At 70.6% G+C, this 230,686-nt stretch carries 121 protein-coding genes and 3 pseudogenes (2 of these 124 running past the window's edge); 54 read left to right on the plus strand and 70 right to left on the minus strand.

Going from position 1 to position 230,686, the window contains the following annotated elements; all coding sequences use genetic code 11:
• Positions 1-382: the 5' portion of a DNA sulfur modification protein DndB gene (locus tag OG948_RS02810; protein ID WP_406300169.1), read on the minus strand. 884 nt of this gene lie to the left of the window's left edge; 382 of the gene's 1,266 nt are visible here — the first part of the coding sequence; its start codon is at positions 380-382; its stop codon lies beyond the left edge, outside the window.
• 922 nt (positions 383-1,304) lie between these two features.
• On the opposite strand from OG948_RS02810, the gene OG948_RS02815 reads away from it, so the two are divergent.
• The 5 genes from OG948_RS02815 to OG948_RS02835 all read left to right on the plus strand — a co-directional run bounded on the left by OG948_RS02815 (position 1,305) and on the right by OG948_RS02835 (position 6,940).
• Entirely contained in the window at positions 1,305-2,231 is a 927-nt protein-coding gene (locus OG948_RS02815) for a CehA/McbA family metallohydrolase (protein ID WP_406293526.1), read from the plus strand.
• A 217-nt stretch (positions 2,232-2,448) separates the two neighbouring features.
• The gene (locus tag OG948_RS02820; RefSeq protein ID WP_406293527.1) at positions 2,449-2,754 is read left to right on the plus strand and encodes a hypothetical protein; all 306 of its coding nucleotides are present in this window, start codon (positions 2,449-2,451) and stop codon (positions 2,752-2,754) included.
• Positions 2,755-3,332: 578 nt separating this feature from the next.
• On the plus strand, positions 3,333-4,778 hold the full coding sequence (locus OG948_RS02825) for an ATP-binding protein (RefSeq protein ID WP_406293529.1): 1,446 nt from the start codon (positions 3,333-3,335) through the stop codon (positions 4,776-4,778).
• Between the two features lie 134 nt (positions 4,779-4,912).
• Entirely contained in the window at positions 4,913-5,443 is a 531-nt protein-coding gene (locus tag OG948_RS02830) for a GNAT family N-acetyltransferase (protein ID WP_406293531.1), read from the plus strand.
• 696 nt (positions 5,444-6,139) lie between these two features.
• Positions 6,140-6,940 (plus strand): hypothetical protein, encoded by an 801-nt coding sequence (locus OG948_RS02835; RefSeq protein WP_406293533.1) that lies wholly within the window; start codon positions 6,140-6,142, stop codon positions 6,938-6,940.
• Positions 6,941-7,239: 299 nt separating this feature from the next.
• On the opposite strand, the gene OG948_RS02840 is transcribed toward OG948_RS02835, so the two are convergent.
• The 10 genes from OG948_RS02840 to OG948_RS02885 form a co-directional block, all read right to left on the minus strand.
• Positions 7,240-7,665 carry a hypothetical protein gene (locus OG948_RS02840; protein ID WP_406293535.1) on the minus strand — a complete coding sequence of 142 codons (426 nt, stop codon included), beginning with the start codon at positions 7,663-7,665 and terminating at the stop codon, positions 7,240-7,242.
• 506 nt (positions 7,666-8,171) lie between these two features.
• On the minus strand, positions 8,172-8,309 hold the full coding sequence (locus OG948_RS02845; protein WP_406293537.1) for a hypothetical protein: 138 nt from the start codon (positions 8,307-8,309) through the stop codon (positions 8,172-8,174).
• A 587-nt stretch (positions 8,310-8,896) separates the two neighbouring features.
• Positions 8,897-9,508, minus strand: coding sequence for a hypothetical protein (locus OG948_RS02850; protein WP_406293539.1), 612 nt, complete (start codon positions 9,506-9,508; stop codon positions 8,897-8,899).
• A 671-nt stretch (positions 9,509-10,179) separates the two neighbouring features.
• Positions 10,180-10,608 (minus strand): hypothetical protein, encoded by a 429-nt coding sequence (locus OG948_RS02855; RefSeq protein WP_406293541.1) that lies wholly within the window; start codon positions 10,606-10,608, stop codon positions 10,180-10,182.
• A gap of 339 nt (positions 10,609-10,947) precedes the next feature.
• Positions 10,948-11,268: a helix-turn-helix domain-containing protein gene (locus tag OG948_RS02860; RefSeq protein ID WP_406293543.1), complete on the minus strand. Its 321-nt coding sequence runs from the start codon at positions 11,266-11,268 to the stop codon at positions 10,948-10,950.
• A 580-nt stretch (positions 11,269-11,848) separates the two neighbouring features.
• Positions 11,849-12,436, minus strand: a complete 588-nt coding sequence (locus tag OG948_RS02865; RefSeq protein ID WP_406293545.1) for an SMI1/KNR4 family protein — start codon at positions 12,434-12,436, stop codon at positions 11,849-11,851.
• A gap of 501 nt (positions 12,437-12,937) precedes the next feature.
• Positions 12,938-14,443 (minus strand): NlpC/P60 family protein, encoded by a 1,506-nt coding sequence (locus OG948_RS02870; RefSeq protein ID WP_406293546.1) that lies wholly within the window; start codon positions 14,441-14,443, stop codon positions 12,938-12,940.
• Positions 14,444-15,667: 1,224 nt separating this feature from the next.
• Positions 15,668-16,411, minus strand: a complete 744-nt coding sequence (locus OG948_RS02875; RefSeq protein ID WP_406293547.1) for a hypothetical protein — start codon at positions 16,409-16,411, stop codon at positions 15,668-15,670.
• A 1,157-nt stretch (positions 16,412-17,568) separates the two neighbouring features.
• Positions 17,569-18,114: an NAD(P)H-dependent oxidoreductase gene (locus OG948_RS02880; protein ID WP_406293549.1), complete on the minus strand. Its 546-nt coding sequence runs from the start codon at positions 18,112-18,114 to the stop codon at positions 17,569-17,571.
• Between the two features lie 5 nt (positions 18,115-18,119).
• Complete coding sequence (locus tag OG948_RS02885) at positions 18,120-18,737, minus strand: short chain dehydrogenase (RefSeq protein ID WP_406293551.1); 618 nt, start codon at positions 18,735-18,737, stop codon at positions 18,120-18,122.
• Positions 18,738-18,899: 162 nt separating this feature from the next.
• Between OG948_RS02885 and OG948_RS02890 the strand changes: the two genes are divergently transcribed.
• Positions 18,900-19,766 carry a helix-turn-helix transcriptional regulator gene (locus OG948_RS02890; protein WP_406293553.1) on the plus strand — a complete coding sequence of 289 codons (867 nt, stop codon included), beginning with the start codon at positions 18,900-18,902 and terminating at the stop codon, positions 19,764-19,766.
• Between the two features lie 214 nt (positions 19,767-19,980).
• On the opposite strand, the gene OG948_RS02895 is transcribed toward OG948_RS02890, so the two are convergent.
• Positions 19,981-21,207: a LysR family transcriptional regulator gene (locus OG948_RS02895; RefSeq protein WP_406293555.1), complete on the minus strand. Its 1,227-nt coding sequence runs from the start codon at positions 21,205-21,207 to the stop codon at positions 19,981-19,983.
• Between the two features lie 137 nt (positions 21,208-21,344).
• Here OG948_RS02895 and OG948_RS02900 point away from each other — a divergent pair, with 137 nt between their 5' ends.
• The gene (locus tag OG948_RS02900; protein WP_406293556.1) at positions 21,345-22,913 is read left to right on the plus strand and encodes an MFS transporter; all 1,569 of its coding nucleotides are present in this window, start codon (positions 21,345-21,347) and stop codon (positions 22,911-22,913) included.
• 32 nt (positions 22,914-22,945) lie between these two features.
• Positions 22,946-23,458 (plus strand): pyridoxamine 5'-phosphate oxidase family protein, encoded by a 513-nt coding sequence (locus OG948_RS02905; RefSeq protein WP_406293558.1) that lies wholly within the window; start codon positions 22,946-22,948, stop codon positions 23,456-23,458.
• Positions 23,459-23,829: 371 nt separating this feature from the next.
• Here the strand turns inward: OG948_RS02905 and OG948_RS02910 are convergent, their stop codons facing one another.
• The 6 genes from OG948_RS02910 to OG948_RS02935 form a co-directional block, all read right to left on the minus strand.
• Positions 23,830-24,264: a PH domain-containing protein gene (locus OG948_RS02910; RefSeq protein WP_406293560.1), complete on the minus strand. Its 435-nt coding sequence runs from the start codon at positions 24,262-24,264 to the stop codon at positions 23,830-23,832.
• A gap of 94 nt (positions 24,265-24,358) precedes the next feature.
• On the minus strand, positions 24,359-30,721 hold the full coding sequence (locus tag OG948_RS02915) for an RHS repeat-associated core domain-containing protein (RefSeq protein ID WP_406293562.1): 6,363 nt from the start codon (positions 30,719-30,721) through the stop codon (positions 24,359-24,361).
• 1,220 nt (positions 30,722-31,941) lie between these two features.
• Complete coding sequence (locus tag OG948_RS02920; protein WP_406293564.1) at positions 31,942-32,229, minus strand: DUF397 domain-containing protein; 288 nt, start codon at positions 32,227-32,229, stop codon at positions 31,942-31,944.
• A 666-nt stretch (positions 32,230-32,895) separates the two neighbouring features.
• Complete coding sequence (locus OG948_RS02925) at positions 32,896-33,111, minus strand: hypothetical protein (protein ID WP_406293565.1); 216 nt, start codon at positions 33,109-33,111, stop codon at positions 32,896-32,898.
• 75 nt (positions 33,112-33,186) lie between these two features.
• A complete protein-coding gene (locus OG948_RS02930; protein ID WP_406293567.1) occupies positions 33,187-34,065 on the minus strand; it encodes a helix-turn-helix domain-containing protein in 879 nt (292 codons plus the stop codon).
• A 425-nt stretch (positions 34,066-34,490) separates the two neighbouring features.
• Positions 34,491-36,095, minus strand: coding sequence for a hypothetical protein (locus OG948_RS02935; RefSeq protein WP_406293569.1), 1,605 nt, complete (start codon positions 36,093-36,095; stop codon positions 34,491-34,493).
• 407 nt (positions 36,096-36,502) lie between these two features.
• Between OG948_RS02935 and OG948_RS02940 the strand changes: the two genes are divergently transcribed.
• Together OG948_RS02940 and OG948_RS02945 are read left to right on the plus strand one after the other, a co-directional pair.
• Positions 36,503-36,889 carry a hypothetical protein gene (locus OG948_RS02940; RefSeq protein WP_406293571.1) on the plus strand — a complete coding sequence of 129 codons (387 nt, stop codon included), beginning with the start codon at positions 36,503-36,505 and terminating at the stop codon, positions 36,887-36,889.
• A 405-nt stretch (positions 36,890-37,294) separates the two neighbouring features.
• Positions 37,295-37,543, plus strand: coding sequence for a hypothetical protein (locus OG948_RS02945; protein ID WP_406293573.1), 249 nt, complete (start codon positions 37,295-37,297; stop codon positions 37,541-37,543).
• Between the two features lie 39 nt (positions 37,544-37,582).
• On the opposite strand, the gene OG948_RS02950 is transcribed toward OG948_RS02945, so the two are convergent.
• A complete protein-coding gene (locus tag OG948_RS02950) occupies positions 37,583-38,632 on the minus strand; it encodes a serine hydrolase domain-containing protein (RefSeq protein ID WP_406293575.1) in 1,050 nt (349 codons plus the stop codon).
• A gap of 412 nt (positions 38,633-39,044) precedes the next feature.
• Here OG948_RS02950 and OG948_RS02955 point away from each other — a divergent pair, with 412 nt between their 5' ends.
• From OG948_RS02955 to OG948_RS02970, 4 genes are all read left to right on the plus strand, one after another.
• Complete coding sequence (locus tag OG948_RS02955) at positions 39,045-40,142, plus strand: sensor histidine kinase (RefSeq protein ID WP_406293576.1); 1,098 nt, start codon at positions 39,045-39,047, stop codon at positions 40,140-40,142.
• On the plus strand, positions 40,130-40,777 hold the full coding sequence (locus OG948_RS02960; RefSeq protein ID WP_406293577.1) for a response regulator: 648 nt from the start codon (positions 40,130-40,132) through the stop codon (positions 40,775-40,777). The genes OG948_RS02955 and OG948_RS02960 overlap by 13 nt, the downstream gene beginning before the upstream one ends.
• A 243-nt stretch (positions 40,778-41,020) precedes the next feature.
• Positions 41,021-41,830: a hypothetical protein gene (locus OG948_RS02965; RefSeq protein WP_406293579.1), complete on the plus strand. Its 810-nt coding sequence runs from the start codon at positions 41,021-41,023 to the stop codon at positions 41,828-41,830.
• Between the two features lie 2,161 nt (positions 41,831-43,991).
• Positions 43,992-44,468: a hypothetical protein gene (locus OG948_RS02970; RefSeq protein WP_406293581.1), complete on the plus strand. Its 477-nt coding sequence runs from the start codon at positions 43,992-43,994 to the stop codon at positions 44,466-44,468.
• A 1,013-nt stretch (positions 44,469-45,481) separates the two neighbouring features.
• On the opposite strand, the gene OG948_RS02975 is transcribed toward OG948_RS02970, so the two are convergent.
• Positions 45,482-45,847 carry a hypothetical protein gene (locus OG948_RS02975; protein WP_406293582.1) on the minus strand — a complete coding sequence of 122 codons (366 nt, stop codon included), beginning with the start codon at positions 45,845-45,847 and terminating at the stop codon, positions 45,482-45,484.
• Between the two features lie 1,015 nt (positions 45,848-46,862).
• Between OG948_RS02975 and OG948_RS02980 the strand changes: the two genes are divergently transcribed.
• Positions 46,863-47,441 carry a hypothetical protein gene (locus tag OG948_RS02980; protein ID WP_406293583.1) on the plus strand — a complete coding sequence of 193 codons (579 nt, stop codon included), beginning with the start codon at positions 46,863-46,865 and terminating at the stop codon, positions 47,439-47,441.
• Positions 47,442-47,676: 235 nt separating this feature from the next.
• On the opposite strand, the gene OG948_RS02985 is transcribed toward OG948_RS02980, so the two are convergent.
• Complete coding sequence (locus OG948_RS02985) at positions 47,677-48,651, minus strand: NAD(P)-dependent alcohol dehydrogenase (protein ID WP_406293585.1); 975 nt, start codon at positions 48,649-48,651, stop codon at positions 47,677-47,679.
• A gap of 460 nt (positions 48,652-49,111) precedes the next feature.
• Between OG948_RS02985 and OG948_RS02990 the strand changes: the two genes are divergently transcribed.
• Complete coding sequence (locus tag OG948_RS02990) at positions 49,112-49,645, plus strand: hypothetical protein (protein ID WP_406293587.1); 534 nt, start codon at positions 49,112-49,114, stop codon at positions 49,643-49,645.
• Positions 49,646-50,478: 833 nt separating this feature from the next.
• On the opposite strand, the gene OG948_RS02995 is transcribed toward OG948_RS02990, so the two are convergent.
• On the minus strand, positions 50,479-51,159 hold the full coding sequence (locus OG948_RS02995; RefSeq protein ID WP_406293589.1) for a GntR family transcriptional regulator: 681 nt from the start codon (positions 51,157-51,159) through the stop codon (positions 50,479-50,481).
• A gap of 106 nt (positions 51,160-51,265) precedes the next feature.
• Here OG948_RS02995 and OG948_RS03000 point away from each other — a divergent pair, with 106 nt between their 5' ends.
• The 3 genes from OG948_RS03000 to OG948_RS03010 all read left to right on the plus strand — a co-directional run bounded on the left by OG948_RS03000 (position 51,266) and on the right by OG948_RS03010 (position 54,107).
• Positions 51,266-51,826: a YbhB/YbcL family Raf kinase inhibitor-like protein gene (locus OG948_RS03000; protein WP_406293591.1), complete on the plus strand. Its 561-nt coding sequence runs from the start codon at positions 51,266-51,268 to the stop codon at positions 51,824-51,826.
• A gap of 232 nt (positions 51,827-52,058) precedes the next feature.
• A complete protein-coding gene (locus OG948_RS03005) occupies positions 52,059-52,970 on the plus strand; it encodes an MBL fold metallo-hydrolase (protein ID WP_406293593.1) in 912 nt (303 codons plus the stop codon).
• A 93-nt stretch (positions 52,971-53,063) separates the two neighbouring features.
• Positions 53,064-54,107, plus strand: a complete 1,044-nt coding sequence (locus OG948_RS03010) for a fumarylacetoacetate hydrolase family protein (protein ID WP_406293594.1) — start codon at positions 53,064-53,066, stop codon at positions 54,105-54,107.
• 417 nt (positions 54,108-54,524) lie between these two features.
• Here the strand turns inward: OG948_RS03010 and OG948_RS03015 are convergent, their stop codons facing one another.
• The 4 genes and pseudogenes from OG948_RS03015 to OG948_RS03030 all read right to left on the minus strand — a co-directional run.
• Entirely contained in the window at positions 54,525-55,823 is a 1,299-nt protein-coding gene (locus tag OG948_RS03015) for a hypothetical protein (protein ID WP_406293596.1), read from the minus strand.
• 458 nt (positions 55,824-56,281) lie between these two features.
• On the minus strand, positions 56,282-56,959 hold the full coding sequence (locus OG948_RS03020) for a hypothetical protein (RefSeq protein WP_406293597.1): 678 nt from the start codon (positions 56,957-56,959) through the stop codon (positions 56,282-56,284).
• Between the two features lie 203 nt (positions 56,960-57,162).
• Positions 57,163-58,002: an alpha/beta fold hydrolase gene (locus OG948_RS03025; RefSeq protein WP_406293599.1), complete on the minus strand. Its 840-nt coding sequence runs from the start codon at positions 58,000-58,002 to the stop codon at positions 57,163-57,165.
• A 141-nt stretch (positions 58,003-58,143) separates the two neighbouring features.
• Positions 58,144-58,470, minus strand: a pseudogene (locus OG948_RS03030) (TipAS antibiotic-recognition domain-containing protein); the annotation flags it as partial.
• On the opposite strand from OG948_RS03030, the gene OG948_RS03035 reads away from it, so the two are divergent.
• Positions 58,424-58,795, plus strand: coding sequence for a hypothetical protein (locus OG948_RS03035; RefSeq protein ID WP_406293601.1), 372 nt, complete (start codon positions 58,424-58,426; stop codon positions 58,793-58,795). The pseudogene OG948_RS03030 and the gene OG948_RS03035 overlap by 47 nt on opposite strands.
• A gap of 523 nt (positions 58,796-59,318) precedes the next feature.
• Positions 59,319-59,642 carry a hypothetical protein gene (locus OG948_RS03040; RefSeq protein WP_406293603.1) on the plus strand — a complete coding sequence of 108 codons (324 nt, stop codon included), beginning with the start codon at positions 59,319-59,321 and terminating at the stop codon, positions 59,640-59,642.
• Between the two features lie 233 nt (positions 59,643-59,875).
• Here OG948_RS03040 and OG948_RS03045 read toward each other — a convergent pair whose 3' ends face one another.
• The 4 genes from OG948_RS03045 to OG948_RS03060 all read right to left on the minus strand — a co-directional run bounded on the left by OG948_RS03045 (position 59,876) and on the right by OG948_RS03060 (position 63,228).
• Positions 59,876-60,667 (minus strand): ABC transporter permease, encoded by a 792-nt coding sequence (locus OG948_RS03045; protein ID WP_406293604.1) that lies wholly within the window; start codon positions 60,665-60,667, stop codon positions 59,876-59,878.
• A complete protein-coding gene (locus OG948_RS03050) occupies positions 60,664-61,656 on the minus strand; it encodes an ATP-binding cassette domain-containing protein (RefSeq protein ID WP_406293605.1) in 993 nt (330 codons plus the stop codon). Before OG948_RS03050 ends, OG948_RS03045 begins: the two co-directional genes overlap by 4 nt.
• Positions 61,657-61,716: 60 nt before the next feature.
• Positions 61,717-62,559 (minus strand): DUF4097 family beta strand repeat-containing protein, encoded by an 843-nt coding sequence (locus tag OG948_RS03055; protein WP_406293606.1) that lies wholly within the window; start codon positions 62,557-62,559, stop codon positions 61,717-61,719.
• A 153-nt stretch (positions 62,560-62,712) separates the two neighbouring features.
• Positions 62,713-63,228 carry a hypothetical protein gene (locus OG948_RS03060; RefSeq protein WP_406293608.1) on the minus strand — a complete coding sequence of 172 codons (516 nt, stop codon included), beginning with the start codon at positions 63,226-63,228 and terminating at the stop codon, positions 62,713-62,715.
• Between the two features lie 1,021 nt (positions 63,229-64,249).
• Between OG948_RS03060 and OG948_RS03065 the strand changes: the two genes are divergently transcribed.
• From OG948_RS03065 to OG948_RS03080, 4 genes are all read left to right on the plus strand, one after another.
• Positions 64,250-65,050: an SDR family oxidoreductase gene (locus OG948_RS03065; RefSeq protein WP_406293610.1), complete on the plus strand. Its 801-nt coding sequence runs from the start codon at positions 64,250-64,252 to the stop codon at positions 65,048-65,050.
• A complete protein-coding gene (locus tag OG948_RS03070; protein ID WP_406293612.1) occupies positions 65,047-66,174 on the plus strand; it encodes an RNA polymerase subunit sigma-70 in 1,128 nt (375 codons plus the stop codon). The genes OG948_RS03065 and OG948_RS03070 overlap by 4 nt, the downstream gene beginning before the upstream one ends.
• A 199-nt stretch (positions 66,175-66,373) precedes the next feature.
• Positions 66,374-67,093, plus strand: coding sequence for an SDR family NAD(P)-dependent oxidoreductase (locus OG948_RS03075; protein ID WP_406293614.1), 720 nt, complete (start codon positions 66,374-66,376; stop codon positions 67,091-67,093).
• A 537-nt stretch (positions 67,094-67,630) separates the two neighbouring features.
• The gene (locus tag OG948_RS03080; protein ID WP_406293616.1) at positions 67,631-69,151 is read left to right on the plus strand and encodes an IPT/TIG domain-containing protein; all 1,521 of its coding nucleotides are present in this window, start codon (positions 67,631-67,633) and stop codon (positions 69,149-69,151) included.
• A gap of 814 nt (positions 69,152-69,965) precedes the next feature.
• Here OG948_RS03080 and OG948_RS03085 read toward each other — a convergent pair.
• Positions 69,966-70,925: an RNA polymerase sigma-70 factor gene (locus tag OG948_RS03085; RefSeq protein ID WP_406293617.1), complete on the minus strand. Its 960-nt coding sequence runs from the start codon at positions 70,923-70,925 to the stop codon at positions 69,966-69,968.
• 213 nt (positions 70,926-71,138) lie between these two features.
• Between OG948_RS03085 and OG948_RS03090 the strand changes: the two genes are divergently transcribed.
• Entirely contained in the window at positions 71,139-72,692 is a 1,554-nt protein-coding gene (locus OG948_RS03090; protein WP_406293618.1) for an MFS transporter, read from the plus strand.
• Positions 72,693-72,829: 137 nt separating this feature from the next.
• Here the strand turns inward: OG948_RS03090 and OG948_RS03095 are convergent, their stop codons facing one another.
• Positions 72,830-73,366, minus strand: a complete 537-nt coding sequence (locus tag OG948_RS03095; RefSeq protein WP_406293620.1) for an NUDIX hydrolase — start codon at positions 73,364-73,366, stop codon at positions 72,830-72,832.
• 31 nt (positions 73,367-73,397) lie between these two features.
• Positions 73,398-74,732: a transcriptional regulator gene (locus OG948_RS03100; RefSeq protein ID WP_406293621.1), complete on the minus strand. Its 1,335-nt coding sequence runs from the start codon at positions 74,730-74,732 to the stop codon at positions 73,398-73,400.
• 502 nt (positions 74,733-75,234) lie between these two features.
• Between OG948_RS03100 and OG948_RS03105 the strand changes: the two genes are divergently transcribed.
• Together OG948_RS03105 and OG948_RS03110 are read left to right on the plus strand one after the other, a co-directional pair.
• Positions 75,235-75,798: a hypothetical protein gene (locus tag OG948_RS03105; protein ID WP_406293623.1), complete on the plus strand. Its 564-nt coding sequence runs from the start codon at positions 75,235-75,237 to the stop codon at positions 75,796-75,798.
• Entirely contained in the window at positions 75,795-76,322 is a 528-nt protein-coding gene (locus OG948_RS03110) for a hypothetical protein (RefSeq protein ID WP_406293624.1), read from the plus strand. The genes OG948_RS03105 and OG948_RS03110 overlap by 4 nt, the downstream gene beginning before the upstream one ends.
• Positions 76,323-76,474: 152 nt before the next feature.
• On the opposite strand, the gene OG948_RS03115 is transcribed toward OG948_RS03110, so the two are convergent.
• On the minus strand, positions 76,475-93,496 hold the full coding sequence (locus OG948_RS03115) for an amino acid adenylation domain-containing protein (protein WP_406293626.1): 17,022 nt from the start codon (positions 93,494-93,496) through the stop codon (positions 76,475-76,477).
• A 633-nt stretch (positions 93,497-94,129) separates the two neighbouring features.
• Here OG948_RS03115 and OG948_RS03120 point away from each other — a divergent pair.
• Together OG948_RS03120 and OG948_RS03125 are read left to right on the plus strand one after the other, a co-directional pair.
• Positions 94,130-95,296: a serine hydrolase domain-containing protein gene (locus OG948_RS03120; RefSeq protein WP_406293627.1), complete on the plus strand. Its 1,167-nt coding sequence runs from the start codon at positions 94,130-94,132 to the stop codon at positions 95,294-95,296.
• A 243-nt stretch (positions 95,297-95,539) separates the two neighbouring features.
• Complete coding sequence (locus tag OG948_RS03125) at positions 95,540-96,052, plus strand: hypothetical protein (protein WP_406293629.1); 513 nt, start codon at positions 95,540-95,542, stop codon at positions 96,050-96,052.
• 177 nt (positions 96,053-96,229) lie between these two features.
• Here the strand turns inward: OG948_RS03125 and OG948_RS03130 are convergent, their stop codons facing one another.
• The 21 genes and pseudogenes from OG948_RS03130 to OG948_RS03230 all read right to left on the minus strand — a co-directional run bounded on the left by OG948_RS03130 (position 96,230) and on the right by OG948_RS03230 (position 148,892).
• Positions 96,230-97,072, minus strand: coding sequence for a DUF4097 family beta strand repeat-containing protein (locus OG948_RS03130; protein ID WP_406293630.1), 843 nt, complete (start codon positions 97,070-97,072; stop codon positions 96,230-96,232).
• 81 nt (positions 97,073-97,153) lie between these two features.
• Entirely contained in the window at positions 97,154-97,639 is a 486-nt protein-coding gene (locus tag OG948_RS03135) for a hypothetical protein (RefSeq protein ID WP_406293632.1), read from the minus strand.
• Between the two features lie 143 nt (positions 97,640-97,782).
• Positions 97,783-98,553, minus strand: coding sequence for a thioesterase II family protein (locus tag OG948_RS03140; RefSeq protein ID WP_406293633.1), 771 nt, complete (start codon positions 98,551-98,553; stop codon positions 97,783-97,785).
• 60 nt (positions 98,554-98,613) lie between these two features.
• Complete coding sequence (locus OG948_RS03145; protein WP_406293634.1) at positions 98,614-101,835, minus strand: non-ribosomal peptide synthetase; 3,222 nt, start codon at positions 101,833-101,835, stop codon at positions 98,614-98,616.
• Positions 101,836-102,004: 169 nt separating this feature from the next.
• On the minus strand, positions 102,005-105,124 hold the full coding sequence (locus OG948_RS03150; RefSeq protein WP_406293635.1) for a type I polyketide synthase: 3,120 nt from the start codon (positions 105,122-105,124) through the stop codon (positions 102,005-102,007).
• Positions 105,125-105,126: 2 nt separating this feature from the next.
• A complete protein-coding gene (locus tag OG948_RS03155; RefSeq protein ID WP_406293637.1) occupies positions 105,127-111,708 on the minus strand; it encodes a type I polyketide synthase in 6,582 nt (2,193 codons plus the stop codon).
• A gap of 9 nt (positions 111,709-111,717) precedes the next feature.
• Positions 111,718-117,318: pseudogene (locus tag OG948_RS03160) on the minus strand (SDR family NAD(P)-dependent oxidoreductase); the annotation flags it as partial.
• Positions 117,319-117,381: 63 nt separating this feature from the next.
• Entirely contained in the window at positions 117,382-120,543 is a 3,162-nt protein-coding gene (locus OG948_RS03165; protein ID WP_406293638.1) for a type I polyketide synthase, read from the minus strand.
• Positions 120,544-120,595: 52 nt separating this feature from the next.
• Positions 120,596-121,333, minus strand: a complete 738-nt coding sequence (locus tag OG948_RS03170) for a thioesterase II family protein (RefSeq protein ID WP_406293639.1) — start codon at positions 121,331-121,333, stop codon at positions 120,596-120,598.
• Positions 121,330-122,577 (minus strand): cytochrome P450, encoded by a 1,248-nt coding sequence (locus OG948_RS03175; RefSeq protein WP_406293640.1) that lies wholly within the window; start codon positions 122,575-122,577, stop codon positions 121,330-121,332. Before OG948_RS03175 ends, OG948_RS03170 begins: the two co-directional genes overlap by 4 nt.
• Positions 122,574-122,885, minus strand: a complete 312-nt coding sequence (locus OG948_RS03180) for a phosphopantetheine-binding protein (protein WP_406293642.1) — start codon at positions 122,883-122,885, stop codon at positions 122,574-122,576. The genes OG948_RS03175 and OG948_RS03180 overlap by 4 nt, the downstream gene beginning before the upstream one ends.
• Before the next feature lie 423 nt (positions 122,886-123,308).
• Positions 123,309-124,070: an ABC transporter permease gene (locus OG948_RS03185; protein ID WP_406293644.1), complete on the minus strand. Its 762-nt coding sequence runs from the start codon at positions 124,068-124,070 to the stop codon at positions 123,309-123,311.
• Positions 124,067-125,005 (minus strand): ATP-binding cassette domain-containing protein, encoded by a 939-nt coding sequence (locus OG948_RS03190; RefSeq protein ID WP_406293646.1) that lies wholly within the window; start codon positions 125,003-125,005, stop codon positions 124,067-124,069. The genes OG948_RS03185 and OG948_RS03190 overlap by 4 nt, the downstream gene beginning before the upstream one ends.
• A gap of 116 nt (positions 125,006-125,121) precedes the next feature.
• A complete protein-coding gene (locus OG948_RS03195) occupies positions 125,122-125,841 on the minus strand; it encodes a thioesterase II family protein (protein ID WP_406293648.1) in 720 nt (239 codons plus the stop codon).
• Between the two features lie 79 nt (positions 125,842-125,920).
• A complete protein-coding gene (locus OG948_RS03200) occupies positions 125,921-129,772 on the minus strand; it encodes a non-ribosomal peptide synthetase (RefSeq protein ID WP_406293650.1) in 3,852 nt (1,283 codons plus the stop codon).
• 4 nt (positions 129,773-129,776) lie between these two features.
• Positions 129,777-137,522 (minus strand): amino acid adenylation domain-containing protein, encoded by a 7,746-nt coding sequence (locus OG948_RS03205; RefSeq protein WP_406293652.1) that lies wholly within the window; start codon positions 137,520-137,522, stop codon positions 129,777-129,779.
• A gap of 5 nt (positions 137,523-137,527) precedes the next feature.
• Positions 137,528-145,300: an amino acid adenylation domain-containing protein gene (locus tag OG948_RS03210; protein WP_406293654.1), complete on the minus strand. Its 7,773-nt coding sequence runs from the start codon at positions 145,298-145,300 to the stop codon at positions 137,528-137,530.
• Between the two features lie 43 nt (positions 145,301-145,343).
• Positions 145,344-146,531, minus strand: a complete 1,188-nt coding sequence (locus OG948_RS03215; protein WP_406293655.1) for an NAD(P)/FAD-dependent oxidoreductase — start codon at positions 146,529-146,531, stop codon at positions 145,344-145,346.
• Positions 146,532-146,778: 247 nt separating this feature from the next.
• A complete protein-coding gene (locus OG948_RS03220) occupies positions 146,779-147,009 on the minus strand; it encodes an acyl carrier protein (protein ID WP_406293657.1) in 231 nt (76 codons plus the stop codon).
• A gap of 34 nt (positions 147,010-147,043) precedes the next feature.
• Positions 147,044-148,630: an amino acid adenylation domain-containing protein gene (locus OG948_RS03225; RefSeq protein ID WP_406293659.1), complete on the minus strand. Its 1,587-nt coding sequence runs from the start codon at positions 148,628-148,630 to the stop codon at positions 147,044-147,046.
• Positions 148,631-148,676: 46 nt separating this feature from the next.
• The gene (locus OG948_RS03230) at positions 148,677-148,892 is read right to left on the minus strand and encodes an MbtH family protein (RefSeq protein ID WP_406293661.1); all 216 of its coding nucleotides are present in this window, start codon (positions 148,890-148,892) and stop codon (positions 148,677-148,679) included.
• Between the two features lie 644 nt (positions 148,893-149,536).
• On the opposite strand from OG948_RS03230, the gene OG948_RS03235 reads away from it, so the two are divergent.
• The 7 genes from OG948_RS03235 (at position 149,537) to OG948_RS03265 (ending at position 155,720) form a co-directional block, all read left to right on the plus strand.
• Entirely contained in the window at positions 149,537-150,376 is an 840-nt protein-coding gene (locus OG948_RS03235; protein ID WP_406293663.1) for a thiamine pyrophosphate-dependent dehydrogenase E1 component subunit alpha, read from the plus strand.
• Positions 150,376-151,356, plus strand: a complete 981-nt coding sequence (locus OG948_RS03240) for an alpha-ketoacid dehydrogenase subunit beta (protein WP_406293665.1) — start codon at positions 150,376-150,378, stop codon at positions 151,354-151,356. The genes OG948_RS03235 and OG948_RS03240 overlap by 1 nt, the downstream gene beginning before the upstream one ends.
• Entirely contained in the window at positions 151,353-151,601 is a 249-nt protein-coding gene (locus tag OG948_RS03245) for a biotin/lipoyl-containing protein (protein WP_406293667.1), read from the plus strand. Before OG948_RS03240 ends, OG948_RS03245 begins: the two co-directional genes overlap by 4 nt.
• A 99-nt stretch (positions 151,602-151,700) precedes the next feature.
• Entirely contained in the window at positions 151,701-151,949 is a 249-nt protein-coding gene (locus OG948_RS03250) for a phosphopantetheine-binding protein (RefSeq protein ID WP_406293669.1), read from the plus strand.
• Positions 151,946-152,884: a ketoacyl-ACP synthase III gene (locus OG948_RS03255; RefSeq protein WP_406293671.1), complete on the plus strand. Its 939-nt coding sequence runs from the start codon at positions 151,946-151,948 to the stop codon at positions 152,882-152,884. Before OG948_RS03250 ends, OG948_RS03255 begins: the two co-directional genes overlap by 4 nt.
• 113 nt (positions 152,885-152,997) lie before the next feature.
• On the plus strand, positions 152,998-154,131 hold the full coding sequence (locus OG948_RS03260; RefSeq protein ID WP_406293673.1) for a zinc-binding alcohol dehydrogenase family protein: 1,134 nt from the start codon (positions 152,998-153,000) through the stop codon (positions 154,129-154,131).
• Between the two features lie 71 nt (positions 154,132-154,202).
• Positions 154,203-155,720, plus strand: a complete 1,518-nt coding sequence (locus OG948_RS03265; RefSeq protein ID WP_406293675.1) for an FAD-dependent monooxygenase — start codon at positions 154,203-154,205, stop codon at positions 155,718-155,720.
• Between the two features lie 49 nt (positions 155,721-155,769).
• Here the strand turns inward: OG948_RS03265 and OG948_RS03270 are convergent, their stop codons facing one another.
• On the minus strand, positions 155,770-156,363 hold the full coding sequence (locus OG948_RS03270; RefSeq protein WP_406293677.1) for a helix-turn-helix domain-containing protein: 594 nt from the start codon (positions 156,361-156,363) through the stop codon (positions 155,770-155,772).
• 91 nt (positions 156,364-156,454) lie between these two features.
• Here OG948_RS03270 and OG948_RS03275 point away from each other — a divergent pair, with 91 nt between their 5' ends.
• From OG948_RS03275 to OG948_RS03290, 4 genes are all read left to right on the plus strand, one after another.
• Positions 156,455-157,081 (plus strand): SAM-dependent methyltransferase, encoded by a 627-nt coding sequence (locus tag OG948_RS03275; RefSeq protein ID WP_406293678.1) that lies wholly within the window; start codon positions 156,455-156,457, stop codon positions 157,079-157,081.
• Between the two features lie 49 nt (positions 157,082-157,130).
• The gene (locus tag OG948_RS03280) at positions 157,131-157,622 is read left to right on the plus strand and encodes a DinB family protein (RefSeq protein WP_406293680.1); all 492 of its coding nucleotides are present in this window, start codon (positions 157,131-157,133) and stop codon (positions 157,620-157,622) included.
• 37 nt (positions 157,623-157,659) lie between these two features.
• The gene (locus OG948_RS03285) at positions 157,660-157,911 is read left to right on the plus strand and encodes a hypothetical protein (RefSeq protein ID WP_406293681.1); all 252 of its coding nucleotides are present in this window, start codon (positions 157,660-157,662) and stop codon (positions 157,909-157,911) included.
• A gap of 161 nt (positions 157,912-158,072) precedes the next feature.
• Complete coding sequence (locus OG948_RS03290; protein ID WP_406293682.1) at positions 158,073-158,210, plus strand: hypothetical protein; 138 nt, start codon at positions 158,073-158,075, stop codon at positions 158,208-158,210.
• Between the two features lie 15 nt (positions 158,211-158,225).
• Here OG948_RS03290 and OG948_RS03295 read toward each other — a convergent pair whose 3' ends face one another.
• Both OG948_RS03295 and OG948_RS03300 read right to left on the minus strand, forming a co-directional pair.
• Positions 158,226-159,410 (minus strand): serine hydrolase domain-containing protein, encoded by a 1,185-nt coding sequence (locus tag OG948_RS03295; protein ID WP_406293683.1) that lies wholly within the window; start codon positions 159,408-159,410, stop codon positions 158,226-158,228.
• A gap of 285 nt (positions 159,411-159,695) precedes the next feature.
• Complete coding sequence (locus tag OG948_RS03300; RefSeq protein ID WP_406293685.1) at positions 159,696-160,331, minus strand: TetR/AcrR family transcriptional regulator; 636 nt, start codon at positions 160,329-160,331, stop codon at positions 159,696-159,698.
• 78 nt (positions 160,332-160,409) lie between these two features.
• Between OG948_RS03300 and OG948_RS03305 the strand changes: the two genes are divergently transcribed.
• The 3 genes from OG948_RS03305 to OG948_RS03315 are packed head-to-tail and all read left to right on the plus strand — an operon-like array spanning position 160,410 to position 162,070.
• Positions 160,410-160,904, plus strand: coding sequence for a hypothetical protein (locus OG948_RS03305; RefSeq protein ID WP_406293687.1), 495 nt, complete (start codon positions 160,410-160,412; stop codon positions 160,902-160,904).
• Between the two features lie 9 nt (positions 160,905-160,913).
• Entirely contained in the window at positions 160,914-161,558 is a 645-nt protein-coding gene (locus tag OG948_RS03310; protein ID WP_406293688.1) for an MFS transporter, read from the plus strand.
• A complete protein-coding gene (locus tag OG948_RS03315) occupies positions 161,549-162,070 on the plus strand; it encodes an MFS transporter (protein ID WP_406293689.1) in 522 nt (173 codons plus the stop codon). The genes OG948_RS03310 and OG948_RS03315 overlap by 10 nt, the downstream gene beginning before the upstream one ends.
• Before the next feature lie 193 nt (positions 162,071-162,263).
• On the opposite strand, the gene OG948_RS03320 is transcribed toward OG948_RS03315, so the two are convergent.
• The 6 genes from OG948_RS03320 to OG948_RS03345 form a co-directional block, all read right to left on the minus strand.
• Positions 162,264-163,043, minus strand: coding sequence for a polysaccharide deacetylase family protein (locus OG948_RS03320; RefSeq protein ID WP_406293691.1), 780 nt, complete (start codon positions 163,041-163,043; stop codon positions 162,264-162,266).
• A gap of 1,111 nt (positions 163,044-164,154) precedes the next feature.
• Positions 164,155-164,709, minus strand: coding sequence for a DUF3060 domain-containing protein (locus tag OG948_RS03325; protein WP_406293693.1), 555 nt, complete (start codon positions 164,707-164,709; stop codon positions 164,155-164,157).
• A gap of 140 nt (positions 164,710-164,849) precedes the next feature.
• On the minus strand, positions 164,850-165,749 hold the full coding sequence (locus tag OG948_RS03330) for a sensor histidine kinase (protein ID WP_406293694.1): 900 nt from the start codon (positions 165,747-165,749) through the stop codon (positions 164,850-164,852).
• Positions 165,746-166,477, minus strand: coding sequence for a response regulator transcription factor (locus OG948_RS03335; protein WP_406293696.1), 732 nt, complete (start codon positions 166,475-166,477; stop codon positions 165,746-165,748). Before OG948_RS03335 ends, OG948_RS03330 begins: the two co-directional genes overlap by 4 nt.
• Positions 166,478-166,694: 217 nt before the next feature.
• The gene (locus OG948_RS03340; protein ID WP_406293698.1) at positions 166,695-167,429 is read right to left on the minus strand and encodes a class II aldolase/adducin family protein; all 735 of its coding nucleotides are present in this window, start codon (positions 167,427-167,429) and stop codon (positions 166,695-166,697) included.
• 111 nt (positions 167,430-167,540) lie between these two features.
• Positions 167,541-168,737: an amidohydrolase family protein gene (locus OG948_RS03345; protein ID WP_406293700.1), complete on the minus strand. Its 1,197-nt coding sequence runs from the start codon at positions 168,735-168,737 to the stop codon at positions 167,541-167,543.
• 81 nt (positions 168,738-168,818) lie between these two features.
• Here OG948_RS03345 and OG948_RS03350 point away from each other — a divergent pair, with 81 nt between their 5' ends.
• Positions 168,819-169,547: an IclR family transcriptional regulator gene (locus OG948_RS03350; protein ID WP_406293702.1), complete on the plus strand. Its 729-nt coding sequence runs from the start codon at positions 168,819-168,821 to the stop codon at positions 169,545-169,547.
• Positions 169,548-169,718: 171 nt separating this feature from the next.
• Positions 169,719-172,301 (plus strand): VWD domain-containing protein, encoded by a 2,583-nt coding sequence (locus OG948_RS03355; RefSeq protein ID WP_406293704.1) that lies wholly within the window; start codon positions 169,719-169,721, stop codon positions 172,299-172,301.
• Positions 172,302-172,573: 272 nt separating this feature from the next.
• Here the strand turns inward: OG948_RS03355 and OG948_RS03360 are convergent, their stop codons facing one another.
• Positions 172,574-172,831, minus strand: coding sequence for a phosphopantetheine-binding protein (locus OG948_RS03360; RefSeq protein WP_395873274.1), 258 nt, complete (start codon positions 172,829-172,831; stop codon positions 172,574-172,576).
• A gap of 369 nt (positions 172,832-173,200) precedes the next feature.
• Positions 173,201-174,322, minus strand: a complete 1,122-nt coding sequence (locus OG948_RS03365) for a cytochrome P450 (protein WP_406293706.1) — start codon at positions 174,320-174,322, stop codon at positions 173,201-173,203.
• A 525-nt stretch (positions 174,323-174,847) separates the two neighbouring features.
• On the opposite strand from OG948_RS03365, the gene OG948_RS03370 reads away from it, so the two are divergent.
• Positions 174,848-176,101, plus strand: coding sequence for a beta-ketoacyl-[acyl-carrier-protein] synthase family protein (locus tag OG948_RS03370; protein ID WP_406293708.1), 1,254 nt, complete (start codon positions 174,848-174,850; stop codon positions 176,099-176,101).
• A gap of 208 nt (positions 176,102-176,309) precedes the next feature.
• Here the strand turns inward: OG948_RS03370 and OG948_RS03375 are convergent, their stop codons facing one another.
• Entirely contained in the window at positions 176,310-176,537 is a 228-nt protein-coding gene (locus tag OG948_RS03375) for an MbtH family protein (RefSeq protein WP_406293710.1), read from the minus strand.
• Between the two features lie 308 nt (positions 176,538-176,845).
• Between OG948_RS03375 and OG948_RS03380 the strand changes: the two are divergent.
• Positions 176,846-177,091, plus strand: a pseudogene (locus OG948_RS03380) (transposase); the annotation flags it as partial.
• 946 nt (positions 177,092-178,037) lie between these two features.
• Here OG948_RS03380 and OG948_RS03385 read toward each other — a convergent pair.
• Entirely contained in the window at positions 178,038-178,262 is a 225-nt protein-coding gene (locus OG948_RS03385) for a hypothetical protein (RefSeq protein WP_406293711.1), read from the minus strand.
• A gap of 66 nt (positions 178,263-178,328) precedes the next feature.
• Here OG948_RS03385 and OG948_RS03390 point away from each other — a divergent pair, with 66 nt between their 5' ends.
• The 6 genes from OG948_RS03390 (at position 178,329) to dpgD (ending at position 185,405) form a co-directional block, all read left to right on the plus strand.
• Positions 178,329-178,961, plus strand: coding sequence for a hypothetical protein (locus OG948_RS03390; protein WP_406293713.1), 633 nt, complete (start codon positions 178,329-178,331; stop codon positions 178,959-178,961).
• A gap of 779 nt (positions 178,962-179,740) precedes the next feature.
• Complete coding sequence (locus tag OG948_RS03395; protein ID WP_406293714.1) at positions 179,741-181,195, plus strand: PLP-dependent aminotransferase family protein; 1,455 nt, start codon at positions 179,741-179,743, stop codon at positions 181,193-181,195.
• Positions 181,196-181,349: 154 nt separating this feature from the next.
• Entirely contained in the window at positions 181,350-182,579 is a 1,230-nt protein-coding gene (gene dpgA / locus OG948_RS03400; protein ID WP_406293715.1) for a 3,5-dihydroxyphenylacetyl-CoA synthase DpgA, read from the plus strand.
• 11 nt (positions 182,580-182,590) lie between these two features.
• Entirely contained in the window at positions 182,591-183,256 is a 666-nt protein-coding gene (gene dpgB, locus OG948_RS03405) for an enoyl-CoA-hydratase DpgB (protein ID WP_406293716.1), read from the plus strand.
• Between the two features lie 77 nt (positions 183,257-183,333).
• On the plus strand, positions 183,334-184,602 hold the full coding sequence (gene dpgC, locus OG948_RS03410; protein ID WP_406300170.1) for a (3,5-dihydroxyphenyl)acetyl-CoA 1,2-dioxygenase DpgC: 1,269 nt from the start codon (positions 183,334-183,336) through the stop codon (positions 184,600-184,602).
• Positions 184,599-185,405: an enoyl-CoA-hydratase DpgD gene (gene dpgD / locus OG948_RS03415; RefSeq protein ID WP_406293718.1), complete on the plus strand. Its 807-nt coding sequence runs from the start codon at positions 184,599-184,601 to the stop codon at positions 185,403-185,405. Before dpgC ends, dpgD begins: the two co-directional genes overlap by 4 nt.
• A 151-nt stretch (positions 185,406-185,556) precedes the next feature.
• Here the strand turns inward: dpgD and OG948_RS03420 are convergent, their stop codons facing one another.
• Positions 185,557-209,091, minus strand: a complete 23,535-nt coding sequence (locus OG948_RS03420; RefSeq protein ID WP_406293719.1) for a non-ribosomal peptide synthase/polyketide synthase — start codon at positions 209,089-209,091, stop codon at positions 185,557-185,559.
• Positions 209,091-230,686: the 3' portion of a non-ribosomal peptide synthase/polyketide synthase gene (locus tag OG948_RS03425; protein WP_406293721.1), read on the minus strand. The gene runs 4,369 nt beyond the window's last position; only the last 21,596 of its 25,965 coding nucleotides appear in the window; its start codon lies beyond the right edge, outside the window; it ends in the stop codon at positions 209,091-209,093. The genes OG948_RS03420 and OG948_RS03425 overlap by 1 nt, the downstream gene beginning before the upstream one ends.

Raw genomic sequence — 230,686 nt, forward strand, 5'->3', positions numbered from 1 at the left:
CGAGCACCCGGTGCTGACCGTCGATGGTCCGCAGCGGGGAGATCCCGCCCAGGGCCCAGGGAACGGTGAGGTAGCCCACGGCGCCCTGCTCGTCGACCTTCTCGAACAGGCAGCCGCCGCTGTCGCGGGCCAGGAGGGCCGGGGCGATCCAGTCCTGCTTGTTGTCGAGGTACTCCCCGAAGTGCTTCGCGTGCAGGCGGTCGACCTTGCGGTTGTCCTTGTCCACGTTCGCCGGGTCGGGCACCGGCAGGATCGTGGGCAGGTCGAGCAGCGGTACACGGGTGGTGTACACGATGCGACCGCCCTGAACGGTCCGGATCGCCAGATACGTGCTGGAGTCCTGGGGCTTGGATAAACGCAGCGGGTCGACGGTGATGCTGATGGTGAACTCCTGGCAATAGGGCGATAGTTGACCTGCAACAGGTTCTCGTCCGCCGAAGCTAGCACCCGGGCGTTTGGGATCCGCGAGAAAATCGTGACCCGAGTCGACTCTGTTGTGCAGACCTGGTGAAGGGGTTCGCTCAACGAGAGCGGCCTCCGCAGGGGCGCAGACGCCGCCTGTCCTCGGCTCCGTGTGTCCGCGCGGCACACGCCACGGTGACGTCGGCACCTCGAACGGGACCGTTGACGGCGCCTCGGCCACGCGACGGGCGCCGAAGCCGATCTGTCCGACGCCATGAACCACCGGTGCGGCCGATGGAGAACGGACCGCGACCCGACCGATCCTCCTCGCGCAGGCGACGATATCGGCGAGCGTACCGCGCGCAAGGGCCTCCGCTCACGTCCACGTGGCGACGGCCTCCCCCTCCTCCTGAGGGCCGAGCGCCGGATCATTCATGTCGGCTGCGTGTGGGTGAGTGGGTGAGTGGGTGAGTGGGTGAGTGGGTCAATACCCACCGGGACGTCCGGGCGTCATCACCCGCATCTCCCTGGCGCCGATGTCGCGACGGCGGTGGCGCGGGTGGCGATCAACGTTCCGGTCCGTTCACCGCCGGTCCAGCGGGCGGTGCCGGTGCTCGTTTCGCAGGTTCGGCTGCCCCAACCTCTTCTCCCCCGCCCCGCCCCCGCCTCCGCCCGTGTCCGGCTGACGCTCCGAGCGGCCACCGCTCACCGACCACACGAACCGCGCTCCGACCGGATGGGCCCTCCGGCCGGTGGAGGACCGTCGACCACACGTACAAAGCCCATCGCCGATCCGGTACAGCCCGCCCGAGCAGTGTGGAGGTCGATCGCATTCCCCAGCCGACCGACGACCGTTAACTTGGATCACGCAGACTGAGAGACAAAACCGACGGGGGGCTTCGGTGTTCGATCTGCCCTTTGGTCGGCCCGGCCGATTCTGGCGTGGCAACCTGCACACCCACTCCGATCAGTCCGACGGGGCTTGGCCGCCCGAGAAGGTCGCGCGCCACTACCGGGAAGCCGGCTACGACTTCCTGGCCATCACGGACCACTTCCGCGCGGAGTACGGGTTTCCCCTCACGGATACCCGAGCGCTGCGTACCCCCGACTTCACCACGCTGCTGGGTGCGGAACTCCACGCCCCGATAACCGAGATCGGGTCGAGCTGGCACATCGTCGCGGTCGGGCTGCCGCTCGGCTTCCGTCCCCCCGTTCCCGGTGAGACCGGCCCGGAGCTGGCACGCAGAGCACGAGCGGCCGGCGCGTTCATCGGCATGGCCCACCCGGCCGCCTCACTGCTCACCGCGGCCGACGCGGAGAGTCTGGACGCCGCCCACGCGATCGAGGTGCACAACGCACTGGCGGCCCGCGAGGACCGCGGGGACAGCTGGCACCTGACCGACATCCTGCTGTCTCGGGGGCACCGGCTGAGTGCCTACGCCGCCGACGATGCCCACTTCCAGCCGCAGGATCCGCCCGGCTGCGCGGCCTGGGTCCAGGTACGCGCCGAAACCCTCGTACCCGAGGCCCTTGTCTCGGCGCTCAAGGCCGGTCACTACTACGCGAGTACCGGCCCCGAACTTCACGATGTCCGCGTCGACGGCGGCTGGATCAGTGTCCACTGCTCGCCGGTACGCAAGGTCCTGATCACCGGCGGCACCCCCGGGCTACAGGTCGTCGAGGGTGAGGACCTCACCGAAGGCACCCTGCCGGTGGCGATGTTCGCCGGCGGGTACTGCCGTGTCACCGTGGAGGACGCCTCCGGAGGACGGGCTTGGACCAACCCGATCCGACTGGAGCCGCGTGCCCCCGTGTCGGTCGAGGCATAGCCGAGACGGCGGACAAGAAACCGACAGTCGATCGAACAAGAGAGCTTCCCTCATGCTCTGACCTGCACTTCGCGCCCTCTCCCATGGGGAACTGACGCCTGATCAGGTACGGTGGCTGCTCGACGCGTTTCGGCTCGAAGAAGCATCACCCGCCGAAGGGCCCGGAGCGGCGAAGAGCATCGCGCACCGTTCCTTCGTCGATGACGCGGGCATCCGCGTGGTACTCGACCTCGCCCGCACCGGCGAGTCCGGCTGGGTGTTCACCTTGTTCCACATCGGCCAACAGCCGTCCGCCGCAACTGTCGAGGGCCATCGGACCCTGTTCCGCGACGCCATCGACCGACTGGGTCTGACCCTCGTCAAGATCGAACCCGCGGCCACCGCCGACGAGGTCCTGGTACCGCCCCCGGCGACACCGGGCGTCCCCGAGTCTGCGTTCGGCGCCCACTGGGATCCCGCGGTCGACGACCTGGACCGTGTGTGGCCCCGCCTCGGCCTGCGCACGGACGCCCCAGGCCGGTGAAGGAGGTCAAGCTCCGCGAGTTGACGCGCGCTCCGGGCCGGCCCACCGCACCCGCAGTCCTTCGGCGCCAGGCCGAGGAGTTCCTCCGCGGCAACCGAACCGAGCCACCGGCACCAACGCGGGAGCCGGCAACCGGCCACAGCCGCTCACGGGCGAAGCCTCCATGGGCATGACTCCCGAGCTGTACCGGCAATTGGGCACCGACATACTGGGGGCACCGGCGCGCAACGGCATCGACTCCTCCCGGGTCGACATACGACTCAAGGGAAGCGGGGCGGGACTCTTCTCCGATATCCACAAAACCATGCCGCGCGCGGGCGACCCGGACAGAGACTGGGCAGGCCTCTCTCCTTGGGTGCCACGCCTGGACCCGCCGGCAAGCCTCACCCGAAGCCCTCGGTGGCTACCGCATGCGCGGGCGATCCGCCACCATCCCCGACCCTGCCACCGGAAACGGTCTGGAGATCGACGCCGCCGGGACTCCTCACCGAAGGCAAGGTGGGTAGAATGAATCTACATAGATACCAACTACATAGATTCAATCCATGTAGATCATTCCTAGCTCGACGGGAGACGGGATGTCGTTCGTCGGTCGACGCATTGAGCTCGCATCGCTGGCCAAGCGTCTCGAGCGGGTGGCTGCCACGGGCGCCGGGGCCGCGCTCGCGTTGCGCGGTCGGCGGCAGGTCGGCAAGTCACGCCTGGTGCAGGAGTTCTGTAACGCGGCCGGCGTACCGTACGTCTTCTTCACCGCCACCAAGGGCGCCTCGCCCGTCGAGGCAGTGGCGGACTTCCTGGCCGAGCTGGCGGAATCGTCGCTGCCCGGGGACCCCGAATCGGTGCCCTCGGGAGGTGCGGGCAACTGGCCGGACGCCTTCCGGGCCCTGGCCGCCGCCCTGCCCGACCGACCCACCATCGTGGTGATCGACGAGCTGCCCTGGCTGTCGGAGCAGGACAGCCTCTTCGACGGAGCGTTGCAGACCGCGTGGGACCGACTGCTGTCCAAGCACCCGGTGCTCCTGCTGCTCCTGGGCAGCGATCTGCACATGATGGAACGGCTGACCGCATACGACCGGCCGTTCTACGGCCGTGCCGACAACCTCGTACTCGGCCCGCTCAACCCGGCCGAGACCGCGGACGCACTCGGACTCGGAGCCGCCGACGCCATCGACGCGCACCTGGTCTGCGGCGGACTGCCCGGCATCCTGCGTGCCTGGCCACACGGCACCCCCGCACTTCCCTTCCTCCAAGCCGAGTGCGCCGACCCGGCCTCCCCGGTCTTCGGCATCCCGGAATCGTCCCTGTTGGCCGAGTTCCCCGCCCCGGACCAGGTCCGGCGGGTCCTCGAGGCCGTCGGCGGCGGCGATCGCACCCACGCGAACATCGCCGCGACCGCCGGCGGCAGAAGCGGCGCCATCCCCTCCGGCTCGCTGTCCCCCGTACTGCGCCGCCTCGTCGAGGAGAAACGCGTCCTCGCGATGGACGAGCCCCTCTCCACCCAGCCGGGCAAACCCGCGCTCTACCGGGTCCAGGACAGCAACCTGCGTCTGTATCTCGCGGTCCTTCGCATGGCGCAGGAGCAGGTACGGCGCGGCCGCCCGGAAGCCGCCTACCGACTCGTCGAACGCCGCTGGGCGGCGTGGCGCGGCCGCGCCGTCGAACCACTGGCCCGCGAGGCGCTCGAACTCGCCGCTGGCGACGGCAGGTTGCCGTGGGACGACATCGAGGCGGTCGGCGGCTGGTGGAACCGCCGCTTCGATCCCGAGGTCGACCTCGTGGGCGCGGACCGCGCACCCGTTGCCCGCCTTGTGCGGCTGGTCGGCTCCATCAAGTGGCTGTCGGGCCCGTTCGACCGGCACGACATGGCCGACCTCGCCGCAGCCGCCCCCCAGGTACCCGGCTTCACTCTCGGCTCGACCACCCTCGCCGTGGTCTCCCTCTCCGGAATCGCCAACGACGTCCCCAGCGAACCGATCGGAGTCCGATGGGGCCCCGAAGATCTCATCGAGGCATGGCGTCGATGAATGACCTTGGTCCCGATTCGCCAACCCGCTTCGGCTTTTCGGCCGACGAATCTGCGGGCCTGGGTCGGGGCATCGATCCGGCTTCGGGTTCGTGGGTTCGGCTCTGGTCCGCCCCCGCTGTCTAGACTTCCGCCGTGAACGACACCACTCATGGCATACGGATCCGACCGGGCAGCCTGGCCGACGCACCAGCCGTGCTGGACATGCTCGACGCCGCAGTGGCCTGGATGAACGATCGCGGCAACACCGAACAGTGGGGCACGACACCGTATTCGCAGAAACCCGGCGGGGTTGCGCGGGTCGAGCGGTACATGACCGAGCACGCCCCGCACATCGCGGAGTTGGACGGGGTACTCGTCGGCGCTCTGGTGTTGGACACGGGGCCCAGCCCCTTGATGCCGATCGCGCCGGCCGAGGAACCCGAGCGCTACGTCCGGCTACTGGTCTCCGACCGACGGCACGCCGGCCAGGGCATCGGGGCAACGCTGCTGGCCCATGCCGCGGGAGAGACCCGGCGGGCCGGCGTGGAGCTGCTGCGGGTCGACTGCTGGGCAGGCGGCGGGGGCGAACTGGTCGCGTACTACGAGCGCAACGGATTCACCGCCACCGATCGCTTTCTGTCCGACGCCTGGCCCGGACAGGTGCTGGCCCGGCGGGTCGGCTGACGGCGCGCGGGCGGCCGGCCGGCTGGCCGGCTGGCGACCGATCGCGATGGCCATCGCCATTCGCGAACGCCATCGGTGTCCGACGCGAACTCGTCCTGGTCATACGTGCCGTCCTTCGGCTTGTCGAAATGCGGAGAACGCCCGCGGTCGGCGGCTTCCGCCGAGGACGGGATCGTGCCAGAACCCCCGGCCTCGGAAGCATCGCGAGCGTCACCCCACCCATTGCCGCTCGGTGTCCCCGTTCACATCCGTGAAGCCGCCGACCATCGCCGTGTATTCGAGTTCCGGAAGGGACGACCGCCGCCCCGAACATCCACATGGTCCGACCTGGCTGTTTCGGAACCGTCCCGAACCGCCGACCGGCGTAGGGGCGGAGGCCGATCCGCCGGTTCGGTCTCGCCCCTCCCCCGCCCACACGCCGCGGTCGATCGATCCGCACCGAACACCACTTCGAACGATGCCCACCTCGTGTGTGTCGGCGTGTGTCGGCGTCTCGGCGGAGGTTCGTCAGGCGCACCCGGAACCGAGAGGGCGGGTGCGGCGTTCGAGTCGGCAGGTGCGCATCGGATGCCGGCCGTGGGCGGATACGCAGGGGGTGGTCAAGCGGCTGATTCTCGCGGACGGGACACGGCGGGACTTCGTGGTCTGTGGATCGGTCCGTGTGTACCGATTCGATTCCTCAGGGAAGTGAGAGCGGTGGAGAACGGCGGAGGCAAGGACGGTGGGCTCGCGGCGAGGAGACCGAGGCGAGGCGTCGAGGAACGATTCGCCGAGCACACGCGGAGGGAGAAGGAAGCCGTCCGGAGACTGCGCGAATACGCGGCACGCAACGACGGCTCGATCCTCAGGACACTGAGCCGACTGAGTGCCGAAATCGGGGACGGCGGCGCTCCGGCGACGAAGTCCCAGGAGATGATGGTCCTGCTCTGCCTCGCGTTCGACCTGGATCTCGCGCGGGCCCGGTACGCGACGGCGTGGGCCGGCCTCGATCTCGGCGGCCGGGCGTCCGACCAACAGGTGGAGGCAACCGTCGGGCTGCGGTTCGTCCTTCGCGCCGAGGTCCCCGAGTTCGGTTCGTCCGATCTCTACCGGCAGGCTCGGCGGCAGTACCGGATCAGAACGTTGGTCGGTGGCGACGAACTCTTGCCGATGACCTTCCGGCGAACCTTCCGGGTTCACTCCTTCACGGACGAGGACCAGCGCCTGGTGCTGCGCAGCGGCGGTGACTTGACGGAATTCGGCACACTGGACGTCGAATTCGGCGGCGTCCGGGAGATGAAGCTGCACCCGGTCTTCCACCGGGGCGAGTTCGCCGTCACGGAGGAGCCGGACACCCCCACGGATTCCGACGGCCCGCCGGCCAGGCGGTTCGTCCTCTCGGACGGTACGACGACGCGGCGGGGCTTCGTGCGTTGTGCGTCCGTCCATCTGTATCGCTCCGAGCCCGACGGCGGATCGGGAACGGGAACGGAACCGCCCGAGCCGTGGGCACCGTGAGGCCGACCCGAGGGCCGGTCGCCGTCCGCTCCGCACGGACAAGCCCTCGGGCAGGAAGCCGATGACGCTCTCACCTCACGGGTCCTGCCGCCGGATACCCGACGGTCCTCACCACCACGTCGTCGGCGGCGACTCGGACGGCCCGGACGGCCCGGTCGCTGTCGCCATCGCCATCGCCGTTGCTGCCGCCGGCACAGTCATCGGCGTGGCCGCCCCATTCCCGGCCGCGCCGCCACGTGCCCGACGAGGTATCGCGGCATCTGCCCGAAAGGGCGCAGCCCGGCTCGGCCCGGCCCGGCTCAGGGGGCTAGTGAGACATGACAGTAGGGCGTTTTGAAAGCGGACGTATCGTAGCACCTGACGGTGGCGCTGCTTGAGATCTTCGTCCACATTCCCCGGATGTGGTACGTCTGCGCGCCGCCGTAGAAGGACACGTGATAGCCGGTGTCGGGAAAGGTGAAGGCATCGACATCCTTCTTGTCCCATAGCCACCCGCCCACCGACTTGCCGGGGTGCAGATCCTTCTGCTGACAGCTCACGGTGCGTTGCCCGCCGGGGAAGTTCCACACGTTGCACCGATGGTCCCCGCCGGTGTCCAGCTTGAGGGTGTAACGCATCTTGTCGCTCGCCGTGTCGTTCACCGCTCGACCGCAAGGCGCCCAGGTACAGCCCGAGGCACTGGCCGGGCTGCCCGTGAAGACGACTCCGCCGAAGGCCATCACCATGACCGCGGCACCGCCCGCGAACTTCCTACGCCGACTCATCTACTCCTCGCGTTTCTCACACCGTTCAGCGGGTGGTGTGCTCCCTCCGACCACATCGTGTGGTCTGCGCACCCAACGTCTCCGGCTGCGGCAGGGGGCGGCAATCCCGTCGTCGTCCCGCTTCGGGTGCGGGATGCTCACACGGTTTCCGATCTGCTGTTTCGCCTGGGAGATGGGACGCCTGTGGGATGCCGCCCCGAGAACTCTCATGGCGACGCCGACTTCCGACTTGCGTCTTCCAACTGCCGACTGCCAACCGCCGACCGCCGACCGCCGACCGCCGACCGCCGACTGTGAAGCCGACCGTGTCGGTGGTGTACGCCCACGGCCGCGCCACCGGGTCGCCGCACGGACCACCCGCCGGATCACCGAGGCCCTCGTCGGTCGAGTCGGGCGGCGGACACGGAGCCAGCCGGGCGGGCGCGCATGCCCGGTCCGTCGCCGCGCCCGCCGTTGCCCGCCGTCGGTCACAGGCGGGCGGTGGCCTTGGGGACGAGTCGCGGCAACAGGTCGGCCTCCCAGCCGCGTTGGGGGTGCCCGTCCGGCGTGGACAGGTGACCCAGGGGGGTGATCCGGACGATGAACTCGTCGTTGCGGAACTGCACGCCACCCTGCGCGCTATAGAGCCGGCATCCGCGCCGGCCGAGGGCGGCAGTTCCCGGTAGTCGGCGAGCCGGCGCGGGCCGGAGGTGGTGAAGTCCCAGTCGTGGGTCGTCTCCGCGCCGGTGGCGATCGACACGATGTCCACGGTCAGGCTGATCGTGCTGTACGCGTCGATCACCCGAGGCGTGTCCAGCGTGAGTTTGCAGGTCGTGCTGCGCAGCGCGGGCCCCTTGCACTTGAGGAATCCGCGGGCGTCGGCCGTGCCGACGACCTCGACGCCGCGCACGTCGGGAAAGACCTCCCGGACGTCGGTGGCGGTGACCATGTCGCACGCGTCCGGCCACCTGGTGCGGGTGTGGGTGCAGCGTGGGCCGGGCCGGGGTCGTGGGCCGTGGAAGTCGTATCCGCCGCGGAGGTGGAGTCCGAGCAGTCGTGCTTTCGGCGCCGATCGATGGTCCTGGTTGCGGGAGAGGGCCCTGTTGTTCGCCGATGAGCGGGTGAAGCCGAACCGCCGCCGGAGAGCACGTTCTCCGGCGGCGGTTCGGGAGGTTGGCTCAGGTGGGTCGAATCGCTCCGGTCGAGCCCGGGGCTACTTGGAGACCTTGTTGTGCTTGAAGTCGTAGCGCCAGAACCTGGACGCGGTGCTGGTGCCGACCTTCACGCGGGTCTCGATCCGGCAGGTGAGGGTGCCGTTGATGCCGCCGAACAGGCGCAGGTGGCCGCGTTGTTCGTAGACGTCGAATCGGTAGTCCTTGTAGGCGGCGCCGCCACGCAGGACATAGTGGCCCTTCTTGCCCTTCAGGGGCAGGGTGGCGCTGATGGTGTCGGTCCAGGTCTTGGTGACGTCGAAGCCGACGGTGGCGCTGATGCCCTCGTGGCTGACGCCCAGGGTGCCGCCGACCTTGTTGGCGAGGGAGACGCTCTTGTCGAGCTTGACCGCGACGGGAGCCCAGCTCGAGGCGGACCAGTTCGGTTCGTCGGGCCAGATGGTGTGGGTGCCGATGAATTTCGGGTTCTTGGCCTCGCGCTTGCCGGCGCAGGGCTTTCCGTCCGCGGCGGGCTTCTTGGCGGATGTGGTCGAGGACGCCTTGCGGGACGAGGAGGAGGAAGAGGCGTCGGCTGCGGTGAAGAGCCCGGCGAGGACGATCAACGTCAGTGCCAGGACCAGCGTGAGACGCAGGTGCGTTGTGCGGGTCGCCATGATGGTTCTCCAGGATGGAGGCGCGGCGATGTCGTGACGTCGCCGTCGTGAGGATCGGATGTCGCCCGGCCGGGGTTGTCGACGGTGCGGCGCGAGACCTGTCCCGTTCTCGGGATGTAAGGCCGGTCGTCGGTGCCGTCCGGGCCGAGATTTCCCGTCCGCCGCAGCTGCGACAAGGGCGGTGGGCGCGTGGGACAGTCCGGCTCTGTCCGGCCTGGTCGCAGGCCCTGTCCGAGAGTGGGGCGTACGTCGCTCCGGTGTCCGAGCCGATGTCGGTCGGCGAGTTCGCGGTGTTGCGCCGCCTCGACGGGATGTCAGGCATCCGGGACGCCGCGCCGTGTGGTTCGTGTTGCGCCGGGGACGGTGCCTCGGCTGCGCCGACGCTCACGGGGGGAAGGCTCGGTCCCGCGCCGACAACGGTGCGAGTCGGTGCGACGGCCGTGCCGCTCGTTCACGTGCCGGAGGGGTGACGGGGGCGTACGGGACACGACGTTCGGCGAATGCCCATGTCCGTTCCGAGACATGGCGAAGCGCCTCGCCGGATCGACGTCGGGCCGTGGTGGGCGTTCGTTCGCCGGATCGGGCTTGTGTGCGCAGGTCGGACTTGTGTGCGCGGGTCGGACTTGTGTGCGTGGGTCGGACTTGTGTGCGCGGCCGGGGTTGGGCGCTGGCTACAGGCAGTCGTTGGTCACGTCGTGGCAGGTCTCCTCCGGGAAGGGGTCGGCCGGTTCGGTCCGGTACGGCGGCCAGGTGAAGGAGGGTTGCTGCGAGGTGGCCCGGGGCCAAGACGGTGGCGTGTACTCGTCCCGGCGGGGCACCGTGATCGTGGTGCGCGGTGCGGGCGGGGCCGGTGGCATGCTCTTGGGTGCGGTGGCCGCACGTGGGGTGCTGTTCGCCGACGGCCGGGACGTGGGTGTGGCGTCCGCGACGGGACTCACGGCGGCGATCGGGGTGTCCACCGTGGTGGGCTCGCCGCTGTGCGGGCGGGGCGTGTTCGCGGGGGCCGATCCCGGTGGCGTAGGGCGGGCGTCGTCGGTGTCGCGCAGGATGCCGATCCCGGTGGTGCCCGCGGCGAGCAGCAGCACGGTGGCCACGGTCACGGTGAGTCGACGGCGCCGCGAGATGCCCGACAGGATCCGCCGCTTCGACGACCGGGGCGAGTCCGTGGGCGCGTCCTCGGCGGGCGGCGCGTCGGCGGTCGGGGACTGGGCGTCGTCCTCGGCCGGGGCGTGCGGGAGTTCGTCGCCTCCGTGTGCCGGGCCCGTATCGGAGGCCGGGATACCGCCGCCGCCGTTGCCTTCGACGGCGGGGCCGGGGGCGGGGGCCGGGGCGGTGTGGTCGTCGTCTGCGGGCTTCGTGTCCGTCGGCGCGGCCGGGTCGTCGTGGTGTGTGGGGTCGTCGTCGCTTGTGGAGTCGTCGTCGGGATCGGCTGCGGACTCCTACCGGTCGGGGCCCGTTCCCGACGCGGCGAGGCCTTCGAGGTCGACGGCCAGGCGCTTGCGGGCCAGTGTCCACGTCTCGACCGTGGCCGCATCGCCGCCGCAGGCGCGCACGAACACGGCGAGGAGTTCCTCGCGGGGCAGATCCTGGCGGTTCAGCACGCCGGCGAGCGTTGCCCTGGGCAGGCTCGCCCCGAACACCTGGGCTCTTCGCTCCAGCGCGCGGTAACTCAGGTTCGTCCATTGCCGTAACTGCCGCATCGAGGTCACGAACTCCGCCGGCGTGCGCGCCGAGTCCGGACCCGGTTGGGTATTCGTCACCGTGGTCGACCGTCCCTGTCCCCCGTGGCGGCCCGTTCACGGACCGAAACAGCGGTCATTCTCATGAACGGACGGCGGGCCGACAAGCCCTTCTCGACAACTGTCACGGCTTGTCCCGGTGCATGACACTGCCGGCCCGCGAGGCGGGAGCCTCGCGGGCCGGCAGTGGAAGTGCTTTGGGAGGGCAGATCGTTCGGGATGTGGCCGGGCAACCATCGTCGATGAAGTCGGCCTCGGCCCGTCACCCGGCCGGGGCCGGCCACGGCGCGACGCCAGTCACCGTCGGCAGCAACAAACCGACGGCACCCAGGACCTTGTCGTCCGACGGCGGGCAGCGGTATGTGCTCCGCGCAAGCCATCATCGGGCGAAGCAGATCGCGGCTGCGGATCACCTTGATCACGCCCGCGTCTTGAAGCTGCCGTCCGTGGCGAACACGCTCGGACCATGACCTGCGGTCCTCCTTTCGGGAGGATGCCTCGCCGCCGCTACGAAGAGCACTTCGATGCTCGCTCCGCAAGAACACAGGTAGTTCGAAGAATCTGCGGTTCCGGCTCAGGTTTGGTGAAGTCCGACGGTGCGTCACAGGTTCGGGGCCAGGCGGCTTCTCCCGGGGTGGGCGCGCAGTGCCGGCGACGTGAGTTCCAGTGCACGGTTGTCCTTGCCGGCCGCCATGTGGTCGAGCCATCGTTCGTACCAGCCGAGGAAGTCGCGTGCGGAGGAGACGTTCGGGCCCCAGCAGCCGTCCGCGTTGCCGATGACGATCCGTCCGGTGAGGGGGCCGGACATCGCGATGAGGACCAGGTCGGTGCATCCCATGTCGATGATGCGAAGGAACAGGTCTCGCCCGGTTTCCTCGGGATCGGCGAGGCCGAATCCACGAGCGGTGCCCGGGGGATCCATCGTGTATGGCGGGGGTTGCTCGGGGCCTGTGGGGTCCGACATGCCGTAGAACGGCGCGGCGCCCGAGCCGCCGATGTGGAGCAGGAACTGCCGGTAGGGATCCGGGAGGACGACGGCGTGGGTGTCCTCGAAGATACCCAATCGGGTGGCGGGGATGGTGGGGCCGAGTCGAAATCGGTGCCGTTCCTCACCGAACGAGTGGCTGCGGTGGGGGTGGAACGGGACGGCGGCCAGTTTGCGGCGGATCCGGGGGATGCGGGTGTCCACGGATGGTCTTCTCTCGTTCCCGACAACGTATCGTCCGTCGGCGGAGCTCATGCAAGCAGGACGCGTTTCCTGAGGAGTCGGAAGCCCGCACGGCCGAACATCCGGCGCTTGAGCATTCTTCTGACGCGGTTGACGTGTCCTTCTACGACGTCGGAGTTCCAGGGCAGGGTCGGCCCGGCGGCGACGGTACCGCGGTCACGGTCGATGTCCGCGGCCCGGGTGTGGAGGCCGGGAAGGTCGTCGGCCACTTGCGCCGCTTGGGTGCGCCGACAGTGGCCTCCTCGGCGAAGAACGGCTCCGGTGCCGCGAGTTGCCGGCGCGGGCGCGTAGGCGCGCGGGACCGGGTGGACCGGGTGGACCGAGTGGCCTGGGTGGACCGCGTGGCTGGGTGGACCCGCCCGGGCTCCCCCGGGTCTGTTCGGTGCCGCGGCGCGGTTGCATCGGTTACCGAAGGGTGCGCCGGTCGGGGCGGCGGGGGTGTGACGCGCGACGTGGGAGTCGTCAGCGGTCGGCAGCGGTGATGTGGCGGTACGCGACGACCCGGGACGCCGGCGCGAGGGGGGCGACGGTGACGGTTCTGCCGCTGCCGGGGGAATGGACGACCTTTCCGTTCCCGATGTACAGCTGCACGTGGCCGCCGCCGTTGGTGATCGCCAGGTCACCGGGGACGAGGGCACGGCGGGTGGTCGAGGTACCGGATCGGGCCATGTCCCAGGTGGTGCGCGGGAGTTTCGCGCCGGCCGCGGCCCAGGCTCGCATCACCAGGCCCGAACAGTCGAACGAGTCGGGGCCCGTCGCGCCCCACCGGTACGGCTTGCCGACCTGGGCCTTGGCGTAGGCCACGGCGGCGTCCGCGCCGGACGCGTGCGCGGCTGGGGAGGGCTTGTGGGTGTCGGTGGTACCGCGTGCGTCGGGGGCCGAGGACTGGGAGACGTCGGCATCGCCGGCGGTGTCGGTGTCGGACTTCGTCGCGGCCGGCGTCGTCGTCGCGGTGGGTTCCGTCGACGTAGGCTCCGTGGACGCGGGCGCCATGGACCCGGGCACGCGCAGGGTGGCGCCGGCGTAGATGAGGGTGGAGTCGCCAAGCCCGTTCGACGCCTGGAGCGTCGCCACCGTCGTGTGGTGGTCCACGGCCAGTTGCCAGAGCGTGTCGCCCCACCGCAGGACGATCTCCCGCTCGGCCGCCGGTTCGACGGGTTCGGTCGCGGGGGTCGGCTCGGTGGCGGGGGCGGGGCCCGTCGGGTCGGGTTCGCCCACCGCGATGCCGGGGGCGGTCGCGGCGGTGGCGGGGGTGTCCGGGGCCGGCGGCTTCGCGGTCGGGGTGGACGCGTCGGTGCGCGGGGTGCCGTTCGCGGACTTGCCGTTCGCGGGCTCGCCGTCCTGCGGAGCGGCGGGGTTCGTGGGGGCGGCGGTCGTCGGTGCGGCAGTGGTGGTCGGTGCGGTCGTGGTGACCGGTGCCGTGGCGGCGGGCTCGGACGGTGTGTGGGGCGCGTCCGTGTCTTCCGAGGTCGGTACGTCCACGACGAGGTCGGGCGACGCGGCGGGTTCGCTCCCGCTCGGCCTGGGCGACACGAGCGCGAACACGCCGATGACGAGCGCGCACAGCAATACCACCAGCAGGCCGCCGCGCTTGCGGACCGCGGCGCGCCAGGCCTCCCTCGCCGGCGCCGTCGAGTGCCTGCGCCGCCCGCCGGCGATGGTCCTCGTACGGCCCGGGGCGGGCGACACGTCGGCGATGGCCGTTCCCGCCGGTGGGGTGTCGGTCTTCGCGCGGTCAGCCGATCGCGATTCGCCGCGTCCCACCGCGGATTGGGTCGTCGAGCCGCCGGCGGGACGACGCGCCGGTCTGACCCGGCCCACCGCGACGGTGCGCTCCGCAGCCGGGATCTGCCCGGCCCCCGTACCCCGCACGGACGCCGTGGCTGCCCCGGCCGCCCGCTCCGAACGGCCCGCAGGCGCGTCGACCGCCCCGTCCCGGGCCGGAACGCGCCGCATTTGGTGTGTCATGACGACCTCCCTCGTCGGCCGCCCTCGCGGCTCGCAGGGAACGCTCGCTGTCTCGACGATGTCCGGCCAGAGCATTCGCCGTCCGAGACAGTCCGGACTCGTCCGACGCCCGACGGCCGGCCCACCCGCAGGCCGTCCGGCGGAGCGTCGCGACGCCGACCGACGCGACGCTCCGGACGCCCGCCCAGGAATCGACCCCTGCGCGCACGACCGAAGCAACGCGAGTCACGGCCGCCCTGCGGCCGGCCCTGCACGCGTCGACGCGGCCGGTGGTCGTACGCCGTGTCCGTGGACCGCAAAGACGCCTTCGAGAACCCACCCCGTCGTCCGACCCGCGGGAGCGACTACGGGAAGCCCGCTGACCTGCGCGGACGAGTCCGGACAGTCCCGGACGCCCCAATCCCTGGCCGGACGATGCGACCGGCGGGGAGGCTCGGCCGTGTTCGAGCCGACCAGCGACGAGGAGAAACCCGTGACACGACGATTGTTCGCAGCCGGTCCCGGAAGGCACCGCAGGGACACGCCACAACACCGGGTGCTGCGGCCCGTCGGCCTGCTGCTGGGCGCCGCCGCGCTCGGCGTACCGGCGCTCGCTTTCGCCGGACCCGCTGCCGCTTCCGAACGCGGACGCCCCACGACCCACGGCATCGCCCCCCGGGAAACCACCACACCCGAGCCTGCGGCTCCACCACGCGACACCCGCCCCGACAAGGCGACGCCGCGGACCGATACCGCCTCCACCCGAGACCCCGAGGCGCCGGAGAGCGTTCCCGCGTGTTCCTGCCCCGGCGACCGGCACCCGCCCGAGGAGCCCACCGACAGGCCCGACGCGAAGCCCGCGGCCGTGGACGGGTCGGATGCTCCCACCAACGACCCGAACTGCGGCGGGGGTTCGACCGAGACGGCGGACGGCTCGAACGCACCGAACAAGACCGACGATCCGGACTCCCCGAACCCGGAATCCCCGAACCCGGACTCCCGGGCCCCGGAACCTGGGGATATCGAGCCTCAGGACACGGAACCCAAGAACGGGGATCCCGAAGACGAGGCGCCTGAGCCTGCGGCGACCGATCTGACGACGCCGACGACGGCGACCGACCAAGCGGCGGACGACCTCGGCGCCGGGGAACCGGGCAACGAGCAGACCGAACCGGACACGACATCCACGCCGGACCCGGAGAACGAGCCCGAGAACGACGGGGGCGACACGCAGCCCGACGGACCTCAGACCCCGACGAACGCCGAAGCCGGCGGATTCGACGCCGGGGCACCCGAAGCCGAGACGTCGAACGACTGCGCATGCCCCCAGAGTTCGAACGACACCCAGACGCCTCCCGGGCCGGACGACAAGCCGAAGGCCCCGACCCCCGACCAGGACGACTGCTCGTCGAACCCGGCGGACCCGGCGAACCCGACCAACGAAACCGACACGAACGACACCGCCACCACCACGGACTCGACGGACACCACGGGTTCAACGAGTTCGACGGGTTCAACGGGTTCGACGAAATCGACCAAGCCGCCCGAGACCGACGCCTCCACAGACACGACGAAGCCCGGCGACTGGCAGACCCGGCCCGACCGCACCTGCTCCCCCGCACCCGCCCGCACAAAGGCCACCTCCCAATCGGACGCAAAGAAGGGCAAGACCTCGAAGCCCAAGACCTCGAAAGCCAAGAACCCGAAGAGCAAAACCCCGAAGGCCAAGACTCCGAAGGCCAAGACTCCGACCAAGCATTCGCCCCACAAGAACAAGCCCCGCTGCACGGAACTCGACCCCGCCAAGCCCGGACAGGTCGAACCGCACGCACCCGCCGACGACACCCTCGTCGCTCCCAGACCCCTGACGTCGCGGCCGAAGACGCCCGACGACATCCGGACGGACCGCATCGGCGGCTGACGCGAGACACCGACGACCTCACGTCCGGACGCGACGCCCACCGCGGCGACACCGTCGAAACTCAGCACTTCGCCACGTCGTACACGAGGTGCGTCAAGCGGTCCCCACGGACGATCTGCGAAGGGTTGTCGAACAAGATCGCACCGGCCGGCGCACAGCCCCGTCCAGGGGCGCCCAAGCCCTCGCCGGAGACGAACTCCGCCGCGCCATGCGGGACATGACCCGCGCGGACGTCACAGCAACTCGGACCCGCACCCGCCCTCCACGCTCCGACCTGTCGGCCGCGCGTCGGTGAAACCCGCCCGACCTCGCAACGGCGACAGACCAGATGTGCGCGCACCCGGACCGACGCGACCAACACGAACCCGGACACGGACACCATGCCCCGCCACCAGACCTCAAGCATTCGCGCCCCGCCACAACACAGCGGGAACAACTCGCCGCCTCACATCCGCCCCGGCAACGCCATGCCCACCCCACCACCCACAAACAACGAACGAACAAGCGAACGAACGAGCAAGTTCTCGTGTCGCAACCGCGCCGCAGGCTGGCTTCACGTGCCGCCACGTGCAGGCGATTCCCGCACCGGGCCGGGAACAAGAGGGCGTTTGTATGGCTCGATCTTGTCGACGAGGCGGGACAGGTGCTCTGTTCCGGTGTCGAACGCACGGACGAGGGTCGGTGGGTTGGAAGTTGCTCTCACGCCAGGCCAGGACGGCATGCGGCACACGCAGGCGTACGTCTCCGGCTCGGGCATCTCGCGTTCGCCGAGGCGGCGTTCGACGCCGGTGTCGGGTGGGCGTCGTCGACGGGGCATCACATCGAGCGGCTCGGGTTCTTGTCTTGAAGGCCGCGGTGCTTGATCACCAGCGGTGGGGCGGGGCTGCGGATGGGCTCGTTGGCCGGCGTCGAACTCACGCGTGTCGAGGCGTCGTTCTTGATGTGTGACGTAGTCGGCCTTGGTCAGCCGTTCCGCGGGTTTACCCCGCTCCCCGCGTCCCCGCCCGGCGCTCACGCGTCCCCGCCCGCCGTGCTCCGGCTACGTCTTCGAGTCCGGCCATGACGGGCGCTGTGATGGTCGGTCCCGAGACGGTCGACACGGCGTGGCACCGCTGCCGGCCGGGCCAGGCCAGGCCGGCGACAGCGGGATCGAGACGGCTCGGCACCCTCCCCTCCGGAACAGCCGCCGGCACCGACGTGGCGCGGCCGGATCCGCGCGGTCATCTCAGGCCGACACCCCGGCCGGTACCTTTCCTACCAGCAAGTTCCTGTATCGGCAGGCGAGTTCGGCCAGGTCATCGTCGTCCAGTACCCGCGTGCCGTGCACCACGAAGGGGTCCTCGTAGCGCATCCCGACAAGGTTCGCGGTCGCGTCGAACGGGCGTAGCAGGTCGGTCACCGGGAATCGGTTGAGACCACCGGGGTGGTACAGGTCCTCGCCTCCGCCGGTCGTGGTCGCGACGCGCAACGACTTGCCGTGCAGGGCCGTGCCGCCGGCGCCGTACGCGAAACCGTAGGCGAGCACGTCGTCCGACCACTGCTTGAGCAGCGCGGGCGAGGAGTACCAGTGGAACGGGAACTGCAACACGATCCGGTCGTGGGCGAGCAGCAGTTCCCGCTCGTGGTCCGCGTCGACGCGCAGGTCGGGGTAGGCCGCGTACAGGTCGTGCACGGTGACGTCGGGCAGGTCGCGGACGGCGTCGGAAAGCGTAGCGTTGACCCGCGAGTTCGCGAGGTCGGGGTGGGCGAGGACGACGAGGGTGTCAGGCATGGTGGTCACAGTCCGATCCGGGTGGTGGTGGTGATGGTGGTGGGGTCGATGACGCGGCCGTGGGCATCACCCTCGACGACGGCCGTGTAGGCGCGGGCGACGTCGGCGGCCGGTGTGCCGGGTGACGGGTCCATACCGAGCATCGCGAGAGACTCGCTGAGCCAACCGGGGCTGACGATGTTGAGCCTGATGCCGCGCGTCATCTCGGTCGCGGCGGCGAACACGAACGCCTCCAGGCCTGCGTTGACCAGGTACCCGGTGCTCGATCCCGGAATCGGCTCGGTGAAGTGCCCACCGGTCAGGGTGATCGAACCCCCGTCGCGGATCCGATGGACGGCCCGCCGTACGAGGTCGACCTGACCGACCAGTTTGCCGCTCAGGCCCGTCCAGTAGTCGGCGTCGTCGCCGTCGTGCAACCGGGTCAGGGCGCCGCTCGCGGCGGCGCACACCACGGCGTCGAAGGCGCCGACCTCGTCGAACATCGCGTCCAGCGAGGCCCGGTCGGTCAGGTCGGCACGTACCGGCCCGCGCCGACCGACCCGGACCACGTCGTGTCGCGTTTCGAGTCCCGCGGCGATCGCGCTGCCGAGGGTGCCGCCGGCACCGATCACGATGACTCTCATGTGCTCTGATCCCCTTGCCCGTTCGTGGTGGTCGTCGTTGCGTCGAACACCAGACTGCGTGCGGATCGGCGGGGCAGCCGGCCCCGTGTCGGGGGTACCTCCCCGGTGCCTACACCTGGCAGGTGCAGGCACGGCCGCCGTGTCACGGGCACAATCGAGTGCATGGACACGCATGTGGAGTTGGGCGAATTCCTGCGTTCGCGACGGGCCGTGCTCTCCCCCGAGGAGGCCGGACTGCCGACGTTCGGCGGGCGCCGACGCGTCCCGGGCCTGCGCCGCGAGGAGTTGGCCCAGCTCGCCGGCGTCAGCGCCGGGTACTACACGCGCCTGGAACAGGGCCAGAGCCCGAACGCGTCGGACGCGGTCCTCGACGCGATCGCACGCGTGCTGCGCCTGGACGACGTCGAGCGCACGCACCTGTACACGCTCGCCCGGCCGGCCGCCAAACCGCGCCGGCGCGCGGCCAGGCCCGAACACGTGCGGCCCACGGTCGGCGTGATGATCGACGCGTTCGCGCAGGTGCCGGCCCTGGTGATGGGTCGCTTCCTGGACGTGCTCGCGTGGAACCCGATGGCGCACGCGTTGATCGCCGGACACGTGGACTTCACCGCGCCGACCCGACCGGCGGATCGCCCCAACATCGCCAGGTTGCTCTTCCTGGACCCGCACGCTCGGGAGCTGTACGGGGACTGGACCCGCAAGGCGCGCTCGACCGTCGCCGACCTGCGGCTCATCTCGGGCCGCTACCCCGAGGAACCGAGGTTGGCCGCTCTTGTGGGTGAACTCACGCTTGCCAGCCCGGAGTTCGCCAAGCTGTGGGCCGCCCACACGGTCGGGGACTGCGGTACGAACACACGCGACTACCATCACCCGGTCGTGGGCACGATGCAGCTCACCATCGAGTTCATGGCCCTGCCCGACGAGGGTCAGCGCGTCGCCGTGTTCACGGCCGCTCCGGATTCACCCTCGGCGGCAGCCCTGTCGCTGTTGACCGACATCGTCGCGGACACCGCGTCGGGCAGGGCCTGACCGCGTCGTTCACGTCACGCGACCCGCGCGCGGCGAATGGCGCGGGTCGCGGCGCGGTGTGGGTGGTGGGTACGGCAGCCGAGGCGGGCCCGCCAAGTCGAAACCACGCTCGTGATTGCTCACAGCGTCCCGTTGCGGACCGTATGCACGGCCTCGTGCGCCGTCGCGGCAGCCGATCGAGGGCGCCGGCCCGGCTGCGGTGTCGAAAGCGCTGTCAAGGGCGAGCTATCGGGGACACGGGGGTAGCGGCCCGCACCACGATGTGGCCGGCGCCTCCGGCGCGCCGCGTCGGTCGACGGCGGCAACTACACCGCGACCCCCAGGGAAACGTCTCGGGCGCCTTCGCCGAACTCCGGTGACGCGCGACCGCGACCTCGGCCGGAGCAACGCCCTCGGGTACGCCGCCGCCCTGATCCGTCACACGTTCGCCGGCGTCGTCGGTGCCGGTACGCCGCCCCCGGTCGCTCGGGCGCGCGTGCCCGTGCCCGGCCCCGTGCTCGTCGCGCCCCGGCCCGCGCCCGGTCGTACCGCCGCCCGACGCCGGTGCGCCGGCTCCCTCGCGTGCCGCGTTCCGGATCGCCTGCGCGAAGACGCGCATCGCCTCCGTGTTCTCCTCGCTGCGCCAGACCAGGCCGTAGTCGACCGGCTCGGCGTCCAGGAACGGCACATAAGTAACCCCGGGCCGCGCGAAGTACGCGGAGGCGTGGGCGGGCGACAGCAGAGCCCCGCGTCCGGCCGCCACCATCATGAGTGCTTCCTGCATGTTGGTGACCGAAGGTCCGCGCCCGATCGCCCGCCCACCGGGTGTGCGCGTCGGTGCGTGGAACTCGCGTACATGGTCCGGGAGTTCCCCGGCGATGGTGAGTAGCGGCAGGTCGGCCAAGTCCTCGAAGACGACTGCGGCGTGGGCCGCGAGCGGGTGATCGCTCGCGATCGCCAGCGTGCGTCCTTCGCGGAGCAGGACAGGACCGTGGGCGAGGTCGATCTCGCGTACCGGCAGTTCCGCGACCTGTACGTCGAACTGCCCGTTGCGCAGCTGCCCGTACGGATCGGCGAGGGGCACTTCGCAGATCTCCACCGCCAGTTCGGGGTGGGCGCTCCGGAGCATCTCGGCGGCCCGGAGCACGATCTCACCGGTGAGTGGCGTGGAGAATCCGACGTGCAGCACCGCGTCGATGCCGCGCGCGGTACTCCGGGCCCGTTCGACGGCCGCCGCCAGCGCGAGGTGGAGTGGGGCCACGTCGTCGCGCAGTTGGCGTCCGATCGCGGTCAGCCCGACCCGGCGGCTCGTGCGCACGAACAGCGGAGCCCCGACGTGCCGTTCCAGACGGTTCACGAGCTGACTCACGCGTGAGCGCGAAAGGCGCATGCGGTCCGCCGTCCGGCCGAAATGGAGTTCTTCGGCCAGGATCAGAAAGGTCTCCAGTTCATCGCGTTCCATCGGGTCCTCACGGCGGTCGGTCGGATCATGCAGTCGGACTGCATGAACGGTGAGATCTTCGCCGTTGTTCCGCCCCGGCGTCCGGAACGAAGGTGGTGACGTCCCGATCACCCCCTCGCCCCGGAGGCGTTTCCGATATGTCCCCAGAAACTTCCGACACAAGCAGCACTAACAGTACAAACAGCACAAGCAACACAGGTACGCGCGACGCCCCGGACGGTGCCGGCGGCCTCGGAGCACGCAGCTGGGGCGTACTGCTCGTCCTATGCGGCGCGATCTTCCTCGAGGGCATCGACGTGGCCATGCTCAACGTGGCCCTGCCGTCGATCCGCGCCGACCTGGGCATGTCCACCGGCGAGTTGCAGTGGGTGATGAGCGCCTACGTCCTCGGCTACGGCGGCTTCATGCTCCTCGGCGGGCGCGCGGCCGACCTCTTCGGACGGCGGCAGATGTTCGTCTTCTGGCTTGTCGTCTTCCTGCTCTTCTCCGGCCTCGGCGGCTTCGCCACGCAAGGCTGGATGCTGATCGTCGCCCGATTCGTGACCGGCGTCGCCGCCGCGTTCATGACCCCGGCGGGTCTGTCCATCATCACCACGAGCTTCGCGGAGGGCCCGCAGCGCAACCGCGCCCTGCTCATCTACTCGGGGACCGCCGCCGGCGGGTTCTCGATCGGCCTCGTCGCGGGCGGCCTGCTGACCTCGGCGGGCTGGCGCTGGGTGTTCTTCGCTCCGGTCGTCCTGTCCGCGCTCATCCTGATCGCGGCGCTCGCGGTGGTCCCGAAGTCGCCACGTCCGGCGCGCACCGGCGAGGGCTTCGACATCCTCGGCGGCCTGACCGTCACCGGCGGCATCGTGCTCATCGTCCTCGGGGTCGAACGTGCGGCCCACGCCACCCTCGTCGAGACACTCGCCACGGTCGGCGGCGGTCTGCTGCTCCTGGTGGCCTTCGTCGTCATCGAACGCCGGTCGGCCGCGCCGCTGGTGCGCCTGGGCATCCTGCGCAACGGTGCACTGCTCCGCGCCAACCTGTCGGGCCTGCTGTTCGCGGGCGGCTTCTTCGGTTTCCAGTTCATCGTCGTGCTGTACCTGCAGGAGTTGCGCGGCTGGTCGACGCTGGAGACCAGCTTCGCGATGATCGTCATCGGCATCGACGCCATCCTGTCGCCGCTCCTCACCCCCAAGCTGGTCGAGCGCTTCGGCAACGCCCGGGTGATCTTCGGCGGACTGGTGCTCGCGTCCGCGGCGTACGCGCTGTTCCTGCCGGTCGGCTCCGACTGGACGTACCTCGCGATGCTGCCGAGCCTCGTACTCCTCGGCCTGGCCTTCGCCCTGTCGTACGGGCCGCTGACCATCGCCGCCACGGAAGGCGTCGACGAGGAGGAACAGGGTCTCGCCGGCGGCCTGCTCTACACCTCGTTCCAGTTCGGCTCGGCGCTGGGGCTGTCCGCCGTGACCGCCGTCAACATCGCGGCAACGGAGGCCGGTTCGGCCTCGGGTCAGCTCGACGGCTACCGGGCCGCGCTCGTCGTCCCGTTCGTGGCGGCCGCCATCGCTGCGGTGATCGGGGCGTTCGGACTGCGCTCGGGGTCGACGGCGGTCGGCGGGAGTGGCGACGACGACACCGATGCGCCGGGCGCGGCAACCCAGATCCCTACTCCGACCTCGACACGGACCAAGAACGCCACCGACGTCCCCGTCGCGCGCTGAGCACCACCGACTCACAACCTCAGGAGCCCACCATGGCCACCAAAGTCAGCGACTTCGCCGACATCCAGGACACGTTCTTCTCCTACATCCGCGAGATCAAGTACGCCACGATGATCACCGTCGACAAGCGACACCGCCCGCGCGCACGCGTCCTCTTCCCCATCTGGGAGGTCGTCGACGGCGCCCCGCGAGGGTGGCTCGCGGTCTACAAGACCCCGGTGAAGGCCGCCCACCTGGCCGACAACCCACACACCACCTACTCGTACTGGAGCCCTCGCCAGAACGCCGTCTTCGTCGACAGCGTCTCCACATGGGCCGAGGACCGCGAAACCCGGGAGTACGCCTGGGACCTGTACGTCAAGGGCAGCCCTCCCGGCGTCGGCTACGACCCCGCCCGCTACTGGCAGGGCGGACCCGACGACCCCGACTACCACGTGCTTCGGATCGACCCCTGGCGCATCCAACTCGTCCGAGGCACCGACCTCCGCAACACCCTGTGGCAGCCCCTCCGGACGCCCGTCGGCTCGGGGGCTTCCCCACACTGAACAGCTCGCCCCAACCGCGCCCTGGTCGGCCCCGCCCGCATAGGCGGGGCCGACCAGGGCGCGTGAGCGGGGCCGAGGTCTGCCCGGGGTGAATGCCGGGCACGGACGACGCGCTGGAGAAGGCGTGCGGTGGTGGGAGCGGCCTTCGGCTTCCCCGACCGGGCGCCGCACACGGGTCCAGATCGGCCATCCGCTTGCGGCCTCCACCCGCGCGGCCCGCCCCAATGGAGCCCCGCCAGATTCTGACTCGGCCACATGGTGACGGCGTGGTGGCCGTGGTCTCTGAACACCCCAAACGTCCCAACGGGACGATGCCGACCAACATGCCGTTACCGCTCACTCGCATCAGTGAACGCGCCACGTGATACCGCCTATTGCTGCCAGATTTCCCGGAGGCGAGCGGTCTGCCGCTCCACCCGTGCGTTGTCCGAACGCCCCCGGTATCCCGCCAGGCTCTGCAACGCCACGACGGTCTCGTCGACCAGCACGAGAACCGTCATGCTCGACGGACCGCCCTTGCCCGCGGCCGACTCGATGCGGATGTCGGCGATCTCCTCCCACGCGATCGACCGACTCGAGCCCATGCCCCGGTGGACCAACCCCTCGGGTGAGATCAGCACTCCACTGCGGGAGGCCTGCACGGCACACCAGAGCCCGACCGCGAGAAGACCCGCAGCCACGACGTAACTGCTGATGTGAGGAGACGTGAAGGTCGCGAGACCGGTGAAGGCGAGCACCGAGCCCAGTCCGACCTGATACCCCCGCCATGGACTGTGCAAAGTCTCCGGGACAACCGAACGACTCATTCCTGGGGCCGCTTCCCTTAGGACGGGCGACCCGGGCGAGGGCCCGAGCCGCGATGAGACGAGAGAACATCGAGTGACGGCGTCCGCGCCATCATCACTCGCCTATCTTCCTGACCGCGTTGATGATCGTCGGGGTCGAGGTCGTGAGTGCATAGAACGGATGATATGCCTCGGCTCCTTGGGACACGGGCCAACGAGCACCGATCCTGGCGAGCACCCCACCTCCGGCCTGAGTCCCGCTTTCGATCGTGAACAGACCCGGAGCACCGGTGGCGGCCTGCTTCCACGGACCGGGCTTCAACACGGTTGCGAACCGCATCGAGACGCCAATGCCTGTGCTCATCGTGGTCACAACCCCATCGAACGTAATCTGTTGCCAGTTCTTCGTGAAGCCACCCTCCTCTTGTACGGTTTGTTGGGTTCGGACGGCGTAGGCGCCGGCCTGCGCCGCCGCGCATGTCGCCCAGCCGACACCCGGCGCGAAGCACCACGCAGTGGCACCGAGGCTGGCGATCACCCCTCGGTGCTCCACCGTCTTCTTCACCAGGCTGACGATCGGGTGATCCATCTTCTTGCGCGGCGGTTTCTTGTAGACCGGCGCCGGGCGGTACGTGACGGTTGAGTACTTGCCCTTGCGGACGCCGCCGACGTCCGGAACGGTCTCGGTCCTGATGAGGGTGCCGTGGGTGTACCGAGTCTCGTTGGACACCTCGGTCTGCTTCTGGTATGTCCAACCTTCGCTTCCCTGGTACGTCCACGATTCGCCTCTGCCCGCCTCGCACGCGACGCCGGGATCACAGGCTCCGAGCGGCCGAAGCCCATCGGGATCGCTGAGCGTGAGGGGGCTGTTGTTGCCGTAGGTGTAGCCGTTCATCTGTTGGGCGTCGGTCAGATCCATGATCGGATCCACGCTGATGAAGCGCCCGAGGCCCGGGTCGTACTCGCGGGCGTCGACGTGGGTGAGGCCGGTGGCGTCCATGGGCTTGGCGAGGAAGCCCTTGTCGTCGGGCCATTGGCCGTTCGCTTGGCTGGGTTGTGTGCCGCGCGGTTCGCCGAAGGGCTTTGATTGGCGGCGGGTGGCGGTGAGGGTAGCGGCGTCGAGGATGCTGTTCGGGGTGCCGTGGTGGTCGGCCGCCATGAAGGTGACCGCGCCGGAGCCGTTGCGGACGACGGTGGCGCCGCCGGCGGTGGGGTAGTAGCGGGTGCCGACAACGGAGCCCGATCCGTCTGTGTTGGCGGTGAGTTCGTCCGCCCCGAGGTAGAGGGTGCTCTTGCCATTCTCGCGGCGGATGATGCGGTTGCCGTCGGCGTCGTAGACGTACTCGCTGGTGCCGGTTGCGGAGGCAACGGTGGTGAGCTTGTCCTCCTCGTCCCAGGTCAGCGTCTGGGCGCCTCCTGTGCCGGGTCGGGTTTTGGTGTTGCCGGCCTGGTCGTAGGTCAGGTTGGTGGTGACCGGGGCGGCGGCGCCGTTTTTGACAGAGACGCTGTCCAGGCGGTGGGTGCGGTCGCCGCCGGCCTGGGCACCGGGGCGGTAGCCGTAGTCGGTGGTGATGTTCTTGGCCGGGTCGTCGGTCACGTCATGGTCGACTAGCTTGATGCGGTTGCCTACGACGTCGTAGTCGAAGGTCTGCCAGTACGCGTCCGGGCCGCCGACCGTCGTCTTGGTCGGGGTCTGGGTGCTGCAGCCGCCAACGCCGGGGACGCTGGGCGCGGGGAGGGCAGTGGTGCCGGCGGTGTCGGTCCAGGCCTCCTTCAGGCGGCGGTTGCCGTCGTAGGCGAAGCACTGGGTGTCGGTGGTGTTGTTGTCGCGAACGCTCTTGATCGAGCTGACGTCACCGGACGGCTTGTAGGTGTAGGTGGTGGCGTCCACGCTGGTGGTGGTCGCGGTCTGCTTGTCCCACGCGGTCGACAACAGGCGCCCGGTCGCGGGGTCGTAGGTGCTGGTGAACGCCGCCTGACGAGGTTCTGCACCCAGGACCGCGCGGGTGTTACGGCCGAACGGGTCGTAGTCCGCCCAGTTCAAATAACCGCGCGCGCCGCCGCGTTCGGTGAGCAGGCCGCCGTCGTTGTAGGCGAACGTCAAGCCCTCGGCGGGCAGACCGCCGTAGCCGCCGACGTCGGTACGCACCGGCAGTCCCAGTACCGGCTCGTACTCGGTGCTCGTCTGGTACACGCCTGCGAGCTTGCCCTCGACCGAGGGAATCGTCGTGCGCGTACCGGACGGCAGATAGGTACCGGGCTTGAAGCCAGTAATCTCGCTCGTGTACTTCGCGCCCGACCGGCCGCCGATGTAGCGGGAGGAGCCGTCGGCCGGGCCCTTGGCGTACCGGTCGTACGTCCACTCGGCCAGAAGGTTCACGTCGGCGATGGCTTCCTTGTAGGAAGCCGTCTTGCGGCCCAGCCCGTCATAGACGTACACGAGCTTCCGGCCCCGTGCATCGGTCGTGTCCAGCACACGGCCGACCAAGTCGTAGCGGGTGTCCAGCGAGCCTCTGTCCGGGTCCTCGACGTGGGTCTTGCGGCCGAGGAAGTCATAGGTGTACGTCCAGGTGTTGCCGCCCGCGTCGGTGACTGCCTTCAACTCTTCGCGCGGGGTGTAGGTGTAGACCGTCTTCGAGAAGTCGGTGCCGGTGGGTGTGCCGCCGCGGTACACCCACAGTTCCTTCGGCTTCCCCCGCGCGTCGCTGATCGACAGCGTGGCGGTACCGCCGGGCGGCGGGGTGACCCGGGTCTCGTCGGCACCGGCGTAGGCGGTGGTGCTGCGCCACTGCTCCTTCGCCTTGGAGGAGAAGACCTGGGCGGTGGTGCGGCCCATCCCGTCGTAGACGACCGTGTTCTGTCCGGAGATCTCGTTGTCATTGCCGACGAACACCGCCGTGTCCGGGCCGGAAGTCGCGTTGAAGTAGGGCTGGTTCGTCTTGGCCGGGCGGCCGAGGCTGTCGTGGAAGGTGTCGGTGACCACCCGACCGGGGTCACCGGTCGCGGTCGTCGACTGTGTCTGCCGCTCCTGGAGGAAACTGTTCAGGATCCGGTGCGAGGTCGCGTACGTGTTGTTGAGACGCAGGGTCTTGGTGGTAACGACGGAGGGCCCGGTCTTGCTGGGCGCGTACGCGAACTGCAGATCCGCATTATCCGCCTTCGTGCGACCCGGCTTCCACACCGCGATCAGCCGGCCGAGGGCGTCGTACTCTTGCTCGGTCGCCAGACCGTTGGCGTCGACGATCTTGACGGAGAGGTTGCGGGCCCCGGCGTATGTGGTCGTGTTGGTCCAACCGGTGGGACCGGTGGTGGTGACCGTAGTGGGCAGCGTACCCGCGGCGGGGGTGTACGTGGTGGAGGTGGCCTTGTTCTCCGCGTCGGTGGCCTTGGTTACTCGGCCGTAGCCGTCGTACTCCGACTTGGCAGTGGTGACCCAGTTGGGAGTGCCGTCCGCCTTGTAGTCGACGACCGCATCGGTCGAGGTGACGTCACCGATGGCACCGAGTTCGCCCAAGGGCTTGTTGTCGTAGAGGGTGTGCGACCACGCGTACACGGTGCCCTGGGCCGCTGCGGTAGCGCAGTTCCCGACGAGGGACAGGCTCTCGGTGGGTTTGCCGATGATCCACGCGGTGGTGTTGTGCGCGTAGGTGGTCCTGGTGCAGTACTCGGGCAGGCCGTCGGCCTTGTCGGAGATGGTCTCCGGGAGGGCGTGGGCCGGTTCGAACGTGGTGGTCTTGGAGGTCTCGCGCCACGAGTTGTCGGCAAGAAGGCTGCGGGTGCGGGTCTTCTCCGTCGCGATACGGCGGGCAGTCAGCGGCGGCAGGCCGCGGGGGCGGGCGTGGGTGGCGGTGACTGCCGAGGAGAACGGGGTACTCAGGGACGTTGCGGCCAGCGTGCCGCCGTCGCCGGTGAATGTCTGCGTCTCGTACGCGAACCCCGCGTGCTGGTTGGCGTCGACGAGGCTTTGGTCGGTGGAGTCGGTGAGGGTGACGACGCGCTTGGTGCCGTCCTTCTTCACGTCACCGTCCATACCACGCAGGTAGAAGGCAGCGGACCGAGTCACCGGATCGGGCGCCACGCCGGTGCGGGTGATGACCTGGCCGTAGCCGCGGTACTGGTTCCAGGTCCGGCGGTCCTTGCTTTTGGGCCTGGAGGCTTCCTTGTCCTCGGTGAGTTCGGAGTCGTCGCGGTGCCAGGCGGCACCGCCCACGTACTCGTACCGAGTGGAGCGGTTGGGAGCCGTGGTGGCGATGTCGTGTTCGGTGACCTCGGCGACGGTGTACTTGTGGAACCAGTGCAGCACCGGCTCCGCGTCCGCATCGTAGTTCCACCAACTCGGGAAGCACGCCCGGGTGTTGGCGTCCGGAGTGGGCAGGGACGCCGGTGCGCACTCGGGAGTGTTGTAGGAGACCGTCGTCTGGCCGCCAGTCTCGTTCGTGATGCCGGTCACACGGCGCCGGTTCATCGGCGGCGCCAAGTCACCACCCGCGTCGACCCGGTTGTGCATGAACTGACCAGCGAAATCCACCGACGCGACGTCGATCTTCCTGGTGCCGTCCCAGGCGGTGCGGGTGATCGAATTCAGCCACAACGTCGGTGAGGATCCGTCCTGCGGGTCCGGGTAGTCCTGGTCGAGGGCGTACTCGTCCACGGTCTGGTAGCCGGCCCCGACCAGCGACTGGGTTTTGATCATCGTCAACCGACGGGTGGAGAAGAACGTCTGCCCGTACACCTCGCATTTGCCAGCGGTGGCGCATTGCTTGTCGACGGGTACGTCGGGCCATTTGGCGGCGTTGACCTTGGTCATCTTGGCCGGGTCACAGTCGAAGCCGTCCTTTTTCAGGCAGCGTTCGGCGGTATCGAAAACAACCTGCGCGGTCGGCGGAGCGGCGTCGGACTTCTTCGAACCATAGGTGATCTTGGCCAGGCTGCCGCCACGCGTGTACTCGGTCAGGGTTCCCGAGCCGACGAGGACCGCGCCGCGCGTGTACCGATTACTTTCGGCGTTGTACCAGTAGGTGACCATCCCGCCGCGCGGATCGATGACATAGTCCAGGTTCCAGCGCCACGCCTGCTGACACCACGACGCGTCGAACCCGGACGCCTTGTTGCAGGGTTCGCCTGCGTTGTTCCCGTACACCGGTGACGACCATGTCGAGTTCGTGGCAGCGTCGGTGTTGTCGCCGCCGGGCTTGTGACCCACGCCGAAGTAGTACTGGACACCATCGTCGCTGGTCAGGCGCCAGTGCTCACCGTTGTCGTCACCGTTCGCGGCGCCGGTGAGCGGCTCGATGCGGGAGTCGTCATCGCCCTCCAACCGCCACTTCGACTTGTCCGTGTCATCCTGAATCAGGGTCGAGGACTTGCCGTTCAGGGACAAAGTCAGGGAGTTCTGGCTCGACCAGCACCTCTCCCCCGACGTGTCCTGGCCGTCACGCGCGCACGCCTGATAGGAGCGCTCCACGAAACCGGGCGAATACTCCCAACCCTCACCGATCCACGAGGCCTGATTGTTCGTGGAGGTCGTCCGACCGTCGACACTGCCCGAGTTGTAGGACAGGTTCACGGTGGGCGCGTTGCCATCGATCGTAGGTGGCATGGCAACCCCGTACGACCAGTTCAGGGAACCGGAGTTGGAGCCTGTCGACCACGAGCCGGACGGGGACAGCGAGGTCGCCTTGTAGTCGCCGGACGGTCCGGACGCCTCCGCGGTCGCCGCGAAGACCAAAGCGCCGCTCGGGGTGGGCGCGTTCGCCGACCGTGCGGAGGTCGGCGGGGCTGCGGGCAGGTCGACGTCGGCGAGTACGCGGTTCTTGACCCGGTCGTTGCGCGCACCGGCCACTGGGGTCTTGACCCGGCAGGCCGCGATGTCGGGCGTCGTCAGCACGCACTCCGGCATCGCCACCAGACGCAACCGCGAGGACCAGTCGGCGCCGAACGCGTCCTTGAACGCGCCGTAGTCGACGCCGACCGTGACCTTGCCGGGGGCGACGTCGGCGTCCGTGCTGCGGACGGTGACCAAGACACCGTCGACGCCCGCACGTTCGGCGGCGGCGTGGTCGGCGACCGTGACCTTGACCCGACCCGGGGCCTTGGGAACGGCAGTTGCGGGGGCGCCGGCGCGCAGCGGGCCGGGACCGTTCGTGTCCGGAGTGGTGATCCAGACCGGGGTGCCGGGGGCGTTGCCGCCGGAGGGGGCGGCCAGCAAGGAGGATCCGCCGCGGGCGACGAACCCGGAGGCGGGCGCCGGGGCGGTCTCTGCCTCGGCCGCCTTCGGCCAGGTGGTGGCGGTGGGTTTCCACGAGCCGCGGCCGTCGCCCTTGAGCGGCGACGACTTGGCGACGTCGGCCTTCTTCCCGTTCACCGACGGGGTCTTGGGCAGGTCGCGGGGCGACCAGGCGCCCGGGTCCGGCCCGTTCTTGATCCAACTCGCCGCCTGGGCCGGGCCCACGCTCGCCGTCAACGCCAGCACGGTCACACCCGCCACCAGGAACCGGGCCGAACGACCCCGCCCCCAACGGGAATCGCCCGTTCTCCACGACCGAACACGCATCAGCACGACCCCCATCGGGACAGGACGGATCCCGCCCTCGAACAGGCGAAAGACCACAGACGGAGCGCACCGTACGAGCCCAAGTCCCTTGTCGGCAAAGGGGATTCCCGAAGCGAATGTGGGGTTCGTCACTACAACTCCCACGGCCTGTCGATAGTCCCCCGTGGGTCCAGATCACCCGTTGGGATCCATAGGCGACAATCCACCGGCAGGACATGGCGGCGTGAGTACTTGTCGACACCACGACCTTTGGGAAGTGATCTGCGTCACCTGGTCGCACGCTTGGCCAACCGGTAGGTTTCGCGCACTCATGCGCGTTCGCGTCACCCCGAACACCACACCCGGGAGTACGCCTCATGAGGCATTCGCCTCCCGTCGCACGTCCCTATCCGCGACTATCCGCCGCGTGCGGGTTCGTCGCTCTGTCGCTGTCCTGTGGCATCGTCGGCACCGCCGGTGCGTCCGTCGTCACCCGCGCCGCAGACCGCAGAGGCCTCCCGTGCGGCCCGCCACCGCTCCGCCCCGGGTGGTAGGACTCAGCACGGTGGCGGCCAACGTCTGGCCGTCCTCGATGGTTTGCGCTTCGTCGCGGCACTCGCTGTGGTGCTGTTCCACTTGGGCGGAGAACTCGATGCGATGCCAGATCTTGACCGGCGACGGGACGACGAGACGGATGGGCCCGGGGCGCGAGTCGACTCGGTGGTGCTCTCCCGGGCACCGCGGCGCACCCGTGCGGGACTGTTGCTTGCAGACCGGCGACATCTGCGGCACGTGGACATCACACGAACACGACAAGGCAGGCCCGCCGGATCGCCCGCACGAGCCACGCGACGAAGCACGCGCGCGTGGACGCGGACCGACGGCCTCCCCCGACGGCGGCGGTGTGCCGTCGGGGGAACTCCCCGCATGTGCGGGACGACTCCCGACGAGCGCGCCGTCCACTCGCCGGTGGTGAGCAATCCGCGCACACGGGGCCCTTTGCGGCAGCGTGAACCGTGAACCGCTTCGTTCGCGACTACAGGGATGGGCCGGCCTGATGAGGCAGCCGAGACGAATCGGATCAGGTGATGTGCGGCATCGGGCTGCTTTTGGCCATCAGAATCATGATGACTGCTGCCGCACTCTCATATCGAGTTTCGAATGAATCACCTTTGCCATCCTGCCCGAAATCCGTTGTGATTTTTCGGATTATGTCCATTCGTATCGATATGTTGAGAAATTTGTTGGCGATCTGCTTCCGCGCTGTCGCGCAGGACGCCGAGGAAGCTGACCCAAGAGGTCCGCTCTACGCGGACACACCTGCCATCCGCCGTCTTCGAGTCTCTGACCAGCACATTTTCGGTGGCGAGTGCCGTCTCCACGCAGTTGACCTCGGTGGAGGCGGAGCTCTTGCGCCATGGAAGAGCCCGGTGGGCGCCCACTGTCTCAGTCACGCAAGGTCCCCCCGACGGACGTTCGGTCGCGATGAGGCGGTAAGCGGAAATTCACCCGCCGGATACGCGGATCTCGCGTCCGTCACCTTCTGAAGCGACTACGCTTGGTAATCGCAGTTTGAGATCTGCCTGCTAAATCAAAGCGCACTGAGGCACACTTGGACTAGTGGAAGCGGTGTATCGGACCGCGATGAGACGACAAGCGAGGCAGGAGGCTACCCCGATTGGGTGATTCGCCCCGCTTGGGCATAGTTTGCCGGGGTGAGTGCGCCTACGTTGGCTGTGAACGCTACCGAGGGAGAAAGCGTGGCTGGCCGGAAGCGCCCGACTCGCAGCTTTTCGAAAGATTTCTCGCGTTCCGCACGCGGCAGACCACGTCTGATGGCGGGAGCGTATCTGGCGGTGGTCGGCTTCGCGGCAGTCGGAGCCGCGTTTCTGACGCGAACCGCCACGGCCGATCAAGGCAGCGCATGGGGTGTCGCTCTTCCCGTGTTGGCCGGAGTGATCGTCGCCGTCGGCGCAGGCTGGTTCGCCCCTTTTTCGGTGGGGCATCCGACGGTCGATGACGAGCCGGCCAGACAGCAACCGGTGGCTCGGCGCGAGCCCGTCAAACGACCGTCGACGCGCCCGATGAGGCACGAAGGCAACCTGCCGGGGCGCAGGGCCTCATAGCCGAAGTCTCCGCTTGCGCCGCATCGCGCGCAGCCGCATCGCCAGGGCCGCCGATGCCACGAATATCGCGAGGCCGAACAGATAGACGGGCTCGGCGACAACCGCCAGGATGCCGAACACGAAGAGGACGGCCATGCCGGTGGCCACACTCGCCGCCGCGATGGGATGCCTGCCGTCCAACCAACGTTTCCACCATTTGACGCCAGGCATCCACTTCGGGCGCCTTGGTGATCTCATGGCATACCTCGCTGTCGCCTTGAAACGATCCCGGAACACCCGCGATTGCTAGTGGGCTTCCACCTCCGTCGACATGGCGTCGATCACGCTGTCGATCAACCTCATGGTCTTCTCGGGTGAGAGCGCGAGGTCGTGCAGGGCCTGGAACGTCTCGAGGTATTCGTTCGCCCCGCCGTCCTGAACGAACACCGCCTCCTTGACGAAGGCCACCGCGTCCAGGCCGGAGGTCTCGAACTCGTAGATGCTGATGGGGCCGCTGAGCCCGGCGTGCATGCCTCGATCGAACGGAATGACACGCAGGTCGATGTGGTGCCGTGTCACCTGGTCCTTCAGGTAACGCAGTTGGGCGACCATGATCGAAGGATCACGGGGAGCGCCGATCCGTCGCAGCACCACCGCCTCGTCCAGAACGAAGCGCACCCGAGGGTGCCTGCGACCTTCCCCGTAGACCTCTTCCCGGCGCCGCGAACGTAGGCGTGCGAGGTTCTCCACCTGCCCCGGCTTCACGGCGAGATGACGCAACACCTCGCGGCCGTATGCCTCGGTCTGCAGTAAACCGGGGATGATCGAGGGCTCGTAGCCATCGATTGCCACGGCTTCCGACTCGAACGACAACAACTTCCCCCAGCGACCCTCCCGCGTGCCCGCGGTGGGGTCCAGGAACTCCTGCCACCAGGGCTTCTTCCGCGCCTCGATCCCACGTTCGACGAGTTCCTCACCGATCGGTGTTCCCCACACCTCGTACAGCCGCAGCGCGGCCTCGAGATCGTTCTTGCTGGGTGCGGTGTCGCCCTTCTCGATCCGCGTCAACTTCGAAGCGGACCACTCGAGTTCCTTGGCTGCTTCCGACTGACTGATGTCGGCTTCCGTTCGCGCGGTGCGCAATCCCTTGCCGACCAACCTCCGTTGGACCATCGGGTCTGCCATGCGTCTTGCTCCTCTGGGGCGGCTACGTTTCGATTGCCCGCAAGTGTCGCATGACCGCGTCGGAACGAGATAAGCGGGATGCGCAGAGCGATCCGGTGGTGCTGCATCGCAATCATCGAAACGAATGCGGCCTCCTGCAATGTCAGATCGACGCCGTCAGGGAATGGTGGCACGGATTTGTACCCGATCGCGGTAATTCCATGCCCAACGTGGCCCGGTGTCACGGGGATTCGATACCCGTAGCCGCGGGCCGGGCGGGCATGGACACACGGCGGGACCGGTGACAGTCAGATCGCAGGAGAGCCCGTCACCCGTGCAGGGGCGATCTCACTCCGCGCCGAAACGGTCGCCGGGCTTCGAACCCGTCGTGTCCGGCTTCCGCGATCTCAACGCCCACACGTCGCGGCCCCACGGTCCTGCGCGGGTCAACGCAGCTTCGACCGCGCCGGGTTGCGTTGTTCGGGAGCCGGCACCACCGCTCGCGCATGCTCATAGACACCCCGAAGCCATGTGTCCAACAGCGGATCATCCATGAGCAGCGGCGGCGGTTCCACACCGGGCGGTCGGGACGCGTGGTGTCGTATGTGCGCGGCGATCAACAAGCAGACGTCCGGATCCTCGAAGTAGGACGTATGCAGCAGCGCCTCGGCGGCCGACGCGAGATCGTCCCTGTTCGCTCCGACCAACGGATCCGGCGACGGGGTGTCGACGAGGGCCGTCGGGGCCAGCAACCGCCGCAGAACCGGGGCGATCCGGGCGACCCGCTCGGCCGAACGGACCTCCATCCGCGCCTGCACGGCATGCGGGAGGCCGGGCCGCGCGGGCACACCCGGCAGCGGCAGCGGGTTCACGGACACCACCCGGGTGTAGTGGACGTCCTGCCCCAATGCCTTGCGGACCGCCCCCCTGTACAGGTTTCTCGTCCACCATGGGGCGAGTCGGTTGGCCGCCCACAGGAGTAGACGCAGGAAGACACGGAACCGGTGGGTGGAGACCTCCGGCGCGAGTTCGACAAGAGCAATCGGCGTCGGGACCTCGAACGGGACCTCAAGCGCCTTGGGCGGGCTCGATGCCTCGACCGGCCTTCGGACGTTCGCCTGTACCCACAGCGCGCGACGAAGTCCCGCGATGGCCTCGTCGCCCTCGGCCCACAATCCCAACCAGGCGTTCCCGCGTCGCGCGAAAACCACCTCGGCCGCCTTCTCCCGCTCGGCCAAAGACTCCGACAACGTCCTGCGATACAGGGCCGAGACCGCGCACCCACCGGCGCACAACAGCATGAGGACAATCAACGCACACAAGGTGAGGCCACATCCGGAGGTGAGGACGGACCTCGGCGTCCGGTCGTCCCGATTGATCCACACCAGCCAACCGAAAAGCCCCACCGCCGCCACGCCGAACCCACAGCCCAGGAATGTCGGACCGCGGGCACCATCTGCATCTAATCGCTCCCGGCGCCCTGGGTCCGGGGCGGGGACCGAGACGGTCACCGACGACTCCTCGCGAGGGTCGCACTTCGTCCGATAGGTGAGGAACGGAGTCCCGACAGTCGTCCAACTACGCAGCCCGGCAAGTTTGGCGAGGTCGACGACGCGTCGGTCACCGAGTCCCGATTCCGGGACGTCACCGGGAAGCTCCTCGTTCACCAGATGAGTCGCCAGTTCGGATGGCACAACGCCGCTCGCGTGGATGACCTGCGCGGACAACAGCGCTTCCCAGATCAACGAACCACCGTGACTGTGCCCGACCAAGTGGTAGGCGCGACCTTGACATTCCAGTCGAATCAGCGTGGCCAGCAGCCTGTTCGCACTCGCGTAGCGATGCGACTGCGCGTTCCGACCGCTCCAGTGGAACAGTCGGCCCTCGGAAGGAAGTTCAACATGGTCGGGCAGGAGCTCGTCAAAGGTTCGCCACGTCGAACTGCCCCGCTGCCACCAACGAGGACCCTCGTCCTGCTGTGCCTTGTCGTGGGCCCCTGTCCCATGGATGAGCAGGACGAGATCTGCTGTGCTCCCCCGATCGTCAGGCATGCGGGAATCGTGCCAGGACGCGGACGATCACGCACTCGAAATCGCGAATCCGCCATGCGGACGGCCCGAGCGATGCCTACCTCGGGCCCATCGAGAAACGACCGGCCCGGGCAACCACGTCCCCGGATGAACGCCCGCACTCGCACACGTGGACGACCAACGGGCAATCGGCGGCCGAAACTTCGGGCGATCGATCCTTGCGGACGCGGGGCGACCGTCTCGGCGAAGTCGGCTCGCGCATTGTCGCAAGCACGTCCCCCGCGTGAGCGGGGCGACCAGGACAACAGGCGGACGAGTGGCCCCGAGGCGCCGCGCCGGGCCGCGCCGGTCGGGTTTGCGGGGCGAACGCGGGCTGATTCCTCCGACGGGATCATGGAGTTCGGAACGACGTTCGAAGGAGTGCTGCTGTGCGACTGATTGTCGATCCCCTGTGCGGCGAAGTGGATCTCACCGCATCGGCGAAGGAACTGGCCGACCTGGCAGACACAGTGGCCGAGGGCGGCGGGTACGTCGGCTCCACGGCCGGACCCGGCAGTGACACCTTGGCTGGAATCGAGGTCGGGAATGCCTCCGGTGCCGGTGTTCGGTTGGAGCTGGATGCCTCGCGGCGGGTTCTGCTGATCAACGGCGATTCCGGCGCCAGGGCGGTCCTCGCGGCCAACCTCCGAGACATGGCCACCGCCGAGGACGGCGGCCACCTCCACATCGACTACTTCCCGGAGCACCCCTACCTCGTCGAAGGATCGCTGCCGATCGTGGTCAACAGCCCCCGCGGAGGCATGCCGACCCCATGAGTGAGGAGAGACCGCGTCTTCAGGTCCACCGAGGGTCGGCGCGTCCATGAGCGGTGGCGATTGGCCTCCCATCCGGCCTCGGTCCGCTCTGATGGCAATGTGGCCCCAACAGCCGGCCGATGGCTGGAACGTCGCAACGCGGGGCGACAGCAAGCAGCCGTGGAGGGGGTGCCGACGGTGTCCCGCACTGGTGCCGGCCGGCCCGGGGCGACGGCGCACGGCCGGCGTCCCGGGAGGGCGTGGCGCACGAACGTGGAGTCCACAGCCACGCCCCCACATGCCCGCCGCCATGACGGAGGCCCTACGGCCGGATCCCCCGTGCTGAGCGATCTTCGTGCGCCGCAATGCGGACAGGTTCGGTGCCCGGGTATCGTTGCCGATCGGCGGCGGTGCCCCGCGCGGACGATGACCCGCGCGGACGATGACCCACGGCCCGAATCGCTCGGGCAGTTCCCGTCGGACCACCCGGGTTCGATCCCGGAAGAGCACCCCGTCGACCGTCTGGCGGTGATCCGCTCGCAGGCCACCGTGAGCTGCATCGAGGGCAACAACGGCTCGACGACCACCACTCACGACCTGTCGGATCCTCACGACCCAACACCCAAGACCTACGGCGCACGACGCACGACGCACGACGCACGACCGGAACGCTGAACCCATCAACCGACCGTCATAAGACCCCTTGTGCGGCTGCTATCGGGGTGGCCGGAGCGCGTCGGTGACGACCTTGTCGGCGGCGCGTTGTTGGGAGAGCAATTCGGGCTTGCTTCCGTCCAGGGCGAAGTTCATGGAGACCACTGCCCCTCGTCGGCCGTCGTCGGTGACGCCGAGGATCACGATGGATCCCGAGTCGCCGCCGTCGTGGCCCCAGTAGCGATCGACGCCGAATAGCGGTCGGGAGACCAGCCCGAGGCCGTACTCGCCGCCGGGCCAGATCTCCGCGATCTCGGAGCTGACCGGCCGGGTGGTTTTCATCGCGGTCAGTTCGGCGGGGCGCAGGAGGCGTCCACCGAGGAGCGCCCGGAAGAAGGTGTCGAGATCGCGGGTGGTGGAGACGATGCCGCCGGCCGGGTACGAGGGGATCTGGGAGGTGACGTCGACGAGTTCGCCGTCGAAGCGCTGGTACTGCTTGGCGTGTGGCAGCCGGATGTCCGGCGAGGTCCCGGGCCAGTAGGTGTGTCGCATGCCCAGCGGCCGGAAGATGCGGCGGTCGAACTCGCGGTCCCACGGCTGTCCGGTGATGCGTTCGATGAGCAGTTCGGCGATCATGTAGCCGGTGTTGGAGTAGGCCCAGCCCTTGCCGGGGTCGAAGAGTTGCGGCAGGGCGACCCCGTTTGCCACCAAGTCCTTTGTGGAGAAACGCTGGTAGCGCATCTGTAGGTACTCCGCCTTGGAGTTCCACGTCGGGAGGGCGTCCTGCAGGCCTGAGGTGTGTTGGAGCAGTTGGCGGATCGTGATCGGTCGGCCGGCCACGATCCCGGGCAGCCAGCGTTCGACCGGGTCGTCGAGTCCAAGGCGTCCCTCGCCGACGAGTTGGAGGACCACGGTGGCGGTGAAGGACTTGGACGTGCTGGCGATCCGGAACGCGCCGTCGGCGGGGATCGCGCTACCGGTGCGCACATCGGCGACGCCGACGCGAGCGGCGCAGGTGGCGTAGCGGGTCGTCGCCCTCGCCTGAACAGCCGGGATTCCCAGGGCCGAGACTGCCTCGGCGTTGCGACGCAGCTTCCGGTAGTCGGGCATCTCGAAGGTACCGGCGGGATTCTGCGCTCCGGCGCCCCCGATCGCTGCGCTGCCGATGGCTGTGTTTCCGGCGTTTCCGGCGTTTCCGGCGTTTCCGGCGGCTACATTGCCGGCAACCACATTGCCGGCGTCTGCGTTTCCGACGGACGCGTTTCCGACGGATGCGTTGCCGATGGCGGTCGGAGAGCACGGTGGCGTCGCCGCCGCGCCCACCGCGGGCGGAGCGATCAGAACGGCGGCTGCGGTGGCGCCCAGCACCAGCGTCAATGTCAGCGGTGCGGCGTGAAGGTGGCGTTTCATGCCTGGAAAGCTAGGCGCGGCCGGGGGTCGTCGCCGATACCGCCGGCTGGAGGTGCTCCGGTACAGCCTGCTGTAGTGCCGGGGCCGTACCCCCGTAGCGATACTGACCGTCATGTATGGAGCGAACGCGCTGCGTGCCTGCGCCTACCTGCTCGGCACCCTGGTCGCCGCGGTCGGTGGTCTCTTCTTCCTCCCGCGTCCGAGGTCAGCGGGCAACTGGGCGGACCGTCGGCGGTCCGCCGCCCGGCGTTGGCTCGGCGTATCGGGCGAGTCGTCCCCGATCACGCGCCGCCGGCTGGCGCTCAACGCGTTGACAGGCGTTCCGACGGGCCTCCTGACGCTGCTGGTCATCGGCAACTTCGTCGTCGGCGTGATCGGCACGACCGCCTGGTGGGCGTTTTCGCCCGAGAACCGCCCGCGGATGTGGATCGACGTGCCGATCGACGGCTGGGGTGACGCGCTGTTGCTCGGCATCCTTCAGGTCGTCGCCCTGAGCGCTGTGGCGTGCCTCGTGCTGCCGCCGCTCGCGCGTGCGCAGAATCGCCTCCTCGCGCCGTCCAAGGCGGAGCGGTTGGCGCTTCGCGCGGCCACGCTGACGCGGACCCGCGCCGACGTCCTGGACGCGCACGGCGCGGAACTGCGCAGGATCGAGCGCGACTTGCACGATGGCGCCCAAGGTAGGCTCGTCGCGATGACGATGCATCTCGACCTGGCGCGCCAGGCGGTGCGCGAGGAACCGGACACGGCCGAGGCACTGATCGAACGCGCACACGCGAGTGCCGAGGCCACCCTGGCCGAACTCCGCGAGGTGATTCGTACGATCTACCCGCCGATCCTCGCCGACCGCGGGCTGCCCGGCGCGCTGACCGCGGTCGTCGCGCGTTCGGGCGTGCCCGCCCGGCTCGACATGGACGAGTTGGGTGACATACCCGCCGCGGTCGAGACCATCGCCTACTTCACGGTCGTCGAGGCGCTGACCAATGCGGCCAAGCACAGTCGGGCCTCCGCCGCCACGGTCGCCGTCGAACGCGAGGACGACCGGCTGCGGATCCGGATCACCGACGACGGGACGGGCGGCGCGGACGAGGCGCGGGGTACCGGGCTGGCGGGCATACGTCGTCGCGCGTTGGCGCTCGACGGCGAGGTCACGGTGGACAGCCCGGCCGGCGGCCCGACGACCATCACCGTGGAGCTGCCGTGCGGCTGGTGATCGCCGAGGACAACGTGCTGCTCGCGGAGGGTCTGCAACTCATCCTCGCCAAACACGGCTTCGAGGTCGCCCGGGTCGTCGAGACCGCCGACGACCTGCTCGCGGCGGTGGAGGAGCACGATCCGCAGGCGGCCATCGTCGACGTACGTCTGCCGCCGTCGTTCCGCGACGAGGGCCTCCAGACGGCGATCGCACTACGGCGACGCCGAACGGACTTCCCCATCCTGGTGTTGTCGCAGTACATCGAGCAGACGTACGCGACCGAACTGCTGTCCACCGGCCACCACGGCGTCGGCTACCTGTTGAAGGATCGGGTCGGCCGGGTCGCGGAGTTCGTCGACGCCCTGCGCAAGGTCGCGGCGGGAGGGTTGGCCCTCGACGCCGAGGTCATCGCGCAGGTCGTCCGCCGCCGGGACGATCCGCTGGCGGCGCTGACCACACGTGAGCGGGAGGTCCTCGGTCTGGTCGCCGAGGGCCTCGACAACACGACCATCGCGGCGCGTCTGCGGGTGTCGGACAACGCGGTGCACAAACACATCGGCAACATCTTCGCCAAGCTGGGCCTGGCCGCCTCCGACGCCGGCCACCGCCGAGTACTCGCCGTCCTCACCTACCTGGACGCATCGCCGCACTGAGCGAGCGCCGCGTACGGCCGTCCCCCTCGGATGGGCCGAGGTCGTCGAAGCCGCCGGCTTCGAACCACAACCACCGGCCGCGGGGCGTCCGTTGACCCGGCCGGAACCGACCGCCTCCCGGCGTGATCGCAGATGTCGCGTACTCCTCCCCCGCGATCCGGACCCACCTGCGCGGACGCGGCATCCGGCACGCCATCCCCGAAGCGACAGGCAGCCCGCGCCCACCACCCGACCGAGGGCCCTGTGGGAGATCACCCGGCCGCCTTCGACACCGATTCGTACCGGGCCTGGCCGGGCCGGACCGGACCGAATCGGACCGGACCGGACCGAACCGGTAACCACGCAGAACGCCCGATCAACCGCCCGAAGCAAGCAGGGGCGAACGGATCCATAACCATCGACAATGCCTCCGCGCTGCGCCGCAGGATCGTGTGCGGCAATCCGGAGAACCGGAAGGCCCTTGTCCTGATGGGAACTTCATCGACCCGGCATCATTCACGGGTGAACGATCAAACAGGGACGGGCAACAACACCCCCAGTACGCCACACGGCGAATACCCAGTGGGGAACGCGGCAGCCGATGACACCGCGGCGCTCGACGAGCCGGTTGGTTTCAGTATCGATCGCGGATTTCGTGTCTGGCGCCAGAGCGTCAGCCATCGGATGCTGCTCCTTCGCAGCCATGTACCCGACGGGCACACCGAGACGGTCGACGTCTGGTTCAACGGCGTGGTGGCCACGAAACTTCACGCCCACATTCCATCGCTGACCATTCGCGCCGCCGACCCCGACGAACGCGCCGAAATCCTGGACTGGGCCGCGGACGACATCTACGACGTCATCCACAGGCCGCCACTCTTCCTCATCCTCGAGTCCGCCAAACCCGCCGGATTCGTCGTCTGCGCCCAGGCCCGCATCGGGTCCACCCGGGACGAGCCCAGCGCGCGCTTCAGCATCTTCGACAATCCGAACCCCGACGCGACCCGCCTGCTGTGGTCCGCCGGCATGACCGGCGACGGCCGCTGCGGGTACACCTTGCACGAACCTTCGTAGCGGCAAGCCGAAACCGCTCACCTGCTCGGGGCGGTGCGGCGGGAGATGAATCTCCTCCAAGCGCTACCGGGTGTCGTCCTTGTGGCTGCTGGCCGGTGTCCGGATGCCCGAGCGAGAGGGCACCCGATGACCCGCCGCAGCACGGCCCTGCTCGAAGGGTGGGACATGTTGCCGGACAACCAGCGGCAGCAGTGACGCCGGATCCCTTCGTGAGGGTGGGTCCGTCGCACATCGGCATGAGTCCGGACGAGGTATCGGACACGGAGCCGAAAGACACCTTCGGCTCCGCCCGGGTCCCGGCCGAAGGCGGGGATGTCGCGGGGGCGGCAGTCGGGGGAGTTGGGGGGTGAAGGCACGCTCCTTCGACCGCTCCGGCTGTGTGTCGTGGCGGAGTTGCTCGAGACTGCATGTCGCCCGTCGGAGGCAGACGTCGACGGCTTCGCGCCTGGGGGCGGGAAGTTGCTTCGTGTTCGACCTGGGCGAGTACGTCGGCTGCGGTGCGGTGGCCGCAGATGGCGATGATCGCGGTGAGGCAATCGTCGGCGGCCGTGGCGGATCCGTGGCGAACTGGTCAGGGTCGACCGGGCGGACCGGGCGGACCGTCGATGAAGACACACGCGGTTGGGAAGCCGGTGGGCAAGCCCCGGGCAAGGGTGGGTCATCGATGGCCTCACTCATGTGGAGGGGACGTGAACCGAGTTGGGCCAGCCCCGGGCGAGGGGGCGTCGAAAGCCCCCTCGCAGGTGGGGAGGCGAACCAGCGCGGGCAAGCCCCGGGCAAGGGAGGGCCGTTGAGCTGCCACTCAGGCGGGGTGGCCGGCCGACGGCGTGGGACGTGCTCGCCGAGGCGCAGTCTTGGGTACTTCTTCCTCATGTCCACCAGGAAGGACACGTGGTCGCGGTCGGGGAGGCGACACAGGTATCGCCAAGCGGCTTGCGGCGTGCCGACCGAGGCGGCATGCGTGTCGCCCGCGCGGGCTGCCGGCGACAGCGAGCCCCTCGGGCGCCGACACGGACGGAGTGTCCGGGCGAATGGCGACGCCCCCGGGTTGACGCTGCGCGGACCCGACATCGTTGTCGTCCCTGCCTCAGGAGTCGTGCGACATTCGCACGACGACCCGCGTGGCGCCTGTCGTCAGTCGTGTCGGCCGCCATGTCCGACAGCACGCGTTGCGCACCTATGGCGCAAGTCGACCGACGTCGATGGCGCCGTCACGGTCGGCCCGCCTCGCGCGTTGTCCCCCGCGCATGCGTACGGCGTCCTGTTCTTCGGCGGCGCCATCCACAACGACCGCAGCACCTACTCAGGGCTGGACACAGCTGCGAATGCCGCGAGTTCGTCCTCGACAGGTCGAGGCCCAGGTGAAAGCCCTCGGCAACGCCGTCGGTTCGGCCTGCCCGCTCCCCGACACGTTTGTCGCGAATCCGTACGGCGAGCGTGTCCGCCGACATGTCCTGTTGGGCGGCGGTGGCCTCCGGGCACCCGACACCTGTGTCGGGTGGTTCAGTACGCGTGTGTGTCGGCCGACATGGCGGCGTCGACCCGTGGCGGGTAGGACGACATGTCGTGTCGGGCCGGGTGGTGTCGGTGTCCGGAACCCGACACGTGCGTCCGGCAATCCTTACGGCAAGCGTGTCGACCGTCCGGGGCAGCCGACACCGATCGGTGGCCGACCTCGGACGGCTGTGCAGGACGCCATCGCACCGCGTGTGCCCAGGACTCGGACAGGGAGTCGGCAAGATCTGTGTCCCGGACGACCTCGGACGTCCGCGAGGTCCTGTCGGACAGGGTCCGCAGCAACTGACGTGAAAGGTCGAATTCGCCGCGGTGGCGCAAGCCGTCCGTGCTCGCCTCTCGGCGGTGGGAGTCGTGTGGGCGCGCCTATTCGGGGCGCCGACAGATGCAACGGTCGGAGCCACGCTCCCGGCAAGGTGTACCCGACCCGTTGAAAGCCCGCCACGCGTTCAGGCGGTTCTCCGGCGGGGAGTTGAGCCCGATCGCCCAGAGCAGTGCCAAGGGCTTGTGCAGCGTCGGCGTGCTGCCCGTCATGTGCGTGCGAATTATTCTTGCTCGGCCACCCGCTTGGTCGAGTTCACCGAATCACACGTTCGGCATTCTCCACGACTCGGACGCTGTCGCCTCACGTTGCTACGTTCCGGCCATGGGCTATTGGGGCTACGTCGTCATCGCCAAGGGTGACCACACGCTCGCCGAGCATCCGGCCGTCGCAGCGTTCGGCAGTGGCGTCCTGGACGACTATCCCAGGGGCTCCTGGCGGGAGATCCAGATGTATTCCCGGCCCCGCGACGACGCCGACATCGCCGCCGTGGTCGCTGCGACCGGTGCCCCCGCGATGGCGTTCTACGTCGCCGATGGCGACTGCGCAGTCGGCGAAGGCGCCGCACCGTCCGGCCACCGATGGGACGGCGTCCTCACCGAGGTGTGCGTCCTCAGCGACTATCCCGACGCACTCCCCACCGGCTACCGGCGCGACAACGCCGTCGCCGGAGCCATCGCCTGGGCCGCCGAAGCCGGGCTCACCGCCGATCCCACCAAGATCGAACAGGCCTTCGCCCGAGGGTCGCTCGACAACCTCTACGACGCGGTCGGTCTCCCCGGCATCGTCTACACCGAATAGGCCGCCCACCCGCCGCAACGCGTTTTCGAGAACACGCCTGACAGGTCCGCGCGCGGGCCCCACACACGCGGAGATGTTCCATGACACGCGACGCGATGCTGATCCACGCGGCCCGCGTACGCGATTCGACCGGGATCTCGACAACACCGTGGAGAATCTCGCCTTCCGCCCGCAAGCGGATTCGAATGCATCCGGTGTGGCCGACGCAGTTGCAATGAAGCCGCGGCCTCGAAGGGCCGTAGGCGCCCAGCGCAAGGACGGCACCTCGGGCGTCATGTCACAACGAACCGAACGGTGAACGCCTGCAACACCCAGGGCATTTCGATCACTCGACGCCCGCGCCCCACCCTTCACATCCGCAACCTTGGTGACGACGCTGCTGTACATGCGTCCCCCGACGACGAGGGCAAACTCGCTGGCTGCGCCCACACTCCGCATCCGCCCCTCAACGGCCACCTCGTCGACCGCCGGATCTCCTGGACCACCACCCAGGCCCTGCCGGGTCCGAACTCACGCACGCACCAGGGTCGTTGTGTCCATATGCGAACTCTCTCGGGGCTCCGATCGCAGCACACCGAGGCAACCGAGACGTGCCGTGATGATCGCTGCTTCTCCACGAGGAAACCAAGTCATACGGAGGCGAACGGGACACGGCGGCGGGCAGATGGGCCCTCCCCCGCCGGACGGTACGCAGTGATATCGAGGATGTCGTCGACGAGACAGTACGGCCTGACCCAAGCAAGGGGTGAACCAGGCGCTGCCGGCGACGACTTCGGGCCCCGGGCCGCCGCGCGGTCGCGGCGGGTGCGCCGTGCGACGAGATCAACGACCCGGCTCCGCACCCCGGTTCGGCGCGACGACCGACCCCGCCGGCACCGGACGCGCGGAGGGGCTTGGGCCGTCCCCGGCCCGGCGCACCGGTGCCCTCCTCGGAGCACCCGAGCGCCGGGCCCTGCTGTCGGATCGCCTCCGCCGGCGGAGCACCGGCGGAGCACCGGCGGGCGATCCGGCCGCTACGCGGTCAGTTGCTTCGGGGGCACGACCGCTCCCTCGAAACTGGCGAAGACGCTGACGTAGCCGTGGTGCACGTCAGGGGTGGGGAAGCTGGTGAGTTCCCAGTACGCGCCGACGACGCCGGGGCCGCAGGGCAGGGTGCCCGCGCCGGACGGCATCGCGGTCGGCAGGATTTGCAGGGACGAGAAGGAGACGCGCACGTTGGTCCCGACAGGGTCCGTGCACGTGTAGGTACCCCCGATCGTCAGCGTGCCGTTCTGCACCGGAAGCCAAGCCGGGTGCGCCTCGGCCCATAACACCTCGAGCGACCTGGTACCGGCGACGGTCTGCGGCGCGGCACCGGCGCCGGGGGCGGTCACGCCCACGGCCGCGACGGCACAGATCATCGCGGTCGACAGCCGAACACCGAGTCTGGCGCCCGGCTTGCATGCGGAGGAAACAAAGGAAACCAAGGAACGAGACACGGTCGGAACTCCTTCACGGGCATCGGAACGAATTCCGGCGGAGAAAGAACGACACACACGACGTGCGGATCGGCACCTCCCCTGCGATGCACGGGCCCGGCGCGGCTGATGCCGACTCCCCATTCAGCCCGAACCCCACGCGATTTCCTACGGTGACTTCGGCCAATCTCCCGCCGGCGGGCGCGAGGCGGCTCGCCACACCTTCCGGACCCGGGCCACCTGCAGTTGCCGATACCGGTGCCGGTGCCGGTGCCGGTGCCGGTGCCGACCGACTTGGGTAGATGGCCTCCCGTGATCGAGCCCAAGGCGGTATGTCGGCGCCACCGAAGGCAAAGCCCGTCTCGGCTTCGATCGCCACCGGCCGAATCTCGCACTTCATGAACGTCGACGGCGTGAACCCCGACGGCTTGGACGTCTTCGCGTGTCCCGAGAACGAAACGACCGGATGCGGCTGTCCTTCGAACCGTCGTTCCCGAGTCCCGTTGAGAAGCCAAACAACCACCTCCGGGCGAGCCTGGCGCACCTCATCGTCCGGTGACGGTCGGGCCGCCGCCGTGACGGCGGCGTTTCCTCGGTCCGCGACAGGCTCGACGTGCGGCCCGGAGCGTCGCCCCCAGGTACGGTCGCGTGATCGAAGTCGGGTGGCCGCAGGGTAGGACGATCGGCCTTCGGGCGACGGTAAATGGCGTTGCCCTCGCGGTAGTTCGTCGGTTTTGTGGTGGCAGGCCGGGGCGGGTTCTACCGTGGTGGTGTGGCCACTGATCCGGTGACACCCGCGACTCCGCCGGGGCGACGACGTCGGTCCGGCACGTGGCGGGCTAGGTGGCGGGCTCAGTGGCGGGCTCTGCCGCGTTTGCCCGTCCCGCCGTCGCCCGAGGTCGGGTGGGACCCGCCCGGAGACTGGATTCGGGTCGCGGTGATCGTCCGCAGGCTGGTGCTGTTGGGGTCGGCCGCTGCGGCGTTCGCCGTGTGGCGGCTCGTCGAGCCGAATCCGTGGAACCTGGACGTGCTGGAGCGCGGATTCCTGTCCTACAAGATCGTCCCGGCCGCGATCGGCTGGTGTCTGGTCGCCGCCGAGGTGGCAGCAACCGCCCGTGGCTTGCTGATCCGCGTCTGCGCTTTGGCATTCGTGGTACTGACCGGGGTGGCGGGAGTTGTGTTCGCCGCCGTGGTGGCCGTCATCACGCCCCTCTTTGCCGGCCCCGATTCCACCGAAAAGGTCGTGGCGGTGTCGCCGGACGGTCGGACCCGGGCGGTGCGGGTGGATTACGAGGAAACTGTCCACAGCGACCGCGCATACGGCCTGATACTTCGCGTAGCCGTGGGTCTGGACCGGAGCACGTGGATCCTGAACGGGTGCGAAAAGGCGCAGGGCGAGATCGCGAATGTGCGCTTCCTCGGCAACCGCACCCTGGAGTACACCCCGCCGCAGGGCCCGCCGGTGCAGGTCCACTTCGACCGGAACGCGAAGGCCGACGGCCGGAGGTGCCCGTGAGCCGCGTGCGGGGTACGTCCCTTACGGCCGCCGCCCACGAAGCCGGCGGGCTCGGCCGAACAGGCCGGGAAAGATGACCGCCCCGGCGTACCGGCAGTCGAAGCGAACGTCTCCCCCCACAAGCCGGAACCACGAACCCGGTACCGGACCCGCCGCGCTGTCACAGGACGATCTGTCACAGGACGATCTGTCACAGGACGGCATATCACCCGACAGCGGGGCGAATCCCACCCACTCACATGGTGATGACGACCTTCGCGCGGGCGTGTTCCACCTCGAGGTGTCGGATGGCTTCGGGGGCTTCGTCGAACGCGTAGGTCCGGTCGATGGCCGAGGTGATCTTGCCCGAACCGGCGAGTTCCGCCAGCGCCTCCAGGTTCTCCCGGCCGGCCTTCACGGTCAGGACCAGCACCTTTTGGCGTGCGAGGCGCGACACCACCTGCCCCTTGACGATCAGGCCCATCGGGCCGACCAGGCTTCCACCCTCCGACGTCCCGCCGCCGGAGAGTACGAGGGCCCCCTCCGCGGTCAGCACGCTGCGCAAGTCCTTCAGGGTCCGATTTCCCACCAGGTCGAACACCACGTCGTACCGTGCGTCGGCCTTCGCGAAGTCCGCTCGGGTGTAGTCGACCACATGGTCCGCGCCGAGCGACCCGACCAGATCCACGTTCCGGGTGCTGCACACACCCGTCACCTCCGCGCCGAACACCTTGGCCATCTGTACCGCGAAGGTGCCCACGCCACCTGACGCGCCGTTGATCAAGACCCTGTGTCCCGGCTGTACTCGGGCCGCATCCCTCAGGCCCATCAGCGCGGTGTTCGCCGCCAACGGCAGCGCGGACGCCTGCTCGAAGGTCACGTTCGACGGCATCGGCGCCACCAGGTCCTCCGGCGCCGCGACGTACTCCGCGAACGCGCCCTCCACCTCGCCGAACACCTCGTCGCCGGGGGCGAACCGCTTCACGTTCTCGCCGACCGCCTCGACCACACCCGCGAAGTCCGTACCCCGGATTCGCATCTTCGGCCTGGTCAGTCCGAACACCAGTCGTGCGAGGTACGGGTCACCCCGCATGGCGTGCCAGTCGCGCGCGTTGACCGACGCCGCCCGGACCCGGACCAGGACCTCGTGGCCGGCGATCGTCGGCTTGTCCACCTCCTCGACCCGCAACACGTCGGGTGAGCCGTATCGGTCCTGGACGATCGCCTTCATCGGATCTCCGTCCCGCGCGGGTGGATGCCGAACGACTCGCCCGGCACGACATGACAAGACATGACGCTAGAGGAGCGAAGTCCGCACAGCCATCGGGGACTTTCCCTAGTGGATCGGCCCGGCAGGCGCGGGGATTCCTCCGCCGTGAGGTCATCGGGTCGCGGTCGTCCCCACCCGCTCCCCCGCTCCCCCGGCGGCCCGGGCCGGCGCGCGCTCGAGAACGTGAAGCCGGCCCTCGAGGTCCGCAGCCGTCCCTGGCATGGCGGGGGCGAGCCGCCGGCGCATGTGCCCGGTTGCGCGCGCGAGGCAACCCTCCCGGTCGAAGCGGTTCGAACGGCAGACACCCGTGTCGCCGTTTACCCAGGTGAATCGCCTCTCGGCTGATGTGACGGCGTTTCGGCCGGTGCGCGGCACGCCGAGACGTACTCGCATTCGAACATATGTGCGTACGATTGATCATGTGGTCGAGGAACTGAAGGACGCGCCTTTGGCGAAGAGGATCACCGCGATGCGCCGCGCGCGCGACGCGGAGGCGAAGGCGCCTGTGCGGATGAAGATCGCCCGCCCTCGGATCAGGACGGTCCGGCGGCACTCCTGGACACGCGGGACGGGTGTCCGCGCGGTCATCGTGCCGAAGCGGGCACCGCTCGCGGACGACGCATGGCCCGTCGTGGACATCGCATGGCGGGAACGCACGCTGCCGACTCTCCTCGACGATGCCGGACTGCCCTTCTATCGCCGTCACCAAGTCCTCTACGACTATCCGGACGTCGCCGCCCGCGTCGTCCGGATGCAGCTCGCCGCAGACCTCGAGGCCCTGCGCCAGGGGTACGCCACGGCGAGGTTGTGGTGCCGGGACGCGGGACTGCCGCCGCATGCCACCGAGGAGCTCCTCGCCTTGTACGCCACGCTCGGCACCACCCAGCACCAAATCATCGACCGCGCGGAGGCCCTCCTCCGGGAGCGGAGCCGCAGCGAGCACCAAGATCGGTAATCGGGGGGACGGGCGGTCGCGCGGGCACGCACGGACGAGTCGAGGTCGATTGTCGCCTCGATCGGTGCCTCCAGGACGCGTCCGGCCCCGGTCGCACCTCGACCAGGGGGGTACGCGGTGGCGGCTGATGGCGATGCCGGCGAGGACGTCGCCGGGCGCGTTGGAGGCCCGAACGGGCGTGCGAGGGGGCGTGTCGGGTGCCGGCCCAGGCCCAGCGCAGGGCGCCGAAGTCCCCACGCTGATGTGGTGAAACGAGCACGGTGCGATCGACATCGGTCGACCCTGCGAAGTCCTTACGCGAGTGGGGTCAGCCGGTGTCTCAGACGTCGGGCGGTGGGCGTCCTCCACCAAAGTCAGGGCGTCGCTGCCCGCACCGAAGCCGATGGCGCAGGCGGTGCTCGCAGCGTGGTCTTGTTGAGGAGCCGCGGCAGAGGTCAGTCCCGTGGGGTTCATGCGTGGCTGCGGCTGCCGTTGCTTGCCGGCGCCCGGGAAGGTCGTCCGGTCGTCGGACGATGGTGTGTCGCAGGTCCGCATCCGGATCCGAGGTCGGCATCGTCATGCGCACGCTCCCCCACCGGAGTTCTCCCGCCGGAATGACGTCGTGCTGCTTGCCGGTCGTGGCCGGCCGTCGCAGCTCACGCCGGCGGAGCAGGCTGCGCCGGACAACGCCCGTTGTCGCGTCGCCGGCCCCGCGGCCCGCCGCTGCATCCCCTGCCGGGCCTGAAGGGCCCGGGCGGCAGGCGGTGGCCTGGGGCATTGCCCCGCGCGCCATGCGTCGTGGATCGGGGGCCGGTTGTGGGATCCACGCACCCTGCCTGGAAAGTTGGCTGGGGTCACGCGTGGGGTTCGGTGTCCAGGGTCATGCCTGATGTGGCGCCGATCAGGCTGCGGAGGATGGCGTCGGCGCGTTCGCTGTCGCGGGCCATGACCGCGTCGAGCAGGTCGCGGTGTTCCTTGTGGACCGCCTGCTCGGTCCAGTGGCGCGCGTCTTCCGGTGTGGGGCGGCACCACCGCCGGTAGAGCTCGGCCTCTTCCCTCAGGGAGGAGGCCAGGTCGCGCAGGCGGGGGTTGGCGCAGCCGGCCAGGAGCGCGGTATGGAAGTCCGCGTGGGCGATCAGCCAGTCCGCGGTGGGCTGGTCGCCGTCACCGCGGGGGGTCTGTTCGAACGTGTGGTGGGCGGCCAGCACCTGGGCGTGCCACGCCAGGTCGCCCTCGCTGATCGCGCGGCTCAGGGCGAGGGATTCGATCTCGGTGCGTACGTCGGTCAGGTCGGCCAGCCCACGGGCGGTCACCTCGGTGACCTGGAAACCGTGGTGTGCCTCGGAGCTGACCAGGTTCTTGGCGACGAGCCTGAGCAGGGCCTCGCGTACGGCGCCGGTGCTCACCCCGTAGCGCTCACTGAGCTCGGGGAACTTCAGCCGTTGGCCGGGCCTGAGCCTGCCGCTCAGGATGTCGGCGCGGATGCGGTCGTGTACCGCTTCGCTGCGGGTCTGCCGCCCGGCTTCTCTCACCACGCCACGGATCCTACAACATTCGACAGATGGCAGAACTTTTAAAAGTGTGTTTGACTGTTGAAAGTTAGCAAGCACCTCGATCGAGAAGCACCCCGATCAAGATCCGATGGGAGACCCGATGGGAGACCTGATGACCGGCCCGTACGACACCCTGCCCGCCGTTCCCGAGTTCGCGGTCACGAGCGCCGACGTCGCCGACGGGGCGCCGTTGCCGCCGCCGCAGTTCGCCGCCATGAGTGGCGTTGCCGGCGCCGAGGACCGATCCCCGCAGTTGTCGTGGAGCGGATTCCCGGCCGCCACCCGCAGCTTCGTCGTCACGATGTACGACCCCGACGCACCGTCCCCGTCCGGCTTCTGGCACTGGGCGGTGGCCGACATCCCCGCCGATGCGACATCCCTCGACGCCGGCGCCGGCGCGCTCGGCGACGGCGAACTGCCGGACGGCGCCTTCCACATCGCGAACGACGTACGCGCGACCGCCTACGTCGGCGCCGCGCCCCCGCCGGGAACCGGCAAGCACCGCTACCACATCGCCATCAACGCACTCGACGCACCGTCCGTGAGGACCCTCGGTGTCACCCCGGAGTCGACCCCGGCCGCCCTCGGCTTCCTCACCGTCGGGCACACGATCGCCCGAGCCGTCCTGGTGCCGTGGGCGGGCGAATGAGGGCGGGGGCCTGATGCGGGGTGAGTCGTCACCACGTACGCCGTCACCACGCCGAAAACGGTGCTCGCAGCCCGGCCGTCCTCGATCCCGCCGCGGCTGCGGCTGCGGCCAAGCGTCCCGTCCAGTCCAGTCCAATCCAATCCAGTCCCATATCAGGATCGTGCGCGGTCTCGGCCGGCGGATCCTGCCCTTGAACCCGATCGCTGAGGAGCGCCTCGTCATGGTTACCGAAATGGTTACCGAACAGTGGAATGTAGGGGACATCTCGATCACCAAGGTCGAGGAAGTCGCGATATGGATGCCCGTCGAGGGCTTGCTTCGCGTCTTGCCGGCCGCGACCCGCGCGGAGATCGAACGCGTCGATTGGTTGCGGCCGACCTACCTGAACGGCGACGAGGTGAACGGCGCCGTGCACTCGTTGCTGGTGGAGACGCCGACGCACAGGTTCGTGGTCGACACCGGCATCGGCAACGGCAAGAAGCGCATGGCGCCGCTGTTCGACAACCTCGACACGGACTTCATGGAGAGGTTCGAAACGGTGTGGCGTCGAGACGAGGTCGACGGCGTCCTCCCGACCCACCTGCACGTCGATCACGTCGGCTGGAACACGACCTTCGACGATGGTCGTTGGCAGCCGACATTTCCCAATGCCCGGTACTACTTCGCACGCGAGGAGTACGCACACTGGAAGGCCTTCGCGCAGGATCCGCTTGCTCATCAGGCGTACTCCGAGTGGGGGTACAGCATGGTCGACGCCGTCGCCGTATTCGAGGACTCCCTGAAGCCGATCGAGGACGCCGGTCTGATCACCTGGGTCGAGCCCGGCCAGGTCGTGGTCCCGGGAATCTCGCTGATCAGCACCGCCGGCCACACCCCCGGCCACGTTTCGGTCCTCGTCGAGGACGCCGGCGAAAGCGCCGTCATCACCGGTGATCTGCTCCACTCGCAGGTCCAGATCGCCCAACCGGGCTGGTCGGCGGAAATGGACACCGATCGCGAAGAGGCGGCCCGTACGAGAAGGAACTTCCTCGAACGGTTCGCCGACACCCCGACCCTTGTACTCGGAACGCACTTCGGAACACCCACCGCCGGGCACGTCGTTCACGACGGCGACGCCTTCAAGTTCGTCCCCGAACGCGGCTGAACGCATCGACTGCCTGGATCTACAGCCGGGATCCATCACCGCATCCATCACCCGATCAACCACCCGAATCAACCGCCGGGATCGGCAGCCGGGATGGGCTCCGAATCAGCAGCCGCTGCAAAGCACGCGGCAGGTATTCACCGACCGCTCCCGCAGCCCGAGCGGATGAAAGAACCACAAGTTGCCACTGCGCGCCCCGCCCCGCACGCATTCCCCGCCACAACCCCGTGGCAGCGACGACGGTCGGCATCGGGGCGCAGGCCCGATCTTGTTCTCAGCCGGTTCCCACAAAGGAAGTCACCAGTGAAGCTGATCGCGTTCGAATCACCCGACGGGCCTCGGATCGGAGAGATCACCGGAGCCACGGTCAACGACCTCGGTCCGGTCGAGGATTTCTACGGCAATCCCGCTGCCCCCGCGCGCGTTTCCGAACAGTCCGGCCTCCCGCTCGCAGGTCTCCGCCTGACGCCACCCGTGCCGAAGACCGCCCGGGTCTTCTGTGTCGGCGTCAACTACCCCTCACACGTCGAAGAAGCCAAGCGGGCCGGGCTGGCCGACTCGAAAGCGCCGACGATCTTCGGTCGCTGGCCCAGCACTCTCGTCACCCATGGCGACCCCGCTCCGGTTCCCCCGAACGAGGAGGGCCTGGACTGGGAGGCCGAACTCGCGGTTGTCATCGGCAGGAAGACCTGGCGCGCGACCGAGGAGAACGCCTTGGCATCGGTCCTGGGGTACACGGCGTTCAACGACCTGTCCGCTCGCAGGAAGCAGACCGACACCACCCAGTGGACGCTCGGCAAGAACGCCGACAGGAGCGGACCGATCGGGCCGGTCCTCGTGACCGCCGACGAGATCGACGACCCACACAACCTCGACCTCTGCGCACGGGTGAACGGCGAGCTTCGGCAGAAGGCGAACACCTCCGAGATGTTGCACAACATTCCCCGCCTCATCGCCTACATCAGCGACACCGTGACGCTGCTCCCCGGCGATGTGATCGCGACCGGCACCATGGCCGGTGTCGGTGTGGCCATGACCCCGCCGCAGTTCCTCCACCCCGGAGACGTCGTCGAGGTCGAAATCGAGTCCATCGGCGTACTTCGCACCCCCATCGTCGGAGCTGACGAATACCGGTAACCGGCAGGCGACGAGTACCGATAGCACACACCGAGCCCGGCACTGCTGTGGACCACCGCCCCCGCCCCGGGCAATCCCCAACCATCGCCGAGACCGCGTGCGCATCACGCCCAACCCGCGCACGGCGCCGGCCGCCACGACCGACCGCCGACCCTGCTCGCGACGATCGCCCTGACCGCGATGGCGTCGACGAGGGAAAAGCCGACACCATACGCATTCCAGAATGCGCGCCACCAGGGTTCTTCGAGGGGATCCAATAGCAATCCGAACGCCGAGCCAAAGCTTTGAGCCGTCGCATGCGGGTGAGACGGACATCTGTGCCGGGGCCCGCCCGATGGTGCCCGGTGGTGGCCCGCTCCATCTACGCGGGGACTTCAAAGCTGCCGAATCAATCGTGGTGCGCCATCCGGATCCGGCTCACCCCAACCCGCGTGGGGACTTCCCGGAGTCCTTGGACCGACTGCGGTCATCCCCCTTCCCGACACCCGCCGGAGGCGATGCCGCTGTATTCACCACACCCGAGCCCGCACGCGGCACTGCCTCACTCGCGGGACCGAGCGCCGACGCCAACTTGCCACCGAGCACGATGTGATGGCGATGTGGGGTCACCGGGACCGCAGGGCCGTGTGCTCCTGCCACTGCCACAGCCACGGCGCCGGCACGCAGCGTGCGGGTCGCGGGTACATCACTCGCCCGCGAATCCGGCGCAGCGGTAACTCGCTGTCCGAACGCGTTCGTTCTGTGCGTCGGCCCGGTCGTGCCGGGTGGGGTCGAGAGGGAAAGGGGTTGTCGGGGGCGTGACTGCACGATCGCGGGAGCGGGAGTGTGCCTGCCCCGACGAAACAGCGACCGGATTCCTCGGCGAGGGGCGGCTTGCGCACGGGCTTGTCTGGCCTGTCTCCCTTGTTCGGCGAGGGCGCGGGCGTTCTCGATCTCGCGACGGCGAGCCAACAGGTTCGTGGTTTCCAGACCGGTCACCTCGTCGAGGTGGTGGCGCAGATGGTTGAACGTGGCGACCAGCCCCGGAGCTGCGGCGATCTCCGCAGCGATGGACGGTCCCAGGCCCGCCACCATGAGGCTGGCGTCCCCTGCTTGATCACCGGCGATGTAGACCTTGGCTTTTGCCACCGCGTAGGTCTCCTCTTTGCCCGTTGCGGCGTAGGGGCTGATCTGTTCGGCGATCGCCTTGTCGTTCAACAGGCGTAGCCGGGGGAATCGCGCGAAGGCCGGGTGCTGGGCCGTCCGACGCGACGAGGTGTTCTCGGACCCCGATTTACCTCTGCGAGCGGCCTTCCTGTCTGCCTTGAGGATGTTGGGCATGAACGAGTGATTCTCGCCGCCGAATCTGTACGCCTCGATATGGGAAAGTTCGTGCAGTACGTGCGTGATCGCTGCGTATTCGGGCGAATCGTCAATGACGTGCTCGATACCCCCGACGACTCCCTCCGCCAGCCGATCCCGGTGGCCCTCTCCTCCGAAATACGTCGCATGCAGGAGAACCGCCCCGGCCGGATTCGCGTGGGCCGCGTACAGGTCGTTGCCCCACTCGGTGTCCTTGACTCCGAGGAAGCCGAGGTTGTCGTGTCCCGGGTGCAGTCCGGACCAGTGACCGGCGGCCACGGCGACGAATTTGGCGATGTACAGGTCCGCACCGGTCATTTCGACAACGACGTCCCCGACATCCTGGCCGAACTTGGTGTGCAGCAGGTCCCCCACCTCGGCCACGGAACGTGCGGCCAGCACCTGGCGGTAGAACGGATCGTCAGGTGTGATCCCACGAGGAGCCCGGAACGGGGACGGCCGGGAGTCCTTTGCAACGCCGACTCCGACTCCCACCTCCTTGAGGATGGGGTCCCCGGCACGGTAACTCTTCGAAAATGGCTTCATCCAAGGGCCTTTCGCCGCGACGGCACCGGCAACCCCGAATCGCGTAGTCCACTCCCTTGGCCGAGGAGAGGTCCGAGCAAGCTCCAACGCGGCCATGAACTCACCGAGTCGTCCCGCCTACGCCATGACTTCGCTTCCTCACACCCATCACCCGATCACCCGATCACCGTGCAACGACACCTTCAAGCCTGTATGCCTCGACCGGTGCTCATCGTACGTCTGTTCCCGAGGCGATGCCGGAACATCATCCTCACTGCCACGCACACAGACAATTCGCGCACAACGCCTCACCCACCCTCCTGGGTACCTCTTCTGCTCTTCCTCGCGCGTCTCGTGCGGTGGCGGCTTACCCCCACCCCGCGTGGGGACTTCCGACTTCCAACTTCCGGTTCGGCGCGGTTGTCAGTTCCGTTGCAGAGGCGGTCGAGGTCGCCGAGTTGCAGTTCCGGATTGTCGGTGGCGGCGGTGCGCAGGTCGTCCGTGAAGCCGTCGCCGCTCAAGCAGAGCAGGCGGGTGTGGGTTGCGTCGACGCCGTCGCGGGCGGCGAGGAATTCGCGGATGCGTTCCAGGCGGGTCAGGTGGGCTCGGCCCATCCGCGCCTTCCACTTGACCTCGCCGATGGCCAGGAGTCGCTCGTGGCCGCCGGCGTCGCGGCCGAACACGGCGATGTCGACCTCGAAGGCGTTCTCGGCGGTGGGGTCGGGGACGCCCGTCGACGGTCCGGTCCGCCCGCACAACCGGTGTTGCGGTGGGGCGTTGAAGGGGGGTGAGGTATGGATGCCGGTAGGGCCTCCACGAAGTGGGCTTTCCTGTGTTCGGTTGTTGCCCTTCCGGCCCCACCCCCCATGACCGCGGACCTCGAAGGTGCTCTGACCGGCCTCAATCAACGCGGAGACCGTATCCTGCGCCTCCGACACGGGCGTTGCCTGATCGACGCAGCAGCAGCCCGTCTCGCTTTCGCCCACGGTGACTCAGCGCACGAAGCGTGGCGTCGGTCCGACTTCCGTCGCAGGTGGGGGCGAGCCCGTGGACAGGCCGGCTGAATGCCACGTCGGGCATGACCCGGATCCGCGTCCTGGGATCCGCAACGGCGGCCCCACCGTGCGAGACCGCTCGACCGTGAGGCCGTGCCGTGAAGCAGTGAGCCCAGGTTCGGGAGTCGTAGGCGTCAGCGTTCGAGCATCGCCGCGGCGAGCTTGTCGGCCGCCGTGTCGGGGATGGCGGTGCCCATCTTGTCGAGGACGAGCAGGCGTGCTGCGGGGATTGCCGTGGCGAGTGCCTCGCCGTTGCCCACGGGGAAGAACGGGTCGACGCGTCCGTGCACGACGAGGGTCGGGAGTGCGAGGTCGCCCAGGCGCTCGCGCCAGCGCGGCGCGCAGTCGAGGCGGGCGAACACCATCGCGAGCTGATTCGCCTGCTGTACCGCCGGTTCGGTCGAGGGCGTGCGGTCCCAGATCCGGGCTGCGGTCGTGCGTACCTGTTCCGGGTCGTTGCCGAGCAACTCCGCGCCATCGGCAGCGTATGCCGCGACCGCCGTCCGATCGGTCCAGTCGGGCCTGGGACGGGAGAACAACGCGTGTATCGTCGCCGCGTGGTGGTCCGGCAGATCGTCGTCGACGGGGCCGGGCGCGACCGGCCGCGTACCCACCAGGGTCAGCGCCGAGAACGCGTCCGGATGGTCTAGCGCGGCGACCTGGGCAACCATTCCACCGACGCCGATTCCGGCGAGGTGGGCCGTCGTGGCACCGAGGGCGCCGACCAGCGCGGCGGCGTCGGCGGCGAGATCGCGCAGGCTGTACGCCGGCGCCTCCGGATCGACGGTCGTCGAGGCTCCGCAGTCGCGCAGGTCGTAGCGGACCACCCGTCGTCCGCCCGCCGCAAGCCGCTCGCACAGCGCGTCCGGCCACGAGAGCATGGTGGTTCCGCCGGCCAGGAGGACGAGCGGATCGGTATCGCGACCGAAGCTCTCGATGCCGAGTTCGACGCCGTTCGCCTGCTGTGAGGTCATGCGTGATCGTACCAACGCACGCGTGTCGAGCCCGAGAACGAACCGCACCTCGCCCGACGCCTGCGGGGTCCGCGCGAGGTGAGCCTGTCGGTGTGGTCGCCGGCAGGAGCCGTTGTTGTTGGGGCAGTTCGGTGGCCGGGGTCAGCGCAGCCTGGTGCTGGTGTATGTCTCGATGCCGTCCCGTTGGTATGCCGCCAGGCCTGGTGCGATTACCTTGTATGCGGCGTACCAGGCGTCGTTGGCCACGCGGGCGCGGCCGATGGTGCGGTACTCCTCGGCGGACACGGGCCGCAGTTCGGTCAGGGCACGGTAGCGGGCGTCGGTCTCGGCCTGCACGGGCTCGGCATCGGCCGGGTGGCCGGCCACCATCAGGTCGGCCAGGCGGATCCTTTGCGCGGTGCGTTCGCGGTGCCCGGCCTCGATGTCGGGCGGCGTCATCGTGGCCACCCTGCGGGCGACCTCCTCGGCGTGCGAACCCGACCCGGGCCAGGCGTTGTCCACCTGGCTGCACGCGGTCGGCGCGCATGCCGTCGCCAACCGGGGCTTGGGGGCGTCGCTGATGCGCGACGGGGACCCGGGGCTCGGCGAGACCTGCCACGACATGATCACCAAGGCGGGTGGCGCGCTCCTGGTGCGGGCCCAGGCGGCGGGCGCCGTGCGCACTGGCATCACCATCACGCGGTTGCTGAAGCTCGTCGGCGCCATCGCGCTGGCTACCGAGCAGGATGTCGACGGTCCGGTCGAGGCCGATCTCCTGCTTACGATCGCCATCGACGGAGTACGCGTGCGCTGACCCCGGCTCGCACGGACGGGAGTTTGCGCCGGCAGGGTTGGAAGCGGGAGCCCGGCGGGCGGCGCGGGGCGGCTGTTCGTCGTACCGAGGTGCCGCCGCCCTCACGTATCGGACGCATCGCCGCACCGTGCGACGGGGGCGCCGGCGTAGCGCCGACACCGAGCGCGGGCCCCGAGTGGGGGCGTCCTCCGCCCTTCGAAGAACCGCATCCGTCAGCACCGTCCGCAGTGAGCAGTTCGCGACCCGGCGTGACGTCGTGACGTTCTTCGACCTCGACCTGCCCGAGATCGTCGAGACGGCCGCCGATCTCGGACAACCCTTCCCGGGGCCACCGCCGGAAGCGTGCCGCGGCGACGGACAGTCGAACTCCGCCTGATCGTCGGGCAAGCGGTGGCGGCAGGCCGAGCACCGTACCGTGGTCCGAATGCGGTACTTGGTCGAGTCATTCATTGTCGGGGCCCTGCGACGAGGCCGTTCGGTCGAACAGTTTCTTGGGCCGTGCGGCTCGGCGGAGCGACCGGGCGTGCGCTACGTCGAGGTTCGACCGACGAACGGATCCTTCGGCATCCGTCTTCACGCCGTCGAAGACACAGGACACGAGCGCTTCCTGGACCTGGGCGAGTTCCCGCCGTTCGATCCCGAGGCCGACGAGTTCGGGCGACTCCTGGGCACGGCCGACGACCCTCTCACTGCGCTGGATGTTGCGGAAGAGAGCACCGGTGCGAAGCGGGATCGGTGGGTCAACGGGGGCATTGCGCAGGACGAGTACGGCGACTTCGTGCGGGCGGGCCGGCCGCCGGATGCTTCACCCGACGGCCGACCTTGGCCTGCCCCAGGAGTTCTGTGACGTCGTGTCCGCGACCGTCGCCCCCGCGTAGCCCCATGGCGCCCACCCCGCCCCGCTCGAACGCACGCCGACACAGCCCGAGTTCCACAACCCCCGACGTCCGCAGCCCGAGCCCGGCCCCGACGAACAACCGGTAACACACTCAAGGGGGCGGCGCACGCCGACGTGGTGTCGGTGTACGCCGCCCCCGAGTGGGACAAGGTTGCGGAAGACGGCCCGCGTGGTCGTCCGGGCTACCTCGGGTCGCGGTTGAAAACCGCCTTGGACCAGACGTAGCCGAGCACGGAGAGGGCCACGCACCAGGCGACCGCGAGCCATCCGTTGTGGCCGATCTCGGTGCCGAGCAGCAGGCCGCGCAGGGTTTCGATGGCGGGGGTGAACGGCTGGTACTCGGCGATCGGCTGGAACCAGCCCGGCATCGCGTCGATCGGGACGAAGGCGCTCGAGATGAGCGGCAGGACGATCAGCGGCAGCGCGTTGTTGCTGGCCGCCTCGGCGTTGGGGCTGACCATGCCCATCCCGACCGCGATCCAGGTGAGCGCCAGGGCGACCAGTGCCATCAGGCCGAACGCCGCGAGCCATTCCAGGGCCGTGGCGTCGGTGGACCGGAAGCCGATGGCCACGGCGACGAGGCCCACGAGGAACACGCTGGCGATCGACTGCAGGACGCTGCCGATGACATGCCCGATGAGTACGGACCCGCGGTGGATCGCCATCGTGCGGAAACGGGCGATGATGCCCTCGGTCATGTCCATGGACACGGACACCGCGGTCCCGACCACCGTGCCTCCGATGGTCATCATCAGGATGCCGGGGACGACGTAGGCGATGTACTCGGAGCGGTCGCCTCCGCCGGCGCCCATGCCCGCGCTCATCGTGTCGCCGAAGATGTAGACGAAGAGCAACAGCAGGATGACCGGCGTGAGCAGCAGGTTCAGCGTGAGGGACGGGTAGCGCCGCGCGTGCAGCAGGTTGCGGCGCAGCATCGTGGACGAGTCGCGTACGGCGAGGGAGAGGTAGCTCATCGGACAGCCTCCTTCGGCTGGTCGGTGCCGCCGGTGAGGGCGAAGAAGACGTCGTCGAGGTCGGGGGTGTGGACGGTGAGTTCGTCGGCTTCGATGCCCGCGGCGTCGAGGCGGTCGAGGATGGAGCGCAGTTCGCGTTGACTGCCGTCGCTGGGGATCTGCAGGGACAGCGCCTCGTCGTCCCGGGCGATTCCGTGCAGCGCGGCGGCGGCGCTCTGGTACGCGAAGGGGTCGGTGAAGCGGAGTCGGACGTGTCCGCCGGGGATCATGCGCTTGAGTTCCTCGGCGGTGCCCTCGGCGGCGATCCTTCCGTCGTGGAGCACGGCGATGCGGTCGGCGAGTTCGTCGGCCTCGTCGAGGTATTGGGTGGTGAGGAAGACGGTGACGCCGTCGGAGACGAGTTCGCGGATGATGCCCCACATGTTGTGGCGGCTGCGCGGGTCCAGGCCGGTGGTGGGCTCGTCGAGGAAGATGATCCGCGGGTCGCCGACCAGCGTCATGGCGATGTCCAGGCGGCGTTTCATGCCGCCGGAGTAGGTGGACGCGGGCTTCTTCGCGGCGTCCGTCAGGTCGAACCGCTCGAGCAACTCGGCGGCGACCCGCCGTCCCTCGCGCTTGGACAGGTGGTGCAGGTCGGCCATCAGGAGCATGTTCTCCTCGCCGGTGATCAGGCCGTCGACGGCGGAGAACTGCCCGGTGACGCCGATCGCCGCCCGCACACCGTTCGGTGACGTGGCGACGTCGTGACCGGCGACCCGGGCCTGTCCGCCGTCGGCGCCGATGAGCGTGGACAGGATCTTCACCGCGGTGGTCTTGCCCGCGCCGTTCGGCCCGAGCAGCGCGAACACCGATCCGGCCGGGATGCGCAGGTCGATGCCGTCGAGCACGACCTTGTCGCCGTACGACTTGCGCAGATCGGTGGCGGAGACGGCGGCCGGCGACGCGTGACCGTTGGCCCGCCTGGACGTGGGCAGCGTGGGAGAAGGCACGGGGCCCTCCATTCGAAGGCTGAAGTGGGTGGGGAATGGGGCCGATCGAGGATGTGGAGCTCAGACCCGGGCGCGGCGTACGTCGATGTTGCCGTGGCGGGTGCGGGCGCGGATCTTGACGGCGTCTTCGGTCTTTTCCGGGGTGTCGGACGCGGCGAGCGTGTTGCGTACCTGGCCGGAGGTGGAGCTGACGTCGAGCCAGGCGGCCGTACCCTCGCGGACGCCGACCTCGATGGCGCCGTACGAGGTCTCCAACTGGACTGTGCCGGAGGCCACTTCGCCCACACGCAGGGTGCCGTGGGCGGTGGTGGCGGTGACCGAGTCCTCGGCGCGCCGGATCTCGATGTCGCCGTTGGCGCCACTCACCCGCAGCTCGCCGGTCGCGGCGTCGACGGTCGTGGTGCCGTGCGAGTTCTTGAGTACGGCGGGGCCGTCGACGACGCCGACGCGCAGGCTGCCGGAGCTGGTGGTGATCTCGGCCATGCCCTCCACCCGGTCCACGGTGATGGAGCCGTGCGACGCGATCAGGTTCAGCGGGCCGGTCGTATCGAGGCGGACGTCGCCGGAGGAGGTCTTCACGCGGACTTCGCCGAGCCGTCCCTCACCGAGCACCTGGGTCCAGGCTCCGGTGACGTCGATGCGCGAGCCGGTGGGCAGTTCGACCATCACGTCGACGGTGCCGGTGCGGCCGAACAGACTGGACTTGGGGGTCCTGATGGTCAACGCGCCGTTCGCGAACGTGACCTCGGTCTGCTCGATCGCCCGTGCGTCCTGCTCCCGCTTCGGATCGCGGGGCTGGACCTCGACCACGGTGTCGAGGCGGTCACCTGCGGTGAATTGGATGGAACCGGCCTCCACGTGCGCGGTGATCGAGATCGGTTCGGGAGTGTCGAAAGAAGGCATGGCTGTCTCGTCCTCTTGGGTCTTCAGGACGTCCCCGCTGGTAGGACGTGATGGGGGTGGAGTGGTGGGGATGAAGTGGTGGGGGGTGAAGCGGTGCCGCGGATGGGGCGAAGCAGAGGGGATGAAGTGCTGCTGTGGGCGGGGCCGTTGCGGCTAGCGCACCCAGCCGTTGAAGCTCTGCCCGATGTTCTGGGTCTTCTCCGTCGTACGCGGCCGCGTGCCGTCGACCGCGGCCGACACGGCCCGCACCAGCCAAGCGTTGACCGACAGGCCCTCGCGACTCGCGGCCTCCTCGACCCTCGCCTTGAGGTGGGCCGGTAGACGCAGGTTGACGCGGGCTGCGGCGCCCTCGTCGCCGTCGGCGGGCGCACGAGCCCTGAACGGTTCGACTGGCGCGGCCGGCTCCGCGGCGGCGCCACCATCGGGGGGCGGCGGCGTCACCACGAAGTCCGGGTCCAGCCCGCGCAGCCGTATGTCGACCGACCCGGGGGCGAGCTCGCGAGTGATCTCGCCCATGGCGGCGGAGAGCACGTTGAGCATGGTCAGCCGGGTCGCCGACTCCAGCGGAGCGATGAGCCGCTCGGCCAGCTCGCGGGCATCTTCGCCGCCGGCTTCGGCGGCCACCGTGAGTTCACGGCGGAGGGTTTCGACATACGGTGCGAGGTCCATGACGTCATCATGGCAGCACAATGGCGCCATATGCAAGCCCGCATGGCACCTTGCCTGGGACAAGGCCACGAACAGCCTCGCTACCTGCGGAAACGCGAAGAAGGAGATCCGAGTCGCGGTGGCGCCATGCGTGCCCATGAGCCCCCTGGGGCATGGAATGGCGCCGGGTGGCGCCGAGCGGGTCACGGTGACGTCCGGCGACACCGGATGGCGCCAAGGGGCGCCATCGGGTGTCATGTGATGCCGTGGTTTGTCACAGAAGCGGCTCTCGCTCCACCTCGCGGGCTGTCCCCGGGCCGACTCATCCGAGACGACACGATCGAGCCGAGCCTTCAGCACCCGGCCGGCCAGGCGCGAGGTCGCGATCGGCCGCCCGATCGGATCGGCCCCCTCCCACACCTCCCGACTGGATCGATCCCCTCCGACGCCCGCACCCGCGCCCGAGCGCAGGCCCGGCCCGGCCCGGCCGATCGCACCGCCCGGACGCGGGCCCTTGTCCGTCTTCCGACTAGGCCCTGTCCGGCGGATCCTGGTGGATCAGGCCGCGTCGTGAGCGCAGCGAGGAGCCCGAAGGGCGGATGCCGTGCATCGGCGTGCCGGAGAAGCAGCCGCATAGTGGTTCCATTCGGCCGTTTCTCCGGTGCGGCGAGGCGCGGTGCCAGGCGGCGCGGACCCACCAAGATCCGCCGGACAGGGCCTAGACCCGGCAACCCCTCCCACCTCCGGCACACCCACCACCACCGGATCTTGGCCACGCTTCGACGAGGGACCTGGGCTTCTCCGACGAACGGCGCACCGACCGCCTCGGCCCACGCGCGGGGTCGGGCAGTGGCCGATGCCCGCAGGGCGCGCCGCGCATCGCCGACACGAGACAGTCCCGGAAAACAGGCGCCCCTCGCCCCCCGCGCGCACCGAAGCAGTGACCTGGATCACACCCCGGATCGTGGCCGGCGCGACGGTTTTCGGCGGCCTCACGGGTCTTCATAACCGACACACCCGACCACGCCACGCGGAGCCCTCCATGCGCCACCCCGTCCCCGGCGACCCGCCCGTCCCCACGCCCGCGCACGCGGCCCGCGCCGTCGTCACCGGTGCAGGACGCGGCTTCGGCCGCGCGATCGCCGCCGCGCTCGTCGCCTCCGGTACTCGCGTCGTCGGCATCGCCCGCACCGCACCCGATCTGCACGCCCTGCGCGACGAACTCGGCGATGCCTTCACCCCGTTGCCCGCCGACGCCGCCGACGAGGTACTCGCCGCGGACGTGCTGGCACGCCACCGCCCCACGCTGCTCGTCCTCAACGCGGGCGCCCTCCCCCATCTCGCGCCGCTGCACGAGCACACCTGGGAGAGCTTCAGCAGCGCCTGGCACACCGACACCCGCCACGTGTTCGCCTGGACCCGCGCCGCTCTGCGCGCACCGCTGGCACCCGGCAGCGCGGTCGTCGTCATCTCCAGCGGCGCGGCGCTGGGTGGTTCACCGCTCAGCGGCGGCTACGCCGGCGCCAAGGCCACCGTGCGCTTCACCGCCGCCTACGCCGCCGAGGAAGCCGAACGCGCGGACCTGGGCATCCGGTTCACCACCCTGTTCCCCCACCTGGCGCCCGCCACCGGAGTCGGCGCGACCGCGATCGCCGCGTACGCCGCACGGCGCGGCCAGGACTCGGCAACGTTCACCACGGCCCTCGAACCGGTGCTGACCCCGGAACGCCTCGCCGCCGCCGTACTGCACGCCGCCACCGACCCGGACCACACCCGCGGCCTGCGCGAACACGTCGTCACCGGCCGCGGCACCGGCCTGCACCCCGTTCCGGCCACCCGATGACCGCCCGGCCCACACAGGCGCACGCGCCGGCGATGACGGCGACGGCGACGGCGCGTACCGTCGACCCCACCCGACGCCCCGGAGCCGCCATGCCGCCGACCCACCGGCGCCGGCGGATCGAGCAGGCCGGACCACCCGCCGGTACGGCCGACTTCTCCGCCCTCGCCGAGCCGTTCCGCCCCGAACTGCTCGCACACTGCTACCGCATGCTCGGCTCCCTCCACGACGCCGAGGACCTGGTGCAGGAGACGTACCTGCGGGCCTGGCGCGGCTACGACCGGTTCGAAGGCCGCTCCTCGGTACGCCAGTGGCTCTACAAGATCGCCACCATGACGTGCCTGACCGCCCTGGAGACCCGGACCCGCCGCCCGCTGCCGTCCGGGCTCGGCGCCCCCGCCGACGACCACCGCGTCGCCGTCGCCGCCGACCGCACCGACATCCCCTGGCTCCAACCCGCCCCAGACGCCCTGTTCGCGCCCACCCCCGGCGCGACCTCCACCATGGGCGCCGACCCGGGCGCGATCGTCGCGGTCCGCACCGGGGTACGCCTGGCCTTCATCGCCGCCTTGCAGTACCTGCCCGCCCGCCAACGCGCCGTCCTGACCCTGCGCGACGTCCTCGCGTTCCGCACCGCCGAGACCGCCGACATCCTCGACATGACCCCCGCCGCCGTCGACAGCGCGCTCCGCCGCGCTCGCGCCCGCCTGGCCGAGGCCGCCCCCGTCGAGGACGAGCAGGCCGAACCCGACGAGGCCGGCACCCGGCGCCTGGTGGACGCCTACGTCGACGCGTTCACCCGCGCCGACCCGGCCGCCCTCGTCGACCTGCTGCGCACCGATGCCGAACTGGAGATGCCGCCCGTCCCGACCTGGTTCACCGGACGCGACGCCGTCGTCGGATTCCTGGCCCACCGCGTCCTGCGCCCGGGCCGGTGGCGGCTGGTACCGACCCGCGCCAACGGGCAGGCCGCGGTCGCCGCGTACCGGCACGCGGGCAACGGCTGCCACACGGCGTTCGACATCCAGGTCCTCACCTTCCGCGGGCCGCGCATCGCACGGATCACCGCGTTCCAGCAGCCGGGGCTGATCCCGGCATTCGGGCTCCCGGCTGCGGTGATGAGCTGAGGGACCGAGCGGCCGACGGGCCGACGGGCCGACGGGCCGACGGGCCGACGGCAACTCTCGCTGACCCGAGTGGACTTGCACCCACTGACACCGACCGGCGCCGCGCCGCCGCGCGACTTCGGCATGCCCGCGACCGGCACACCGCCGCATTTCGGCATGCCGGCGTACGGACACCGACCTCCAGAAGGAGACCACCACCATGCTGAACATCGCCGACAAGACCGTCCTCGTCACCGGCGCCAACCGAGGGATCGGCCGCGCGCTGGTGGAGGAGGCGCTGCGCCGCGGCGCGGCACGCGTGTACGCGGGCGCCCGCCGTCCGTTCACGCACCCCGACCCACGGGTGGTGCCGGTGACGCTGGACGTGACCGACGCCGCGCAAACCGACGCGGCCGCCGCCGCGATCGACACGCTGGACATGCTGATCAACAACGCCGGCATCTCGCTGGACGACGACCTGACCGACCCGGTCGTCCTCGAACAGCACCTGGCCGTGCACGTGTTCGGCGTCCAGCGCGTCAGCCGGGCGTTCCTGCCGCACCTGACGCGGGCGCGTGGCGCGCTGGTGAACAACATCTCGCTGGCCGCGCTGGCGCCGCTGCCGATGGTCCCGGCGTACTCGGTGTCCAAGGCGGCCGCGCTGTCACTGACGCAGGCGCTGCGCATGCAACTGGCCGCGCGCGGGGTGAGCGTGTACGCGGTGCTGACCGGACCGACCGACACCGACATGACCCGCGACCTCGACATCCCCAAGGCGACCGTCGAGTCGGTGGCGCGCGCGGTGTTCGACAGCGTGGAGAAGGGCGAGGAGGACATCTTCCCCGACCCGGTCTCGAACACCGTCGCCGAGCCATGGAGCACCGGCCCGACCAAGGCGCTGGAACGGGAGTTCGCGGCAATGGCCGCCACGGCGTCGTGAAAGCCGGCTCCCGAACGGCTGGTCCTGAACGCCGGTTCGGAAAATCGGGTTCCTGAACACCAGGTCCTGAACGCGCGGCCCGAATGGGCCTGCCGAGGCCGCAGGACCTCGACCAGTCCCCGGGCATCGGGGCTGCCGACCTCGGCGCCCCGATGCCCGGATCCACTCGGACGCCGGGCCAACGCACTGCCGACGCCGCGAGGGCGGTCGGTACAGAGCCCCGCACCGGCCGCTACGAGCCCTGCCCTGCCCTGCTCGGCCCAGCCCAGCCCAGCCCCCCACTCGGCTCAGCCCGGCTCAGCCCGGTCAAAGCGTCTCGTCAGCACCGCCGGGGCTCTGGAGACAACAACCTCAGCCCGCGCCCCTGCCGAAGTAGTCCCGCTGCCCGGCACAGCAGCCCGGCATGACGACCCGAGCCCGGCTGGCCCGAAAGTGTGAACCCGCTGCCGAACTGCCTTCGCTTCCCGCAGGGTTGCGTCGGCGAAAAGTACGTTGGCTGCGATCCACTTCGCGCGGTCGGGGGCCAGGAGAGTGAGCATGGCGAACGAACAACTCCCATCGGCGGTGGCCCCGGTGGCCATGACGCTGGCCGCGATCGCAGCGAGCGCGGCCGCGCCGCGCCCGTCGGGGGAGACGCTGGCGGAGCACAGCAACCGGGTCTTCCTGGGCATCCACGAGCAACTGGCCGACGCCTCCCTGGCGACCGGGAACCATTGGAACCTGCAGTGGGTCGCGCTGAGCCCGGACAACGCGAACATGGCGTATCTCGCGAACACCATCGGCGGGTCCAACGAGTTCGCCGTGGTCATCCGCGGCACGGTCGGCAACGAGACCGACCTGCTCGAAGACCTCGGCGTCGGCACGGTGGTCCCGTTCACCGCCGGCGATTCGCCGCCGAACCCGGTCTGGGTCGCCAAGGGCGCGATGGAGGCATTCACCCAGGTCATCATCATGAACTCGGTGGGTGTCACCCTGGTGCAGGCGCTCACCCGCGCGCTCGCCAAGGCACCACCGAACCCGACCGTCCGCGTGATCGGCCACAGCCTCGGCGGCTGCATCGCGACCATGATCGGGCCCTACCTCCAGGCGCAAACCTGGCCGAACCCCCCACAGTTCGCGATGCACACCTTCGCCGCACCCACCGCCGGCGGTGCGGACTTCGTGTCCTACGTCGAAAGCCTGCCCTGGGTCGCCAACGAGCGCTACTACAACGCCTACGACCTGGTGCCGCAGGCCTGGACCAACCTCGACGACGCCAAGAGCTGGTACCCCGGCCCCGGCCCGGAGGCGACCAACGACGTCAAAGCGGTCATCTCGACGATCGCCGGCCTCCCCGGCCCCAACGTCTACGCGCAACCGGGCGACAGCTGCGAGCTGAACACCGGCTACGGGACCACGCCCGGCTCCTACGACCCGAACCTGACCAGGAAATCGCTCCAGGACTTCATGGGCCAAGTCGCCTACCAGCACGCCAACTCCACCTACCTGAACCTGCTCGGCGCCCCCGACGTCCTGTCGGGGCCGGTGGTGACCTCCATCAGCCCGAACGCCGGCCCGCCGGGCACCACGGTCACCATCACCGGCACCGGCCTGGGCACCGGGATCGACACCGGCGTCGACTTCGGCACGCTGCCGTGCCCCCGATTCGGCGTCACGAACAACGGCACCCGGATCACCGCCTACCTCCCCCAGGGCATCGGCGCCGGAGTCGTCGCCGTCCGCGTCACCACCAACCTGGGCACCTCCCCGGCCGTCCCCTCCTGCCGGTTCGCCTACGGCGGCCCCGAACCCGTGGTGGTCACCGGCATCAACCCGAATACCGGACCCAAAAACCGCTCGGTCACCATCACCGGCGAGAACTTCGCCTCCGACGCCAAGGTCTGGTTCGGCAACAACGCCGCCGAAATCACCCAGCTCACCCCACCCAACCACATCACCGCCACCGCACCCCCACCCGACATCGGCCCGACCGACCCTCTGACCGTGAACGTGACCGTGTTCTCGAACGGCTACACCTCCCCCGCGACCCCGGCGGACGAGTTCGGCTACAAGCTGTAACCCCGACCAGCCCGCAATCCACCGGCCGCCCGGCCCGCCATCCCGCACATCGGTACGGCACGCTGCGGCTTCCCTGCCCGCGTGAATAGGCCCCAAGACAGGGGCCGTCAGCCGCGAATGTGCCAGTGTGAGCGGGAGGTGACGTTATGGCCGAGTCGTGCCCGATGGGTGGAACACATGGCTGGGAACAAGCCGGTCCCGGACCCGGAACGTGGGTCTGCGAGAAGCGGTGTTGCCACAAACGATCCGGCGAGCCCGAGTAGGCGCTCGGCGACCCCGACCCCCCGAAAGTCCTGGCGGGATTCGTTCTCCCACACCGACAGCACGCCTCACGCGTGGATCAGCGAGAACGAACAGAACCACTTCTGTCCGGATTGTGGTTTCAGGAGTTCACACATCCCGACACCACCGAGCGAGTAGCCGACAGCCCCGACCCGTCAAGCCGAGTCGGGGCTGTACCGCGCCCGCCGTTCCGGGCGCGGCGCTTCAGGCATGACGGCGATACCGAGGGCTCCGCCCACCTTGCGCGGCGCGTTGTTGGCGCCGGAGGCGATGCCCTGTTCGTGTGGGCGGACGCTGGACATGGCCGGGTTGGCGCCGGCCCAGGGCAGCAGCCGCGGACCCGCCCGGGTCGGCCAGTGGCCGAGGACGGCACCGCCGAGAGCCGCTTGCCGCCGCCCGACACGGCCACCACCTTGGGCCCACATGTACGCACGACCGCCGAGGTCGAGTTGCTGCGCCGGAAGGCGGCACCGCTGGACCGGCTGCCCCGATCCAGCAACTTCCCCCGGCCAGGCCCCGGTCCGTTCCCGCCTCAACGGCTCAGTTCGGTCTCCTGCTCCAGGCGGGACAGCTTCTCGGGGTTGCGCACCGTGTACAGGCCGGTGATGAGGCCGGCCTCGACGCGCATTGCCATCACGCCGTGGATCTCTCCGGCGCGGCGCATGATGAGTCCTGGCCAGCCGTTGATCTGGACCGGCTCGATCGACGTGCCGGCGGTGAATCTGGTCAGGCCGAAGGCCAGGTAGCGGGCCACGTCGTCGGCTCCCACGACCGGGTGCACGGCGGCGTGCCTGATTCCGCCGCCGTCGCTGAGGGCCATGACGTTCGGCGCGAGGATGTCGACGAGGCTTTGCAGGTCTCCGGTCTCGACCGCTCGTTGGAAGGCCTGGAGCGCGGCTCGGGTCTCGGCCGGGGAGATGACGTCGCGTGGGCGGCGTGCCGCGACGTGCGCCCGTGCCCGGTGGGCGATCTGGCGGACCGCGGCGGGGCTCTTGCCGACGGCTTCGGCGATCTCGTCGTAGGCGACGTCGAACACCTCCCGCAGGACGAACACCGCTCGCTCGGTCGGCGTGAGCGTCTCCATCACCAGCAGCATCGCGATGGACAGGCTGTCGGCCAGTTCGATGTCCTCGGCCACGTCGGGCGTGGTCAGGAGCGGCTCGGGCAACCAGGGGCCGACGTAGGTTTCCTTGCGGCGGTCGAGCGCGCGCAGCCGATCCAGCGCCAGCCGGGTCACGATCCGCACCAGGAACGCGCGCGGCTCGCGCACCACGGCCAGGTCGACCCCCGCCCAGCGCAACCAGGCCTCCTGCAGAACGTCCTCCGCATCGGCGGCCGAGCCGAGCATCTCGTACGCGACGGTGAAAAGGAGGTTCCGGTGGGCCACGAACGCCTCGGTGGCCGCGGCCGAGTCCGCGCGACCCTCGCCGACGTCGGGCGGCCCGGTCGTACCCGCCGCGCCCACCACCGGTTCCTCGCTGCTTGCGCTCATGCCTGGCTTCTCCTACCCGTTCGTTCCCATGACCGGTTCCCGCACCCGTACGCACAAGACGCCGGTCCCCACCGCTCTGTGACACCTACGACCGGGTGACATACGGCACATCACGCCGCTGTCACGCGGAGCGAATCGCCGACGTCTCGTGAACGTCAGGACGCCGCGCGAGGGATCGGCGCGGCACGTACCACCACGAGTGAGGACCACGTCATGGCAACCACGAAGGCGCAGGCTCCGACCGGCCCATCGCGCCGCTGGGTCGCGCTGTTCTTCATCGGGTTGGCCCAGCTCATGCTCGTACTGGACGCCACCGTCGTGAACATCGCGCTGCCGTCCATCCAGGGAGACCTCGGGGTCTCCGATGCCGACCGGCAGTGGATCATCACCGCGTACACGCTGGCGTTCGGCAGCCTGCTGCTGCTCGGCGGCCGGATCGCCGACTACGTCGGACGCAAGCGGACCTTCCTGATCGCGTTGCTCGGTTTCACCGCCGCGTCGGCACTCGGCGGCGCAGCGGGGAACTTCGAGATGTTGTTGATCGCCCGTGCGGTGCAGGGGGCGTTCGGTGCGCTGCTCCAGCCGTCCGCGCTGTCGCTGCTGACGGTGACGTTCACCCAACCGAAGGACCGCACCAAGGCATTCGGGATCTGGGGCGGCATCAGCGCCGCGGGCGGCACGATCGGGCTGCTGGCCGGCGGGGCGCTGACCGACTACCTGGACTGGCGCTGGTGCCTGTACGTCAACATCCCGATCGCCCTGCTCGCGGCGATCGGCGGGTACACGGTGCTGGTCGAGTCGCGGCGCGAGGGCAAGGCGCGCCTGGACATCCCGGGCGTGCTGCTGGTGACCGGCGGGCTGGTCGCGGTCGTGTACGCCACCACCCGGGCCGAGGCGGACGGTTGGGGCTCGACGACGGTACTCGGCCTGCTGGCCGCCGGCGCGGTGCTGCTCGCGGTGTTCGTCTTCGTCGAGAGCCGGGTGGCGCAGCCGCTGTTGCCGCTGCGCGTGGTCGCCGACCGCACCCGCGGTGGTGCGTACCTGGCCGTGGGTCTGGCCGTCATCGGCATGTTCGGGGCGTTCCTCTTCATGACCTACTACATGCAGGTGGTGAAGGGGTACTCGCCGACCAAGACGGGGGCGGCCTTCCTGCCCATGGCCCTTGCGGTCCTGGTGTCGGCGGCCGGGCTCAGCACCCGGCTGATGCCCAAGTTCCCGCCGCGGGCGCTGATCGTGCCCGGCATGCTCGTCAACGCCGTCGGCATGTTGTGGCTGATCACCGTGGACCCGAACACCTCGTACGCCGGCGGCGTGCTGATCTCGCAACTCCTGCTCGGCTTCGGAGCGGGCCTGGTCATGCCGGTGGCCATCAACTACGCCACCCACGGCGTCGACCACGGCGACTTGGGTGTGGCCTCGGCTACCGTCAACACGGCGCAGCAGATCGGCGGTTCGCTCGGCACCGCGCTGCTCAACACCATCGCCACGAGCGCGACCGTGGACTACCTGGCCTCACACGACAGCAGCCCGGCGACCCACAAGCAGGCACTGGTCGAGGGCTTCGCGGAGGCGGGAGCGTGGGCCGCGGGCATCATCGTCGTGGGCGCGCTGATCGTCGCCGCGCTGATGAACACGGCCCGTCCGGAGCAACTCGGCGCCGACGCCGACACCGAAATCTCCGACGAAGCCGAAAGGTTCGAGGGCACCGACAAGACACCCGCACTCGCGGACGACCACGGTGCCAAGCCTCTGCCGGCGCACACCTGATCCCAACGGTCCGCATCGATCGATACACCGGCAACACCGCGCACGCGCGAGGACGCTCCGGTCTCGGGAGGATCGAGACCGGAGCCCTCGGCTGGGCGCCCTGCGATGTCGTAGGCAGCGGATGGTGCTGCTCGGTGTCAGAGTCCGCGAATCCGGTGCAACAGCAGGAGTGCGGCCAGGGCGTTCGCCGATCGGATCTCGCCGCGGCCCACCATGTCGGGTACTTCCTTGAGCGACACCCACTCGACCCGGTCCGACTCGAACGCGTCCTCCGGATCGCCGACGTGGTCGCCGCTCTCCGACCAGTAGACGTGGTGGACCGCATCGGAGAGGCCGTTTGAGGGTTCGATGCTGAGCAGGTGACGGAGCGGTCCCGGTCGCCAACCGGTCTCTTCCAACATCTCCCGCGCGGCGGCCTCCTCGATCGTCTCGCCTGCCTGCTCCTCGACGATTCCGGCGGCAAGTTCCCAGCCCCAGGTGTCGGTGATGAACCGATGGCGCCACAGGAGCAGGACCCGGTCCTGGTCGTCGACGATCGTTGCGAGTGCGACGGGCCGTTGCCGGATGAGGTAGTGGTCGAGGTGATGCCCGTCGGGCAGTTCGACGTCGGCGAGTCGGATGGCGAACCACTTGTTGCTGTAGACGTCGGTCTCGCTGTGCTTGATCCACTTCATGCCGGTATCCTCACGGGCGATTCGGTGTCCGTCAGACAGACAGGGCCAGCGCGGTCTCGACTCTTTCGGCCACCTCGCGCACTGCCCGCACGTCCGCATGCGGTGCGAGCGTGCGGTGCATCGCACACATTCGGTCGAGCAGCCGGCGGGACTCGATGCCCTGTGCGGCCTCAAGCATCGACGTCGCCGAGAAGACCGCTTGGTCCAGGTCCCCACAGGCCACCGCCACGGAAGTCAGGGTTGCGAGACGGTGGACGCGCCCGCGTGTGTGGGTCTTTACGTGGACGGCGTCTTCGGCGTAGCGAAGGGCGGCCCGGTGATCGCCGAGGCTGAGCATCGCCTCTGCGGCCTGATGGTCAATGCGGCCAGGCTGTACGTAGGTCGTCTCGGGAGGTTCGTCGGCACGGTGGATCCGTTCGTGGGCTGCCTCGGCCCTGGTGAGGCTGTGGCGTGCTGCGGTCGAGTGCTTCATCCGGGCAAATGCCTTGGCCTGCATGGCGTGTAGGTCGGTCGCCAATGCTGGTGACAAGTGCGGTCCGGCGGTGCGCAGACCCGCCTCGGCGAAGGCAATGGCTTGCCGGTAGTCACACAGGAACAGAGCCTGGTTGACCAGGAGAGCGATGACATATCCGCCGAACGCCTGGTCGCCGGACGCCTTCGCCATTCGCAACGCCTGGTGGAAGTAGCGCTGAGCCAGACCCTGTTGATCGGAGTCGTAAGAGCAGATGCCCGCGATCGCAACGAGCCCCCCGACCGCGCGGAACAACTCGCGGCCGACGCGATCGGGGTAGCTGCCACGGATGGCCGGGGCGACGTTTTCGGCGAGGAATCGGATGACACGTGGTTTCGCGGCCAGGCCGCCGGCCTGCTGGTACATGCGTTCGTAGTGCATGCGGGCTGCGCGCAGCATCTCGAGATCGTCACGACCAACACGGGCGATTCCTCGATGTGAGGTGTTGGCGTCGTGGGGCGGGTTCTCCCACTCCCAGACAGGTGCAATGGCAGCCACGCCTGTTATGGCGGGAGTCTCGTGAACGGTTTTGGAGAGCCGGTGGTCCGATGTCCATAGAGCCGGGGCACGTTCGACGAACGCCATCAGCTCGATCGGCGAATCGTCCGGCCGACCGGCGAAGTCGATGTCGGGCGCGGTAACAGCGCGGCCCAAGCGCTCGGTAAGGACCGCGCAGACCAGTTCGACCGACTGCCCGCGAGGTCGTTGGCCCTTGAGCCAGCGGCCGACGGAAGTATGGTCGTAGCGCAGCGTCAGACCGGCACGGGCACCGAGATCGTTAACGCGCTGGGCGAGTCCGGCGCGGGACATACCGGCATCATCAAGTGCTGCTGCGAGCAAGTGGTTCGGGCTCACGGGTCTCCTCGCTGTTGCAGAACCAGGCCCTGGTCACCGAGCCTAACGATTTCGGTTTCACACCCCGTGTGAATCGCGCACATCGGCGGGCGGTTCGCACACCTGCCGCGATGTCCACGGGAGCACGAACCTGGGGCTGCAACGGCGACCGGATGGAGACAGCGTGACCAACCAGGGGGCCCTAATCCAAGTCGGTGCGTTTCCGGGCACCGGCCAACAATCGATCCGAGTGACGCTCGATCTCGGAGAATCGGGTGATCAACTCGATTACGAACCGAACCGAAATCAGGCCCGCTCCCTTGTGCATCAGCTCCAGGTAGAGCCTTCTCAGGCGCTTCTCATGCGGACCTCCGGCCCCGGAGGCTAACCCCCTGAGCGGGCGGGTCCGGCAGGGACGCCGGCCACCCTCCGTCGCCCGCGCCGCACCGAGCGGCAACCGGGCCCGCCCCCACCACCTCGTTCCACAGCAAGCCCCAATGCCCACGCACCCGTTGGAGCCCTCGTGACCGATACCGAGGCGATCACCGCGATGGTGACCCTGCCCGCCTGGAGCATCCACCTCGCGCCCGTCGACCACGCACGGTCGTGGCGGCTGACCGTCGTCTCCGCCGGGACGCACTCGCCGGCGGTGCAGATCGACCGCGTCCATGTCCACCTCACCGACACCGAGGTGGGCGCCCTCGCCGAGACGCTGCTGTGCCCGCGACGCTCGGACGAGCCGCAGCCCGGTCGAGCGCGGGTCGTTCGCGACGGGTTCGGGCTCCTCCTGCGCCTCGTCGTCCACCCGATCGACGACGAACCGGGCGTCGTCGCGCACATCGAGGAACACCACCGTGTCGTGCTCCTCGACGACATCGGCCGGCATCGCCCGGACCTGATCCCCACCGCCGGGCCGCCCGAGCCACGGCTGTGCCTCGACCCCGCGCCGGTGACCGGCCTGACCATCGACCAGGTTGCCGAACTCCACCAGCGCCTCGGCCTGTGGCTCGGCAGCGAGGGCATCCGCGCTGCCATCGCCGACCGGATCCTCCGTCGCCAACTCGACGCCCCGGGGGCCGGCCGGTGAGCGGTGCCCTCGACGCACGATCCGATGCCGCCGCCCGGGCCGCCCTCGACCGGCTCGCCGCCGCCGTCGCGGAACGGATGCGCATTGCCGCCTGCCCGGTGGGACCGGGCCCGGTGTCGGACGCGGCGCGTCACGCCCGCCGCCGCGCCATACATAACGCGGTCCTCGCCGTGCACGCCGCCATGATCGACGCCCACCGCCAAGGGGCGCCCGCGACGGTCATCGCCGCCACAGCCCGCATGGCCCCGCGATACGTGGCCACGATCCTGCGCCGGGACCCGCTCGCGATGCCGTACAACCGCTCGCCCGCCCCCGTCGTCACCCGGCGCACCCGAGCCCTGCACCACCTGATCGATGCCATCGGCGACCACGGCACGGCGCACCCGACCACACACCGGGCCATCGTCGACGCGCACGCCCTCGGCCTGGGCCCCATCGCACTCGGCCGCCTGCTCGACGTCAGCCCGGCCTGGGTCAGCCGCGTCGTGATGGCGGCAGGGCCGGCCGGCGCCTCGTCACCGTGAACCGCGACGCGCACACCGGCGGCCCACGCACGGACATCGCCCGCGCCTCATGGACGGGACGGCGCACGATGGAGCACACGCCGGTCGCGCGCGAGGCTCCCGCCCGCCAAGTACGCGGGGGCTCGTCGGCGGCGGTAGGACCGGGTGCGCTGTCAGTCGAGTTCGCCTCTGGCTTCCAGGCGTTGCCAGAAGGCTCGCATCATCCGTTCGTCGACCTCGGGCAGGACGATGTCGAGTTGCTCCAGGGTGTGCAGGGTTCGGGCGTTGGTGTACGTATCGGGCGGGAGGTGGGCCGCATCGCCGAGAGTGTCCTCGAACTGCTGGAAGACGTTCAGGTACGGCAGGAATGGCAGGGGACGGCCGTCCTCGGCGGCCCGGCCGAGGCGGCGGAGCCAGTCCGGGACGGGTACCGGCTTCGACCGGGTGCCGCGCCATGCGTCGAAGACACGGACGAAGGCATCCACGCCGGTCTGCCGGGGGTGGTGCAGATGGTGGACGGCCGGGGTGTTGTCGGCCAGGGCGAGGGTTACCAGGGCGCGGGCCGCGATGTCGGCGGGCAGGAGGTCGGCTCGTACGGCCGCGCCCTCCGGGTGGCAGCCGAGGGCGACGCAGGTGGTCAGGAGGCGGCAGAACATGTCGTCGGCGTTGACGGCGCCGTGCTGCGACTCCGCCCAGATCCGGCCGAGTCGGTATACGCGGGCGGACACGCCGCGGGCGATGGCCTGTTGCACCATCAGGTCGGCCACCCACTTGCTCGCCACATAGCCGTCGGCGGACGTGTGCCGTGCGTCCTCGATCGGGGAGTCCTCCGTGAGCAGGCGCGGCCCGGCGGCACTACCGAAGATTCCCAGCGTGGAGATGTGGTGGAAACGCTTGGGGACGCCCTCGGCGGCGAGCCGCAGCAGGGTCCGGGTGCCTTCCACGTTGGCCGCCTTCAGGCGCTCGTACCCGGACAGGTGGTGCACGTGTGCACCCGCGTGCACGATCGTATCCACCTGGTCCCGCAGCCCCGCCCAGCGGGCGGCGCCGATGCCGAGTCCGTCGTGCGCGAGGTCGCCGGGCACGATGTGCACGCGCCCGGCGTCGGCATCGGTACCGACGTCGATGCCGTACGAGTCCAGCACGGCGGACAGGCGTACACGTCCCGCCTGTTCCGAGGCCGCGTCCGCGCGCACGAGGCAGTGCACCTGCGCGTCGGTCTGTGCGAGGAGCTCGCGCAGCAGGAAGGCGCCGACGAATCCGGTGGCTCCGGTGAGCAGTACGTGCCGCGGTGCCGCGCCGAAGCCTCCGGCGTCCGGGAAGCGCAGTTCGGGTGCGAGCCGCGCCTCCGAACGGGGCACCACGGCGGGGGCGTCGGCCGCCCGGCCCGCCGCCGCGTTCTCGACGAGCCCGGCGAGGCCGGCGGGGTTCGGCGCGGCAAGGAAGTCCCGCACTTGGACGCGCACACCGAGTTCGGCGTCAACGCGCGCGAACAGGCGCATCATCAGCAGCGAATGACCGCCCAGCGCGGTGAAGTCGTCGTCGACACCGACCCGTTCCACGCCCAGTACCTCCGCGAACAGTGCGCACAGCGTCTCCTCGTGCGCGGTCCGCGGCGCCCGGTACGCCCCGGCGTCGGCGCCGAGGTCCGGAGCGGGCAGCGCGGCCCGGTCCAACTTGCCGTTCGGGGTCAGCGGGAGCCGGTCCAAGGCCACGAAGGCCGACGGGACCATGAAGCCGGGCAGCTTGCCGGACATGAACGCCCGCAGGGCACCGGTGTCGACGCGTTCTCCGGTCACATAGGCGACCAGGTGCTTCCCGGTGGGCGCGTCCCGGGCGATGACGGCTGCCTGCCGGATGTCGGGATGTGTGCCGAGGGCGGATTCGACCTCGCCGGGTTCGACGCGGAAGCCGCGGATCTTGATCTGGCTGTCGGTGCGGCCCGAGTACTCCAGGTGTCCGTCCTCGTGCCGGCGAGCGAGGTCGCCGGTGCGGTACATGCGCGAGCCCGGCGGACCGTACGGGTCGGCCACGAAGCGCTCGGCGGTCGCTCCCGGGCGAGCGTGATAGCCGCGGGCCAACTGCCCGGCGACGTACAACTCGCCGACGACACCCGTGGGAACGGGCCTCAGCCCGGGACCGAGCACGTAGGCGCGCATGCCGGACAACGGAGTACCGATGGGCGCGCTGCCGCCGGCGGTGCGGGTGCCATCAGTGCTGCGGGTGCCGAAGGTGGTCGCGTAGAAGGACTCCGTCTGGCCGTAGGCATTGACCACCCGCACACCCGGGAACGCCTGCCGCGCTCGCTCGACCAGCGTCGACGGTAGGGCTTCGCCTGCGAAGACGAGCGTGTCGACGGTGGTGGTGTGGGTGATCCGGTCGAGGAGTTCGGCGAAGGCGGAGGGGACGGTGCTGATCACCGCACCGTGCCAATCGTCGCGTTCGGCCAGTTCGAGGACGTCCCGGGCGAGGTCGAGGGTGCCGCCGTGGCAGAGGGTGGTGAAGATCTCGAAGACGGATACGTCGAAGTTGACCGAGGTTGCGGCCAGGACACGGGAGCCCGGGCGGATCCCGGTCCGGTCGGCGAGGTGGCGGATGCCGTTGCCGACGGTGGCGTGGTCCAGGAGCACGCCCTTGGGAGTGCCGGTGGAGCCGGAGGTGTACATCACGTACGCCAAGGAACCCGGCTCGTAGCGGTCGGCCGGGTGCGCCAGGTCCGGGTCCGCCGGGTCCGCCGCCGGGTCCCCGGCGAGGTCGAGGCCATCCAGGTGAAGGATCACGCCCCCCGTGTCCGCGAGCAGGTCCGCCGTCACGGTGTCGGTGAGAATCAGCGCGGGATCGGCGTCCCGGAGGATGAACTCCAGGCGGGCGCCCGGGTATTCGGGGTCGATCGGCAGATACGCGGCGCCCGCCTTGAGGACCGCCAGCAGGGCCACGATCAGGTCGGGAGTGCGGGGCAGGGACACCGCCACCACCGTCTCCGGACCCGTCCCACGGGACAGCAGTTCCCTGGCGAGGCGGTTGGCGCGGGCATTCAGGTCCGTGTACGACAGACGGCCGCCGCCATGAAGCAGCGCCGTGGCGTCCGGCGTGGCCGCCGCCTGCCGCTCGAAGAGCTCGGGCAGCGTAGTAGCCGCCGGGATCACCCGATCCGCCGTGTCGTCGAGACCACGCAGGAAATGGTCGCGGTCCCCCGGCGCCAGGACGTCGACCCGGGCCACCGGCGCGTCGGGGGCGGTCAGCACGAGCCGCAGAACGTCCGCCAGGCGCCCCGCGATGTGCTCGACCGCGCCCCGGTCGAACGCGGACGGCCGGTACTGAAGCAACAGCCGCAGATACGGGTCCGCACCCGCCATCAGCGTCAGCGGATAGTGGGTCCCGGTGAACGGGCGCAGACCCGTAAAGGCAATCCCGGCCCCCACGGCCTCAGCCCCAGCCACCGCCCCAGCACCAACACCGACCCCGCCCTCAACCTCAACCTCAACCTCGCCCTCGCCCTCGCCCTCGCCCTCGCCCTCGCCCTCGCCCTCGCCCTCATCAACCGGATACGACTGAAACACCACCAACGTGTCGAAAAGCTCCGTCGAACCGTTAGCCCGCTGGATGTCCGCCAACCCGTGGTGGTGATGGTCCAGCAGCGCGGCCTGCCGCTCCTGAAGCGTGGTCAGCACCCGCGCGAACGACCACCCCGGGAGGCAAAGCACGCGTACCGGCAGGGTGTTGATGAACAGGCCGACCATCGACTCGACGCCGACAACCGCGGGCGGGCGTCCGGAGACCGTGGCCCCGAAGACCACGTCGTCCCGGCCGGTCAGCCCGGCCAGCAGCACCGCCCACGCGCCCTGGACCAGCGTATTCACGGTCACGCCCAACTCGGCGGCGCGCCGGGACAGCGCCCGGGCCTCCTCGGCGGACAGCGCCACGTCGACCTGCCCGATGCCGCTCCCGTCGGCGGTGCCCCGGCCGGGCGCAAGCAGCGTGGGCCCGTCGAGTCCCGCCAACTCGCCCGCCCACGCGGCGGCCGACGCGGCCGCGTCCCGGCGGGAGAGCCAGTGCACGAACTCCCGGTAGCCCCGCGCCCGGGGCAGCGACGACGCGTCGCCGGACGTGTCGTACAGCCGCAGCAGGTCCCGCATCAGGATCGGGAACGACCAGCCGTCGAACAGGATGTGATGGGCCGTCAGGACCAGTTCGAAGCGTTCGTCCGCCATCCGTACGAGCGTCATCCGCAGGAGCGGCGGCACGGCCGGGTCGAAGGCCGCGGCGTGGTCGTCCGCCAGGAACCGGGCGAGCGCCGCCTGCCGCTCCTGCGCCGGCAAGGCGCTCAGGTCGAGTTCCCGCCACGGCAACACGACCCGTCCCGGCACGAGTTGCACCGGCTCGCCGTCGACCGCGTCGACGAACGCGGCCCGCAGGTTCGGGTACCGGTCCAGCAGGGCCTGGCCCGCCGCACGCATCCGGGCCGGGTCCACGCGGCCGGACACGTGGAAGGCCAGTTGCATCCGGTAGGCGTCGAACGTGCCGTCGCCGAGGAAGGAGTGGAACAACAGCCCGGACTGGAGGGACGTCAGCGGCCAGGCGTCGGCCAGGTCGGGGAAGCGCTCCTCCCACACCTCGATCTGGCGCTGGTCCACCGGCAGCAGCGGCAGGTCGGAAGGCGTGAGCCCGCCCGCGCCGGTGCCCGACGCGTGCGTGGCGAGCGCTTCGAGTGCCTGGCGCCACAGGTCCGCCAACTCCTCGACCGCCGCGCGTGACAACACGCCTGCGGGAGCGCCGAGGGTGGCGTCCAGCCGGGTGCCGTCGGCGGTGTCGACGGCCACCGCGGTGATCTCCAGCGTGGCCGCCACGGGCATGTCCGGGTCGAGGTCGGCGGTCAGACCCGCCAGTTCGGGTGCCGGGGCGAAGCCCAGGTGCCGCAGGTCGTCGGGCATGTCGGCGGCCGAGAAGCGACCCAGGTAGTTGAAGCTGATCTGCCCTGCGGGGTACCGGGCGAGGCCGGCCGCGGTGTCGGGGTTGAGGTAACGGAGCAGGCCGTAGCCGAGGCCCTTGTCGGGCACGGCGAGCAGTCGCTCCTTGACGGCCTTCACGAGCGCCCCGGCGGCCGGCCCGCCGGCGAACGCCTCGTCGAGGTCCACTCCCGCGGTGTCCAGCCGCACCGGGAAGAGTGTGGTGAACCAGCCCACGGTGCGTGACAGTTCGGCTCCCGGTACCGCGTCCTCTTCGCGACCGTGCCCCTCGAGCCTGATCAGTGTGGACGGTTCGTCGATGCCGCGGGCGTGTCGCCAACGGGCCACGGCCAGGGCCAGCGCGGCCAGGAGACCGTCGTTGACGCCGCCGTGGAACGCGGCCGGGAGGGTGGTCAGGAGCGTGTCGGTCACCGTCGCCGGAAGTCGCAGCGACACGCGCTCCACCGTGGACTCCACATCCAGCACGGGATCCGGCTCACGCGTGCCGAGCAGCGGATCGACGCCCGTCAACACGCCCTGCCAGAACGCGAGTTCGGCGGTACGCTCGGGTCGCCGCGCGTCGTCCGCCAGCGCGTGCGCCCAGCGCCGCACGGACGTGCCGACCGGTGCCGGCTCCGGCACCCGGCCCGCGCGCACCTGTTGCCAGGCGGCCGCGAGGTCGGGGAGCAGGATGCGCCACGAGACCCCGTCCACCACCAGGTGGTGCAGCACGACGAGCAGCCGCCCGGGGTCGCCGGACGTCGACTCGACCCACACGAACTGCGCCATCACCCCCACGCCCGGATCGAGCCGCCCGGCCGCCGCGGTGAGCTCCGCCGCGGCGAACCGCCGCCACGCCTGGTCCTCCCACCGGCCCGCCCACTCCACGCGGCGGACCAGGGCAGGCACGTCGACCGAGCCGGGCGGGGCGATCCACAACTGCGCACTGTCGTCGTCGTTCACCAGCCGCGACCGCAGCACGTCGTGCCGGTCGAACACGGCACGCAGCGTCGCCGCCAGCCCGTCCGCGTCCACGTCCCCCGGCAGCCGCAGCGCGACCGACATCGCGAACCGGTCGAAGCCCGCGCCCAGGTCGCGGATGCACGCGGCGATCGGCAACAGTGGCATGCTTCCCGTCCCGCCGCCCGGGAGTTCGTCGAGCACCGCACCGCCGCCGGGGCCCGCCGCCGCGGCCACGCGTGCGAGTTCGGCGACCGTCCGGCACTGGAAGACCTGACGCGGGGTGATCTCCACGCCCGCGGCCCGCGCCCGGGACACCACCTGAATGGACCGGATGCTGTCGCCGCCCACGGCGAAGAAGTCGTCGTCGAGACCGACCCGTTCCAGGCCGAGCACCTGCGCGTACACGTCGGCGACGATGCGTTCGAGCCCCGAGCCCGGCGCCCGGTAGCGGCCGCCGGTGAACTCCGGCTCGGGCAGCGCCGACCGGTCCGGCTTCCCGTTCGGGGCGAGCGGGAGCCGGTCCAGCACCAGGAAGTGCGAGGGCACCATGTACTCCGGCAACTGCCTCGCCACATGGGCTCGCAGCTCACGCACCGAGACCCGGGCCGTCAGGTCGATGTCCACGTCGCCCACGCTCTCGACGCGATCGGCGTTGTGCCGCGCCCCGATCGGGACGACGTAGGCGACCAGTTGCACCGTGCCGGCGTGCTCGTGGGCCACAACGACCGCCTGGGTGAGGGCGGGGTGCCCGGCGAGCACGGACTCGATCTCGCCGGGCTCGATGCGCAGGCCGCGCACCTTGAGTTGGGTGTCGGCGCGGCCCGCGTATTCCAGGTGTCCGTCGCGGTTGTGGCGGGCCAGATCGCCGGTGCGGTACATCCGGGAGCCGGGCGGGCCGTACGGGTCCGCGACGAAGCGTTCGGCGGTCGCCCCCGGGCGGGCGTGATAGCCGCGGGCGATCGGTCCGGCGACGTACAGCTCACCGACCGCGCCGACGGGCATGGGTGTCAGACCCGGGCCGAGGACGTAGGTGCGCATGTTCGGCAGGGGGGTGCCGATGGGTGTGCTGCCGCTCCGGGGCCCGGCCTCGTCGACCGTGAACGTGGTGGCGTAGAAGGACTCCGTCTGACCGTAGGCGTTGATCACGCGGACGCCCTGAAGCGTCTGCCGTACGCGGTCCACCAGCGTCGAGGGCAGCGCCTCGCCCGCAAACACCAGCGTCTCGACGACGGTCGTGCCCGCGATGTCGTCGAGGAGCTCGGCGAACACGGACGGGACGGCGCAAAGCACGCCGCCGGGCCGGCCGCCGCGCTCGCCGACGGCCAGGACGTCGCGGACGACGTCGAGCGTGCCGCCGTGGCACAGGGTGGCGAAGATTTCGAAGACGGACACGTCGAAGTTGATCGACGTCGCCGCCAGGACGCGGGTGCCCGCGCCGATGCCGGTCCGTACGGCGAGTTGCCGCAGGCCGTTGACCAGCGCGTGGTGGGTGAGGGCGACGCCCTTGGGCGTGCCGGTGGAGCCGGAGGTGTACATCACGTATGCCAGGGATCCGGGGCCCGATCGGTCCCCGACGGCCAGGTCGTGCTCCGGCCGCGCCGCGAGGTCGAACAGGTCCAGCCGCACGATCGGGGCCGTGGCCGTCGTCGGGAGCACGTCCGCCGTCGACGCGTCGGCGAGGATCAGTTCGGGGTCCGCCTCGCGCAGGATGAGGCCGAGGCGCTCGCTCGGGTACGTGGGGTCGATCGGCAGGTACGCGGCGCCCGCCTTGAGGACGGCGACCAAGGCCACGACTAGGTCGGCGGAGCGGGGCAGGGAGACGGCGACCAGGCTCTCCGGGCGCACGCCCCGGGACAGCAGCTCCCGGGCGAGGCGGTCGGCGCGGTCGTTCAGGTCCGCGTACGAGAGCCGTTCGCCCCCGCAGACCAGCGCCGTCGCGTCCGGCGTGGCCGCCGCCTGCCGCTCGAACAGGCCCGGCACGGTCGGCTCGGGAACGGGGGCGGTGGTCGCCGCCCCGCTCAACCGGCCGTGCAGCAGTTCCCGTTCGGACGGCTCCAGTACGTCCACCGCGGCGACCGGCATCCCGGGGTCCGCGACGACCTGCCGCAACACTCGCGCGAAACGGTCCGCGAGGCGCGCCGCGGTGTCCCGGTCGAACAGGTCGGTGGCGTACTCGATCAGGCCCCGCACCTCCCGGCCCTCGGCGCCGTCGACCGCCGCGAGGTTGACGAACAGGTCGAATTTGGCGGTGCCGGTGCCGGTCGGCACGGGCGTGGCGCGCAGGCCCGGCAGGTCGAGGTCCGCCCGGTCGATGTTCTGCCAGGCCAGCATCACCTGGAACAGCGCGTGGTGCGCCGTCGACCGCTCCGGGTTGAGCAGTTCCACCAGGCGCTCGAAGGGCGCGTCCTGGTGGTCGTACGCGGCCAGCGCCTTGTCCCGGACCCGGTCCAGCAGTTCGGCGAACGTGGGGCGGCCCGACAGGTCCGCGCGCAGCACCCACGTGTTGACGAAGAATCCGATCAGGCCCTCGAGGGCGGCATCGGTGCGGCCCGCGATCGGCGAGCCGATGGGGATGTCGTCTCCGGCCCCCATCTGGTGCAGCAGCACCGCGAGCGCCGCCTGCAGCATCATCGCGACCGTCGCCCCGTGCTCGTGTGCCAGCGCCTCGACGGCCGCCAGGAGCCTGGCGTCGAGAGTGATCTCGACCTGGTCGCCGCGGTGGCTCGCCACCGCCGGGCGCGGCCGGTCGACCGGCAGGCGCAGCGGCTGCGGGACGTTTGCCAGTTCGGCCCTCCAATACGCCAGCTGGCCTGCCAGGATGCTGGTCGGGTCGTCCGCGTCCCCGAGCAGGTCGTGCTGCCACAGCGCGTAGTCGGCGTACTGGACCGGGAGCGGTGCGAACTGCGGCGTGCGGCCGGCGTGCCGGGCGATGTAGGCGGCGGAGAACTCGCCCAGCAGCGGCGCCATCGACTGGCCGTCACCGGCGATGTGATGCAGCACCAGGCACAGGATGTGGTCCGTGGCATCGCGGCGCAGCAGGACGGCCCGCAGCGGAATCTCCGCGCCGAGGTCGAAGGGCCGCCGGGCCACCTCGTCCGCGGCGGCCGACACCCGTGGGCCGCTCACCGCCACGACCGGCACGTCCAGACGGGCCGCGTCGACGGGCAGCACCACCTGGTACGGCGTGCCGTCGCCGCCCTGCGCGAACACCGTGCGCAGGCTCTCGTGCCGGGCCACCACGTCCCGCAGCGCCGCGGTCAGCGCGACCACGTCCAGGTCGCCGGTCAGTCGCAGCGTCAGCGGAATGTTGTACGTCGCCGACGGGCCCTCGAACCGGTCGATGAACCACAATCGGCGCTGCGCGTACGACAGCGGCACCTTGCGGGTGCGGGTCGGCCGGTCCCCCGGCGACGCCCGGACGTCCGGGCCCTTGCCCAGTTTCCCTGCCAGTTCGGCGACCGTGGGGGCGTCGAACACCGTGCGGATCGGTAGTTCCACGCCGAGGTGTGCGCGGATCCGCCCGGTCAGCCGGGTGGCGAGCAGCGAATGCCCGCCCAGGGTGAAGAAGTTGTCGTCGACACCGACCCGTTCCACCTCCAGGACCTGGGCGAAGAGGTCCGCCAGGGCCTTCTCCCGTGACGTGCTCGGGGCCCGGTGGGTTCCGCCGTCGAGCTTGGGGTCGGGCAGGGCGTTGTGGTCGAGCTTGCCGTTGGGGGTGAGCGGCAGCCGATCGAGGACGACGAACGCCGACGGCACCATGAACTCGGGCAGTCGGGCCGCGACGTACGCGCGCAGAGCCGTGACGTCGACGGTGTCGGCCGGGGTGTCGGCCGGGGTGTCGGCCATGATCACGTACGCGAGCAGACGGGTGCCGCCGGCGACCGAGTCTCGGGCGATGACGGCCGCCTGTCGCACGTGCGGATGCGCGGTGAGGGCGGCCTCGACCTCGCCGGATTCGATCCGGAATCCGCGCACCTTGACCTGGGTGTCGGTGCGGCCCGCGTACTCCAGGTTTCCGTCCTCGTGCCGCCGGGCCAGGTCGCCGGTGCGGTACATCCGGGAGCCGGGCGGACCGTAGGGGTCGGCCACGAAGCGCTCGGCGGTTTGGGCCGCCCGGCCGAGATAGCCACGGGCCAACTCCCCGGCGACGTAAAGCTCCCCCACGATGCCCGCCGGCGCCGGGGTGAGGCCGGAACCCAGCACGTAGGCGCGCATGTTGGGCAGCGGGGTGCCGATCGGCATGCTGCTCGGGCCCGCGCCCTTGCCGGTGTCGTCGACCATGCGGGTGGTGACGTAGAAGGACTCCGTCTGGCCGTACGCGTTGACGATCCGGACACCGGGGAAGGCCGCGCGTGCGCGCCGCACGAGCGCGGCGGGCAGTGCCTCGCCCGCGAAGACCAGGGTCTTCACGGATGTCTTGTGGCGGATCCGGTCGAGGAGTTCGGCGAAGGCGGAGGGCACGGTACTGATCACCCCACCGTGCCAATCGTCGCGTTCGGCCAGTTCCAGGACGTCCCGGGCGAGGTCGAGGGTGCCGCCGTGGCAGAGGGCGGTGAAGATCTCGAAGACGGAGACGTCGAAGTTGACCGAGGTTGCGGCCAGGACGCGGGAGCCCGCGGTGATGCCGGTGCGATCGGCGAGGTGGCGGATGCCGTTGACGACGGTGGCGTGGTCCAGGAGCACGCCCTTGGGCGTGCCGGTGGAGCCCGACGTGTACATCACGTACGCCAACGCGCGCGGCCCCGGACGTTCCCTCTCGGTGGGGTTGGTCGTCGGATGCTCGTCGAGGTCGACGGTGTCCAGGAGCAGGACGGGCGCGTCGGTGGCGGGCAGCACGTCCGCGGTCGCCGTGTCGGTGAGGACCAGGGCGGGCGCGGCGTCGCGCAGGATGAGGTCCAGGCGGTCGCCGGGGTATGCGGGGTCGATCGGAAGGTAGGCGGCGCCCGCCTTGAGGACGGCCAGCAGGCCGACGACCAGGTCGGTGGAGCGAGGCAGCGACACGGCCACCACGCGCTCCGGGCCCGCTCCCCGGGAGATCAACTCCCGGGCCAGGCGGTCGGCTCGGGCTCCGATCCGGGCGTATGTCGCCGAAGTGCCGTCGTGGAGCACCGCTACGGCGTCCGGGGTCGCCGCCGCCTGCCGTTCGAACAGGTCCGCCACCGTCGCCTCCGACACCGGGGCGACCGGCGCCGCGCCACTCGATGTGCCGAGCAGCAGGGCGCGTTCGTGCGCCGCCAGGATGTCGACCGAGCCGACCGGGGCCTGCGGGTCGGCCGCGATCCGGCGCAGGACGCGCAGGAAGCGGTCCGCGAGCGTGTGCGCGGCGGACGGTTCGAGGAGGGCGTGCCGGTAGTGGAGGGAGAGTCGCGGGTGCGGGTTGGCCTCCGCCATGACGGTCAGCGGGTAGTGGGTGCCCGTCACGGGACGGATGCCGGTGATCTCGATGCCCGCGGCGGTGTGTGCCTCGGCGATGCCGGCGCGGTGCACGGGGTACGACTCGAAGACCACCAGGGTGTCGAAGAGGGCCGACAGGCCGAGCATGCGGTGCAGGTCCGCCAGGCCCTGGTGATGGTGGTCGAGCAGCGCGGCCTGCCGCCCCTGGAGCGTGGTCAGGACCTGCGCGAGAGGTGTGCCGGGAGTGCAGTGCACCCGTACGGGAACGGTGTTGATGAACAGGCCGAGCATCGTGTCGGCGCCCTGCACCTGCGGCGGGCGGCCCGACACGGTCGCGCCGAACACCACGTCCTGACGGCCTGTCAACTGCCCGAGCAGGACCGCCCACGCCCCCTGTACGAGGGTGTTGACGGTGACGCCGAGTTCGACAGCGCGCCGGGACAACTCCCGGGCCTCGTCCGGGGACAGGTCGACCTCGACCCGCCCGATGCCCGTGCGGTCGGCCGCGCGCCGGTCGCCGGGGCCGGACACGGCATTCGGCAGGAGCAGGGTGGGCTCGCGCACACCGTCCAGCTCCGCCGCCCAGGCGCGGGCGGTCGCGTCCTTGTCCTGCCGGTCCAGCCAGCGCAGGAAGTCCCGGAACGGGCGCGGACGCGGTAGCGCCGACGGGTCGCCTCCGCAGGCGTACAGGCGGAGCAGTTCGCTCAGCAGGAGCGGCAACGACCAGCCGTCGAACAGCACGTGTGCGGCGGTCAGGACCAGGTCCGAGCGCAGCTCGCCGGTGCGGATCAACGACATCCGCAGCAGTGGTGGTGTGCCGGGCGTGAAGGCGGCGGCCTGGTCGTCGGCGAGGAAGCCGGCCACGGCCTCGTCCCGCCCCCGCTCCGACAGCGCCCTGAAGTCGATCTCCCGCCACGGGAGTTCGACGCCTTCCGGGCTGATGACCTGGACCTGGCTGCCCACGGCGTCGGTCGTGAACGCCGCGCGCAGGTTCGCGTGTCGATCCAGCAGGGCCTGTCCGGCGGCACGCATCCGGTCCGCGTCGACATGCCCGGACACATGGCACGTCAGCTGCATCCGGTACGGGTCCCGGGCGTGGCCCTCGAACTCCGTGTGGAACAGCAGGCCCGACTGGAGGGGCGTGAGCGGCCAGACGTCCACCAGACCGGGGTAGCGGCGCTCCCACCCGTCGATGTCCGCCTGCGTGGCCGCGACCAGAGGCAGATCCGTCGGGGTGAGCCCGCCCGCGTCCGGGTCGTCCGCGTGCCGGGCCAGTGCTTCGAGCGCGGTCCGCCACAGTCCGGCGAGTTCGCTGACGTCGGCGCGGTCGAGCACGCCGGGCGGGTAGCCGAAGTCCGCCTCCAGACGGGCCCCGGCACCGGTGTCGAGGACCGCCGCGTTGATCTCCAGGGTGGACATGGCGGGGATGTCCATGGTGCGCGGAGCGGTCGGGGCGCCGACCGTGGTGAAGCCCAGGCCGCGCAGGCCCTCGGGCATGTCCGTGACCGCGAAGTGGCCCAGGTAGTTGAAGCCGATCTGCCCTTCGCGGTACCGGCCGAGCTCGGCCCCGGCCTCCGGGTTCAGGTGGCGCAGCAGGCCGTAGCCGAGGCCCTTGTCGGGCAGGGCGCGCAGCCGTTCCTTGACGTCCTTGACGAGCGCGCCGGCGGCCGGGCCGCCCGCGAGGGCCTCGTCCGGGTCGTGGCCCGCGACGTCGAGGCGGATCGGGAACACGGTGGTGAACCAGCCCACCGCACGCGAGAGGTCGGCGCCCGGCAGCGCGCTCTCCTCGCGCCCGTGCCCCTCCAGCTTGACCAGCGTCGCGGACGCGTGCACACCGCGGTCGCGGCGCCAACGCGCGACCGCCAGTGCCAGGGCCGCGAGCAGTCCGTCGTTCACCCCGCCGCGGTATGCGGCCGGGAGTGTGGTGAGCAGCGACGCGGTCGCCTCGGCGGACAGGCCGATCCGCAGGTGTTCGAGCGCGGAGCGGGTGTCCACCTCGGGGTCGAGGTCCCGCGCGCCCAACAGCGGATCGGGGCCGTCGAGAATCGCCCGCCACAGGGGCAGTTCGGCCAGCCGCTCGGCGGTGTGCGCCTCGCGGGCGAGGGCACGCGCCCACCGGCCCGGCGTGGTGCCCGCCCCGGGCAGCCGCGGTGTGTCGCCGTCGCGCACCTGTGCCCAGGCGGCGGCCAGGTCCGGCAGTAGCACACGCCAGGACACGCCGTCGACCACCAGGTGGTGCAGCACGATGAGCAGCCGCCCCCGCGCCCGGGGGTCCGCGGCCCGCTTCGTGGGCGAGGGGTCGAACCAGACGAATCGGGCCATCACCCCGTCGCGCGGGTCGAGACGGTCGGCCGCCGACTCCAGTTCGTCCCCGAGCAGTTCCTCCCAGGCGGCCCGGTCGCCGGGACCCTCCCACGGTGTGCGGCGCAGCACGGCGGTCACGTCGAGGCGGGCCGGATCCTCGACCAGGAGAACCGACTGGTGCCCGCCGTCGCCGGGCCGGGCCGCGTCGGCGGGGGCGACGGTGGCCGGGGCGTCGGCGAGCCGTGCCCGCAGCATGGGGTGGTGCGCGCACACGGCGGCGAGCGTCGCGTGCAGACCCGCCTCGTCGATGCCCTCGGGCAGTTCCACGGCCAGTGCCATCGCGAACCGCTCGTACCCGCCGCCCGCGTCGAGCAGATGCCGCGCGATCGGCGGCAGTGGTACGACCGAGTCGTCGCCGGCGTACTCGTCGTTCCCGACGACGCCTTCGGCCGCGGCGACCGTGGTCGCGGCCTCGGCGAGCGCCGCCGGCGTCCGGCATTCGAAGATCAGCTTCGGGGTGATGTCGACGTCCTTGGCCCGGGCTCGCGCGACCACCTGGAGCGAGCGGATGCTGTCGCCACCCGTCGCGAAGAAGTCGTCGTCGAGCCCCACCCGTTCCAGGCCCAGGACCTCGGCGAACACCGCGGCGAGCACTTTCTCGCGCGCGGTGCGCGGCGCCCGGTACGCGCCGCCGAGCACCTCCGGCTCGGGCAGTGCCGCCCGATCGACCTTGCCGTTCGGGCCGAGCGGAAGCCGGTCGAGGACCACGAACGACGACGGCACCATGAAGTCCGGCAGCCGTCGGGCCAGGGCGGCCCGCAGTTCCCGGGCGTCGATCCCGGCCAGCAGGTCGACGGAGTCCGCCCGCACGGCCCGGTCCTCGGGCACCACGTACGCGACGAGTTGCCGGCCCCCGGCCGTGTCCCGGGCGACGACCACCGCGCGGGCGACCTGGGGGTGTGCGGTGAGGGCGGCCTCCACCTCGCCGGGTTCGATGCGGAAGCCACGCACCTTCACCTGGTCGTCGGCACGGCCCGCGTAGTGCAGTTGCCCGTCGGGGGTCCGGCGGGCGAGGTCGCCGGTGCGGTACATCCGCGCGCCGGCCGGTCCGAACGGGTCGGCGACGAAGCGCTCGGCGGTCGCTCGCGGGCGGCGGTGGTAACCGCGCGCGATGTGTCCGGCGACGTACAGCTCGCCCACCGCGCCGACCGGGACGGGCGCGAGCCCGGAGCCCAGGACGTAGGCGCGCATGTTGCCGATCGGAGCGCCCAGCGCCGTGCTGCCGGTGTCCGGCCCGCCGTCGGCGGCGAGGGTGGCGCCGTCGACGGTGAACGCGGTGGCGTAGAACGACTCCGTCTGGCCGTACGCGTTGACGATCCGGACACCGGGGAAGGCCGCACGGGCGCGCCGTACCAGCGCGGTGGGCAGGGCCTCGCCCGCGAACACCAGCGTCCGCACGGCGGTCGTGTCGGCGATCTCGTCGAGGATTTCGGCGAAGACGGAGGGCACGGTGCTGATCACATCGCCGTGCCGGCCGCCGTCCTCGGCGAGCGCGAGCACGTCCCGGACGACGTCGACGGTGCCGCCCGCGGCGAGCGTCGTGAGGATCTCGAAGACGGACACGTCGAAGTTGATCGACGTTCCCGCCGGCATGCGGGTGTGCTCGTCGACGCCCACGGCGGCGGCGAGTCGCGTGATGCCGTTGACGACGGTGGCGTGGGTGACGACGGCGCCCTTCGGGGTCCCCGTCGACCCCGAGGTGTACATGACGTACGCGGCGTGGTCCGGGCGCGGCGCCGTGCGGGCCGGCGTCGGCGCGCCGTCGGAGCCGTCGGGCACGTCGTCGAGGAACAGCCGGGGGATGTCGGAGTCCGGCAGGACGGCCGCGGCCTGCGCGTCCGTCAGGAGCAGCCGCGGCCGGGCGTCGGCGAGCACGAAGTCCAGCCGCGCGCTCGGGTGGCGCGGGTCGAGCGGCAGGTAGGCGCCGCCCGCCTTGAGGATGCCGAGCAGGCCCACGACCAGTTCGGCCGAGCGTGGCAGGGCGAGGCCGACCAGGGTCTCCGGGCCGACGCCGCGCCGCGCCAGCTCCCGTGCGAGCCGGTCGGCGGCGGCGTCGAGTTCCCGGTAGGTGTACGAGGTGTCGCCGCCGACGACGGCGACCGATTGCGGGCATCGCGCGGCGCGCCGCTCGAAGAGGGCGGGCAGGGTCGCGTCCGGGACGGGCGCGGCCGTGTCGTTGAAGCGCCGCAGGACCAGTTCCCGCTCGTCCTCGTCCAGCAGGTCGACCGAGCCGATCCGCCGGTCGGGGTCGGCGCACAGCCGCGCCACCACGCGCGTGTAGCGGTCGGCCAGGGTCCGGGCCGTCCGCGCGTCGAACAGGTCGGTGGCGTACTCCAAGTGGCCGACGACGCCCCGTCCGGGCAGGTCGATGACGTTGAAGAACAGGTCGAACTTCGCGGTCGTGGTCGGCGGCCACACGTGCCGCACGTCGAGCCCCGGCAGGGCGAAGTCCGGGAGGGTGAAGTTCTGCCAGGCGAACATGACCTGGAACAGCGGTGCGTAGGCCGTGGACCGCTCGGGGTTGAGGGCCTCCACCAGGCGCTCGAACGGCACGTCCTGGTGGTCGTAGGCCGCGAGGGACGTGTCCTGTACCCGCTCGATGAATCCGGTGAAGGTGGGGTTGCCCGACAGGTCGGCGCGCAGCACCCAGGTGTTGACGAAGAAGCCGACGAGGTCGGCCAGTTGCTCGTCGGTGCGGCCCGCGATCGGCGAGCCGATGGTGAGGTCGTCGCCGCCGCCGAGTCCGTGCAGGAGCACGGCGAGGGCCGCTTGGAGCACCATCGCCACCGTCGCCCCGCGGGCGTTCGCCAGATGCTCGACGGCGGCCATCACGTCCGCGTCGAGGGTGAACTCCACATCGGCGCCGCGGTGGCCGGCCCGCGGTGGGCGCGGCCGGTCGGTGGGCAGCGCGAGGGGCTGCGGGACGCCCGCCAGGGCCGTGCGCCAGTACTCGACCTGGACCGACTGGAGGCTGTGCGGATCGTCCTCGGCGCCGAGCAGGTCGTACTGCCACAGCGTGTAGTCCGTGTACTGGATGGGCAGTTCCGCCCAGTCGGGGGCCCGGCCGGCCAGGCGTGCGGTGTAGGCGGCGGCCAGGTCGCGGGCCAGCGGCACCAGGGACACGCCGTCGCACGCGATGTGGTGGAAGAGCAGCAGGAGAACGTGCTCCCGGGGACCGCAGCGGAACAGCGTCGCCCGGATCGGTACCTGCGTGGTCAGGTCGAACGGGCGCGCGCCGGCCCGCGTCAGCGCGTCGGTGAGCCCCTCCTTCGGCACGTCCACCACCGGCAGCGCGACGAAGGCGTCGTCGGCCGGCAGCACCCGCTGGAACGGCACGCCCGTGTCGTCCTCGCCGATCAACGTACGCAGGCTCTCGTGCCGCGCCACCACGTCGCCGAGCGCCCGCCGCAGCGCCGCCGCGTCCAGCGTGCCCGAAAGGCGCAGCGGGAAGGCGGCGTTGTAGGTCGCCGACGGGCCCTCGAACCGGTCGATGAACCACATGCGGCGCTGCGCGAACGACAGCGGCACGGTGCCGCTCCGCGGCGCGTCCGGGGTCGGTTCCCGTTCCGGCCACGGGTCTGCCTGCGTGGCGGAATCGCCGAACGAACGCAATGCGACCATCCCCCAGGTGAAGCGTGCCGTGCTGGGCCCGACGGCGTCGGCACGGGGGATGCGCGGCTGTGTCGGACCCGCTCCCGCCCGCCCCCCGAGAGCGGTGAACGGCCGCTCTCCGGGACCAGTCAACGGACCGGAAGCACCCGGTGTCCAGACAAGTACGGCCGGTGGCAGCAAAAGGGCCCGGGTCGGGTCCGCGCGGGGCGAAACAGGGCGGCGCCGTCGGGTTCGCGGGCGCCGAACCGGTCCACTGCCACCGCGACCACACGCCGCGCGCCGCCTCGCCGGTGGGGCCGCGCAAGCGTTCGGAGGTGTCCCGGCGGCATGACACGGGCACGACGCACCGGCGCGCCGGCAGGGCCCCGCGTCCGCCGGATCCGGTGCCCGGATCCCGCGTGCATTCGGGCGTATTGGTCAACCACTTCGTCGCCGTCCGCGGTCCCGGCCGCGAGCGCCCCGCACGCGCCACGGGTGATCTACGCTGCCGCCGACGGACCGCACGAGTAGGGCGTACGGCCGAGGACAGACGACTCCCGGGAGCGCGGAATGACGTTACGCAAGAGATCCAGGGCCGCCGTGATCGGTGTGGCGGCGGTCGTGCTGGCGGCGACGGCCTTCACCGGTTCCGCCCAGGCGTCGCGGGAGGCGTCCTGCCCGCCGGTCGACCACCGTGCGACGCAACGCGCGATGGACGCGGCCGTAAGGGCCGGTGTTCCCGGCATCACCGCGCAGGCGCGCGACGCCGACGGTGTCTGGAAGGCGGCGTCGGGCGTGGGCAACTTGAAGACGGGTGCGCCACGCGGCAGGAACGACCGGTTCCGGGTCGGCCACATCACCGATACCTTCGTGGCGACCGTTCTCCTCCAGATGGAGGCGGAGGGAAGACTCGGTCTCGACGACAGCGTGGAGCGCCATCTGCCCGGCTTGGTGAGCGGCAACGGCAACGACGGCCGCGCGATCACCGTGCGGCAGCTTCTCAACCACACCAGCGGCCTGTTCGACTACGTCGCCGATCGGGAGTACGGCGAGACGTATCTGACGGGCGAGGGCTTCCTCCGGCACCGGTATGACACCCTGACGCCCGAGCAGCGCCTGCGGGTGGCCTTCGCCCACGAGCCGCCGTTCCGGCCCGGTGCCAGGCACTCGTTCGCCAACACCAACGACGTCCTTGCCGCGCTGATCGTGGAGCGGGTCGGCGGCCGGACGTACGAGCGCGAGGTGCGCGATCGCATCATCGAACCCCTGGGCCTCGACGCGACGTCCACCCCGGGCGACAGTGTCCACCTGCCCCGGCCGAGCAGCCGCGGCTACTCCAGGCTCTTCGCGTCGCAGCCGGACCGCGTCGACGACGTCACCGCCATGAACGCGTCACAGGTCTGGGGCAACGGCGACATCATCTCCGGCGCAGCGGATCTGAACGTGTTCTACCGGGCCCTGATGCGCGGGAGGCTGCTGCCTCCGCGGCAGTTGAAGCAGATGCTGACGACCGTCGACAACCCCGACTTCCCGGGCGCGGCCTACGGGCTGGGCATCGAACGGTTCACGATGAGATGCGGCACGACCCTGTGGTACCACGACGGCGCCGCCGCGGGGTCGATCGCCTTGGTCGCCACCACCGAGGACGGCGGCCGGCAAATCGCGGTCAACTTCAACAGCGACTGGGGAGGAGAGAACATCCTCGCCATCCTGGACGCCGAATATTGCCCGTCCTGACCGCCGAGTATCGCGACCGCGCCGTTGTGCCGCACACCCACCCGCTATGGCGTCACAATGACGCCATAGCGATCCCGCCGGCGACAGTTCACCTGAACTCGGTGGCGGCCCACGGCCCGCCGATATGCAATTCGCTATTCCCGGCCCATCGAAACACCACAGTTCACCGGGACAAAAGGGCCCGTCGCGACCAGCGGGCCAGGCAGGCGCCGCGCGGCGCAATCAATGTGCCATCATAATTCCATGGAACTTCGGGAGTACGTCGAGGCGCTGCGCGACGAACTGGTCACAGCTTCCGCGGCGGGAGATGCCGAGACCCGCGCGGTCGCGGAGCGCTTGGTCGCCCCGCTGGAGTCGGCCGTTCGGCTCACGTTGCTCAAGGTTCTGTCGGCGGCGGCCGACGAGATCACCCGGGAGCTGGCGCCCGGCTCGGTGGACCTGCGCCTGCGCGGGATGGATCCCAGCTTTGTGGTGACCGCGCCCTCGGCCGACGACGGCCCCACGAAGGACGCCGCGGATGATGCCGACGAAGCGGCGGGCGACTGGTCGCCCGGAGCGCTCGGTGGCGCCAGGGGCGGCGCCACCGCCCGGATCAACTTCCGGCCTCCGCAGGAGATGAAGGACGAGATCGAGAAGGCGGCGTCCAGGCAGGGCATCTCGGTCAACACCTGGATGGTCCGAGCCTCCGCCGCGGCGCTGTCCAACAGCAGGCGGGCCCAGCGCGGCAAGCAGCAGTTCAACGGCTGGGTGCAGTAGCCGTCGCGAGCGGGCACGGCAAGGGCCCGGAAGGGCCGGACTGCGGTGTGCCCACGCCGATGACCGACGGGATGCGAATGTGGTTCGCATCCCGTCGACGGCTCGCCAGGACCCGCCCGTGGGCCGCTTCGTCCCGAACGTCGTGCCGTGCCTATCGCCGCGCGGGGCGGTCGTTGGTCAGGCGCGGTGGATCGTGATGTCCCCGTAGGAGGAGTGCGCCCGCACCTCGATCCCGTCCTTGGACGCCTCGGCGACCTGCTCCAGCATGTTGTTCACGCGCCCGTATCCGGTGGCCAGGTCCAGCTTCGCCGGGCGGTCCGCGCCGATGCCGACCTCCAGGTCGCCGGACCCGGTCTTGAGCACGACCTCGCCGTTGGTCACTTCCGCGACCCGGATGTTGCCGCTGGCGGTCTTGGCGTCGGTCTTGAGTCCCGAGGCGTGGTCGATGGAGATGTCGCCGTTGGAGTTGCGGACGTGGACGTCGCCGGTGACCTTGCCGATCTCGGTGTTGCCGCTGGAGTTCTTGACCTTGAGCGAACCGTCGACCTCGCCGATCCGGATCCGCCCGATGGACGTGCCGACCTCGGCGTCGCCGTCGACTCGGCCGACGGTGATGTGGCCTGCCGAGTGCAGCCGCAGCGGACCGACGTGGTCCAGGTGAACGATCGCGGTGGAGGTCTTGTACGTGCACTCGCCGAGGCGGCCGGAGGAGCGCAGCTCGCCCAGCGCGGCCTTGCCGTGCACGTGTGAGCCGACCGGCAGCACGATCGACACGTCCACCGAACGGGTCTTCCGGGAGAGGTCCAATCCCGCGAGCGGCTTCGAGCCCTTGATCACCAGGACGCCGTCGACGAATTCGACGCTCGTCTCCTTGGCGGCCTTCACATCCGAGGAGTCGCTCTCGTCGCTCGGTCGGACCTCGACGACGGTGTCGGTCCGGTCTTCGGCGATGATCTGCACGTCACCGACGTGGAGTTCGATCGTGACGGAGATCGACTTCGGAGTCTCGAAAACAGGCATGGCTGTCCCTTCTGTTCATTTCCGAATTTCCGACGGCCGTCCCCCTGTGGCGGGACGAGCGGGATATCGGTCCGGCTTGGTTCAGTGCACCCAGGCGGTGTAGCGCTGCCGCCCTCGTCTGCCCCGCCGCTCGGCGGGGGCGGGGGCGCGATCGCGGCGCACCGCCGCGGCGGCCACCCCGGCGAACCACGCGTCCACCGAACGCCCTTCGTGGCAGGCCGCCTGCTCGATGCGCGCCTTCAGGTGCCGGGGCATGTGCACGGTGACACGCGCGCCGGCACCTTCCTCGGCGCTCGGCGCGCCACCGCGCGCGGCGGTCTCGGACGACCCGTCGGGCGACGCCGGCGTCACGACGAAGTTCGGTTCACCTCCACGCAGGTGGAGTTCGACGAAGCCCGGGGCGAGGTCGCGGTTGATCTCGTCCGCGGCGGCCGTCAGCGCGTCGAACAACGTGCGTCGGATCACCGACTCCAGCCGCGCGGCGGGCGCGGCGGCGTCCGCATGATCGGCTCGAACGAGCGCGGCGAACTCGCGCCCGAGTTTGTCCACGAACGGGCTTACATCCATGGCGCCATCATGGCGCATATGTTGTGCCATCGCAAGCTACCGCGCCCCGGGGTGGCGCCACCGGCGGGTGGTCACCGCGATGGTCCCCGACCCTGCGTGGCGACGACGGATGCGTGCTGCCGCGCGGCGCTCGTTCGCACACCCTACGGGGCGGCCTCCGTACGGCATTCGAGGCCGCCCAGTACGTCCGTCATGTCCGCCAGCAGTACGGCTTCCTCGGCTCGGAGATAGAAGTGCCCGCCGGGAAACACCCGGAGCCGGAAGGCGCCGTTCGTCGTGTCCGCCCAGCGGCGCATCTGTTCCGGGTTCACCTCGGTGTCGCTGTCACCGGTGTAGCCGTAGACCGGGCAGTCGAGCGGAGGCCGGTGGCCACCGGGATAGTCGTCCACCAAGCGGTAGTCCGCGCGGATCGCGGGGAGCAGGATCTCCCGCAGGTCGGGGTCCGCGAAGACCGGAGCGCAGCTCTCGTCGAAGCGCACGACATCCGCGATGATCTCCTCGTCCGTGCCGAAATGTTGCCGCAGACCCTCCAGCGCATGCGGCGGACGTCGGCCGGACACGCACAGCGCGGCCGGCGGGCACCCCCGTTTCTGCAGCCGCAGCGCCACCTCGTGCGCCACCGAAGCCCCCATGCTGTGACCGAACAGCACCAGCCGATGCCGCGCCGGCTCGCCGAGCGCGTCGGCGATGTCGTCCGCGAGGGCTTCCAGCCCGGACGGGAACGCATCCCCGAGCCGGTCCTCCCGGCCCGGGTACCGCGCGGCGAGCACACCGACGTCCGGGGGCAGCCCCAGCGGCCAGGTTCGGTACGCGTTCGACCAGCCGCCGGCATGGGGGAAGCACAGGAGCTTCGTCGCGCACCCGTCGTCGTCCCGGAAACGACGTATCCACCGCTCATCCACCGGACGGCTCATCGAAAATCCCTTTCCGCACACCGGGTGACGATCGGGGTGGACGGCGACCGCGGCCGACGCTCAGAGAACTTCGCCCGCCTTCGTCCTCCTGCGCAGGGCCGGCCTGCTCGACCGGGAGAGGTCCTCCCACATGTCCGACAGACCGGTGATGGTGCGCGCCGCGAACAGCGTGCGGATGGACACCTCGAGGCCCAGTTCCGCCCGGATCAGGCCGACCAGCCTGATCGCCCGGAGCGAGTTCCCACCGAGGTCGAAGAAGTCCTCGTCGATGCCCACCCGGTCCACCTCCAGCACGTCGGCGAACGCCTCGGCCAGCACCCGCTCGGTGCGGTTGCGCGGTGCCCGGTACGACCCGTCGTCGAACGCGGGCTCCGGCAGCGACGCCCGGTCCACCCTCCCGCCCGCCGTCACCGGCAGGCGTTCCAGCACCACGAACGCCGCGGGCACCATGAACTCCGGCAATCGTCCCGCGGCGAACCGGCGCAGTTCCTCGTTCGAGAGGTCGTCCCGACCGCCCACCGGGACCACGTAGGCCACCAGCCGCTGCTGCCCGGATGCGTCCTTCCGGACGACCACCACCGACTGCGCCAGTCCGGGGTGCTCCGAGAGCACCTCCTCGGCCTCGGCCGGCTCGATCCGGACACCGCGTACGTCCACCTGGGTGTCGGCACGTCCCACGTACTCGATGCGCTCGTCGGCGCCCCACCGCACCCGGTCCCCGGTGCGGTACATCAGCCCACCGGCCGGACCGAACGGGCAGGGTAGGAACCGCTCGGCGGTTTGCCCGGGTCGCCCGGGATACCCGCGCGCCAGACCGGGGCCGGCCACGTACAGCTCTCCGGTCACGCCGACGGGGACCGGCGCCAGCCCCGGACCCAGCACGTAGAGGGCGGTGTGGTCCGTCGGGCGGCCGACCGCGCCCGCGGGCGGCACCGGTCCGTCCGCCGTCAGGCGGTCGGCCGCGGCGAACCCGGTCGCCTCCGTCGGTCCGTGACCGTTGACGATGGTCACTTCGGGGCACGCCTCCCGCATCCGTCGCACCGCGGCGGCGGACACGTGATCACCACCGGTCCACACCTCGCGCAACCCGACCACGCACTCGGGGCGTTCCGCCGCGATCGCCGAGAACAGTCCCGCGGGCAGCCACACCGCGGAGATCTCGTGCGCCGCTCGCGACTCGGTCAGGGTCCGGACGGAAGACTCCCCCGGCGGAGCCACGACCACCCGGCCGCCGTTCAGCAACGGTGCCCACACTTCGAGGGCGAGCCCGTCGAAGGTGTGCGGCGAGTGCCACAACACGGCGCCGCGGGCGCCTTCGCGCCAGTGGCGATCCGTGACCAACCGCTGCATGTTCCGGTGCGTCACGCCAACCGCCGTGGCCACACCGGTCGATCCGGAACCGTACATCACAGCCAACAGGTTGTTCGGATGCGAGGGGGTCGGCAACTCCCGCGCATCGCCGTCGTCGTCGGCGTCCGACGCCAGGTCGTCGAACACGAGCGCCGGAACATCGAGATCGGCGGAGCGCGCCCGGGCGGTCGCCGCGTCGGCGAGCAACAGGCGCACCGACGCGTCGCCGGCCACCGAGGCGATCCGCTCCGCCGGGGTCGTCGGGTCGATCGGCAGGTAGGCTCCGCCCGCCTTCACCACCCCCAACAGGGCGACGACCAGGTCCACCGACCGCGGCATCGCCACCGCCACGACGGTCTCGGGTCCGACGTCTCGACGCCGCAACGCCGCGGCCAGCCGACTCGACCGCTGGTCCAGTTCCCGGTACGACACGGCCGAGTCCCCGGACACCACCGCGACCTCGTCGGGGGCCGATTCCACCCGGCGGGCGAACAGTTCCGCGACCGTCGACCACGGCACATCCGGGTCGTTCGGCGCCGTCGGTGCCACCCGGTCCCGCTCGGCCCCGCGCAGCACGTCCAGCGCACCGACCGGCAGTTGCGGATCGGCGGCCGTCAGCGCACTGGTGTACGCGATCAACTCCGCGCCGATGAACCGCAGTTCCGCACCGGTGTACAGGCCCGCGGGGGCGTCGAGTCGGACGAACAGGTCGCTGTCGGGGCTCCCGTCGGTGTAGACGCCGATCGACAGTTCGTCGAAGACCCCGGTCGTCGCGCCCAGGTGGCGCGCCTGGTTGTCGGCGAAGTGCAGTTGCTCCGCGAACTCGACGACGTTGACGACGGCACCGAAACTGCCGCGGCCGCTCAGGACGGTTCCGCTCGCGCGCTGGATCTCCGAGTAGTGGCAGGCGGTCCGACCGAAGATCTCGTACGTCTCGTCCACCACCGCGTCGGCGATCTCGCCGAAGGTCGCGGTGAGCGGAACCTTCACCCGCACCGGCACCACGTTCACCGCCAGACCGGGCGTGTTGCTCGCCGCCCCGACCCGATTGCCCACGGCGAGCGAGACGAGGAACTCCGGGCGGTCGCAGCGGTGCCGGAAGTACACCGCCGCGGCGGCGGTCAGCAACGACGACATCCACACACCCATGGACTTCGCGGCCTCGGTCCAGGTGTCCGCCTCGGCGCGCGGCACCGTCAGCGTTCGGCTCACCATGCCGATCGAGTCCGCGAGTTGCCCCCAGCGGTCGGCGCTGCTCATCGGTTCGGCCGGCGCGGACCGCGTCGCGTCCGACAGGGCGACGCGCGGAACCTGCGCGGGAGGGGGCGCGTCCGCCAGGTACTCGCGCCAGAACTCGGCGTCCTCGGTGAACTTCGGGGAGTCCTGGTACTCCGCCGCCCCGGCCGCGAACGACTCCACATCCCACGGGTGCGGCAACTCCGGTATCCCGGTCCCCCGCACCAACGCCGTGTACACCTCGGCGAGGCGCCGCGACAGCAGGCCACCCGCGCCGTACCCGTCGGATATCAGGTGGTGGTAGGCGATCACCACGAGCGAGCGGGCCGCCGCGAGTTTGACCACCCCCAGCCGGAACAGCAGATCGCGCTCCAGGTCGAACGGCTGCTTGATCAGGTCGGCCAACGCATCGCGCGCCGCCTGCTCGGGATCGGCCTCGCCGGCCAGATCCAGGAAGAACGGCCGCCAGTCGCCCAATTCCCGCGGCACCAGCCGCAATCCGCTTCCGTCGTCGACGAAGTTGACACGCAGCACTTCCGCTTCGCCCAGCACGTGCAGGAATGCGGATTCCATGACCGCCGCGTCCAATTCACCGTCCACATCCCACATGGTCAACGCATGGTTCAGCGTGTCGGGGGACATCTTCTGCGCCAGCCACAATCCTTTGTGCGCCGACGACGCACCGAACGAACGCACAGGGAACATCCCCTCAGCAGGCAGGCTCGGGAACCTGAGGAATTCGCAGACCACTTCCACATTCACGGAAGTGGATCAGCCGGTCAAGACAATGGGGTGTCGGGACGGGCGCACCGCTGTCGAACGTGCGGTGTCCCGCCGACGGGACGGTCCCGGGGCGGCGGTGGGATCACCGCGGAGCGCGGTCGGCCATCGAGGACGTGACGTGCTCGGCGACTCGCCTGGGTGTGGGGTGCCGCAGCACCAGGTTCGCCCTCAGTTTGAGTCCGGTCGACGCGGCCAGGCGTTTGCTCAGCTCCACCGACAGCAGCGAGTCGAAGCCGATGTCCCGGAACTCCCGGTCGGGGTCGATCGTCTCGTCGGCGGGGTGTCCGAGCACGACGGCGACCTTCGCGAGGACGTGCTCCAGCACGAGTGCCTTCGCGTCCCCGTCGGCAAGGGCGGCGAGCCGGTCCGACAGGGGCACGGCCTGCTCGTCGTCCGCGGGTGGTTCCGTCGAGACCGGCTCCGCCACCGGCGTCGTGTGCACGGAGTTCAGCCAGTACCGCTGCCGCCGGAACGCGTACGTCGGCAGCTCCACCCGCCGGCGCGCCCCGAACAGTGCGCCCCAGTCCACGGCTCCGCCGCGGACGTACAGCTGGGCCAGCGAGCCGACCACGGCCTCCGCCTCGCCCCGATCCCGCCGTGACGACGACAGGACCACCGCGTCGTCCAGATCCTCGACCATCTCCTGTACCGGGACGGTCAACACGGGGTGCGGGCTCATCTCGATGAACCCCCGGAAACCGTCGGCGATCAGCCGCCGGACGGACGATTCGAAGAGCACTTTCTCGCGCAGATTGTCGTACCAGTACTCGCCGTTCAGCTCCGCGGTATCGATTGTTTCGCCGTGCAGGGTCGAATAGAAGGGCAGCGTCGACGTTTTCGGACGCACGTCGGACAACGGTCCGATCACCTGATCGCGGACCCGGGTCACCTGGTGCGAATGCGAGGCGTAGTCGACCGATATTCTCCGCGCCTGAGCGCCTTCGGCCTTCATCTTCTCGACGAATTCGTCGAGCGCGTCCGGTTCCCCGGACACCACCACCGAACGGGGTCCGTTGACCACGGCGACGCTCACCCGGTCCTTCCACGGAGTCAGCCGTGCCGTCACCGATTCCGCGGATTCCGCGATCGACGCCATCCCGCCGTGCCCGATCAACCCCAGCAGAGCCTTGCTGCGCAGGGCCACGATCTTGGCGGCATCGCGCAACGACAACGCTCCGCACACGTGGGCGGCGGCTATCTCGCCTTGGCTGTGCCCCACCACCGCGGCCGGTTCCACCCCCCACGACCGCCACAGCGCGGCCATCGACACCATCACCGAGAACAACGCCGGCTGCACCACGTCCACCCGGTCCAGCGTCGGCGCCCCCTCCACGCCGCGCACCACATCGAGCAGCGACCAGTCGACCCACTCGGCCAGGGCGACCGCGCACTCGTCGAGGCCGCGCGCGAAGACCGGGAAGGTGTCGTACAGTTCCCGGCCCATCCCGACCCACTGCGACCCCTGCCCCGGGAACATGAACACGACACCGCCGAGGTTCCCGGCGACCCCGCGCACCACCGCGGCGGACTCCACGCCCTCGCCCAACAACGCCAGACCGTCCAGCAGTTCGTCCCGATCACGGCCCAGCACCACGGCACGATGCTCGAACCGCGACCGGCTCGACCACAACGACCAGCCGATGTCGGCGACATCGGCACCCGACTCGGCCGCGGCGAAGTCGCGCAGACTGCCCGCCTGCCGCTGCACGGCCGCCGCGCTCTTGCCCGACACCACCCACGGCACCAGCCCGCCGACGCCCGAGTCCGGACCACGCCCGTCCGTCGTCGGCGCCGGTGGCGGTTCCTCCTCCAGGATCACGTGCGCGTTGGTGCCGCTGACTCCGAACGACGACACACCGGCTCGCCGCGGACCGTCCGCGCGGATCCACTCACGCCCCTCCACCAGCAGTTCCACCGCGCCGGAGGACCAGTCCACGTGCCGCGTGGGCGTATCCACGTGCAGGGTCTTCGGCAGGAAGCCGTGGCGCATGGCCATCACCATCTTGATCACCCCGGCGACGCCGGCCGCGGCCTGGGCGTGACCGATGTTCGACTTCATCGACCCCAGCCAAAGCGGGCTGCCCTCGGCCCGGTCCCGCCCGTAGGTCGCCAGCAGGGCGTGTGCCTCGATGGGGTCCCCGAGCACGGTTCCGGTCCCGTGCGCCTCGACCGCGTCCACCTCGCCGGGCGCGACCCCGGCGTTCGCCAGCGCCTGCCGGATCACCTTCTCCTGGGCAAGTCCGTTGGGGGCGGTCAACCCGTTGCTGGCCCCGTCCTGGTTCACCGCGGAACCGCGCACGACCGCCAACACCGGGTGGCCGTTGCGGCGGGCGTCGGACAGCCGCTCCAGCAGCAGCACACCCACCCCCTCCGCCCAGCCGGTGCCGTCGGCTCCGTCCGCGAAGGACTTGCACCGGCCGTCCGCCGACAGACCGCGCTGCCGGGAGAACTCCACGAAGATCGCCGGCGTCGACATCACCGACACCCCGCCCGCCAGGGCGAGCGAGCACTCCCCCGAACGCAGCGACTGCGTCGCCAGGTGCAGGGCCACCAGCGACGACGAGCATGCCGTGTCCACGCTCACCGCCGGCCCGGTCAGCCCCAGTTCGTACGCCACCCGGCCGGACGCGACGCTCAGCGCGCTCCCGTGCATCAGGTAGCCCTCCAGCTCGTTCCGGCCCCCCTCCAGGAAGCGCGACCCGTACTCGGACGAGCTCACCCCGGTGAAGACACCGATGTCGGCCCCGCGCACATCGGCGGGAACGATGCCCGCCCGCTCGAAGACCTCCCACGACGTCTGCAACAACAGGCGCTGCTGGGGGTCGATCGCCAACGCCTCACGCGGACTGATGCCGAAGAATTCCGCGTCGAAGTCGGCCGCGTCCGTGAGGAATCCCGCGTGCCGCACGTACGAGCTGCCGGCCGTGTCGGGGTCGGGGTCGTACAGATCCCGCCATCCGCGGTCCCCCGGGAACTCGTCCACCGCGTCCAGGCCGCCGCGCACCATGTCCCACAGGTCCTCGGGCGAGGACACCCCTCGCGGGTAGCGGCACGCCATGGCCACCACGGCGATCGGCTCGACCCGGCCGGCCTTCAGGGCGTCGATCTCCAGCCGCAGGCGGTCGCGTTCCTCCAACAATGTGCGGAGCGCCCGCTCGACCCGGGCCGCGCCGTCCGCTGTGCGATCCGCGGAGTTGTCCATGGTCACTTGCCCCTCTCATCCAGAGCCAGGCCGACGAGTGCTTCCAGGTCCATGGCCGCCAGTTCGCCCGCGTCGGCGTGCGCGTCCGGCACCTGCCCCTCGGCGTCCGACCGAGGCGGGTCGGCACACGCCAGAACCGACTCCAGGAGGCCCGCGCTCCGCAGCCTGTCGATCGGGACGTTTCGCAACAGTTCCCGGATCTCGGCGTCCTCGTCCGGGCTCGCCTGCGGCGCCGCCGGACGCAGCAGGCCGAAGATGTGTCCGCCCAGCTCCCGCGGCGTCGGGTAGCTGAAGACCAGGGTGGATGCCAGGCGCAGCCCGGTCGAGGAGGCCAGGCGGTTGCACAGTTCGACCGAGGTCAGCGAGTCGAATCCGAGCTGGGTGAACGCCTGGTCGGCGTCGACGGCCGCACTGGACGGGTGTCCGAGCACGATGGCGACCTGGTCGCGGATCCAGTCCAGCACCGTCGCCTGCGCGTCGCCCTCCGCGAGACCCGCCAGCCGGGCGGGCAACCCGAGCGAACCGCCGTCCCTGGTCGTGCTCGCCCGCTTCCGGGGCGACCGGCCACCCTCGACGAGGTCGCGCAGGAGCAGCGGCGGTTCGGCACCGGTCCTGCTCCGCAGCGCGGAGAGGTCCAGCCGGGCCGGGATGAGCACGGGCTTGTCGAGCGCGCACGCCGCGTCGAACAGGGCCAGCGCCTCGGGTGTGGGCATCTCGGCGATGCCCAGCCGCCGGACCCGCGAGAGGTCGACCTCGTCCAGGTCCGCGGTCATCCCGCTGCGCTGCTCCCACCAGCCCCAGCACAGCGACGTGCCGACCAGGCCGGAGGCCCTGCGCTGGGCCGCCAGACCGTCCAGGAACCCGTTCGCCGCGGCGTAGTTCGCCTGTCCCGCGGTGCCGAGCGTGCCCGCGAGCGCGGAGAACAGCACGAATGCCGACAGGGTGTGGCCCCTGGTCAGCTCGTGCAGGTTGACCGCGCCGCCGGCCTTGGCGCGCAACACGCGGTCGAGGCTCTCCGCGGTCAGCGATTCGAGGGTGCCGTCCGCCAGGACACCCGCCGCGTGCACGACCGCCGTCAGCGGGTGCCCGGGCGGCATGTCCGCGAGCAGGTCCACCACCGCGGCCCGGTCCGCGACATCGCATTCCGCGACCTTGACCACCGCGCCCGCCGCCGCCAGGTCCGAGACCAGCTCGGCGGCCCCGTCGGCCGCCATGCCCCGACGGCTCGCCAGCACCAGGCTGCGCACCCCGTGTTCGGCGACGAGATGCCGCGCCACCAGCGAACCCACTCCTCCGGTCCCGCCGGTGACCAGGACGGTCCCACTGCCGAAGCCGCTGCCCAGGTCGAGAATGACCTTCCCGATGTTGCGGCCCTGGCTCATCTCGCGGAACGCCTTGCGCGCGTCGCGGATGTTGCGCACGGCGATCGGATTCAGGTGCAGCCGCCCGTCGGCGAACAGTTCCATGACGGCGCGGAACATCTCGTGGATCGCGTCCGGGCCCGCCTCGTAGAGGTCGAAGGCCTGGTAGTCGACGCCCGGGTGGTCGGCTGCCACCCGCTGCGGATCGCGGATGTCCGTCTTCCCCATCTCGACGAAGCTCCCGCCCTCGGGGAGCAGCTTCAGCGAGGCGTCGACGAAGTCGTGCGCGAGCGAGTTCAGCACGAAATCCACACCGCGCCCGTGCGAGGAGGCCAGGAACGCGTCCGCGAACTCCAGGTCCCGCGACGACGCCAGGTGCGCGTCGTCCAGCCCCAGAGCGCGCAGGGTCGGCCACTTGGCCGGACTCGCGGTTCCGTAGATCTCGGCACCCACGTGTTTCGCCAGCTGGACGGCGGCCATCCCCACGCCGCCCGCGGCGGCGTGGATGAGGATCCGTTGGCCCTTCTCGAGCTTCGCCACGCGGAAGAGCGCGTGGTAGGCGGTGAGGAAGGCGCCCGGCACCGACGCCGCCTCGGTGTGGCTCCAGCCTTCGGGGATGGGCATGAGCAGGCGGTGGTCCGCCACGGCCACGCGGCCGAAGGCGCCGGAGAAGATGCCCATCACCCGGTCGCCCGGTGCCAAAGCGGTGACGTCGTCCGCCACCTCCAGCACGATTCCGGCGCCCTCGCTGCCGATCCCGGCGTCGATGGCCGTCCGGTCCACCAGTCCCAGGGCGATCGTGACGTCCCGGAAGTTGAGCCCCGCGGCGTGCACCGAGACGCGCACCTGACCACTCGTCAGGGGTGCCTCCACCTCGGGGCAGGGAACCCAGGTCAGGTTCTCCAGCGTGCCCTTGGTCGGGATGCCGAGCCGGTGGGCGCCGGGCGCCGGTGGCTCGATCCGGTGGTGCGCGGCCGTGGTCGCCGTCATCCGGGGGACGAGATACCCGCCGCCGCGCAGGGCCAGTTGCTCCTCGCCGGTGGCGAGCGCGTCCGCGAGGCGTGCCCAGGACGTCTGTTCGTCGTCGACATCCACCAGCCGGAACCTGCCGGGGTGCTCCGTCTGCGCGGACCGGATCAGGCCCCATACGGACGCGCCGGGGAGGCTTTCGACGCTCTCCCCTCCACCGGTGTCCAGGGCCAGGCGGGTGAGGACCACCAGCGTGGATTCGGCGAGCGACTCCTCGGCGAGGAACCGCTGGACCCACTCCAGCACGCGCGTGTCCGTGTCGCCGACCGTGGCGAGCAGATCGGGGTCCGCGCTCACGAAGTCGTCCAGGCACAGCACGATGTGCGGGGGCGCCTCGCCCGCGAGGACGTCGTTCATGGACGCGTGGAAGACGACGGTCTCGGCACCCGCTTCCAGGAGCCGGGAGGCCAAGCCGTCCTTCGCGCCGAGAACGCCCCATCGCACGCCGAGGGTTTCTCGTCCGCTCTGCGGGAGCGGTCGCCATTCCAGTTCGTACAGCGACTGCTCGTGGCCGCGGCGGGCCGAGCGCAGTTGCTCGGCGCTCGCCGGGCGGAAGGTCAACGCCTCGATCCGCGCGATCGTGCGGCCGTGCTCGTCGGCGACCACCACCGACACGGCGGCCTCACCGGCCGGGGAGACCCGGATCCGCACGGTCGAGCCGCACTCCCCGAGTTGCTCCACCCCGGACCACGAGAAGGGCATCCAGCCCCGACCGCCCGTCACGTCGACGACGGCGCCGGCCACGACCGTGTGCAGCGCGGCGTCGATCAGCGCCGGATGCAGGGCGTACCCGCCGGCGGCCGAGCCGTCGGCGGTCACCGGCAGGGTGGCCGTCGCGAAGAGATCGTCGTCGCGCCGCCACACTTCGCGCAGCCCGCGGAAGGTCGGCCCGTACTCGAAGCCCGCGTCCTCGAAGGAGTCGTACAGCCCGTCGATGCCGATCCGGCTCGCCCCGGCCGGTGGCCACGCGGCAAGGGCCTGCGCGTCGTCGGGCCCCGCGGCCGTGCGCGGGGCGCTCGGTGCCAGACTCCCCGTCGCGTGCCGGGTCCAGCCGCCGACCGTCCGCTCGTCGTCGCCGGGACGCGAGTACACGTCCACGGAGCGGTGTCCTCGCTCGTCCGCCGCGCCGACCACGATCCGCACCTGTACGTCGCCCGCGTCGGGAAGGATCAGGGGAACCTCCAGGGAGAGTTCCTCGATCGCGGCGCACCCGAGGAAGTCGCCCACCGACAGCGCCAGGTCCAGGTAGACCGTCGCCGGCACCACGACCGCGCCGAACACGGCGTGATCGGCCAGCCAGTCGTGGGTCCGCAGGGACCACAGATCGGTGAACACCACCTCGTCGGTGCCGGGGTGGTCCACCGCGGCCCCCAGCAGCGGGTGCCGCGGAGTCGCCAGCCCGACCGAGGCCACGTCCCCGGTGCCCATCCCGGCCAGGAAGTCCAGCCAGTACCGCTGCCGTTGGAAGGCGTACGTCGGCAGGTCCACGGACCGGCGCGCCCCGAACAGGGCACCCCAGTCCACGGCTCCGCCCCGGACGTGGAACTGGGCCAACGCGCCGAGCAGCGTCCGCACCGCCTCGCGGTTGCGCCGCGAGGCCGACAGGACCACCGCGTCGTCCGCGCCCGCGCCGGCGAACGCCTCCTTGGTGATGCTGGTCAGGGTCGACCCCGGCCCCACTTCGAGGAAGGCGCTCGCACCGGCCGCACGGGCGCACTCCACCGCGGTGAAGAAGCGGACGGGTTCGCGGACGTGCCTCACCCAGTGCGTGACGGACGTCAACTCTTCGAGCGTGGCCACGCGGCCCGATCTGGTCGAGACGACCGGGATCGAGACGCGGCCCGCGGGAATTTCGCCGATCGAGGCCGCGAACTCGTCCAGGATCGGCTCCATGAGCGGGGAGTGGAACGCGTGGTCGACCTCGAGCAGCTTCGCCGAGGTGCCGCCGGCGACGAGTCGTTCACGCAGTTCGACGACCGCCTCGCGGTGGCCCGAGAGCACCACCGACTCCGGGCCGTTGACGGCGGCGATGCCGACCCGGTCGTCCGGGCCGAGCAACGCGCTCACGTGCTCTTCCGAGGCGCGTACCGCCAGCATCGCGCCGCGCTCGGTGACCGTCTGCATGACCCGCCCGCGCGCGGCCACGAGCCGTGTCGCGCTGTCCAGGTCGAGGGCGCCGGACACGTGCGCGGCGGCGATCTCGCCGACGGAGTGACCGATCAGGTGGTTCGGCTCGCCGCAGAACCGCGCCATGAGCCGGTACAGGCCGACCTGAAGGGCGAACAGCGCGGGTTGCGCGATGTCCGTTCGCTGCGCTCGGGCCGCCTCGGGCGCGTCGGCGAGGAGCAGGGGCTTGAGCGCGTACGGCAGGTGGGTGTCGAAGCGTTCGCAGACCTCGTCGAGGCTCTGCGCGAAGACGGGGAAGGCGTCGTACAGTTGCCCGGCCACACCCACCCACGACGATCCCTGGCCGGGGAACATGAAGACCGTGCCACCGAGGTCGCCGGCGACACCGCGCACCACCGCGGCGGACTCCGCGCCCTCGCCCAACGACGCCAGACCGCTCAGCAACTCGTCCCGGTCACGGCCCAGCACCACCGCTCGATGTTCGAACCGCGCCCGGTCGGCCACCAGCGACCACCCGATGTCGACGACGTGCGAATCCGGGTCGGCGGCGGCGAATTCGCGCAGCTTCTCCGCCTGTGCCCGCAGCGCCGCCGCCGACCGCGCCGACACGACCCACGGCACCGGTCGGACGACGCTCGCGACCGCTTCGTCGGCGACGTCGGGCGGCGTCTCCGCTCCGGGCGCCTCCTCCAGGATCAGGTGCGCGTTGGTGCCGCTGGCCCCGAAGGCGGACACGCCCGCCCGCCGGGGCCGTCCCGGGGTGCTCGGCCACTCCCTGGCCTCGGTCAGCAGTTCCACCGCCCCGGCCGACCAGTCCACATGCGTCGTCGGGCGGTCCACGTGCAACGTCCTGGGCAGCACCCCGTGCCGCATCGCCATGATCATCTTGATCATCGCGCCGACGCCCGCGGCGGCCTGCGCGTGGCCGATGTTCGACTTCAACGACCCCAGCCACAACGGCCGGCCGGGATCCCGGTCCTGACCGTAGGTGGCCAGCAGCGCCTGCGCCTCGATCGGATCGCCCAGCGTCGTACCGGTCCCGTGGGCCTCCACCACGTCCACGTCGCTCGCCCGCAGGCGGGAGTTCGCCAACGCCGCCCGGATCACCCGCTGCTGCGCGGGCCCGTTCGGCGCGGTCATCCCGTTGGACGCCCCGTCCTGGTTGATCGCCGAGCCCCGGATCACCGCCCGGATCCGCCGCCCGTTGCGGCGCGCGTCCGACAACCGCTCCAACACCAGCATCCCGACGCCCTCCGAGAAGCCGGTGCCGTCGGCCGCGTCGGCGAACGCCTTGCACCGACCGTCCACCGCCAGGCCCCGCTGCCGCGACATCTCCCGGAACACCTGCGTCGTCCCCATCACGGTGACGCCCCCGGCCAGGGCCAGCGCGCATTCCCCCTGCCGCAGCGACTGCACCGCCTGGTGCACGGCCACCAGCGACGACGAGCACGCGGTGTCGGTCGACACCGCCGGGCCCTCCAGGCCCAGCGCGTACGCCACCCGCCCGGACGCCACGCTCAGCAGAGAACCGGTCTGCCCGTAGCCGGTGATGCTCTCGGGGGTGAAGAAGTGGTTCCCATACCCGAAGTACGCCAGACCGGCGAAGACGCCGGTGTCGCTGCCGTGCAGGGTCCGCGGGTCGATGCCGGCCCGTTCCAGGGACTCCCACGAGGACTCCAGCAACAACCGATGCTGCGGGTCCGCGGCCAGCGCCTCACGCGGGTTGATCCCGAAGAACTCGGCGTCGAAGTCACCCGCGTCGTGCAGGAACCCGCCCGAGCGCGTGTAGCAGGTACCCGGCCGGTCCGGGTCCGGGTCGTACAGGCTCGCCACGTCCCAGTTGCGGTCGTCCGGGAAGTGCGACACCGCGTCCCGGCCCGCCTCCACCAGGTCCCACAGGGCCTCCGGAGACACCGCCCCGCCCGGGAAACGGCAGGCGAGACCCACGACCGCGATCGGCTCGGCGGCGGCCTCCGTCAGTTCCTGCAGGCGCCGACGTGTTTCGATCAGCTCGATCGATGTCCGCTTGAGGTAGTCGAGAACATCGGCGTTGTTGTCGTTCGTCATCGCTCTCCCCTAGCCGAGCTCTTTGTCCAGCAGCGAGAGCAGCTCGCCCACTGATGCCGAACCGATCCGCTCGGCGACGCCGACCGGTGATCCGTCGCCCGCCATCGAACGGACACGGCCCTGCAGTTCGCCGAGCAAAGTGGAAATGGTGGCCTTGTCCTCGGCCGCGAGCCCGAGGAACGCGTCCTCGAGCCGAGCGCCCAGTGCTTCGATCTCCTTGGTCAGGCGATCGGCCGGCGATTGCCGGTCGCCGGCGGGCTCGGGATGGATGCCCGCGTTCAGGAACCGGGCGAGGCTGCTCGGGTTCGGGTAGTCGAACGCGAGCGTGGCGGACAGCTTCAGGCCGGTCACCGCCGCCAGCTTGTTCCGCAGCTCCAGTGCCATCAGCGAATCGATCCCGAGATCCTTGAACGCCGTGCCGGGACCGACCCGCCCGGTGTCGACGTGGCCGAGGACGATCGCGGTCTGCGCCCGAACGGCGTCGAGCAACATCGCCTCCGCGTCGGCCCGCGGCAGCGACCTGATCCGCTGCGCGATCCCCACGTCGGCGACCTCTCGGCTCCCCGGGCCGCCGGGACGGGCGGACGTGCCGATCAGCGTGCGCAGAAGCGGCGAACCCGCGTGGCCGGCCTGCGGCGCGCCCGGCGCCGGCAGGTTCAGCCGCGCCGGCACCAGCACCGGCTCGTTCCGCGAGATCACCGCGTCGAAGAGCGCGAGCCCCTCGTACGACGACATCGGCTGCACGCCCTGCCGCTGCAGGCGCACGATGTCCGCCGCACCGAGGTCGGCGCCGCCCTCGGTGCGTTCCGCCCAGTACCCCCAGCACAACGAGCCGCCGGCCAGCCCCTCGGCCCGACGGGCTTCCGCCAACCCGTTGAGGAACGCGTTCGCCGCCGCGTAGTTGGCCTGCCCCGCGGTCCCGAGCACGCTCGCGATCGAGGAGAACAGCACGAACGCGGACAGGTCCAGGTGCCGGGTCAGTTCGTGCAGGTACCAGGCGCCGCGCACCTTCGGCGCCAGCACCGTGTCCACACGGTCCTCGGTCAGCGCCTCGACGACACCGTCGTCCAGCACGGCCGCGCAGTGGATCACCGCCGTCAGCGGGTGCTCGTGCGGCACCGCGGCGATCAGCTCGGCGACGGACGCACGGCTCGTGACGTCGCAGGCGAGGATCTCGACGTGCGCGCCCGCCGCGGTCAACTCGTCCCGCAGCCCTGCCGCCGCCGGAGCCGCCGGCCCTCGCCTGCTCGTCAACACCAACCGCCGCACCCCGTGCCGCGCCACCACGTGCCGGGCCAGCATCGCCCCCAGGCCGCCGGTGCCTCCGGTGATCAGCACCGTCCCGGAGCCGAGACCGGGACCGTCCGCCGCCTCGCCGAGGATCCCGCCACCGGCGGACGTGCCCGAAACGTGCGCCAGTCGCGGGGTGCTCACGACGCCGGCTCGGATCTTGAGCTGGGGCTCTGCGGTGGCGGCCGCCGCCGGTACGCCCGCCCACGAATCGGGCCGGTCGTCCGTGTCCACGAGCGTGAACCGGCCCGGGTTCTCGGTCTGCGCGGTGCGCACGAATCCCCAGATCGCGGCCGCCACGGGGTCGGGGCGAAGGACCTGCTCGTCCTGGACCGCCTCCCGCGTCACCACGACCAGGCGCGCGTCGGAGAACCGGTCGTCGGCGAGCCAGGCCTGCGTCCACCTCAGCACCCGGTGGAGGTTCCGCTCGACCGCGGCGGGCGGGTCGCCGACGCCCGTGTCCGCCGGATCGATGCCGACGATCACGACCGGGGGTATCGCCCCACCGGAGGCGGCGAGTTCGTCGAGGTCGGCGAAGACCGGTCCGCCCTGTCCCGGGGACGCGGCCACCCCCTCGGGAGCACCCGGCGCCGCGTACCCGCCCGCGGCCTCCCCGGACGCGACCGGGAGGGGGATCCAGTCCACCCGGAACAGCGAGTCCTGGTGGTCGAAGCCCGACTCGGCCAGCTTCGCGACGTCCACCGGCCGCAGGGTCAGCGACTCGACGCCGCCGATCGGTGCTCCGGTGTGGTCCGCGATGGCCACGGACAACGCGTTCTCGCCCGCGGGCGCGAGCCGGACGCGCAGCACGGTCGGCGCCGCGGAGTTCAGGCGGATCCTCGTCCAGCGGTACGGCAGTCGGCCCTCGGACCCGGAGTCCTCGACGAAGTTCCCCAGGCCGATCGGGAGCAACGCGGCGTGCAGCAGCGCCGGGTGGATCCGGAACGGGCCCGGATCCGCACCCTCGTGCGCGGGCGACTCCACCTCCGCGAACAGGTCGTCGTCACGGCGCCACACCTGCTTCAGCCCGCGGAACAGCGGCCCGTGGTCGAACCCGAGGGCGGACAACCTGGCGTACTCGTCCTCGAAGGGCACCTCGACCGCGCCCGCGGGAGGCCACGCGACCAGGTCGTCCTCCCTCCGGATTCCTCCGGTATCGGACCCGACGACCCCGACGGCATTGCGCGTCCACTCGGGTTCGCCCTCACCGCGTGAGTACACGCTGATCACCCGCTTGCCGTCGACCACGACGCGAATCTCGCGATCGGCCGTACGGGACAACACCAGCGGTGTCTCCAGGGTGAGTTCGTCGACGACGTCGCAGCCCACCTTGCGCGCCGCCCACACCGCCAGCTCCGCCGCCACCGTCCCCGGCACCAGCACGGCCCCGTGGACCACATGGTCGGCGAGCCACGGGTGGCGGCGCAGCGACAGGCGCCCGCTGCCCACCACTCCCCCGCGCTCCCCGTCGTCGGGCAGATCGATCACGGCATCGAGCAGCGGGTGGTCCGACGTGCTCTCGCCGGTCGTCTCGTGGGGGGCGTCCAGCCAGTAGCGCTGTCGCTGGAAGGCGTACGTGGGCAACTCGACCCACCGGCCGTCCGGCCTCGGGAGCGCCGCCTCCCACGACACCGCGGCGCCCGCCACGAAGACCTCGGCCACCGACCGGTACAACCGCGCCGGCCCACCGTCGCCGCGGCGCAGCGAACCCACCACCACCCGGCCGGCACCGGGGGTGCCGTCGAGCATGTCCTGGATGTTGATGGTGAGCAGCGGGTGCGGGCTGACCTCGACGAACGCGCCGTAGTCCTCTTCCAGGAGGCGCCGCATGGCGGCTTCGAACTGCACCGGTTCCCGCATGTTGCGGAACCAGTAGGCCGCGTCCAGCTCCGCGGTGTCGATCGGCCCGCCGGTCACCGTCGAGTAGAACGCCACCGGCGAGGACACCGCCGGGATCCGGCCCAGTCCCTCCCGCAGCGGGTCCGCGAAGCGGTCCATCATCGCCGAGTGTCCGGGAACGCTCGCCGGGATCCAGCGCGCGCGAATGCCCTCGGACTCGCAGAGCGCGACCAACTCCCGGACCGCCGAGGCCTCGCCCGAGACGGTCGTCGAGTACGGTCCGTTGATCCCGGCGATCGCGACCCGGGACTGCCACGGCCGCAGCAGCTCCTGCACCCGGTCCCGGGGCGCCACGATCCCGGCCATGCCGCCGTCCTGGCTGGCCGTGGCCAGCAGTCGGGACCGTACGGCCACGATCTTGGCCGCGTCCCGCAGGGTCAGGGCTCCCGCGACGCAGGCCGCGGCGATCTCGCCCTGGGAGTGGCCGATCACCGCGTCCGGTGTCACCCCCAGCGAACGCCACACCCGCGCCAGCGACACCATCACCGCGAACAGCACCGGCTGGACGACATCGGCGCGATCCAGGTCCGCCGCCTCCGGTCCCCCGCACACGGTGTCGATCAACGACCAGGACACCCACGGCTCCAGCGCTTGCGCGCACTCGCGGATCTGCTCGGCGAAGACCGGGCTCGACTCCCACAACTCCCGCCCCATCGCCGGCCACTGCGACCCCTGGCCCGGGAAGACGAACACCGTCCTGCCCAACGGCTTCGCGACGCCGGTGACCACACCGGCGGGATTCCTGGCCCCTTCGGCCACGGCGGCCAGGCCGGCGAGCAGTTCGTCCCGGTCCGCTCCGATCACCACCTGGCGGTGCTCGAACAGGGATCGCGTCGCCACCAGCGCGGAACCCACCTCCGCGATGGGCAGGTCCGGGTCCGCGACCACGCTGTCCCGCAGCCGCAGTGCCTGCTCCCGCAGGGCCTCCTTCGATCGCGCCGACAGTACCCACGGCACGGCGCCGGAGAGACCGCCGGCGCAAACCGTGGCCGAAGGAACCGGGGCCTCGTCCGGCTCGGATGCCTCGGGTGCCTCGGGGGCTTCGGGTGCCTCTTCGAGGATGACGTGCGCGTTCGTGCCGCTGACCCCGAAGGACGACACACCCGCGCGCCGCGGCCGCCCCGGTGCACCGGCCCACTCCCGCGCCTCGGTCAGCAGTTCCACCGCCCCGGCCGACCAGTCGACGTGCGGGGTCGGGCGTGCCGCGTGCAACGTCCTGGGCAGCACCCCGTGGCGCATCGCCATGATCATCTTGATCATGCCGCCGACGCCCGCCGCGGCCTGTGTGTGGCCGATGTTCGACTTCAGCGAGCCCAGCCACAGCGGGCTGCCGGCGTCCCGACCCTGCCCGTACGTGGCCAGCAACGCCTCCGCCTCGATCGGGTCACCCAGCTTCGTGCCCGTGCCGTGCGCCTCCACCGCGTCCACGTCGCCGAGCGACAGCCCGGCATCGGTCACGGCCGCTCGGATCACCCGCCGCTGCGCCAGTTCACTCGGCGCGGTCAAACCGTTGGAGGCTCCGTCCTGATTGATCGCCGAGCCCCGGACCACTGCCAGGATCCGACGGCCGTTGCGCCGCGCGTCCGACAACCGCTCCAGCACCAGCACGCCCGCGCCCTCGCCCCAGCCGGTTCCGTCGGCCGCGTCCGAGAACGACTTGCAGCGACCGTCGGGCGACAGACCCCGCTGCCGGGCGGCCTCCACGAACATCCCCGGTGTCGGCAACACCGACACCCCACCGGCCAGCGCCAACGCGCACTCCCCGGAACGCAGGGACCGCACGGCCTGGTGCACGGCGACCAGCGACGACGAGCACGCGGTGTCCACCGACAGCGCGGGACCCTCCAGGCCCAACACGTACGCCACCCGGCCCGAGGCCACGCTGGTGTAGGTCCCCGCGATCGTGAAGCCCTCCACCTCGCCGGCCGCCCCGCTGCCCATGCGCGGGCCGTAGTCGACCGCGTAGATCCCGGTGAACACCCCGGTCGCCGAACCCCGCAGCCCGGCCGGGTCGATGCCCGCCCGTTCCAGCGCCTCCCACGACGTCTCCAGCACCAAGCGCTGCTGGGGGTCCATCGCCAGCGCCTCTCGCGGGCTGATGCCGAAGAACGGCGCGTCGAACTCCGCCAGATCGCGCAGGAATCCGCCCGTGCGCGTGTACGTCTTCCCGTGCGCCTCGGGATCCGGGTCGTAGAGCGCCTCCAGGTCCCATCCGCGATCCGACGGGAAGTCGCCCATCGCGTCCACACCGCCGGACACCACGTCCCACAGCCCTTCGGGGGAGTTCACCCCACCCGGGAAGCGACACCCCACACCCACGACCGCGACGGGCTCGCGAGCGGACTCCTCCAACTCACGCACCCGCTCGCGCAGAACCTGCGCATCGCCGACCGCGCGTCGCAGGTAGGACCGGAGCTTGTCGACATCCTCCACCAGGAACTCCCCCAACGGTTACCAAAACGAACAGGCGGTGCTACACGGGTGCTACACGTATCCGCGGTCGATCAATTCGTACAATTCGTCATCACTGCGACTCTCGGCGTCGGTTCGACTCTCGGCATCGCCGCGGCTCTCCGCGTCGCCGGCGCCTCCCGAACGCGTTTCCCGCACCGCCGGCGTCGCGTCGGGCGCCTTCGGCTCGAGGAGCGAGAAGATGTGCCGACCGAGCGCCTGGGGAGTGGGGTAGGTGAACGCGACGGTGGCCGAGAGCCGGACACCGGCCGCCGCGCTGAGCCGGTTGCGCAGCCGCACCGCCATCGACGATTCGAAACCCAGGTCCTTGAAGGTCTCGGTCGACCTCGCCGCGAGATCGGCGCCCGTCAGATCCGGGTCCTTCGCGCTCAGCGCGGCCGCCGTTTCGGCGCACACGAGCGTCAGGATCGATGCTTGCGAAGCCGATTCCGCTGTCCCGGCGTCGCCGGGGGCGGGCCGTTGCACGCTCGCCCGCGCAGAGCGGTCCGGGTCCGTGGTGCCGCCGTCCTCGGGTGCCGTCAGCCAGTACCGCTGCCGCCGGAACGCGTACGTCGGCAGGTCGATCCGGCGCGGCCGGTCCGCGGCGAACACCGCCTCCCAGTTCACCGGCACACCACGCACGTACAATTCGGCCAGCGACGCCAGGACCCTGCCCGCGCTCCCGTCGTCCCTGTGCAGGGTGCCCGCCACCACCGGCGAGGCGGCCAGCGCGTCGGCGGTCTCCTCCATCGCCACCTCGAGCACCGGATGCGGACTGACCTCCACGAACACCCCACCGCGGTCCCGCATCAGGCGCTCGACGACCTCGCCGAAACGCACCGTCGAGCGCAGGTTGTCGTACCAGTACGCGCCGTCGAGCGCGTGCGTGTCGAGCCGTCCTCCGGTGACCGTGGAGTGGAACTCGACCACCGATCCCGTCGGCGAAAGACCCGAGGTGGCCGCGAGCAGACGTGCACGGATGCGTTCGACGTGGTGGGAGTGCGACGCGTAGTCCACCTTGACCCGGCGCACCCGGACCCCGTCCTCGGCCGCCATCGCGGCGAATTCGTCCAGCGCCTCGTCGTCTCCGGAGATCACCACCGACGTCGGCCCGTTGACCGCTGCCGTGGACAGCCGCCCGGACCACCGCGACAACCGGTCCCCAACCCATTCGGGGGAGGCGGCCACCGCACTCATCCCGCCCGAGCCGGCCAGTTCGGTCAATGCCCGGCTGCGTACGGCAACCACCCGCGCCGCGTCCTCGAGCGAGAGCGCGCCCGCCACACACGCCGCGGCGATCTCGCCCTGCGAGTGCCCCACCACCACGTCCGGGACCACCCCCAGCGAGCGCCACACCCGCGCCAACGACACCATCACCGCGAACAACACCGGCTGAACCACCTCCAGCCGGTCCAGCGAGGCGGCCGACCGGGCACCGGTCATCACATCCGGCAGCGACCAGTCCACCCACGGCTCCAGCGCCCGCGCGCACTCGTCGATCCCGCGCGCGAAGACCTGCGACTCCGCGTACAACTGCCGCCCCATGCCCACCCATTGGGATCCCTGACCGGGGAACACGAAGACGACCGGGCCCACCGGCCCCGCGACCACCCCGCGCACCACCCGCGCCGAATCACCGCCCGCCGCCACCAGGTCGAGACCGGCCGTTGCCTCCGCACGCCCGCCGCCGAGCACCACCGCCCGGTGCTCGAACGACGACCGCGTCGACACCAGCGAATACCCCACGTCGGCCACCGACAGCGACGCGTCCGCGGCCACGAACTCCCGTAAACGTTCCGCCTGTTCGCGCAACGCCGGCGCCGACCGCGCCGACAGCGCCCACGGCCGCGCCCCGGAGGCGTCCACGGCAGCGGGGCCCGCACCCGCGGCACCGGGGCCGGTCCGCGCCTCGGGCGCCTGCTCGATGATCACGTGCGCGTTCGTGCCACCCATCCCGAACGCCGACACCCCTGCCCGCCGCGGCCGATCCGGCGTGCCCGGCCAGGGCCGCGGGGCACGCAGGACCTCGAAGTCCTCCTGGAAGTCCGCGATGGCGGGGTTCGGGGAGCGGAAGTTCAGGTTCGGAACCAGGTGCGCACGATCCACGCACAGCACCGCCTTCACGAAGCCGACGATTCCCGCGGCCGGCTCCAGGTGCCCGACGTTCGTCTTCACCGAGCCGATCACCAGGGGGCGGCTGCGGCCGGTTTCCCGGAACACCTCGCGCAGACCGGAGATCTCGGCCGGATCGCCGACTCGTGTCCCGGTGCCGTGGGCCTCGACGTAGTCGACGGTGTCGAACGCGACACCGGAGCGTTCGAGGGCGGAGAGCACGGTTGCCGCCTGCGCGCCGGGGCTGGGATCCGGCATCCGCGAGGACGCGCCGCCGCTGCCGACGCTCCAGCCGCGCACCACCGCGTGGATGCGATCGCCGTCGGCGACGGCGAGGTCGAGCCGTTTCAGCACGACGAACGCCCCGCCCTCGCCTCGGACGAACCCACAGGCCCGTTCGTCGAAGGTGAAGCAGCGGCCTTCGGGCGACAGGGCGCCCAGATTCGCCAGGCCGAGTCCCGCTTCCGGGTCGGCGATCAGGTGCACGCCGCCCGCGATCGCCATGTCGACCGCGCCGCTGCGGATCCGGTCGCACGCCAGCGCCAACGACACGAGGGAGGAGGACTGGCCCGAGTCCGCGCAGAAACTCATGCCGCGGACGTCGAACAGGCTCGAGATCCGGTTCGCGATCAACGCGCCGCTCGAACCGAGCGCGGCGTAGTGGTCGTCCCGGTCGCTGCCGGCCGACTTGCGCAGCAACTCGTACCCGGAGGGCGCGGCGCCGACCACGACATCGACCTCGCGGCCCGCGAGTGCGCTCGCCGGAACCCGGGCGTCTTCGACGGCCTCCCAGGCCAGTTCCAACCCCAGCCGCTGCACGGGGTCCATCGCGGTCGCCTCGGCCGCGCCCGTGCCGAAGAACGCCGCGTCGAACCCGTCGATGGCGTCGAAGAACGAACCCGAGTTCAAGGTCGCGGCGTCCGGGTGGGACGGGTGCTTCGCGTCGACGGCCCGCTGCTCGGGAAACGTGCCGACGGTCGACGTGCCGTCGACCAACAGGCGCCAGAACTCCCCCGGGTTGTGCACACCGGGGAAGCGGCACGACATACCGATGACGGCGATATCGGTGGCTGCGCCACTCATCCGAATCCCTTCCGATTCCCTCGGCGCACCGCTCCTGCGGGCCGCACTGCCTTCAGCGCCAGGAGGTCAACAGCTTCAGCAGCTCGTCCGGCGCGTTCATGAAGTCGTGGTGGCCGCCGTCGACGACCCGGATGTCGACCGAATCCGAGTACCGACGCCACCCCTCGAGCCGGTCGAGGCTCACGTCGGGGTCGTCCCGCCAGTGCAGTACGACAATGGGGCATCGCACCGTGACCGGCTCCGCCCGCCGATACGCGCGCGCGGCGGCGTGGTCGCGAAGCAGCACGGCCAGGCCCATCTCGATCATGTCCGGCCGCGGCTGGATACCCCGGCCGCGGACGAACGACTCGACCTCGGCGCGCAGCTCGGACTCGGTCATGGTGAGCATGCGATCGCCCGCGGCGTCGTGCGGTGCGGGCTGACCCGATACGAAGAGGCACTCCGGTCCCGGCAGGCCCGTTTCGGCCAGCCCGACCACGGTCTCGAACGCGGGCAGCGCGCCCGCGCAGTGCCCGAAGAACGCGAACGGCCGGTCGAGCCGCGGCTTCAGGGATTCGACCAGGCCGGCGGCGAGGTTCTCGTAGGTGCCGTAGTGCGGTTCGGCCAACCGGTTCTCCCGGCCGGGGAACTGCACCGGGCAGACCTCGACGTCGTCGATGGCTGCCGGCCAGGCGCTGAAGGCGGAGGCGCCGGACCCGGAGTAGGGGTAACAGAAGATCCGGGCGGGGTGATCGCCGGTCTGTGGCCGGACGAACCACGGTGACGTGGCGGCGGTGGAGCCGGGGGTCATGGCGTCATTCGTTTCTGGGCGACGATGGGGAGGTGGGTCATCCCGGCGATGAAGTACGACCGCAGGTGTTGCGGTTCGCCGTCGAGTTCGATCGATCCGAATCGCTGGAGCAACTCCTCGAAGAAAATCCGCAGGGTCTGCCGGGCCAGCGGGCCACCGATGCAGTAGTGCGGCCCGAACCCGAACGCGACATGGCGGTTCTCCCGCCGCGTGACGTCGAATCGGTGCGGATCGGTGAACTGGGACTCGTCCCGGTTGGCGGAGCCGATCCACGCGACGACCGCGCCGCGGGCCGGGATCGTGCCCCCGCCGATCTCGACGTCGTCCACCGCGTACCGCATGAAGTTGCACGCGGCCGACGTCCAGCGCAGCCCCTCCTCGACCAGGGACGGGACCAGCGACGGGTCCGCCTGCACCTTCGCGAACTGCTCGGGCCGCTCGACGAGCGCGAGCACCGTGCCCGAGACGGTGTGCGGCGTCGTCACGTTGGCACCCAGGAGCAGGCTGTAGCCGTCGAGGGCGATCTCCTCGTCGGTCAGCAGCGCGTCTCCCGCCCGCACGCTCATCAGGTGGTCGAGCAGGCTCCCGTCCTCGTCTCCGGCCGATCGCCGCCGTTTGACCCACTGCGTGACGTAGGTGACGAGTTCGTGGTGCGAGATGGCCAGCGTCGCGGCTTCGCTGCCGTGCTTGAAGTGCGGGTCCGAGGGGGCCGTCACCATGGCGGTCAGTTGTACGAGCTCGTCCCAGTCCCGCTCCGGGATCCCCATCAGCGGGCCCGCGACGATCATCGGGAGGCGGTGCGCCTTCTCGGCCAGGTCGAAGGTGTCGCCGTCGAGCGCCGGTTCCAGGAAGCGCACGATCGACTGCCGGATCCGGTCCTGCCAGGACGCCACCGCCCGCGCGGTGAGCTTGGCGCCGATCGCCCTGCGGACCTGGGTGTGCCGGGGCGGGTCGGTGGACGTCATCAGCTTTCCCGCCGCGACGTCGTCCTCCCCGAGATGGGTCACCACCGTGCCGCGCTCCGAGGTGAACTCCCGGTGGTCGCCGAGCACGCGGCAGACGTCCTCATAGCGGGTCACCGACCAGAACTCGCGTCCGTCCGGGAGGACTTGGTGGTGCAGGGGCGCTTTCGCCCGCATCGCGTCCCAGATCGGGTGCGGATCGCCCGAGGTGTACAGGTCCAGGTCGAACAGGTCGACGCGGTCGAGGTCGATCTCGCGCCCGTCACCCGGAGTCAACCTCACGTCCGTACCCTCCCCTGCTCGATCAGTTCGGCGACCCGGGTCGGGGTCTGCGCCAGGTAGAAGGCGCGCACGGACAGGTCGACGCCGTAGTCCTGGGACACCCGGTCGATGATCTTGATCCCGATGAGCGAATTCCCGCCGATCGCGAAGAAGTCGTCCTCCGCGTCGACTTCGCGACCGTCGAGGTATTCCCCCCACAGCGCCGAGATCTCCCGCACGAGTGCCGTCGGCGCACTCGACGGCGCGGCTCGTCCTTCCGACTCCTCGTCCTGCCCGTCCTGTTCGTGAACGCGCGGCCACGATTCCATTGCCAGCCTCTCCTTCCTCCGCCGAACGGGAGGGCGTGCCCGCCCACGCCATTGCCGGCCGCATTTCGCTGTCCCACCGGCGAGACAAATCTTTGGATGGCCGAAAGCGAGTATTCCGTGATTCCCATCCCGTGGCCGCGATGCCGCGGAGCCCGAGGTGAAAAGCAGTCGTGACGGACTGCCGCTCGAAGAGCGTGACGGCGAACGGCCGTCGGGGGCGAACTCGCGACGCCAACATAAATGGCCGGGGAAACCCGGTGCAAGGGACGACGGTACGCACGCCCTCGCGGGCGTCGATGTCCCGCCGACGGGACAGTAATACCCGGGAAACATTGACTCCGGCGGTGCGGGCCATTCCTTATCGCCGAGAAATCCATTCCGGAATTCTCGACGCCGCATTGCGCCGGTCTCGATGGATCGGGGTCACGCACGCTTCTTGAACGTGGCGACCGCCCACACGTACCCGATGAGGGCGAGCCCGACGCACCAGGCGACGGCCGCCATCGCGTCGCCACCGGACGGATCGCCCTTCAGCAGCCCGCGGAGCGTCTCGATGATCGGAGTGAAGGGCTGATACTCCGCGAACTGCCGCGCGCCCGCCCCCATCGAGTCCGCCGGCACGAACGCACTGCTCAGGAACGGCAGCATGATCAACGGTACGGTGGCCAGGCCCGCCGACTCCGCGGTCTTCGCGGCCAACCCCACCGCGACCGTGAGCCAGCTGGCCGCGAAGGTGAGCAGCACGACGAGACCGAGCACGCCGAGCCAGTCGAGGGCGCTCGCTTCCGGGTCGAACCCCATCGCGAAGGCCACCCCGACGATGGCCACGTCGGCCACCAGACAGCGCACCGCGGTGACGAAGACATGCCCGGTCAGCACGGCACCGCGGGAGACGTCCATGGCCTTGAACCGGTTGATGATGCCCCTGGTCATGTCGTCGTTCACGGCCGTCGCGGTGGACCCCAACCCGTAGCTGACGGCCATCACGAGCAGACCCGGGGTCGCGTAGTCGATGTAGTCCTCGCCGACGCTGAACGCGCCACCGAGCACCTTGACGAACATGACCATGACCACGATCGGGAACAGGACCGCGTTGAACACCACGAGGGGGTTCCGCACGGAGTGCTTGAGGTTGCGGCGCAACATGATCACCGAGTCGGTCCACGCCGTCGAGACACTGCTCACTGGGCGATCGCCTCCGCGCTGGTGCGCCCGGTCAGGGCGAGAAAGACGTCGTCGAGGTCCGGTGTGTGCACGGAGAACTCCAGGGCGTTGATCGTGTGTTCGTCGAGCCGGTCCAGCAGGGCACGCAGCGACTTCGAGGCACCGTCGCTGGGCACCCGCAGGGTCAGCTCCTGGTCGTCCCTGGTGGCGCCGGCCAGGATCCGCGCCGCCGCGTCGAGTTCGTCGCGATCGGCGAACCGGAGCCGGACGTGGGTACCGGGAACCTGGCGCTTGAGCTCCGCGGGAGTTCCTTCGGCGACCAGCACGCCCCGGTCGAGCACCGCGATCCGGTCGGCGAGTTGGTCGGCTTCCTCGAGGTATTGGGTGGTGAGGAAGATGGTGGTGCCGGCGGCCACCAACTCGCGGACGATCGCCCACATCGTGCGCCTGCTGCGCGGGTCCAGCCCCGTTGTGGGCTCGTCCAGGAAGATGATCCGCGGGTTGCCGACCAGCGTCATCGCCAGGTCCAGCTTCCGGGACATCCCGCCGGAGTAGGTCGATGCCCGCTCGTCGGCCGACCCCGCCAGATCGAACCGCTCCAGCAGCCGCGTGACCACCCGGTCCCCGGAGGGCACCCGCTTCAGGTCCGCCATCAGCCGGAGGTTCTCCCGGCCCGACAGCAGTTCGTCCACCGCGGCGAACTGACCGGTCACGCCGATGGCCGCGCGCACCTTCCGGATCGCGCTCGCCACGTCGTGCCCGGCGACGCGCACCGTCCCGGCGTCGGCTTTCGACAACGTCGCCAGGATGTTCACCGTCGTCGTCTTGCCCGCCCCGTTCGGGCCGAGCATGGAGAAGACCGATCCCTCGGCAACCTCGAAGTCGATGCCGTCGAGCACGACCTTGTCACCAAATGCCTTGCGCAGCCCGGAAACTGCGATAGCCGTACTCGTCATGCGCCCACCGTCTCCACCGATCCCGACACCGACCCGTCACACCCCTGCCCGGCCTGTCGGCACCTCGCCGCCGGTCGGAGCACCGCACAACCCGCAGGCGAACACCCGGCACCGGGCTAGCGACCGCGGGCGGATTCCGCCTCGATCAGGTCCAGCACCTCCCGCGCGCGATCGACCAGGTACATGTGATCGCCCGGGAACTCCGCGTAGTCGAAGGATTCCGTGGTCGCCTTCCGCCACTCTCGACCCTGCTCCGCGGTGACCAGGCCGTCCGAGTCGCCGCGAATCGAGCAGATCGGCACCGACACCGGTTCGTCGGTGCTCGGGACGTAGTTCTCGTGCATTTCGCAGTCGGCCTGCAACACCGGGAGGATCAGTTCCCGCATCTCCGGGTGATCGAGAGCCTCGTGCCGGAACCCGGCGAACTCCTCGACCCGGGCCAGGAACTCCTCGTCCGGAAGCCCGGTCGCCCGCCTCTCCCGCTGCGTCCACGGCCCCGGCGAACCGCTGACGACCAGCCGCTCCACGCGCACACCGCGCGCGCTCAGCAAGGGCACCAGTTCGTACGCGAGCACCGCGCCCAGGCTGTGCCCGAACAGCACGGTCCGGGTGCCTTCGCCGAGGTCCGCGACGATGTCGTCGACCGAGTTCTCGGCCGCCTCGACGACATTGCGGTACGGCGTCTCCAGAATCCGCCGCTCCCTGCCGGGCAGCTCGACCGAGACCACGCGCCACCGGTCGGCGGACAGCACCCGCCACGGGTGGAAGAACGAAGGCCCTGCTCCCGCGAACGGCACGCACAGCAGCGCGGTCCGGTCCCGGTCTTCCGCGGACATGCCGGGTTCCGTCACCCCGACCAACCCCAATCACGCATTCGATGGTTCGTTGAACCGGCTCCGGGAGATCGCTGCCCGGTCATTTCGCCAGCTTGCGGACGATGACCTCCATGACCTCGGCCACGGGGGCGGGCATGTTCATTTCGTGGTGCGTGGCACGCACATCGTGCACTTCGATGTCACCGAGGATGTACGGCCGCCACAGGTGCGCGTACAAGTCGTCCTTGAGCGTCGCACTGAAGAACAGCACATCGCCGCGGTAGACCGGCGATTCGAATTCCATGATGTGGGACGTGTTGTTGGCCAGGACCTTCGACATGGTGTCCAGGAAGTCCTGTCGATTGTCGGTGCCGACGTACTGGCCGAAGAATTCCTCGAGTTCCGCCCGGTAGTCCGACAGCGTCTTGCCGGCGTGGATCTCGGTGAACCCGTGCCCTCCCGGCTGGGAGTCCAGGACGGCCGCGAGGGCGACCTCGTGCCCGCGCCGGTCGAGGCCCGCCGCGACCGCCGGCACCAGGGTGCCGCCGTAGGACCAGCCGATGAGGTGAAATGGCCCTTCCGGCTGGATCTTCAGCATCTCGGCGATGTAGTCGTCGACCATCTCCTCCACGGACCCCGCGAGCTTGTCCACGCCGTCGGAGCCGCGGGACTGCAGGGCGTACGCCGGCCGGTCCCGCACGTGCGTCACGAAGCTGAAGTACGCCCAGCCCAGCCCGCCTCCCCCGTGGAAGAACCACAGGGGTTCCTTCCCCGTACCGGGATCGGTGTTCAACGGCAGCACGACCGCGAACGGGTCGGCGCTGTCCATCGGAATGCCGCCGATGAGCACCAGCGAGGCCAACTCGGCCACGGTGGGGTACTTGATGATCGTCCTGAGCGGTATGTCGACGTCGAAGTCCTTGCGGATGCGGACGCTGAGTCGGGTGGCCAGGAGCGAGTGCCCGCCGAGCGCGAAGAAGTCGTCGTTGATCCCGATCCCCTCCCGGCCGAGCAACTCGGCGAAGAGGGCGCACAACTTCTCTTCGTTGGCGTCCCGCGGCCCTTGGCCGGCCGCGGTGTCGGTGTGCTCCTCCGGCAGTGCCCGTCGGTCGAGCTTCCCGTTCGCCGTCAGCGGTATCTCCGCCAGCGCGATCACCGCGGACGGCACCATGTAGTCCGGGAGACGCTCACGCAAATACTCGGTCAGCTCGGCGAGCAGCGGACCGGTGGACGTGTCGTCGAGGATCCGGCGCTCCCGGTCCGCCCGCACATCGGCGTCGGCCGCCGCGGCTGCGGGCACCACATAGCCCACGATGCGCTTGTCGCCGTCCTGGTTCGCGCGCACCACGACCGCCGCCTGGGCCACCCCGGGATGCCCGGCCAGCACATGCTCGACCTCACCCAGCTCGATCCGGAACCCCCGGATCTTCACCTGGAGATCGGTGCGCGCGATGTACTCGAGCTGACCGTTGCGGTTCCACCGCGCCAGGTCCCCGGTGCGGTACATCCGCGCGCCGGCGGGGCCGAACGGGCAGGGCAGGAACCGCTCCGCGGTCAGGTCCGGCCGGCCCTGGTACCCGCGGGCCATCCCGGCCCCGGCGATGAACAGTTCACCCTGCACCCCGCGCGGAACCGGGCACAACCGCGCGTCGAGCAGGTACACCCGGGTGTTCCCGACCGGCGACCCGATCGCCACACCCGCCCCGGCCTTCACCGGTGCCATGGTCGACCACGTCGTCGTCTCGGTCGGGCCGTACCAGTTGCCCACTTCGGCGGCCTGATCCGCGAGCGTCTCGGCCAGCCGCACCGGCACCGCCTCCGCACCGGTGATGATCCGCAGACCCTTCGCGGCCTGCGGCTCGTGCGTCAGCAACATCTGCCAGAACGCGGGCGTGGCCTGCACCACGGTGACCCCGTGCCGGCGGATGAAGGCCACCACGGCCGACGGATCGGTGACGGTGTCCTTCCCGGCCATCACCATGGTCGCGCCGGAGACGAACGGGAGGTACAGCTCGGTGTTCGCCATGTCGAACGACACCGTCGTGCTGAACAACATGCGATCCGCGGCCGACAACGGGAACCGCCGCTGCGTCGTGGCCACGAAGTTCGCCACCGCGCCGCGCGGGATCGCCACGCCCTTCGGGGCGCCCGTCGACCCCGACGTGTAGATCACGTACTGGGTGTTCTCCGGCCGCGCGATCACATCGGGCGCCGAGTCCGGATAGCCGGTGCAGTCCGCGCCGGCCAGCATGTCGGCATCGAGCACCAGCAACGGATCCGCCTGCTCGAGGACATCGTCGATCCGCGAACGCGGGTGGTCCGGATCCACCGGGACATAGGCTCCGCCGGCCTTCAGCACCGCCAGCAGCGCGACGATCAGGTTCACCGTCCGGGGCAGGCACACCGCGACCAGCGACTCGGCCCGCACACCGCGCTCGACCAACCAGTGCGCCAACCTGTTCGAGCGCGCGTCCAACTCCCGGTAGGTGAGCGACTCCTCCTCGGCGATCACGGCAAGTGCCGTCGGTGTCGCCTCCACCTGCCTGCGCACCGCCGCGATCAGCCCCTGCTCCAAGGTCGGCTCGGCGGTGTCGTTCACCTCCACCAACAGCCGCTCCCGCTCCCCCGCCTCGAGCACGTCGACGTCGCCGACGCACACGGCCGGGTCGGCGGCCACCTGTTCCAGGACACGCGTGAACCGGGCGGCCATGGCCTCGACCGTGTCCCGGTCGAACAGCTGGGCCCCGTACTGGATGTCGCCGTGCAGCGTCCCCGATTCGTCCATGGTCATGCTGAAGTACAGGTCGACCATGGTCTTCGAGGTCAGGGCCTGCTGGAACTCCACATCCAGTCCCGGAAGTCCCAGGGTCGGCCGCTCGTAGTTCTGCCAGCCGCACATCACCTGGAACAGCGGCCGATACGCCGCGTTGCGGTCCGGGTTGAGCGTCTCGACCAGCACGTCGAACGGCAGGTCCTGGTGCTCGTAGGCCGCCAGCGCCTTGTTCCGCACCCGGGTGAGCAGGTCGGCGAACGACGGGTCACCGGAGAGGTCCACCCGCAGCACCAGGTTGTTGACGAAGCACCCGATCAATTCACCCAGCGCTTCGTCGGTTCGGCCGGCGATCGGGGTGGCGATGGGCACGTCGTCGCCGCCGCCGAGCTTGCTCAGCAGCACGGCCAGCGCGGCCTGCAGAACCATCGACATGGTCGTCCCGCGCTCGGCGGCCAGCTTCTCCAGCCCGGCCGCCACCTCCGGTTTCAGCGCGAAGCCCACCGCGTCGCCCTGCGTGCTCACCTCCACCGACCGCGGGCGGTCCAGCGGCAGGTTCAGCGGCTGCGGCGCGCCGGCCAACTCCTCGCGCCAGTACTCGATCTGCGCCGCGGCGAGACTGTCCGGGTCGGCCACGTCGCCGAGCACCTCGCGCTGCCACAGCGTGTAGTCCTTGTACTGCACGGGCAGCGGCTCCCACTCCGGCGCCCGACCGTCCAGGCGGGCGGTGTACGCCGCGGCCAGGTCCCGGGCCAGCGGCGCACCGGAGCTGCCGTCCGTGGCGATGTGGTGGATCACCATCACCAGCACGTGCTCTTCTGCCGAGCAGCGGAACAGGTTTGCCCGAATCGGGATTTCGGTCGCCAGGTCGAACCCGTGCGCGACGGCCTCGTCGACCGCGCCGGACACCTCCTCGGGCGCCACCTCGACCACCGGCAGCCCCAGCTGTGCCAGCGCCTGCGCCACCGGCAGGATCCGCTGATGGGGCTCACCGTCGTCGTCGGTGACGTACGTGGTACGCAGGATCTCGTGCCGGTCGACCACGTCGTGGATCGCCGCGACGAGGGCAGCCTGGTCCAGCGACCCGGTCAGCCGGAACGCCGCCGACATGTTCCAGGTCTCCCCGCCCTCCAGTTGGTGCAGAAACCAGTAGCGACGTTGTCCGAACGACAACGGAATCATTGCTTCACTCCTCTACGATCATCCTGCGCAGACTGGGGCGACGGGGAGCGGCCGGTTCCTCCGACCACGGTGCGAGCGCGGCCACCGTCGGCAGGTCGAAGATCTTGCGGATGGGTATCTCGATCCCCATCTCGGCCCGGACGCGGCTGATCAGCCGGGTGGCGAGCAGGGAGTGCCCGCCGAGCGCGAAGAAGCTGTCGTCGATGCCGACCCGGTCCACGCCGAGCACCTCGCCGAACAGCGCGGCCAGCGCCTCCTCGCGAGGGGTACGGGGCGCGCGGTAGGCGGTGCCGGTGTACTCCGGCTCGGGCAGCGCGGCCCGGTCGAGCTTGCCGTTGGGCATCAGCGGCAGTCGGTCCAGGAGCACGAACGCGGACGGCACCATGAACTCGGGCAGCCGCTCGGCGGCGAACCGGCGGATCTGCTCGGCGTCAATCTCGCCCGACGGCACCACGTACGCGACAAGGCGCGTGCCGATGCCGCTCCCCCGGGCGACGACGGCGGCCTGGGCGAGCTCGGGGTGCGCGGTGAGCGCGGCGTCGACCTCGGCGGGTTCGATCCGGAAGCCGCGCACCTTGACCTGCGCGTCCCCGCGGCCCACGTACTCCAGTTGCCCCTCGTCGTTCCAGCGGGCCAGGTCCCCGGTGCGGTACATCCGCGAGCCGGCCGGGCCGAACGGGTCGGCGACGAAGCGCTCGGCGGTGAGTTCGGCGTGGCCGTGGTAGCCGCGGCCCACACTCCCGCCGACGTACAGCTCGCCGACCGCGCCCGGTGGGACCGGAGCCAGGCCGGGGCCGAGGACGTAGGTCCGCATGTTGCCGAGTGGGGTGCCGACGGGCGCGCTGCCCGAGCGGTCCCGGGGGTTCCCGGAGACGGTGCAGGTGGTGGCGTAGAACGACTCGCTCTGCCCGTAGGCGTTGACGATCCGTACGCCCGGGAAGGCGGCCCGCGTCTTGTCGACGAGCGAGGCGGGCAGCGCCTCGCCCGCGAAGACGACCGTCTCCACGGCGGTGCGCTCGGCGATCCCGTCGACGAGTTCGGCGAACGCGGACGGCACGGTGGAGATCACGCTGCCACGCCAACCCTCCCGTTCGCCCAGGACCAGGACGTCCCGGACCACTTCGACGACTCCGCCGCCGGCGAGGGTCGTGAAGATCTCGAACACCGAGACGTCGAAGTTGATCGACGTGCCCGCCAGGAGCCGCTTGCCCGGCTCCATGCCCACGCACGAGGCGAGCCGCAGCACGCCGTTGACCACGTTCGCGTGCGTGATGGCCACGCCCTTGGGCCTGCCCGTGGAGCCGGAGGTGTACATCACGTACGCCAACTGCTCCGCGTGGACCGGCGGTTCGGGGCCGGTGTCGGCATCGGACAGGTCGAGCGTGTCGAGCAGGACGTCGGGGGCGTCGTGCGCCGGCAACACCGCGACCGTCGCGGAGTGCGTCAGGACCAGGCACGGTCGCGCCGCCTCGAGGATGGCCTGGAGGCGATGGCTGGGGTACTTGGGGTCGACCGGCAGATAGGCGCCGCCCGCCTTCAGGACCGCGAGCAGGCCGACCACCAGGTCCGCCGATCGCGGCAGCGACACCGCGACCACCGACTCCGGGCCCACTCCGCGACCGGCCAGTTCGCGCGCGAGGCGATCGGCCCGGGCGTTCACCTCGCGGTACGTGAGCGACTCGCCCTCGGCGATGACGGCGACCTCGTCCGGGGTCCGCGCCGCCTGTGCCTCGACGAGGCCGTGGATCGTGACGTCCGGCGTGGGCATCGCGGTGTCGTTGAACTCCGTGAGAAGTCGATCGTGTTCGGCCCGCTCCAGGATGTCCACCCGGGCGACCACCGACCGGGGGTCGGCCGCCAACCGCCGGAGCACGCGGACGAGGCGGGCCGCGTAGACCTCCACCGTGTCCCGCTCGAAGACACCCGTCGCGTACTGGAGGGTGAGCTGGAGGTGCGGGTCGGCCGCCGCCATCAGGGCCAGCGGATAGTTGGTGGCCGAGGACGGGCGGAAACCGGTGAAGGCGATCCCGTCCGCGGCGTCGGCCGCGGCGGCGAGGCCATCCCGGTCGATCGGGTACGACTCGAAGACGACCAGCGTGTCGAACAGCGACGACAGGCCGACGGACTGCTGGATCTCCGTGAGCCCGTGGTGGTGGTGCTCCAGCAGATCGGCCTGCCGGCTCTGTAGCCGGGTGAGGACCTCGGCGACGGTGTCGCCGGGGGCGTACTCGACGCGGACCGGAATGGTGTTGATGAACATCCCGACCATCGAGTCGACGTCCGGCACCGCGGACGGGCGCCCGGAGACGGTGGCGCCGAACACCACGTCCCGGCGGCCGGTGAGCCCGCCGAGCAGCAGCGCCCAGGCACCCTGCACCAGGGTGTTCACGGTGACGCCCAGTTCGGCCGCGCACCGGCCCAGTTCGCGCGCCTCGTCGGGCGCGAGCGCGATGTCGACCTGGTCGACCCCCTCGGGGTCCGCGCCCTCGGAGCCGGGAGCCAGCAGCGTCGGCTCCTCGACTCCGTCGAGCTCGGCGGCCCACGCCCGTGCCGACGCGTCCCGGTCCTGCCGGACACGCCAGGCCAGGAACTCGCCGTAGCCGCGCGTGTCGGGCAGACCCGCGGGGTCGCCGTCGGCCGCGTAGAGCAGCAGCAGGTCCCGCATCAGCAGCGGCGTGGACCAGCCGTCGAACAGCACGTGGTGCGCGGTCAGTACGAGCTCGGCCCGACCGGGCTCGGGGACGACCAGTGCCAGCCGCATCAGCGGCGGGGTGCCCATGTCGAAGTGGGCCGCCCGGTCCCCGGCGAGGAACCGCTCGAACGTCTCGGTCCGCTCCGCCTCGCCGGCCGCGGTCAGGTCGAGGTACTGCCAGGGCACGGTCACCCCCGCCGCCGGCACCACCTGCACGACGTCGCCGTCGGCCCGGTCGACGAACGCCGCGCGAAGGCCGGTGTAGCGCTCCGACAGTGCCTGCCCGGCCCGGCGCACGCGTTCCGGGTCGACCTCGCCGGAGAGATGGAACACCAACTGCATGTGGTAGGCGTCGAAGGACGTCCCGGCCAGCGCCGTGTGGAACAGGATCCCGGCCTGCGCCGGGGTCGTCGGCCATATCTCGGTCAGCCTGCCGAACCGGGCCTCCCAGGTGTCGATCTCCTCCTGACGCACCTCGACCAACGGCGCGTCGGTCGGGGTCAGCCCGCCCGCGTCGGGGGTCTCGGCGTGCCCGGCCAGCGCGGTCAACGCCTGGAGCCACAGCCCGGCCAGCTCGGTCACCTCCTCGCGGGAGAGCACACCCGTGGGGAAGTCGAAGTAGGCGGTCAGCTCGTCACCGTCGACGGTGGGCGTGACCACCGCGTTGATCTCCAGGGCCGACAACACCGGCATGTCCGGGTCCGGCGCGGCGATCAGGTCCCGGTGCGTGCCGTCGAAGGCCCAGCCCTGGCCGCGCAGGTCTGCGGGAAGGTCGGCGTCGGAGATCCGGCCGAGGTAGTTGAAGCCGATCTGCGGTTCCCGCTCGCCGGCCAGCGCGGCGGCGGTGTCGTGGTCGAGCCTGCGGAGCAGGCCGTAGCCGATGCCGTTGTCCGGCACCGCCCGCACCTGCTCCTTGACCGCCTTGATCGCCCGGCCGGCGGCCGGACCACCGGCGAACGCGTCCGCCACATCGATCCCGGCCAGGTCCAGCCGCACCGGGAACGACGAGGTGAACCAGCCGATCGTGCCGGACAGGTCCGCGCCGGGTACCACGTGCTCCTCCCGGCCGTGCCCTTCCATCCGCACCAGCGCCGAGGACCCGAACCCGCCCCGGATCCGGTGCCGGCGGGCCAGCGCCAGCGCGAGCCCGGCCAACAGCCCGTCGTCCGTCCTGCCGCGGAACACCGCGGGCACCGTGGTCGACAGGGTCTCGGTGACATCCGCCGGCACCCGGACCCGGACCGTGTCCACGGTGGCCGCGACGTCCCGCGTGCGATCCAGCTCCCGGGCGCCCAACACCGGCTCGTCCGCGCGCAGGATCCGCTGCCACACGGGCAGTTCGGCCCTTCGCTCCGGACCGGCCGCCTCGTCGACCAAGGCATGCGCCCAGCGGCGCAACGAGGTGCCCGCCGGTGCCGGTTCCGGGGCGCGGCCGGCGCGCACCCGCTGCCAGGCGGATGCCAGGTCCGGGACCAGGATCCGCCACGACACCCCGTCGACGACCAGGTGGTGCAGCACGATCAACAGCCGGTCCGCACCGGGGTCGGTGGAGGTGAACCACACGAACTGCGCCATGACACCCGCGTCCGGGTCCAACCGGCCCGCGGCCGCGTCCAGTTCGGCGTGCACATCGGCGTCGCCGCCGGCGACCTCGCGCAGCAGCGCGCCGGCGTCGACGCTGCCGGGCGGCTCGATCCACAGGCCGGGCGGTGTGCGATCGAGCCGGGACCGCAGCACGTCGTGCCGATCCAGCACGGCCCGCACCGTGGCGAGCAGCCCTGCCCGGTCGATGTCCTCCGGCAGGGTCACCATGGCGGACATGCAGAACCGACCGATGCCGCCGCCCAGCGCGAGAACGTGCGCCGCCATCGGCGGCAGCGGGGCCCAGCCGACGCCACCCCCCGGCAACTCGGCCAGGGTCGAACTCTCCTCGTCCCGCTCGCCCTCCCGCTCGGCCACCAGTGCCGCGAGTCGGGCAACCGTGCGGTACTCGAAGATCTCCCGCACGCTGACCGCCATGCCGCGGGCCTTGGACCGCGCGACGACCTGGACGGAACGAATGCTGTCCCCGCCCAGGGCGAAGTAGTCGTCGTCGATGCCCACGCTCTCCAGGCCGAGCACTTCGGCCAACAGCGCGCACAAGGTCTCCTCGCGCCGGTCGCGCGGCGCCCGGCCGGTCGACACCTGCGCGTAGTCCGGTGCCGGCAGCGCCCGCCGGTCCAGTTTCCCGTTCGGCGTCAGCGGGATCTCCGAGAGCGGCACCAGCGCGGAGGGCACCATGTAGTCCGGCAGGTGCCCGCGCAGGTACTCGGGCAGTTCGGCGAGCAGCGCACCGATCGCCTGATCGAGGGCCGGGCCCCGCTCATCCGTCGCGGCGCCGGCATCGGCGACCGCGGCGTCCGCCTTGGGCACCACATAGCCGACCAGGCGCTTGTCGTCCTGCCGGTCCTCACGAACCACGACCACCGCCCGGGCCACTCCGGGGTGCCCGGCCAGCACATGCTCGATCTCACCCGGCTCGATCCGGAACCCCCGGATCTTCACCTGGAAATCGGTCCGTCCGACGTACTCCAGCCGACCGTCCCTGCTCCACCGCACCAGGTCGCCGGTGCGATACATCCGCGCACCGGCGGGACCGAACGGGCAGGCCACGAACCGCTCCGAGGTCGACTCGGGGCGACCGGAATAGCCCCGGGCCAACCCGTCGCCGGCGATGTACAACTCGCCCTGCACCCCACGCGGAACCGGACCCAGCGCGGCGTCGAGCACGTACACCCGGGTGTTCCCGATCGGCGACCCGATCGCCACACCCGTCCCGGCCTCGACGGGTGCCATGGTCGACCAGATCGTCGTCTCGGTCGGACCGTACACATTCGACACTTCGGCGGCCTCGGCGACCAGCGTCTCGGCCAGCCGGGCCGGCAACGCCTCACCGCCGACCAGAATCCGCAGACCCCGCGCGGCGGTCGGCTCGTGTGTCATCAGCATCTGCCAGAACGCCGGAGTCGCCTGCACGACGGTGACCGCGTGGCGGCGCAGCACCGCCACGACGGCCGACGGATCGGAGACGGTGTCCTTCCCCGCGAGCACCACCGCCGCTCCGGAGATCAACGGCAGGTACAGCTCGAGTGCCGCGATGTCGAACGAGATCGTGGTCACCGCGAGCCACCGGTCCGCCGCCGACAGCGGGACCCGCCGGCTCATCGTGGCCAGGAAGTTCGCCAGCGCGCCGCGGGAGACCGCCACGCCCTTCGGGTTCCCCGTCGAACCCGAGGTGTAGATGACGTACGCGGTGTTCTCCGGCGAGACGCGCACGGCCGGCGCCGAGTCCGGATACCCGGAACAGTCCGCACCTGCCCACGCATCGGCGTCGAGCACGAGCGCCGGGCGGGAGTCCTCGAGGATGTAGTCGATCCGGGACCGCGGATGGTCCGGGTCGATCGGGATGTAGGCCGCGCCCGCCTTCGCCACCGCCAGCAGCGCGACCACGAGATCCGCGGACCGGGGCAGCCGCACGGCCACCGACGACTCCGGCCGCACCCCGCGATCGATCAGCCAGTGCGCCAGCCGGTTGGCCCGCGCGTGCAACTCCCCATAGGTGAGCGAGTTCTCCTCGCCGATGACGGCGAGCGCGTCCGGTGTCGTGTGTGCCCACCGGACCACCGTCTCCACCAGGCCCGGCTCGAGCGTCGGCTCGACCGTGTCGTTCACCGTGCGCAGCAACCATCCGCGCTCGTCCTCGCCGAGCACATCGAGGTCTGCGACACCCACCCCCCGATCGGCGGCCACCTGCGCCAGGATGCGCACGAATCGGTCGACGATGTCGGCAGCCGTGGCATGGTCGAACAGTTCCGTCGCGTACTCGAGTCGTCCGTGCGCGCGCCCGGACGCGTCCGGGACGATGTTGAGGTACAGGTCGAACTTCGCGGTGTCGGTGCCCAGGGGAACGGGGGTGACCCGCAGATCCGGCATCTCGATCGGCGGCCACAGGAACTGCCACGCCAGCATCACCTGGAACAGCGGCTGGTACGCGGTGGAACGCTCCAGGTTGAGCAGTTCCACCAGCCGCTCGAACGGGACGTCCTGGTTGTCGTACGCGGCGAGCGACTTGTCCCGCACCTGATCCAGCAGTTCGCCGAACGACGGGCTCCCCGACAGGTCGGCGCGCAGCACCCAGGTGTTGATGAAGAACCCGATCAGATCGGCCAGGGCGTCGTCGGTGCGCCCCTCGATCGGGCTGCCGATCGTCACGTCCGCACCGCCGCCCAGCTTCTGCAGCAGCACCGCCAGCGCGGCCTGGGCCACCATCGGCGCCGTGGCCCCGCGGTCCGCGGCCAGCTTCCCGATCCCGGCGAGCACCTCGGGTTCCAGCTCGAAGGAGACATGGCCGCCGCGGTGGCCGGCCACCGTCGGCCGGGGGCGGTCCAGCGGCAACTGCACCGGCTGCGGAACCCCCGCCAATTCCTGCTTCCAGTAGTCCAGTTGCGCCGCGGCGATGCTCTCCGGGTCGGCTTCGTCGCCCAGCAGCTGCTGCTGCCACAGCGTGTAGTCCCGGTACTGCACCGGAAGCGGCGTCCACCGAGGCGCGCTCCCCTGGCGGCGGGCCGAGTACGCCGACACCAGGTCCCGCAGGAACGGCGCCATCGACGACCCGTCCGCGGCGATGTGGTGGAACACGAACACCAACACGTGTTCCCGCGGGGCGACCCGGAAGACGGTCGCCCGCAGGGGCAGCGCCGCCGCCAGGTCGAATCCCTCGCACGCGAGCTCGTGCAGCGCGGCGTCCACCGCGTCCGCGGTCGTGTCGACCACCGGGACCGGGAGGACCGCCTCCTCCGGGGCCAGGATCCGCTGCTCCGGTGTGCCGTCCGCGTCCTCCACGATCAAGGTGCGCAGGCTCTCGTGCCGGGTGAGGACGTCCGTCACCGCCGCGGCCAGGGCCGCGGTGTCCAGAGCCCCTTCCAGACGCAGCACGAACGGGATGTTGTAGGTCGCGGACGGGCCTTCCAGACGATGGAGGAACCACAGCCGACGCTGGGCGAAGGACAACGGGATCATCGGCGTTACTCCTGCACCTTCATCTGTCGCAGCTGGGGGCGTTTCGACGTGGCGAGCTTCTCCAGCCCGACCGCCAACTGGGCGACGGTCGGATTGCGGAACACCGTCGTGACCTTCACGTCGACGTTGAGTTCGCTGCGGATGCGCCCGGTCAGCCGGGTGGCCAGCAGCGAATGCCCACCGTGCGCGAAGAAGTCGACGTCGATGCCGACCTCCGGCACATCGAGCAGCTCGGCGAACAGCCGGCAGAGCACTTCCTCGGTGTGGTTGCGCGGCCCTCGTCCGGTCGCGGCCTCGGCTCGGTCGGGTGCGGGGAGCGCCTTGCGGTCGAGCTTCCCGCTCGGTGTCACGGGGAACTCGGCGAGCGGCACGATCGCCGAAGGGACCATGTATTCCGGCAACCGCTCCCGGGCCAGCTCCGTCAGGGCGGCGATGTCCAGGTCCGCCGCCTGCGCCTTGCCGCTGCCCGGCACCACGTACGCGACCAGCCGCTGGTCACCGGCGCGTTCCTCGCGCACCACGACCACCGCGTGCTCGACGTCCGGGTGCGCGGTCAGCGCCGCCTCCACCTCGCTCAGCTCGATCCGGAAGCCGCGGATCTTGACCTGGAAGTCGGTGCGGCCGATGTACTCGACCTGGTCGTCCGGGTTCCACCGCACCAGGTCCCCGGTGCGGTACATCCGGGTCCCCGGTTCCCCGTACGGACAGGCCACGAAGCGGTTCGCGGTCAGCTCCGGCTGCCCGAGGTAGCCCCTGGCGAGCCCGGCACCGGCCAGGTACAGCTCACCGGCGACCCCGGGCGGGACCGGGCGCAGCGCCGCGTCCAGCACGTACACCTGGGTGTTCCACACCGGTGCGCCGATCGGCACCCGGTCCGCACCGGGCACGTGCTGCCATGCGGTGACCTCGACCGCCGCCTCGGTGGGGCCGTAGAGGTTGTGCACGCCGCAATCCGGCAGCAGTTCGACGACCCGGTTCGCCAGCGCGGCCGGGAACGCCTCGCCGGCGACCTCGATCCAGCGCAGGCTCGTGCACTGCTTGGCCGAGGGTTCGGCAACGAACGCCTCCAGCAGGGAGGGCACGAAGTCCGCGCCGGTCACCCGCTCCCGGCGGATCAATTCGGCCAGGTACGCCGGATCGCGGCGCCCGTCCGGCCGCGCGATCACCACGGCCGCTCCGACCTGCAAGGGGGCGAACAGCTCGGGCACCGACACGTCGAAGCTCGCCGACGTGCTGAGCAGCACCCGGTCCTCGACGCCGACGTCGAAGTGCGCCAGACCCCACTTCAACCGGTTCATGATCGACCGGTGCGAGACCTGCACACCCTTGGGACCACCGGTGGACCCGGAGGTGTAGATGACGTACGCGGCGTTGTCCGGCGACAACACCCGTTCCGGGTTCACCACCGGGTATCCGGACACGTCCGGGAGCGCCCCGTCGAGCACCAGCAGCGGCTCGGCGCCGTCCAGCACGTGCCGCACCCGGTCCGCGGGCAGGTCGACGTCCACCGGCAGGTAGGCCGCCCCCGCCTTGACCACCGCGTAGATCGCCACCATCAGATCCACGGAGCGAGGGATCCGCACCGCGACCGGCCGTTCCGGGCCGGCGCCCTGCACCACCAGCCAATGCGCGAGCTGATTGGCACGCCGGTTGAACTCCCGGTAGGTCAGCGTCTCGTGCTCACCGATCAATGCCACTCGGTCGGGGTCGCGCGCCACCCGGGCCTCGAACGCGCCCGGCAGGGTGTCCGCGGCCACCGGGTGCCCGGTGTCGTTGACCCGCCGTACCAGTCGGTCCCGCTCCTCCCGCGTCAGCACCTCGAGGGCGCCGACCGGCGCGGTCGGGTCGGCGAGCACCTGCTCCAGCACTCGGACGAGTCGGGCGGCGATCACCTCGGCCGCGTCACGGTCGTACAGGTTGTTCTGGTAGTCGAGGGAGAGCCGCAGGTAGGGGTCGGAGGCGTTGAGGGTGAGCGGGTAGTGCGAGCCCGCGAACGGCCGGATGGCGTCGATCGTGAAGCCTGCCGAGGTGTTCGCCTCGACCATGCCCTCGCGGTCGATCGGGTAGGACTGGAACACCACGATCGTGTCGAACAGGGCGGGCAGCCCGACGCCGCGCTGGATGTCGGCCAGCCCGTGGTAGTTGTGGTCGAGCAGCGCGGTCTGCCGCTGCTGGAGCTCGGTGACGACCCGGGCCACGCTGTCGTCCGGTCCGCAGAACACCCTGATCGGCAGGGTGTTGATGAACAGGCCGACCATCTCGTCCGAACCGAGCAGGTCCGCCGGGCGACCGTTGACGGCGGCGCCGAACACCACGTCGCGTTGCCCGGTCAGCTTCGCGAGCAGGATCGCCCACGCGGCCTGCAGGAGCGTGTTCAGCGTGACCCCGAGTTCCGCGGCGCGCCGGGCGAGTTCACGTCCCTTGTCGATCGACAGCGGTACCTCGACCCGTCCCAGGGCGGACGCCGCCTCCTGGAAGGGGGTGTTCGGGGCCACCAGGGTCGGCTGGTCGAATCCGGCGAGCTCGGCGGCCCATCGGGCGGCCGAGGCCTCCCGATCCTGGGCGGTCAGCCAGGCCAGGTAGTCACCGTAGCTGCGGACCGGGGCGAGGTCGCGGGCCCCGGAGTACAACCGGATCAGATCCGTGATCACCAGCGGCGACGACCAGCCGTCGAACAGGGCGTGGTGCGCGGTGATGACCAGTTTCGCCCGCTGCGGCCCGCAGGTGAGCAGAGCCAGCCGGATCAGCGGCGGCCGGGTGGGATCGAGTTGGTCGGCCCGGTCCTCGGCGAGGAACCCGTCCAGCGCCGCGTCCTGTTCGGCGTCGCCGAGACCGGTCAGGTCGATGTGCCGCCACGGCATGGGCACGTGTTCCGGCACCACCTGCACCGGTTCGCCGCCGGCTTCGGTGACGAACGCGGAGCGCAGGTTCGGGTACCGCCCGAGCAGCGCCTGTCCGGCCGTTCGCATGCGCGCCGGGTCCACGTGCCCGGACAGGTGCAGCACGAACTGCATGTGGTAGACGTCGAAGGTGCCGTCGGCGAGCGCGGCCTGGAACAGGATGCCGGACTGCGCCGGGGGCATCGGCCATACCTCGGTCAGCCGGCCGTGCCGCGCCTCCCAGGTCTCGATCTCGTCCTGCCGCACCGAGACCAGCGGGGTGTCCGAGGGCGTCAGCCCGCCGATCTCCGGGTGCGCGGCGTAGCGGGCCATGCCGTGCAGCACCTCGACCCACAGGTCGGCCAGTTCGGCGGTGCGCTCGCGGGACAACACCCCGGTGGGGAACATGAAGACCGCCTGCAACCGGGCGCCCTCGGGGGTGTCCGTGACGACCGCGTTGACCTCCAGCGCGGACAGCGCGGGCAGGTCCGGGTCGGGCGCCGGGATCAGCTCGGCGGACCAGGAGGCCGGTCCCCATCCGTGCGCGCGCAGGTGTTCGGGTACGTCGGCGTCGGAAAGCCGGCCGAGGTAGTTGAACCCGAGCTGCGGTACCGGGAGTTCGGCGAGCTGCTCGGCGGTCTCCGGGTTCAGGTGACGCAGCAGTCCGTAGCCCAAACCCTTGTCCGGGATCGCGCGCAGTTGTTCCTTGACCAGCTTGATCGCCTGCCCGGCGGCGGGGCCGCCGGCGAGCACGTCGGCCGGGTCCACGCCTCGCACGTCGACCCGGGCGGGGTACATGCTGGTGAACCACCCGACGGTCCGGGACAGGTCGGCCCCGGGGACGACGGCTTCCTCGCGGCCGTGCCCCTCCAGCCGGATCAGGGTCGAGCGGTCCGCGCCGCGCCACCGGTTCACCGCCAGGGCGAGCGCGGCGAGCAGCACGTCCGTCCCGGTGCCCTTGAACGCCGCGGGGAGCCTGGTCAGTACCGCCTCGGTGACGTCGGCGGGCAGGTGCACCCGCACGTCGTCGAGCGTGGACATCACATCGACCGCCGGATCGAAGGCCCGGGTGCCCAGCGGGGGGTTCGGCGCGGCGAGCATGTCCCGCCACAAGGCGAGTTCCGCTTCCCGCTCCGCGGTGAGCGCCTCGGCCTGCAGCGCCGACGCCCAGCGGCGGGCCGAGGTCCCCACCGCGGGCAGCTCGGGCGTGCGGCCGGAGCGGACCTGCTGCCACGCCTCGGCGAGGTCCGACATCAGGATCCGCCAGGAGACGCCGTCCACCACCAGGTGGTGCAGCACCACGAGCAGCCGACCCGCGCCCGAATCCGCGGCGAACCAGACGAATTCCGCCATGGTCCCGGCTTCCGGGTCCAGTCGCCCGGTCGCCTCGTCCAGCTCCGTCTTCGCCCGGTCGAGCAGGGACGGGTCCTCCCACCGACCGTCGCACGGGACCCGGCGGATCAGGTCCGCCGCTCGCACGGTGCCCGGTGGACGCGCGACGAGGGAGGGTTCGTCGCCGCGCACCAACTGTGCGCGCAGCAGGTCGTGCCGGTCGAGTACGGCGTCCAGCGTCGCGGCCAATGCGTTCGCGTCGATGTCCGCGGGCAACTCCAGCGCCAGCGCCATGGCGAACCGATTCGTGCCGCCGCCGTGCTCGAACACCTGGCGCGCCACCGGCTGCAACGGCATCGGGCCGACGCCGCCGCCCTCGTCCTCGGCGAGCACGGGCATCCGGTCCCCGTGGGCGGAGGCCACCTCGGCCAGCCGGGCCGCCGTGCGGCACTCGAAGATCTCCCGCGTGGTGAGCTCCAGGCCCCGGGCCCGGGCCCGGGCCACCACCTGGATCGACCGCAGGCTGTCCCCGCCCACCGCGAAGAAGTCGTCGTCGATGCCGACCCGTTCGACACCGAGCACGTCCGCGTAGGCCGCGGTGATGATCGCCTCGGCCTCGGTGCGCGGCTCCTGGTAGGTCTCGCCGACGAACTCCGGTTCGGGCAGCGCCGACCGGTCCAGCTTGCCGGTCGGCCCGTAGGGCATCCGGCCCAGGACCACGAAGGCCGACGGCACCATGTAGTCGGGCAGTCGTGCCGCGACGAACCTGCGCAGTTCGGCGGCCGAGGCACCGGACTGCACGTCCACGTCGCCGATGCCGCCGGCGCCGTCGTCACCGACGGCTTCCCCGCCCGTGTGCACCACGTACGCGACGAGCCGCCGCCCGCCCGAGGGCACCTCCCGGCTGACCACCACCGCCTGGCTGATCCCGGGGTGCGACTCGCACGCCGCTTCGACCTCGGCCGTCTCGATCCGGAAGCCGCGCACCTTCACCTGGCCGTCGCTGCGGCCGACGCACTCCAGTTGCCCGCGCGCGTTCCAGCGGGCCAGGTCGCCGGTGCGGTACATCCGCTCGCCGGCGGGGCCGAAGGGGTTCGCCACGAACCGCTCGGCGGTTTGGCCCGGGCGGCCGTGGTAGCCGCGGCCGAGGCAGGTGCCCACCACGTACAGCTCGCCGATCACGCCCTGCGGCGCCGGGACCAGTCCCGGGCCCAGCACGTAGGCGCGCATGTTCCCCAGCGGGGTGCCGATCGGCGCGACCTCGCTCTCCGCCCATTCCTCGGACGCCGCGAGGGAGAACGTGGTGGCGTAGAAACTCTCGCTCTGCCCGTAGGAGTTCACCACCTGCACGCCCGGCAGCGCCTCGCGCACCTGCCGTACCAGTCGGGCCGGGAGCACGTCACCCGCGAAGACGACGGTACGGACGCCGGTCGTCTTCCCCAGTTGGCCGACCAGTTCCCCGAGCACCGAGGGAACCGCGCTGATCACGTCGCCGGCCCAGGTGTCCCGCTCGCCGAGCACCAGCGCGTTCGGCACCACCTCGGCCGTGCCGCCGGTGGACAGGGTGGTCAGCAGCTCGAAGACCGAGACGTCGAAGTTCACCGAGGTGCCGGCGAGCATCCGCCAACCGGGCGGCGCGTCCAGCACGCGCACCAGCTCCCGCACGCCGTTGACGACACTGCGGTGGGTGATCGCGGCACCCTTGGGCTTGCCCGTGGAACCGGAGGTGTACATGACGTACGCCAGGTTGTCCGGAGCCAGCGGCGAGATCCGGCTCGTGTCGTCCGGCGCTCCCTCGGGCGAGTCCCAGTCCGCGCGGTGGTCCAGGTCGATCGTCGCGATGTCGTTGCGCGGCAGGTCCCGCCACGTCTCGGTGTCGGTGACCGCGAACCGCGGAGCCGCTTCGGAGAGCACGCTCGCCGCTCGCCCGCCGAGGTACTGCGGGTCCATCGGCAGGTACCCGGCACCGGACTTGAGGATCCCGAGCAGGCCGACCACCAGGTCCTCGGTGCGCGGCAACGCCAGCACCACCAGGTCTTCCGGGCCGGCACCGCGCCGGATCAGCTCCCACGCGACGGCGTTCGCCCGGTCGTCGAGCTCCCGATAGGTCAGCGTCCGGTCGTCGCACACGATCGCCGGGGTGTCCGGCGTCATGGCCACCCGGCTCTCGAACAACTCCGGGATCGTCAGCTCGGACACCTCCGTGGCGGTGTCGTTGAACCGGACGAGCACCCGGTCCCGCTCGGCCTCGTCGAGCACGTCGAGGCCGCCGATCCTGCTCCCCGCGTCGGCCACCAGCCGGCCCAGCACCCGCACGAACCGGTTCGCGATGCCCTCGGCCGTGTCCCGGTCGAACAGGTCGGTTCCGTACTCCAGCCGGCAGTCCGCCTCGCCCGAGCCGTTCGGGAGCATGTCGAAGAACAGGTCGAACTTGGCCGTGTTGGTCTCGAGCTTCTCGGCCCGCACCTCCAGGCCCGGCAGTTCCAGATCCGGCACGGGCGGCTGCCAGGAGAGCATCACCTGGAAGAACGGGCGGTAGGCGGTGGACCGGTCCGGGTTCAGCAGTTCCACCAACCGCTCGAACGGCATGTCCTGGTTGTCGTACGCGGCGAGGGCCCGGTCCCGCACCCGCTGGAGCAGTTCGCCGAAGGTCGGGTTCCCGGAGAGGTCGACGCGCAGCACCCAGGTGTTGACGAAGAAGCCCACGAGGTCCCGCAGTTCCTCGTCGGTACGACCCGCGATCGGTGCGCCGATGGGCACGTCGTCACCGCAGCCGAGGTGGTGCAGGAGCACCGCCAGCGCGGAGTGCATGACCATCGAGATCGTGGTGTCCGCCTGCGCGGCCAGCTTCTCCACCGACCGGAGCAGGTCGGCGTCGATGGAGAAGGGCACCACGTCACCGCGGCTGCTCATCGCCTTCGGGCGCGGACGATCGGTGGGTATCGCCAGCGGCTGGGCCAGATCGGCCAGGTTCTCGCGCCAGTACTCCAGTTGGCGGGCCGCCAGGCTGTCCGGGTCGGACTCGTCGCCGAGCAGGTCGCGCTGCCACAGCGTGTAGTCCGCGTACTGCACCGGCAGCGGCTCCCACGCCGGGGCCCTGCCCTGTCGGCGGGCCGCGAAGGCCGTGGTGAAGTCGCGGAACAACGGCCCGAAGGACTCGCCGTCCACCGCGATGTGGTGTGCCACCAGCACCAGGGTGTGCTCGCGCGGCCCGCACCGCACCAACTTGGCCCGGATCGGCATGTCGGCGGCCAGGTCGAAGCACTCGCCCGCCATCTCCTCGACCACCGCCGCCCGTTCCGCCTCGGCAACCTCGACCACCGGCAGGTCGAACGGCTTGCGATCGAAGGGCAGCACCTGCTGGTACGGGACCCCGTCGTCGTCCTCGACGATCACCGTGCGCAGGACCTCGTGTCTGTCGATGACATCGCGGAGCGCCGACTCCAGCGCAGCCACGCTCAGCTCACCGGTCAGCCGCAGGGCGAAAGCGCCGTTGTAGGTCGGCGACGGGCCTTCGAACCGGTCCACGAACCACAGCCGACGCTGCGCGAACGACAACGGGATCATTGTGTCTCCAAATCGGCAGAACTACCGGGAAGCAATCCGCCACTCAGTTCTGATCGAGCACCGTCAAGAGGTCGGCGTTGTAGAAGTCGTCCAAGGTGCACGCGCCCGACACCGTCGAGAAGTACCGGTCGATCAACTCCTGGTGACCGACCAGTTTCCGCAACATCTCCGTCCGCCCCTCGGGCTTGAGCTCGGCCACGTTGAGCACGCCCTGGTAGAGGTTGAGGAAGTTGTCGGTCAGGTCGTTCTCGTAGCGCCGCAGCGCCGCCTTGAGCGCGGTGTCGTCGTGCAGCCGCTCCCCGATGCGGTCGGTGAGCGACTGCGCCTGGATGAAGGCGTCGGTGATGCCGCGCGCCGTGATGGAGTCCTTGTGGTGCACCGCGTCACCGAGCAGCACCCACCCGGGCCCGTAGGCCTTGCGGAAGTAGTTCTCCTGGTGCCCGGTGCCGTACATCTGCTCCACGCGCTTGCCTGCCGACATGCGCTCGGCCAACTCGGGGCTGGTCGAGCGGACGGCCTCCAGGTAGGCGGGTTCCACCGCGGTGCGGACCTTGGTGAACTCGTCCTGCGGGAAGTAGGTCATGATCAGCGTGAGATCGTCGTTGGTGGGGAGAGTGGCGATCCAGCGCCCCGGGCGCTCGTACAGCTCGAAGCCCGCGGGAACCCCGGCCCAGTAGCTGTAGTAGACGCAGCTCATCCGCGGGTGCTCGACGACGTTCGGCGCACCGACCTTGCGGGCCACCAGCGATCGCATGCCGTCCGCGCCGACCACCAGCCGAGCCCGATCCGTCGCCTCGGCGCCGCCGGGCGTGCTGTACCGCACCCCGACGACCCGGTCGTCCTCGAACACCAGGTCGGTGACCGCGCAGGATTCCCGAAACTCCACACCGGCCGCCACGGCACCGTCCGCGAGGATCGGGTCGAGCACGAACCGCCTGGGCGCGTAGGTCGTCCGGTAGCCGTCGACCGGCAGGGAGAAGCCGTCCAGCCGGACGCCGGGCCCCTGGTAGCTCTCCTGGTTGATCGGCGCGCAGCCCGTGTCGCGCAGCTTGTCGAGCAACCCCCATCGACCGAGCAGCGCCACGCCCGGCTGGTGGATGTAGTGCGAGGACAGGGTGTCCTGCGGGAAACGCGCTTTCTCCAGGAGCAGGACGCGATATCCCTGCTGCGCGAACAACATGGCCGCCGGCGAACCCGCACAACGGGCACCTATGACAATTACGTCGTACATGGCGCCTCTCTTGCCAAGTGGTTTATGGATCCCGACGCGGCCGCAGCCGGAATTGTCGCCTTGCCCGAGCACACCGCCGATGCGGCGGCCGAAACGACCACCGCAGAACACGAATGTGATGCCCACCGTTCCGAATCGGCGGGAGAAATACACCCGGCGCCGTATCGGCCCGATGTAATCGGTCCCGAGGAACGGTCACCGGGAACCGGCCGTTCCCGCCCGCCCGTCCCTGTGAAGTCGCCCGAAGCTACTGGGTTACCGCGCCCATGGATTCGATGTACGCGGAAATCGACGCCACCGTCGGATTGAGGTACATCTGGTCCGCCGGGACCTCGACGTCCAGCTCCTCGATGAAAGCGCCCTGGATCCTGGCCATAATCACGGACTGACCGCCCAGGGCAAAGAAGTTGTCGTCGACGGATATGTCGTCGCGCTGAAGTTCCCGGCACCAGATGGCGCGTACTCGCTCGGCAATCATCACAGTCCTCTCGGTTGTCATCAAGGTCCGTCGACTATGCCGAGGTGCCGCTGTCGGCGTACCGGTTCCGGCACGCGTCGACCAGCGCCGCCCGGTCCACCTTCCCGTGCGGACTGAGCGGAATCCGCGGGATGTTGATGAACCCGGCCGGCACCATGTTCCGCGGCAACGTCTCCAGCAGGCCGGCGCGCACGTCGTTCTCGGCGAGATCGTCCCCCGACGGGACGACGAACGCGATCAGTTCGGCCTCGCCGGCGTCGGTGTACCTGGTCACCACGGCGGCCTGCCTGACTCCGGCCAGCCTGCCGAGCGCGCGCTCGATGTCGGTGGGGTCGATGCGCATGCCCCGCACCTTGACCTGCGCGTCCATCCGGCCGGCGACGACCAGGTCTCCGTCCTCGTTGACGTGGCCTCGGTCGCCCGTGCGGTACAGCCTGCGCGGCTCGCCGTCGACCACGATCGTCGTGAACCGCTCGGATTCGGGACCCGTGCCGTTGAGGTAGCCGGCGCCGACGCTGGTTCCGGAGATGCAGATCTCGCCGTACTCTCCCGCCCCGACACCGCGCATGTCCGCGTCGACGAGGTGGAGATCGGTGTTGTACGCCGGCCTGCCGACCGGCGCGATCTCGTGTTCGCCGGGCCGGTAGTCGGCGAGGTCGTACGACGACGCGACATCCGTGCACTCGGCGACGCCGTACTGGTGCAGGAGGGTGCACGTGTTCCCCTCGCGCCGCGCCCAGTCGGTGAGCCGTTCCGCGTGCAGCGGCTCGCCGCCGAAGAGCACGTAGTCCAGCCGGGTGAGCGCCTCGCCTCCGCGCGCGCTCTCCCAGTCCACCAGCAGGTACAGCGTGCTGGAGGCGCAGTGCACCGTACGGATCCCGTGCCGCTTCAGCATGCCGTAGGCCATCGCGGCGTCGAAGTTCCGGCTCGCCATCAGGTACTGGGTGGCGCCGCAGAACAACGGCATCATCAGGCTGCGTTGGGAGAGGTCGAACCCGAACGCGCTGACGACCAGGTTGTGCGACCCGCGGTGCAGGCCGTACTCGAGCATCAGCCAGTTCAGCAGGTTGAACCAACCCTCGTGGCGCACCGCGGTCAGCTTCGGCGTACCGGTGGATCCGGACGTGAAGACCGCGTAGCACACGTCGTCCCCGGTGACCGGGACGTCGGGGCCGGTGGTCGGGAGCGTGTCGAGGTGCTCGGACAACTCCTCGAGGACGACGACCTCGACGGCCGACGACTCGACCAACTCGGCCGTCACCGGGGAGGCCACGATCAAGGCGAGATCGGGGACCTGCCCCAGCAGCAGTCGCAGTCTCGCCGCCGGGTAGGCCGGGTCGAGCGGCACATAGGCCGCGCCCGCCTTCAGCGTGCCGAGGATGGCGACCACGATGTCGATCGAGTAGTCGAGGCAGACGCCGACCTTCGAGCCGCGGCCGTGTCCGCGCGCGATGAGGAAGTGCGCGAACCGGTTGGCCCGGGCGTCCAGTTCCGCGTACGTCACCTGCCGTCCGGCGCAGAAGACGGCGACGGCGTCGGGGGTGGCTTTCGCGTGTGCCTCGAACTGTCTGTGGACGACGGGCGCCGAGGGCAGGGCCACCCGCTTTCCCTGAAGGATCATCAACTGACTCCGATGTGACGGGTGGGCGTCTCCTCGACGGACTCGATCAGTCCGCCGCCATGGCCTCCTGCAGGCTCTTCGGGCGCATATCGGTCCAGTTCCGCTCGACGTACTCCAGGCAGTCGGCCCTGGCCGCCTCGCCGAAGACCACCCGCCAGCCCGCCGGAACCTCCGCGAACACCGGCCACAGGGAGTGCTGTTCCTCGTCGTTGACCACGACGTGGAAACGGCCGTCCTCGTCGTCGAAGGGGTTTGTACTCACCGGCACCGTCCTTATCGAATCGTCACGACATGACTCGGGATTGGAAAACTTCAGGACCGAGCGACCCCCGAGCATCTCGGGGCAACTCAGGATTGCAATTCGCCGGGGTCCGGGCGACCCCCGACCACCATGAGGCGACTCGGAATTGCCCATCGCCGGGGCCGGGCGCGGGTTCACCGTTCGGTGTCGTCCTGTCGACAGGACACCCGGCATCCGCAGCCGACTCGGCCTGCCGACACCACACCGTAGGACTCGACCGTCGACGCCACAATGCCGGATGATCGCTCACCTCACGGTCATCCGCCCGGACCTGTATCGCCCTGTACCGCACCGAATTCTGTGCCACCATGACCGAGCGTCGGCCCGTGGACGGGCCTGCTCGAATTCGGGTTCAGCCAATCCCCTCCCGCCTGGGCGATCGAGAGCGCGCAGTCGATTACCGACTCGCGCGGCCCGCCGAGGCCTGGTCTCCCGAGTGGAGAAACGTCGGAAAGGCCCCACCCCGAGCGCGGTCGCCGCTGCGCGACGGTGTTCGACACAAACCTCATCGACGAACCTGCGACTGGTGATCAATGGTCTTGAAGTCAGAATCCGAGTACGAAACAGCCCCAGACGACGACACACGACGGTCGCTGTTGCGCCACATGCTGGTGGCCAGAGGCATCGACGAGGAGGCCCATCGACTCCAGAAGCAGGGCGCGCTGATCCTCTGGCCGTCCTGCCAGGGGCAGGAGGCCGCACAGGTGGGCTCCGCGCTCGCCGTGGGCCCGGCCGCGGCGGTCTTTCCCACGTACCGCGAGCACGCGGTCGCCCTCATCCGCGGTGTCGCACCGGACGAGCTGCTCGCGCAGTGGGCCGGGCGCACGTTCTGTGGATGGGACCCGCACCGGACGCGATACTTCCCCGCCACCGTGGTCCTGGCGGCGCAGACGCTGCACGGCGTCGGCTACTCGATCGCACAACGGTTGCAGGGGCGGGAGGACCTGGTCGTCGTGTACGTGGGCGACGGGGCCACCAGCGAGGGCGACATGTCGGAGGCGATGAACCTGGCCGCCGTCGACTCGGCGTCCGTGCTGTTCGTCTGCCAGAACAACGGCTGGGCCATCTCGAAACCGGCCGAGGAGCAGATGCGCACCTCGGTGGCCGAGCGCGCCCGGGGTTTCGGCATCGAGTCCGTCCGGCTTTCGGGTGGGGACCCGGAAACCGTCTTCGCCGCCTGTTCCCGGGCCACCGGCCACATCCGCGCCGAGCGGGCGCCCTATCTCGTCGAGATCCAGGTGGGTCGCATCCGCGGGCACACGACCTCCGACGCCCAGGAGGCGTACCGCACCCGCGACGACATCGCGCGGGCCAAGGCCGCGGACCCGGTGACCGCCTACCGGGACCGGCTGAGCGGCCTGGGCCTGGTGGACACCGCGTGGCTCGACGCCGTCGACGCGGAAGTGCGGGAGCTGTGCGAGCGGTTGATAAAGGAGTACACGTAATGGGCACCGTACGGTCCGCCGGCCTGGCGGAGTCGATCAACGCGACCCTCGCCGACCTGCTCGAACAGGATCCGCGACTGCTGCTGCTCGGCGAGGACATCGGACGCCTGGGCGGCGTATTCCGGGTGACCCGGGGTCTGCACGAACGCTTCGGCGAGGATCGGGTACGCGACTCGCTGTTGGCCGAGTCCACCATCGTCGGCCAGGCCGTCGGCATGGCCATGAGTGGGCTGGTGCCGGTCTGCGAGATCCAGTTCGACGGCTTCGTCTTCCCCGCGGTGAACCAATTGGTGACCCAGGCGGCCCGGATCGGCCACCGGTGGAACGGGCAGGTGAACCCGAGTCTGGTGGTGCGAATCCCCACCGGCAGCGGGTTCCGGAGCGTCGAGCACCACGGCGAGTCCAACGAGGCGCTCTTCGCCCACTTCCCGGGCATCTCGGTGGCGTGCCCCTCCACGGGCGAGGACGCCGACCAGATCCTGCGGTACGCGGTGACCCTCGGTTCGCCCGTGGTGATGTACGAGCCGATCCGCCTGTACTGGCGGCGGGACACGCCCACCCGGGACCCCGAACCGGCGAGCTCGCCGACCGCGGCCCGGATCGTACGGCGTGGCACGGATCTGACGATCGCCACGTTCGGCGCGATCACCCACGAGGTGCTGGAGGCGGCGCACGCGCTCGCCCCCGACGTCGACGTCGAGGTGATCGACCTGCGCTGGGTCGCCCCGCTCGACATGGACACGGTCCTGGCGTCCGTCGCCCGCACCGGGCGGCTGCTCATCGTGCACGAGGCGACGAAGGACGTCGGCATCGGTGCCGAGATCGCCGCGTCGGTGGCCGAACACGGCTTCCACACGCTGCGTGCCCCGGTGCGCCGGCTGGCGCCCGATCGCCGCATCCATCCGCCGGCGGACTTCGAGATGGACTATCTGATCGGTGTGCAGGAGATCAAGGACGAGGTGCTGGTGATGACGAAGTGAGCGACTCCTCCGAGGACATGCAGGTTCCCGAGTTCGGGCACGGCCTCGGCGAAGCCCTGCTGATCGAGTGGGTCGCCGGTGTCGGCGACCGGGTCGAGCGGGGGGACGTCATCGCGGTCGTCGAGACCGACAAGGCGAGCACGGAGATCGAGGCGGAGCGCGGCGGACGGGTCACGGCCCACTCCGCGACGGTCGGCACGATCCTCAAATCCGGTGACGTGCTGTATCGGTTGGCGGCCGGCTAGGACACGCCCGGGACACGCCCGGTGCCGCGGCCGATGTCGCGGCACCGGTCTCCCCACGCCCCGGATCCAAGGATCCGGTCACCTGAACGGAGAGGACCCATGAGCGACATCGAAAGCCGTATCGCGGATACCATGCTGGCCAAACTGCGCGAGCGCGACCCGGCGTTGGGGCCCGACGACCTGGCCCGGCCGGTCGCCGATCTCGACCTCGACTCCCTCGACCTGGTCGAACTGCACCAACAGCTGGAGAGCGAGTTCCAGGTCAAGGGCGACCTGAAGGAGACCGCGGGCTTCGCCTTCCTGGAGGACTTCAGCACCTATTTCGTGAAGCTGGCGAACCGGGGATGAGCGCGGGCATCGTCGACATCGCCATCGCGAAGCCGGGCCGCAGGATCGACAACGACCACTTCGCGTCGATCGGTCTCACGGACGAGTGGATCCGGCGCCGCAGCGGCATCGCGTTCCGCTCCTGGCTGCCGGACGAGACCTCGCTCGCGGACGTGGCGGCGGAGGCGTGCGCGCCGATCGTGACCAGGATGCCCGCCCCCTCCTCGATCGGCGCGCTGATCGTGGTGAGCACCTCGACGCGGCAGCGCGTACCGGGTATCGCGCAGCAGGTGGCGCAACTCGTCGGGCTGGGGCCCTCGGTGCTGACCTTCGACATGAACGCGGCCTGCTGCGGCTTCGTGTACGGGCTGGTCACCGGGCTCTCGCTGTGCGAGGCCGAACCGGGGCGGTCGGTGCTGCTGTGCTCGGTGGAGGCCATGTCCCGGATGGTGGACCGTACCGACCGGCAGACCGCGTGCCTCTTCGGCGACGGCTCGGCGGCCGTCCTGCTGGAGGACCGCGCGGAGTTCGCGGGCTTCTGCCGGGTCGCGGGCTGCGACGGCTCCCAGACGGCGCTCATGCGCGAGACCGACGAGGGCGGCATCCATCTCGAGGGGATGCAGGTGTTCGACCGCGCCGTGCGCCGGATGTCGGAGTCGGCGCAGTACCTCTTCGACCACGGCCCCGCGCCGACCGTCGTGGTCGGCCACCAGGCGAACGGCCGCATCCTGGAACGGGTTCGCAGTGTCGGCACCCATCTCGGCGTGCCGTTCGTGAACCGGATCGAAAACTCCGGGAACACGTCGTCCGCGACGATCCCACTGGCGTTCGCCGAGGAACTGGACGCCGGTTCCCTTCCCGCCGCGGGCCGACTCGGGGCCGTGGCCTACGGCGCCGGTGAGGCGTGGGGCGGCGTCTCGGTGGACTACCGGGTCCCGGCCGTCACGGCCCCCTGACCGCGGTCACAACTCTTCGACCTCGCCGACAACCCGGGAAACTCGCTCGGCCCGCTCAATCACAGGAGGTTGTCATCTACTCGCCAGAAGCCTGGGTCCTGCACTCCGGTGCGGTGACCGGCCGACACGACGGCGGACTCGGCGACGCGCTGCGCCGCGATCGGTTCGCCTTCGGCCCGCTGGAGGAGGGTGAGGCGCTGGTGGAGCCGATCCTCGCCTCCTGGGAGGCCAACATGGACCACGCGCTGGCCCGTTCACCGATCGACGTGTGCAGCAGCCGCGGCGAGGACGCGGTGGTCCTGGGCAATCTGGGCGTGGTGCGCGTGCTCAAGGTGAACGCGGGCGGCCGGGACGTCCGGGTCCGCGAAGGCGATCTGTGCCTGCTCATGCCGTTCGGCAGGCTCGACCGCTTCGGCTACGCCGAACTCGCCTACGCCTACGACTGCCCCGACACCATCGGCCTGTTGGCCAAGCAGACCAAGATGGACGCCCGGCTGCTGTTGCCGCTCCCGGACGGCACACCGTATTCGCTGGCGCAATGGGCCACGTACGGGCGCTACTTCACCGCTTGGGACAACTGGCAGAAGGCGTACGGGTGTTGGCGCACCCAGATCGCCGACGACGATCCGGCGAACCACCTGGTGTTCGGGTGGGGCGGCGGCGTGGCCTTCGCCGAGCTGATGTTGGCCAAGCGGGCCGGATTCCGGGTGGCGATGACGGCGGGCTCGGACGAACGGGTCGCCTTCCTGCGGGAGAACGGCATCACCGCGGTGGACCGCCGCCGGTTCCCCGCCCTCTCGCTGCCCACCCGGGAGGAACGCGCGGACCGCGAGCGGCATCGGCTGCGCCGGAAGTCGGTCGAGGAGTTCCTGGGCCTGGTCCGCGAGCTCAGCGACGGCCACGGGGTGGCGATCTTCGTGGACAACATCGGCGAGCCCCTGTACGACGTCACCCTGACCGCCCTGGCCCGCGAGGGCGTCGTCACCACGTGCGGCTGGAAGGCGGGAATGCGCCTGTCGCATCTGCGCGGCGCCGAGAGCATCAGCCGGCACCTGCACGTGAACACGCACGTGTGGCGGATGCCGGACTCACCGGGCATCCGGGACTTCCAGGAGGCCGAGGGCTGGATCGCACCGGAAGGGTCGGACGTGGTCTACGACTTCGACCGGGTGCCGGAACTGGCCGACGACTACGCGAACGGCAGGATCGGGTCGTACTTCCCGATGTACCGCGTGAACCCGCTCTGACCGGCCCGAACGGTTGCCCGTCGGGGTGATTCGACGATGTTGGAGACGCAGTGAAATCAGAGGGAGGCGACGTGGGACACACCGGCATGGACGCGGACGTGGTGATCGCGGGCGCCGGGCCGACGGGCCTGATGCTCGCCTGCGAACTGGCGCTGGTGGGCGTCGACGTGCTGGTGGTCGAGCGGCTCGCGGATCGCACGGGTGAGTCGCGAGCCGGCGGCATACACGCCCGCACCCTGGAGGTGCTGGACCAGCGCGGCATCCTGGACCGCTTCATGGCCGTCGGCGAATTGCAGTCGGTGGGCCACTTCTCCGGAATCTGGCTGGATTTCGACGAGTTCGAGTCCAGGCACTCCCGCCCGCTGATGATCCTGCAGTCCGCCATCGAGCGGTTGCTGGAGGAACGGGCCGTCGAGCTCGGCGTACGGGTGCGCCGGTCGTCGGAGGTGCGCGGGATCGCCCAGGACGACGCCGGCGTGACGGTCGAACTGGGCACGGCCGAGGCCGCGTCCGCCACACTGCGCGCCCGCTACCTCGTGGGCTGCGACGGCGGGCGCAGCACGGTGCGCAAACTGGCGGGCATCGACTTCCCCGGCACTCCGGCGACGATGACCGCGATGATCGGTGACGTCGAACTCCCCGATCTGACCGAGGAGTACATCTGGGCGCGGCGCACTCCGCGCGGTGACTTCTCGGTGATCGCCTTCGAGCCGGGCTGGTATCGGGTGATCACCTCGAACTACGACCACGTCGCGGACCGCGACGAACCCGCGACGTTCGAGCAGCTCCGCGAGTCGCTGATCAGGCTCGCGGGCACGGACTGGGGCATGCACAGCCCGCGCTGGGTCTCCCGGTTCGGCGACGCCGCACGGCAGGCCTCCCGGTACCGGGAGGGCCGGGTGCTGCTCGCGGGCGACGCGGCGCACATCCATTTCCCGGCCGGCGGGCAGGGGCTGAACGTGGGCGTGCAGGACGCGGTCAACCTCGGCTGGAAGCTCGCCTCGGTGGTGCACGGCCGGGCGCCGGAGAGCCTGCTGGACAGCTACCACGCCGAGCGCCACCCGGTCGCGGAGCGCGTACTGCGCAACACCCAGGCCCAGGCGGCGCTGACCCGCCCCGGGCCGCAGACGGACGCGCTGCGCGAGGTGTTCGGCTCGCTCATCGTGTTCGACGACGTCAATCGGCATCTGTGCAGCATGCTCACGGCCCTGGACATCCGATACCCGATCGCCGGCAAGCACCCGCTGGCGGGCCGCCGGGTCCCCGACGCCGACCTCAAGACCCCCGACGGCGCCACCCGCGTCCACGAACTGCTGCACGCCGCCCGCCCCGTGCTCCTCGACCTGCGCGGCGGCGCCGAGCCGGCGGCGACCGCCGAGGGCTGGGCCGACCGCGTCGACCTCGTCGAGGCGCAAAGCGAGGACGAGCACTGGCCGGTCCCGGGCGGCGGCGAGACCCCCGCCCCCGCCGCACTCCTCATCCGCCCCGACGGCCATGTCGCCTGGGTGGCCGCCACGGGCGACACCCCGGACATCCCGGCGCTCCGAAGCGCCCTCGCCACCTGGTTCGGCCCGGTCGCACAGAGCTGAGAAAACCTGCCGGTTTGCCGCGTGGTCCGGTCCTCCTCACCCACGTGGGCTACGGCTGCGCCCGCGTCGTGCGATCTCCCTGTACGTGGGCGCGCACCCCCTGCATGTCGAACAGGACGAGGAGCTCCACCGCTCCGCCGTCTGCGCTTCCCAGCCAGTGCGGCAGAGAGGTATCGAATTCGGCGGCATTATCCGCTTTGACGGTCAGATCGCGCTCTCCGACCACCAGTCGCAGGGTGCCACTGAGCACGTACAGCCACTCGAATCCCTCGTGCGTCTGCAAGGTCGGTTCGAGTGGCTCCGCGCGTGCCGGAATGATCATCTTGAAGGCCTGCGTTCCGCCCGGCCGCCGGGACAGGGGTACGAACGTCATCCCGAACCGTCGAATCGGCTTCAGATGCATCCGCGGGTCGCCGGTGCGCGGAGCGCCCACCAGATCGTCCAGCGGGACGTCGTAGACCTGGGACAGATGCAGCAACAGTTCCAGGGTCGCCCGGCGCTGACCGCTCTCCAGACGAGACAGGGTGCTTTCCGACACTCCGGTGGTCGCGGACAGATCGGCGAGGGTGATACCGCGGGCACGCCGCAGCGCGCGCAGCCGCGGGCCGACCGCGTCGAGCACGTCTTCCATTGCAGAATCCATGGGACCAGCTTGCCGAAACGGCAAGGATCCGCGCCACTTCGTGACCCACCGGCCGAGACTGGCCCCACGGAACCCGAGTGGAAGGAACCCCATGGAGCGCTCCGACGTGGCCGAGTACTGGGACGGCGTCTACGCGAAGCAGCCCGCGTCCGCCGACCCCCGGCCGAACGACCGCCTCGTCGAGACGGTGACCCCGTTGCCCCCGGGGGACGCGCTCGACCTCGGATGCGGTGGCGGCGGCGACGCACTGTGGCTCGCGCACCGGGGCTGGCGGGTCACCGCCCTCGACGTCTCGGCCGTGGCGACCACGCGGCTCGCTCGGCAGGCCCGCGCACGCGGCCTGAGCGACCGAATCACCGCCAGGCAACACGACGCACGCGACTCCCTGCCCGAAGGACCGTTCGACCTGGTCACCGCCCACTACTTCCACACCCCGTACGCACAGGACAGAACCGCCATCCTCCGCTCCGCCGCCGACCTGCTGCGTCCGGACGGACGACTCCTGGTCGTGGACCACGGATCGACGGCACCGTGGTCGTGGAATCAGGATCCCGACGTGCGGTATCCGACTCCCCAGGAGGTCGCCGCACCCCTGCACCTCTCCCCCGCCGAGTGGACGGTCGAACGCGCCGACACGCCGCGCCGAATCGCGGTCGGCCCCAACGGGCACGAGGCCGAGGTCGTCGACCACGTCCTGCTCATCCGCCGAACCGGGTGACACCACCCCACACGGAGAGCCAAGCACCGACCGCACAAGGAGAACCACCGTGCCCACCACCTCCCGCCGCCGCGACACCCCGCCACCCCGCACCGCGAACAGCGAAGCCGACGTCCTGCGCGGATTCCTCGACTACCTGCGCGCCTCGATCGCCAAGAAGGTCGACGGAGCCCCGGAGCCCCGGGTCCGGACACCGGCAGTTCCCTCCGGCACGAACCTGCTCGGCCTCCTCAACCACCTGATCGCCGTCGAAAAGGCGACGTTCCTCGGCGAAACGGTCCCCGACTGGCAGGCGACATTCCACCCCGCCCCGCAAGACAGCGTCACCGACCTCGTCACCCGCTACCGAGCAACCGTCGACCGCGCGAACAAGATCCTCGACGCATGCACCGACCTCGCCGCACCACTCCCCCGACCGGGACGCTCCGGCTCCGCCCCCAGCGTCCGCTGGGCGCTCACCCACATGATCGAGGAAACCGCCCGCCACGCCGGCCACGCCGACATCCTCCGCGAACTCATCGACAACACCACCGGCCGCTGAACCCCACCCCGGCCGACCGCGCCCCAACGCCGGCGCTTTGCGGGACATCCTCGCCGACTGCGAGGGAACGGTGGTCTGGGGCGCGGACCTTCGCCCGGTCAAGGTCTCCCGCTTCCACCTCACCGCACCACCCGGCAGCACCCCGCGACGGCCCGCCTCACCAGGCGCCAGGACACCGCTCACCACCTCCCGGACCGCGCACAGACGGCCGGCCGCGTCGCCGACCCCGCACACACACCCGGAACGCCGTGCCAGGGCCCGCGACCTGGAACGCGTCCAGGGCACGTGACGTCCCCCGCCGGACCCGCCAACCGGGACCTCACCCCGGGCCGCACGCCGCGAGCAGGCCCCCGACGTACGCGGGCGTGCCGCGTCGACGCCGCTCCCCATGGGGTCGGCCGTCGGCCTCCCGGGTGCGCCCAGGTCGGACGAACCCGGTAGAACGTACGGATGAACCCGATGGTCGGCACGAACACGAGGACGACCCGGACGCGGACGCGCCGACCCGACGAGATCGCCCGACTGACCACGTGGGGCGGCTTCTCCCGGCACGAGATGATCCGCTCCTTCCTGCGCGACCGCGGCTGAGGAAGGGGGAGTGGGTCACCGCGTCGTGGACGCGGGCGGGACCGTGCCACAGAACTCCCCGAGGAGCACATACGCCGCCGCGTCGGTCTCGCCCGCCCAGTCGGTGTTGAAGTTGGCGACCAGGGTGTGTCCCCCATCCCGGGTGGTGTAGGCCAAGCTCTGCGAACCCGGCATGAAGCCGGTGTGCCCCCAGACCTCCGTGCCGCAGGGCAGCGTGGCGCGGAAGATCCCCAGGCCGTCGTCCTGACCGTCGCCGAAGTCGGGGGACGGCACCGTGGTCGTCATCTCCGCGAGCTGCGCTTCGGGAAGCAGCCGGCCGCGCATCAGGGCGGTGAGGAAGCGGTCCAGGTCGGCCGTACCGGAGATGATCTCACCGCCGGCCCAGCCCCACGACGGGTCGAACTCGGTGATGTCCTGGACCGTGTGTTGCGGGTCGTCCGGGAACCGGGTGTACATGCGCCCGCTCGGCCGCGGAATGCGCGGGTACGTGCCGGGCAACACGGTGACGTGCAGCCCGAGCGGCTCGAAGATCCGCCGCTCCGCCTCCGCGGTGTAGGTGTGGCCCGTCACCTTCTCGATGATCATCGCGGCGAGCACGTACTCGGTCGTGGTGTAGCCCCAGTCGGTGCCGGGTGGGAACTTCGGCTCGTGCTTCATCGCGAGTGCGACCAGTTGTTCGGGCTTCCAGGTGTCGTAGCGATGGGCCAGGAAGATCTTGCCCGTCAGGTGCAGTTCGGGGTCCTCGGTGTAGTCCCGGAGACCGCTGGTGTGGTTGAGCAGCTGCCGCAACGTGATCGTGCGGCCGTCGTTCCCATGGCCTCGGACCACGCCCGGCAGCCACTTCTCCACGCTGTCCGTGATACTCAACCGCCCCTCGGCCTCCAACTGGAGCAGGACCGTGGCGATGAAGACCTTGGAGATGCTGCCCGCCCGGAAGCGGTCGACCGGCAACGCCGGGCGCCGCGTGCCGAGGTCGGCGACCCCGGCGGCACCGCGCCAGGTGCCGTGCGCGTCGCGGGCTCGGACGACGACACCCGGGACGCCTGCCGCGACGGCCGCGTCCACTGCGTCTCGGGTCTGTTCGTGCCCACGACCCGCCGCAGCGGATCCGCCTGTCGCCGACGGGGCCGCGGGCCCGGCCGCGCCGAGCATGCCGGCCGCCACAACCACGGCGGCCAGTGCGGTTCGTACCGTACGCATCCCCACAGGGCTCTCCCTCTCGCCGGAGATACCCCATGTTGTCCCATCGAGTGACCCTCAGTGAACGAATCGGCACTCACAGGTCGTTGCGCGACATCATCGGACGCACGAAAGCGCTGAGCCGGAGGACCGCGGCGGCGCCCCGACCGATCAGCCGGACAACCGTGGCGGCGACCCGACGTACCGCATCGGCTGCGCCCGCCCCGGCGCGGCGGAGTTCACCAACGACCCGACAGGAACTCCCGGTTGCGGTGGCGACCGAGGCGGCCGGTCGGGCGTGCGGGTTCAGGCGTACGGGTGGGGGTGTTGGGCTCGCCAGGCGTCGGTGGCCACTCCGGACATGACGATCATCACGATGTCCTCGGCCAGGGTGTCGGTGATCGGGAGGTGGCCGAAGAGGGCGCGGTAGTAGGTGGTGGAGGCCAAGAGGTCGAGCAGGAGGTCGAGATCGGTGTCGGGGCGGATGTCACCGCGGTCGATACCTCGACGCAGAGCGGTGGCGGTGGCGGCGCGCCGGGGGTCGAAGAGGCGGGCGAAGAAGGTTTCGGCCGGCGCCGGGTCGGCGGCGATGTCGGCCACCAGGGCGGGCCACACGCGGCGGGTACCGGGGCCGGCGAACGCGGTGGTGAGGGTGGCGATGCCGGCGATGAGGTCGCAGTGGGTGCAGCCGGTGTCGGGCGTGGGGGCGTCGCCCATCGCGGCAACGAGGGCGTCGATGACGAGGTGGCGGCGGGAGGGCCAGCGGCGGCGGATGGCCGGTTTGGTGGTGCCGGCGCGTACGGCGACCGCCTCCAGGGTGAAGTCGGCGTAGCCGCCTTCCTCCAGGAGTCGCATGGTGGCCGCGAGGACCGCCTCGTCGATGCGGTGGTCGCGGGGGCGGCCCCGACCGGTCGGGATCAGTCGCGTATCGGAGCTGGCCATGGTCACGAGTATAGGTCGGGTCTAATATCGTTTTGTTCCGGAACGGAACGTAAAGCGGCCACGATCAGGGAGCCGACCTTGTCAGCCGAGCGGCAGCGCGAAGAAGTGGAACCGACACGCGACGGGACGACACTCGAGGGAACGCTCCGAACGCAGGCGCCGGCAGCCGGCGCGGCCTCTCCACCGCGACCCGGCACCGCCTCGCGGCCGACCGGCGACCCGGGCGGCACCGACGACACGGCCGTCGACACCACCCCGGCCGCCGCCGACTCCGCCGATCGCGCGGGGGTGTGGGACCACGGGCATCGGGCGCTGTCGTTGGGATTGTTGATCTCGGTGGGGCTCGTCGCCTTCGAAGCCATGGGTGTGGTCGCGATCATGCCTCGCGTCGCGCGGCGGCTCGGGGGGCTGGAGTCCTACGGCTGGGGCCTGTCCGCACTGATGCTCGCGAGCATTCTGGGTGCGGTCGCGGCCGGCACCGCCGGGGACCGGGTCGGGCCGCGTCGGCCGCTCGCGGTCGCTCTCGGGCTGTTGGCGGCCGGATGTGTGGTCGCCGGGGTCGCGCCCACGTAGTGGGTGTTCGTGGCCGGCAGGTTCGTCCAGGGGCTGGGTGTCGGCGCGATCATGGGGCTGGCGTACCTGGTGATCGACCGGGCGTACCCCGACCATCTGCAAGCGCGAATGGTCGCGCTGACCTCCTCGGCGTGGACACTGCCCGCGCTCATCGGTCCGGTGGTGGCCGGCACCCTCGCCGACCGGCTCTCGTGGCGTTCCTTGTTCCTGTTGTTGCCCGTTCCGATCGTGCTCGCGGCCGTGCTGACGTTGCCGGCGCTGCGGGCACTCGGCGGTTCGAACGGTTCGACCGGTTCGACGGCGAGCGAGGATGCTCCGAGGCCGACGGTCGACGAGGCGGGTAGGACGAGCGCGAACGCCACCGGCGACGACGCGGCGCGCGGGAAGTGGTGGCGGCGGCTTCCGGATCTTGTGGTGAGTCTCGTACTCGCGCTGGGGACGGGGCTGATGATCGTGGCGTTCGAGTTCACCTCGCCGGTACCGGTGGTGCTCCTCGCGTTGGTCGGCGCGGTCGTCGCCGTGGTCTCCTATCGCGCGCTCACTCCCGCCGGGACGCCACGCGCGCTCGACGCGGGCTGCCGGCCGGGGTCGCGATGCGGTGGTTGCTCGCGGGGGCCTACTTCGGCGCGGATACCTTCCTTCCCTTGGGGCTGACCGAGTTGCGCGGGCTGAGTACCGTCGAGGCTGGACTGGGGCTCTCGGCGGGCGCGTTGACGTGGGTGGCGGGCTCCGCGCTCCAGGCGCGATGGGACGACCGTCACGGCGCCCGGCTTCGCCCGACGCACAGTGCGATCGGCAGTGTGGTGTTGTTCGTCGGCATCGCGATCCTGGCCGGCGCCGTACTGATCGACGCCATATCGCCGTTGGTGGCCGTACTGGGCCGGGCGATCGGCGGATTCGGGATGGGCATCGCGTACAACGCCGCCTCCGCCGCGGTACTCGCCCAGGCCCCGGCCGAGCAACAGGGACGTACCGGCGCGGCACTCCAGTTGTCCCAGACGTTCGCCATCGCGGTACTCAGTGGCCTCGGCGGCGGCGCGGTCGCCCTGACGCACCACCACGGCGCGGGCATGGGCACCGCGCTCGGGACGTTCGGGCTCACGGCGCTGCTTTCCTTGACGGCCGTGGTGGTGTCCGGCCGGATCAAGACACCGGCCGGATCCTGAGGACTCGGCGAGTGGCCACGGCCGGCACTCCCCGGGCACCGGACGTACGCGTCGCCGAGCATGGCAGGTGGATACGCACATGCTCGGCGACGAGTGACGATTCCGACGGGCCGGACCGTTGGCCGTGCGACTCTCCTCGGGCTACCGCTACCGGACCCGACGCGCGTCACGACGGCCCGCCGGGCCGGTGGACTCAGCGGGACGGGAGGTCGAAGTTCCAGCCCTTGGCCTTGTATTCGGCGATGAGCCGATCGACCGCGTCCACGGTTTGTTGACGGTCGCCGCCCGCGTCGTGCAGGGTGACCACGCCGGTCGGGGTGATGCCGTCGCGAAGGCGTTGGAGGAGGACGTCCACGCCGGGCAGTTCCCAGTCGCCGGGCATCAGCGTCCAACTCAGCGGACGCAGGCCGAGGTTGGCGGCAACGGCGGGCGACTGTCCCCAATTGCCGTACGGCGCCCGGAAGTACGGGATCTCGACACCCGGTACGGCGGCGCGGATCCGGGCGTCGGTCTGCTTGATGTCCGCTTCGATCTCCGCCGGGGAGACGGTGGTCAGGTCGCGGTGGCGGTAGGTGTGGTTGCACAGCGTGTGGCCGTCGGCGACGATCGCGCGGACCGTCGCCTCCTGCCACTCGACCTGCTCACCGACGACGCAGAACACCGCCTTGACCTGGTGCTTCTTGAGGACTTGGAGCAGTTGCGGGGTGTACTGCGGACTGGGTCCGTCGTCGAAGGTGAGCGCGACCTGGTTGCCGGGGTGGGCGGTCGTGGTGATCAGGGCGGGGCTCACCGGGCCGCCGGCGGGGGCGGTCGTCGCGGCCGTTAAGGCGGTGGTCGACGTGGGCGATGCGGTGGCGGCGGGAGAACCGACCCAGGCTGTCGCGGCGCAGGCGAGTACGGCGGCCAGGGTTGCCATCCGGCGGCGGCGCGGCTGGGGGTGGGAGCGGGAGTGGGTGCTGCGGGTGGGTGACATCGGGGTGGTTCCCTTTCCATGAAGCGTTGGTCGTGCTGCTCTTCCGCGACCGGGGTCGAGGCGCGACGGACTCCGGGCCTCGGTGCGCATCGCCCGTACGCCGGAGCGGCCTTCGCATGCGGGGCACGCGGGCGTACCGCAGTGGCGGCGGGAGCCGGGGTCTGCTCGGCCGTCGCCGTTCGGTTGATTCCGGATTGGAATTGGATATCGGCCGTACATCTTTTGGACTACCGGCCGAAACCCTTCACCCAAGACAGGCCGAATCTTTTATCGCCTGCACGTCGTGCCGCCTCGACCCCGATTGCGCGCGGCGCATCGGGTTCGACCGACGGATCCGAGTCCGAGAATGAACCGTCCGTGAACGGAACCCTTCCGGAATACGCACACAGCAGAGCCTTTCGGTTCTTTTGTCACCGGTCTAGACCTATCGTAGCTGTATGTGTCGCAGCTCTGACTGTGTGGTATTGCACCTGTTCATGGGCTTGACTCAGCGAGCCAATCTCGATCATAATCGAGCATGATCGCAACTTTCTGATCAACGAAGTGTATTGCAGAAACGTTTCGTCATCCCCACTAATACCCCTTCCCGTTGCGTCACAAGCGGTGCGCGGCCGATGTGCAGCCTTCCCGGAAATCAAGCCGATCCCCGAATATCCGGCCAAGGCCAAAATCAGTGCACCGAATATCAGTGACCCTGGGAAATTGGTCCAAGAAAAAGCCCCGCCTCCCCGACCACGGAGTGGCGGAGAGGCGGGGCGCGGGATTGCGGATTCCGCGGCACCGCGCGTGGCGGCGGCGCGGGACCCGCTCAGCCGTGGATCAGATGCCGAAGGGCGCCGCGTAGTGCACGATGCCGGACGGCAGTGGGTGAGTCGCATCGAAGGCGAGGGCCATCAGTGTTCGTGTCGGGAGCCGCCCTGCGAGCGCACGCTCCGGCAAGGGCGCGGTCGATGCGACGGAACACCGCCCCGCCGCGGGAGGGTCCCGGTCCGATCGCCGTGCGGGACGGCGGTGTTCATCCGTCCGGCACGGGTGGGCCGTGCTCGGGCGCGGCGCCGCCGGGCGCGGCCGCGGTGTGTGGGTCGCGGTCGCGTCCGGCGGCAAGGTGGGGTCACCTCGTCATGATCTTGTTGCTGGTGCCGTTGTCGATGATGTCGGGCTTGCCGCCGTCGGACTTGACGCCGTAGAATAGCAGGCTGTTCGAGCCGGTCACGGTGATCTTGTCGGCCCAGGCCACCTCGATGGTGTGGTCCCCGCCCGCGACCGTCACGTCGTGGCAGAAGCCGGTGAGAGTGACCGTGATCTCGGTGCCCTCGATCCGGACGTCCTTGCCGGTGCAGTCCGTGGTCGGCTGGTTTCCGGTACCGGAGATGACGACCGGGGCACTGCCGCCACGCCCGGGCGTGCTCGGGGCCGACGTGGTCCGGCCGGTCTTCGGCGCGCCGGTGGACGGCGCACCCGTGGCCCCGGTCGACGGCTGCCCGCTCGCCGAGCCCGGTGCGGAGGCCCCGCCCCCGCTCGTCGCCGCGCCCGGGGCGGTCGGGGCGCTACCGGCCGCAGGGGCCGCGGAGTCGCTCTTCTTCTCGGCCCCCACCTCGCAGGCGGTGGTACCCGCCGCGACGGCGGCGGTCAGCAGGATCGCGGGCAATACGGTACGGATACGCATTTCGAGTTCTCCCCCGGTTCGAGAGGCCGGTTCGGCTGCACCGGTTCGGCCTGTGCACTCCACGCTAGGGACCGCGTGTCGCACCGGTGTGGCAGCGACCTACCAGGTCTGCGACATCCTCGACACGCGCCGCGACACCGTCAGGACGTGGGCAGACGCAGCCGGACGACGGTGCCCGATTCCGGCATGCTGCGCAGTTCCGTACGACCGCCGTGGCGCACCACGACAGCCTGCACCAGGGCCAGCCCCAGGCCGCTGCCCGGGGTTCCGCGCGCATCGCTCCCCCGCACCAACTCCTCCCATACCGTGGGGAGTTCGTCGGCCCGGATGCCGCGTCCGGTGTCCGCGACCTCGACCACCACGTAGCCGTCCTCGGCGAACGCGCGCAGTTCGATCGCGCAGCCCGGATCGCTGTACTTGACCGCGTTCCCCACCAGGTTCTCCAAGGCCAACTCCAGCAGATCCGGGTCTCCGGCCAGGGTGGGCAGCGGCCAGGGCACCCGGGGTACCGAGACGGTGATCCGGCGGTCGGCGCCGCCCGGGAGGTCGCGGCCCGTCTCGCCCGCCGCGTCCAGGAGTACGGCGACGTCCACGGCCACCCGTTCCAGGGGCCGCGACTCGATGTCGGCGAGCTTGCGCAGGTCCCCGGTGATCCGGGCGAGCCGGGCGACCTGCTCCCCCACACTGGCGAGCGTGCCGTCCGGGCCCTGGTCCGCGCCGGTTGCCGCGAGATTGGCCAGGCCCAGGCGCATCACGGTCAGCGGGTTCTTCAACTCGTGGTCCAACCGGCGCAGAAACCTGTGGTGTTCGGCCGCCGCCTCGGCTCGCGCGCTCTCCCGGGCCCGGTCGATCCACCTGCGCACCTCGACCACGGCCGCGACCGCGCCGGCCGCGATCAGGCCGAGCACCAGCACGCCGAGCACCGGCGCGAAGCGCACGTACACCCGCCAGTCGCCGCCGAACACGATCGCGGCCACCAGTGCGGCGAGGAAGGCCGCAACCGCCGCACCGATCAGGCCGATCCGGCGCCGGCGGCTCATTCGGCCGCCTCGACGCGGGGCACGAACCGGTATCCCTCGCCGGTGACCGTCTCGATCCAGCGCGGTGCGCCGGAGTCGTCGCCGAGCGCCCGGCGCAGTTCCGCGACGCGGTTGTCCACCGCCCGGGTCGTACTCGCCGACTCCCAGCCCCACAGCACCTCCATCAACCGTTCCCTGGAGAACAGTTCGTCGGGATGGGTGACCAGATAGTCGAGCAGCGCACCGGCCTTCGGGGTGAGCGTCAACTCGCGGTCGCCCAACCAGGCGCGGCGCGCGGTACGGTCCACCCGCAGCGTCCCGGCGCGCAACACCCGCGCCCCGGCCAGCGGTGCCAGGCCGCAGCCCGAGCGGCGCAGCAACGCCCGCATCCGGGCGACCAGTTCGTACGGGTCGAAGGGCTTGTTGAGGTAGTCGTCGGCGCCTTCCTCCAGGGCCATCGCGCGCTCGGTCGACTCGCCGACCCGGGTGAGCAGGATCACCGGGATCCACGCCCCGGAGCGCCGGATCCGGCGCAGCACCTCGCGCCCGTCCAGCGCCGGCATGAGCACGTCCAGCACGATCAGATCGGGCGCCGGTTCGACGGTCCCGGCGGCGAGCGCCGCCGCGCCGTCGTGCACGATCCGTACGTCGAATCCGGAGCGCTCCAGCAGTGGCCCCAGTTGCGCGGTGATGGCGACGTCGTCGTCCGCCAGCAGCACCGCGGGCCGCCCGGCCTCGTCGATGGACACCCGTCCCCCACCCCCGTAGTCCGGGACGAGAATAGGGGAGGCGGGGGTGTCCCCGGGCGGGAACGTCCCGGGACGGGGGCGTCCGAGGTCGGTCGCCGGAGCCGCACGCGAAGGTCGCCACCCCTCGGCGTCCCGGCGGCTCGCGCCGGTCACCCACACCGATCGATCGGGACGGTTGACGACGGTGACGCCCGGGTCGATCGGCGACCTTTCCGCGCTACGCCAAGAGGTCCGGCGCGGCCCGCAGTTCCTCGCGCACCGCCGACTCCCAATAGCCGACGAAGCCGTTGCCGTCGCTGCGGAGAGTGCGTTCGAGCCAGTGCGCGGGCAGGGGGGAGGTGCGACGTCCGTCGGCGGCGCGGACCATCCAGGCGTTGCGGCAGCGGATCTCGAGGGCGACCGCGCGCTGATGGACGGCGCGTGTGCTGACGCCGACGACGAACACCCCGTGACCGGCGAGCAGCGCGAGGTCGGCGTCGCCCATCGCCGCGATCGCCTTGCGTGCGGCCTCGGAGTTGTTCACCGCGCCGTCGTACTCGTCGACCAGCGTCAGTTCTCCGCCGCCGAGGGTGGAACTCTGGTCGTACGCGGGCGGCACCTCGCCCATGTCGGCCCACACCGTGCCGAACCGCGGGTGGTTGTGCATCGCGACCCGGACGTCGGGGCGGGCCCTGTGCAGTTCGAGGTGCAGGGGGATGCCGAGCGGCACCGGCCAATCACCCTCGACGACGTTGCCGTCCAGGTCGATGCGGATGATGTCCCGCGGGCGGATCTCGTTCCACGTCAGCAACCAGGGGTTGCACAGCAGCGTGCCGTCTCCGAGGTTGTAGGTGATGTGGCCGGCGAGGTGGTCGTCGTAGCCCTCGCGCCACAACGTGCGCGCCAGCAGCACGATCTCCTGTGCGGGGCTCAGGTCGGGGGCGAGCTTGCCCGGCGTCGGGGTGAATGTCATCGAAGGCCTTTCACGGAAGGGAAATCGACGGGACGGGAGGCGCGCGGGAATCGACGGGACGGGGGCGCGGAATCGACGGGCAGGGAGGCGCGCGACCGGCGACGACCTGGTTCAGGCGTCCAGCGGCAGGACCACGTCGGGCAGCGGGTGCCGATACAGCTTCGCGGCGTTCTCGCTGCACATCATCCGCAGCTCGTGCGCGGGGATGTCCCCCCAGTGGCGCGCGACGACGTCCTGGGTATGCGGCCAGGTGCCGTCGCCGTGCGGGTAGTCGGTCTCGAGCATGATGTGGTCGACGCCGATGACGTGCCGCAGCGCGATGGTGGAGGGGTCGTCGAGGGTGCAGAACCAGAAGTTGCGGCGCAGCACGTCGGCGGGGCGTTCGTCCCAGCCCAGGCCGTAGCCGGAACGGTCGATGATGTTGTCGAGCCGGTCGATGAGCATGGGCACCCAGCCGATGCCGCCCTCGCTCATGGCGATCTTCAGGTTCGGGTGCCGGAGCGGGTAGCCGGACCACAACCATTCGCTGCACGCGCCCAGCGACAGTTGGCCGAACATCGTCGCACCGAGCTGTAGCGCGGGGCCGCCGGGCGGTATGGGGTGCATGCCGGAGCTGCCGACGTGCAGCGAGATGACGGTGTCGGTCTCCTCGCACGCGCGGATGATGGGGTCCCAGTGGTCGCGGTTCCACAACGACGGCAGGCCGATCGCGTGCGGGCGCTCGGGGAAGGTCACCGAGGTGAAGCCGCGGTCCGCGTTGCGCTCGATCTCGGCGACGGCCTCGACCGGGTCGGCGAGGTAGGTGATCCCTCCGGGGATGATCCGCTCGGGGTAGGCGCGGTGCCATTCCTCGTACATCCAGTCGTTCCACGCGCGCACGCACGCCTTCCCGACCTCGACGTCCCGGGCGTGCGCGAACACCCGGCCGCAGAACCCGGTGATCTGGGACGGGAAGTTGAGCATGGCCCAGATGCCGCCGAGGTCCATGTCCTTGACCCGGGCGTGCACGTCGTAGCAGCCGGGGCGCATCTGGTCGAAGCGCGCCGGTTCCAGGGTGAAGCTCTCGGGTCGACGACCGGCGACGGCGTTCATGCCCACCTGTGAGTAGCGCTCGCCCTCGAATTCCCAGACGTGCGCGCCGTTCGCGTTCTCGACGATGCGCGGGCCGCGTTCGCGGAGCGACGCCGGCAGGTGGGTGTCGAACAGGTGCGGCGGTTCGACGACGTGGTCGTCGACCGAGATGACGGTGTAGCGCACGTCGGCGGGCTCGGGGTCGGGGAGGAACAGTTCGGGATCGAGGGTCGTCACGACGGCTCCCTGGAGAACTTGTGTGTCGCTATGTGACACGCTATGTTGCACAGTGATTCGCAATGTACCGGAGGGCGCGTCATGGCCGTCAAGCCCCTGCAGAGCCTCGCGCGCGCCCTGGAGGTGCTCGAGGTCATCGCCGCGCACGAGCCGATCGGGGTCGCGGAGCTCGCCCGGATCACCGGCGTGGACAAGAGCGCCCTGCAGCGGATCCTGGTGACGCTGCACACGTGCGGATGGCTGCGGCCCACCGCCGAACCCTCCACCCGGTGGAAGTTGACCACCCGCCCCCTGGTCCTGGCGGCACAGGCGCGACGCCGTGACGACTTGCTGACCCGCGCCCGTCCCGTACTGGCGGACCTTCGCGAGGAGACCGGCGAGACGGTGACCCTCGCGGTGCCCGACGCCGGTCGCATCGTCGCCGTCGACGTCGCGGAGAGCCGGCAACTCGTACGCACCGTCCCGCGCATCGGACTGGTGTTTCCCGCGGCCACCAGCGCGGCCGGGCTGGCCCTGTGCGCGGCCACTCCCCCCGACGAATGGGACCTGTCCGGGATCGACCCGTACGACGCGGCCTTCCGACGGGAGTTGGCGGGCACCCGCGAACGCGGCTGGTCGCTCAGCATGGGCGCGGTGGACGCGGACATCACCAGCGTCGGGGCGGCGGTGCTGGACTCGACCGGCCGACCGGTGGCCGCATTGATCGTCAGTGCCCCGTCCGGCCGCCTCGACCAAGTCGCGTGCACGCGCGTCGGGATGCTGGTCGCCCGGGCGGCCGACAGCCTGGGCGAGCACACCCGACCGTCCTGAACCCGCGCTGCCGGCCGCGCTGCCGCTTCCCGCTTCCCGCGCCGAGCGAGCGGATGGTGGGACGGGCGAGTGCCCGTCCCACCGCCGCGTCCCGCATCCCGAAACCGATATCCCGTGACCCGGACGGGCCAAGCGGGGAGTGGGCCGGTCCCGGTCGGGGACTCGTACTCCGTGTTCGGGTCCCCCTTCCCCCGCAAGAGCCGGCGTCCGCGCACCGTGGCGGCGGTACTGGCGGCGATCCTGCTGCTCCTCGGCGCCTGCACGTCGCACGACCGCAAAGACCGCGACGCGGACCGGGCCGGCGAGCCCACCGCGTGGGAGAAGGTCGTCGCGATGACCGGGCCCGACGGTACGGTCCCCACGGAGATGGCCCTGTCGGCCTTCGCCACCACCTTCGGGCCGATCCCCGGCGCCCGGGCCCAGACCGGGAGCCGCGCGGACCTGAGATCGGGTTCGCCGGCACTGCGCTGGATCTCGGGCCACTGGGCGGATCTCACCGACGAACAGCGCGCCGCGGTGCGCGACCTCTCCGGTTGGGGCGACCTGCCCATCGGGTCGGGCGGGGGCACTCCGGCGGCCGGCCACACCGCCGGCCGGTCCGCTTCACTCCCGCAGGCGCGGGCTACCTGCGCTCCCGGTGCGAGTGCCGACACGGTGTTCGCATCCAGGATCCGGGACTGGTGGACGAAGCTGGCCGCGAAGTTCGGCGTCTCCACCTCCACGGTGATCGCCGCATGTCGGACCGAGAGCCTGTTCACCCCCAGCCCGGGGGCACCCGGCAGTACCACCGTGCCCGCGAGTGCCGGCGGCTGGAACGACGCGACCGGTCCGCAATGCCGCATCGTGATGTATCCCGGCTTCCGGGCGTCCACCATGCCCGACCCACTGCGCGACGAGGTGCTGGTCCACGAACTGACGCACTGCGTCGAGGGCATCATCATCAACGACCCCGCCGCGTTCGATGCCATGCCCGGGTGGGTGGCCGAGGGTCTCGGCGACTGGGCGGCCGGCAAGCTCACCGGTCACTACTCCAGCCCCGGAATCTGGCAAAACTACCTGGTCCGGAAGGACCCGGTGCTGACCAAACTCTTGTACTCGGCCATGGGCTTCTGGTGGGAACTGGACTACCGGGGAGTCGACGTGTGGTCGACGTCCCGGGCCGCCATCACCGCCTCGGCAAAGGGCTCGACGCGCATGGACCAGGCCGCTTTCGCAGCCGCCCTGGGCGGCAAACGGCAACAGGTCCTGGAGGGCTGGCCGGCGAGCTTCCTGCGCGACCTGGCCCGGGAACTCGCCTGGGACATCAACGGGGTCGGCATCACCGACGCCAAGGTCAAGCTGAATCCCCCGCTCATGGTGACGAGTTCCAAGCAGACCGTCCGCGTCACCAGCCCCGCGTTCAACCCGAACCTGACCGCCCTCGACGTCTCGGCGGAAGTGCTGCGCCTGGCGCCGAACGGACCGGTCTTCGGACGGTTCGGCCCGGGCCCGGGCGACTACCCGCTCGGCGCCCACATGGGCGACATCTTCTGCACTCTCGGCTCGAAGTGCGAGTGCCCCGAGGACACCCCGGGCGCCGGGACACGGTTCGAACCCATCAAGCCGGGCCGCGGGTTCGTCGCGGTGAGCGGCGGTGAGGTCGACGCGTCCCTGGGGCTCACCGGCCAGACGCTCAAGAGCTTCTGCGGCGAGCCCAAGGACAAGCCCAAGCCGCGTCCGTCGGCCCCGAAATGCCTCGCCCAGTGCCCGGACGGTCCGCACGGCGGCAGCAACGGCGACCCGCACCTGACGACGTTCGACCGGCTCTACTACGACTTCCAGGCGGCCGGCGAGTTCACCCTGGTCGCCTCCACCGACGACGACCTGCGCGTGCAGGCCCGGCAGGTGCCCTACCCCGACGTGGGCGACGTCAGCGTCAATTCGGCGGTCGCGGCCAGGGTCGCCGGGGCGCGGGTCACCTTCGCCCTCGATCCGAAGCGCGGCGTGACCACGGTCCGCCTCGACGGCCGGCCGCTCACCCCCGGGGCACAGACACCGCTCCCCGGCGGGGGCACGCTGGCGCGCACCGGCGACGGGGCGGACGCCCGATACGCGCTCTTCTGGCCGGACACGACCACGCTGTACATCACGCCGATCGGCGCGTACGGCCTCAAGGTCGACATGGCCCTGCCGCAAAGCCGCAAGCGCCATGTCCAGGGCCTGCTCGGCAACGCCGACGGCACCGCCGCCAACGACCTCGACCCGGGCGGCGGACGCGTGCTCGCCAGACCGTCCGGCGCCACACCGCCGCCGTTCGACGACCTCTACCACGCGTACGCCGACCACTGGCGGATCCGTCAGGAGGAGTCGCTGTTCGACTACGAGCCCGGCCAGTCGACCACGACGTTCACCAACCGCGCGTTCCCGCGGCGCCCGACCCAGGTGGCGACCGCGCCCAACGCCGACGCGGGCCGCACGCGGTGCACCGCCGCCGGCGTCACCATCCCGGAGATCCTGGACGGCTGCGTGCTGGAGGTCGCCCTCACCGGCCGCGCCGAATTCGCCGAAGCCGCCGCCCAACAGGAGTTCCTGGCGGACCCGCCGCAAACCGGGATGCCCGACGAGTCCGACGAGCCGGTCGAACCGCCGGAATCGGTGACACGGCTGGGCCCCTCCTCCGGGGACGCCACGTGCACCATCACCGGAGGCCGGGTGGCCGGCTGCTGGGCACCCTCGCCGCGACCCGGCCGAGCGCCACGATCCGCTTCGCCGTGAAGGGCTTCCAGCGGCTGCTGCTCGTCGCCGAGGCGTGGGCGGATCGCCGAGTGCGGTTCGCCCTCTTCAGGACGGCGACAACACGCCGCTCCCGGGCGACCGCTCGATCTGCGAGCTCCAGGCCACCCCGGTCGAGATCGGCCAACCCGACCACACCATCCGCCTGAGCTCCGCAGACCCGGCGGCAACTCTGGAGTACGCCTTCCTGATGGGCGGGATCCGCCAGGGGATCGAAGACACGCCCCGGCAAAGCGTGGTCGCGCGGGCTCCGGTCACTCCGCCTGGCGGGCGGCGGCGATGCCGTGCAGGAACTCCAGTACGTCGCCGACGCTTTGCTCGGCGAGTTCGTGAAAGTTCAGGTCCTTGAGGTCGTAGACGAACCCGAGGCGGTCCTCGATCATGGTCAGCCACTCGACCGTCTGGAGGGAATCCATCTTCAGCGTCCCGAACGCGACGTCCGCGTCTGGCACGGGGGTGCCGAGGACCTCGGCCAGCATGTCGAGCGCTTCCGGTGCGGACACGGTTTCCATGACAGCTCCTCTCACGTGCGTACGGGCGAAGCCGCCGTGCGCACCTTCGACGAATCGCGGGCGGACTCGGGTCGGGGGGTGCTGCACCCGGCGATGCGATCCGAAACACCGGGCGGATCGGGCGAATCGAGCGAAGTGCGTGGATCGAGGCGCCGGGGTGCGTCGGGATGCGGCGGCGTGGTCCGTGCCGGCTCCGTCGACGACCCGGTCTTCGGCCCGCGGCGAGATCGCGACGGCACGGACAAGGCGTTCCGTCGAGTCCGCGGAGTCATCCAACTCCGCGTGACCGGTGGCACCTTCCCCGTGCGCCACGCGTCGGTGCCGACTATCGCACGGGAGCAGGGTCGGATCAATCGGGTCGCCGCCGCGTCACCGCGCGCGGGCCCGGGCCGGGAGCGGTGCTCGGGTCGCCTCGCCGGGCGACCGGTCCACCGGTTGCCACTCGACCATGAGCCGGGCCAGGCCGCGCGTGGCCAGGCCGTCCTTCCAAAGCACCGCGTCGGGCCCGTCGGCCAGCCTCAGGTCCGGAAAGCGGGTGAGCAATCGGCCCAGCACGACGTGCAGTTGGAGTCTGGCGAGCGGCGCGCCCAGGCAACGGTGGATGCCGTGCCCGAACGCCAGGTGGGTCGGCCCCCGGCCGTTCACACGGAGCAGATCGGGTTCCGCGAAGACCTGCTCGTCGCGGTTGCCGTGCATCAGCGAGACGATCACGGCCTCTCCGGCGCGGACGTCGACGTCGCCCAGGCGCACCGCTTCCGTGGCCACGCGCGGGAAGCTCAACGGCGACGCGGAGTCCAGCCGCAGCAGTTCCTCGACCACCACCGGCAGCGAATCCGGGTCGTCGAGCAGTGCGCGGTGGGCGTCGGGTCGGGTGAGCAGGGTCAGTACGGACATGCCGATCTGGCCGATCGTGGTCTCGTAGCCGGCCATCAGCAACGCGAGTGCCATCGCGAGCATTTCCTGCTTGGTCATCCCGTCGCGGTCGCGGGCGGCGATCAGCATGCCGAGCAGGTCGTCGTCCCCGCTGCCGGTCTTGCGTGCCAGCAAGTCGGTCATGTACCGGACCAGTTCGAGTCGCCGCCGGGACATCTCCGCCGGTCCCGAGGTGATGTCGAACAGCACCTCCACCGAGTCGCCGAACACCTCGGCGTCGGCGAGCGGGACGCCGAGCAGGCCGCACAGCACGGCGATCGGCAGCGGCGCCGCGAGACCCGCGATCAGGTCCGCCGGTGGCCCGGCGGCGGCCAGTCGGTCCAGGTGTTCGTCGGCCAATCGGGCCACGGTCGGCTCGGTGGCGGCGATCCGCTGTGCGGAGAAGGCCCCGGCGACGATGCGGCGCAGCCGCGCGTGGTCGTACCCGTCCATGCTCATCATCGACTGCGGGATCGGTTGCACCTCGGCGAACCGCGGCGCATGCGCGGTGGTCGCCTCGGACCTGCTGAATCGCGGGTCGGACAACACCTGGCGGGCGAGGGTGTAATCGCGCACCATCCACATGCGATCGCCGGCCGGCGTCCGGATCGATTCGACGGCTTCCTGCGGGGACCGCAGGACGTCGGGGAGTGGCCCCGAGAGATCCCTGTCGTGTGGGCTCACCATTGGTTCCTGCCTTCTTCGCTCGTCTCGGCACGGATGTGCGGCCCCGGCCGCGCGGGGGTCGCCGGGGGTGCGCGACCGGGACGACAAGCACTCGAACATCCCTTCCGACCTGCGTTCAACTGCCGCGACAGCACAGTTGAACACGCGTCCACGGAGCGGCCGGAGCGAGCATTGATCGGGCCTCGGGCCGTGTGTCATCGTGAGCCGCGTCGGCGTCGAACATACGGAATACCATTCGAAAGTGGGCTCGCGTTCCCAAGGATCGGAACGATGCCCGGATTTCGATACTTCCCCTCCCGCAATTGAGTTGCGGCTTTTGGATATCGGCGGCGCGCATGGTGCTCCCGGAAACGTCGACGACCCGGTGAATCCGCGAATTCGTCGCGGCATTGCGGACCGCTCGAAGGGCCAGTGACCATGAACACGGATGACACCCGCGTCGTCGTGACCGGACTGGGCGCGACCACCCCGGTCGGCGGCGAACTGGCCTCCACGTGGGCCGCGTTGCTGGCCGGGCGGTCGGGTGTGCGCCGGCTGACGGACGGCTGGCCGGACGACATTCCCATCCGCGTCGGCGCGCCCGCCGCGGTCGATCCGGCCTCGGTGGTCAACCGCACCGAGTTGCGGACCATGGATCGCAGCACTCACCTGGCTATGACCGCCGCCCGCGAGGCGTGGCGGGACGCCGGCGCGCCCGAGGTGGCACCGGAGCGACTCGGCGTCTCGATCGGTACCGCGCTGGGCGGACACCTCACCTACCTCGCCGCCTACGACACCCTGCGCGAGCGGGGTTGGCGACGGATGTCGCCGTACACCGCGCCCAGGGTGATGCCGAACAGCGCGGCGGGCTGGCTGAGCATCGAGCTGGGCGCGCGGGCGGGTGCGCACACCGCGGCGGGCGCGTGCGCCTCCGGCGCGGAGGCGATCGGCTACGGGATCGAGATGATCCGTTCGGGTCGGGCCGACATCGTGGTGGCCGGTGGCACCGAGACGCCGATCACGCCGATGTGGGCGGCCATGTTCGCGGCGCTCCAGGCGCTGTCCCTTGCCGAGGACGAACCGCTGCGCGCGTCCCGGCCGTTCGACAAGGCCAGGAACGGATTGGTACTGGGCGAGGGCGCCGGGATGCTCGTGCTGGAATCGGCCGCGCACGCGGCGCGCCGAGGCGCGGCGGTACACGCGATCGCCGCGGGGGTGGGCTACTCGGCCGACGCGCATCACATCGCGGTACCCGAACCGGACGGCGCCGGACTGGCGTTGGCGATGACCCACGCCCTGGCGAACGCCCGCCTCACCCCGGAGCAGGTCGTACACATCAACGCGCACGCCACCTCGACCAAGGCCGGGGACAGCGCCGAGGCCCGGGCGATCCGGCAGGTCCTGGGCTCGGCCACCGCCGGCGCGGTGGTCTCGGCGACCAAGTCGATGACCGGGCACCTGATCGGCGGCGCGGGAGCGGTCGAGGCGGTGGCGGCGATCTGCGCCCTGCGCGAGTCGATCGCACCGCCGACGCTGAATCTGGACGACCCCGACGACGAGGTCACCGCGACCGGGATCACCATCGCGCCCGAGGCGCGCGAACTGCGCGGCGGCCCGAGCGTACGAGCCGCGCTGAGCAACTCGTCGGCCTTCGGCGGCCACAACGTGACACTCGCGTTCACGGCGGTCTGAGCGGTCCGAGCTCCACCGGCTCCACGAGGTCCACCAGGTCCGCGGGCTCCACCGGGTCCACCAGCCCCGCGAGGTCCACCGGGTCCACGCGGTCCGCGAATCCATGGAGCGCGTCACCGTCCCGGTTGATACCGGTCGGCCACCGCCGCCGCCCACGGCTCGGGGCCACGAGAGGCCACGAGCGGGTGAGCGGCGCCGGCCGGTCGCCTCAGCTGCTCGCCGCGCTCGCCTCCATGGCCTCGATCAGGCTCTTCGGGCGCATGTCGGTCCACGATTCCTCGATGTAGTCGAGGCATTCCTGACGGCCCGCCTCGCCGAAGGCGGTCGTCCACCCGGCGGGTACCTCGGCGAAGACCGGCCAGAGCGAATGTTGTCCCTCCTCGTTGACCAGCACCAGGAATCTCGCCTCGGTGTCGTCGAAAGGATTCGTCACCATGCCGTCCTTTCCCAGGAATCAGCCATGCCTCATGGCTCTTCGGGCCACTCTGGCCGACCCGTCCCGGCGCATCAATAGCGCGACTTCGCCGCCCTGCGACCGTGCGCCGTTCAACTGCGTCACGGCCCCGGTTGAACACTCGACATCGCATCGGTTCGACGAATTCCGAACTGTGCCGCGGAGTTGGCGTCGCGCCCGCCGATCCGCAGCTGCGCCCGTCCCGATTTCCGCGGGGCGCGCCGACCGAATCCCGGTTCTGTTTCCCGGATCTTGTGGCCCGGCTCGTCTTGGTACACGCTGTCGGTGTGGTGGGGCGAGGGGATCTGACGAATGCCGAATGGGCCCTTCTGGAGCCACTGTTGCCGGCCGGCGGGCGACGCGGTGGCCGGTGGGGCGAGCATCGTCGGGTGATCGACGGGGTGTTGTTCCACACCCGGACCGGGGTGCCCTGGCGCGATCTGCCCGCGCGGTTCGGCCCATGGCAAACCGTCTACAAACGTGATCGGCGCTGGTCGGCGGATGGCACTTGGGAGCGCTTGGCGCGATATTTGCAAGTAGCGAACCGTGAAACGGGGGCGGGCGACCGGCATCGGCGCGATCTGTCGGCCCGGTTGGCGGAGGTCGCCCAGGCGGGTCGGACCCCAACCGTCGCCGCACCCGGGCGCAGGACCCGCGCCGCCTCGCCGGCCGCCGTACCGCCTCCTCGCCCGGGCCCGAATCGGGCCGGTCGAACCGTCGATTCCGAGCCTGCGCACGGCCCCGACTCCGCCCGCGCGGACGGCCGTTCGGGAGTTCCGGCGGATGATCCGGGAAACGGGACCCCACCCGATCCGGTGCCGCCGAGGAGCACCCGCCGGATTCCGGTCAAGCCTGCCGATGATCCCTCGTCGAGTCTCGACAGCGCTCTCTCGAACAGTGACCATGAGTGAGTATGCGGCGACCAAGGGAGGCGTGCGGAAGCGACTGACGAACTCGATACGGCCGAACCGATAACGGGTGCGTCGATCGGTGAACACCGACGGCGTCGGTCCGGCGTCACTTCCTGGACATTTCGGGAAGCAGCGGTTTCGCGACCATCGGAACCCGGGTGGTGCCGGGTTCGCGCACGATGGCCGGTGATCGCGGATCGAACCGTGATCACTGTCGCGCGTCGCGACGCGAAACGCCACAGGTGACGGCTCCCGCCGCGTCGAATGCGGGACGTCGAACGTACGGAGCGTGGCTCGTACGTGCGACGGACGCGGGCGGTCCTGCACGTGTGGGCGCCGGAACACCTGGCACACGATCGGTGTCGATGGCTCGATCCATTGCAAATCTCACGAGAATCGGATCCTGGATATTCATCCAACGGGGGAGATTGAGATGCAACATTCGGACGCCAGAGCACTTGAGGTCGCGCGTCACGAAGGGGCGCCCGATCTCGTTGTCGAGCAGGCCCTGAACAAACACCGCGTCAAGGAAATCCTGACCGTCCCGATCGCCTCGCTCGTACCGGGCGAATCACCGCGCTCGGAAGGTCAGGATCAGGAACACATATCCCGACTCGCGGAAATCGACGAACCGCTGCCACCCATCCTCGTGAACCGGAACACGGGACAGGTGATAGACGGGATCCATCGCCTGATGGCGGCCCTGTCGAAAGGGCGGGAGGTCATCGATGTCGAGCTTTTCGACGGCACCGACGAAGACGCCTTTCTGCACGCGGTCAAGGCGAATGTAGGGCATGGCCTTCCGCTGTCACAGGCGGACCGCAGGGCCGCCGCGACCAGGATCATCGCGTCGCATCCGCACATGTCCGATCGGGCGATCGCCCGGATCGCGGGTCTGGGCGCGAAGACCGTGGGGGCGATCCGACGCCGTTCAGCCGGCGCGCTGCCGCAGTTGAACGCCCGGATCGGCCGAGACGGCCGGACCCGCCCGCTCAACAGCGTGGAGGGTCGGCAACGAGCCGCCGAGGTGATCGCGGCGCATCCGAAGGCGTCCCTGCGGGAGATCGCCCGGCTCGCGGGCATCTCGCCCGCCACCGCGAGTGATGTCCGCAAGCGCCTGGAATCCGGCGAGGGACCGGTGGGCGTACTGCCGGTCGAGATCGACACCCACGACGACACCGAGACCGGCCGTTCCGCCGGTTCGCGGGTCGAACGCAAGGTGCGAACGCTCCAACCGGACCCGGGCTCGGTGGTGGAGAAATTACTCAGGGACCCGTCCTTGCGGCACAAGGAAGAGGGACGGCACCTGCTGCGGATACTGCGGCAGAATGCGATCGGCATGGAGGAGTGGGCCGAATTGACCGCGGCGGTACCACCGCATTGCGGGGCCCTGGTGGTGCATCTCGCGCGCCAGTACGCGGAGACGTGGCTGGGATTCGCGCAGGAACTGGACGAGCGTGTCCGCTCCGTGAGCAGCGGGGCCGTCGGCATGTGAGCTACTGCCGGCCAAGGGTATCGGGGATTTCCTGGCCAGGAGCAATGATTGGCATCAGAGCCCGATCATGCTCGCCGGAAGGGTTTCGGCGGGCAGACCGGGCTCCGATCGATCGGTAGTCCCATGAGGGGCCACCCGAAGGCGGCTTCGTCCGCTCGGGTGACCCCTCACGTCGGTTCCCGTGCGGGAACCGACGGCGTATTCACCGCTGTTGCCGTCGACGACGGCCACCGCCGTCGGCCGCGACCGGGGCCGGGACGCTGCATGCCGTGTCCTCTCGGCGAGCCGCGCGAACGGCGTACGACCCGCGCCCGACGTCACGGACAGCCGTCGCCTCGGCCCAGCGAGCGCGGCCGTGTCCGTCATCCGTGTACATGCCCGTGATCGGCTCGCGTGGTGCCATACTCCGGGAACGGTGCGGGGCACGCGTCACCGATCCCACCGGCCTCACCGGCCTCTCCGCCGGAAGGCGGGAGGGACGGCCGTGCGATCGGTGGATCGGCCCGACGGCCCGGTCGGCCACCTCGATCGGCACTGCCGGCGACCGTCCCGCGGCACCCGCCGACGCGACGCGACAACCGCGAAGGCGCAACGGATTTCCCGTGCACGCCCGCGTCCCGTGACGCCCCCGGCGTGACCGTCGTTCGTACCCGACTGCCCTTTGCGGGAGGTACCTCCATGACCGTGTCAACGCGCACCGGCCTCGCGTCGTCCGGACCACCCGAACGCGTCACCGGCTGCGGAACCGTCGCCGATCTCGGCCCGCGACCGGTCCTCGGATGAACGACGGCATCGGCGACGGCCTCGTCACCGGCTTCGGCGGCGGCAACGGCACCACCGAGCCCTCCCCGACCGACCCGGTCGTCGCCCACCTGTCGAGGAAGCAGCTCCACGGCAGCGTCTGCGATCCGGTGCTGGACACGATGAACTTCCTCAACGAGATCACCCATCGCCACCCCGAGGCGATCTCGTTCGCGCCGGGCCGCCCGTACGACGGCTTCTTCGACACCGAGCAGATCTTCACGCACATCCGGCGCTACCTCGATCACCTCGCCGACAGCGGGTACTCGCCTGCCCGCGTGCGGGACACGATGTTCCAGTACGGCCCCACCGCCGGGCTGATCCGCGAGCTGATCGCCGACTCGTTGCGGCGGGACGAACACATCGACGTACCGCCGGAGTCGGTCGTGGTCACCGCCGGCTGCCAGGAGGCGATGTTCCTCGCGGTGCGGGCGCTGATCTCCGGTCCCGGGGACGTGCTGCTGGTCTCCAGCCCCTGCTACGTCGGGATCACCGGTGCCGCCCGGCTGTTGGACGTCGCGTTGGCCGCCGTCGACGAGGGACCGGACGGCTTCCGCTGTGCCGATCTGGCCGCGGCGATTCGCGCGGAACGCTCGCGCGGACGCCGGTGTCGGGCGTTCTATCTCGTCCCCGACCACTCGAATCCTTCCGGCAACACCGTGTCGACGGCCGAGCGACACGCGCTGCTCGACCTGGCCGAGCGCGAGGACTTCCTCATCCTCGAGGACAGTCCCTACCGAATGGTCAGCCCCGGGCCGCAGTTGCCCACCCTCAAGTCACTCGACCGCAACCGTCGGGTGGTCCACCTGGGCTCGTTCGCCAAGACCCTCTTCCCCGGTGCCCGGGTGGGCTTCGTCGTCGCGGACCAGGTCGTCGCCGACGAGGCGGGCGGTACCGCACTGTTGGCGGACGAACTCACCAGGATCAAGAGCATGGTGACCGTGAACACGTCGCCGCTGGGCCAGGCGGCGGCGGCGGGCATGCTGCTCGCAGCCGAAGGGCGGACCTCGGCCCTGAACGTCGACACGTCCGCCTACTACGGGCGTGCCATGCGGGCCACCCTCGAACGCCTCGACGCGTGCTTCCCGGGCGGCAGAATCGGTCCCCAGGACGGCTCCCGCGATCCCGGGGAACCCGGTGCCCCGACCGTGCGCTGGAACCGGCCCGACGGCGGCTTCTTCCTCGCCGTCGACGTCCCGTTCCGCGCGGACAACGCCGCGCTGGACCGCTCGGCCCGGGAATTCGGCGTCATCTGGACGCCGATGTCCTACTTCCATCCGCAGGGTGGCGGCGAGCACCGCCTCCGGCTGTCCGTCAGCTACCTCACCGAGGCCGAGATCACCGAAGGCATCGCCCGGCTGGCCCGATTCATCGAAGCCGAGAGCCGAATCGAAGCCGAGAGCCGATCCGCACCCGACGCCCACGCACACTGACCGATCCACCCGCCCCTCGATCCACCCGCCGACCGATCCACTCTCCGACCGATCCACCGTCCGACCGATCCACTCCCACCGAAAGGACGATCGAAGTGTCCACAGCGGTACGTCGCACTCGAAGCAAGCCCCGCATGTGGGGATGGACCTTCCAATGACCCTCGCGCTGAACCCCTCGAACGTCGCCTCGGTCGGCGCGCTCACCGCGACCCTCGCGCCCACCTCGCCCACGTCCACGTTCGCGCCCGAGCGCAAGGACATCCCCGGCGTGCCCCGGATCCTCGGCGTCGGCACGGCCGTCACCGAACACTCCTACTCGCAGCGCGAACTCCTCGACCTGTTCCGGATCTCCGATCCGAAGGTGCGCTCCGTCTTCCTCAACAGCGCGATCGAACGACGCTTCCTGTCCGTGCCCGCACGAGACGCCACCGGCACGACGATCATCGAGACGCAGGGCGAACTGCTGGCCAAGCACAAGCGCTTGGCCATCGAGATGGCCGCCCGGGCGATCCACGCCTGCCTCAAGGACGCCGGCATCGAACTCGCGGACGTCGGCTACCTGTGCTGCGTCACCACCACCGGACTGCTCACCCCCGGTCTGAGCGCGCTGCTCATCCGGGAATTGGGCATGGATCCGCGTTGCAGCCGCGTCGACGTGGTCGGCATGGGCTGCAACGCCGGCCTCAACGCGCTCAACGCGACGGTCGGCTGGACCGTGGCCCACCCCGGGCGAATCGCCGTCATGGTGTGCGCGGAAGCCTGCTCGGCCGCCTACGTCCTCGACGCCACGATGCGCACCTCGGTCGTCAACAGCCTCTTCGGCGACGGCGCGGCGGCCGTCGCGCTGGCCGCCGACACCCCCGACGCGGCCGGCCCGCCCGACGCCCCGAGCGGCTACGCCGGACTCGGCACCGACGTCGACGTCGGCTCGCCTCCCGCCGGCAGCCCGCGCGTACTGTCCTTCGCCAGTTGCCTGATCACCGACGCGATCGACGCGATGCGCTACGACTGGGACGACGAGCAGGGCAAGTTCAGCTTCTACCTCGACCCGGACGTGCCCTACGTGGTCGGCGCGCACGCGGAGTCGGTGGTCGATCGACTGTTGTCCGGCGCCGGATTGCGCCGCAGCGACATCGCGCACTGGCTGGTGCACTCCGGCGGCAAGAAGGTGATCGACGCGGTCCGGGTCAACCTCGGCCTGACCCGGCACGACGTGCGGCACACCACCGGTGTGTTGCGCGACTACGGCAACGTGTCGAGCGGTTCGTTCCTGTTCTCCTACGAACGACTGCTCCGCGAAGGTGTGGTCCGGGCCGGCGACCACGGCGTGCTGATGACCATGGGGCCCGGCTCGACCATCGAGACGGCGCTGGTCCAGTGGTGATGGGGGAACGCATGAACGACGACCTGGAACTGCGGGTGGACGGCGCCCGACCGCTGACCGTCGAGGCGATCGCGGCGGTCGGCGCGGTCTGCGACACGGCCGAGGATCGGGGCGGCCGGGGCAGGGTGGTGGTGCACGTGTCCGGCGCCCCCGACGGCCCCCGACCCGCCGGGCTGACCGTGGCCGTGGTGAGCAAGTGGGAACGCGCCCTGCGGCGCCTGGAGCGACTGCCCGCGGCCACCGTGGCGGTCGCCGACGGCGACTGCGGCGGTCTGGCCCTGGACGCGCTCCTGGCCACCGACCACCGCATCGCCACCGAGTCGGTGCGCCTGATGGTGCCGGTGGAAGGCGGCGCCACCTGGCCGGGCATGGCCGTCTACCGCCTCGCCCACCGGGCCGGCGGCACGGCGGCGGCGATCCGCCGGGCGGTGCTCTTCGGCACTCCCCTGCCGGCCCGCGACGCGCTCGCCCTGCAACTCCTCGACGAGGTGACCGACGACGTGTCCGCGGCCCTCGCGGCGGCCGAACCGCTCGGTGAACTCTCCGGCCCCGAACTGGCCATCCGACGCCAGTTGTTGTTCGACGCGAGCACGGCCGGCTTCGAGGAGGCCCTGGGCGTACATCTGGCCGCGTGCGACCGGGACCTGCGCCGGACCGGCAGCGGAGCCGTGTCGTGATCCGCGAACGGGCCCGGCCCGAGTGGCACGAGGACCTGGCCCTCGTCCGCGCCGAACTGGAGCCGGCCCGCTCGACGCTGGCCCGGGCCGCCGCGCACACCGACGACCTGCTGGCCGTCCTGCCCGCGCCCGAACACCGGTCGATCGCCCAGCACATCGCCGCGACGACGGCCAAGGACGGTAGCCGCGCGTTGCGCCGCGCCTTCCTGGAGCGGCATGCCGACGCCGTGTACGACGAGCTCACCGCGTGCCGGACCCGCGGACTGCGACTCGCCGAGCTGTCCCGGGCGGCCGCGAGCGCCTTTCCCGGACTGGTGCCCGGTCCGGAGCAGTTCGTCCTCGAACGCGGTCGTCCGCAGGCCCACAAGGAGGGCCACGAGATCGACCAGGGCATCTTCTTCGCCGGCATCCTCGGCGCGGAGCGATCCGGTCGGCACCTGCTCGACGTACTGCTGCGGCCCACACCGCGGGCGCTCGCGCTGCTGCCGGAGTTCACCGCGACCGGCTTGATCGAGCTGGATTCGGTACGGCTGGAGCGCGTCGCCGGCACCGCCCGGCTCACCCTGTGTCGGGACGACTGCCTGAACGCGGAGGACAACCGCCAGGTCGACGACATGGAGACCGCCGTCGACCTGGCCCTGCTCGATCCGGCGGTGCGCGTCGGCCTGGTGCGCGGCGGCGTGATGACCCACCCCCGCTACCGGGGCCGCCGGGTGTTCAGCGCCGGCATCAACCTCAAGGCGCTCAACGCCGGCGACATCTCCCTGGTCGACTTCCTGCTCCGCCGGGAACTGGGTTACATCCACAAGCTGTTGCGCGGCATCCGGGTCGAGGACGACGCGGCCTGGCACAGCCCCACGATCGACAAACCCTGGGTCGCGGCGGTGGACACGTTCGCGATCGGCGGCGGCATGCAGCTGTTGCTCGTCTTCGATCACGTCCTGGCCGCGTCCGACGCCTACCTGAGCCTGCCGGCCGCGCGCGAGGGCATCATCCCGGGCGCCGCCAACTTCCGCCTGACCCGGCACGTCGGGCCGCGCCTGGCCCGGCAGATCATCCTCGAAGGCCGGCGGATCCCGGCGCAGGGACCCGAGGCCCGACTCCTGGTCGACGAGGTGCACGATCCGGAACGACTGGACCGGGCCGTCGAGGACTGCCTGGACCGGCTGAAGCAGCCCGCGGTGGGGGCCAATCGGCGGATGCTCAATCTCGCCGACGAGTCGCCGGACCGATTCCGGCACTACATGGCCGAGTTCGCACTTCAGCAGGCGCTGCGGATGTACAGCGCGGACGTGCTCGACAAGGTCGACCGGTTCTCCGCCCGACAGGAGGTGCCGTCACGATGAGCGCCGCCGAACAGCCCCGGGTGCGGTACGAGAAGAAGGATCACGTCGCCCGGATCACCCTGGATCGACCCGCCGTGCTCAACGCGATGGACCTGCGCACGCACGAGGAACTGGCCACGATCTGGGACGACGTCGAGGCCGACGACCAGGTGCGGGTCGCGGTGCTGACCGGCGCGGGCGAACGCTCGTTCACGGTCGGCCAGGATCTGCGCGAGCGCGCCCGGCTCGACCGCGCGGGCGTACCCCGGTCCACGTTCGGCAGTCGCGGCCAACCCGGTTGGCCCCGGCTGACCGAGCGGTTCGAGCTGTCCAAGCCGGTGATCGCCCGGGTGAACGGCTATGCCCTGGGCGGCGGCTTCGAACTCGCGCTGGCCTGCGACCTGATCGTCGCCGCCGAACACGCGGTGTTCGCACTGCCGGAGGCCCGGTTGGGCCTGGTTCCCGGCGCGGGTGGCGCCTTTCGGCTCGCCCGCCAGCTACCGCTGAAGATCGCCATGGGCCATCTGCTCACCGGCCGCCGGATGAGCGCGCAGACGGCGCTCCGACTGGGACTGGTCAACCAGGTCGTCCCGCTCGACGACCTGGACGCATGCGTCGACGAGTGGATCGACGACCTCCTGCGCAGCGCGCCGCTGGCCGTGCGGGCGATCAAGGAGGCGGTCATGCGGTCCGTGGACATGCCGCTGGAGCAGGCCTTCTCGACCCCGTTCGAATGGGAGCAGCGGCGAAGGCACAGCGAGGACGCCGTCGAGGGTCCGCGCGCGTTCGCCGAACAGCGCGAACCTCGGTGGCAGGGCCGCTGAGCCACCGGTCCCCGGAACCGACGAGTCCTCACCGCAGCGTGGCCCCGAGCCCTGATCGATGGACTCGCGGCCACGCTTCGTCGTCTCCGGCGCATCGCGCCTCCGCGCCGCGGCGTCGGGCGGGCCCGCTTCCGGGCCCGCACGACCTCGCTCACCGCGGGTCCGGGCCCGGCCGTTCCGCCACGGCCGACCAGATCCGGCCGAGCATCTCCGGAAGCACCAACTCCGCGTGGGCGCAAGGCAACCGCACCTCGGTGATCTCACCGGTCACGTGCGGTCGCCAGCTGTCCGCGCCGACGAACCCGACGGGCTTGTCCTGCTCGGCGACCACCAGGACCACGTTCCCGTCGAACCGGCCGTACTCGTGGTCGGCGCCGATGTTGCCGTTGTTGCGCTGGATCCGGGCCAGCATCAGCAACTCGTCGTCGGAGACCGCGCCTTCGAAGCCCGCCTCCCGCCGCACGGCCCGCATGCGCTCGGTCGGTTCGCTGCGATCGTCGTCGGCCGCGTCCGCGGAGCCGCTCCCGGGGCTCTCGACCTCTTCGTCGCGCGCCTCCGGGTCGGTCAACGCGGTCGCCGGATAGGTGTCCATGATCACGAGTGCGGCGACCTCTTCGCCCTCGGCTCGCAGCCGGACCGCGATCTCGTGTCCGAGCATGCCACCGAAGGACCATCCCAGCAGGTGATAGGGGCCCTTGGGCTGTACGCCGCGGATCTGCTCCAGGTAGACGTCCACCATTTCGCCGACCGACCGGGACATCTCGCCGACACCGTCCAGGCCCGGAGCCTGGAGTCCGTACAGCGGGACGTCCGCGTCGAGGTGCCGAGCCAACGGCGTGTAGCACCAGCTCAATCCGGCGCCGGGCGGCAGCGCGAAGAAGGGCAGCCCGTCCCCCTGGGCCTTGATCGGCAACAGCACGCCCAGCGCGTCCCGGACCGCGCCGAGATTCATCCGCCGCACCAACTCGGCCGGGGTAGGCGCCGCGAACACCGTCCGGACCGGCACCGACACTCCGCGCGCGGCCAGTTCGGCGACCAGCGTGACCGCGAGCAGGGAGTGTCCGCCCAGTTCGAAGAAGTTGTCGTCCACTCCCACCGAGTCCACGCCCAGGGTGGCGGCGAACACCTCGCACGCCAGCACCTCCAACGACGTGACCGGAGTCCGGCCGGAGCCCGTACCGGAAGCCCCTCCGCCACCGCGCCCCGGATCGGGCAGGGCCTTGCGGTCGAGCTTGCCGTTCGCGGTCAGCGGGAGCGCATCGAGGACCGCCACGGCCGACGGGACCATATACGCGGGCAATCGCCGAGCCGCGAACTCGCGGAGTCGCTCGGCGAGCCCACTCTCGTACTCGCCGTCGTCCCCGACGTCCGCGGCGCGGGAGTCGCTCGGGACGACGTAGGCAACGAGCCGAAGCTCACCGGGCGCATCCTCGTGCGCAATCACCGCGGCGCGGGCGACATCGGGATGTGCTTCGATGGCGCTCTGCACCTCACCGGGTTCGATCCGGAAGCCTCGGATCTTGACCTGGTCGTCGGCGCGCCCGACGAACGCCAGCCGGCCGTCGGCGGTCCAGCGGGCCCGGTCCCCGGTGCGATACATGCGCTCGCCACCGCCCCCGAACGGGCAGGCCACGAACCGCTCGGCCGTCAACCCCGACCGGCCCAGATAACCCCGCGCCAGACCCGCACCCGCCACATACAACTCACCCACCACCCCGGGCGGAACCGGCGCAAACCGACCGTCCAGCACATACACCCGGGTGTTCACGATCGGCGAGCCCACCACCGGCTCACCACCCACCGCCAACGGCGCCGACATCGTCGCGCACACCGTCGTCTCCGTCGGCCCGTACGCATTGACCAACCGCCGACCCACAGCCCACCGCGCCACCAGATCCGCACCCAACGCCTCACCGGCGCAGACGAGGGTCCGCACACCGGCCAGGTCCCGTTCGTCCATCACGCTCACGACCGCCGGCGGCAACGTGACGTGCGTGACGCCGTCCCGGGCGATCACCTCGGCCAGGCCCGCCCCGGGCAGGAGTTCCTCGGCAGGAGCCAACACGAGCGTCGCCCCACCACACAACGCCACCCACATCTCCGCCGACGCCGCATCGAACCCGATCGACGCGAACTGCAACACCCGATCCCCCGCACCCAGAGCAAACCGCTCCACCTGCGACGCCACCAAACCCGACAACCCACGATGCGACACCGCCACACCCTTGGGCCGACCCGTCGAACCCGACGTATAAATCACATACGCCAAACCATCCAACACCTCGACCACAGGCACAGCCACCGGACAAGCCGCCACCACACCCCGCACACCCGGATCGTCCAACACCACCGACACCACACCACGCACCGGCAACTCGTCCAACACATCCTCGGAACTCAACAACACCGACGCACGACTGTCCCCCACCATGAACCCGACCCGATCCACCGGCGCACCCGGATCGATCGGCAAATACGCAGCCCCCGCCTTCAACACCGCCAACAACGCCACAACCAAATCCACACCACGCTCCAACGCAACCGCCACCACCGACTCCCGACCCACCCCCAAACCGGTCAAATAACCCGCCAACCGACCCGACCGCACATCCAACTCCCCGAACGACACCTCCTCCCCACCACACACCAACGCCACCGCACCCGGAGACCCCTCCACCCACCGCCCCAACAAACCCACCACCGACACCCGACCCACCTCGACAGACGTGTCATTCCACTCCACCAGCACACGCGCACGCTCGTCCGCGTCCAGCACGTCGAGCGCGCCCATTCGGGTGCTCGGGTCGGCGGTCAGTTCGGCCAGGGCCCGGACCCATCGATCGGTGATCGACCGGACGGTGTCCGCCTCGAACAGGTCCGCGGTGCCGGTCACCCAACCCAGCAGGCCGGCACGCCGGCCATGCCGGTCGAACGCCTCGGCGACGGTGACGTCCAGGTCGAACTTGGCCACCGAGGGCAGGTCCGAGGCGGCATCCGTGGTCGGCGCGTCGGTGCGTACGCCGGGCAGGTCCAGCGCGGCGCGCGCGTTGTTCTGCACCGTGAGCATGACCTGGAAGAGCGGGTGCCGGGCCAGCGATCGGGCGGGCGCGAGTTCCTCCACCAATCGCTCGAACGGCACGTCCTGGTTGCCGAACGCGCCGAGGCCCGCGTCGCGGACCCGGCCCAGCAGTTCGCGGAACGTGGGGTCGCCGGAGAGGTCGGTGCGCATCACCAGGCTGTTCACGAAACACCCGACCGAATCGTCCAGTGCCTCGTCGGTGCGCCCGGCGACGGCCGCGCCGATCGGGATGTCGGAACCGGCGCCCAGCTTCGACAACAGCACCGCCAGCGCGGCCTGGAGGACCATGAACACCGTCACGCCCTCGGCCCGCGCCAGTTCGACCACGCGAGTGTGCGTCTCGGCCGGGATCTCCAACGGCACGCTGTGACCGACGTGAGTGGCGACCGCCGGACGCGAGTGGTCGACCGGCAACGAGAGTTCCTCGGGGACTCCGGCCAGGGTCTCCCGCCAGTAGGCGACCTGGGCCGACAACACACTGTTCGGGTCGCCCTCGCCGCCCAGCAACTCGCGCTGCCACAACGCGTAGTCGGCGTACTGCACCGGCAGCGGCTCCCACTCCGGCTCCTCGCCCGCGCGGCGGGCCGTGTACGCCTGGGCGATGTCCCGGCCCAGCGGTTCCCACGACCATCCGTCGCCCGCGATGTGATGCACCACCGCGACCAGGACGCATTCCACCTCGGAGCGGAACAGCCAGGCCCGGATGGGTATCTCGGTGGAGAGGTCGAAGGCGTACTCGCTCGCCCGACCGACCGCCGGGGCCAGTTCGTCGGCTGCGACGCGGCGCACGTGCAGCTCCCAGTCGAACCCGGCCGGGTCGAGGATGTGCTGGTACGGCTCGCCGTCCGCGACCGGGAACACGGTACGCAGCACCTCGTGCCGTGCGATCACGTCCCGCAGCGCGTCGGCCAGCGCTTCTTCGTCCAGGTCGCCCGACAGACCCACCACCACCGGGATGTTGTACGTCGGGTTCGGGCCCTCCAATTGCTCGATGAACCACAACCGCCGCTGGGCGAAGGACAACGGCAGCGGCTCGGGCCGCTTGCGCACGGTCAGCGCCGGGCGTACCGCACCCGTCCCCGACTCGGCGATCCGTGCCGCGAGTGTGGCCGCGGTGGGCGCCTCGAACAGCTCCCGGATCGCGATCTCCGCGCCCAGTACCGCACGCACCCTGGACACCAACCGGGTCGCCAGCAGCGAGTGTCCGCCGAGGTCGAAGAAGTCGTCGTCGACGCCGACCGTCTCCAGGCCCAGGACCTGGGCGAACACCCCGCACAGGATTTCCTCCCGGGCATCGGTCGCGGCCCGGCCCGCGTCGCCGGCTCCCGCGTACTCCGGTGCGGGCAGCGCCTTGCGGTCCAGCTTCCCGTTCGGCGTCATCGGCAGCACGGACAGCACGACCACGGCGGCGGGCACCATGTACTCGGGCATCTTCTCGGCCGCGAACCGGCGCAACAGCTCCGGGAGTTCGCGATCCGGCGCGGCGGCCTGGCCGCTTGCGGCGGCGGCCACCACGTAGGCGACGAGCCGCTTGTCGCCCGGCACGTCCTCGCGGGCGATCACCGCGGCCCGGGCCACCCGCGGATGGGTGACCAACAACGCCTCGATCTCACCCGGTTCGATCCGGAAACCGCGGATCTTGACCTGGTCGTCGGCCCGCCCGGCAAACCTCAACCGCCCGTCGTCGGTCCACCCGACCCGGTCCCCGGTCCGGTACATCCGCGATCCGTCGGCGGCGAACCGGTCCGGGACGAAGCGCAGGCCGGTGAGCCCGGGACGGCCCAGGTAGCCCCGCGCGACGCCCGCGCCGGCCACGTACAGCTCGCCGACCACTCCCGGCGGCACCGGGTTGAGGTACTCGTCGAGCACGTAGGCACGGGTGTTGACGATCGGCGCGCCGATCACCGGTTCGTCGCCCGGCCTCAGCGGCTCGGACATGGTCGCCACCACCGACATCTCCGTCGGCCCGTAGGCGTTGATCAATCGCCGACCCGGCGCCCATCCGGCCACCAGTTCGGCGTCCAGCGCCTCGCCGCCGGACAGGAGTGTGGAGACCGACGGAAGATCGTCGGGGTCGAGGAGGCCCAGCACGGTGGGCGGCAGCAGCAGGTGGGTCACCCGGTGCCGATCGACGAGGTCGATCAGGCCCGCGCCGGGCAGGAGTTCGTCCGCCGGCGCCACCACGAGACGTGCTCCCGAGCACAGTGCCATCAACAGTTCCCAGGTCGCGGCGTCGAAGCCCACCGAGGCGAACTGGAGCACCCGGCTGTTCGCGTCCAGGTCGAGTCCGCGTGCCGCGACCAGGTTCACCGCGCCGGCGTGCGACACCAGGACGGCCTTGGGCGTGCCCGTCGAGCCCGAGGTGTAGATCACGTAGGCGAGGCCCTCGCGCCGGGCCGCGGCGACCGTTGCGGGTCCGCTCGCGGGCACCGCGAGGGCGCCCCGCACCCGGTCGTCGTCGAGGGCGATCGTCAGGATGTGTCCGAGCGGCAGGTCCTCCAGGAGTTCTTCCGTGCCCACCAGCGCCATCGCCCGGCTGTCGGTGAGCATGAACATGATCCGGTCGGTCGGCTGCTTGGGGTCGATCGGCAGGTAGGCCGCGCCGGCCTTCCAGACCGCGAGCAGCGCCACCACCAGTTCGACGCCACGCTCCAGCAGCACGGCGACGACCGACTCCGGGCCGACCCCCGACCCGGCCAGATACCGCGCCAGCCGATCGGCTCGGGCGTGCAACTCCGCGTAGCTCAGCTCGAACCCGTCCCCGGCCACGGCCACCGCGTGCGGCGCCCGTGCCACCTGGGCCGCGAACAACTCCGGAACCGTGGCCGTCGGCACGTCCAGCGCGGTGTCGTTCCAGTCCAGCAGCAGCCGGGACCGCTCGGCGGCGTCCAGTACGTCCACGCTGCCCAGCGGAACGTCGCCGGCGGCCGTGTTCGGGAGGCCCATGCCGTCCGCGCCGACCGTACGCGCCGTGGCGTCGGCCAGGACGGTGAGGAAGTTCTCGATCGTGGTGTGCAACATCCGCGTGACCACATGCGGATCGACCGGCGCCGCCGCGTCCACGGTCAACCCGAAGCCCTCGGCGCCGAGATCGTCCACGGACACCACCAGCGGGAAGTTGGTCAGGTCCTCCATGAAGACCGTACGAACGCCCATCGTGTCGTCGTCGGTGCGACCGTCGGGCGTGCCCGGGCCCGGCTGCGGGTCGGCCTCGCGCCCGGTCTCCGGCTCGCCGCTGTAGCGGTAGTTGAAGAAGGCGGTGAACAGCGGTGCGTCGCCGGTGATCCCGCTCGCCTGCTGCGCGAGCGAGAGCGGTGCGTGCTCGTGTTCGAGCAGCGCGGCGAGTTGGTCCCGCATCGCGGCGACGGCCGCCAGAGCACCCACACCCTCGGTACGCGCCCGAACCGGAAGCGTGTTCATGAACAGACCCAACGCCCGGTCCGCACCGGCACCCGCGTTCATCCGCCCGAACAACACCGTCCCGAACACGACATCGTCCCGCCCCGCCAGCACCGACAACACCCGCGCCCAGGCCACATGCAGCAACGTCGCCGGACTCACACCCAGCCCCCGCGCCACCTCCCGAATCCGCACACCCACGTCGTCCGACACCGGCAACTCGGCCCGCCGCACACCCGTACCGTCACCACGCACATCCAGCAACCCGAACGGCGCCGTCGTCTCGGTGACATCACCCAACAACTCCGCGAAGAACTCCCCGTGCCCACCGTGCCGCAGACTCTCCCGCGCCTGCACCACGAAGTCCCGGAACGGCAGCGCCGGCTCCAGTTCACCGCCGCGACCGGCGAGGAACGCCCGCACCTCGTGGAGCAGGACCTCCATGCCGACGTGGTCCTGGATGATGTGGTGCACCCGCAGAAGGCACAACAGCCGGGTCCCGTCGGGCAGACGCGTGCTGTGCGCGTCGATCAGCGGTGCCCGGCCGATGTTCATGCTCAGCCCGCCTGCGGCGACCAACTCGGCCACCGGATCGGTGCTTTCCGAGCCGAGGTCGATCTCCCGCACACTCAGTGGCGCGTGCCGCTGGACCACCTGGACCGGCTCGGGCACGCCTTCCCACACGATCGCGGTCCGGTAGATGTCGTGCCGGGCGATCACCTGCTGGAGCGCCCACAGGAAGGCGTCCAGCCGAGTCGACGTGTCGAACTCCAGGACGAAGGGCGAGACGTAGACGTCACGTTCGTCGTCACCGGCCATCAGGTGATGAAAAAGGATGCCCTCCTGGAGCGGCGCCAGCGGGTACACGTCGGCGATGTTCGCGGCACCACCCTCGATCGACCCGACCAGCCGCCCGACCTCGGCGGCCGACAGGTCGACGAGCGGCAACATCTCCGGCGTCAGTGCCGTGGCGTCGGCCGGGATTCGGTTCACCGGCACGCGCACCGGGATCGGCCCTGCGGCAGCCGCCAGTCCGGCCACTATGGGCGACTGGAACAGGGCCCGCACCGACACCGAGACGCCCCGCGCCCGCAACCGCTCCACCAGCGTGATGGCCAGCAGCGAATGCCCGCCCAGTGTGAAGAAGTTGTCGTCCACCCCGACCGAAGGCACGCCCAACACCTCGGCGAAGACCGCGCACAGGACCTCCTCGCGTACCGAGGAGGGACCACGGCCGCCGATGCCGGAGACGTACTCCGGGGCGGGCAGTGCGTTGCGATCCAGCTTGCCGTTGACCGTCAGTGGGAGCGCGTCGAGCACCACGACCGCCGCGGGAACCATGTGGTCGGGCAGCCGCATCGCGGTGAACCGGCGCAGTTCCTCCGGCAGTTTGCCGTCCGCCGCGGCACCGGCCTCGACGGGAACGACATAGCCGACCAGCCGCTTGTCCCCCGGGGTGTCCTCACGCGCGACCACCACCGCACGGGCGACCAGCGGATGCGCGCCGAGTGTGCTCTCGATCTCACCGGGCTCGACCCGGAATCCACGAATCTTGACCTGCTCGTCACCGCGACCGAGGTACACGAGGTGTCCACTCTCGGTCCACATCACCCGGTCCCCGGTGCGGTACATCCGTTCCCCGACCGCGAACGGGCACGCCACGAACCGATCCGCCGTCAACCCCGGCCGCGAAATGTAACCCCGAGCCAGCCCCGCACCCGCGATGTACAGCTCACCGATCACACCCACCGGCACCGGAGCAAGATCCCCACCCAGCACGAACAACCGCGTATTCGCAATCGCACGACCGATCGGCACCGGACCCGACGACACCTCGTCACCCGCACGAACCTCGAAGACACAACAACCCACCACCGTCTCGGTCGGCCCGTACTCGTTCACCACCACCGAACCCGGCGACCGCGCCAACCACGCGGCCACATCCGCCCCGAACAACGCCTCACCACCGACCACCACACACCGCGCGGAACCGGCCGCCTCGTCGTCCGTCAACAACTCGCCCAGCAAAGGCAGATGCGCGGGCACCACCTTCACCAGGTCGAACCCGGACCCGGAACGCAACAGCCCCGCGAGGCCATCGGCACCACCCTCGGGACTCACCGTCACCGGCGACCCCGACACCAGCGGCAACAACACACTCGTCACCGTCAGGTCGAACGCGAGCGACGAGTGCAGCGGCGCACCACCCGATACCCCGACGCCATACGCCTCGCCGGCCCACGCCACATAGTTCGCCAACCCGCCGTGCGTGACCGCCACACCCTTCGGCCGACCCGTCGAACCCGACGTATAGATCACATACGCCAACTCCGCAGGTCGCACGACGATCCATGGCTCGGTGGCCGCGTCCTCGGGACGCGAGGCCGGGTCGTCGACCGCGATCGTGGACAGTTGAGGCGCGGGAAGGTCGTCGCGCAGGGCGGCAAGGCGGTCTTCGAGCAGCGCGGTGGTGCTGATCAGGATGCTTGCCCGACTGTCCGCCAGCATGAAGGTGATCCGGTCCGACGGGTACGCCGGGTCGATCGGCAGATACGCGGCACCGACCCGCCACGCGGCCAGGATCGCCACCACCGCATCGACACCACGCGGAAGGCACAGACCCACCACCGAGCCGGTACCGACCCCGTGCTCGCGCAACAACCGCGCCAGGCCGCCCGCACGCGCGTCCAACGCGGCGTAGGAGGTCTCGATGCCGTCGCACATCACCGCCATCGCGTCCGGTGATTCGGCCACTCGGGCCGCGAACATCGCCGGCACCGCATCGGTCGGCAGGTCCACCGCCGTGTCGTTCCACTCCACCAGCACGCGGGTCCGCTCGGCCTCGTCCAACACCGCGACGGAGCTCAGGGGGACGTCCGATCCATCGCGGTCGGCATCGTTCGCGAGGGCACCGAGGAGGTTCTCGATCGTCGTGTGCAGCAGACGCGTGACCACATGCGGATCACCGGGAGTCGTGGCATCCACGGTCAACGCGAAGCCGTCCGCGCCGAGGTCGTCGACCGAGACCGCGAGCGGGAAGTTCGTCAGCTCCAACGCGAAAACCGTACGGATTCCCGCGGGGCCGTCGTCGCCCGGGCCGACCCCTTGCGGGTCCTGCCCGTCCTGGTCGGTTGTCGGGATCCGGTCACCTTGGTCGCCGCCGTAGCGGTAGTTGAAGAAGGCGGTGAACAACGGCATGTCTCCGCTGATCCCGCTCGCCTGCTGGGCGACCACCAGCGGGGCGTGTTCGTGCTCCATCAGCGCGGCAAGTTGGTCCCGCATCGCGCCGACGGCCGCCGACGCGCCCACCCTGTCGGTACGTACCCGCACCGGCAGCGTGTTCATGAACAGACCCGACGCGCGGTCGGCACCGGCACCCGCGTTCATCCGCCCGAACAGCACGGTGCCGAACACGACGTCGTCCCGCCCGGAGAGCACCGACAACACGCGTGCCCAGGCCACATGCAGGAGTGTCGCGGGCGTGACCCCGAGGTCTCGCGCCACCTCCCGGATCCGCACGCCCACGTCGTCCGACACCGGCAACTCGGCCCGCCGCACACCGCTGCCGTCACCGCGCACGTCCAGCAACCCGAACGGCGCCGTGGTCTCGGTGACATCACCCAACAGCTCCGCGAAGAACTCCTCGTGCCCACCGTCCCGCAGACTCTCCCGCGCCTGCACCACGAAGTCCCGGAACGGCAGCGCCGGCTCCAGTTCATCGCCGCGACCGGCAAGGAAGGCGCGCACCTCCTGGAGCAGGACCTCCATCCCGGTGTGGTCCTGAACGATGTGGTGCACGCGCAACATGCCGTACCAGCGGCCGGCTTCGGGCGCGGGTGTGACGTGTGCGTCGATCAGCGGCGCACGACCGATGTCCATGGTCAGCCCACCGGCGGCCAGCAGTCGCGCGACGGCGTCGTCTCCACTCTCGGCAGACGCGATCTCCCGCACCGGCAGCGGAGCATGCCGCTGCACCACCTGAAGCGGATCCGGGACGCCGTCCCACAGGATCGCCGTGCGGTAGATGTCGTGCCGGTCGATCACCTGCTGGAGGGCCCGCAGGAATGCGTCGAGGCGCTCCCGCGTGTCGAATTCCAGCACGAACGGGGATATGTACACGTCGCGCTCTTCGTCACCCGCCATCAGGTGGTGGAAGAGGATGCCCTGCTGGAGCGGTGCCAGCGGGTAGACGTCGGCGATGTTGGCGGCCCCACCGTCGATCGACGCGACGACGCGTGCGACCTCGGCCTCGGACAGATCCACCAATGGCAACATGTCCGGCGTCAGCGTCGTCGCGTCGGCCGGGATCCGGTTCGCCGGGACCGACACCGGTTCCACACCGGCCGACGCGGCCAACCCGGCCACCGTCGGCGTTGCGAACAGGGCCCGCACCGACACCGAGACCCCACGCGCCCGCAACCGCTCGACCAACGTTACCGCCAGCAGCGAATGCCCGCCCAGCGTAAAGAAGTTGTCGTCCACCCCGACCGAAGGCAGACCCAGCACCTCGGCGAACGCCGCACACAGCACCTCCTCCCGCAGCGAGGACGGGCCACGACCATTCGTCCCGGTCGGATATTCGGGAGCGGGCAACGCCTTGCGGTCCAGCTTCCCGTTCGCGGTCAGCGGGATTGCGTCCAGCACGACAACTGCCGACGGAACCATGTACTCCGGCAACCGACCGGCAGCGAACCTCCGCAGCGTCTCGCGCAGTTCCTCGGGCACCTCACCATCGCGCGGCACGACGTAGGCAACCAGGCGCCGGTCCCGGGACACGCCCTGGGCAATGTCGGCGCGCACGACCACGGCAACCCGCGCGACCCGGGGGTGTGCGGCCAATGCGGCCTCGATCTCACCGGGTTCGATCCGGAACCCCCGGATCTTCACCTGATCGTCCGCCCGACCGGCGAACACCAGGTCACCCGCGGCCGTCCACCGCGCCCGGTCACCGGTCCGATACATCCGCTCACCGGAGCCGAAGGACGACGCCACGAACCGCTCACCGGTCAACGCCGCCCGACCGAGATAACCCCGAGCCAGACCCGCACCGGCCACATACAACTCACCGGTCACCCCCGGCGGCACGGGCGCGAGACGATCATCCAGCACATACGCCCGAGCGTTCGCGATCGGCCTCCCGATCGGAACCTCACCCACCCCTGGCCGGCAACGCCACACCGTGGCGTCCACGGTCGTCTCGGTCGGCCCGTACGTGTTGAACATGACCCGACCGGACGCCCAACGAGCCACCAGATCCGGCGGGCACGCCTCGCCGCCCACCTCCAGGACCACATCCGACCGCAGCGCCTCGACGGGCAGTCCGGCCAAGACGGCGGGCGGCAAGGTCGCGTGTGTGATCGCCTCGTCGGCGAAGAACCCGGCCAACTCCGCGCCCAGCCGACGCTCGTCGGGCACCACCACCAACGCCGCACCGGACGACAGCGCCACCGACCATTCCAGACAGAAATTGTCGAACCCCACCGACGCGAACTGCGCCATCCGCGAACCCGCCCCGACCGCGAACCGCACACGCCCCGCAGCAGCGGTGTTCGCGAATCCGGTCTGCGAGACGACCACGCCCTTGGGCTGCCCGGTCGAACCCGACGTGTAGACCACATAGGCCGGGTGCGAACCCGACAGCGGCACCAAGCGATCGGCGTCACTCACGGGCGACGACGCCAGGCTCTCCAACGCGGCGACCACCGCAAGCTCGTCGAGAACCAGCACCGCGGCCTCGGCCCCGGACCACGTGGACGGCACCCGCCCGGCATTCCCCGTGTCCGTGACCACCAGAACCGGCGCCGCATCATCCAGTACGTAGGCAATCCGCTCGGCCGGCTGCGTCGGATCGATGGCCAAATACGCACCACCGGCAGCCGACACGCCCAACAACGCCGTCATCAACCCGTCGTCGCGCCCCAACACCACGGCGACCACCGACTCGGGACCAACACCCAACCCGACCAAATACCGCGCCAGACGACCGACCCGACCACCCAACTCCCCATACGACAGCGCCGAACCCCCGGCCACCACCGCCACCGCATCCGCAGCCTCCACCACCCGGTTCAGGAATCCGTCGATCACCGTCGGCGCCGGAACCTCGACCGTCGAAGACGCCGTGTCGTTCCACGCGACCAGGATCCGGGTGCGCTCGTCGTCGTCCAGCACGTCCGCCGCACCGACCCGCAGGCTCGGATCCGCGACCAACGACCCCAGCACGCGCACCCACCGATCGGCCATCGTCTCGATCGAGCCCGGGTCGAACAGGTCGGCCGAGGCCACGATCGACCCTCGGATCCCGGCGGGCCTGCCCTGCTCGTCGTAGCTCTCCTCGGCGGTCACGTCGAGGTCGAACTTCGCGGCGGCCGCCGGTGACAGCGGCGCCACACCGACCCCCGGCGGCGCTCCTGCCCGTACCCCCGACAGGTCCAGCGCCGCACGTGCGGTGTTCTGGAGGGTCAACATCACCTGGAACAGCGGATGCCGATTCAGCGACCGGGTCGGCGCGAGTTCCTCCACCAGCCGTTCGAACGGCACGTCCTGGTGCTCGTACGCGCCCAGACCCGCCTCACGGACCCGAGCCAGGACCTCGCGGAAGGTCGGATCGCCGGCCAGGTCGGTCCGCAACACCAGCGTGTTCACGAAGAATCCGACCAGGTCGTCCAAGCCCTCGTCGGTACGTCCGGCCACCGTCGTCCCGATCGGGATGTCCGTACCCGCACCCAACCGGGACAACAACACCGCCAACGCGGCCTGCAACACCATGAACACCGTCACGCCCTCGGCCCGGGCGACCCGCACCAGCTCGTCGTGCAATTCGGCGGGTATCGCCAACCGGGTGACGTGCGCGTCGTGACCGGCGGTGGTCGAGCGCGGTCGGTCGACGGGCAGGTCGAGTTCCTCGGGAAGTCCCGCGAGGGCTGTTCGCCAGTACGCCACCTGCCCGGACATCAGACCGGCCGGATCGTCGTCCGCGCCCAGCAACTCCCGCTGCCAGAGCGCGTAGTCCGCGTACTGCACCGGCAACGGCGCCCATTCCGGGGCGTGTCCCGCGCAGCGAGCCGCGTAGGCGACCGAGATGTCCCGACCCAACGGACCCATCGACCAACCGTCGCCAGCGATGTGATGCACCACCAGGACCAGCACATGCTCCTCGTCGCACCGAAAGAGCCAGGCCCGAATGGGAATCTCGCACGCGAAATCGAACGCGTGGTCCGTTGCCGTCGCCACCGCGTGCGGCAGTTCCTCGGCGGTGACCTCCTCGTACTCCAGGCCCCAGGTCAGTTCGGCGGGATCCAGGACACGCTGGTACGGCTCGCCGTCCACCATCGGGAAGACGGTCCGCAACACCTCGTGCCGACCCACCACATCCCGCAACGCCGCCGACAGCGCGGCACGGTCGAGATCACCCGACAGCCGCAGCACCTCCGGCATGTTGTAGCCCGGGTTGGGACCGTCCAACCGCCCGAGGAACCACAACCGCCGCTGCGCGAACGACAACGGCAGTCGCTCCGGGCGAGGCCGCTCGCGCAGCGGCGCCCGCACCGCGCCCACTCGCCCGTCCGCCAGCCGAGCGGCCAACCCCGAGACGGTGGGCGTCTCGAACAGGGCCCGAATCTCCAATTCCACGCCCAGCACGGCCCGCACGCGCGAGACCAACCGCGTCGCGAGCAGCGAGTGGCCACCCAACTCGAAGAAGCTCTCATGCACCCCGACCGAGTCGAGCCCGAGCACCTGGGCGAACATCCCGCACAGGATCTCCTCCCGCGGCGTCGACAGGACCTCCTCCGCCACCATCCCGCCCGAGCGATCGGGACTGGGCAAGGCAGCCCGATCGAGCTTGCCGTTGGCGGTCAGCGGAAGCGCCTCCAGCACCACGATCGCGCTCGGCAACATGTACTCCGGCAGCCGACGCGCGGCGAACTCGCGCAACGTCCCCGGAAGATCCTCGCCGACGTCATCGGGATCGGTGGGCACCACATAGGCCGACAGCGCCGGCTCGCCTGGGGATTCCGCGCGCGCGATCACCGCGGCCTGGCCCACCTGCGGATGAGCCGCCAACACTGCCTGGATCTCCGCCGGTTCGATCCGGAACCCGCGAAGCTTCACCTGGTCGTCGGCGCGCCCGACGAACGCCAGTCGGCCGTCGGCGGTCCAGCGGGCTCGGTCCCCGGTGCGATACATGCGCTCGCCACCGGCCCCGAACGGGCAGGCCACGAACCGCTCGGCCGTCAACCCCGACCGGCCCAGATAACCCCGGGCCAGACCCGCACCCGCCACATACAACTCGCCCACCACCCCGGGCGGAACCGGCGCAAACCGACCGTCCAGCACATACACCCGGGTGTTCACGATCGGCGAGCCCACCACCGGCTCACCACCCACCGCCAACGGCGCCGACATCGTCGCGCACACCGTCGTCTCCGTCGGCCCGTACGCATTGACCAACCGCCGACCCACAGCCCACCGCGCCACCAGATCCGCACCCAACGCCTCACCGGCGCAGACGAGGGTCCGCACACCGGCCAGGTCCCGTTCGTCCATCACGCTCACGACCGCCGGCGGCAACGTGACGTGCGTGACGCCGTCCCGGGCGATCACCTCGGCCAGGCCCGCCCCGGGCAGGAGTTCCTCGGCAGGAGCCAACACGAGCGTCGCCCCACCACACAACGCCACCCACATCTCCGCCGACGCCGCATCGAACCCGATCGACGCGAACTGCAACACCCGATCCCCCACACCAACGGCGAACCGCTCCACCTGCGACGCCACCAAACCCGACAACCCACGATGCGACACCGCAACACCCTTGGGCCGACCCGTCGAACCCGACGTATAAATCACATACGCCAAACCGTCCAACACCTCGACCACAGGCACAGCCACCGGACAAGCCGCCACCACACCCCGCACACCCGGATCGTCCAACGCCACCGACACCACACCACGCACCGGCAACTCGTCCAACACATCCTCGGAACTCAACAACACCGACGCACGACTGTCCCCCACCATGAACCCGACCCGATCCACCGGCGCACCCGGATCGATCGGCAAATACGCAGCCCCCGCCTTCAACACCGCCAACAACGCCACAACCAAATCCACACCACGCTCCAACGCAACCGCCACCACCGACTCCCGACCCACCCCCAAACCGGTCAAATACCCCGCCAACCGACCCGACCGCACATCCAACTCCCCGAACGACACCTCCTCCCCACCACACACCAACGCCACCGCACCCGGAGACCCCTCCACCCACCGCCCCAACAAACCCACCACCGACACCCGACCCACCTCGGCAGACGTGTCATTCCACTCCACCAACAGCCGGCCGAGATCGTCCGCGCCCAGGACCGCCACGGTGTCGAGCGGGACGTCGGGGGTGTCTTCGTGGTCCAGCCCGTCTTCCAGGGCCGCGAGCAGGTTCTCGATGGTGGTGTGCAACATCCGGGTGACCACATGCGGGTCGCCGGGGGCCACGACGTCCACGGTGAGCGCGAAGCCGTCCGTGCCCAGGTCGTCCACGGAGACGGCCAGCGGGAAGTTGGTGAGATCCAGCATGAATACCGTGCGGATTCCGGACACGATCGCATCGCCTCGGAGCCCGTCGGGATCCGCGTTCGCCGCCCGACCGCCGCTGTGCCGGTAGTTGAACAAAGCGGTGAACAGCGGTGTGTCCTCGGCGATCCCGGCCGCTCGCTGAGCGGCGGCCAAAGGTGCGTATTCGTGCTCCAGCAACGCGGCCAACCCGTCGCGCATGGCCGAAACGGCCGCCCGGGCGCCGATGTTCCGCAGATCGGCCCGGACGGGGAGAGTGTTCATGAAGAGCCCGAGTGCCCGATCGCCGTCGGCACCGGCGTGCATTCGACCGGACAACACCGTCCCGAACACGACGTCGTCGCGACCGGAGAGCGCCGACAACACCTGGGCCCAGGCCACATGCAGAACGGTGGCCGGGCTGACTCCGAGCCGACGGGCAACCTCACGAATCCGGATGCCGACCTCGTCCCGGACCGGGAGATCGGCGCGCTGTACGCCTGCGCCGTCGCCGCGCACGTCCAACAGGCCGAAGGGTGTCGTCGGTTCGGTGACGTCGCCGAGCAGGTCGGCGAAGAACTCCTCGTGCCCGCCGTGCCGTAGACGTTCGCGCGCCTGCACCATGAAATCCCGGAACGGCAGCGCCGGCGCGAGGTCGTCACCGTGACCGGAGAGGAACGCCCGCACCTCCCGAAGCAGGACCTCCATACCGGTGTGGTCCTGAATCATGTGGTGCACGCGCAACATGCCGTACCAGCGGCCGGCTTCGGGCGCGGGCGTGATGTGCGCGTCGATCAGCGGTGCACGACCGATGTCCATGGTCAGCCCACCGGCGGCGAGAAGGTGCGCGGCCGGGTCTCCATCGGCGGCGACCCGCGCCGTCTCGCGCACCGTAAGCGGAGCGTGTCGCTGCACCACCTGCACCGGGTCGGGGATCCCGTCCCAGACGATCGCGGTCCGGTAGATGTCGTGCCGATCGATCACCTGCTGAAGTGCACCGAGGAAGCCGTCCAGCCGCTCACGCGCGTCGAACTCCAGCACGAACGAGGTCACATAGACGTCGCGTTCGCGCTCACCCGCCATCAGGTGGTGGAAGAGGATGCCTTCCTGGAGCGGTGCCAGCGGGTAGACGTCGGCGATGTTGGCGGCCCCACCGTCGATCGACGCGACGACGCGCGCGACCTCGGCCTCGGACAGGTCCACCAACGGCAACATGTCCGGCGTCAGCGTCGTCGCGTCGCCCGGGATGCGATTCGCGGGGACGGCGACCAGGTCCGAACCGGCCGAGACGGCCAGCCCGGCCACCGTCGGCGACTCGAACAGGGCCCGCACCGACACCGAGACCCCACGCACCCGCAACCGCTCGACCAACGTCACCGCCAGCAGCGAATGCCCGCCCAGTGCGAAGAAGTTGTCGTCCACCCCCACCGAGGTCAGGCCCAACACCTCGGCGAAGGCCGCGCACAGCACCTCCTCGCGCACCGACGAGGGACCACGACTGGTACTCGCGGTCACGTGGTCGGGCGTCGGCAGCGCGGCATGGTCCACCTTGCCGTTGGCGGTCAGCGGCAGCTCGGCCAGGACGACGATCGCCGACGGGACCATGTACTCCGGCAGACGGGCCGCGGTGAAGGCGCGCAGGGACGCCGTGAGGTCCTCGTCGGTCTCGGGAACGACGGAGCCGACCGGGACGACGTATCCGACGAGTCGCTCGTCACCGGCGCGAGCCGCGGGGCTTCCGGGCCGGGTGCGTACCACCGCCTGGGCGACCCGGGGGTGTGCGATCAGCGTGGCCTCGATCTCGCCGGGTTCGATCCGGAACCCCCGGATCTTCACCTGATCGTCCGCCCGACCGGCGAACACCAGGTCACCCGCGGCCGTCCACCGCGCCCGGTCACCGGTCCGATACATCCGCTCGCCCGAGCCGAAGGGCGACGCCACGAACCGCTCACCGGTCAACGCCGCCCGACCGAGATAACCCCGAGCCAGACCCGCACCGGCCACATACAACTCACCGGTCACCCCCGGCGGCACGGGCGCGAGACGATCATCCAGCACATACGCCCGAGCGTTCGCGATCGGCCTCCCGATCGGAACCTCACCCACCCCTGGCCGGCAGCGCCAAGCCACCGCGTCCACCGTGGTCTCGGTCGGCCCGTACGTGTTGAACAACACCCGCCCCGAGGCCCAGCGGGCCACCAGCTCGGGTGGGCATGCCTCGCCGCCCACCTCCAGCACGACGTCCGACGAAATCAGCGCGGTCGGCACACCGGCCAACACCGCCGGCGGCAACGTCGCGTGTGTGATCGCCTCGTCGGCGAAGAACCCGGCCAACTCCGCGCCCAGCCGACGCTCGTCGGGCACCACCACCAACGCCGCACCGGACGACAGCGCCACCGACCATTCCAGACAGAAATTGTCGAACCCCACCGACGCGAACTGCGCCATCCGCGAACCCGCCCCGACCGCGAACCGCACACGCCCCGCCGCAGCAGTGTTCGCAAACCCCGCCTGCGAAACCACCACACCCTTCGGCCGACCCGTCGAACCCGACGTATAGACCACATAGGCCGGATGGGCACCCGACAACGGCAACAAACGATCGGCGTCACTCACGGGCAACGACGGCAGGCTCTCCAACGCGGTGACCACCGCAGGCTCGTCGAGAACCAGCACCTCGGCCTCGGCCCACGTGGACGGCACCCGCGACGCGTGCAGGCTGTCCGTAACCACCAACACCGGTGCGGCATCATCGAGCATGTAGCCGATCCGCTCGGCCGGCTGCGTCGGATCAATGGCCAAATACGCACCACCGGCAGCCGACACACCCAACAACGCCGTCATCAACCCGTCGTCGCGCCCCAACACCACCGCGACCACCGACTCGGGACCAACACCCAACCCGACCAAATACCGCGCCAGACGACCGACCCGACCACCCAACTCCCCATACGACAGCGCCGAACCCCCGGCCACCACCGCCACCGCATCCGCGGCCTCCACCACCCGAGCCGCGAACGACTCGGCCACCGGCACCGCCGGCACTTCCACCGCCGTGTCGTTCCAAGCGACCAAGACCCGCGAGCGCTCGTCGGCGTCGAAGAGGTCGACGTCATGCACTCGCCGCTGCGGATCGGACGTTACCGCCTCGAGGACCCGGACCCAGCGATCCGCCATCGTCGCGACCGACTCGGCATCGAACAGGTCGGCGACTCCGAGGAAGCCGCCCCGCAGGCCCGCGGGCCGTCCCTGGTCGTCGAAGACCTCCTCGACGGTCACATCCAGATCGAACTTCGCGGGTGTGGACAGACCGGCCGTGAGCTCGTCCGTCGGCGCGTCGATCCGGACGGTCCGGAGGTCGAGGGTTGCCCGCGCCGTGTTCTGGACGGTCAGCATGACCTGGAACAGCGGGTGCCGGGCGAGCGATCGGCTCGGTGCGAGTTCCTCCACCAGGCGCTCGAAGGGCACGTCCTGGTGATCGAAGGCATCGAGTCCGGCTTCGCGCACCCGGCTCAGCACCTGTCGGAAGCTGGGTTCTCCGGACAGGTCGGTCCGCAACACCAGCGTGTTCACGAAGAAGCCGACCAGGTCGTCCAGATCCTCGTCGGTACGTCCGGCCACCGTCGTCCCGATCGGGATGTCCGTGCCCGCGCCCGACCGGGACAACAACACCGCCAACGCGGCCTGCAACACCATGAACACGGTCACGCCCTCGGCCCGCGCCAACTGCGCCAACCGATCGTGAAGCTCGGCGGGTACGGTCAACGGAGCGGCATGACCCCGGTATCCGACCACCGCCGGCCTCGGACGATCGACAGGCAGATCCAGTTGGTCGGGAATGCCGGCCAACGCGGTGCGCCAGTACGCCACCTGCGCCGCCAACACGCTGTCCGGGTCGTCCTCGGCGCCCAGCAACTTCCGTTGCCAAAGGGCGTAGTCGGCGTACTGCACCGGCAACGGCGCCCACTCGGGCGCGTGTCCCGCGCAGCGAGCCGCGTAGGCGGTCGAGATGTCCCGTCCCAACGGGCCCATCGACCAACCATCACCGGCGATGTGATGCACCACCAGGACCAACACGTGCTCGTCGTCGCCGGCGGCGGAGAACAGCCACGCCTTGATCGGCGTTTCCTCGGCGAGGTCGATCGGGTACTCGGTGGCCCGCAGGATCGCCTGGGCCAATCCCTCGTGTCCGACCTCCTCCTGCTCGATCTCCCAGGTTGATTCGCCGGTATCGAGCACCCGCTGATACGGCTCGCCGTCGACCATCGGGAAGACGGTCCGCAACACCTCGTGCCGACCCACCACATCCCGCAACGCGGCCGACAACGCGTCCCGGTTCAGATCACCGGACAGGCGCAGGACCACGGGAATGTTGTAGCTCGCGTTCGGTCCGTCCAGCCGCCCGAGGAACCACAACCTCCGTTGCGCGAACGACAGCGGCGGACGCTCCGGACGAACTCCCCGGGCCAGGGCCACCCGTCGTTCGCCCACCCGCCCGTTCGCCAGGCGAGCCGCCAGTCCCGAGATTGTCGGCGTCTCGAAGACGGCCCGGATCTCCAGTTCCACGCCGAGCACGGCGCGCACGCGGGAGAGCAGCCGCGTCGCGAGCAACGAGTGGCCACCCAGTTCGAAGAAACTCTCGTGTACCCCGACCGAGTCCAACCCGAGCACCTGGGCGAACATCCCGCACAGGATCTCCTCCTGCGGCGACGGCGCGATCCCGCCGATTGCCACGGCATCCGACCGCTCGGGGTCGGGCAGGGCGGCCCGATCCAGCTTGCCGTTGGCGGTCAGCGGAAGCGCGTCCAGCACCACGATCGCACTCGGCAACATGTATTCCGGCAGGCGCCGCGCGGCGAACTCCCGCAACGTGTCCGGCAGGTCCTCGTCGACCGCGTCGGCGTCGTCGGGCACGACGTAGGCCAACAGGCGAGTACCGCCCGATGCTTCCGCGCGAGCGATCACGGCGACCCGGCCCACGCCCGGGTGTGCCGCCAAGACCTCCTCGATCTCCGCCGGTTCGATCCGGAAGCCGCGCACCGTCACCTGATCGTCGACCCGACCGACGAACACCAACCGGCCGTCGAGGGTCCAGCGCACTCGGTCGCCCGTGCGATACATCCGTTCGCCATCGCCCGCGAACGGGCAGGCCACGAATCGCTCCGCCGTCAGCCCGGGGTGGGAGACGTACCCCCGGGCCAATCCGGCGCCCGCCACGTACAACTCGCCGATCGTGCCCACCGGGACCGGGGTCAGGTCCTCGCCCAGCACGTACAGGCGCGTGTTCGCGATCGGGCGGCCGATCGGCACCGGCCCGGACGGTACGTCGTCGCCCGCGCGGACCTCGAAGACGCAGCAGCCGACCACGGTCTCGGTCGGCCCGTACTCGTTCACGACCACCGAGCCCGGCGAGCGCGCCAACCACGCGGCCACGTCGGCTCCGAACAGCGCCTCACCGCCGACCACCACGCAGCGCGCGGCGTCGGCGGCTTCGTCGTCCGTCAACAACTCGCCCAGCAGAGGCAGATGCGCGGGGACGACCTTCACCAGGTCGAATCCCGACGTCGCACGCACCAGCCCGGCCAACCCATCGGCGCCACCCTCGGGGCTGACCACCACCGGTGACCCGGACACCAGCGGCAACAACACACTCGTCACCGTCAGGTCGAACGCGAGTGACGAGTGCAAGGGCGCACCGCCGGAGGCCCCCACGTCATACGCCTCGCCGGCCCACGCCACATAGTTCGCCAACCCGCCGTGCGTGACCGCCACACCCTTCGGCCGACCCGTCGAACCCGACGTATAGATCACATACGCCAACTCCGCAGACCGCACGGCGGTCCATGGCTCGGTGGCCGCGTCCTCGGGACGCGAGGCCGGGTCGTCGACCGCGATCGTGGGCACCCGACCGGCCGGCAGCTCCTCCAACAGATCCTCGATGCTGATCAACATCGCGGCGCGGCTGTCCGCCAGCATGAACGCGATGCGATCCGAGGGATACTCCGGGTCGATCGGCAGATACGCCGCTCCGGCCCGCCATACGCCAAGGATCGCCACCACCGCGTCGACACCACGCGGAAGGCACAGACCCACGACCGAACCGGCACCCACCCCACGCTCGCGCAGTACTCGCGCCAACTGCCCCGCACGCGCGTCCAACTCCGCGTACGAGACACCCGCCCCGCCGCACACCACCGCGACCGCGTCCGGCGAGTCCACCACGCGAGCCGCGAACAACTCCGGAACCGACGTCCGCGGCGAGTCGACCGCGGTGTCGTTCCACGTCACCAACACCCGCGTGCGCTCTTCGTATCCGAGCACGTCCACCTTTCCGAGCCGCCTGCCCGGGTCGGTGATCAGTGCCCGCAGCACCCGCAGCCAGCGTTCGGCCATCGCGTCGACCGAACCCTGATCGAACAGGTCAGCCGAACCGGTGATCGAGCCGCGGATCCCCGCCGGCCCGCCCTGGGCGTCGAAGGCCTCCTCGGCGGCCACGTCGAGGTCGAACTTCGCCGCGGCGGCGGCCGACAACTGGGCCGCGATGCCGTCGAGCGGAGTGCCCGCCCGCACGCCCGACAGGTCCAACTCCGCGCGCGCGGTGTTCTGCAGCGTCAGCATCACCTGGAACAGCGGATGGCGGGCCAACGACCGGGCCGGGGCCAACTCCTCCACCAGCCGCTCGAACGGCACGTCCTGGTTGTCGAAGGCACCGAGTCCGGCGGTACGCACCCGGGCCAACACCTCGCGGAAGGTGGGGCCTCCGGACAAATCGGTGCGCATCACCAAGGTGTTCACGAAGAAGCCGACCATGTCCCGCATCGCGGAATCGGAACGCCCGGCCACAGCAGCGCCGATCGGGATGTCCGTACCCGCCCCGAGCCGGGACAACAGCACGGCCAGGCCGGCCTGGAGGACCATGAACACGGTCACCCGCTCGGCCTTGGCCAACTCCACCAGTTCGCGGTGCAACTCGGCCGGGATCTCCACCGACGCCACGTGTCCGCGGTGGCCGGCCAGCGCCGGGCGACTCCGATCGACCGGCAGCTCCAGCTCGGTCGGGATCCCGGCGAGCGCGGAGCGCCAGTACGCCAGTTGAGCGTGCAGGACACTGCTCGGATCGTCGTCACTGCCCAGCAACTCCCGCTGCCAGAGCGCGTAGTCGGCGTACTGGACCGGCAGCGGATCCCACTTCGGCGGATGACCCGCGCAGCGTGCCGCGTAGGCGGCGGAGATGTCCCGCCCCAACGGCCGCATCGACCAACCGTCTCCGGCGATGTGGTGCATCACCAGCACGAGCACATGCTCTCCGTCGCACCGGAAGAGCCAGGCTCGGATCGGTATCTCCCGCGCGAGGTCGAACGCGTGCTCGGTGGCCGTCGCCACCGCCCGGGACAGCCGCTCGGCGTCGAGCTCCGTGTAGGCGAGCTCCCATTCCAGGGTGTCGGCGTCGAGGATCTCCTGGTGCGGTTCACCGTCGACCACGGCGTACACCGTGCGGAGCACCTCGTGCCGGCCGATGACGTCGCGGAGTGCCGCCCCCAGCCCGTCCCGGTCCAGGTCTCCCGACAAACGAAGTACCACCGGGCTGTTGTAGGTCGGGCTCGGGCCATCCATCTGGCCGAGGAACCACAGCCGCCGCTGCGCGAACGACAAGGGAATCATCAGTGCTCCTCAGTTCCGCGCATCGGCCGCAGCACCGGCCTGGCTGACTTCTGCTCTCCCGCGTGCCCGGCGAGTTCGGCCACGGTGGGTGCTTCGAACACGTCCCTGATCCGGAGCTCGATGCCGAGCACTTCCCGGATCCGGGTGAGCAATTGCATGGCGAGCAGGGAATGCCCGCCCAGGTGGAAGAAGTTGTCGTCGACCCCCACGGCGTCCAGGCCGAGGACTTCGGCGAACACGCCGCAGAGCGCCTCTTCGCGGGCGGTCTCCGGCTTTCGTCCGTTGGCGTCCCCGTAGCGGGGGGCCGGCAACGCGACCCGGTCGAGTTTGCCGTTGGCGGTGAGCGGGATGCCGTCGAGCACCACGATCGCGGCGGGGAGCATGTGCCCCGGTAGCCGCTGTGCCGCGAACCGGCGTAGCTCGATCGGTAGTTGTGTGCTCCAGGAGCCACCCGCATCGACCGGGACGACATACGCCACCAGTCGAATGTCGCCCGGGGACTGCTCTCGGGTGACCACGGCCGCCCAGTGCACATCGGGGTGAGCGGTCAGCGTGGCCTCGATCTCACCGGGCTCGATCCGGAACCCCCGAATCTTCACCTGATCGTCGGTCCGACCGGCGAACATCAACTCTCCCGCGGCCGTCCACCGCGCGCGGTCGCCCGTGCGATACATCCGCTCACCCGAACCGAACGGGCAGGCCACGAACCGTTCACCGGTGAGCGCGGCCCGACCCAGGTAGCCCCGGGCCAGGCCCGTGCCGGCGACATGGAGCTCACCGATCACCCCGGGCGCAACCGGACGCAGGAAGTCGTCCAGGACGTAGGCACGGGTGTTGGCGATCGGGCTTCCGATCGGGATCTCGTCGACCCCCGACCGGCAGTGCCAGACCGTGGCGTCCACCGTCGTCTCGGTGGGCCCGTAGGTGTTGAACATGACCCGGCCGGGCGCCCAACGAGCCATCAATTCCGGCGGGCACGCCTCGCCACCCACCTCCAGGACCACGTGCGGCGGGATCGCACCGACCGGCACCCCGGCCAACACGGCGGGCGGCAAGGACACATGCGTGATCGCCTGCTCGACGAGGAACCGGGCCAACTCGTCGCCCAGTCGCCGCTCGTCGGGCACGACCACCAAGGCCGCCCCCGACACCAGCGCCAACGCCCATTCCAGGCAGAACACATCGAACCCGATCGAGGTGAACTGTGCGATCCGGGAGCTCTCTTCGGGTCGGAATCGGTCCAGTCCCGCGGCCACGGTGTTCGCGAATCCGGCCTGCGAGACGACCACCCCCTTGGGCTGCCCGGTCGAACCCGACGTGTAGACCACATAGGCCGGGTGCGAACCCGACAGCGGCACCAAGCGATCGGCGTCACTCACGGGCGACGACGGCAGGGTCTCCAGTGCGGCGAGCACCGCGGGCTCGTCCAGAACCAGGACCGCGCTCATTTCTCCACACCACACAGCCGGGATGCGCGACGCGTTCGCGCTGTCCGTGACCACCAGAACCGGCGCCGCGTCATCGAGCAGGTAGCCGATCCGCTCGGCCGGCTGCGTCGGATCGATGGCCAGATACGCACCACCGGCAGCCGACACGCCCAACAACGCCGTCATCAACCCGTCGTCGCGCCCCAACACCACCGCGACCACCGACTCGGGACCGACCCCGAGCCCGATCAGCCGCCGTGCCAAGCGGTGAACTCGACCACCCAACTCCCCGTACGACAGCGCCGAATTCCCGGACACCACCGCCACCGCGGCCGGCGCCTCCGCCACCCGAGCCGCGAACAGCTCCGCGACCGACACCGCCGGCACTCCCACCGCCGTGTCGTTCCAGGCGACCAACACCCGCGAGCGCTCGTCGTCGTCCAGCACATCCACGGCGTCGAGTCGAACACCCGGATCCGCGACCAGCGTTCCCAGCACCCGGACCCAGCGAGCGGCCATCGTTTCGACCGTATCCGGGTCGAACAGATCGGCCGACGCCACGACGACGCCGCGAAGCCCGGCGGGACGGCCCTGCTCGTCGAAGACTTCGGTCAGCGCCAGGTCCAGGTCGAATCTCGCCGGCTGCGCCACGGAGACGCCCGCCGCGGCGCCCGCCGTACCGACCCCCAGGCCCGGCAACTCCAGCGCCGCCCGGCCGGTGTTCTGGAGGGTCAACATCACCTGGAACAGCGGATGCCGCGCCAACGACCGCGCCGGCGCCAACTCCTCCACCAACCGCTCGAACGGCACATCCTGATTCCCGAACGCCGCCAGGCCCGTCTCACGAACCCGCCCCAACACCTCCCGGAACGTCGGATGACCCGACAGATCCGTCCGCATCACCAACGTGTTCACGAAAAACCCGACCAGATCGTCCAGACCCTCATCCGTACGACCCGCCACCGCCGCACCGATCGGCACATCCGTACCGGCACCCAACCGCGACAACAACACCGCCAACCCCGCCTGCAACACCATGAACACCGTCACACCCTCGGCCCGCGCCACCTGCACCAGCTCGGCGTGAGTCTCGGCCGAGACCACGAGCGGAACGCTGTGACCACGGTCGCTCGCGACAACGGGCCGGGTGCGATCGAAGGGCAACTCCAGCTCTTCCGGGCCTCCGGCGAGCGCCTCCCGCCAGTACGCGACCTGACGCGACAGCACGCTGTCGGGTTCCTCCGCGTCGCCGAGCAACTCCCGTTGCCACAGCGCGTAGTCGGCGTACTGCACCGGCAACGGCGCCCACTCCGGCCCTTCGCCGGCGCACCGGGCCGCATAGGCGGTGGAGATGTCCCGGCCCAACGGGCCCATCGACCAACCGTCACCCGCGATGTGATGCACCACGAGCACCAATGCGTGCTCCTCGGCCCCGGACGAAAGCAACCACGCCTTGATCGGCACCTCCGTCGCCAGGTCGAACTCATGACTCACGGCGCGTGCCACCGCGCCGGGCAGCTCGGCCGGGGACACCCGACCGACCGCCGGCTCCCACGCGAGTTCGTCGAGACTCAGGATTCGCTGGTACGGCTCACCGTCGGCGACCGCAACCACCGTCCGCAACACCTCGTGCCGACCCAGCACATCCCGCAACGCCGCCGACAACGCGGCCACATCCACGCGACCGGACAGGCCCACCACCACCGGCAGGTTGTACGTCGCGCCGCCACCCTCCAACTGCCCAAGGAACCACAACCGCCGCTGCGCGAACGACAACGGCACCCGCTCCGGACGCTCCCGAACGGTCAGCGCTTCCCGCGCCGCGTCGGCGTGGTCCAGCGCGACCGCCAACCCGGCGACGGTCGGCGCCTCGAACAACGTCCGCAGCTCCAACTCGACGCCCAGCACGGCTCGGACACGCGACGCCAGCCGCGTCGCCAGCAGCGAGTGGCCGCCCAACTCGAAGAAGCTGTCGTCGACCCCCACCCGATCCCGACCCAGCACCTGGGCGAACGCCCCGCACAACAACTCTTCACGCAGACCGACCGGACTCCGGCCGGGTCCGGTGTGGTGGTCGGGTGCGGGGAGGGCTTTGCGGTCGAGTTTGCCGTTGCTCGTGAGCGGGAGTGCGTCGAGGGCGACGACGGCGGCGGGGACCATGTACTCGGGCAGACGGCCGGCGGCGAAGCGCCGGAGGACGTCGGGCAGGGCTGCCGGGGGTGTGGCGGTGTCGCGGGTGGGGACGACGTAGGCGACCAGGTGGGTGCCCGAGGTCTCGTCGGTGCGGGCGACCACGACGGCCTGCGCGACCTCGGGGTGCGCGGCCAGCGCGGCCTGCACCTCGGCGGGTTCGATCCGGAAGCCCCGAATCTTGACCTGATCGTCGACCCGTCCGGCGAACAGCACCTGGCCGTCGTGTGTCCAACGGGCCCGGTCACCGGTGCGATACATGCGCTCACCCGCGCCGAACGGGCACGCCACGAAACGCTCACCGGAGAGACCCGGGCGCCCGACGTAACCCCGGGCGAGTTGCACGCCCGCTAGGTACAGCTCGCCCGTCACACCCGGCGGGACGGGCTCGAGACGGTCGTCCAGGACGAAGACCCGCGTGTTGGCGATCGGTGCGCCGATCGGGACCGACGAGCCTTCCCAGCCCGGTGCGCAGTACCAGGCCGTGACGTCCACGGACGCCTCGGTCGGGCCGTACAGGTTGTGCAACTCCACACCCTCGAAAAGCGCGTGGAAGCGGTGCTGGGTATCCACCGACAGGGCCTCGCCGCTGCACACCACCAGACGCAGGTCTTCGGCGCAGGCGGCGGCGGTCGGCTCCTCCAGGAAAGCGTCGAGCATCGAGGGCACGAAGTGCATCACCCCGACCCGCTGCTCGCGCGCCAACGCGGCCACATACGCCGGATCCCGATGACCACCCGGTCGGGCCACCACCATCGCCGCCCCCGACAGCAGCGTCGCGAACAACTCCCACACGGAGACGTCGAAAACGAACGGCGTCTTGTGCATCACCCGATCACCGACACCGAACCCATACCGATCCCACATCCACACCAGACGGTTCACCACACCCGCGTGCGGCACCACGACACCCTTCGGCACCCCCGTCGAACCCGACGTATAGATCACATACGCCGGAAGCCCCGAATGCAGGGCACCCAACCGCTCCGCATCGCTCAACACCCCACCGTCGAACCCGGCCACCCGCGCCACGACCTCGGGGTCGTCAACGACCAGAACCGGCCGACCGTCGACGACAGGCGCCGAGGTCGTGTCCGTCACCACCAGCACAGGCCGCGCGTCCCGCAACAGGAACCCGATCCGCTCATCCGGATACTCCGGATCGATCGGCACGTAGGCGCCGCCCGCCTTCAACACCGCCAGCAACGACACGACCAGGTCGATCCCGCGCTCCAACACCACCGCGACAACCGACTCCGGACCCACCCCCAACCCCACCAAACACCGCGCAAGCCGATTCGCCCGCACATCCAACTCCGCGAACGACAACTCCACACCCTCGAACACCACCGCCACCGCACCCGGCGACGCCACCACCCGAGCCTCGAACAACCCCACAACCGAACCCGAACCCGAACCCGCGGCCGGGGCCACCTCCACAGCCGTGTCGTTCCACCCCACCAACACCCGAGACCGCTCGGCCCCGTCAAGCACGTCCACCGCGCCCAGACGAGACGCCGGTTCGGCGGTCACCGCCCGCATGACCCGGACCAGCCGCTCGGCCATCTGCAGGACCGAATCCGGATCGAACAGGTCGGCGGCGACGGTCACCAGGCCCCGGAGCCCGGCCGGGCGGCCCTGGTCGTCGACGACTTCGCCGACGGTCACCTCGATGTCCACCCTCGCTGCCGGCGAGAGATCCGCAGCGTCGGCGGGCGAAGCCGCACCCACCTCGATGTCGGGCAGTTCGAGCGCCGCCCGGCCGGTGTTCTGGAGGGTCAACATCACCTGGAACAGCGGATGCCGCGCCAACGACCGCGCCGGCGCCAACTCTTCCACCAACCGCTCGAACGGCACATCCTGATTCCCGAACGCCGCCAGGCCCGTCTCACGAACCCGCCCCAACACCTCCCGGAACGTCGGATCACCCGACAGATCCGTCCGCATCACCAACGTGTTCACGAAGAACCCGACCAGATCGTCCAGACCCTCATCCGTACGACCCGCCACCGCCGCACCGATCGGCACATCCGTACCGGCACCCAACCGCGACAACAACACCGCCAACCCCGCCTGCAACACCATGAACACCGTCACACCCTCGGCCCGCGCCAACTCCACGATGTCGCCGTGGAGATCGCCGGGAATCTCGAGCCGAGCACTGTGTCCACGATGACCGGCGACCGCCGGACGGGGTCGGTCCACCGGCAGTTCCAGTTCCTCCGGCGCTCCCGCCAAAGCCGAACGCCAGTAGGCCACCTGGGCCGACAACACGCTTTCGGGGTCGTGCTCCTCACCCAGGATTTCGCGCTGCCAGAGCGTGTAGTCGGCGTACTGCACCGGCAACGGAGCCCACTCGGGCGCGTGTCCCGCACACCGGGCCGCATAGGCCGTGGAGACATCTCGACCCAACGGGCCCATCGACCAGCCGTCACCCGCGATGTGATGCACCACGAGCACGAACACGTGCTCCCGCGGCCCGGACGAGAGCAACCACGCCTTGATCGGTACCTCGGCCGCGAGGTCGAACACGTGGCCTGTCGCCCGCGCGATCGCACCCGGCAGCTCCGCCGACGCCACGAGCTCGGCCACCGGCTCCCACTCGACGTGGTCGAGGCTCAACACCCTCTGGTATGGCTCACCGTCCGCCACGGCGAACACCGTCCGCAGCACCTCGTGCCGACCCATCACATCCCGCAACGCGGCCGAGAGAGCCGCACTGTCCACCGGACCCGACAGCCGAACGACCGTCGACGCGTTGTACTTGGCGCTACGGCCCTCCAACTGCCCCAGGAACCACAACCGCCGCTGCGCGAACGACAACGGCACCCGCTCCGGGCGCTCCCGAACCGCCAACACGGTGCGCGCCGCACCGGACCGGGTCAGTTCTCCGGCCAGCCCGGCTGCCGTCGGTGATTCGAAGAGAGAGCGAATGTCCAACTCGACGCCCAGTACGGCCCGTACACGCGATACGAGCCGCGTCGCGAGCAGGGAGTGGCCGCCCAACTCGAAGAAGTTCTCATGCGCTCCGACCGACTCCAGGCCCAGCACCTGGGCGAACATCCCGCACAGGATCTCTTCCTGGGGCGACGGGGCGAACCCGCCGGACTCCGCACCACCCGAGCGATCGGGACTGGGCAGGGCGGCCCGATCGAGCTTGCCGTTGGCGGTCAGCGGAAGCGCGGCCAGCACCACGATCGCGCCGGGCAGCATGTACTCCGGCAGGCGACGCGCGGCGAACTCCCGCAACGTGTCCGGCAGGTCCTCGTCGACTGCTTCGGCATCGTCGGGCACGACATAGGCCAGCAGACGGGTGTCACCCGAGGATTCCGTCCGGGCGACCACCGCGACCCGACCCACGCCCGGGTGGGCCGCCAACACCTCCTCGATCTCGGCCGGTTCGATCCGGAAGCCGCGCACCTTCACCTGATCGTCGGCCCGGCCGACGAACACCAACCGACCCTCGGCAGTCCACCGAACCCGGTCCCCGGTGCGGTACATCCGTTCCCCGACCGCGAACGGGCACGCCACGAACCGATCCGCCGTCAACCCCGGCCGCGAAATGTAACCCCGAGCCAGCCCCGCACCCGCGATGTACAGCTCACCGATCACACCCACCGGCACCGGAGCAAGATCCCCACCCAGCACGAACAACCGCGTATTCGCAATCGCACGACCGATCGGCACCGGACCCGACGACACCTCGTCACCCGCACGAACCTCGAAGACACAACAACCCACCACCGTCTCGGTCGGCCCGTACTCGTTCACCACCACCGAACCCGGCGACCGCGCCAACCACGCGGCCACATCCGCCCCGAACAACGCCTCACCACCGACCACCACACACCGCGCGGAACCGGCCGCCTCGTCGTCCGTCAACAACTCGCCCAGCAAAGGCAGATGCGCGGGCACCACCTTCACCAGGTCGAACCCGGACCCGGAACGCAACAGCCCCGCGAGGCCATCGGCACCACCCTCGGGACTCACCGTCACCGGCGACCCCGACACCAGCGGCAACAACACACTCGTCACCGTCAGGTCGAACGCGAGCGACGAGTGCAGCGGCGCACCACCCGATACCCCGACCCCATACGCCTCGCCGGCCCACGCCACATAGTTCGCCAACCCGCCGTGCGTGACCGCCACACCCTTCGGCCGACCCGTCGAACCCGACGTATAGATCACATACGCCAACTCCTCCAAGTGCACCGCGACACCCGACCCAACCCCGGCCGCCGGCTCCGGAGGCGCGCCGAGCGTGTCGATCGCGATCGTGGGCAATCGGCCGGCGGGCAACTCCTCCAGCAGGTCCTCGGTACTGATCAACGTCACAGCACGGCTGTCCGTGAGCATGAACGCGATGCGATCCGACGGGTACTCCGGATCGATCGGCAGATACGCGGCACCAACTCGCCACGCGGCCAGGATCGCCACCACCGCATCGACACCACGCGGCAGACACAGACCCACCACCGAACCGGCGCCGACCCCGTACCGGCGCAACAACCGCGCCAGGCCACCCGCACGCGCGTCCAACGCGGCGTACGAGGTCTCGACCCCGTCGCACACCACCGCAACGGCGTCCGGCGACTTCGCCACCCGCGCCGCGATCAACTCCGGCACCGACACACCCGGCACATCCACGGCGGTGTCGTTCCACTCCACCAACACCCGCGACCGCTCGGCATCGTCCAACACCGCCACGGAGCCCAACGGAACGTCGGCTGCGGCTGCGACCTCGCCCTCGACGCCGTCCGCCAGCACAGCGGTCAGGTTCTCGATCGTCGTGTGCAACATCCGGGTGACCACGTGCGGATCGGCTGGAGCGACGGCGTCCACCGTCATCACGAAGCCGTCGGCGCCCAGGTCGTCCACCGACACGGCCAGCGGGAAGTTCGTGAGGTCCAGCATGTAGACCGTGCGGATGCCCTCCATCTCGCCGCTTCCGTGGCGACCATCGGCATCCGTGGCGGTTCCCTGTTCGCCGCTGTAGCGGTAGTTGAAGAAGGCGGTGAACAGCGGTGCGTCGCCGGTGATCCCGCTCGCCTGCTGCGCCACGGCCAGCGGCGCGTGCTCGTGTTCGAGCAGCGCGGCGAGTTGGTCCCGCATCGCGACGACGGCCGCCAGAGCACCCACGCCCTCGGTACGCGCCCGAACCGGCAGCGTGTTCATGAACAGACCCAACGCCCGGTCCGCACCGGCACCCGCGTTCATCCGCCCGAACAACACCGTCCCGAACACGACATCGTCACGACCGGCCAGCACCGACAACACCCGCGCCCAGGCCACATGCAACAACGTCGCCGGACTCACACCCAGCCCGCGCGCCACCTCCCGAATCCGCACACCCACGTCGTCCGACACCGGCAACTCGGCCCGCCGCACACCCGTACCGTCACCACGCACATCCAGCAACCCGAACGGCGCCGTCGTCTCGGTGACATCACCCAACAACTCCGCGAAGAACTCCCCGTGCCCACCGTGCCGCAGACTCTCCCGCGCCTGCACCACGAAGTCCCGGAACGGGCGCGGGGTGGGCAACTCGTGCCCGTCGCCCGCCAGGAACGTCCGGACCTCCTGGAGCAGGACCTCCATGCCGACGTGATCCTGAAGCATGTGATGCACCCGGATCAGCGCGAGCCATCGAGGCCCGCCGGGCGCGGCGGTGATGTGCGTGTCGATGAGCGGCGCGCGACCGATGTCCATGCTCAATCCGCCGGTGGCGGCCAACTCCGCGACCGGGTCGCTGCTCTCGTGTCCGAGGTACACCTCCCGCACCGGCAGCGGGGCCCGTCGCTGGACCACCTGGACGGGCTCGGGCACGCCTTCCCACACGATCGCGGTCCGGTAGATGTCGTGCCGGGCGATCACCTGCTGGAGCGCCCACAGGAAACCGTCGAGCCGCTCGCGGGTGTCGTACTCCAACACGAACGGCGCGACGTAGACGTCACGTTCGTGCTCGCCGGCCATCAGGTGGTGGAAGAGAATGCCCTCCTGGAGCGGCGCCAGCGGGTACACGTCGGCGATGTTCGCGGCACCACCCTCGATCGACCCGACCAGCCCCTCGACCTCGGCGTCCGACAGATCCACCAGCGGCAGCATGTCCGGCGTCAGAGCCGTGGCGTCGGCCGGGATGCGATTCGCCGGGACCATCACCGGCACCGGCCCGGCGATCTCCGCGAGCCCGGCCACGGTCGGCGACCGGAACAGAGCCCGCACCGACACCGAGACGCCCCGCGCCCGCAACCGCTCCACCAGCGTGATGGCCAGCAGCGAATGCCCGCCCAATGTGAAGAAGTTGTCGTCCACCCCGACCGAAGGCACGCCCAACACCTCGGCGAAGACCGCGCACAACACCTCCTCGCGCACGGTCGCCGGCCCCCGGCCATACGTTCCACCCGGCCCATACTCGGGGGCGGGGAGCGCGTCGCGGTCCAGCTTCCCGTTGGCGGTCAGCGGAATGGCGTCCAGCACGACGATCGCCGACGGCACCATGTACTCCGGCAACCGTCCGCCGACGAAACCACGCAGCGCCTCGCCCAGTTGCCCGCCGGTCTCGCCATCGCGGGCCACGACATAGGCGACCAGGCGCTTCTCACTGGGGCGAGCCGGGGAGGAGGCGTCCGTACCGCCCATGCTCTCCTCACGGGCGACGACGGCGGCCTGGGCGACGTCGGGGTGGGTCTCCAGTACGGTCCGGATCTCGCCGGGCTCGATCCGGAAACCACGGATCTTCACCTGATCGTCCGCCCGACCGGCGAAGACCAACTCCCCCTCGGCCGTCCACCGCACCCGGTCCCCCGTGCGATACATCCGCTCACCGGAGCCGAACGGGCAGGCCACGAACCGTTCGCCCGTCAACGCGGGACGACCGAGATAGCCCCGAGCCAGGCCGTCGCCCGCCACATGGAGCTCACCCGTCACGCCCGGTGCCACCGGGCGAAGGGCGTCGTCCAGCACGTACATGCGGGTGTTGGCGATCGGCGCGCCGAAGGGAATCGGCACCCGCAACGGGAGGTCGAGATGGGTCGAGGTGACCATGACCGTGGCCTCGGTGGGCCCATAGGTATTGATCAGTCGTCGGCCCGACGCCCACGTCCGCGCCAGGTGTTCGCCGACGGCCTCCGCGCCGATCAGCAGGGTCGCCACCCCGGCGAGGTCGTCCGGCTCCAGGACGGCCAGCAGCGAGGGCACGAGGCTGGCGGCGCGTACTCCGTTCTCGTCCACCAGTCGCCGCAACAACTCCGGTTGGCTGCGTTCGTCGGCGTTCGCCACCACCAGCGTTCCGCCGTGCGACAGGGTCACCGCGACATCCAGCACCGACGCGTCGAAGCTGAAGGACGCGAACTGCAGGACCCCGACGCCGGTCGCCACACCCATCATCGGCGCGAACACCGAGACGAGATTGCGCAGTCCGGCGTGGGTTGCCGCCACGGCCTTCGGCGTGCCGGTGGAGCCCGACGTGTAGATCACATACGCCAGTCCGGTCGGCGACACACTCGCCGGAGCGGCCTCGGGGGTGGTCGTCGCGAGGGTGTCCGAGGTCGCGGGATCGTCCAGCGCGATCACCGACAGGCCCGCCGTCGGCAGGTCCGCCAGCGTCTCCCGGGTCCCGATCAACGTGCCGATACCGCTGTCCGCGAGCACGAACTCCGCTCGCTCCCGCGGATACTCCGGATCGATCGGCACATACGCCGCGCCTGCCCGCCACACGCCCAGAATCGCCGCGACCAGGTCCACTCCACGCGGCAGGCACAGGCCCACCAAGGACTCCGCCCCGACACCCGAACCGCGCAGGTACCCTGCCAGCCGACCGGCCCGGGCCACCAACTCCCCGTAGGTAAGCCCGACACCGTCACACATCACAGCCGGCGTATCCGGCGTCCGCGCGGCCTGTGCGGCGAACAGTTCCGGCATCAACGGCCCGGGCACGTTCGTCGCCGTGTCGTTCCACTCCACCAACACCCGCGACCGCTCGCCGCCGTCGAGCACGTCCACCGTGCTCAGCGACAGACTCGGATCCGCGACCAACTCCGTCAGTACTCGAATCCAGCGACCACCGAAGCCCTCGACCGAATCCCGGTCGAACAGATCCGCCGCACCCACCAAGCCACCACGAAGTCCCGCCGGACGACCCTCATCGTCGAAGAGCTCGGTGAGTGAGACATCCAGGTCGAACTTCGCGACCTGCGTGGCGAATACGCTCGCAGCCGCCTCGGCGCCCGGGGTGCCGACCTCGATGCCGGGCATCTCCAACCCCGCCCGGCCGGTGTTCTGCACCGTCAACATCACCTGGAACAAAGGGTGTCGGGCCAGCGATCGGGCCGGTGACAGCTCCTCCACCAACCGCTCGAACGGCACGTCCTGATGCCCGAACGCGCCGAGCCCGCTGTCGCGAACTCGGCTCAACACGTCCCGGAACGACGGGTCTCCCGAAAGATCCGTTCGCGTCACCAGGGTGTTCACGAAGAAGCCGACCAGGTCGTCGAGGCTCTCGTCGGTGCGGCCGGCCACCGCCGCGCCGATCGGGATGTCCGTACCGGCGCCCAGCTTCGACAACACCACCGCAAGCCCGGCCTGCAACACCATGAACACCGTCACGCCCTCGGCCCGCGCCACCTCCCGCAACCGCGCATGCACATCCGCGGACAACTCGAGCCCAACCCGATGCCCACGATGCGAAGCCACCACCGGACGCGGCCGATCCACCGGAAGCTCCAACTCCTCCGGCGCACCCGCCAAAACCTCCCGCCAATACCCCACCTGACCCGACAACACACTCGCCGAATCACCCTCGTCACCCAACAACTCCCGCTGCCACAACGCGTAATCCGCGTACTGCACCGGCAGGCGTGTCCACTCCGGAGCCTGCCCCGCGCACCGGGCCGCGTAGGCCGCCGAGACATCCCGGCCCAACGGGCCCATCGACCAGCCATCCCCCGCGATGTGATGCACCACCACGACGAAGACATGCTCGTCCGGCCCGGTCGAGAGCAGCCACGCCTTGATCGGTATGTCCGTCGCGAGGTCGAATGCGTGGCCCACGGCCCGCGCCACCGCACCGGGCACCTCGCCCGGGGTGACCTCCTCGACCACCAACCCCCAAGCCGACTCGTCCAGGTCCAACACCCGCTGATACGGCTCACCGTCGGCAACCGCGAACACCGTCCGCAACACCTCGTGCCGACCCACCACATCCCGCAACGCCGCCGCCAACGCGGGCACATCCACGCGACCGGACAGGCCCACCACCACCGGCAGGTTGTACGTCGCGCCGCCACCCTCCAACTGCCCAAGGAACCACAACCGCCGCTGCGCGAACGACAACGGCACCCGCTCCGGACGCACGCGCTCCCCGACCGTGGCCCGGGCCCGCCGTACCTGGCCGTGCTCCAGTCCGGCCGCCAGTCCGGCCACCGTGGGCGTCTCGAACAGGGCCCGAATCTCCAGTTCCACGCCCAGCACCGCGCGCACCCGCGACACCAGCCGCGTCGCCAGCAGCGAGTGGCCTCCCAACTCGAAGAAGTCGTCGTCGACCCCCACCCGATCCAGACCCAAGACGTGGGCGAACGCCCCACACAACAACTCTTCACGCAGACCGACCGGACCCCGACCGGCGTCCGTGCCGTAGTCGGGGGCGGGCAGCGCCCCGCGATCGAGCTTGCCGTTGGGTGTCAGCGGCAGTTCGTCCAGCACGACGACGGCCGAGGGCACCATGTAGTCGGGCAACCACTGTGCCGCGAACCGTCGGAGCTGCTCGGGCAGGCGCGCGAACTCGGCGGTGCCGCCTTCCGCCGCGACGACGTAGCCGACGAGTCGTTTGTCACCGGTCCGGCCCACCGCGTCGGCGTCCTCACGGACGACCACGGCGGCTTGGGCGACGTCGGGGTGGGTCTCCAGTACGGTCTGGATCTCGCCGGGCTCGATCCGGAACCCGCGGATCTTGACCTGGTCGTCCGCGCGGCCGGCGAAGACCAACTCACCGGCCGCCGTCCACCGTGCCCGGTCGCCCGTGCGATACATACGCTCACCGGAGCCGAACGGGCAGGCCACGAACCGCTCACCGGTCAGCGTCGCACGACCGAGATAGCCCCGGGCCAGGCCCGCGCCGGCGATGTACAGGTCACCGCTCACGCCCGGGGGCACCGGGCGAAGGAAGTCGTCCAGCACATAGGTGCGCGTGTTCGCGATCGGCGCGCCGAACGGGATGGGGCTGCGCAGCGGCGGGTCGAGGTGGGTGGCGGTGATCATCACGGTCGCCTCGGTCGGCCCGTAGGTGTTGATCAGTCGCCGATCCGCCGACCAGGTCCGGGCCAGGTGCTCGCTGATCGGCTCGGCGCCCACCAGCAGCGTGCCGACGCCGGCCAGGTCCTTCGGTTCCAGGACGCCCAGTAGGGAGGGGACGAGGCTGGCGGCGCGGACCGCGTTCTCGTCGACGAGTCGGCGCAGCAGCTCCGGTTGGCTGCGTTCGTCGGTGTTCGCCACCACCAGCGTTCCGCCGTGGGACAACGTGACGGCCACATCCAGCACCGACGCGTCGAAGCTGAATGACGCGAACTGCAGGACTCCGACGCCGGTCGCCACCTCCATCATCGGCGCGAACACCGAAACCAGGTTCGCCAGCCCGGCCCGCGTGGCCACCACGGCCTTCGGGGTCCCGGTCGAGCCGGAGGTGTAGATCACGTAGGCGGTCCCGGACGGTGCCGGGTCGGCCACGGGTTCGACGGAGGCGGTCGTCGCGAGGGCGACCGAGGTCGTGGGATCGTCCAGCGTGATCACCGACAGGCCCGCCGTCGGCAGGTCCGCGAGCGTCTGCGTGGTTCCGATCAGTGTGCCGATGCCGCTGTCCGCGAGCATGAACTCCGCTCGCTCCCGCGGATACTCCGGATCGATGGGCACATACGCCGCACCGGCCCACCACACGCCCAGGATCGCCGCGACCATGTCCACGCCACGTGGCAGGCACAGTCCCACCAACGATTCCGTGCCCGCACCCGACCGGCGCAGATATCCGGCCAATCGGCCCGCGTAGGCCGCCAGTTCCGCGTACGAGACCCCGGCGCCGTCGCACACCACGGCCGGAGCGTCCGGTGTGCGTACGGCCTGCGCGGCGAACGACTCGGCCACCGTCGTGGTCGACGACGCGACCGCCGTGTCGTTCCAGGCGAGCAACACGCGTGCCCGCTCGGCCGCGTCGAGCACGTCCACCGCGCTCAACCGCCGCCCCGGATCGGCGACCAGATCCGCCAACGCCCGAACCCAGCGTCCCGCCAGGCCCTCCACCGAGTCCCGGTCGAACAGGTCGGCCGCGCCCACCAACGCGCCGCGTAGCCCCGCCGGTCGCCCCTCGTCGTCGAACAGCTCCGCCAGCGACACGTCCAGGTCGAACTTCGCCGCTCCGGAGAGTTCGGCCGCGATGTCCTCGGTCGGCGGGCCGACCTGCACGCCGGGCAGCTCCAGGGCCGCTCGTCCCGTGTTCTGGAGGGTCATCATCACCTGGAACAGCGGATGCCGCGCCAACGATCGGGCCGGCGCCAACTCCTCCACCAGCCGCTCGAACGGCACATCCTGATGCTCGAAGGCGCCGAGTCCGGTCTCCCGGACCCGGCCCAGCACCTCACGGAACGTCGGGTCCCCGGACAGGTCCGTGCGCATCACCAGGGTGTTCACGAACAGCCCGACCAGGTCGTCGAGGCTCTCGTCGGTGCGGCCGGCCACCGCCGCGCCGATCGGGATGTCCGTACCGGCACCGAGCTTCGACAACACCACGGCGAGCCCGGCCTGCAACACCATGAACACCGTCACGCCCTCGGCCCGCGCCACCTCCCGCAACCGCGCATGCACATCCGCGGACAACTCGAGCCCAACCCGATGCCCACGATGCGAAGCCACCACCGGACGCGGCCGATCCACCGGAAGCTCCAACTCCTCCGGCGCACCCGCCAAAACCTCCCGCCAATACCCCACCTGACCCGACAACACACTCGCCGAATCACCCTCGTCACCCAACAACTCCCGCTGCCACAACGCGTAATCCGCGTACTGCACCGGCAGGCGTGTCCACTCCGGGACCTGCCCCGCACTCCGGGCCGCGTAGGCCGCCGAGACATCCCGGCCCAACGGGCCCATCGACCAGCCGTCACTCGCGATGTGATGCACCACGAGTACCAACACGTGCTCTTCGGCTCCGGTCGACAACAATCGGGCGTGCAGCGGGACTTCCGTCGCCAGGTCGAATGCGTGGCCCACGGCCCGCGCCACCGCACCGGGCACCTCGCCCGGGGCGACCTCTTCGACCACCAACCCCCAAGCCGACTCGTCCAGGTCCAACACCCGCTGATACGGCTCACCGTCGGCAACCGCGAACACCGTCCGCAACACCTCGTGCCGACCCACCACATCCCGCAACGCCGCCGCCAACGCGGGCACGTCCACCTGCCCCGACAGCCGCACCACCGTCGACGCGTTGTACGTGGCGCTACGACCCTCCAACTGCCCCAGGAACCACAACCGCCGCTGCGCGAACGACAACGGCACCCGCTCCGGACGCTCCCGAACCGCCAACGCCGTCCGCGCCGCACCGGCGTCGGCCAGCGCCGCCGCGAGTCCGGCCACCGTCGGCGCCTCGAACAGCGTGCGAATGTCCACCTCGACGCCCAGCACCGCCCGCACCCGCGACACCAGTCGGGTGGCCAGCAGCGAGTGGCCGCCCAGGTCGAAGAAGCCGTCGTCGACGCCGACCTCGTCCAGCCCGAGCACCTGCGCGAAGACGCCGCACAGGAGTTCCTCGCGGAGTCCGCCCGGTCCTCGATCGCTGCCCGGGGTGTAGTGCGGGGCGGGCAGCGCCTTGCGGTCGAGTTTCCCGTTCGGGGTCATCGGCAGCGCGTCGAGCACGAGGATCGCCGACGGCACCATGTAGTCCGGCAGCCGGGCGGCCACGAAACGTCGCAGTTCCTCGGCCAGGCGCGCCTCGCCGGCGGACGTGCCGTCCTCGGTGCCGACCACGTAGCCGACCAGGAGCCGGTCCTCGGGCCCACCGCCGGGGGCCGCGTCCGCGCGGGCGAGCACGGCCGCCTGGGCGACCAGCGGATGGGCGACGAGCGCGGCCTCGACCTCGCCGGGCTCGATCCGGAAGCCCCGGATCTTGACCTGGTCGTCGGCGCGACCGGCGAACACCAGCCGCCCGTCCGCGGTCCACCGCACCCGGTCCCCGGTCCGGTACATGCGCTCGCCCGGCGCGAACGGGCAGGCCACGAACCGCTCACCGGTGAGCGCCGGCCGCCCGAGGTAACCCCGGGCCAGGCCCGCGCCGGCCACGTAGAGTTCGCCGACCACCTCGGCCGGCACGGGGTCGAGGCGGTCGTCCAGGACGTAGGCGCGCGCGTTGCGGATCGGCCCGCCGATGTCGGGTTCGCCGCCCGGCTCCAGGGGTGTGGACATGGTGGCGCAGACCGTGGTCTCGGTCGGCCCGTACGCGTTGATCAGCCGCCGCCCGACGGCCCAGCGCCCGGCCAGGTCGGTGCCGAGCGCCTCGCCCGCGGACACCAGTGTCCGCACCGACGGCAGGTCGTCGGCGTCCAGGACCCGCAACACGGCGGGTGGCAGCGTGGCGTGGGTGACCGCGTGCCGGGCGATCACCTCGGCCAGGCCCTCGCCGGGCAGCAGTTCCGCCGCCGGCGCCACCACGAGGCAGGCGCCGCTGCCCAGCGCCATCATCAGCTCCCACGACGCCGCGTCGAAGCCGGCGGACGCGAACTGGAGCACCCGGCTGTCCCGATCCACGCCCAGCCGCTCGATCTGGGTGGCGACCAGACTGGCCACGCCGGCGTGCGAGAGGGCCACGCCCTTGGGCCGACCGGTGGAGCCCGAGGTGTAGATCACGTACGCCAGCCCGCCGGCGGGTGTCGAAACCGTCGGCGCGTCGCCGGGCCGGGCCGCGATGCCGGCCGCGACGTGCGGGTCGTCCAGGGCGATGCTCAGCACGCCGCGCGCGGGCGGCAGGTCGTCCAGGATCGCCTCGGTGCCCAGCAGCACGACGGCTCGGCTGTCGGCGAGCAGGTAGGCGATCCGCTCCTGCGGGTAGCGCGGGTCGATCGGCAGATACGCGGCGCCGGCTTCGAGCACCGCGAGCAGGGCCACGACCAGGTCCACGCCGCGCTCCTGCACGACGGCGACCACCGACTCAGGACCCACGCCCAGGTCGATCAGGTGCCGGGCGAGCCGGTTCGCCCGCTCCTCCAGGCGTGCGTAGGACAGTTCGACACCGTCGGCCCGGACCGCCACGGCATCGGGGGTGCTCCGCACATGGGTCCGGAACAGCTCCGGCAGCGTCGCGGCCGGGCCCACGTCGGCGGCCGTTTCGGCCCAGTCCGCCACCAGGCGCGACCACGCTTCGTCGTCCAGGACCGGCACGGCCTGTAGCGGGGTGTCCGAGCCGTACGCGTCCTGGGGAGCGGAGTTCGCGGCGGACCCGGGAACGGACCTCGGGGCGGACCCGGGGGCGAACTCCGCAACGGACTCCGCAGCCGTTTCCAACGCCGCGACCAGGTTCTCGATCGTCGTGTGCAGCAGGCGTGCGACGGCCTCCGGGTCGGCCGGCGCCATCGCGTCCACACTCAACGCGAAGCCCTCGTCGGCCAGGTCGTCCACGGACACGGCCAGCGGGAAGTTGCTGCGGTCGTGCGTGGCCAGCGAGCGGATGCCGGCGAAGCCCGACTCACCGTCGGAATCCGAGCCATCCGCGCCATCCGCGCCACCGGTCCGTCGGGAGCCGCTGTGCCGGTAGTTGAACAGGGCGCTGAACAGCGGGACGTCGCCGTCCAGCCCCGCCGCCTGCTGCGCCACCGCCAACGGCGCGTGCTCGTGTTCGAGCAGCGCGGCGAGTTGGGCACGCATCGCCAGGACCGCCGCCCGCACCCCGACGTCGCGCAGCCGGACCCGGACCGGCAGGGTGTTCATGAACAAACCCAGTGCCCGGTCGGCCCCGGCACCCGCGTTCATTCGCCCGAACAGCACGGTGCCGAAGACCACGTCGTCGCGTCCGGACAACGCGGCCAGCGCCCGGGCCCAGGCCACGTGCAGCAGGGTCGCGGGGCTGACCCCCAGCCCTCGGGCCACGTCGCGGACGCGCCGGCCGACGTCCGCGCGGACCGGGAGGCCGGCCCGTCGTACCCCGGTGCCGTCGCCGCGCACGTCCACCAGGCCGTAGGGGTGGGTGGGTTCGGTGACGTCGCCGAGCAGGTCGGCGAAGTATCGCTCGTGGCCGCCCCGGCGCAGGCTTTCCCGGGCCTGGACCACGAAGTCGCGGAACGGCAGCGGCGGGGCGAGTTCGGCGCCGCGTCCGGTGCGGAACGCCTGCACCTCCTGGAGCAGCACCTCCATCCCGGTGTGGTCCTGAACCATGTGGTGCACGCGCAGCATGGCCAGCCAACGGGTGCCGTCGGCGGCCGGTGTGACGTGCGCGTCGATCAGCGGAGCGCGGGTGATGTCCATGCTCGTCGCGCCGGCGGCGAGCAGCGCGGCGACCGGATCCCCGGCACCGCCGCACTCGCCCGGGCCGAACTCGCGTACGGTCAGCGGCGCCCGGCGGTGCACCACCTGCACCGGATCGGCCACGCCCTCCCACACGATCGCGGTGCGGTAGATGTCGTGCCGGTCGATCACCCGGCCGAGGGCGCTCAGGAAGCCGTCCAGCCGCTCACGGGTGTCGAACTCCAGCACGAACGGCGTGACGTAGACGTCGCGTTCGTGTTCGCCCGCGATCAGGTGGTGGAAGAGGATGCCTTCCTGCAACGGCGCCAACGGATAGATGTCGGCGATGTTCGCGGCGCCGCCCTCGACGGTGGCGACGATGCGCGCGAGCTCGGCGTCCGACAGGTCCACCAGCGGCAGCAGGTCCGGGGTGAGTTCGGTGCAGTCGGCCGAGATCGGGTTCACCGGGACCGGCACCGGCTCGGGGCCGGCGAGTGCGGCCAGCCCGGCCGGGGTCGGCGTCTCGAACAGGGCCCGGATCTCCACCGAGACGCCCTGCACCCGCAGCCGTTCCACCAGCGTGACCGCCAGCAGCGAGTGCCCGCCGGACTCGAAGAAGTTGTCGTCCACGCCCACCGTGTCCAGGCCCAGCGCCTCGGCGAACGCGGCGCACAGGATCTCCTCGCGCACCGTGCTCGGTCCCCGGCCGACGCTGCCCGCGTGCTGCGGCGCGGGAAGGGCCTTTCGGTCGAGCTTCCCGTTGGCGGTCAGCGGCAGCGCGTCCAGGATCACGATCGCCGCCGGGACCATCTGCTCGGGGAGCCGTTGCGCGATGAACTTCTTGACCGCTTCCGCGAGTTCGGCGTCCTCCCCGGTCTCGGGGTCGGCCGGGACCAGGTAGGCGACGAGGCTGGGGTCGCCGGCGGCGGTGTCCCGACCGACGACGACCGCCTGGGCCACCCGAGGATGTGTGAGCAGCGCGGTGCGGATCTCGTCGGGCTCGATCCGAAAGCCGCGGATCTTGATCTGGTCGTCGACCCGCCCGGCGAAGACCAGGTTGCCGTCCGAGTTCCACCTGACCCGGTCACCGGTGCGGTACATCCGCTCGCCGGCGACGAACGGGCAGGCCACGAACCGCTCACCGGTCAAGGCCGGGCGATGGAGATAGCCGCGCGCGACACCCGCTCCGGCGACGTACAGTTCACCGGTCACCCCGGGCGGTACCGGGGCCAGTCGTTCGTCGAGCACATAGGCGCGGATGTTGCCGATGGGCGTGCCGATCGGGACCGCGTCGTGCCGGAGCAGATGCGGGGTCAACGGCGTGGTGGTGACCCCGATCGTGGTCTCGGTGGGGCCGTAGTGGTTGAACACCGGGCGCTCGCCCGCCGCGCGCAGCAGGTCGCGCACCCACTCGGCCGAGGCCGCCTCGCCGCCGAGTACCAGCGACCCGGTCGGCAGCACCGCGGCCGTGCCGCGCACGCTCGCCAGCGCGGCCAGGTGCGAGGGCACCACCTTGACGTGCTCGATCCGGTGTCGGACCAGGTACTCGGCCACGGCCGACGGGTCGATCGCGGCGTCGGCGTCCAGGATGTGCAGGCGGCCACCGCTGACCAGGCTGCCGAACACCACGGTGTTGCCCAGGTCGGTGACCTGCGACTGGAGCAACGCGTAGCGCGCCCCGGGTGCGCCCAGTCCCACCCGCGCGGGCGCCGAGGCCATGTAGTTCGCGAGCCCGCCGTGCGTGACGGCGACCCCCTTCGGCCGTCCGGTCGACCCGGACGTGTGGATCACATAGGCCAGTTCGGCGGGATGTGGGCGCGCGGGCGGGGTCGGGTGCGCCCTCTCCGGGTCGGTGCCGACCGGGTCCGAGCCGTCGACCACGTCCGGGTCGTCGATCGCGACGGTGGGCAGCCGACCGGCCGGCAGGTCCTCCAGGAGGTCCTCGGTCCCGACCAGGATGACCGCGCGACCGTCCGCGAGCAGGAACGCGATGCGATCCGCGGGATGGCGCGGATCGATCGGCAGGTACGCCGCGCCCGCCCGCCACACGCCGAGGATCGCGGCGATCATGTCCGACCCTCGGGGCAGACACAGCGCCACCACCGAACCGCGGCCGACCCCGCGCCCGCGCAGCGCCCGGGCCAACCGCTCGGCGCGCGCCGCCAGTTCGGCGTACGAGATCTCGACGCCGGCGCACTCGACCGCGACCGCGTCCGGGGTTCGCGCCACCTGCGCGGCGAACGACTCGGGCACCGACGGCGCCGGCGGGTCGACCCGCGTGTCGTTCCACTCCACCAGCACCCGGGCGCGCTCGTCCTCGTCGAGCACGTCCACCGCGCCCACCCGCACGCCCGGATCGGCGAGCACCGTCTCCAGCACCCGCACCCACCGCGCGCCCATCGCGCGCACCGAATCCGGATCGAACAGGTCCGCCGACGCGGTCAACCCACCGCGCAGTCCGGCGGGCCGGCCCAGCTCGTCGAACACCTGGGCGATCATCACGT

It is taken from the genome of Embleya sp. NBC_00888, from assembly GCF_045207655.1.
Lineage (GTDB): Bacteria > Actinomycetota > Actinomycetes > Streptomycetales > Streptomycetaceae > Embleya.

Bases quoted from the DNA above. Each gene is read 5' to 3' on its own strand.
- OG948_RS02825 (WP_406293529.1), top strand. From the start codon at position 3,333: ATGTCGTTCGTCGGTCGACGCATTGAGCTCGCATCGCTGGCCAAGCGT.
- OG948_RS02840 (WP_406293535.1), bottom strand. From the start codon at position 7,665: ATGGTGATGGCCTTCGGCGGAGTCGTCTTCACGGGCAGCCCGGCCAGT.
- OG948_RS02850 (WP_406293539.1), bottom strand. From the start codon at position 9,508: ATGGCGACCCGCACAACGCACCTGCGTCTCACGCTGGTCCTGGCACTG.
- OG948_RS02870 (WP_406293546.1), bottom strand. From the start codon at position 14,443: ATGACACACCAAATGCGGCGCGTTCCGGCCCGGGACGGGGCGGTCGAC.
- OG948_RS02880 (WP_406293549.1), bottom strand. From the start codon at position 18,114: ATGCCTGACACCCTCGTCGTCCTCGCCCACCCCGACCTCGCGAACTCG.
- OG948_RS02885 (WP_406293551.1), bottom strand. From the start codon at position 18,737: ATGAGAGTCATCGTGATCGGTGCCGGCGGCACCCTCGGCAGCGCGATC.
- OG948_RS02890 (WP_406293553.1), top strand. From the start codon at position 18,900: ATGGACACGCATGTGGAGTTGGGCGAATTCCTGCGTTCGCGACGGGCC.
- OG948_RS02895 (WP_406293555.1), bottom strand. From the start codon at position 21,207: ATGGAACGCGATGAACTGGAGACCTTTCTGATCCTGGCCGAAGAACTC.
- OG948_RS02900 (WP_406293556.1), top strand. From the start codon at position 21,345: ATGTCCCCAGAAACTTCCGACACAAGCAGCACTAACAGTACAAACAGC.
- OG948_RS02905 (WP_406293558.1), top strand. From the start codon at position 22,946: ATGGCCACCAAAGTCAGCGACTTCGCCGACATCCAGGACACGTTCTTC.
- OG948_RS02910 (WP_406293560.1), bottom strand. From the start codon at position 24,264: ATGAGTCGTTCGGTTGTCCCGGAGACTTTGCACAGTCCATGGCGGGGG.
- OG948_RS02925 (WP_406293565.1), bottom strand. From the start codon at position 33,111: ATGCCTGGCGTCAAATGGTGGAAACGTTGGTTGGACGGCAGGCATCCC.
- OG948_RS02930 (WP_406293567.1), bottom strand. From the start codon at position 34,065: ATGGCAGACCCGATGGTCCAACGGAGGTTGGTCGGCAAGGGATTGCGC.
- OG948_RS02935 (WP_406293569.1), bottom strand. From the start codon at position 36,095: ATGCCTGACGATCGGGGGAGCACAGCAGATCTCGTCCTGCTCATCCAT.
- OG948_RS02945 (WP_406293573.1), top strand. From the start codon at position 37,295: ATGACCCGCGCGGACGATGACCCACGGCCCGAATCGCTCGGGCAGTTC.
- OG948_RS02950 (WP_406293575.1), bottom strand. From the start codon at position 38,632: ATGCCCGACTACCGGAAGCTGCGTCGCAACGCCGAGGCAGTCTCGGCC.
- OG948_RS02955 (WP_406293576.1), top strand. From the start codon at position 39,045: ATGTATGGAGCGAACGCGCTGCGTGCCTGCGCCTACCTGCTCGGCACC.
- OG948_RS02970 (WP_406293581.1), top strand. From the start codon at position 43,992: ATGGGCTATTGGGGCTACGTCGTCATCGCCAAGGGTGACCACACGCTC.
- OG948_RS02985 (WP_406293585.1), bottom strand. From the start codon at position 48,651: ATGAAGGCGATCGTCCAGGACCGATACGGCTCACCCGACGTGTTGCGG.
- OG948_RS03000 (WP_406293591.1), top strand. From the start codon at position 51,266: ATGGGAGACCCGATGGGAGACCTGATGACCGGCCCGTACGACACCCTG.
- OG948_RS03005 (WP_406293593.1), top strand. From the start codon at position 52,059: ATGGTTACCGAACAGTGGAATGTAGGGGACATCTCGATCACCAAGGTC.
- OG948_RS03010 (WP_406293594.1), top strand. From the start codon at position 53,064: ATGGGCTCCGAATCAGCAGCCGCTGCAAAGCACGCGGCAGGTATTCAC.
- OG948_RS03025 (WP_406293599.1), bottom strand. From the start codon at position 58,002: ATGACCTCACAGCAGGCGAACGGCGTCGAACTCGGCATCGAGAGCTTC.
- OG948_RS03035 (WP_406293601.1), top strand. From the start codon at position 58,424: ATGTCGGGCGGCGTCATCGTGGCCACCCTGCGGGCGACCTCCTCGGCG.
- OG948_RS03045 (WP_406293604.1), bottom strand. From the start codon at position 60,667: ATGAGCTACCTCTCCCTCGCCGTACGCGACTCGTCCACGATGCTGCGC.
- OG948_RS03055 (WP_406293606.1), bottom strand. From the start codon at position 62,559: ATGCCTTCTTTCGACACTCCCGAACCGATCTCGATCACCGCGCACGTG.
- OG948_RS03060 (WP_406293608.1), bottom strand. From the start codon at position 63,228: ATGGACCTCGCACCGTATGTCGAAACCCTCCGCCGTGAACTCACGGTG.
- OG948_RS03065 (WP_406293610.1), top strand. From the start codon at position 64,250: ATGCGCCACCCCGTCCCCGGCGACCCGCCCGTCCCCACGCCCGCGCAC.
- OG948_RS03070 (WP_406293612.1), top strand. From the start codon at position 65,047: ATGACCGCCCGGCCCACACAGGCGCACGCGCCGGCGATGACGGCGACG.
- OG948_RS03075 (WP_406293614.1), top strand. From the start codon at position 66,374: ATGCTGAACATCGCCGACAAGACCGTCCTCGTCACCGGCGCCAACCGA.
- OG948_RS03080 (WP_406293616.1), top strand. From the start codon at position 67,631: ATGGCGAACGAACAACTCCCATCGGCGGTGGCCCCGGTGGCCATGACG.
- OG948_RS03085 (WP_406293617.1), bottom strand. From the start codon at position 70,925: ATGAGCGCAAGCAGCGAGGAACCGGTGGTGGGCGCGGCGGGTACGACC.
- OG948_RS03090 (WP_406293618.1), top strand. From the start codon at position 71,139: ATGGCAACCACGAAGGCGCAGGCTCCGACCGGCCCATCGCGCCGCTGG.
- OG948_RS03095 (WP_406293620.1), bottom strand. From the start codon at position 73,366: ATGAAGTGGATCAAGCACAGCGAGACCGACGTCTACAGCAACAAGTGG.
- OG948_RS03120 (WP_406293627.1), top strand. From the start codon at position 94,130: ATGACGTTACGCAAGAGATCCAGGGCCGCCGTGATCGGTGTGGCGGCG.
- OG948_RS03125 (WP_406293629.1), top strand. From the start codon at position 95,540: ATGGAACTTCGGGAGTACGTCGAGGCGCTGCGCGACGAACTGGTCACA.
- OG948_RS03130 (WP_406293630.1), bottom strand. From the start codon at position 97,072: ATGCCTGTTTTCGAGACTCCGAAGTCGATCTCCGTCACGATCGAACTC.
- OG948_RS03135 (WP_406293632.1), bottom strand. From the start codon at position 97,639: ATGGATGTAAGCCCGTTCGTGGACAAACTCGGGCGCGAGTTCGCCGCG.
- OG948_RS03140 (WP_406293633.1), bottom strand. From the start codon at position 98,553: ATGAGCCGTCCGGTGGATGAGCGGTGGATACGTCGTTTCCGGGACGAC.
- OG948_RS03150 (WP_406293635.1), bottom strand. From the start codon at position 105,124: ATGGACAACTCCGCGGATCGCACAGCGGACGGCGCGGCCCGGGTCGAG.
- OG948_RS03155 (WP_406293637.1), bottom strand. From the start codon at position 111,708: ATGACGAACGACAACAACGCCGATGTTCTCGACTACCTCAAGCGGACA.
- OG948_RS03165 (WP_406293638.1), bottom strand. From the start codon at position 120,543: ATGAGTGGCGCAGCCACCGATATCGCCGTCATCGGTATGTCGTGCCGC.
- OG948_RS03170 (WP_406293639.1), bottom strand. From the start codon at position 121,333: ATGACCCCCGGCTCCACCGCCGCCACGTCACCGTGGTTCGTCCGGCCA.
- OG948_RS03180 (WP_406293642.1), bottom strand. From the start codon at position 122,885: ATGGAATCGTGGCCGCGCGTTCACGAACAGGACGGGCAGGACGAGGAG.
- OG948_RS03190 (WP_406293646.1), bottom strand. From the start codon at position 125,005: ATGACGAGTACGGCTATCGCAGTTTCCGGGCTGCGCAAGGCATTTGGT.
- OG948_RS03195 (WP_406293648.1), bottom strand. From the start codon at position 125,841: ATGTCCGCGGAAGACCGGGACCGGACCGCGCTGCTGTGCGTGCCGTTC.
- OG948_RS03200 (WP_406293650.1), bottom strand. From the start codon at position 129,772: ATGATTCCGTTGTCGTTCGGACAACGTCGCTACTGGTTTCTGCACCAA.
- OG948_RS03205 (WP_406293652.1), bottom strand. From the start codon at position 137,522: ATGATCCCGTTGTCCTTCGCCCAGCGTCGGCTGTGGTTCCTCCATCGT.
- OG948_RS03210 (WP_406293654.1), bottom strand. From the start codon at position 145,300: ATGATCCCGTTGTCGTTCGCGCAGCGTCGGCTGTGGTTCGTGGACCGG.
- OG948_RS03215 (WP_406293655.1), bottom strand. From the start codon at position 146,531: ATGTACGACGTAATTGTCATAGGTGCCCGTTGTGCGGGTTCGCCGGCG.
- OG948_RS03220 (WP_406293657.1), bottom strand. From the start codon at position 147,009: ATGATTGCCGAGCGAGTACGCGCCATCTGGTGCCGGGAACTTCAGCGC.
- OG948_RS03225 (WP_406293659.1), bottom strand. From the start codon at position 148,630: ATGATCCTTCAGGGAAAGCGGGTGGCCCTGCCCTCGGCGCCCGTCGTC.
- OG948_RS03235 (WP_406293663.1), top strand. From the start codon at position 149,537: ATGCTGGTGGCCAGAGGCATCGACGAGGAGGCCCATCGACTCCAGAAG.
- OG948_RS03240 (WP_406293665.1), top strand. From the start codon at position 150,376: ATGGGCACCGTACGGTCCGCCGGCCTGGCGGAGTCGATCAACGCGACC.
- OG948_RS03250 (WP_406293669.1), top strand. From the start codon at position 151,701: ATGAGCGACATCGAAAGCCGTATCGCGGATACCATGCTGGCCAAACTG.
- OG948_RS03255 (WP_406293671.1), top strand. From the start codon at position 151,946: ATGAGCGCGGGCATCGTCGACATCGCCATCGCGAAGCCGGGCCGCAGG.
- OG948_RS03270 (WP_406293677.1), bottom strand. From the start codon at position 156,363: ATGGATTCTGCAATGGAAGACGTGCTCGACGCGGTCGGCCCGCGGCTG.
- OG948_RS03275 (WP_406293678.1), top strand. From the start codon at position 156,455: ATGGAGCGCTCCGACGTGGCCGAGTACTGGGACGGCGTCTACGCGAAG.
- OG948_RS03290 (WP_406293682.1), top strand. From the start codon at position 158,073: ATGAACCCGATGGTCGGCACGAACACGAGGACGACCCGGACGCGGACG.
- OG948_RS03295 (WP_406293683.1), bottom strand. From the start codon at position 159,410: ATGCGTACGGTACGAACCGCACTGGCCGCCGTGGTTGTGGCGGCCGGC.
- OG948_RS03300 (WP_406293685.1), bottom strand. From the start codon at position 160,331: ATGGCCAGCTCCGATACGCGACTGATCCCGACCGGTCGGGGCCGCCCC.
- OG948_RS03320 (WP_406293691.1), bottom strand. From the start codon at position 163,043: ATGTCACCCACCCGCAGCACCCACTCCCGCTCCCACCCCCAGCCGCGC.
- OG948_RS03325 (WP_406293693.1), bottom strand. From the start codon at position 164,709: ATGCGTATCCGTACCGTATTGCCCGCGATCCTGCTGACCGCCGCCGTC.
- OG948_RS03330 (WP_406293694.1), bottom strand. From the start codon at position 165,749: ATGAGCCGCCGGCGCCGGATCGGCCTGATCGGTGCGGCGGTTGCGGCC.
- OG948_RS03340 (WP_406293698.1), bottom strand. From the start codon at position 167,429: ATGACATTCACCCCGACGCCGGGCAAGCTCGCCCCCGACCTGAGCCCC.
- OG948_RS03350 (WP_406293702.1), top strand. From the start codon at position 168,819: ATGGCCGTCAAGCCCCTGCAGAGCCTCGCGCGCGCCCTGGAGGTGCTC.
- OG948_RS03360 (WP_395873274.1), bottom strand. From the start codon at position 172,831: ATGGAAACCGTGTCCGCACCGGAAGCGCTCGACATGCTGGCCGAGGTC.
- OG948_RS03365 (WP_406293706.1), bottom strand. From the start codon at position 174,322: ATGGTGCGCGATTACACCCTCGCCCGCCAGGTGTTGTCCGACCCGCGA.
- OG948_RS03370 (WP_406293708.1), top strand. From the start codon at position 174,848: ATGAACACGGATGACACCCGCGTCGTCGTGACCGGACTGGGCGCGACC.
- OG948_RS03375 (WP_406293710.1), bottom strand. From the start codon at position 176,537: ATGGTGACGAATCCTTTCGACGACACCGAGGCGAGATTCCTGGTGCTG.
- OG948_RS03385 (WP_406293711.1), bottom strand. From the start codon at position 178,262: ATGCCCTACATTCGCCTTGACCGCGTGCAGAAAGGCGTCTTCGTCGGT.
- OG948_RS03390 (WP_406293713.1), top strand. From the start codon at position 178,329: ATGTCCGATCGGGCGATCGCCCGGATCGCGGGTCTGGGCGCGAAGACC.
- OG948_RS03395 (WP_406293714.1), top strand. From the start codon at position 179,741: ATGAACGACGGCATCGGCGACGGCCTCGTCACCGGCTTCGGCGGCGGC.
- dpgA (WP_406293715.1), top strand. From the start codon at position 181,350: ATGACCCTCGCGCTGAACCCCTCGAACGTCGCCTCGGTCGGCGCGCTC.
- dpgB (WP_406293716.1), top strand. From the start codon at position 182,591: ATGAACGACGACCTGGAACTGCGGGTGGACGGCGCCCGACCGCTGACC.
- dpgD (WP_406293718.1), top strand. From the start codon at position 184,599: ATGAGCGCCGCCGAACAGCCCCGGGTGCGGTACGAGAAGAAGGATCAC.
- OG948_RS03420 (WP_406293719.1), bottom strand. From the start codon at position 209,091: ATGATTCCCTTGTCGTTCGCGCAGCGGCGGCTGTGGTTCCTCGGCCAG.